Raw genomic sequence first — 227,682 nt, 5'->3', positions numbered from 1 at the left:
CGAGGCGGCGTTGGCGGCGGTGCGCGAGGGCGCACATGAAGAGGTGCTGGAGCCCCTGCTCGAATCGCGGCAGCCGCAGGTCCGAGCCGCAGGCGTGACCGCGCTGCGGCGGACCGGGCGCTTCGCTCAGGCCGAGTCCTTCCTCTCCGACCGCTCCGCCCTCGTACGAGCCTGCGCACGCTGGGTCCTGAGAAAGAGCGGCACCGATCCGCTGCCGCTCTACCGCGCCCTGTGCATGGATCCGGGCGACGAAGGCCCCCCGCCCGGTGCCGCGTTGGGCTTGGCCGAGTGCGGCACCCGCGCGGACGCGGAACTGCTGTGGCCGCTGACCGGCCACCCCGTCGCCGCAGTGCGTTCTTGTGCCGTCGCGGGCCTGCGGGTCCTGGATTCGGCCGAGTCTGCGCGGCTTCGCCCGCTGGTGGACGATCCGGCGCCGGCCGTGGCCCGCGAGGTGGCAGCCGCCCTGATTCCGGACGCCGGCCGGCTGCCTGCGTCATGGTTGGAGACGAGACTGGACCCGGCGCGGCCCGTACACACCCGTACCGCGGCCTTTCGGCTGCTGTGCGCCCAGGGTGGTGTAGTCGAACTACGGACCGCGCTGAGCCTGTTGACCGACCAGCACCCGAAGCTGCGCTTCCGTGCCGAACAATCCGTACGCCGCTGGACGCCGTCGGCGACCACCGCGCTCGGCGACCGGGAACTGGCCGCACTCATCGACCGGCATGCGCCCGCACTCGGCCACCGGACGGTGCTTCTCCTGCGCCGGCAACTGGGTCTCATCAGCTGACGCCAAGGACGACGGTCCCGTACCCGCCCGGGGCCAGTGCCCCGGGGGCGACACCGTCTTATGGCAGGGACTTCTCCACGGCCGCAGTGTAGGCGCGGAAGGCGGCGTTGGGCTTGCCGTTCGTCATCAGAGCGTCGCGTTGCGCCCTGGTGATCTCCAACTGCACGCCCATACCACGGCCGTTCCGGTTGGTGATGTTGGCCGGGTCCACGCCCTCGAGCTTCGGTGGCAACTTGTCCGGGGCGTTGAAGCCGGCGGCGCGCAGCTGGGTGCGGATGCGGTCCCGCAGCTGCTTGTCCTTGCCCCCGACGTATGTGGCCGGGGCGTCCCCGGCCATTCCGTGCCAGGACACGGTGTGGCGGGACGCCTTGACGAGCTGCAGTGCCTTCGGCTCGTCGAAGTGGGTGGCGGTGATGTGCAGAACGGAGTTCCCTGTGGGCTTGATGCCCTGGAAGGAATAGAAGGAGTCGTTCTTGCCGGCGGCGCTCTCACGGGCGAGCTCGGTCGTGCCGGCCTCGATCTTCCCGCCGTGAATGGCGATGTGGGCCACTCCCGTCGTGCCCCGGTGCACGGTGCGCAGGTAGTCGACCCCCTCGGTCTCGTGAGCGGCGAGGTCGGCGTAGTTGCGGTAGGTGTCCGAGGACGCCGCGGTGGCCAGGGGGGCGTCGAGCGCCAGGAGGAGGGCGGCGACGCCCACGGCTCTGCCGATGGTGGTGGCCTTGGCGGGACGGGTTGGGCACGACGTGCGGTGCCGCTGACGCGACATGGTGAGCTCTGCGGTCGGCATGCGGTTCTCCTTCGAGGGCGTTGGAAGGTTCGGGGGAAGAGGGAATCCGGAGAATCCGGAGCGCTACGCCGGGGCGGTGGTGGCGCCGGACGCGATGATCGGGGGCCGGCTGCCGGTGCGCCGGCTGCGGTTGCCGACGAGGGCAACCACACCGGAGTGTCATGGATTGCCCCTTCATGGGGGTGAGTGCCCCAGAAGGCTACTTGACGACTTCTTTGCCTTTGACTCGGGGTGGACCACTCCGAGATCAGTCGAGTGTCCGCCAGGTGGGCATTGTGGCAGATTTGCCGGAAAGTTGGCGCTTGATGTAAACCATATGTGCCCTTTACCTTTGCTTTAAGGTACCTTATGTCTGCTTTGTGTGGCTGGTGGTCGCGATGGCAACGATGGAGAACCGCCGTCGCCGTCGGCTCCCTGGCCATGCTGGTGTCCCGGGCGGGTTCCCGACCCCAAGGGCAGCGGGTGACCGCGCGGGTCGCGCTCGCTGCGGGCCGGCTCCTGATGCTCGCCGCCGCCAGGCAAGCGGCCGATCGCAAGGTCGCGGCTCTGAAGAACGCCGACCTTGTCGTGACCGCGGTGAGCGCAAGGGGGTTGGCGCTGCGCGGCACACCCGGCCGCCCGCCACGCAATTTTGTTCATCCAGAAAAGGGAAATCATGCGACAGGTAAGAAGGATCTCGATCGTCGCCGCCGCGGGCCTGGCGGCGACCTGGCTCACCGGCTGTGCCGGTGACGTCAAGACGGAGTTCGAGAAGCTGGACGCCAAGGAGTTCGAGGTTGTCTACGAGGTGACCGGGAGCGGCGTGCAGACCATCACTTACGAGGACGGCGCCAAGGGGGAGACCTCCTCGAAGGACGTCGAAGCACCTGAACTGCCGTGGAAGAAGGAGGCCACGATGAAGGGCATAGCCGCCGCTCCCAACGTCAGCCTGATGCTGGGTGAGAAGGGAGGCCAGGCGGACTGCGTGATCTATGTCAACGGCAAGGAGGCGAAGCGGGCCACGGCCAAGGGCGAGTTCGGGACGGCCACCTGCGTGGCGGTTTCGCCGGCCGGCAAGGACTCGTAGTCGAGGGGAAGGGGGAGCGGGCGGTCGGTGGGGCGTACCCGGTGGGCGGCGCGCCTGTTTCAGGTGGCGCTGTGCGGGTGCCCTGCCGTTGCCGAGCGGGGTGGCCATGCCTGGGGGGCGAGGATGCCCAGCACGTAGGCGCGGGCGACCAGGGCGCAGCGGGTCGGGGCGTCCAGCAGGTCCCGGAGGCGGCTGAGGTGATAGTCGACGGTCTGCCGCGAGAGGTGCAGCTGGGTGGCGATCTCGGCGTTGCTGCGGCCGGCCGCCAGCAGGGAGAGGATCCGGACCTGACTGGCGGTGAGCGGCGGGTGCGGCTCGTGGGCGAGGGCCTGGTGGGTGACCACGGCCCAGACACCGACGGCGCGGGAGCTGGCGCGGCCCACCGTCGTCAGGTGCAGCCGGGCGCGGCGCTGCCGGCCGCGGCCGTCGAGGAGGACGGCGGAGGTCTGAAGGCGGCGGTGCCGGCGGGTGACCAGGGCGCGCCAGTCCCGTGCCAGCGCCGGTAGTTGGGGGTCGGCGGCGAGCAGGGTGTCGGCCCGGCGGCCGACGAGTTCCGAGAGCCGGGTACCCAGCAGTTCCGCGGCGGCCGCGCTGGCCTGGAGGATCCGTCCGCCGGCGGAGAGCAGGGCGCACGGCAGCCCGCTGTGGTCGCGAAGCGCGCAGAGGCTGTCCTCCGCCTCCCGGCGCTGGTGCAGGGCACGGGTGTAGTCGCTGATGTCGATATAGATTCCGGCCACGCAGGTCTCGGTGCCCTCCCGGACCGGGAAGCGGTGCCCGGCGGCGTGGCCGCTGCTGCCGTCGGCGCGGTGGTAGGTGAGGGTGTGCCGGACCGGTGTGCCGCGGGCGAGCACGTCCTGGTCGAGTGCCAGCACCCGGTCGGCGTCGACCGGGGCGTCGACGTCGCGGACGTACTTGCCGATGACGTGTTCGGGCGTGGTGCCGTAGAGGTGGGCATAGGCGTGGTTGGCCCAGCGGTAGCGGCCGGCGGCGTCCCGGATGAAGGCCGCGGCGGGTGCGAGGTCGGCGAAGGCGTCGTAGCGGCGGGTGGCGGCGTCCGCCGGGCCGACCTCGACGGCCACTCCGCGGGTGCGGTCCGGACGGGGCGCGTCCAGGGGCCAGTTCACGTCGAAGAGCCGGCCGTCGAACCGTGCCCGGCGGTGCCGGCTCCCCGGCGCGGCGGAGGGCGCGGGCGACTCCCGGCGCAGGGTGTCCAGGAAGCGCTGGGCGGTGCCGGTGTCGTCGAAGGCCCCGCCGCCGCTGTCGATCACCCGAAGGTCGCGGTCGGCCTCCCACCAGGACACCGGGAGGTGTGCGAGCAGTGACTTCAGACCGGTCTCGTCCACGACGGCCTCTCTGTGCGGAGGAGTTGGCGGGTGCGCGCCGCGGCCTTCTCCGGCCGCTCGCACGGGCATCCGTATCCCCGGCCCGCACGGCGTATGCCCGGTTCTCGGCCGATCTGACGCGCCTCCTCGCGCGCCGGCACCCCCTACGGCATCACGGAACCTTCACGGTCGCCCTACGAACCCCTCAACTCTGGCATTTGCCTGAGGGGGTGGGGCCCACGGCGGCCCGGCAGCGGTCCTCCGACTGGTTCTCTGGAGTCAGGGCGTCCGGGCATCGGACCGCGGACGCCGATGGCCGTCGGACGGCCCCCAAACCCTCTGCGAAGGAGTCGGATTCCAGTGAGCACGGTGCTGTTCGTGTATGCCAAGGGCGGCCCGCCCTTGGGGTATGCCCTGGCACGGGTCGCCGCACGTGCGGCGGTGCACCTGCTGGCGCTCAGCCCGCTGCCGCCCGCGGTCGCCGCGACCGCCGGGCACCGGTGCGCCTCCGTGACGACCGCCACCGGGCCCGAACGAGGCGACCTGGTGTCCCTGATCGTCGCCCGGGCGCAGGAGGTGACCGCGGACGCGGTCGTCACCTTCTCCGAGTACGCGGTCGTCGCGGTCGCGGAGGCGTGCGCGAAACTGGGCCTGGCCGGCGCCGGCCGGTCCTGTGCGCTCGCCCGCGACAAGCGGCTGATGCGCCGCGTCTGGGCCCAACAGGGCATACCCCAGCCGCGGTTCCGGCCGGTGGCCGACGAGCGGGAGCTGCACGAGGCGGCCGCCGCGCTCCGCACCCCGCTGCTGCTGAAGGCCGCCTGGAGCGCCGGCTCCACCGCGCACCGGATCATCCGCGCCACCGACGAGGCGCCGGCGGCCTGGCGCCGGGCGCACGAGGTGATGGCCGAATCCGCCGGACTGGGCTACGCCGAGCTGCATGTGGCCGGTGCCGACGCCGACTTCCTCGTGGAGGAGATCGTGCCGGGCACCGCCGAGGGGTGGTTCGCACAGCCGGGCTGGGGCGACTACGTCAGCGTCGAGGGCGCCGTCGTCGACGGCGCCTTCCACCCCGTCTGCCTCAGTGGCCGGATGCCGACCGTGGAGCCGTTCACCGAGCGCGCCGGTATCACGCCGGCCGCGCTGCCGGCCGACGTCCAGCAGCGCGTGGTGGCCCTGGCGCGGCAGGCCGTGGACGCGCTCGGCCTGGAGAACTGCGGTATCCACACCGAGATCAAGCTCGGTGCCGGCGGCCGGATGTGGGTGATCGAGACCGCCGCCCGGTTCGGCGGGGCGATGACCGTCCCGCAGATCGAGGAGGTCTTCGGCCTGGACCTCATCGGCATGCTCGTCGACCAGTTGCTGGGACGTCCGGTGGACTGGCCCGCCGAGGCCCGCCAGGCAGGGGAGGCGCAAGGCGCGGCCGGATCCCTCGTCGTACTGGCTGTGGACGGCGACGGTGCCGCCTGGCCGGACCGCCGGCGCTGGGATTTCGCGGCCGGACGGGACGCGGCTCCCCTGAGCCCCGGCAGCACGCTGTCCGTGGTGGCCGAGAACTCCCTGCCGGACGGGACGCCGGTACCGGTCTACGACCCCGCCGCCGGCGCCAACACCATGGCCGCGCTGTGCCTGCTGTCCGCCGCCGACCCCGAGACCGTGCTGCGCGACTTCCGCACCCTGGTCGACGCCCTGCCGCACCTCCTTCCCCCGGCCGGCGACGCGACCGAGCCCATGGAGGCCCGCTCATGAGCCTCCTCGTGACCACCCCCGCCACCCCCGGGGCCCGCCCCGACGGCCCCTCCGGCGCGCCCCGCCCCGCCGCCGACCGCACGGCCGTGGGGGAGCAGCTCTCCCTCCCGCTCTTCCGCACCCTGGCCGGAACCCTCGCCGGACACCCCTACCTCAAGGTCGTGGTGGACCGTGCCGAGAACACCTGGCACCTTCTGGACACCGCGGTCCACCCCTTCCACGTGGACTACCTCGCCACCCGCATCCTCGGTATGCGGCCGGCGGAGCTCGACGCCCGGCTGGACGCGGTCAACGCCTCGGTCTACACGGACCCCGGGCGGCGCTTCCTGCTCGGCGTGCTCTCCCTGCACACCGACCCCGGCACCGACCCCGGCACCGACCCCGGCACCGACCCCGGCACCGACCCCGGCACCGGCGGCCGGGAGCGGCCCTTCCTCGTCCTGGAGACCACCGAGGCCGACACCATGTCCGGCCCGCTGCTGGAGGAGTTCTACACCTCCGTCCGCCACCGCCTGGACGCCCGGCTCCCGCTGCTGCTCAAGCCCGCCAACCACGGGCAGGAACACGAACTCGCCACGATCAGCGACGTCCGGGTGCCGCGCATCCACAGTCATCAGCTGTTCGGCAGCCGCACCCGGACCCCGCTGAACCCCGGTACCGCCGTCGGCCGGCTGCGCTACTTCCGGACCGCCGACGCGTACGCGGCCGCGGCGGGCGACCTCGGCTGGAGCGACATCGTCGCCATGCCCCGGCTGCCCGACGACGTGCCGAGGGTCGCCGGCTTCATCAACACCGCCCCCACCACCCCGCTCTCGCACACCAACGTCCTCGCCTCCGGCTGGGGCATCCCCAACGCCGTCGTCCGCGACCTGGACCACCTCATCGCGACGGACGGACTGGACGGCGCCTGGGTCCGCTACGAGGTGCGCGACGACGACATCACCCTGCTGCGCCTGGCCCAGGCACCGACGCTCAGCACGCCGGAGTGGCACCGGCAGCCGATCCGGGTCCTCCCCCCGCGGCTGGCGGACCTGCCCGCGCTGCCGCTGCACCGGCTGCGCCGCACCGACCAGGACGGCTACGGCACCAAGGCGGCCAACCTCGGGGAACTGCACCACGTCCTCGGCGACCACGACGTCGACCTGACCGCGTTCCACGGCCGTCCGCGGCCGCCGCGGACGGACCTGCACACCCATCTCACGGCGCGCCTGGGCGTCGCGCCCACCACCCGCGGTGCGGAACTGCGGGCCGCCGCCTCCGCGTTCACCCGTGCCACCGTCGCGGCCCCCGACGGCGTCGCCCTCCCGTTCGCCTTCCAACACCGCTTCCTCGCCTCCTGCCCCGCCGTCCGACCGAGCATCGACGAGCTGAGGGCCGCGCTGGAGCGGGACGAGACGGGTGCGATCGACCCGCTCTGCCGCACCCTGCAACACCTGGTCCGGCACACCCCGATCCCCGACGGACTGGCCCGCCGCATCACCGCGGCGCTGCCCGCCGGCCCGGAGGGCGCCGGCCGCCTGGTGGTGCGCTCCTCCTCCAACGCCGAGGACCTGCCCGGCTTCTCCGCCGCCGGCGTCTACGACTCGGTCACCGACGTGCGCGGCACGGACCAACTCCTGGACGCGGTACGGCGGGTGTGGGCGTCCCTGTACTCGCCGCGCAGCGTCCGGCTGCGGCACCAGGCGGGCATCCCGCTCGACGACGCCCGGATGGGGGTGATCATCCAGCGCTATCGCCCGGCGGACCTCGGCGGGGTGCTGGTGACCTGCAACCCGACCCGGCGCGCGGACTTCCGCAACGTCTGCCTCAACTGCTCGCCCGGCTCGCCCGAGTCCGTCGTCGACGGCACCGCGCTGCCGCTGCAGTACCTCTACAACACGGTCGAGGGCGGCGGCCGCACGGTGTCCCTGGGCTCCTGCGCCGACGACCTGCCCGCCGGGACCAGGCAGCGACTGGCCCGCCTGGCGTTGGCCGGCCGGCTCCTCCAGTCGCACTTCAGCGACGACGACGTGGACCGGCCGCTGGACGTCGAATGGCTGATGACGGATCAGGGCGCCTTCCACCTCGTCCAGATCCGCCCGTACGCGAGGTGAACGGCCGCATCGGACGCGGCCGTTCCCGCACCCGCACCCGCGACGGCGCGCCCCTCTCGCCGGGGGCCCGCCGCATCATCCGCCTCAACAACGGCTTCCAGCTGCTGTTCAACCTGCTGTGGTGGATGCCGGTGTTCTACGAGTACCAGCGGCAGGCCGGCCTGACCGACGGCCAGATCTTCGGCATCCAGAGCATCTACTACCTCGCCTTCTGCCTCTTCGAGATCCCCACCGGACTGATCGCCGACCGCATCGGCGCCCGCAACTGCCTGCGCGCCGGCGCGGTCGTGATGACCGCGGCCAACCTCGTCCCGGTGCTCACCCCGAACTACTCCGGATTCCTGGTCCACTTCCTGCTCATCGCCGCCGGACGCTCGCTGACCTCGGGCGCCGCCAGCGCATACCTCTACGACGGACTGCGGGCCGAGGGCGCATCCGCCCACTACCTGAAGGCCGAGGGCCAGGCACGGGCGCTGGGCCTGGCCGCGAAGGTGCTGTGCTGGCCCCTGGTCGGCCCGCTGATGGACCTCGCGCACCCCGCGCCGTACGTCCTGAGCGCGGTGAGCGCGGGCGGCTCGGTCGTCTGCGCCGTACTGCTGCCGCGCCGGAACGCCCCCGACTGCCGGGCGCGGGGCGGTCGTTCCGGCCCCCGCGCCGCCGGCACCGTCCGCCACGAGGCGGCGAACGCGCTGCGGACCGTACGCGCCAGGCCCTGGCTCGCCCTGGTGATGGTGCAGGGCGTCGCGCTCTTCACCCTCGCCCGCATCTGCCAGGTCAACCTCTTCCAGCCGATCCTGTTCGCGCACGCCGTGCCCACCAGCGCGCACGGCGCGGCGCTGGCCGCCATGACCGTCGCCGAAGCGGTGGCCTCGGCCCGGCCGCACTGGCTCACCAACCGGCTGTCCCCGGTGACCTGGGTGTCGCTGCTCAGCCTGGTGATGGCGGCGGCCCTGGCGGGCAGCACGCTCGGCGGCCCCTGGACCGTCGTCGTCCTGCTGTGCCTGTTCGCGGCCGTCACCGGCTTCGGCTATCCGCTACAGCGGAAGCTGGTGAACGACGCCGTCCCCGCAGGTGCGCCCCGCGCCACCCTGCTCTCCCTGGAGAGCATCGTCGACCGGGCGGTCTGCGCTCTGGTGGCCGTCGCCGCGGGCGGCTATCTCTCGGCCGGCCGGCTGGACGACTTCCTCTGGCACAGCGCACTGGCCACCGCCGTCCTGCTGGCCGTACTCCACCTGCTGCTGCGCCGCAATTGCGAAGTCGCCCATGGACATACCCTGAGGGCGAATCCCGCACAAAACGGCGCCACCATCCGTATTGAACAGCGCAATTGACCGGCGCTATCGCCGGACGACGTGAGTGACTTCACATCATGAACCCTTTTGCGAACGGGGTGTGAAGGCCCATCGGAAGCGGCCGGACGAAAGGGACACCGGTCGTTGGAATTCCGTGTGGCGATGAATGAGTACGGCAGGGCTGGGTAGAAGTGGCCGCCCTTGTCGACGGTGGCTTCCCGGTCGACCTCAACGGCGGGGAAGCGCTGGCCGATCTTTCTGTTCCCCTTTGCGCGCAGCTGGATACACTCACCCCCCATGCGAACCGCTACCCCCCACAGCATTCGCCCCGGTAAACAGCGCAATCGTCCCGTATTTGTCGACACCTCAGGTAGGCGCCGACGCTTACTGGGACGCGTGGCGCTGACCCTGGGGTGCATGTGCACCGGATATATCGCCCTTCTCGTCGTCGTGTTCGGCGGCTTTCTGCAATCGGCCGGCAAACCCGTACCGGGCGCGGCCGTCCAACTCCCAGGACGCGCCGGGCAGCAGCAGTCCCACGGCCCCGACGCCCCCCGCCGCGCCGCGCCGTCCCGCACACCCGGACCCGCCGTGCCCGCAGGGCAGCGCGTCACCCCGTCCGCCGTCCCCGCGGACGCCACCATCCCTGCCCCGTAAGGGAGTCGGCACCGGCGAGCCCGCCCCCGGCGGGTGCGACGTCCACCGCCGCACCCGCCGAGGTGGCGTGAAGCCTTCCCCGGCAACGCCGCCGGGCGGCCAGGCACTCCCCGGTACCGCTCCTCGGCGCCGTCGTCCGCGCCCGCCGCCCCGGCGTGCCCGCGCGGGCGTCCGCCCTCCCACCGGGCAGACTCCTCGACAGAAAGGGCCCCTTGTGGCGATGTCAGGGCAGGGGCGGCACGCGCTGCGCCACCCCCCACGCCGGCACTGGTTGTTGCTGCTGCTGATCCTCCCCATCGTCGCGGCCTCGCTGCTCTTCGAAGGCTGGACCACCCACGAGGTCGACGGCGCCCGCACCCGGCGCGCCTGCACCAGCCCCATACCCCGGTCCGCCGACAACGGGGCGCCGGTACTGCGGGTCACCGGCGCCGAAACCGCCCAGACCGCACAGATGCCGTTCCGCACCGCCGCGCTCACCTTCGACGGGGGACCGGACCCGCTATGGACCCCGCGCCTGCTCGACCTGCTGCGCGCGCACCACGCGCACGCCACCTTCTTCCTCTACGGGACCCAGGCGGCGCGCCACCCGGACCTGGTCCGACGGATCCACGAGGCGGGCCACGAGATCGGCTCGTACACCTACACCGGCGGCGACCTGGGCAGTGCCTCGCCGCTCCGCGCCCGGTGGGAACTCTCCCTCACCCGGACCGCGTTGGCCGGCTCCGCCGGCGTCACCACCCGACTGCTGCGGCTGCCGCACACCACCACCGCCGACACGATGTGCGGCGCGGAGTGGACGGCCGCCCGGCGCGCCACCGACCAGGGGTATCTGCTCGTCGCCGCCACGTCGTCCGCCCGCAAACCGCCACTCGGCGTGGTGCGGCAGTACAGCCACACCGCGCTCGGGTACCAGGAGGCGGCACAGCTGCTGGCCGACCCGCAAGTGGGCCGCTTCACCACGATCACCGACGGGCTCGGACGGCCCTCGCTGGTCGCCCCGGCCCCCCTCCTGGAACGCGTCCAGGGCAGAGCGCTGATCCGGATCCAGGCCCTCGGGCACACCTTCGCGAGCGGGATGACCTGGGCGCTGGGCATCGCCGGCGCACTGGGTGTCCTCCGGCTGGTGGTGGTCGCCTTCCTCGCCCGCGTCCATGTGCGGCGCCGCCACCGGCACCGGTCCGGCGCACCGTGGCTGCGCAAGGTGACCGACCCGGTGACGGTGCTGGTCCCGGCCTACAACGAGGAGGCGGGCATCGAGGCCACCGTGCGCTCACTGCTCGCCTCCACCCACCGGGACCTGCAGATCCTCGTCATCGACGACGGCTCGACGGACCGGACCGCGGAGCTCACCCGGGCCATCGGCGACCCGCGGGTGACCGTGGTGCAGCAGTCCAACTCCGGTAAGCCCAGGGCACTCAGCACCGGCTTGCGCTACGCGCGTCACGAGATCATCGTGGTGGTCGACGCCGACACGGTCTTCGAACCGGACGCCCTCCACCAGCTGATCCAGCCACTGGCCGACCCCACGATCGGTGCGGTCAGCGGCAACACCAAGGTCGGCAACCGGGGCGGCCTGCTGGGCAAATGGCAGCACCTGGAGTACGTCCTCGGCTTCAACCTGGACCGGCGGATGTTCGAGGTGCTGGAGTGCATGCCGACGGTCCCCGGCGCCATCGGGGCGTTCCGCCGCGACGCGCTCACCGCGATCGGCGGCGTCAGCGAGGACACCCTGGCCGAGGACACCGACCTCACCATGGCCCTGTGGCGCGCGGGCCGCCGTGTGGTCTACGAGGAGCGGGCCGTCGCCTGGACCGAAGTGCCCAGCGGTTTCCGCCAGTTGTGGAGCCAGCGCTACCGCTGGTGCTACGGCACGCTGCAATCGATGTGGAAGCACCGGCACGCCCTGATCGAGGTCGGGCCGGCCGGCCGCTTCGGCCGCCGCGGACTGACCTATCTGGCCCTGTTCCAGATCCTGCTGCCGCTGTTCGCCCCGGTCGTCGACGTCTTCGCCCTCTACGGGCTGTGCTTCGGCAACACCCCGCAGGCCCTCGGCGTCTGGCTCGGATTCCTCGCCGTCCAGATGGTCACCGCGGCGTACGCGCTGCGCCTGGACCACGAACGGCTCGGCGTGCTGTGGGCGCTGCCGCTCCAGCTGTTCTTCTACCGGCAGCTGCTGTACCTCGTCGTGATCCATTCCGTGGTCACCGCGCTGCTCGGCACCCGCCTCACCTGGCACCGCATGCACCGCTCCGGCACCGCCAACCAGCATCTGCTCGGCGAGCCGGTCCCCCAGCCGGGCCCCCTGTCGACGAAGTGACCCGCCGAAGTGACTGCCGGGACGACCCCGCAGCGACCGCAGAAGTGACCGAGGAGAGTGAGTGGATGAGCCGCACGAGGGGCGACCGGGACGGCGAGCAGCCCACGGCGGACGGACCCGTGCCACGGCGCCGCGCGCACCGCAACCGCCGCCGGCGGCCGGTGCGCCGCCTGATCGTCGGACTGCTGGTCCTCCTCCTCGTCGTGCCCGCCGGCGCCTTCGCCTGGGCGGACGGCAAGCTCCGGAACACCGTCGACCTCGGCACCTCCGGCCAGCACGACCGGGACGACCGGACGGGCAAGGGCACCAACTACCTCCTCGTCGGGTCCGACAGCCGTGAGGGCCTCACCGACCAGGAGAAGCAGCAGCTGCACACGGGCTCGGCCGACGGCCGGCGCACGGACTCGATGATCCTGCTGCACACCGGCGCGGCCGGCACCACGATGGTGAGCCTGCCGCGCGACTCCTGGCTGACCGTCCCGGCCTACACCAGCCCGATGACCGGCAAACGGCATGCCCCGACCCCGCACAAGCTGAACGCCTCCTTCGCGATCGGCGGCCCGAAGATGCTGGTCAACACCATCGAGCACAACACCGGCCTGACGATCGACCATTACGTGGAGGTGGGCTTCGCCGGCTTCGTCAACCTGGTCGACGCCGTCGGCGGCGTCCCGATCTGCCTGGACCGGGACCTCAAGGACGAGAAGTCGGGCGCCGACTTCACCAAGGGCTGCCACACCCTCAACGGCACCGCGGCGCTCGCCTTCGTCCGCCAGCGCCACCAGGAGTCCCAGGGCGATCTGGGCCGCACCCGCAACCAGCAGAAGTTCCTCTCCGCCCTCGCCCACCGGGCGGCGGAGCCGGGCACGGTGCTCAACCCGCTCGCCGTGTACTCCGCCCTCGACGCCGGCCTGGACACCCTGCTCGTCGACCGGAACACCGGACTGCTGGACCTCACCGCGATGTTCCAGGCGGTCCGGGGAGTCACCGGCGGACACGGCACCCAGCTCAACGTCCCGGTGTCCGGCATCGGCGTCCCCACCGTCGAGGGCAGCACCGTACGCTGGGACCAGGCACGGGCCCGGCGACTGTTCGGCGAGCTGCACGACGACCGTCCGGTGGACGTCAAGGGCGGCACGCTCAAGTGAACTCCGGCCGTTGTGCCGCGAGTTGACCACTGCGGCCGCCCATGGCCGGCCCCGCCCGCGTGCCCGGCCCGCCGGAGACGCCGAGACCTTCCCCGGCCCCGTCCCGGCCCGGTTCGCCGCACACCAACACGTTGCCCGGCGACCGAGGACCGTCCAGAAGTCGCACGTTCGTTTGTCCGGCGGGAGGCGACGTGGCGGGTCGGGCCCGGCTCCGCGATCGTATGGGGTATGAGTTCCGAAGAAACCGAGATGCGGGAAGCGGTCCGGGCGTTGGCCGACGCACTGGAGACCATGCTCAACCTGATCAAGGCCGATGCGCTTCCCACCACCCCGGAGGCCCGCGGCCTCATGCGGAAGGCGATGGCCTTCCTGGAGGAGTCCACCGGCCCGATCGTCGGCTGGGAGAGCTCCGGCGAGATCCTCGCCGTCGCCATCAGCCTCAACCACCTGATCAACGAGGCGCGGGAGAAGATCCTGGACGATGCCGTCGCGGCCTCGCCCGTGCCCGACTACCCCAACCTGTGACCGCCGCGCCCCGGCCGTCGGACCGCCCGGCGCGCACGGAGGCCGGCGGGTGTGCCTCCGTGCTCTACCCGGGCGCTCAAGGAGAGGGAAAAGAAGAGGGAAAGGGCCGGGCGACTCACCCGGTGATCGGGGTGCCGGTGACGGTCGGGCGCACCTTGGTGAGCATCAGGTCGAGGAACTGGTCGGGGTGGCGGAACGACGCGAAGTGGCTGGCGTTCCGGATGAGGGCGAAGTCCTTGACCGGGGCGGTCACGTCGTCGAAGAGCCGCCTGGCCGGTTCGGGCGGGGTGAGGACGTCGCCGTCGCCCTGGAAGACGAAGAAGGGGAGTCGGAAGGTGGTGCCTTCGGCCCACTCGTCGATGGAGACGGCTTCGTGCGCGAGCGACTCGGAGAAGTTCATGGCCTTCAGGTAGGCGCGCAGGCCGCGCAGCGTGTGCAGCGGTGAGAACCACAGTGAGCGGATCACCACGGTCTTCATGGTGTCGTAGGACAGCGGGTCGGTGGTGAGGACGAGCTTGTTGTACTGCGACTGCTGCTCGACACTCCATGCCGACTTGTCGGCACCCATGGCGAGGACGGCGGCCAGCTGCTCCTTCTTGTCCGCCTGCCGGAGTCGTGCCACGAGTGCGTGGTAGGCGGAGCGTTCGCGCCCGCCGGCGACGACGTTCTGGTCGGTGCCCACGTAAGCGGAGTACAGCTCGGGGTGGTTGCGGGCCAGGCGCAGGCCGAGGACGGTGCCGAAGGAGTTGGCGACCAGGAGGACCTTCGCCGCACCGAGCCGGTTGCGGACGTGCTCGGTGACCTCCAGGGCGTCGTCGTGGAGCCGGTCGAGACTCATCTCGCCCTGGCCCGCGGGGCCGGTGGCGGCGAAGGTGAAGCCGGCACCGCGCATGTCCCACCGCACGATCGTGAAGTGCCGCTCCCAGGCACGGGTGCGGGGGATGAAGACGAGGTTGGACGCTCCGGGGCCGCCGAGGATCTCCAGGATCACCGGGTTGTCGCGGTCCTCGCCGCGGATGGAGATCCACTGGTCGATGCCGCCGATGCGGACGAACCCGGACTCGTCGATGCCGTTCGGGGTGGTGCTGCGCAGCCGCTCGGCGTTGGTGGTGCGCTTGAGCTGCCGGTAGCCCAGGAGGCCGACGGCGGGAGCGGCGAGGACGGTGGCGGACGCGGTGGCTATGACACCGAGCATGAGCGTTCCCCCTAAACTGTTTATGTCATCAGCAGTTGTGTTTAAGGTATATACAGTTCTGAGGCGGTGTCAACCGGTGCCGCCGACCGCCGTCGAGTCGGAGGGCCGCATGACCAAGGGGAAGGCGCGTGACCTGCGCGCGCGTGTCGCGCTGCTGTGGGGCGAGCAGGATCGGCCGACCCGCGGGCCGAAGCCGAGCCTCACCCCGCATCGCATCGCCGGGGCCGCCGTGGCCCTGGCCGACGCCGAGGGCCTGGACGCCGTGTCCATGAGCAGGGTCGCCGCCGAGTTCGGTGTCTCGGCGATGGCCCTGTACCGCTACGTGCCCGGCAAGGACGAACTGGTCGAGCTGATGGTCGAGTTCGTCCTCGCCCAGGCCCCTGACCTGTCGACGGCGGGAGACGGCTGGCGGCCCCGGATCACGGAGTGGGCCCGTCGGTCCGCGGAGGTGTACCGGAACCACCCCTGGCTGCTGGCGGCCACCGCGATGCGCCGTCAGCTGATGGGCCCGAACCAGCTCGGCTGGCTGGATGCGGCACTCGCGGCCCTGGAGCCGACCGGCCTGTCGGCGTCCGAGCGACATCGGATCTTCGTTCTCGTCGCCGGCCTCGTACGCAACCTCGCCGAGCAGTCGCTCGACTTCGACGAGGAACACAACCAGGAGTGGAACCGCCTCACCGGCGAACTGCTCGACCGGCACGCCGACCGCTTCCCCGCCCTGACCCGCGCCGTCGCCGACGGTGCCTTCGCGCCGGACACCGTCGACCCCCTGGAGTTCGGCCTCGACCGCATCCTCGACGGCGTTCAGACCCTCATCGACGATGCCTGAGAACGCACACGCCCTGAAGCCATGCGCTCGCCGAAGCCGCGGCGGGGCGAGCCGGGCGGTCTCAGCGGCGCAGGGCTTCGAAGGCCAGGCGGGCGCTGGTGGCGATGGTCAGGTCGATGTCCGGGGCGAGGTTGGCACGGCGGTCGGAGCGGGTGAGGGCGGCCATCGCGATACGGTCGCCGGCCTCGGACTGCACCACACCGATCTCGTGCCGCAGATGCAGGAACGTGCCTGTCTTTCCGCTCACCTTGAGGGTGTCCGCCCGCAGTTCGCCCGCCAGGCGATGGGTGAACACCTGTAGTCCCATCAGCCGGCGCAGTTCCGCGCAGGCGTCGGGATGGCCGATGCCGTCCCGCCAGACCCGTTCCAGCAGGTCGACCAGGCCGGTGGCGGTGCCGACGTTGGCGTGGGCCGGATCCAGCGTCTCGATGGCGTGCCGCCCCGCGTGGTCGTCGCGGATGGCCAGCTCCAGAGCGAGCGAGAAGTCGTTGCCGGCGGCGCCGGCGGCACACTCGTACATGCGGTTCAGCCGGTGCCGCAGGCGAAGGTCTCCGCAGCCCCAGGCGCGCAGGCGCGCGTCGACCTCCTCGGCCGGTACGAGGCCGAACAGCGCGTCGGCGGCGGCGTTGTCGCTCACCGAGAGCATCAGCAGGAGCAGGTCGCCGACGGCGACGGTCGCCGGGTGCCGGAACGCCGCCAGTCCGGTGGGGCCCACGCTGCTGGTGGCGGGGTCGACGACCACCGGACGCGCCGCGTCGAGTTCCCCGGTCGCGATCCGGTCCAGTACGACGAGCGCGAGCGGGACCTTGGCGACCGAGGCCAGCGGAACCAACTCCGTGACGTCGAAGCCGAGTTGTTCGCCGGTGTCGAGGTTCCGGGCCAGGAATGCGCCACGGACGCCGACGGCCGCCCACTCCGCGGCCACCACCTCGGCGACGTCGAAGAGGTCCGCGTCATCGGCGACGCAGACCGGGCGGGGTGCCTGCGGTGTCCGGGATGCCTGGGGTGTCTGCCGGGCGCTCATCCGTGCGCCGCCAGTCGGGACGGGGCGTCCCCGTCCGCGCTCAGGGCGGCGGCGGTGGCCGACTCGGTCGTCACCGCACCCACCGCGGCGGCCAACAGCGCCGCCAGCCAGTGCGGCACCTCCGCCAGCCCTCGGCCCCGGTGTGCCGCGCGCAGGTCGTACCCGCGGTGCAGCGTCGCGTCGCCCAGCGGTGCCCAGCGCGCCCCGTGCCGGCGGGCGAACGGCTCGGTGCACAGCAGCGTCACCTGCCCGGCGAGGGTCTCCGCGAGGGCCGTCGCCACGGAACCGGCGGGGCGCACCGCGCCCTCCGGCAGCCCGGCCCGCGCGACGGCGCGCAGCAACCTGCCCTCGGCGTCAGGGAGTTGATCCTCCATCAGGGTCAGGATCGGCACGGCAGCCGGCCGTCCGTGTCGTGCGCCGCTGCCGCGCCGCGGGCGCAGATCCTCCAGGTGGATCGCGCGCCGACGCGTCCGCGACCGATCGGCGGACGGCGTCGGGCGGGCGCCGTCCGGCGCGTCCGACGGGGCGGAGGCCAGGCCGAGCGGAACCCGCAGCGCGGCGTGCTCCGGCGGGACGCGTACCAGCGCATACGCCAGCGAGGCGTCGGCCAGGCCCGCCAGGCGCCCCTCCGGTGGCAGCTCCCGCACACCGCATGTGATGCCGAGCTCGGCGCCGGCGCGGATGACCCGGGCCAGCGCGTCCGGACCGCAGTCGGCCGGCACCCCGACGGCCTGCACCGCCGACCGGCGGGCCGACCGCGCGACGCGGCGCAGCCGCTGGGCCCGGTCCAGCACGTCCCGGGCGTGCGGCAGGAGGAGCACGCCCAGCTCGGTGGTCGCGACCTGGCGCCGGGAGCGGTCGAAGAGCCGGCCGTCGAAGTGTTCCTCCAGCGTCTTGATACGACGGCTCAGGAGCGGTTGGGCGATGCCGAGGCGCTCGGCGGCGCGCGAGAAGCTCGCCTCGTCGACGGCCGCGACGTATGCCTCCAGGTGCGCGAGTAGGTCCACCCAGGAGTCATATCAAGAAGTTATGGATCCTTCAAAGTTCACTCTTGGACATGAGTGCCGCGCGGCTGCTTCGCTGTGCCTCGTCGAAGCCGCGCACGGCCGGGGCTTCGCGGACCGCAACGACGGACGAACCGGGAGACCTTCGCACATGACCAGCGCCACCCCTCTGCCGCGCCGCCGCCTCCTGCGGGCCGGCCTCGCCGCGTCCACCACCGCCCTGCTCGCCTCCGCCGCGTCATCGGCGGCCGCCGACCCGCGACAAGTCCGGGGAGCTGCCGGCGAGTTGGGTGAGCTCCGCGCCCTGGAACTCCGGTACGGGGCGCGCCTGGGCGTGTACGCGCACAACGTACGCACCGGGCGGACCGTCGCCCACCGCGCGCAGGAGCGGTTCGCGATGTGCTCGACGTTCAAGACGGTCGCGGCCGCCGCGGTCCTGCGCGACGAGGCACACTGCGCACCCCTGGACAAGGTGATCCACTATCCGGCCGCGGACCTCGTGCCGTACTCCCCGAAGACCGAGGAGCACGTCGACACCGGCATGAAGGTGGGCGACCTGTGCGCCGCCGCGATCCAGTACAGCGACAACACGGCGGGGAACCTCCTGCTGCGCCAGATCGGCGGCCCCGCCGGCCTCACCCGGTTCTTCCGGTCCATCGGCGACCGGGTCAGCCGGCTCGACCGCTGGGAGACCGAACTGAACACCGCCCTGCCCGGCGACCTGCGCGACACCACCACCCCGGAGGCGATCGGCAGGAGCTACGGGAAGCTGGCGGTGGGCCGGGCCCTGGCCCCCGACGACCGCGAGCAGCTGGTCGGCTGGCTCAGGGGCAACACCACCGGCGCGAAACGGATCCGCGCCGGCCTGCCGCACGGCTGGGTCGTCGGCGACAAGACGGGCACCGGGGACTACGCGTCCGCCAACGACATCGGCGTCGCCTGGACCACCAGGAGGACCCCGATCGTGCTGGCCGTGCTGACCTCGAAGACCACCAAGGACGCACCCGTGGACGACGCCCTGATCGCGGACGCGGCACACATCGTCGCCCGCACCCTGGCCCCCGGCGAGTGACATCCGGACCTGCCCAGGTGCCTGCGGGGCATCGGGAGCCGGCCAACCGTCGCCCGCCGCGCCCGAACGGGCTGTACGGAGCAACAACCGGCATCGCCGGTGTGGCGCGGCGGGGGCGAGGGCGGCGACCGGCTACACACGAATCGGGCCGTCGCGCCGGAATCCGCTCCCGGTCACCGTGCTCCGGAGGAGCCATGTCACACCCAGGCCAGACCGTTCACCGCGAACTGCTCGGCGGGTCCGGTAATCCGCGGGTCCGGGCGGGCCGCCGGATCATGAAATACCTGACGACCACCGATCACAAGGTGATCGGGAACATGTACCTCGCGACGGCTTTCGGATTCTTCCTCTTCGCCGGTCTGCTGGCGATGCTGATGCGCGCGGAACTGGCCCGGCCCGGCCTCCAGTTTTTCAGCCGCGAGCAGTACAACCAGCTGTTCACCATCCACGGCACCGTGATGATGCTGCTCTTCGCGACGCCCACCTTCGCCGGTTTCGCCAACGCCGTCATGCCGCTGCAGATCGGGGCGCCCGACGTCGCCTTTCCCCGGCTCAACGCGCTGACGTACTGGCTCTTCCTCTTCGGCGGCCTGACCGTGGTCTCCGGGCTCTTCGTGCCGGGCGGTGCGGCCTCCTTCGGCTGGTTCGCCTATGCGCCGCTGAACCGCGCCGACCACACTCCGGGCGCGGGCGGAAGCCTGTGGGCGGCCGGACTGGTCGTGGCGGGTCTGAGCACCACGCTGGGCGCGGTGAATTTCGTCGCCACCATCATCACGCTGCGGGCCCCGGGAATGACGATGTTCCGCATGCCGATCTTCACCTGGAACATCCTCTTCACCTCCATCCTGGCCCTGCTGGCCTTTCCGGTTCTGACCGCCGCGCTGCTGGCCCTGCTCGCCGACCGCAAACTGGGCGCCCATGTCTACGACCCCGCTTCCGGCGGCGCGTTGCTGTGGCAGCACCTGTTCTGGTTCTTCGGCCACCCGGAGGTCTATATCGTCGCCCTGCCGTTCTTCGGGGTGGTGAGCGAGGTCATTCCGGTGTTCAGCCGGAAGCCGGTCTTCGGTTACGTGGGGATGGTCGGCGCGACGATCGCCATCACGATGCTGTCGGCGACGGTGTGGGCGCATCACATGTTCGCCACCGGCGGGGTGCTGCTGCCCTTCTTCTCTCTGCTGTCCTTTCTCATCGCCGCGCCGACCGGGGTGAAGTTCTTCAACTGGATCGGCACCATGTGGCGGGGGAGCGTCTCCTTCGAGACGCCGATGATCTGGGCGATCGGCTTCCTGGTGACGTTCCTCCTGGGCGGGCTCAGCGGCGTCCTGATCGCCTCGCCGCCCATGGACTTCCACCTCACCGACAGCTACTTCATCGTCGCCCACCTGCACTATGTGCTGTTCGGCACCATCGTCTTCGCCACGTTCGCCGGCTTCTATTTCTGGTGGCCGAAATGGACCGGAAAAATGCTGGACGAGCGGCTGGGAAAAGTGCACTTCTGGACCCTTTTCATCGGCTTCCAGACCACCTTCCTCGTCCAGCACTGGCTGGGCGAGAGCGGAATGCCGCGCCGCTATGCCGACTACCTCGCCGCCGACGGCTTCACCCTGCTCAACACCGTCTCGTCGACCGGTGCGCTGCTGCTGGGCCTCTCCGTCCTGCCGTTCCTCTACAACGTCTGGAAAACCTCCCGGCACGCGCCCATGGTCGAAGTCGACGACCCCTGGGGTTTCGGGCGTTCGCTGGAATGGGCGACCGGCTGTCCGCCGCCCCGGCACAACTTCGAGGCGCTGCCCCGAGTCCGTTCCGATTCGCCCGCGTTCGACCTGCACCACCCCCAGGTGCGGATGCTGCCGGAAGGCGAGCGCGGCGATGTGGAACCCACCCCCGACACCCTCGGAGAGCAGAGCAGATGAAAGCGGAGTCGCATCTCTTCGCGGGCGTGGCCGTCTTCTTCCTCATCACCGACGCGTTCTACATCTGGCTGGCACGGGAACCGGCCGGCGCCGCCGCGCTAGCCGTCTCCTTCGGCATGGCCTCGGTCATCTCGTTCTTCTGCGCCGTGAACTACCGCCGCAAGGGAGAACGCCCGGAGGACACCGAGGACTCGGCGGTCCACGAGCGCACCGGAGAGGTCGACTTCTTTCCGCCGCGCAGCGGTTACCCGATCGCGGTGGCCTTCGGGGTGACCGTGCTCGCCCTGGGAATCGTGTACGGCGTGTGGGTCTTCCTGATCGGGGCGGGTGTCACCGGCGGGTCGGTGTTCGGCATGGTCTTCGAGTTCGCGCAGCGCGACCACTGAGCCGGGTCGGCCGCTTCCGGCGCACCGGACGTGACGACACAGGCGGGAGTTCGACGCCCGGGCCTATCCGTTGCCCTTCTCGCCGGCACCGAGAGCCGGGCCCGCCACCGGTTCCTCGATCCGGTGCCGCTCCTCAAGGGCCATCGGCATCTCGACCCGGTCGCGGAAGTACCACGCGCTGAGCGCGGCGCGCAGCCGGGCCCGCCGAGGAGCCCGGTCGCCGGGGGCCGGCAGCGGCGCGGGCACGTCCCTGGCCAGCATGCGGTAGCGCCGGTCGGCCGCCACCGGCTCATGGGTCTCGCGCAGCCCGCCGTACACGCTCTGCACCACGTGACCCGTCTCGCGGCCCTCCGTCAGCAGTTGCCGGTCGCGGTCCTGCAGGGCCAGGCAGATCCTCTTGGTGGCCAGGAACGCGACGACCGGCCCGACGACGACAGCCACCCGGAAGATCCAGGTCAGCGCCTCCACCGAGACCCGGAAGAGACTGGCGAACACATCGTTGCCACCGGCCGCCAGCAGCACGGCGTAGCCGACGACGGCGGCCACGCCCAGCGCCGTACGGGTCGGGAAGTCGCGGGGCCGGTCGCACAGATGGTGTTCGGCCGGATCACCGGTGACCCACCGCTCGAAGAACGGATAGCCGTAGAGCACCATGAACAGCACGCCGGGCAGGACGACGGCCGGGATCAGGACGTTCCACATGAAGGTGTGGCCTGCCACGTCGGTCTCCCAGGCGGGCATCAGGCGCAGCGCCCCTTCGAGGAAGCCCACGTACCAGTCGGGCTGGGCGTTCGTGGAGTCCTGGTCGGTGCGGTACGGCCCGAAGTCCCAGACGGGGTTGATCTGGGCCAGCCCGCCGAGCAGGGTCAGCACCGCGGAGACCATCAGGAACAGTCCGGTGGACTTGGCGACGAAGTGCGGGAACATCGGCTGCCCGACGGCGTTGCGGTTGGTGTGCCCGGGCGCCGGCCAGTGGGTGTGCTTGAGGTACACCACCAGCATCAGATGCAGCCCGATCAGCGCGATCAGCAGCCCCGGGACGAACAGCACGTGCACGGTGAAGAGCCGGGGCAGCAGGATGTGCCCCGGATAGGAACCGCCCCAGAGGAAGTAGCTCAGATAGGTGCCGACGATCGGCAGCGACAGCACGATGGTGTTCGCCGTCCGCAGTCCGGTGCCGGACAGCAGGTCGTCGGGGAGGGAGTAGCCGCCGAACCCCTCCAGCAGGGCCAGCATGAACAGCGTCACGCCGATCACCCAGTTGCCCTCGCGAGGTCTGCGGAACGCCCCGGTGAAGAAGACCCGCAGCATGTGCACCCCCAGCGCGCCGACGAAGACCAGCGCCCCCCAGTGGTGGATCTGGCGGATCAGCAGGCCGCCCCGGACGTCGAAGCTGATGCGCAGCGTCGACGCGTAGGCGTCCGACACCAACAGCCCGCGCAGCGGCCGGTACGACCCGCCGTAGACGCTCCGGGACATGCTCGGTTCGAAGAACATCGTCAGGTAGGTGCCGGTCAGCACCAACACCACCAGGCTGTACAGGGCGATCTCGCCCAGGAGGAACGACCAGTGGTCGGGGAACGCCTTCCGCAACAGGGCCCGCAGGGCCTCCGAGACCGGGGCGCGGCCGTCCACTGCGGTGTAGGCGGAAAGGGTGGCCTGGCGGGCCTTCTGCTCCACCCTTTCCGTCGTCCTCCGGAACGGCATGTCCGGCCCTCCTCGGCGATGCGGTCCACGGCACACCGGCGGTGCTCGCTCCACCGCACCCTGCCCGGCCCGCCGCCGGACGCCGTGCATTACGCAGAACGGGGGCAAGGCCCGGCCGGACGGAAGGTGCCCTTGGGATCAGCGGCCGAGGGCCCTGCGCAGTTCGTCCTTGTTCATCGACGAGCGGCCGTCGATGTGGCGTTTCTTGGCCTCCTCGTAGAGCTGGTCTTTGGTCGGCCCCTGGGCGCCGCGGTGCGAGCGTTCGCCGCCGCGCTGCGGAGCCGACTTGGGGTCCTGGGTGGAGACCCGGCTCGCCGTGCGGGACTCGCCGGCGCGGGCCCGTTCCTTGTTCACGGTCCGGGCGGCGATCTCCTTGGCACGCCTGGTGGACGCGCCTCTCTTCTCGGCGCCCTCCTTGATGTGCTCGTACTGACGCTCACGCTTCCTGCTGGAGCCAGCGGGCATGGGGGCCTCCTCGGGCTGACGGGGGTGTGGCTGATGACGCCGGTGTCGGGCTGCTGGGCCGTCGGCCGTCGGCCGTGGGGTTGTGCCGACTGCCTGGGATCGCCCGCCCGTTTCAGTTGAGCTCGGGTGACCGGGTGGCGCTACCCGGAATGGTCCATGGGACTGGCGGACCACGGTCAGGACTTGACCCGACTGCCGTGACTGGTAGGGGCGGGAGCGGCGGGGCCGGCCGGGGCCCTGTTCGGATGCCGGCCGGATGGACCCACGGCCCGGTCCGGATACCCCTGGCGCATGATCCCCTCCCAGGTCGACGACACGCTGCCCGAGCCGGCGCCCTTCGTCCGCGCGGTCCAGGCACGAAGGCCCGACACGGCACCTGGTGCGAGGCGTGGACGGTACGCGACGTCCCGGCCCACCAGACGGGCAACGCGGCGGAACTGGCCCGGGTACTCCGGGCGTTCATGGCCGGAACGCCGGTGGAGACCAGGGGCTTCGAGCGCGAGGAGCCCTATCGGCGGATGTCCGACGGCGAGCTGTGGGCGGCTTTCCTGTCCTGCTGCGAACAGCTCACCGAGAGCGCCGCGGCCGCCGCGGGGGCTCCGCCCGGTGCCGCCCGGCGTGACCGGCGAACTGTATCCGGCCGGGGCCGGTGTGGCCCGCGGGTGCGTCGGCCGGCCGGCGTGGCGGCCCGATGTCACGGGGCGGGGCGCCGTCACCTCCGTACGCGGTACACACGGCGAGCCGAGCCGCTCGGAGCAGCTCGCCCAGATCGGGCCGGTGCCGGCCGACTGGCTGGAGCGGGTACGCCGGTGAGGCCCGCGGCCACCCGAGGCACCGGGCCCGGCCCACCACGGACACCGGGACCCGGCCTCACACCACCGCCGTGACGGCCGGACCGTCCCGCCGCAACTCCCGGTCCAACTCCGAGGCCCGCGCCAGATGGCCGTCCGCCTCGGAGCCCCGCCCCACGGCGCGCAGCGCCTCGCCGAGCGCCCGGTGGCTGCGCGCCAGCACTTGCTGTTCGCAGGACTCCTGGGCCCCGGCCGTAGAGCCGGACCGCCGCGGCGTGCCGCCCGTCGTACAACAGGTTGTCCGCCTCCGTCATCATCACGCTGATCAGCCACTTCACGTCCTGGCCGCGGTTGAGGACGCCGGCCAGCTCCCGGCACTGCGCCCCGATGGCGGCCAGGTCCTGACGGAACCCCAACCGTCCTGAACGCGCCGTCGCGCGGGGGCCGCGAACCGGATTGTTGGCTAGGGTGACAACCGGAGCCGGTTCCGCTGCCGTCGGCCAAGGCGATGGCCGGGTCGGCGGGTTCGGGGGGTGGGTCGGACACGACGGGGGGCTCGCATTGCACCGCAGGTCGACCGGGCACGGTGGGCGGGTGACCGGCCGGCCGGTGCCCACGGTGCTGCCCCCGCCGCTGCGCGGGTGGCTCGGGCTGCTCGCGGCCCTCGCCGGGATGGTGGTCGTCGTGCTCGGGGTCGCGTACGCCGGCCACAGCGAGCCGGGCGCGGTGGACAGCTGGGTCGTCCGGCCGACGGCGGACGGTGTGCGGCCGCCGTGGCGGGGCGTGGCGCTGGCCATGGACTTCCTGGGGGAGCCCGCCGGGTCGACGATGCTGGTCGTCGCCCTCGTGGCGGCCTGCCTGCTGCTGCGCTCTCCTCGCGCAGCGGTGTTCGTCGTTGCCGGGGCCGGCCTGCCGGTGGCGACGACGACAGTGCTCAAGTCCCTGGTGGGACGCACCATCCACGGCCCCGGCAACCTGTCCTATCCGAGCGGGCACACCGCCTTCGCCACCGCCCTCGCACTCGTGCTGGCGCTGCTCGCGACCGGCCGGCTCGGCCTCGGCAGGACGGCCGGCACCTCACTCGTGCTCGCCGCGGCGCTGGTTGCCGGCGCCGCCATGGGAGGGGCGGAGGTCGCCCTGGGCGCGCACTACCCGACCGACGCCCTCGGCGGCTGGTGCACCGCGCTGGCGGTGATTCCGGCCATCGCGTGGCTGGTCGACCGGGCTGCGGACCGGATGGCCGACCGGGCGGCCGACGCCGGCCGCCCGGAGCGCCACTGACGCTGCGTCAGGTCATCTGCGTCCCATCACGCCAGCCGGCGGAACACCGGCTTCACCGGTCGCCCGGCCAGCCAAGGGGTGGGATCACCGGCGTCCAGTGCCTTCCGGTACACCGCGCACGCCTGGGCCACCACATCGACGGTGCGGTCGAGGTCGGCGTCGCCGAGCGCGCTGCTCACCACGAACGACGGGGCCAGCACCCCGCCCGCCAGGAGCCGGCGCAGGAACAGGGTGCGGTACCGCTGCGACGGCTGCCGGTTCTCGTCCAGGGTGGCGAAGACCAGGTTGCTGGCCCGCCCCCGGACGACGAGGTGGTCGCCGACGCCCATGCTCGCCGCGGCGTCGCGGACGCCCGCGGCCAACCGCTCGCCGAGGGCGTGCAGCCGCGCGGTGATCCCTTCCTCGGCGTAGGTGGTCTGCACCGCCATCGCGGCGGCCAGGGAGTGTGTTTCCGCGCCGTGTGTGGTGGACAGCAGGAACACCCGGTCGTGGGAGTGCCGCAGCCCGCCCCGCTCCATCAGGCCGCGGCGCCCGGCCAGCGCGGAGACGGCGAAGCCGTTGCCCAGCGCCTTGCCGAAGGTGGAGAGGTCGGGGACGACGCCGTACAGGCCCTGGGCGCCCGCCTCGGACCAGCGGAAGCCGGTGATCATCTCGTCGAAGACCAGTACGCAGCCGTGCCGGTCGGCCAGCTCGCGCAGGCCGGCGAGGTAGCCGGCCGGGGGTTCGGTGTGCCCGGCGGGTTCGAGGATCAGGCAGGCGACCTCGTCCTGGTACCGGGTGAGCAACTCCTGTGTGGCGGCCAGGTCCCCGTAAGGGAACGTCACGGTGAGGTCGGTGGTCGCCGCCGGAATGCCGGCGTTCATCGGCGTGGTGCCGATGAACCAGTCGTCGACCGAGAAGAACGGATGGTCGGCGCAGACGGCCACCCGCGGGCGCCCGGTGACGGCGCGGGCGAGGCGCACCGCGGCGGTGGTGGCGTCGGAGCCGTTCTTCGTGAACTTCACCATCTCGGCGGTGGGCACGGTGGCCAGGAAGCGTTCCGCGGCCTCGGCCTCCACGATGGACGGCCGGACGAAGTTGCTGCCGCGGTCGAGTTCCCGGCGCACCGCCCCGAGCACGCGGGGGTGGGCGTGGCCGAGGCTGACGGAGCGCAGCCCCGAGCCGTACTCGATGTAGCGGTTGCCGTCGACGTCCCAGACATGGGCGCCGCGGCCGTGGCTGATGACCGGGGCGAGGTTCTCGGGGTACTGGTCGTCGCCCTTGGCGTAGGTGTGCGCGCCGCCCGGGATCAGGGCGTGCAGCCGCTCGTTGGCCGCCTGCGACCGGGGAAGCCGGAAGTCCTCGGTGTCCACGTCCTCCTCAACTCCCTGTCTTCCGAAGGACCTTGGCGAGGCTTGGCGCCTCCCGGTCCCGTTGGGACATCGATGCGGGCGGCAGCGGCCAGGGGATGGCGAGCTCCGGGTCGTCGAAGGCGATGGTCACGTCCTCCGCCGGGTCGTGCGGGCGGTCGATCCGGTACGAGGTGTCGGCGGTCTCGGTCAGCGCCTGGAAGCCGTGCGCGCACCCCGCCGGGATGTACACGGTCGCCTGCGTCTCGCCGGACAGCTCGAAGAAGGCCCGGCCCAGGTACGTCGGCGAGTCGGGCCGCAGGTCCACGACGACGTCGAAGATCCTCCCGTACGAGCAGCGCACCAGCTTCGCCTCGCCGGCGCCGGAGCGCAGGTGCAGGCCGCGCAGCACTCCCCGTACCGAGCGGGACACGCTGTCCTGGACGAAGGCGTCCGGGTCGAGGCCCGCCGAGCGGACCGCGTCGGCGTCGAAGGTGCGGCAGAAGAAGCCGCGTTCGTCGGCGTACGGCGTCGGCTCGAACAGGAACGCTCCGGCGACGGCCGGGACTTCGCTTACCTTCATGAAGCCTTCCTCGGGGCGTGGAACAGGGTTGCGGTCAAGTCCTCGAACTGGTCCCGGAGTTGTCGTGCGGCGACCCGGTTGCGCTCGGCCAGGGTCTTCCTCAGCTCCGCCGAGTGCTTCTCCAGCTCGCGGAACCGGTCGAGGAGACGGTCGGCGTCGACGTCGCGGGCCGGATGGCAGTACGCGCCCAGACCCATCCGGTCCATCAGCGCGTCGCTCTTGGCCGCATAACTGAGGGCGAGCGTCGGGGTGCCGACCTTCAGGGCGCAGACCAGATTGTGGTAGCGCGTCGCCACCACGAGGTCGGCGGCCGCCGTCTCCGTCATCAGGTCGGCCAGGGAGGCCGCCTCGGCGGCGGTGACCAGCGGCGAGCCCACCGCGTCGAGGATCGCGGCGACCACCGGCGCATCGCACGCGTCACCGGTGAGCAGCCGGACCGGCCTGCCGTCCTCGACCAGCCTGCGGACGAACCGAGTTGTGCCGTCGAGATAGCGCCGGTGGATGTCGTCGGCCCGGGCGCGGTCGTCGTCGCTGCCGTGGAAGTCCATGACGCCGACGCAGACCACCCCCGACGGGGCGCCCGCAGGAGGTGTCGGCAGAGCGAACGCGAGGTCCGGGTACACCGCGTCGCGTGCGGTGTCCACGCCCATCTGCCGTAAGGCGTCGCGGGATCGGGTGTCCCGGTACGAGCGGTAGGTGGCGAGCCGCGCCGACCAGCGCACCAGGGCCCGGGTCGACCGGTTCCCGATCGGGGCCGCGCCGACGCCGACCAGGCCGACCCGGGTGCGCAGCAGTCGGCCGGAGGCGCAGAGCAGGAACAGCGCGTACGGGAAGCCCCACGGCCGCAGCGGCAGCGTGGCCTCCAGGACCCCCATGCCCGGCACGATCACCACGTCGTGCCGCCGCACCCAGGCGGCGGTGCGGACGGCGTCGACGAGTTTGCCGAGCCCCTTCCCCGCGATGGCGCCGGCACGCGACGCGGTCCGGTACTCGCCCCGGTACCAGTGCAGCCGCGTCGCGGGAATCCGGTACCGGGCCGTCACCACCTCCGGCCCACCGCACAACGCGTCCACGACCGCCTTCGGATGCTCGGCGCGGAGGTACCCCAGGACGGCCTCCAGTGACCCGTCGTTGCCTAGGTTCCCCGAGCCGAGGAGCCCGAACACCCCTACTCGTAGACGGGTGTTCACGCCCGCCGCCCTTCACGCCCGGCGACGAGGTCGTCGACGGAGACGGTGAGCTCGGCCGGGTCGACCGGGGCGCGGTCCTCGACCCGTTCGCCCGTACCGGGGCGGACTCGGCTGGTCGCCCAGGCGGCCAGGTGCCCGAAGCAGGCGCGCCGGTCGGCCGCGGACAACGGCGCCCGCCGGATCGCCGAGACGAAGCCCGCGACGTACTCGGCGAGCAGCCGGGGCGTCGGGTGCAGCAGGCCCGCCCGGCGCGGGTCGAGGTTGATGCAGCGGGAGCGCTTGGCGGGGTTCGCGCGTTCGGCCCGGGTCGGATGGTCGCGGCGGAAGTACAGCAGCTCGGGCACCTGGTGGAAGGGTCCGTGCAGGACGATCTCCGCGACGAACGTGCGGTCCGCGTGGTGGTAGCTGTCGTGCGGCTTGACCCGGCGCAGCATGTCGGCGCGCATCACCCCGTAGAAGTCGTCGCCACCGGGCTCGAACAGGAAGCTGCGGAACCGCTCGGGCGCGCGCGGCGAGTCGGTGGCGATCCCGTACTCGTACGGGACCTTCACCCGCCCTTCCTCGTCGATGACGGCCTGGCCGGAGTGCGCGAGGACGATGTCGGGGCGCTCGTCCAGCGCCTCGACGCAGCGCCGCAACAGGTCCCTGGCGTAGAGGTCGTCGTGCGAGGCCCACTTGAAGAGTTCGCCCCGGCACTGGGTGAACACGTAGTTGTGGTTCGGCGCGGCGCCGATGTTCCGGGTCAGCCGGACGTAGCGGATGCGGGAGTCCTGCGCGGCGTACTTGCGGCAGATGTCCTGGGTTCCGTCTGTCGACGCGTTGTCGGTGACGACCAGCTCGAAGTCCTCGTAGGTCTGGCCGAGCAGGGCGTCGAACGACTCGGCGAGATACTCCTCGCCGTTGTACACGGGCAGGCCGATGCTCAGCCGGGGGCGGGCGGTCATGGTGTCCTCACTTCGCAGATTCGTTCCGATGGCGCTCGTGCAGGGCGGTCCGCAGTTGCAGCCACCACACGGCCGAGCCGCAGAGCGTCGCGGTGGCGACGCCCCAGGCCGAGCCGATCGTGCCGCCGACGGCCGCGCCGCCCAGACCGCCGATGACGTAGCAGGTGGAGGCGAACAGTTGGCAGCGCAGGCTGCGCCGGGCCGCGGCGAGCGCGCGCAGCCCGGCCGCCGCGCCGGTGCCGAGGCCCGCGCCCGCGACGCCGAGCGTGACCGGCACGATGAGCCGCGAGGCGGCCTGCCAGACGTCGCCGAGCACGAACGCGCCGAGGTGGTCGGGCACCAGGAGCAGGGCCGCACCCCAGAGCAGCGCGGCGACGGCCTGCGCGACGCCCAGCAGGAGGCAGAACGCGCCGAGGCGGTGCGGGGCCCGCCGCAGCACCCGGGCCGCCTCCGCGACGGTGACCAGGGAGAGCCCCATCAGGATCGCGAGGAACGGGCCGAGCAGGAGCTCGGCACCCCTGATCACGCCCACCGCGCTGACCCCGACGATCACGCCGAGCCCGTAGGCCCGCAGCTGGCTGGCACCGCTGACGCCGACGTTCTCGACCAGGTACCGGTAGCCGAGGTCGCGGTGTTGGTGCAGCCACCCGCGCGCTCCGGACGGCCGCGGCCGGATGCCGGACTGGAAGCAGCCGTACACCGCGGCCACCGCCGCCGACCCGCCCCAGGCGAGGATGAATGCGGCCACCCCGCCCGCGTGGGCCGCGAGCACCAGGGCCGGGACCAGCGCGACGCCCCACACCACGTCGTTGGCGAACGCCTTGCGTCCGGTGCCCGCGGCGAAGAACGCGTACCGCCAGGCGTCCTGGAGGAGCAGCCCCGGCAGCATGGCACCGAGGCAGGCGAACGCGATCCCCACCTGACCGCCGAGGGCGAGGCCGACCGCCAGGCACACCGCGCCGATGGCGCCGCCGACGCCGAGCGCGGTGCCCGACGACCGGGCCACCGCCCCGCGCCAGGACTCCTCGGACACCCCGCTGAAGCGCACCACCAGCGGATCGGTGGCCAGACCCCGGGAGACGCTGAGCACCACGCCGTACGTCACCCAGGCCAGGCTGAACACACCGAAGGCGGCGAGTCCCAGCGAGCGCGCCACGTACATGCCGACCACGAAATTGGACGCGCTGGAGGCCGCCTGGTCGGCGAGGCCCCAGGACAGCCGGCCCGCCACGGCCCGCCGGACGGACCGGGCCGGTGGCTCCGTCGTCTGCGGCATCTCCCCCTCGATGGTCATCCGCGTCACGCCTTGATCAGCCCGGCGCCGCGCAGGGCGTCGGCCGCGTCGGCGACGGCGCCGAACGGCAGCACGGCCCGCTCGGCGACGTCGAGGAGACTGTGCTCACCGTCGGAGAGATTGAGCACCCAGAGCATGGCCAGCTGCGCCTGCTTGGTGTCGCTGCGCCCGCCGAGCGCGTCGTACAACCCACGCCGCCCCAACTGCGGTTCACCGTGCGGGCTTTGGTTGAGGTAGTGGCGGTTGCGGTCGAGGATGCCGAACGCCTCGCGGCAGACTGCGAGGGTGTCCGCCATCGCCTCCGGCGAGACGAAGTCCGGGTTGTCCGCCGAGGTGTGGTACTCGGGGTACGCGGCGTATGGGGTCCGGCTGAGCGAGCCCACGCCGAGGTCGAACCCGGGGGAACAGTACTGCCGCTCGTCGTAGCCGTACGGAGTGAACTCGGTTATCTGGTGCGGGCGTTCGGAGGCGGCCAGCACATGCCGCAGCACCCGGTCGATCTCCGCGTCGCCGCGCCTGCTCTGCTTGTACGTCAGCTGGCCCCGGTCGCCGGCGCAGGCCAGCACCAGCCCGTGCTTGACCTGGTCGATCCGCTCCGCGTTGCGGGCCAGCCAGGTGACCGCCCCGATGGTGCCGGGCGCGTAGATGAACCGGTAGGTGTAGTAAGGCGTCCGCTCGGCGAGCGCCCGGGCCAGGAACGTCGCCACCGCGACGCCGGACAGGTTGTCGTTGGCCAGCGACGGGTGGCAGACGTGGCAGGAGACGATCACCTCGTCGGACACCTGACCGGGGACCACGTGCTCGGCGTAGGTGAGGTGGCCGTCCGCGAGGGTGGAGTCGATGCGAACCTCGTACTCGCCGTCCGGCAGCGCGTCCAGGGTCTTCTGGGCCAGGCAGAACCCCCATTCCGGCCGGTAGTAGCTGGTGCGGTAGGGCACCCAGTCCGGGTGCTCCGGCAGGGTGTGCAGGTGCGCGCGCAGCTCGGCCAGCGGCATGGTCGCCGACACCGGCACGCTGTAACCGAGCACATGCAGGCTGGACTCGGCGAAGTCGACGACCCGCTTGCCGGCGGCGTCGGCGATGTACGCGTCCCGGATGTTCCACTCCTGCGGCACCGTCCAGTCGAGCACCTGCGTCCCGGTCGGCACCTCGTGCACCTGTAGCGGGACGTACTCTCCGACGATCTCCAGGGTGGCGCGCACACCGTCGCCGGTGATGCTCCGGCACAGCGGGTACAGCCGCTGCACCAGTGCGTGCATCTCCTCGCCGGGCCCGGTCATCGGCGCCACCGGAGGGTGTCGTCGACGGCCCCGGCGTCGGACGCCGCGCGCAGCACGGCGAGGCGGGTGAAGCGCTGCTCGAAGTCCTCGCGGGTCAGACCGAACTTCCGGTAGGTATCGGCGAGTTCGAGCGCGCCCCGCTTCACCGTCCACGCGCAGTCGAAGCCGGGGACCGCGGCGCGGAAGGCGGAGAAGTCCACCCGGTACGAGCGCGGATCGGCACCGTTCTCCCCGGTGATCCGCACCTTCGCGCCGGACACCGCCTCGGCGACCTGCTCGGCGATCTCGGCTACCGTGACGTTGTTGGTCTCGCTGCCGATGTTGAACGCCCGGTCGTGGACGCCCTTCTGAGGAGCCGTCAGTGCAGCGGAGAAGGCCCGCGCGATGTCGGCGGCGTGCACCAGCGGGCGCCAGGGAGTGCCGTCGGAGAGCACCAGCACCTCGCCGGACAGCAGCGCGTGGCCCACCAGGTTGTTCAGCACGATGTCGGCACGCAGCCGGGGCGAGTGGCCGAAGGCGGTGGCGTTGCGCATGAACACCGGGGTGAAGTCGCCGTCGGCGAGTGCGTGCAGGTCGTCCTCCACCCGCACCTTGGACTCGGCGTACGGGGTGACCGGGCGCAGCGGGGCGTCCTCGGCCACCAGCTCGTCGCCGCCCGCGGCGCCGTAGACCGAGCAGGTCGAGGCGTACAGGAAGCGGCGCACTCCGGCGTCGCGGGCCAGCCGGGCAAGGCGGACGGACGCGTGGTGGTTGATGTCGTAGGTGAGCTCCGGCGCGAGCGATCCCAGCGGGTCGTTGGAGAGCGCGGCCAGGTGGATCACGGCGTCCACCCCGGCCAGGTGTTCGGCCGTGACGTCCCGCAGGTCCACCCGGTGCCCCGGCGGATCCGCGGGCGTCGGGCCGAGGACGCAGTCGGCGAACAGGCCGGCGTCGAGGCCGACGACTTCGTGTCCGGCGGCCGTGAGGACCGGGGCCATCACGGTGCCCAGGTAGCCCTGGTGTCCGGTCAGTAGTACGCGCAAGGTTCATTCTCCCAGGTCGAAAGTGCCCAGAGCGAGCGTGAGTTTGGTGACGGCGAACGCCTCGGCGTAGCGCTCGTGACATTCGATGCCGCGGATCCGGGCCAGGCCGAGGAAGGCTTCCCGGTCGTACCAGGGCCGGTGCCGCTGCGAGGGGTAGTGCTCCTGGAGCAGCCGCACCTTCTGTTCGGCGATCTCCGGCGACAGCGGCTGGTACGCCGACGGACGGCCGAGGTCGCCGTCCCACTTGACGATCTCGTAGCCGAGCACCAGGTGATCGCGGAACGCGGTGGGTATCAGCTGCGCCAGGCCGCGGTGGTCCTGGTGCGCGTCGTCGGTGCGCGGGGCCAGGATCAGGTCCGGCTCGGTCTGCCCGCGCAGTTCCTCGACCGCGGCCTTGGCCTCGTCCCAGTGCACGGGCATCCGGCCGTCCGGCAACTTGAGTACGGTCAGGCGCAGTTCGGCGCCCGGGCAGAAGGCGGCGAGCGCGGCCTGCTCCTCCTGCTCCCGCTCGCTGCCGCCGCCCGAGAGCACCAGCGCGTCGACGCGGATGCCCGGCCGCGCCAGGCACAGCGTCAGCAGGGTGCCGCCGGCGCCGATCGCGATGTCGTCGCAGTGCGCGCCCACCGCGACGATCCGGTCCAGGCGGCGCCCGGCCCCGAGCCGGATCATGCGCTCACCCCGGCGTGGTCCCGCTCCCACACGGCCCAGGGGCGGTCGCCCCGGGCGTAGGCGGCGTCGAGCGCGGCGCGCTCCTTCACGGTGTCGGTCGGCTTCCAGAAGCCGCGGTGCTGGTGCGCCACCAGCCGTCCCCGTTTGGCGAGTTGGGCACATCCGTCGGCGACCAGGTCGCCGTTCTCCGGGATGTGCTCGAAGACCTCCTGGCGGAGCACGAAGTAGCCGCCGTTCTCCCACAGCGGCAGTTCGCTGACCGCCGTGATCCCGCCGACGAGGCCGTCCTCGCCCAACTCCACGCAGTGGAAGGAGGATTGGGGCGGCACGACCATCATCGACGCGCCCGCGTCACGCCGGGCGAACCGGTCGATCATCTCGGGCAGCGGTGCGTCGGTGAGCACGTCGGCGTAGTTGGCGAGGAACATCTCGTCGCCGTCCAGATGGTGGCGCACCCGGCGCAGCCGCTCCCCGATCGGCGACTCCACGCCGGTCTGCACGAACGTGATCGTCCAGTCGGATATATCGGTGGAGAGGAGTTCGGTGCACCCGCCCCGCAGGACGAAGTCGTTGGACGTCGTCTCCTCGTAGTTGAGGAAGAAGTCCTTGATGTGGTGGGCGCCGTACCCCAGGCACAGGATGAACTCGGTGTGCCCGAAGTGCGCGTAGTAGCGCATGACATGCCAGATCAGCGGTCTCGGGCCGACCATCGCCATCGGCTTGGGCACGTCGTCGGCGGCGCCGCTGCGCATCCGCATTCCGTAGCCGCCGCAGAACAGAACGACCTTCATGCTGCAACCTCTTTCATGACGCGACCTCGACAATGCTCAGTTCCGGGATGGGGAAGACCAGCCGGCCGCCCCACTCGTGCACGTAGGACAGCTGCTCGACCAGCTCGGCCCGCAGGTTCCACGGGAGGACGAGGACGTAGTCCGGCTTGTCGGCGGCGATCTGCTCGGGCGGCAGGATCGGAATGCGGGTGCCCGGGGTGAACCTGCCGTGCTTGTAGGGGTTCCGGTCGACCGTGTACGCGAGCAGGTCGGGCCGGATGCCGCAGTGGTTGAGCAGGGTGTTGCCCTTGCCCGGGGCGCCGTAGCCGACGACCGTCTCGCCGCGCTCCGCCGCCTCGACGAGGAACCTCAGGAGGTCCCGGCGCACCTTGGCCACGCGGGCGGCGAACTCCGCGTATCCGGACAGTTCCTGGAGTCCCGCGGCCTTCTCGCGGGCCAGCACATCAGCCACCCGCTGCGAAGGCTCACCCGCCACCACGGTGGGCCGGGCCCACAGCCGGATGGAACCGCCGTGCGTCGGCAGCAACTCGACGTCCACGAGCGCGAGTCCGCCGCTCGCCAGGGCCCGGATCGCGGACGCGACCGTGTAGTACTGGAAGTGCTCGTGGTAGATCGTGTCGTACTGGTTCTGCTCGATCAGGGTCAGCAGGTGCTGCACCTCGATGGAGACCCAGCCGTCGTCGGCGACCAGGGTGCGCAGCCCCTGGGTGAATCCGACGACGTCGGGGATGTGCGCGTACACGTTGTTGGCGACGACCAGGTCCGCCGGGCCGTGCTCGGCGCGGACGGCCGCGCCGACGTCCGGGGACAGGAACTCCGTGAGCGTGGGCACCCCCGCGTCCCGCGCCGCGGCGCCGACGTTCACCGACGGCTCGATGCCCAGGCAGCGGATCCCCCGGTCCACCACGTGCTTCAGCAAGTACCCGTCGTTGCTGGCGACTTCGACCACGAAGGCGTCCGTACGGAGGCCCGCCCGCTCCACCGCGTCGGCGACGAACGTGCGCGCGTGCTCCACCCAGGACGTCGAGAAGGAGGAGAAGTACGCGTACTCGCTGAACGTCTCCTCCGGCGTGATCAGCGGCGGGATCTGCGCCAGCCAGCAGTCGGTGCAGACCCGCAGGTGCAGCGGGAACGCCGGTTCGGGCCGGTCCAGTTGGTCCGCGGCGAGAAAGCTCTCGCACGGCGGCGTCGCCCCGAGATCGACGACGCTCGCCGTCGCTTCCGAGCCGCAGAGTCGGCATCGTGTCATCTGCTTCCCCCCATTGATTCCGTCCGACCCGCGATCGCGGTCCGGTACTCCTCTTCCAGGCGCGCGAGCCCGACGGCCGGGCTGAAACCGCGCTCGTAACGGCGCCGGGCCGCCTGGCCCATCTCCCGGTTGCGGGCCGGCTCGGCCGCGATCCGGCGTATGCAGGACGCGAGCGAGGCGGGCTCGCCCGGCCGGTGCAGCAGCCCGGTCACCCCGTCCTCGACGAGTTCGACGAAGGCGCCGTGACCGGCGGCGACGGTCGGCACCCCGGCCGCCATCGCCTCCACGACCACCAGGCCGAACGCCTCCAGCCACGTCGAGGGGGCCACCACGGCGACCGACCGCGCGATGGCCTGCCGGCACTGGGCCGTGTCGTACAGGCCGACGTACCGCACATCGGTCCGGTCCGCCGCCCAGGCGGTCACCTCCCGCTCCAGAGGCCCCGTGCCGGCGATCACGAGCGGCACGCCCAGACCGCCGCCCGCCGCGATCTCGTCCCACGCGGCCATGAGCAGCCGTACGCCCTTGGCCTCCGCGAGCCGACCGAGATAGAGCACCTGCTCGCCGGCGCCCGACCGGCGGGCGCCCGGCTCCGGCACGAAGTTGTGTTTCACCGCCAGCCGCTCGGCCGGCATGCCGGCCCGCACCAGGACGTCGCGCTGCGCCGCGGAGATGCAGAGGAACCGCGTAACGCCCGACCACCACCGTCGCCGGTTGACCGACAGACTGACCGCGAGCGGCACCGTCGCGAGCCGTGAGTTCCGGTAGCAGCCGTGCCGTACGGCGGGCAGCGGTGCCTTGGTGCCGACGCACTCGGTGCACGGCCGGCCGTCCCGTTGCAGCGTGCCGGGCGGGCAGACCTGGGTGTAGTTGTGCAGCGTGGCGACGGCGGGCACCCCGGCGTCGGCGCAGGCGGCCAGTACCGCGGGGGACAGGAGCGGGAAGACGTTGTGGACGTGCACCACGTCCGGCCGTTCGGCGCGGAGCCGGGCGGCGAGTTCCGTGCGGACCGCCGGGTTCCACGGCACCAGCAGCGGCACCGCGGCCTTGCCCGGCAGGGACCGGGCGGCGATGTCGTCGCTGCATCGCTCGAACAGCTCGACGCGGTGGCCGGCCGCGCGCAGCAGCGCCGCCTCCTGGTCGACGACCTTGTTCTCCCCGCTCGGCTGCGCCGAGGCGTAGCGGTTGTGCACCACCAGGACGTGCATGTTCACGTCACCTCCGATCTCTGGGCCCAGCGCGGGACGCGTCGTCGCGGAACTCCGGGCGCCGGGACGGGCGTGGCCGCGGCGGGTGCCGCCAACAGCGAGGCGGCGACCGCCAGATGCAGCAGATAGGGCGAGGCGTCGCCGAGCCCGGCCTCGGTGTACGACGCGATCGCGCAGTAGCTGATCAGGAAGATCGCGCAGGCCCTCGACAGCGAAGGCGGCCGCAGCAGCGCGACACCGCCCAGCACGATGACGAGCGCCGCCACGAGGGCGACACCGATCAGCCCCTGCTCGTTGTAGACGGCCAGCCAGCTGTCGTCGATCGGCAGCCCGCCGAACGACTTGTCGCCCAGGCCCACGCCGAACAACTGCTCCGTGCCCGTCCGGGGCGCTGCCAGCAGGGCGTCCCAGACCTTGGCCCGGCCGGTGAGGCTGGAGAAGTTCTCCTGGCTCTGTCCGCGCAGGAACCACGCCTGCAGCGCGGAGTCGAGCGCCACCGTGGCCACCGTGGCGCACAGCACCGCCCAGGTGAAGAACCGGCGGGCGGCGGCGCTGGTCAGGAGGAGCGAGCCGATCGCCAACGCCAGCCCGATCACCAGGCCGAGCGTGGCCGTCCGGGTATGGGTCAGCGCGAGCAGGACGAGCGACGGCACGATGACGACCGCCGCACCGGCCCGGTCGGTCCGGCGGCCCAGTACGAGCAGCACGGTGAGCCCGGTGATCACCGCGGCGTACTGACCGATCTGCGGCGGGGTGAGCGGCCACAGCGCGCCGACCAGGCGCCCGCCGTAGAGGTCGGGCATGGCCGCCCCCGGTGAGACGACCAGGCCGGCGGCCACCGACCCGAGCACCGCGAAGTACATCCGGATGTGGTGCCGGACGAACGTCGGGCCGCCGTCCCACCAGCGGCTGAGCAGCCACAGCGTGCTGACGAAGAGCGCCAGCCGGGCGCAGCGGAACAGCGCGCCGAGCCCGGACTCCAGGAACGCACTGGAGATCACGCTCGACACCAGCAGCAGGGTGAGCAGGAGCAGGAAGGCGCTGGGCCGGATGCGCAGCCGGACGTTGAGCAGGAGCGCCAGTACGAACGCGGCGACCAGCGCGCCCATGGTGACCAACTGGATGAGGGAGCGGGGCAGCGGGATGACGGTCTTCGCCCCGGCGGAGCCGAGCGTGTTGAGGACCAGCAACCCCCAGACGATCCCGACGGTCTTCGGCGTGTCCCCGCCCATCTCAACCACCCGCCCGTGCGCGGAAGGTGCTGCCCGTGTCCTGCCGGTACGGCGGGCCCTGCCACTGTCCGAAGCCGAGCACCTGGCTGGGATCGTGGGCGACGAACCTCCATGGTCCGACGTAGGCGTTGTCGTGCCAGCGGTTGTGCTGCTCGCCGGTGATCGCCTCGGCCACCCCTTCGCCCTTGTACGGCGACCAGTCCGGGTAGGTGCCGTAGTTGGCCAGCACCGCCATGCGGTCGCACTTCGCCGTGCACCTGACGACGGACTCGTCCAGCACGAAGCGGTTGTCGTGGATGTCCACCCGCTGGGTCTTCCACCGGCAGTCGGCATAGAGCGGTGCGCGGTCGATCGCCGGCTGCGCGCAGCGGTCGGTGTCCCGTTGCAGCAGGGTGCAGTCACCGGACGAGGTGTTGGCGGGGCTGTTGCAGAACCGGTCGGCGTTTTCCCACAGGGTGATCCCGGACCAGTTGTTCTCCAGTACGTTCCGGTAGATCTCGATCCTGTCGGTGCGGGCTCGGATGCGTGGTTCGCCACCGGACTCGGACAGGTAGACGGTCGCGAACGGGAAGTCGTCGCCGCGCTCGGCCGCCCGGCGGCCCTCGACCCAGTTGTTCCGCCGGATGGTGTTGTTCCGGATGACCGCGTTGTAGCTGGTCTCGTAGATCAGGGCGGCGCCGTCGTTGGCCTCGATCACGTTGTTCTCGATGCGGAAGTCGTTGTTGTTGGTGTCCGCCCACAACCCCGTTCCGCGGTTGTCGTGCACCCAGTTGCCGCGTACGTCGGCGCCGTCGACGGCCCAGAACTTCGCGCCTCCGGTGCAGCCGCAGCCCGGCCGCCGCCGTTCCCAGTCACCGGTGTCGTTGCCCGCGATCTCGTTGCCCTCGACCACCAGGTCGCCGACCCGGCCGCCGGACCGGTACGCGTTCAGGCCGTACTGTCCGTTGCCGCGCAGGCAGTTGGCGCGGACCCGCTGGTGGGCACCGGCCATCAGCCCGGCCCCGGAGTTGTTCCGGATCGTCGTGTGCTCGATCACCCACCCGTCGGCGGAGTCGTGGTTGACCACGCCCTCGTTCTGCGGCGCCACGAAACCCCGCACGGTCAGGTAGCGGATGGCGACGCCGCGGGCGGTGCCGCCGAACGCGTACTGGTTCTTCTCCCGGCCGTCGAGCACCGCGCCCGGCGCACCGAGGTAGCGGTCCCCCTGCTTGGGGACGACCTGGGCGTAGCGATCCGGGTCGAGCAGGTGCTTGCCCGGGCGCAGCCAGAACGTGGTGTTCGGGGGGTTGTCCTTGGTCTTCGCCGCCAGGTCGCCGACCACCGCGGGGTCGACCGCCACCGCGTCCGCCGGCGCCTTCGCCGGCCCGGCCGGGGGCTTGGCGCACACCCGCGCCACGGACGCGGACGGCGCCCCGGACGTGGTCGGCGCGGCCGTCGGCTGCGCCCCGGTGCCCTGGGTGCTCGTACAGCCGGTCACGGCCAGCAGGGCCAGCGCCGCCGGTGCCGCCGCCAACGCCCAGTGCCGCCTCCTGATCCCCACGCGCCCCCCCTAGCCGCGAAACCTGAGCACGGTGGTGAACTCCCCCGACAGTGCGCTGCCGTCGGCGCCGTGCTGTCCGAGGAGGGCGGTGCCGACCAGCGTGGTGGCGGGTTCCTTGCGCCCGAAGCCGGCGGAGTACCAGCCCAGCGGCGGGTCCGTCTCACCGCGATGCGCCCGCCAGCTCAGCTGCCCGGGCAGGTCGAGCACCGCGGAGCGCTCCTCGCCGTCCCGGCTCCAGGTGAGCACCGCCCGGTTCCCCACCACGTCCGCGCTGATCGCCGGGCCGAGGTGGAACGCGAGGCGCACCTCGGCCCGCCGGTCGCCGCGAACCTCGTCGACCACCCGCAACTCCTGCCTCGCAGCCGTCAGTTCCACCCGGCGACGGTGTACGGAACGCTGGTAGCCGTCGTGCTCGGCACACCAGCGGGCCGTCCCCCCTTCGGAGGCGCCGGAGGTGTCCGCGACCAGGACGCGGCTGCGGGCCTGTCGGGTCCACAGGAACGGGCCGCCGGAGACGGACTGGTCACCGCCGTCCAACTGGAGGGTGTTGTGGCCGAGGGTCGACCGGAAGTACTGCCGCCACTCGGGTTGCCCGTGGTAGCAGAACGTCCCCGGGTCGGCGAGCACATCGACCCCGTCGTGCCGGACCTCCACCGACAGCGCGTCCGCGTGGGCATGTGCGGCGATGGACAGGAAGCCGTGCGGACCGCCGTCGCAGCGGCACCAGATCCCCGCCGGACCGCGCAGGATCGTCATGCCCGCGTCGGCGAAGTGGGCCGGCCGGCTCGCCGGGCGGGTCACGGACGGCACAGTGGGCTTGATGAGCGCGGCCAGCAGCGGGGTGCGCACATCGGTTCCGGTCACCGTCGGCCACCAGGCGAGCCGGCCGAACACGGCGTCCCCGGTGGCCAGCAGCGAGGCCCAGCGGTCGGTGCCCGCGCCGTCCACGACCAGACCGTGCCCGTCGTCCGCGTCCCCCTGGCGCGGCGGCCGCAACCGGCCGTCCACGACCGCCGCGAGCGCGTCGGTCATCCGCAGCAGTACCAGCCGGATCGAGGCGGGGACCGGCCTGCCGGCGGCATCCGCCTCGGCCACCGCGGCCAGGCCGAGCTCCAGCACGAGGCCGTGATACTCGGTCGCCAGTTCGCGGTTGAGGCCGGAGTGGAAGGTGTTGCCGCGCAGGTGCCGCTCCAACGACCGCAGCGCGCCCGCCCGCCAACGTGCCGAGGCGGGGAACCAGTCGAACGCGCAGGCCGCGGCCAACTGCCCGGCGGCCTCGGCGATGACGTGGTTGTTCGCCGAGGACCCCCGGCTGGGGAAGGCGGCCAGCCAGCGCTGGTGGTGCCAGATCTGGTTCAGCGCCACCGGATTGCCCTCGAACAGCCCGGCCGCGCCCGGCCAGCCGTCGAGCAGCCGGCGGATCCACACCCAGGACAGCAGCCGGATGCCCAGCTCGATGCCGCTGATCCAGTGCACGCCGCGCAGCGGCGGGTTGGCCGCCCACCACGACCGCAGGTGTTCGCCCACCCGCTCGGCGTACCGCTCGTCGCCGGTGATCGCGTAGGCGGCGGCCAGCACGGTGAGGTACTGGTGCCGGGACGGCTCCCAGATCTGCTTGATGTCCCCGACCGCGTCCTCGTTCCGGTACGGCACGTCGAAGGCGTAGCCCCCGGGAGCCCGGCGTCCGGTCTTCGGGTCGGACCACCAGTCCGGGTCGGCCAGGTCGTCGCGGACCACCCCGAAGTACTCGGCGTGCCCGTCCATCAGCCGGTCGGCCTCGGCGACGAGACGTTTCGCGGCGTCCGGAGGTACCGCGGCGATCGTCCCGGCGGGCAGTACCGCCGTGAACCGGGCGCCGGTCACCCTCGGGCAGTGCGGCCGCGCCGACCGCCACCGCCGCCTGCGCAGCGCGTCGGCCACCCGGCCGCCGACCTCCCGCGGCCCCATCCGGGACAGCCGCCGCAGGTACCAGCCCGCACTTCCCGAGCTCACCGTCATCGCGCCCTCGCCAACGTCACCGGCGCGCCGCCGGCCAGGCCGGCCTGCACGGCGAGGGTGGCCGCCGTGGTGGCGACCAGCGACTCCAGCGGCACCGGCATCGGTCCGCCGGTCCGCACGGCCTTGACGAACGCGGCCAGTTCGGCGGACTGGCCCTTGTCCCGGGCCTTGGGCAGCCGCGAACTGACCCACTTCCTGCGGCCGGCTGTGCCGTCGAAATACACCGAGGCCCGGACGAAGTCGTCGAGCCGCAGCACCTTGCCGTCCGCGACGAGGTCCAGGGTCTCCTTGGGGAACCCGGGCGCACCGGTGGTGACATAGCTGATGGTGGCGGTGGACCCGTCCGGGTAGCGGAGTACGACCTGGAGGTCCTCGTTGCCGGACGAGGCGACCGCGTACACCGAGACGGGGTCGGCGCCGAGCAGCCAGCTCGCGGTGTCGACGAAGTGTCCGCCCTCGCCCTCGAACCGCGAGCCCTCGGTGCCCTGTTGGAGGTACCAGCTGCCGTGCTGCAGCCGGCCCGCGTTGACCAGGTAGCGCAGGTGCGCCGGGCCGGTCCGAGCGCCGAACCGCTTCCTGGCCTCGGTCAGCAGCGGCGCGAACCTGCGGTTGAAGCCCACCTGTAGCCGGTCGTTCCCAGACTCCTCCACCGCCGCGAGCACGCCGGTCAGTTCGTCCTCGGTGAGTGCCAGGGGCTTCTCCACGAACACCGCCTTGCCGGCAAGGAGCGCCTTGCGGGTCAGTTCGGCGTGCGAGCTGTGCCGGGTGACCACGAACACCGCGTCGACGGCCTTGTCGCCGAGCACGGCGTCGAGGTCGGTGGTCGCCTCGGCGAAGCCGAACTTCCGCTGCGCGTTGGCCCCGGACAGCGCCGTCGTGGTGACGACGGTCGACAGCTCGACACCGTCGCGCTGTGCCAGGTGCGGCAGCAGCATCGACGTCGCGTAGTTCCCCGCGCCGACGAACGCGAGGCGCACCGGCGTCCTGGTGGCCCGGGCCGGACGTGGCTGCACGTCGACCGCGGGCACGGCGACCTCCGGGGCCGCGGCCGCAGTCTTCTCGGCCTCCTGTTCGGGGTACCGGAACAGCACGGCCACCGCCTTCAACCCGCCGTCCTTCAGGCGCCGGTAGGTTTCGACGGCGTCATCGAAGTCGGCGATGTGGGAGACCAGGGGCTCCACGTCGACCCTGCCGCGGGCGAGGAGGTCGAGGAAGCACGCCAGGTTGCGGCGCTCGGTCCAGCGCACATAGCCGATCGGGTAGTCCCGCCCCTCCAGCTCGTACTCCGGGTCGTAGCGCCCGGGGCCGTAGCTGCGGGAGAACCGGACGTCGAGTTCCTTCTCGTAGTACGCGTTCCACGGCAGGTCCAAGCGGCACTTGCCGATGTCGACGACCCGGCCGCGGTCCCGGCAGAGCCGGGCGGCCAGCTCGACGGGTTGGTTGCTGCCGCCGCCGGCGGCCAGGTACACCTGGTCCACGCCGTGACCGCCGGTGAGCTCGGCGACGGCGGCCGCCACGGCCGTGGACGCGGGGTCGCCGCAGGCCGCGGCGCCCAGGCGCTCGGCGAGCTCGCAGCGCACCGGATCGGGGTCGGCCCCGACGACCCGGACTCCCGAGGCGGCGAGGAGTTGCACCACCAGCTGCCCGATCAGCCCGAGGCCGATGACCAGCGCCACGTCGCCGAGCTGTGGCTCGCCGCGGCGGACGCCCTGCAACGCGATCGACCCGACGGTGCCGAAGGCCGCGTGCCGCGGCGCGAGGCCGTCCGGCACCCGGGCGCAGAGGTTCTTCGGCACCCAGTTCAGTTCGGCGTGCAGCGCGTGCTCGTTGCCGGCACAGGCCACCAGGTCGCCGACCTTCACCTCGTCGATCCCGGCGCCGACCTGCTCGACCACCCCGCACAACGAGTAGCCCAGCGGCGTGTAGGAGTCCAGCTTGCCCATCACCTTGCGGTAGGTGGCGGGCAGCCCGTTGGTGGCCACGCTCTGCATGACCTTGGCCACTTGGTCCGGCCGGGAGCGGGCCTTGCCCAGCATCGACATGCCGGCCTCGGACACCTTCATGAGCTCGGTGCCGGTGGATATCAGCGAGTAGGCGCTGCGGACCAGCACACCGCCCGGCTTGCAGCCCGGCACCGGCACGTCGAGCACCGCCAGTTCGCCGCTCTTGTAGTTCTGCACAACCTGTTTCACCCGAAGTCCCCTTGTTTCTCCGCGCGCTTCCAGTCCGTCTTCCGACCCGACTTCCAGTCCGTCTTCCAGTCCGTCTCCTATGCCGTGGAGCGAGGGCTCCGGCCGGACCCGGAGGTCGCGCCGCGGTACCAGTACTCCAGCGTCAGCACGTGCCACAGATGCTTGGAGAAGTCCCGCTGCCCGGCGGCGTCCTCGGCGACCATGCGCGCCAGCGCGTCGCGGCGCAGAAGCCCCGACGTGACGAGCACACCGTCGTGCACCACCTCGCGCACCAGCGGCGCCAGATCCCGGCTCATCCAGGCGCGCAGCGGGGCGCTGAACAGGCCCTTGGGCCGGTAGACGATCTCCCGGGGAAGGATCGAGGCGGCCGCCTCCTTGAGGACGGCCTTGCCCTGCCGTCCGACGATCTTGCGATCGCCGGGCACCGCGAACGCCGCCCTGACCACCTCGACATCCACATACGGCACCCGCACCTCGGTCGACGCGGCCATGCTGGAGCGGTCCGTGTACGCGAGGTTCAGGCCCGGCAGGAACATCCGGGCGTCGCCCAGGCACATGCGGTTGACGAAGTCGTCGAGGTCGTTGTCCCGATAGACGTCCGCATGCTCGGCGAGCACGTCCTCGACCGTCCCGGCCAGGTCCGGATCGAGCAGGGCGAGCAGCTCGTCCCGGTCGTACATGGTGTAGCTGCGCCGGAACGCGGTCTCCTCCGGCAGGTCGGCGAAGGAGAGGAACCGCTTCGCGAAGCGCACCGACCGGTACCCCCGGCGGGCCGTGGCGACCGGCAACCGGTCCACGGCCCGGGACAGTCCGCGCCGCAGGGGACGCGGGACGCGCTGGTAGCGCAGTGCGATCACGTTGGCCAGGTGCTTGCGGTATCCGGCGAACAGCTCGTCGGCGCCCATCCCCGAGAGCATCACCTTGACCCCGGCCTCCCGGGCGGCCGAGCAGATCAGGAACGTGTTGATCGCGGCGGGGTCGCCGATCGGCTCGTCCAGGTGGTACGTCATCTGCGGCAGCAGGTCGAGCACGTTCGGTGCGATCTCGATCTCGTGCAGGTCGACGCCGAACCGCTCGGCCACCTGCCGGGCGTAGCGCAGGTCGTCCGGCATCGCCTCGAACTTGGCGTCCTCGGCACGGAACCCGATCGTGTAGGCGGAGATGCCGGGTTGATGGCGGGCCGCAAGCGCCGTCAGATAGCTGGAGTCGAGACCGCCGGAGAGGAACGTCGCCACGGGGACGTCGGAGAGCAGGTGCCGACGGGTCGACTCCTCGACGACGGCGGCGATATCCGGCAGCTCACCGGCCCGGGCCCGCTCCCGGCCCTCGGCGGCGACATCCCGAAGGTGCCAGAACCGGCCGCGCTCCACCCGGCCGTCGGGCCGGCACCTCAGCCAGCTCCCCGGCGGCAGCTTCTCCGCCTCGCGGAACGCGCACCGTGAGTCCGGCACCCAGTAGTACAGCAGCGACGCCACCAGCGCCGCAGGGTCCACCTCCAGCGCCCCGCCGGTCGCCGCGGCGAGCGCCTTGAGCTCGGAGGCGAACGCCAGGCCCGTGCCGCGCCGGAGCAGGAACAGCGGCTTGATGCCCAACTGGTCGCGGGCCAGCACCAGTTCGCCGGACCGCTCGTCGAAGACGCCGAACGCGAACATGCCGCGCAGCCGTGGCAGACAGTCCGTGCCCCAGCGCCGCCATGCCTCCAGCAGCACCTCGGTGTCGGAGGTGCCGCGGAAGCGCACCCCGGCGGCGGCCAGCTCGGCACGCAGCTCGGGCGCGTTGTACAGCTCGCCGTTGTACGTCAGGGCGAGGCCGTCCGAGACCATCGGCTGGGCGCCGGTCCCGGACAGGTCGATGACGGCCAACCGGCGGTGCCCGAGGTGCACTTCGCCGTCACCGGCGGAGTGGCCGTACCGGCCGGCCCCGTCCGGACCGCGGTGGGCGAGGGCGTCGGTGAGCCGGTCGGCCACCACCTTCCCGTCCGGCCATCGGTACGTCCCTGCGATGCCGCACATGTCCTACCTCGCCTCCTGGTCGTTGTCCGGGACCCGTCCCCGAGCTCTCGACTCCTCCCCCACGCTCGGCTTCGCTCGCGCGGGGGGACCCCCATGAGCAGGGGAGGCCCCACTGGCCCACGTCGGCTGCCGGTCCGCCCGCCGCCGGCCCTCCCGCACTGCCTCAACGGCGTGGGAGGTACCCCCATCGGGCTGCGGGGAGGCACGTTCGCCCTGGCCGCGCAGCGCGGTCTGCGGCCCGTCCCACAGCGTGCCGTCGGTCCGGTCCCGCGGATCGGGGTCGATCAGCACCACACCGATCACCGGAACGGACTGGTCCGCGAGCTGCCGTGCCACGGTGTGCAGCCATGCGGCACTGGCGTGCCCGGCACGCACGACGAGCACGGTCCGCGTGCCGAGGTACCTCAGGTCGGTCCACGCGGTGCCGGGCGCCACCGAGCCGACGCCGAGCCGGCGTTCCTCCGGCGGCACGGCCGCGGCACGCTCGCCACCGACCACGGTCGGGTCTCCCGGCTTCGGGCGGCGGCCCGCGAGCTGTGCGCCGGGCAGCCCATCGATGATCACCACTGGCCCGTCCGGTGCCAGGGACCCGGCGAGGTCCAGGGCGAGCACGCTCGTGGTGTGAGCACAGCCCAGTTCCAGCAGCGACACCGGTTCCTTGGAGCCGCGCACGGTGCGGCCCAGGGACACCACGAGCCGTTCGTGGGCCGTCCGGATCCGTCGGCGCCGCCACCGCCCGCCCGACCGGCGGGGCAGCTCCGCGATGACCGAGGCGCCCAGGTTCGCCGCGATGTCCCGGCGCAGCACGGGGCGGTCCGCCGCCACCGCGCCGACCGCGGCCAGCGCGAGCCCCAGTACGAGCCCGAGGGCGAGCCCGATCGCGGCGTCGGTGGCCGCGGTCTTGGGCAGCGAGTGTTGCACCGCGTGCGGCGCGTCCACGATCCGGGTGCCGGCGATGACCCGGGGCGTGCCGGTGCGCGCGTCCTCGGCGCGCTGGTCGAAGTCGGCGATCCGCGAGTTGAGTTCGGCCCGGCGGGCGAAACGTGACTCTATGCTCGCGGACTCCTTCGGATCGCTCTTCGGCGACTGGCCGCCGATCTCCTTGTTGACCTGGTCGAGTTCGGTCTGTAGGCGATCCCGCTGGTCTTCCAGGGCCTTGGCCTCGGCCTTCGCGGCATCCCACATCCGCCGCACATGGTCCGCGACGAAGGCGTCGGCCAGCGCCTTGGCGCGGGCCACCGCCTGGGCATCGTCGGCACCCGTCACATCGATCTGCAACAGGTTGTTGGTCAGGCCGGTGCCCTGGTAGTCCCGCACGAAGTCCTGTGGATTCTCCGGGGACTTGAGGGACTTCAGGGCCTGGCCGGCGATCTGTGTGGTCCCCAGCAGTGCGACGTCGGTGCGGATCAGCGTTCCGGGGTCGTTCGGCTGGTCCTCCTGATGTGCGACCAGCACCTTGGTCATCGCGGCCGCCGACGGTGGCCGCAGCACCGCCACCGCCGCGCCGACCAGCAGCCCCAGCAGCGCCAAGGAGCACCAGAGGCGGCGTCGCCGGCGCACCGCCGCCACCAGCGCCTGAAGGTCCAGCAGCGGAGCGGCGGCCGACGCCGCCGCATGTGTACGCGTCGTCACCCCGAACCTCCCGCGGCGACATCGCCCACCGCGAGCGCCGGCGCGGCGGCGTCCGCGGGCCGGCCGGCGGACCGCGTCGGACGGACCCGGACCGTGCCGGCGAGGACGATGCCGACGACCTTGTGCCCGGCGTCCGCACACGCCTCGGCGATGCCGGTGAGCTCCACCGCGGTCCAGCTGCCCGCGCTGAGCACGACCAGGGCACCGGACTCGGCGTCGCGGTCCGGCACCATCGGCCGGTCCACCGAAACCCCCACCACCCGCAGCCCGGGGTATTCCCGGCTCGAGGCGCCCGGGGAAGGACCGCTCCCGGCCTCGGCGGCGAGCTGCGCGGCGGCCCGGCGGGCGATCTCGTCGCCGTCCGGGACGACGACCAGCAGCCGCCGAGGGAACGGCAGTCGGTCCCGGAGGCGGGCACACACCCGCCGATAGCGGATCTGTCTGCCGGCCTCGTCGCCGGACGTCTGCGGGGTGGGTAGGTCCCACCGGATGTCGACGCCCAGCAGCCGTCGGATCCGGGCCCGCGGGCCACGGCCCTCAGGCCGGTGCGCGGGCCGTTCCTCGGGTACGTCGACGGTACCCAGCAGCACCGAGCCCAGCGCCGCGGCGATCTCCGGTTCGGTGCGCAGCCGGCGACTCATCCGTGCGGAGGCGAGCTGGCCGATGACCGCGAGCAGGAGGAACAGCAGCGCCCCGGCGACGACGAGCTGCAGTCTCGTCGGCGGTGCCTGGTCGGCCGGCCGGGCCGCCGGCCCCATGACCACCATGTTGGCCTTGTTGGCGGTCGGGGTCGCCTGGTTCAGCTTGTTGACGGCCTCCTGCAGCGCGGTGCGCAGCTTCTCCAACTCGGTGCGGGTCTGCACGCTCTCCACCGTCCGCCCCGGATCGGCCGCATCGGCCAGCTCGCTGATCCGGCGACTGGTCTGCACCACCATCTGCCGCAGTGCCTCGGGCTGTGCCGCCGCTTCGGGGTCGGTGTTCTCGCCCACCAGCCGTGCGGCGAAGCCGACGAACTGCTGGACGACCTGGTCGGAGAGCTGCTGTGCGCGCTCCGGGGTGTCGGCCGTGCCCGAGATCGTGATGATGTTCCCGTCGGCGGCCTGGGCGCTCACCCGATCCCGCAGCTCGGTGCCGTCGATCCCGGCCCAGCCGAGCGTGGCGGCCGCGCGGTCGATCACCGTCGAACTGGTCGCGATATCCACCTGGGTCAGCAACTCGCGCTCCTCCCACTGCCCCGGCAGCAGTACCGATGCCGACGCCGTGTAACTCGGCGGAATGAGCAGCGAGGTGGCGTAGCCGACGAGTGCACCCACCACGGCGAGGACGGCGAGCAGCCGTCGGCGCCGACGGATGATCCGCCCGATCGTGACCAGGCGTATCGTGTCATCGCTCAACGGCGGGGCCTCTTCCCTGCTCGGTACGGGGCGCCCGCCGACACCGGGGTGCGGCCACGGCAGGCAGCGGCGTAGGCGGCGAGCAGTGATGCCTGCGAGTTCCGCCAGGAGAGCGGTCCGCCGATCCGCTCCTGGCCGATCTTGCCCATCCGGGCCCGCTTCTCCGGATCGTCCAGCAACAGCGCGATGAGCCCGGCGAATCGGGCCTCGTCGTTGGCGGGCGCGTAGACCGCGGCGTCACCGGCGGAGACGCGCGCCTCCCGGAGGTCGAACGAGACGATGGGCCGGCCCATCGCCATGTACTCCAGGACCTTGTTCATGGTCGACACGTCGTTGAGCGGATTGCGCGGGTCGGGGGAGAGGCACACGTCCGCGGTGGACAGGTGGCGCACCAGGTCGGCGTCCGGGATGCGCCCGGTGAACTCCACCTGCTCGGAGAGCCCGAGCCGCCGGGACAGCGCCACCATCGCGTCGAAGGCGTCGCCGGCGCCGACGAACACCGCGTGCCAGTCGGTCCGCCCGAGCTCGTCGCGCAGCTTCGCCAGAGCCCGCAAGGCGTAGTCGACGCCGTCCTGCGGGCCCATGACGCCCAGGTAGCACAGCAGATGAGGCTTGCCGCGCTTCAACTCCACCGCGGGAGGCACCGGTTGGAACCGGTCGACGGCGGGCGCGCTGCGCACGACGAAGACGTCCGCCGGGCGCTTGCCGCCACGGCGCACCGCGACGTCCCGGTAGCTCTCGTTCGTGGCCAGCACGACGTCCGCGGCCCGGTAGGTCCGACGTTCCAGCGCGCACACGGCGCGGTAGAGCAGGTCTTCGCCGCGGTCGAACCGGGAGAGGTACAGCTCGGGTACCAGGTCGTGCTGGTCGAAGACGAATCGTGCGCCGCGCCGCTTCAGCCACAGTGCCGGCAGGAACAGCAGGTCGGGCGGGTTGCAGGCGTGGACCACGTCGACCGGGCCGACCCTGCGGGCCAGCCGGGCCGTGTGCCACAACGCCGATCCGTACTCCCTCAGGTAGCCGGCCGGCCCTCCGGTGGCCGCGCGCAACGGGTAGCGGTGGATCCGCACCCCGTCGATCTCCGCCTCCGGCTCGGTGTCCCGCTTCTCCCCCCGGGGGCAGATGACGTGCACCTCCCAGCCCGCATCGCGCAGCGTCGTGCACTCCTGCCACACCCGCCGGTCGAACGGCACCGACAGGTTCTCCACCAGGATCAGCGCGCGCCGGGCCGCCCCGTCGCCGCCGGCTATGTCACCGGACGCTATGTCACCGAACGATGTGTCACCAAGCAAGGCCCATGTACCCCGGTTCGGCCCGGCGCGCCTCGGCGTCGGGAAGGCGGATGAGGTCGACTATCACCGGGCCGCCGCCATGGGGCAGCGCAGACAGCACGGCCGGGTCCCGGGTCCCGACCAGGCACACCTCGGCGTGCTCCAGCACCTCGTCGACGGAGTCCGCGAGCAGCTGTGCGAGGTGCGGCAGCCGGGTCTCGATGTATTCGCGGTTCGCGCCGAGCAGCCGGGAGAGGCTCACGTTGGCGTCGTGGATCCGCAGGTCGTACCCCTTGCCGAAGAGCACCTCCGCCAGCTCGACGAGCGGGCTCTCGCGGAGGTCGTCGGTGCCGGGTTTGAACGACAGCCCGAACAGGCCCACCCGGCGCTTGCCGGTGCGCTCGACCAGGCCCACCGCGCGTTGCAGATGGTCGGCGTTGGAGGGCAGCACGTGGGCGAGGATGGGCACCGAGACGTCGGCCCGCCGTGCCGCGTGGACCAGGCTGCGCAGGTCCTTGGGCAGGCAGGAGCCGCCGAAGGCGAAGCCGGGCCGCAGATAGGCGGGGCTGATGTTCAGCTTGCGGTCGGCCAGGAACACGTCCATCACCTGGTGCGAGTCCACCCCGAGCGCCTGGCACACCGCGCCCAGCTCGTTCGCGAAGCCGATCTTGAGGCCGTGGAAGGCGTTGTCCGCGTACTTGATCGCCTCGGCCGTCGGGATCGGCACCCGGAACACCTCGCCGGGCAGGCCGTCGTACAGCGCCGCCACCGCATCGCCGCTGGCCGGGTCGAACTCGCCGATGACGGTCTTGGGCGGGTCGAAGAAGTCCCGCACGCTCGTGCCCTCGCGCAGGAACTCCGGGTTGACCGCGACCCCGATGTCCACCCCGGCCGTGCCGCCGACCTGCTTCTCCAGGATCGGTACCAGCAGGTTCAGGCAGGTACCCGGGAGCATGGTGCTGCGGAACACGACGGTGTGCCGCCCGCCGCGCCCACCGCGGTCCGCCAGCGCGGCGCCGAGCTGCTCGGTGACCCGCTCCAAGTACGTGGTGCACAGGCTGCCGTTGGGCTCCGACGGCGTGCCCACGCAGACCAGCGACACCTCGCTGCCCGTGATCGCCTCGCGGACGTCGCCGGTGGCGCGCAACGCCCCGGTCCGCACGACCTCGGCGACGAGCTCGCCGATCCGCTCCTCGACCACCGGGGCCCTGCCGGCGTTGACCAGGTCGACCTTCACCTGGTTCACGTCCACCCCGATGACCTCGTGACCCATGCTGGCCAGGCAGGCGGCCGACACGCAGCCCACGTAGCCGAGCCCCAAGACGCTTACTCTCATGACTCGTTCCTCCCGCCGGGCAGGCCCCTTCGGCCTGCGGTCCGTGCGCCGTTGGCACGTCGATCCCCGCGCATCAGTAGGCGCCTTGTCCTTGGAGCACCGCACGCAGCGTCTTCCACAAGATCACTGTGTCGAGGGCGAGCGACCAGTCCTCCACGTACCGGAGGTCCAGTCGGACGGCCTCGTCCCACGGCAGGTCGCTGCGTCCGCTGATCTGCCACAGGCCGGTGAGCCCGGGCTTGACCAGCAGCCGCCGCCGGATGTCCGGGCCGTACGCGGCGGACTCCTCCGGCAGCGGCGGCCGCGGACCGACCAGCGACATCGATCCGGTGAGCACGTTGAAGAGCTGCGGCAGCTCGTCGATCGAGTACCGGCGCAGCACCGTTCCCACCCGGGTCACCCGCGGATCCCGGCGGAGCTTGAACAGCAGACCGGCGCCCTCGTTGCGGTCGGCCAGCTCGGCACGTGCCCGGTCCGCCCCGGCGACCATGGTGCGGAACTTGAGAATGGTGAACTCGCGGCCGTCCTTGCCGACCCTGCGCTGGCGGTAGAACGCCCCGCCCCGACTGTCCACCAGCACGAGCAGTCCGACGAGCACCATCAGCGGCGCGAACAGCAACAGCAGGATCGCCGCGCCCAGCCGGTCGACGACCTCTTTGACCACCCGGCGCCCCCCGGTGAAGGTCGGCATGCTGACCCGCAGCAGCGGTATCCCGAGCACCGCGTCGACGTGCAGCCTCGGCCCGGCCACCTCCATCAGCACGGGGGCCACGACCATCTCGGCATCGCTGCCTTCGAGGTTCCAGGCCAGCCGCTGCAGCCGGTCCGGTGACCAGTGCGGGTCCGGTGTGACCGCGACGACACGGTAGCCGTCGCGGCGGACGTGGCCCGCGGCGTCCGCCAGCCGGCCGACGACCGGCACTCCGTCCAGTTGGTCACCGTCGAGCCCGAGACCGTCCGTCGTGCACACCGCATCCACCCGCCAGCCGAGGTGCGGGAACTTGCGGGTCCGGGTGATCAGGTCGCGCACGGTGGCCAGGCTCCCGGCAGCGAGCACCGGCCGCAGGCACCGTCCTTCCTTCCGCTGTTTGTGCAGCCAGAGGCGCAGCAGATACCGCGCGGTCATGGTGACGAGCGCGATCGTGGGGATCGCGACGAAGATCCAGAGCTTGATGTTGTGCGAGGCGAGGGCTATCCCGCCGAGCGCCAGTACGACCGTCGCGGTGAACAGTGAGCGTCCGAGCCGGCGGAACTCCTCGGCGCCCTGGCCGAGCACGGCCGGAGCCCACGACCGGCTCACCGCCAGCGCCCCCAGCACCAGCAGCTCGGTGCAGAAGGCGAGAATCCCCCACTTCTCATGCCAGTTGGCCGCGTCCCGGGCCCCGAAGAACTTGCCGATCGCCGCCACCACGAAGGCGGTGGCCAGGGTGTCGCTGGTGATCACGGTACGGCGGTACCGCTGCTCCCAGTCGATCGCGGACCGGCCGATTGCCCCGTCCACCGGACACCCGCGTGCCGACACAAACGGGTTGACCAATTCCCCCTGTTGCACAGACCCCCCCAGGTCCTCAGTGGGTTCGACGTGTTCGCTCCACACGGTGGCTCCCCCCTCGGGAGGCCCGTGCCCCCCGCGCTGCCCCTCCCCTCGGGGGGCCTCGCCCCCCGCGCCGCGCCGTTCTTCCCCCTGGAGGGCCCCCGCCCTCCCCGCGAATGACATCCGAACCCCGGCTGTTGCAGCGCTACTTGAGCACCCCACCCAGGCGGCAGCGGACGCACCAGTGGTGCGGCTGCCGGCTGCCCGTCGCGCAAGACCTAAAGATCACGATTTGTCGCCTCGTGTCATCCGAAGCAGGCTCAATGTAGAGCATCAGAGTCCGCTCGAAGAGGGGAATGTGTGCAACTCGTGGTCAAACTTTGAAAGTTGATCACTAAAAGGTCACCACCTGCGGTGCGCCGAGGCGGCGGCGCGCCTTGTGACCTGTGATGACGAGAGTTCCCTGGGGTGCCGGCTGGTGTGAAAACCACGGGCGGCAGTGGCGCGAGTGAGCGGCGGAACCACCCGCGCTGGCCGCAGCCCTCCAATTGGTCCGGCCCCGGGCCGCGCTTCAGCGCCCGCCGGCCGTGCCCGACGCACCGACGCATCTCGGCCCACCGTGCTGGGCCGACGCGACACTCCATGTCCTCCGCTTCAGCCGCGAGTTGGCGAAACGCCTGCCGATGCCGGCCGACACGGACGAACGCAGCCTGCGCGAGGCTTTCCATGAAGATCGGGAGATCCGGCGAAGGGGGTACACGCCCGGGCGCGGTGCTGCGGATCGTTCGTGGAATCCCCGGCTCCGTGGGTGGATACTGATCACCATGCGAGTTGACTTCAATCCTGCTGACATGCCCCGCAACGATTTCTACAAGCTGTTGACCGCCACCGTCGTGCCGCGGCCCATCGCCTGGGTGTCCACGATGTCCCAGGAGGGCACCGCCAACCTGGCGCCGCACTCCTTCTTCAGCATCGCCAGCGTGACGCCGCCCGTGGTGCAGTTCAGCTCCGTCGGCCGCAAGGACACCCTGCGGAACATCGAGGCCACCGGTGAATTCGTCGTCAACTTCACGCCCGAGGAACTCTTCGAGCAGATCAACGACACGGCCACCGACTTTCCGCACGGCGTGAGCGAGTTCGAGGCGGCGGCGATCGAATCCGAGCCGAGCCTCCGGGTGAAGCCGCTGCGGGTCGCCGCTTCGCCGGTGGCTCTGGAATGCGAACTCCACAGCACCCTGCGAATCGGTGACGGGACCGTGGTCTTCGGCCGTGTCGTGCATGCCGTGGTCGCCGAGGACGTCATGGTCGACGGCCACCCGGAAATCAGCAAGCTGCGCCCGCTGTCACGGCTGGGGAAGAACGAATGGGGGACGGTCAGCGGCGTGCGTGAACTGGCCCGTATCCGTCACGAGGACTGGCGGGGCCCCGCGGCCGACCGTTAGGTCCGGTCGCCGGTTCCTCTCCGGCAGTTCATTTCCGGGAGTCTTCCGGAACGCCGAGGATCGCGCGAACCTGAACCACGACCCGTACGGGGGCGGATGGCAGCGAGACTTCGGGAGCCGCCGAACGGGGACCGGAAACGGAATCGGGAGTGACATATGGGCAGCTGTGCTTTCCCTGCTGAATCCTCCGACGGTTCTCGGGAGGCGGCGGGCGACACGGCCCTGAGTCGGAGGGCCGTGCTCCGTGGGGTGGCCGCTTCGGCGGCTGCCGGCACTGCCGCGTCAGCGGTCCCGGCGGCGTACGGAGGGGAAACCGCGTACGCCGCCGAAGACGGCGATGGCGGGAAAGCGCTGCGGCTGATGACCTTCAATCTGCGGTACGCATCGGATACCCGCCCGAATTCCTGGGCCGAACGCAGACCGGCGATGCGGAAGCTGCTGCGTCGGGAGGCCCCGCACCTGCTCGGGACGCAGGAGGGGCTGTATGCGCAGTTGCGCGATATCGCAGTGGATCTCGGTTCGCATTACGCCTGGGTGGGTACGGGCCGAGCCGGTGGCAGCCGGGACGAATTCGCCGCGATCTTCTATGACGTGCGGCGTCTCGCGCCCCTGGAGTACGACCACTTCTGGCTCTCCGACACGCCCTATGTGATCGGGTCCAGGACCTGGGGCAACACCGTGATCCGGATGGCCACCTGGGTCCGCTTCCGGGACCTTCGGCGCAGCGTCGACGACCGGGGAGAAAAGCGCGGTCCGGCGGAATTCTACGCACTGAACACTCACCTTGATCATGCCGTGCAGTATTCCCGGGAACGTTCGGCGGCACTGATCAAGGATCGGTTGAGCGCCCTGGATCCGGCTCTGCCGCGCATCGTGACCGGCGACTTCAATGTCGCGGCGCACAAGAATCCCGTGTACGACGCCATGCTCGAAGGCGGCACCCTCGTCGACAGCTGGGATTCGGCCGACGAGCGCAGCCCCCAGTACGGGACCTTCCACGGATATCGCCCGCTGGTACCGGACGGCGATCGGGTCGACTGGATTCTGACGTCACCGGTGGTACGGACGCGGCGCGCGTCGATCAACACCTGTTCCCTCGACGGACAGTTTCCGAGCGATCACCTTCCGGTGCAGGCGCTGGTCAAGTGGTGAGGCACCGGCGGGCGGTGTGACGGTCTGTACCGCCCGTACCGCTTACGGGCGCGGCCCGGCGGGGCCGGGCGCGGAGCCGCGGACCTGGAGGCCGCTGAGGAGGTCCTGGGTGGCCGCCGCGATGCTCGCCACGGCCTGGTCGAAGACCTCGCGATTGTGGGCGGCCGGAGCGCGGAATCCGGAGACCTTGCGGACGTACTGCAAGGCCGCGGCGCGGATGTCCTCGTCGTGGACCTCGGGCGTGACGGGCGGACGGAGCGTCTTGATGCTGCGGCACATGCGTCCAGTCTGCCTCCTCCCGCAAGCCTGCGGGGTTGATCAGCCGAGTCCGTCGAGTCCGGTGACGCGCATGGTGATGTTGAGACGGCCGGCAGAGATGCCGGTGGTCGGGTCGCCGGTGCCCGGACAGACCTTCGGCACACCGTGGTACACGAACCGCGAAGGGCCACCGAAGACGAAGAGATCCCCCGACGCCAGCTCGATGTCCGTGTACGGCTTGGTGCGGGTCTCCGCGTTGCCGAAGCGGAAGACGCAGGTGTCACCGATGCTGAGGGAGACGACCGGGGCACTGGAGTGCTCCTCCTTGTCCTGGTGCATGCCCAGTTTCGCCTCGCCGTCATAGAAATTGATCAGTGCGGTGTCCGGCGTGTAGTCGGCGGCCGCCGCGGTGTCCTGATAGGCGTCCGCCAGCGCCCGACGGCCCAACGCGACCATCCAGTCCGGGAATTCGGCGACCCGCGCACCGTTCACGTCGTCGGCGGTGCGGGTGTACGCGTACGGCTGCCAGTGCCAGCCGATACACACGGTCTGGACGGACATCACGCCACCGCGCGGCAGTTTGGTGTGCCGGATCGGCACCGGGCCGCGCGCCCACCCCCGGCAGGCGGTGACAAGAGCACGCTGCTCGTCCAGGGACAGCCACCCGGGCACGTGGACCGCCCCGGGCGCCGGCTCCCGACGGATCCGGCCGTCGCCGCCGGCAGCTGCCCCGGGCCGGTGAGCCGCTCCCTGGCCTCCACCCCCCTGATCACGACCCCGGAGCCGCCCAACATCCTCGAATCCGGGGAGCGGGGTACTCATAGCCTTCTGACCTGCCTTGATGTGCGGGGAGGTGCCCCTATGGGTTTCGTCAACCCGTGGGGGCTGGTTGGGGTTGGTAGAAGGTGCCGTCGCGGAGCATGGCGAAGAGCACGTCGGCTCGTCGTCTGGCGAGGCAGAGGAGGGCTTGGGTGTGGTGTTTTCCCTGGGCGATCTTCTTGTCGTAGTAGGCCCTGGAGACGGGGTCGGCCAGGGCGGCGAACGCGGAGAGGAAGAAGGCGCGTTTGAGCTGTTTGTTTCCTCTGCGCGATGGCTGTTCGCCGCGGATGGAGGACCCGGAACTGCGGGTTGCCGGGGCGAGGCCGGCGTAGGCGGCGAGGTGGGCGGCGCTGGGGAAGCTGCTGGCGTCGCCGATGTCGATGAGGATGCGTGCTCCGGTCCTGACGCCGATCCCCGGCATGGACGTCAGGACCTTGGAAAGAGGGTGAGCCTCCAGCAGTTCCTCGATCCTTGTGGCGAGGAGTTTGCGCTGGTCAAGTACCGACTGGAGCGAGCTGGCGAGGCTGGGGACGATCAATGCGGCCGCGGCCGTGCCTGGCACGACCACTGTCTGCTCGTCCAGGGCGGTGAAGATGTCATCGACGAGCCGTTCCGCCATCCGTGGTGCCTTTGGGCGGATCAGGTTCACCAGCCGACGCCGTCCGGCCTTGCGGACCTGGGCCGGCGAACCGCACTGGTCGAGCAGCTTGAGCACGGCTGGGTGCTGCATTCGCGGTCCCAGTACCCGTTCCAGCGACGGGTGGATCTGTGTCAGCAGTCCCCGCAGTCTGTTGCTGATGCGGGTGGCTTCGCCGGCCAGGTCGTCGTCGAAACCCACGATCATTTCCAGCTCGGCTACTGCCTCGTCGGCAAGCTCGACGGCCCGCAGAGTGTGCGGCATCGACCGGGCCGCGTCCGCGATGATGAAGGCGTCGCGGGCGTCGGTTTTGGCTTCACCGGGGTAGAGGTCGGCGATCCGCCGCATCGTCAGGCCCGGCAGGTAAGCCACGGGGCAGTCCATGTCGCGGGCCACGGCCAGCGGCAGGGCGCCGATGGAGGCGGGCTGGTCGACGACCACGAGCACGGTGCCGTGCTTGGCTTTCAGCTTGGCGAACACGTCGCGGAGCTTGGGTTCGCTGTTGGGCAGCCGCTTGTCGAAGGCCTTCCTTCCGGCCGGAGTGACGGCGGTGGCGTGGTGTTCGCTCTTGCCGACGTCCAGGCCGAGGAAGGCGCCGATCTCACTGACGTCGATCACGTGCGTCCTCTGGTCGTTCCCGCCCGGCCGTCCCACGGCACCGATCGCCACATCCACATTACGAAGAGCCTCCCGACCTGCGGACAAGCCGGTGGTCATGCCCCTAATCAGCGGTCTGTCGATGCCTCCGGAGCCGGTGACACCACCCCCCAGGCCATACGTTCGACAGGGGGAGAAAGTCATGCCAACTCCGAAGGCCGGGCGCCCCATTGCGGGGCCACCAAGAAGGTAATGGGGGAGATCGACGAGGTGTCCGCGGGTTCTCCCTCTTCGTTGAGGGTGCCACGGAGCGGGGCAGAGCGGGGAGGGCAGGCTGGAGTGGTGCGACCAGGCGACCAGGGGCCGGGCGGCCGGTGGCGGGTGACGCCGGGTGCCGAGCGGCAGGCGATCACGGGCGTGGACCCGTTCTCGACGGTCAGATGAGGGTGGGCTGAAGGGCGCCCTCATGCGTCAGCAGCGCGACTTTGTCTTCCACGCCGGCTGCATAACCCCGTATGGAGCCGTCCGCGCCGATCACCCGATGGCAGGGCCGCACGATCAGCAGCGGATTGGCTCCGATCGCGGATCCCACCGCACGGACCTCGGCACGAGCAACGCCGAGCGCCTCGGCGAGCCGGCCGTACGTAGTCGTGGTGCCGTAAGGGATCTCGTCGAGGGCTCGCCAGACGCGTTCCTGGAACTCCGTGCCGGTGGCGCGGAACTCCAGCGCGAAACGGGTCGGCTCGCCGGCGAAGTACGCCCGCAACTGGCGGACGGCCTCGGCGAACGGAGCGGCATCGCGGCGCCAGTGCGCCCCTACGGCGCCGGCGCCGCGCTGTCCGGGGAGCGAGAGCGAGGTCAGAGCGATGCCACCGGGCGCGGTGGGGGAGGCCACACCGACCAGCAGCAGCTCGCCGAGGGGGCTGTCGTGGGCGGTGTAGAACGTCGGGCCGGGGGAGGCAGCGGGAGAGGCGGCGGTGGTGGCGGGCGTGCTGCGGGTGTTCATGGTGCGTCCTCGGGCGTGTTCTTACCTGGACTTTCTTCGAGTCTGCCGGTTTTGGGACGCAGCTACTGGCGGAAATCCGACGTGGAGGTTCCGGTGGGCCGGGGGCGGAGGGGACGCGTGGCACTGACGAGGCAGATGAGGCGGATGAGAAGGCCCTGGCGGACCGCTGGGTGTGCGGCGGGGTGCCAGGGCCGTCGTGCACGTGCCCTCGTCGGTGGGTGGGTCTCTTCCTAGGCGGCCTCGACGACCTCGGCCACCTCGGCCCGCACTGCCAGCATCCAGACCTCCAGCAGTGCCGCATACTCCGTCATGTCCTGCGCCGTCCAGGCCAGACCGTGCCGGGCGCGCACAAAACGCCGGATCGAATCGTTGGCCTCGGAAGCAGGAACGGGCGCACCCGTATGGGCAGAAGGAGTCGGGGACATGTGAGACATGCTAGGGGCAGCCACTGTCAAAGCACCGCCGCGTTCTTCACCCATAGCGCCCCCGAGTGGACTCCGCCGCCCGTCCTGACTCCGACTCAACTCGCTGACCAGCAAAGACTGTCAGCACCTCGCCCTCCCCTCGCTGCCAGCATGTGTCCATTCCCACACGCTCCGCGTTCGCCACCCTCTACTCCCGTCCTCGAACCGTCAACAGGGCGTCATGCGATCCGGCCTCGACGCACCACGCCGGCGGCCACTGCGCTCTTGAGCCGAGCCGACGGCAGAACAGGCGGTCTACCGTTGTACGTTCCCCGATTCGGGTGGTGTTTTTCGACGTGCTTCGGTGTGGGGCGGGGCGTGTTCGAGAACGCGGGCGTGCTGGTGATCGCTGTGGGCCCTGGCCGGGGCGCCCGTCGACGGGCGGCGCATTGTCGCGTCGAGTGGTCCCGGCTGACCGGTGCGGGAGGCCGCTGTCAGTGGTCGCCCGTACGGTGGTCCCCGTATCTATCCGAGCTGCTGGCGCTACTCGGACCCGCCCCGCTCCCGTGGTATCGCACGGGAGCGGGGCCCTCCTGCATCACACCTCTTGACTCGTCCCCACGCTGCCGCTGTCTTCTCAGCTGCCGCTCGGGGGCGTGAGGCGTTGCGTGGCGCCGCCGAAGGCCAGGTGGGTGCTTCGGGTGGCGAGCAGCCATATGCCGTCGACCTTGCGGAAGGTGTCTTCGTAGTGGCCCACATTGGCGGGGAGTTGGGGCGGAACCAGGCCGTCGACGTAGCCGTCGACGCGGTAGGTGGTGAGGTAGGAGACAGCGGTTGCGGTCGTGGCGGAGGTGACGGAGACCAGGATGTTCGTCATCAGGCGCCGTGAGAGCCGGTCCGCCGGGCGGGAGCCGAAATACTCGCGCAGCGCCTCGCGGCCCACGATGCGGCGGTCGTCATGGGGCCATTGCCAGATGCCGTCCTCCGTGAACAGTTCCGCCACGGAGCCCGGGTCCCCGAGGTCGAGGCGGTGGACGAAGTCGAGGATCAGACGCTCGCAGGCGCGCTCGGCGAGCAGCCGGTCCATGGGGGAGATTGCATCAGTGGGCATCTGCACTCCTGATAGGCAGCCAGTTGTGGGGCTGGATCCGGGAATTGGGCTGGGACGGGGCTGAAGACTGCCCCGAGCTGCTGTCCGTGCCGGCCTTGGTGCCGCATATGGCCTGCGCCAGATGGGCGTCCATGGCCGCGTCGATCGTGTCCGGTATGGGCTGCTTGTGGGCGTCGAGCTTCTCGTAGCGGGTGAGGTTGAAACCGAGCGAGACCTGGCGGCGGCCGTCCGGGCTGGAGAGGGACCAGGTCATGGCGCCGAGGACCAGGCCGTTGTGACCCCAGAACTCGCCACAGGCCGTGGTTGTCTGGAGCAGACCGAGGCCGTAGCGCGCGTGGGTGCCCGGGACCGGCACCGTCGTCTTCATCTGGCGCAGCTGTGCCGGGGCGAGCAACTTGCCGCCGAGCAGGGCGCGGTAGAAGCGGTTGAGGTCGGGCATCGTCGAGACGACGGCGCCGGCCGTGCCGACCCAGGACATGTTGTAGACGCTGAATTCGTGTGGCGGATTGAAGCCTCCGTATGCGGCCTCGTACATCTTGGCGTGCCGTCCGGAGAGATAGGGCGAGTGCGGGAAGTAGGTGTGGCGCAGGCCGGCCTTTTGGATGACGTGTTCGGTGATGTAGGTCTCGGGGGACTGGCCGGTGACCTTCCGGAGCAGCAGACCGGCGAGGATGTAGTTGGTGTTGGAGTAGTGGTGGGCCTCGCCAGGCTTGCTCAGTGGGGGAGCGGCGACACCCAGCCGGGCCAGCTCCTCCGGGGCGAACTCGTGGAAGCGATTGCCCTCGACGCTGTCCGCGGTCGCGAAGATCGCTCCGTTGTAGTCGCCGATGCCGCTGGTGTGGTTGAGCAGCATCCGGACGGTGATGGCCCGGCCGCGCTCGCCCGTTATGAACCCGGGCAGATAGCGGCCGATCGGTGCGTCGAGATCGATATGGCCTTTGCCGACCTCCTGGAGCACGGCGGTGGCCGTGAAGGTTTTGGTGACACTGCCGATGCGGTGTTCCATCTGCGGGGTGGTGGTGCGGCCGGTGCCGGTATCGGCGACCCCGGCTGCGCCTTGCCACTCGTCGGCACCGTCGCGCACGGCGGAGTACGCGCCGTACATCCCGGCCTTGTGGAATGCCTGGAGAGAATTTTCCAGCGCCCGGCGGTCGAGCGCCGGGCGGTGAGTGGGGGGCGTCGAGACCGAGCTGAAGGCAGAGGTAGAGGCAGCGGTCGACGTTGTGGTGGTTGTGCCGGCGGTCGCGGAGGCTGCGGTGGGGATGGTGAGGAGCGATAACGCGGCGGCGGTGGCGACGAGGGTCAGTCTGCGGCGGTGGTGCGACGAGCGGTGGTCAACAGGCATGGCTTCTCCGGAAATTAGCGGTCTGGAAGGACCACAGGTCTCGGCACTGGTCGTTTCTCGGTGTTTCATTGATCCGATTCTCGCCTGGGCCCGGGGGCAAGACATCAACCCACGGGTCTACCTTGATCCGGAATCTCGTCGGCGCGCGGTGGGGATATTCACCGTTCAACGAATGCGTGATGAGGCGGGGTGCCCGGGCGTGGGCGAGGATGGAAGGGCCGGGGTGTTGCGGCGTGCGCAGCGGCGGTGGGGCGGCGCCTTGGGCGGCAGGACGCGCAGAGCAGTAACGGGAGGCCCCGATGGATTACCCGGAACGCTACGAGCTGGTATTTCAGGCCCCCGCCGTGGAGGACGACGTGGTGATCGTGCGGCGTACCGACCAGGCGGGAGCGGGCGGGTATCCGATCTACGAAGACGAGTCGGGGATCGTGCGCGCGGAGATCAGCGATCGGGGCGAGGTCCGCATGGTGGCCAGTGGCGGGCACCAGGCACCCCATACCCCGCTCCTGGCGAGGCGACTGAGCCCGTGAGGCGTTGATCGGCCGCAAGCCCGGCCGTTCCCGGGCAGGGCCTGGGACCGGGCTGGGGTCCGGCCGTTCCGGCGCGCTGCGGCCTGGGCTGGAGACGGAGGGCTGCTCCGCGTCCCGCCGGGGCTGGCCGGGGCTGTCAGAGGGCGCGCAGGTGCGGGCGTCGGCGGCCCGGGGGCTCCTGCGAGGTGGAGCGGTCCTCGTTCTCGGCGGAGGTGGCTTCCGGGCCGGGGACGTCCTCGGCGAGGTCTCCCCGGAGCACGGCCAGCGCGCGCTCGAAAGTCTCTCCGGTGACCTGCATCCGGATTCGGGCCAGGCGTTTCAGCTCATGCAGCTCATGCAAGTCGTATAACTCATGCGACTTGTGTAACTCGTGGTCAGGCACGAGGTCAGCGTACCTGCCGTAACGCGGCCGTAAGGGACGGCAGTTGGCGGCGATACCCAGGACGGTAGGCCCCCGGGGCGACAGGGCGACAGGGCGATGCTCAAGGTGAGCCGACCGCGCGGGTGACTGCGGCCTCGGCGTGCAGTCGGGTCGTCGGGAAGAGGGGGACCGCGCTGTCCTGCGGGCGGACGAGGAGTTCGATCTCGGTGCAGCCGAGCACGATGCCCTCGGCTCCGGCGGCGATCAGTTCGTCGATGACGGCGACATAGGCAGCGCGGGACTCCTCCTTGACGATGCCCAGGCACAGCTCCTCGTAGATCACGCGGTGCACGGTCTCGCGTCCGGCGGCATCCGGAACCAGGACGTCCAGGCCGTGGTGCGCCAGGCGCCCACGGTAGAAGTCCTGCTCCATGGTGAACGCCGTGCCCAGCAAGCCGATGCGGCGAAGTCCACTGCCGCGTACGGCCTCCGCCGTGGTGTCGGCGAGGTGCAGGAGCGGGATGTCGACCGCGGACGACACCTGGTCGGCGACCTTGTGCATGGTGTTGGTGCAGATCAGCAGCAGGTCCGCGCCCGCTGCCTCCAGTGCCTTGGCGGCCTCGGCCAGGACCTCACCGGCCTCGTCCCAGCGCCCCTCGACCTGAAGGCGCTCGATCTCCGCGAAGTCCACGGAGTAGAGCACGCACTTGGCCGAGTGCAGCCCGCCCAGTCGCTCCCGCGTCAGCTCGTTCAACAGGCGGTAGTACTCCGCCGTGGATTCCCAGCTCATGCCGCCGATCAGCCCGATGGTCTTCATCAGGACACTGTGCCACAGGGTGCTTCGACCACTCCGCACGGGCCGGTGGACGGGGACGCCCGCCCGCCTGCCGGGCCGCACGGCCTGATGGCGTCGAGACTGCATGCCCGACAGGCGGTACGGTCCGGCCCCACGGCTGGACGACTGTGGCGGCGAACCAACTTGCTCTGCTCACCGACCGGTTGCCGGTGCCTGCCCGTCCCAGCGGATCGGGAGCCGGTCCATGCCGCGCATGAGGAGGCCGCTGCGCCAGTGCGGGGTGTCGGCTGTGGTGTCCAGGGCGAGGTCCGGGCAGCGGTCCAGAAGGGAGCGGATGGCGATCCGGCCCTCCAGACGGGCCAGCGGCGCGCCGAGGCAGAAGTGGATGCCGTGGCCGAAGGCGACATGGCCGCGCGGGTCGCGGGTGATGTCGAAGTCGTCGGCGGCGGCGAACCGTTCGGTGTCACGGGAGGCCGAGGCCAGGGAGATCAGCACCGGGGCGCCCTCGGGGATCACGGTGCCGCCGAGTTCCACCGGCTCGGCGGCGCAGCGCCAGGTGGCGGTCTCCACCGGGCCTTCGTAGCGGAGCATCTCCTCCACGGCGTTGTCCAGCAGGCCGCCGTCGGCACGCAGGGCGGCCAGTTGGTCGGGGTGTTCCAGCAGGGCCCGGACGCCGTTCGCGATGAGGTTGACCGTGGTCTCGTGACCGGCGATCAGCAACAGGAAGACCGTGCCGATGAGTTCCTCTTGGGAGAGCCGGTCGCCGTCCTCGTCGCTGGTCCGGATCAGGGCGCTGAGCAGTCCGTCGACCGGTTCGCGGCGCTGGGTCCCGATGAGCTCGGTGAGGTAGTCGGCCATCTCCTGGGTGGCCTTGGCGATCGCTTCGGGGCTGGTCGGGGAGACGAATTCGTGGGACCAGGCGCGGAAGGCCTCGCGGTCTATCGAGGGCACGCCGAGGAGATCGCATATGACGGTCATCGGCAGCGGGAACGCCAGTGCCTCGATGAGGTCGGCCCGGCCGCCCGGTGTGGCCAGCATCGCGTCGAGGAGTTGGTCGGTGAGCTGCTGCACGCGCGGGCGCAGCGCCTCGACGCGGCGGCTGGTGAACTCCTTCGCGACCAGCTTCCGCAACCGGGTGTGGTGCGGTGGGTCCACGTCCAGCATGTTGGTGAACAGGGGCGTTTCGCCGGCCAGGCGTTGCAGGTTGGCCTTCGTCCAGTCCTTGCCCAGCCGCGGATCGGCGAGTGCCGCACGGACGGTCTCATGGCCGACGACGAGCCAGGAGTCCTGGCCGTACGGGGTGCGCACCCTGTGAACGGGGCCGCGGGCCCGCAGCTCGGCGTAGTACGGATACGGGTCGGTGACGAAGTCCTCGCCGTAGCCGGGCAGATCGACCACCGGAAGCGCGTCGGAGCCCGGCGTCGGATCGGCGAGCGGGGATTGCCGTGGGGCGGGCAACTCGGAGCCCCGTGCGTCTCGTTGGCCCTGTGGGGCCTCGGAGGTCCGAGGGGGCTGCTCGCTCTGCGGGGCCTGATCGGTCTGCGGATACTCCGGCATCTGCCGTCCCGCCTTTCTCGACTCGCAACACGTGTCGGCGTCGTCACCGCGCTGGTGCAGCTCCGTACCGTGCGGTCCGGCTGCTCTGCTCACGCTACGCAGTTCGGGTGGGCGCATCGTCGTACCAGGGGAGGAGCTGTGGCGGACGAAGTCCTCCGTCCGCAGTGGGGTGGAGTCATCGGGGCGGGGGAAGAAGGATCGTCGGGAGCCAACCCGGAGCCAACCCGGAGCCAACCCGGAGCCAACCCGGAGCCAATCCGGAGCCAATCCGGGAGCCAGCCCGGAGCCCGCCCCTGGCCCCCGTCCCGCCGCTCGCCCTCCGCAGCGCGCGTGGGCCGTGATGTCGGCGCGGAACTCGTCGATCATCGCCGGGGAGACGGTCGGCCGACACGGCGCGATCGCGGCGAGGCAGTCCTCGGTGCCCGCACCGAGCCGGGCCCGGGCCCCCGTCCCGCCGCGACCGCCTCCAGATCCCGCTCGAACGACGCCTGGGCGGCCACCCGGGCGGCGTGCTCGATGTCCGCCGGGGTGAACAGCTCACCGGCCGCGACCAGCGCAGGGATGTCCACATCGGGCCGCCCGTCGGTGTACCGGGCCCAGATCGCCGCCCGGGCGGCCTGGGACGGCGTACCGATCGGTATCAGGAAGTCGAAGCGCCGCGGACGGAGTCGGTGGCGCAGACCAGCAGCCGCTCGTCCCGCTCCCGGAAGCCGGGGATCAGCTTGAGCAGCTCGTTGGCCACCCCGTGCAGGCCGCCGGGCTGGGCGGGCTCGCTGCGGACCGGGGCGATCTCCTCGACCTCGTCGATGACGACCAGCACCTGCTCCAGTTCCGCGATCCTGGCGAACGCACTGCGCAGCGCGGCCACCAGATTGCCCGCGTCCGCCAACCGGGACGGCAGCAGTTCGACGAACGGCCGGCCCAGCCGGGCGGCGATCGCGCGGGCGAAGGTGGTCTTCCCGGTGCCCGGCGGGCCGAACAGGGCGATCCGAGGGGTCCGGATGCGCCACCGGCGGCCGCTGACTGTCGCGGTCGCCGGTCGCGGCCGCCGTGGAATGCGCTGGCCGACCCGGCCCGCCCGGTGCCATGCTGTGCGACGTGAACGGACCCGAGATCACCCTGACCTTCGCCTCTGAGCTGCATCTTTTCATCGGAGCGGAGCGCGCGGCCGACCGTACGCCGCTGGTGACCGACGGTTCCTCGACGCTCGGTCATGTCATCGAGTCGCTGGGCGTCCCGCTCACCGAGGTCGGGCGACTGGTCGTGGACGGGGCGCCGGCAGCCGTCTCGCACATCCCGGTCCGGGGCGAACACATCGAGGTCCGGGCCGTCGAGCGCCCCCAGCGCGTTCCCGGTGCACCGCTGCGGTTCCTGCTCGACGTCCACCTCGGCACCCTGGCCCGCCGGCTGCGGTTGCTCGGCGTCGATGCGGCGTACACCAACGAGGACCCCGGAGACGCCGCCCTGGCCGCGCTCTCCGCGCAGGAGCGGCGGGTGCTGCTCTCCCGCGACCGGGGACTGCTGCAACGCCGGGAGATCTGGGCCGGCGCCTACGTCTACAGCGACCGGCCGGACGACCAACTCCGCGACGTGCTCGGCCGATTCGCCCCCGCCCTCGCCCCCTGGACCCGCTGCACGGCGTGCAACGGCCGACTGGCCGCCGCCGACAAGGACGCCGTCCAGGAACAGCTCCAACACGGTACCCAGCGCACCTACGACGTCTTCGCGCAGTGCACCGCGTGCGGACGGGTCTACTGGCGCGGCGCCCATCACGCCCGCCTGGAGGCGATCGTCGAGGAGGCCCTGCGGGCGGGCACCAGCTGAACCCCGTCCACCGCCCGCCCTCCTCCTCCCTCGAACAGCTCGGTCGCAAAGGTGAGTAGGGGGATACCGGACCGATCCCGAAGTGACGTGTTGTCAGCCAACGGGTAGTCAGGAGCGGGCGGCGCGAGCGCCCGGGCAGCCCCGATGTCAGGCAGCCCTTTTGTCTGGCATCGGAGTGGCGCGGGGGTGTGCCAGGCAGGTCCCCGGCCCGCCGCACCGCCCTGCATGCCGACGGTCGTGACGCCGCCGCAGTTTCCGGCCGCCAGCCCTCGCCGCCCCGCTTCCTTGCCTTCCCCGGCCGTTCGCCGTCCCGCTCGCCGCCGCGGCCCGCCATCGGCTCCGGCCTCCGACCGCGCTCTCCGGGCCCCTTTAGCCCCCCTCTAGCCCACCTTGATGACGACACGCCGGAGACACGCGCCGTCCAACGGGTGAATACATCGTCCTCCACCACCCGAAGAGCCGACGTTGTCGCTCGAATGCGGCGCTCTCCGGTGGTGCCGAGCCCGATTCCGACTGACGGTGATCACGTCGCTACTGCGATCCGATGCGCCGACGAAGTGTCAGCCTTCGCAGTCGCGCCGAAAGGAACATGACTCCATGCGCACTGCCCGCACTCTGTTCGCTTCCGCCGCCATTACGGCGGTGCTCTCCATGACCGCACCAGCCGCGAATGCCATGGGCCTGGTCCAGGACTTCGCGACGGGCAGCGGTACCTCAGTCAGCGGCGACGACCACGGCCGTGGCGACAACGATCACGGTCGTGGCCGGGATCACGGTCGGGACCACGGTGGCTACGGCGACCGCGACAACGGCCGTTACGGCGACCGCGACCGCGACCACGGCGGTTACGGCGGTTACGGCGACCGGGACCACGGCCGGGACCACGGCGGCTGGGGTGGCCACCACCGCCGCCCGAGCGGTGGCGTGCACACCGGTGGTGGCGCGCTGGCCGGTGTCGTGACCGGTGACTGGGACAACGACTACGGCGACAACGACCACGGCCGGGGCCGGGACCGTGACCACGGTCGTGGCCGGGACCGGGACCGGGACCGGGACAACGGCGGCTACGGCGACCGGGACCACGGTGGCTACGGCGACCGGGACCACGGTGGCTACGGCGACCGCGACCGCGACCACGGCGGCTGGGGCCACGACCACTGGGGCCGTCGTCCGCACGGTGGCGTCCACACCGGTGGCGGCGGGATGGCGATGTCCGGCAGCGGTCTGGCCGCCGGTTCCGTCCTGATGCTCGGTGGTCTGGGCGCTGGCGCCTACATGCTCCGTCGCCGCAACGCGTCGGGCACTGCGGCCTGATAAGGCTGCCCCCTCCGGAGGTCGATGTGCAGTCGCGGCCACCGTCCTCGCGGACGGTGGCCGCGGCGATTTCCATGTCCGCCGCCATGGTGCCGCGCAGCCTCTGACGGCCCGCGTGCCGTCCGACGCCGCCGCGCCGCCCGCCGCGACTCGCCCCACCCGCTCACGAAAGGCCCCTCATGACCGCCCAGCAGTCGCCCCAGCCGAATCCGAGTCCCGATCCGCCCAAGGAAGCCGCCGTGCCACGCCCCGGGGGACGCGGCCTGATCTGGGCCGTGAGCGCGTTCCTGCTGGGTGCCATCCTCGTGTACAACTCCGTGGACACCTCGGCGGACGCCAAACCGCAGTCCCCGTACGCGGCCACCCCGACCCCGACCCCGGCCCCGACCCCGGAGCGTCCGGCTTCGTCCGCCCCCGATCTGGCCCTGTCCCGCTCCGTACCGAAGCGGCTGTCGATCCCGGAGATCGCCGTGGACGCGCCCTTCACCCCGCTGACCCTCGGTCCCAACGGGCAGCTCAACCCGCCTCCGGCCGGTGACAAGAACCTCGTCGGCTGGTACCAGGACGGTGCCACACCGGGCGAGCGCGGCGCCGCCATCGTCGCCGGACATGTGGACACCAAGACCGGCCCCGCGGTGTTCCTCCAACTGGAGACCCTCAGGCCCGGGGCCACGGTCGAGATCACCCGCGAGGACGGCATCGTCGCCACATTCAAGGTCGACTCCGTGGAGACGTTCAGCAAGGCCAATTTCCCCAACGACCGGGTATACGCCGACACCCCGGACCCCCAGCTCCGCCTGATCACCTGCGGGGGCTCGTACGACCACAAGGTCAAGGACTACATGTCCAACGTGGTGGTCTTCGCCCACCTCGTCTCGTCGACGCGGGCCTAGGACCGCACGGCCGCCACAGGCGTCACCGGCCGCACGGGCCGCGTGGCGCGGATCCGCGGGGGACGGAGCCCGGGCGGCCCGACGCCGGTCCGGGCTCCGGCCGTTCCGACACGCGGTTCCGGCGGGTCTGCTCTCGCCGTGGAACGCACGGAGAAATAATGACGAATATGAGGCACCGAATTCCGCGCCCTGACGGGATGAAATGAGCGCCGCCCGCCGCAATCCACCGAACCGCCGTACGGCCCGGAAAGCATCCGGTGGTGGAAGCGCCGCCACCGACCGCCTTCTGCGCATTGCGCTGCGCCGTCGAAAGCAGCCGCTGAGCCATGCGGACGTGACAGTCACCGACCGGCCGGCGGTGCGCCGGGCGGTGTCGGCGGCCGCGCTCGGCAACACCATGGAGTGGTTCGACTTCGGCGTCTACGCCTATCTGGCGGGCACCCTGGGAAAGGTCTTCTTTCCCGCCAGTTCGCCCGGTGCACAGGTGGTCTCGTCGTTCGCCACCTTCGCCGCGGCCTTCGTCGTACGGCCCCTCGGCGGCATGGTGTTCGGTCCGCTGGGGGACCGCATCGGACGCCAGCGGGTACTGGCCGCCACCATGATCATGATGGCGGTCAGCACCTTCGCCGTCGGATTCCTGCCCGGATATCACGCCGTCGGATTCGCCGCGCCGATTCTGCTGCTGATCTGCCGGCTGGTCCAGGGATTCTCGACGGGCGGTGAATATGCCGGAGCCACCACTTATATCGCCGAATACGCCCCCGACAAACGCCGCGGATTCCTCGGCAGCTGGCTCGACTTCGGCACCTTCGTCGGATATTCGCTGGGGTCGGGACTGGTCACCGTGCTCACCGCGGTGCTCGGCGAGGACGGGCTGGTCTCCTGGGGCTGGCGGCTGCCGTTCCTGGTCGCCGGCCCGCTCGGGCTGATCGGCCTCTACATGCGGATGCGGCTGGAGGAGACCCCGGCCTTCCAACGCGAGGCCGAACAGGCCCACAAGGAGGCGGAGGAGGCACGCGCCGCGGGCGGCCAGGACCCGGTCGAGGAAGCCCGCCAGTCCGGCCACGGCAGGCTCAGGGAGATCTTCACCCGGCACTGGGAGGCGGTGCTGATCTGCATGGGCCTGGTGCTGCTCTACAACGTCACCAACTACATGGTGACCTCCTACCTGCCGACCTTCATGACCGAGACGCTCGGCCAGGACCCGCTCACCGCCCAGCTGCTGGTCCTCGGCACCATGATCGTCGTGGTGCTGACCATCACCACCGTCGGCCGCAGCTCGGACCGCTGGGGCCGCCGCCCCCTCTTCATGGCCGGCAGCCTGGCCCTGATCGCGCTCGCCGCCCCCGCGGTGCTCCTCATCCGGGCCGGCGGCATCCTGCTGCCCGCCCTCGGCTGCCTGATCCTGGGCCTGCTGCTGGTGTGCTTCGCCGGTACCTCCGCCGCCACCCTGCCGGCGCTGTTCCCGACCCGGATGCGGTACGGCGCGCTCTCCATCGCCTTCAACATCTCGGTGTCGCTGTTCGGCGGCACCACGCCGCTGTTCGCCTCCGGCCTGGTGCAGCTGACCGGGAGCCACATGGTCCCCGCGTACTACCTGATGGCCGCCGGTGTGGTCGGGTTCGTCTCGACGCTGTTCCTGCACGAGACCGCGGGCAAGCCGCTGCGCGGCTCCGGGCCGATGGTGGAGACCAAGGAGCAGGCCCACAAGCTGGTCGCACACAGCCGCACCGAGGCCGGGCGCCGGGCCCGGGACATCTGGATCAGGCTGCGGCACCCCTGGGCCCGGCACTGATCCCACGGTCCCGGGCGGCCCGCCGTTCCGGTCCCCTACGGCCGCACGGTGCCGTCCCAGCGCCAGTCCGTGCGGCGCGGGCGCCCGGGCAGCGCGATGCGGCCGGTCGCCCAGAGCAGCGTCGGCCAGGGGGCCGGCCCGGCCGGGACGTCCGGGAACAGCCGGGCCAGCACCCGCGCGCACACCTCCGCCGGCGGCTCCCAGTCCAGCCCCAGCCCGGCGGCCAGATCGTGGGTGTGCACCAGGGTCTCGACGATCCCCATCGCCGCGAAGCCCGCCGGGTCGGACGCCCCGAAGACATGGTGGGCGCGTACCTCGGGCGGGGTGGTGCGCACCATGGCCACCAGCAGCGCACCGCACGCCTCCAGTGTCTGGAGCAGTCCGGCGGGCCCGGCGGCCCGGTCGGCGTGCACCGCGTTGGCCGGGCCGCCGGGGCGGCGGGCGTGCCAGACGAACGGCACCTCGCGGTCCAACGGCGGTGTTCCGGGCCCGAGTTGGGCGGCGTAGGCGAAGAGGTCGTCACCGAGGTGCTCGACCGTCTCCCAGCAGTCCCACTCCAGCGAACCGGCCCGTCCGCCGTCCTCCCACGCCGCGGCCGGCGCGGTACGCAGCAGTTCCACCGCGAGTCGTACGGAACGGGCGAGGTCGTCGGCGGTGACGGGACCGGGGTCGGCGGGCAGTGAGGGGTGATCCGGCCCGGCCGGGCTGTTGCTTGATCGGGACATGTCGGAACGCTACCGCGCCGGCCGGCGCGCGGGGAGGGCCGGCCGGCCGGCGCCGGCCCGTCGTCCGCATACCGGAGCGGGGGTGACGGGGCGCACGCGAACTCCGACGTGCTGTCGGTAACTGTCCGTATTTGACGGTCTATCATCGGCGCCATGTCCGCCCCAGAACTGATCCGCATCGTCTCCCGCGACTCGCCGATGGCCCTGGCCCAGGTGGAGCGCGTCCGCGCCGAGTTGGCCGCACTGCACCCCGGCATCGCCACGGAGGTCGTCCCCGTCAAGACGACCGGGGACCGGTGGATGGGGGCGCTCTCCCAGGTGGAGGGCAAGGGGGCGTTCACCAAGGAGGTCGACGCCGCCCTGCTGGCCGGTCACGCGGACCTCGCGGTGCACTGCGTGAAGGACATCCCCGGCGACCGTCCGCTGCCCGCCGGCACCACGTTCGCCGCCTTCCTCAAGCGCGACGACGTCCGTGACGCGCTGATCCACCCGGGCGGCCTGACCCTCGACGAGCTGCCCGCCGGCACCCGGATCGGCACCTCCTCGGTGCGGCGGATCGCCCAGCTCGCCGCGTCGCACCCGCACCTGGAGTTCGTGCCGATGCGCGGCAACGCCAACCGCCGCATGGAGAAACTGGCCGCCGGCGAGGCCGACGCCCTGCTGCTGGCGGTCTCCGGACTGGAGCGGATCGGCCGCACCGACGCGATCACCGAGATCCTGCCGGTGGACGTGATGTGCCCGCCCATCGGCGCGGGTGTCCTGGCGCTCCAGTGCCGCGAGGACGACAGCGCCACCATCGACGCGGTCAGTGGCCTCGGCGACCCTGCGACGTACCGGGAGACCATGGCCGAGCGGATGCTGCTGCACGTCCTCCAGGGCCACTGCAACAGTCCGATCGCCGGTTTCGCCAGCACCGACCGGCGTGGCGAACTCTCCCTGCGGGCCAGCGTTTTCACGCCCGACGGCAAGACCGTCCTCAACGCACACGAGTGGGCGGGCCCGCTGACCCCCGAGACGCTGGGCACGTCCGTCGCCGTGGCTCTGCTGCGCCAGGGTGCCCGCGAGCTCATCGACTCCATCGCACACTGACCCCGGCGACCGTCCGCACGCGACCTGGGGCCCGGATCATGCCTGCCCGGATGCGGGCCGGCCGTGCGGTCCTGAAGGCGACCACCGATGCGCGCGGCCGGGCGCCGGAGATCGTCGAACTGCCGCAGACCGCATACGGCACGGTCGACGGCGAGCCCGTCGAGGTCGGGTGCCTCGACTTCTCTCTCGCCAACGGCGGGGCGGTGGTCCCGGTCGGCGCCGACGGCCGGGACGAGGAGGCGCGCGCGGTGCTCGCCGCCGCGCTGCCCGGCCGCCGGGTGGTCGGGGAGCACCGCATCACCCCGCAGCTGCCGCGGGCACCCCGCACTCGTTAGGGCCCGTTCAGCACTGCGGGCGCTTGCCGTGGTTGGCCGCGTGCTTGCGGCGTGACTTCTTCTTGCGGCGACGCTTCGACGACATGGATTTCTCCCTTCCGGTCGATCGGGCGAGGGGCATTTCGGCATACCTACCACCTCGTCGTGATTTTGCACCGCGGTGGTAAAGCGGGCGGGAGTGGATGCCGGCGGTCCGGTGCTCTGCCGCCCCGTAACGAATCGACCCACGGTCCGCGGCATCGGCGCGCAGCCGCTATGCTTGCTGGATACAAGCAATGTGTCCAGTGGATCGACTGGAGCACGGCACTCTCGCATGCACGCATCCAGTGCGAAGGATCACGACGATGAGCAACGGTGCGGTCCATGCCTGCGACGGGGCGGGGATCACGGAGATCACCCCCACGTCGAGCCTGGCCGAGGCGGCCGCGGGCCTGGGGACGGAGATGGTCCGTTTCACCCGGCTGATCGCGGCCTGGAAGCAGCGGGTCAAGCATGACGCCGGCGCCGCCGACCGGGTGCTGCTGGCCAGACTGGTGTGCGGAGGGGACCAACGGGCGACCGACCTGGCCGCCGACGCCTTCCTGGACCTGTCGACCGTAAGCCGGCAGGTCCGCTCGCTGGTCGAACGCGGCCTGGTCGCCCGGCGCCCGGACCCCGAGGACCGGCGCGGCTCGCTGCTGGCCGCCACCGAGGCGGGGCGGGCCCGCTTCGAGGACTACCGGCGTCAGCGCGACGCCGAGCTGGCCGGGATCCTCGAGTCCTGGTCGCCACAGGACCGGGCCGATCTGATCCGGCTGATGGGCCGGCTCAACGCGGACCTGGCAGAACGTCAACACGCACGGCCGGGCCCCGGGGGAGACCAGGGCACCACCGTGGAGCAGGGAGAGATACGCAGATGAGCACAGCCACCTCTCCGCCGGGGGCGCAAGCCAAGGCGGCACCAGGGCCGGGGGCGCTCACCCACCGCCAGATACTCACCATCCTCAGCGGTCTGATGCTGGGGATGTTTCTCGCCGCGCTCGACCAGACGATCGTCAGCACCTCCATCCGCACCATCGCGGACGATCTGCACGGGCTCAGCCAGCAGGCGTGGGCGACCACGGCCTACCTGATCACCTCCACGATCGCCACCCCGCTGTACGGCAAGCTGTCCGACCTCCACGGCCGCAAGCCCTACTACCTCGCCGCGATCAGCATCTTCGTGATGGGCTCGGTGCTCTGCACCTTCTCCACCTCGATGACCGAACTCGCCGCGTTCCGCGCCGTCCAGGGCCTGGGTGCCGGCGGTCTGATGTCGCTGGCACTGGCGATCATCGGTGACATCGTCCCGCCCCGTGAACGCGCCCGGTACCAGGGCTACATGCTCGGTACGTTCGCCACCTCCAGCGTCGCCGGCCCGCTCATCGGCGGCGCGCTGGCCGGCCAGGCCACCCTGCTCGGCATCACCGGCTGGCGCTGGGTCTTCCTGGTCAACGTGCCGATCGGCGTCATCGCGCTGTTCGTCGTCGCCAAGGTCCTCAACATCCCGCACACCCGCCGGAACCGGCGCATCGACTGGTGGGGTGCGCTCACCATCAGCATCGGCGTCGTCCCGCTGCTGCTCGTCGCCGAGCAGGGCCGGGAGTGGGGCTGGACCTCGTCCCGCTCGATCACCTGCTACGTCGTCGGCGTCGTGGGGATCATCGCCTGGGTCCTGGTCGAGCGGTGGATGGGGGACGACGCGCTGATCCCGATGCGGCTGTTCCGCAACGGCACCTTCAGCAAGACCAGTCTGCTGTCCGTGCTGATCGGTATGGGCATGTTCGGCGGGATGCTGATGATCCCGCAGTACCTCCAGATCGTGAAGGGCGCCAGTCCCACCAAGTCGGGCCTGGAGATGCTGCCGTTGATGGCGGGCATGATGATCGCCTCGATCGTGTCCGGCCAGATCACCGCCAAGACCGGCCGCTACAAGGTCTTCCCGATCATCGGCACCGCCCTGATGATCGCCGCCATGCTGCTCTTCCACTACCGCGTCCAGTGGGACACCGCGCTGTGGGAAACCATGGTCTACATGCTGGTCTTCGGCCTCGGTCTGGGCGGCTGCATGCAGACCCTGGTGCTGGCCGTGCAGAACGCGGTCCCGCCGCAGGACATGGGTGTGGCCACCGCCTCGTCCACGTTCTTCCGGCAGATGGGTGCCACCGCCGGTACCGCGATCTTCCTCTCGGTGCTGTTCAGCACGGTCGGCGAGAAGATCGGCGACGCGTTCAAGGCCGCCGTGTCCACCACGCGCTTCCAGGGGGCGCTCAAGGACCCCGCGGTGCTGCACGACCCGGCCAACAAGCCGGTGCTCGACATGCTCAAGCACCCCGGCAACGGCGGCTCCTCGGGCGTACTGAGCGACTCCTCGTTCATCCAGCACCTGGACCCGCGGCTGGCCGAGCCGTTCAAGCGCGGCTTCGCCGACTCCATGCACACCGTCTTCCTGATGGGCGCCGTCGTCGTCGCGCTGGCCTTCGTGCTGATGTGGTTCATCAAGGAGGTGCCGCTGCGGCAGATCTCCGGCCTCCAGGCACGGGCCCAGGCGGAGGCCGAGGCCAACGGCGAGGTGCCGCCCGCGGCGGAGGCCGCACCGGCCCCGGAGGCGCTCGCCCCCGCCACCGCGGCCGCCGAGCACGCCCCGGCCTCCGGCCCCGACGCCTCCGGTCCGCCGATCCGCGGCACCGTACGCGACAGCGGCGGCCACCCGGTGCCGCAGGCCGCGGTCACCCTGATCAGCGTCGGCGGCCGGCAGCTCGGTCGCACCACCACGGACGCCGACGGCGGCTATGCGCTGCCCACCACCGGCCCCGGCACCTACGTCCTGATCGGCTCGGCCGGCGCCCGCAAGCCGCAGGCGCTGACCGTCGTGGTCGGCGGCGAGCCGGTCGCCTTCGATCTGACCCTCAGCGGTGCGGCCGGGCTGTCCGGCGAGGTCCGCGAGGAGAAGAACGACGACCCGGTGCCCGGCGCGCTGGTCGTCGCCACCGACGTCCGCGGCGAGGTCGTGGCCTCCGGCGTCGTCGGCCAGGACGGCGGCTTCGCGTTCGACGAACTGACCCCGGGCAGCTACACCCTGGCGGTCAGCGCGGAACGCCACCGTCCCTCGGCCCTCCAGGTGGAGGTGACCGCCGGCACCCGCAACTGGTACGAGATCCGGCTGACGCCGGGCGCCCAGGTGCGCGGCACCGTCCGCACGGTGCAGGGCGGTGCGGTCAACGACGCCCGGGTCACCCTGCTCGACCCCGCGGGCAACGTCGTGGGCACCGCCACCAGCGGCCAGGACGGCGAGTACGTCTTCACCGACCTGGACAGCGGTGAGTACACGCTGATCGCCAGCGGCTATCCGCCGGCCGCCGCCCCGCTGCGGCTGACCGCCTCCGGACAGGCCGAGTGCGACATCGAGCTCAGTCACGACACGGTGCACTGACGCGCAGCGGCACCGGCCAGGGCCCGGCGACTTCGGTCGCCGGGCCCTCGCCGTACCGGCTCCCGTCCTCTTCCCGGCCGCGGCCCGCGTTCCGTCGCCCCCCCGCCTGGACCGCGACGCGCTGCGGCCCCGCCCGCCCCCGCCTAGGCTGCCGAGCATGAGCGAGCCGAACACGGGCCGGTGCAGGCCCGGCGCCGCAGCCGACCGACGCGGCGGGGGCGCGGCATGAGCACGGACTTCGACGTGGTCGTGCTGGGCGCCGGGCCCGGCGGGTACGTCGCCGCCATCCGCGCCGCCCAGCTCGGTCTGCGCACGGCGATCGTCGAGGCCAAGTACTGGGGCGGTGTCTGCCTGAACATCGGGTGCGTGCCGTCGAAGGCGCTGCTCCGCAACGCCGAGATCGCCCACCTGGTGAACCGTGAGGCGAAGACCTTCGGCATGCACGTCGACGGGCAGGTCACCTTCGACTACCGCGAGGCGTTCCTGCGCAGCCGCAAGGTGGCCGACGGCCGCGCCAAGGGCGTGCACTACCTGATGAAGAAGAACAAGATCGAGCAGTTCGAGGGCGTCGGTGCCTTCGTCGATCCGCACACCCTCCATGTCACCCTGGGCGACGGCCGGACCGAGATGCTCTCCTTCGCCCACGCCGTCATCGCCACCGGCTCGGTCACCCGGCTACTGCCCGGCACCTCCCTCAGCCGTCGCGTGGTGACGTACGAGGAGCAGATCCTCTCCGACGAACTGCCGCGCAGCATCGTCATCGCGGGGGCCGGCGCCATCGGCGTCGAGTTCGCCTACGTCCTCCACAACTACGGCGTGGAGGTCACCCTCGTGGAGTTCCTCGACCGCGTCGTACCGCTGGAGGACGAGGAGGTGTCCGCCGAACTCGCCCGCCGCTACCGGAAGTTGGGGATCAATGTCCTGCCCTCCACCCGCGTCGAGGGGATCGACGACTCCGGGGAGCGGGTGCAGGTGACCGTCACCACCGGCGGCCAGCGCCAGACATTGGTGACCGACCAGGTCCTCCAGGCCGTCGGCTTCCAGCCGCGGATCACCGGCTTCGGACTGGAGAACACCGGTATCCGGCTGACCGAACGCGGCGCCATCGACATCGACGGCCGGTGCCGGACCAGCGTCCCGCACCTCTTCGCCATCGGCGATGTCACCGCCAAGCTGATGCTGGCGCACGCCGCCGAGGCGATGGGCGTCGTGGCGGCGGAGAGCATCGCCGGCGCGGAGACCATGGAGCTGGACTATGTGATGATCCCGCGGGTGACGTTCTGTCAGCCGCAGATCGCCAGCTTCGGCTGGACCGAGGCGCAGGCCCGCGACCGGGGCTTCGACGTGCGGGTGGCCAAGTTCCCGTCCACCGCCAACGCCAAGGCTCACGGCATCGGGGACACCGCGGGCTTCGCCAAGATCATCAGCGATGCCAGGCACGGGGAGATCCTCGGCGTCCACCTCATCGGCCCAGAAGTCACCGAACTCCTACCGGAGTTGACGCTGGCTCAGAAATGGGATCTGACCGTCCACGAGGTGGCCCGCAACGTCCACGGCCACCCCACCCTCGGCGAGTCGATCCAGGAAGCGGTGCACGGCCTCGCGGGCCACATGATCAATCTGTGAGGCGACACACCTTCGGCGGGCGGTCTTGCGGGAACATGCCCGCTGATCGCTAATTTGGGATGCTCCACGCTTCCAACCCAAGGGGAATCCGGTGGCAGATCTCGCCGACGCGATCGAGTCGATGGAACAACTTACCGTTGTCTGGCGTGACATGGTGCTCGACCGGGACCCGGGCGCGGACGTGCGGGAACTGCCCGGCATCGCCGTGCGCTGGGCGGACAGCCGCTTCGCCTTCTGGAACTGCGTCACCCTGACCGAGGTCGGCGCGGAGGCCGGGCTCGTCGCACAACGCCTGGGCAGCGCGGCGGACATCATGCGGTCCAAGCGGCGGCCGGGCTTCCTGTGGCTCTTCGAGGATCTCCTGGCGGAGGAGGCTCGCACGAGGTTGGCGGAGGCGGCCGAACAGGCAGGTCTGGAGCACGCTTTCCCGGGCACCGGAATGGCCGGCAACCTCCTTCCCCTTGCCGAGCCCCACCACCCCGACCTGACGTTCGTCCGGGTGACCACCGACGCACAACTCCAGGACTATGCGGACCTCAACTCGCGTGCGTACGGTTTTCCACCGGCGGACGGCCGCGACGGGCTCGGCGCTTCCGACCTCTGGAAGAGCCGGGCATGCGCTTGGCTGGCCCTGCGGGACGGCGTTCCGGTGGCGTGCGCGGCGACGGTGGCGGCGGACGGCCGTCTCTTCGTCGCGCTCGTCGCCACCGCCCCCGAGTGGCAGCATCGCGGCTACGGCGAGGCGGTGACGCGGAAGGCCCTGTACGAGGGCGCCCGGGCCACCGGCCTGACCCGCGCCACCCTGCACGCGACATCCGCCGGGGCGCCGGTCTACCGCCGTATCGGCTTCCAGCCGAACTCGACCATCCACTTCTACCGGCTCAGGAGCTGAACACGGTGCGAACGCCGCGGGGTCGGGGGCGGCCGAAGCCGGGCCCGGACTGGTGCCGGGGCCCGGCGTTCAGGGGGTCAGGCCGTGGTGCCCGGGCCGCCGTCGGCCGTGGCCCTGCGCCGGCGGACACTGATGATCGCGCCCGCGCCCACGGCCATCGCCACGCCGCCCACCAGGGCGATCGTCGGCAGTGCGGAGGACGAACCGGTCTCGGCCAGGTGGCCCTTGGCCGAGGTCTCCTGGACGCCGCCCTGCGGTGTGACGCCGTGTTGCGCGGGGCCGCCGGTCGTGCCGCCGCCGACGGGTTCGGCGCTCCGACCGGGCTTGCTCGGTTTGCCGGGCTGGTGGGGCCTGCCGCCCGCCGGGAGGATCTTGAAGTGGTACTCCTCGTGGTTGGAGTCACCGCAGGAGCCGTCCTTGTTGTGGAAGGACCCCTCGATGATGGCGTAGCCCTTTCCGGGCTTGGCCCCGGAGGTCGCGCGGACCCGCAACGGCAGCGTGACGGTGCTGTGCGCGGCGACCGGGAAGCCGGTGAACACGCTGTCGACCGTGGCGTCTTCAAAGCTCAGCCACTTGCCCGTCACGGGGTTGCGGAACTCCCCCTCCAGCTCGTAGTACGGGGTGTCGACGATCTCGGCGGAGGAGATGTACGGCGCCGGCCGGACTCTCTCCATGGCCTTGTCGGAGGTGTTGGTGACGGTGATGGACGACAGACTCCAGTCGGCACCGGCGACGAACTCGGACGGCAGCCCCTTGATCGCCATGTTCAGGTGCTTGGGCGCCAGGGCGCACTGCTCGCCCGGGGGCATGTCGCCGTCGGAGGAGCCCCCGCCGGACGTGGTGGCCGGGGTGCCGCCGGTCTCCTTGCCGGACTTGGTTTCGGGCCCGGGTTTGGCACCGTCCTCCGCGCCGGGCATGGCGGCACCCGCGCCGCCGGTGTGTGCCGGCGGGTTCGGCACGTCCGCGGCGAACGCTGCCGCGGGCGCGGCCAGTACGGCCGCGGGCGCGATCACCGTCGCCGCCGCGGCGGCGGTCAGAGCTTGGCGCAACTTCATCGAAAAGACCTTCCTGAGGTGTCACCCGGTCTGCCCGGTGCTTGCCCGTACATGACCGCCCGGGAGGCAAAAGGTTGCGCCACAAGGGGAGTTGTGGGATCTGGATCACAGCGTCGCCGACCGGTGGAGCGGCGACGAAGCGTAGGGTTCCGGGACATCGGCCGCAGATGACGTCGTTCCCGGCCGGTCGGTGGTCGAACGCGAAGGAGGACAGCGCATGGTGACGGTTGCGGGAAACGGGGCCGCCGAGCCCGGCAGACGGGACGGGTGGACGGATTTACCCCAACGGGCCGCGGAACTGGTGGAGTTGCTGCGGTCCAACGCAGCCCGTACCGAGCAGGAGCGTCGGGTCGTCGAGGAGAACCTCGTGGCACTCGACGAGGCCGGACTCTTCGGTGTCACGGTTCCCGAGCGGTTCGGCGGCCGCCAGGCATCCGTCCGTACCCTGGTCGAGGTGGGTTCGGAACTCGGCCGAGGCTGTGGCTCCACCGCCTGGGCCACCAGCCTGATCAACGTCTCCGGCTGGCTCGTCGGCCTCTACCCGGAACGCGCACAACGCGAGGTCTACGGGCAGAATCCGCGCGCCCGTGCCTGTTCCGTACTCCCTCCGCACGGGACGAGCCGGGTAGCCGACGGGGGCCGGGTGGTCAACGGGCGGTGGGGCTTCGCGTCGGGCTGTCTGCACGCCCAGTGGGCGCTGCTCGGCGTCTCGGACACCGACGAGAGCGGCACCCGTACGGACCAGGGACTGGCCCTGGTCCCGATGGACGAGTTGCGCGTCGAGGACACCTGGCACGTCGCCGGGATGCGCGGCACCGGAAGCAACACCCTCGTCGCCGAGGACGTCTTCGTCCCCGGGCACCGCCTGCTGTCGGTGCCGGGAGCGATGCGGGGCGAGTACCCGACCGAGTTCGCGGACGAGGTCCTCTACCGCGCGGCGTTCGTCCCGGCGCTCGCCCTGTCGCTGGCGGGCCCGCTGCTGGGGCTGGCCCGTGGCGGGCTGGAGCTGGTGCTGGCCTCGCTCGGGGAAGGGCGCGGCATCTCGCACACGTTCTACGAGCAGGCGCGGGAGGCCCCGGCGACCCAACTGCAACTCGCCGAGGCCGCCCGGCTGATCGACACCGCCGCGTTGCACCTGCGGCGCGCCGCGGACGACGTCGACGACTGGGCGGCCAGGGGCCGCCACATGCCCACGTTCGACCGGATCCGGGTGCGGATGGACATCGGCACGATCGCCCGCTGTTCACGGGAGGCGCTGGACATCCTGCTGAGCGTTCACGGGGCCCGGAGCTTCGCCGACGCCAGTCCGCTGCAGCGCATCTGGCGGGACCTGGAGACCGGCTCGCGCCATGCCATGGTCAATCCCGCCATCGCCACCGAGATGTACGGCCGGGCTCTGCTGGGCATCGAGGACCAGATCACGCCGCTGATCTGAGGGCGGGTGCGGCGCCGGTCGCCGCGGCGGACAGCTCCCGGAGCCGCGCGGCCGCGCCGAGCTCTTCGAGCCCCACGGGCCGAGCAGCGGCGGGAGTCGGGCGCGGACTGCTGACGGTCCCTCACACAGCGCAATCGTGTCGCCCGGGAGCGCGGTGTCGGGGGGCCGTCGGGTTTCGCCGGCCCGGCACAGGCAATGCCTTGGAGGCCGCGGACCGGTCCGCAGCGACCGCTGGTTGTGAACTGCTTCTGGAGCGCCATGAGCACGGTTGTTGCCCGCAGCATGTCTGTGTCCGTCCCCTCAGCCCTTGTCGGCCCCCTCCTGGTCTTCGTCCTGCTCGACGGGTTCATCCAGGGCAGCGTGGTGTCCCTGCTGCCCGTCATCCGTGACACGTTGCACACCGGCACCGGCCCGGCCATGTGGATCACCGCGGCACAGTTCCTGTCCGCCGCGGTGTGTGTCCCGGTCTTCGGGCGCCTGGGCGATCTGCACGGCCACCGCCGGATACTGCGGGTGTCGCTCGGGACGGTCACCGTCGGATCCCTGCTGTGTGCCCTGGCGCCGACGCTCGGGGTCTTCCTTGCCGGACGGGTCCTGCTCGGTCCGCTCAGCGCGACGCTTCCGCTCTCCGTCGGACTGGTGCGGGACCGACTGGACAACGCGGCCAGCCGACGGGGCGTCAGTCTCCTGGTCGCGGCGCTCATCCTCGGGGCGACGGCGGGTACGGCCACGGCCGGGCCGGTGGCGTCCGTCGCCGGTGGCGGACGCACGGTGCTGTGGTGTCTGGTGGGGCTGGCCGCGGTGGGCCTGGTGCTCGCCCTCACCCCGCGCATCTCGGAGACCGGACGACTGGCGAGCGGACGGATGGACTGGACGGGCGCCGTACTGCTCGGCCTCGGGCTGACGTTGCTGCTCGGGTCCGCGGCCCAGGGCGCGGCGCACGGCTGGCACTCGCCGCCGGTCCTCGTCGGCCTGCTGCTCGCGCCGGTGGCCCTGGGCCTGTGGGTGCGTTCGTCGCTGCGCAGCAGTGAACCCCTGGTCGATGTGCGGGCGATGGCGGGCCGCGCCATCGCACCGGCCTTCGCCTGCGGTTTCGCCGCGGGCGTCGTGGTCCTGGGCGGGCAGGGGGTCACCGTCGCGTTCCTCGACGCGGTCCCGGCGAAGGCCGGGTACGGCTTCGGGCTGCCGCAGTGGCAGATCGGTCTGTGGATCGCCGTACCGGCCCTGATCAGCTTCCTGACCGCCGGTGCTTCGGCCGCCGTCGGCCGGCGCCTTGGCTACCGCGCCATGCTCACCATCGGTTTCCTGCTGATGGCCGCCGGATTCGGGGTGGAGATCGTGGGGCACGCCGTCATGGCGACGTGGTACGCAGGTCACCTGCTGGCGGGCGTGGGCATCGGCCTGGCGGTCAGCGGGCTGCCCACCGTCATCACGGAGGGCAGCCCGCGCGATCGGGCGGCGTCCGCGACGGCCGTCTACTACAACCTCAAGACGGCCGGCGGCAGCATCGCCGGAGCCGCGGCGGCCGCGCTCTTCAGCGGTCTGCTGACGCGCTCCACGCACCAGCCGTCGCTGGCCGCCTATCTGTTGCTGTGGGGTGTCTGCGGGGTCCTGGCCCTGCTGTCCGCGGTCCTGATCCGGCTCACCCCGCGGATGTGAGGCGGCGCCGCCGGCCGGGAGGTCGGCGGCCCGCCGTCCATCAGCAGAGCCGGCGCACCAGGGCGGCCAGGGCCCCACGTTCGGCGTCGGGGCCCGCCCGGCCGGCACGCCGGGCCCGTCTTGTACCGTCCCGGCATGGCCGCAGATCGACCCCGTACGACCGTCAGTGCCTGGAAACCCCCGGTGCCAGGCATCACCGAGGTCTTCCACGCGCACTTCACCGAGCACGCGTACCCGGCCCACACCCACGACACCTGGGACCTGATGATCCTCGACGACGGCTCGGTCGACTTCGCACTCGACCGCCGCCGCCACGGGGCGAGCAGCGCCGCCAGTGTCCTGCTGCTGCCGCCAGGGGTTCCCCACGACGGTCGGACCGTCACCGCGGCGGGCTTCCGCAAGCGCGTCCTCTACCTCGACGACTCCGTGCTCCCGCAGCGCCTGTCCGGCCGTGCGGTGGACACCCCGGTCTTCAGGGACGAGCTGTTGCGGCGCCGGATCGGGCAGTTGCACACCGCCCTCGGTCAGGCCGGCGACGGGTTCGAAGCCGAGTCCCGGCTGTCGTTCGTCCGCGAACGGCTCCACCTCCACCTCGCGGCGACGCGGCCGCGCCGACCAGGACGCGAGGCGAACCGGCTCGCCGCCGAGCTGCGGGACCTCCTCGACGCACGGATCCACCTCGGCGTGACCCTGCACGAGGCCGCCGCCCTGCTGCACGCCCACCCCACCCACCTGATCCGCTGCTTCAAGCAGACCTACGGCCTGCCGCCGCACGCCTACCTCACCGGCAAACGCATCGACCGGGCACGCCGACTCCTCCTGGCCGGGCACCGCCCCGCCGAGGTCGCCACCACGGTCGGATTCCACGACCAGGCCCATCTGAACCGGCACTTCACCCGCCATGTGGGCACCACGCCCGGCCGCTACGGGCGCCCGCGCGCCTCTTCCGCATGCGCCTCCACGATCTCCTAGTTCTCGTCAGGCAATGCGCCGCGCGCAGGCGCGCGGGATACTGGTCGGACGAGGGAACCGGCCTGCGCGCCACGGTTCCAGGCACCCCGTGCCCTCGGGCCAGGCATCGTCAGGTGGCCGTCCGCGCTCCGCACGCCGGCCCGTCACTCGACGTCACCCCACGTGAAGGAGCCCTTGCCATGGGACACGGCGGAAACGTCATCAACGAGCTGACGGCGGACCACCGCGAGACGGACGAGCTGTTCGAAGCGCTCGCGTCGCAGCCCACCGGCACCCGGCGGCGCCGGGAGCTGGCGGACCAACTCACGGTGGAACTCGTTCGACACTCCGTTGCCGAGGAGCAGTACCTCTATCCTACGGTGCGCGAGCACGTCGAGGGCGGACGTACCCTTGCCGACCGGGAGCTCGGCGACCACATCGAGGTCGAGAAACTGCTCAAGGAACTCGAATCGCTCGAACCCACCGACTCCCGCTTCGACCAGCAGATCGCCAAGCTGCAGACCACTGTCCAGGCACACGTGCACGACGAGGAGAACCGGCTCTTCCCGCTGCTGGCCGACGCCTGCTCCGCGCAGATGCTCGACGAGCTGGGCGAAAAGATCCGGAGAGCCAAGAAGACGGCGCCGACCCGGCCCCACCCGTCAGCTCCGCACACCCCGCCGGCGAACAAGATCCTCGCTCCGGGCACTGGACTGGTCGACCGGGTACGGGACATGCTCACCGGCCGCAGACACCACATCGCCTGAGCGGTACCCCCCTGCGACGGTCCCCACGGCGGGGAAGCGCGGGTCCGGTGGGGCGTCGGCTCAGCCCGCGTAGGTGAGTTGTACGAGGGTGATCTCGGTGTCGCCGATGAGGATGACCGCGGCGACGTGGCTGCGGGCGATGGTCCGCATGACGCCGTCGTCGGTCCCGTACGGCTCGGAGTGCGCCGGAGGATCGATCAACGCGTCCAGCAGCAGCACCGACAAGTCCTGACGCGCCTGGTCGGGGAGGGACTTGTAGGTGGCGTGGAGGGCCGGGTCGAGATGGAGCCGGTAGGTCACGCGGCGCCTCGCCCGCGGGGGCCGTCGTCACCGGCGGCGGAGCGCAACTCGTCGGCGCTCAGGTCGATCAGTCCGGCACGGTAGGTGGACGGGAGATGTCCGGACCCGTGGAAGGCGGTGCGCAGGTGCTCGACCCGTTCGCGGTCGGCTTCGAAGGACTCGATGAACTTTACCCAACGCTCAAGGACGGCCGGCACTTCACGGACATCGCTGAAGGTGAACTCCCGCATGAACGTCGCCCGCAGTTCGGAGTGCGGCAGGGCGTGGGCGATGCTGTCGACGGTCCATGACCGACCGGAGCTGCTCATCGGGTCCTCCACACGACCTGCCGGAACTGCTGGCGCGGATGCGTGCCACCACCGTAACAATTCGCCCCGGGACGGACGGCAAGGGACCCGGACCCGCGCTCTCGCGCGAGAACGCCGGGTGAAGGCCGGGAGAAAACCGGACGGGACGCTGCCCCGGAGCGACCGCCCCCGCTGCCGCCAACTTGGCGCATAAGCCTCGCCCTTCCACCCCCGTGCGCAACCGCCCTCCGGGGTCAGGAGTCCTAACGGACATGAAGCGACGTATACCCTTCCGACTCCGCAGACCCGCGTCGGGCGCCCTGGGCCGGCGTGCGGGCGCGGCGCTCGCCCTCACGTCCCTCGCCCTGCCGCTGACGGTCGCCCTCGGTTCCCCCGCCCAGGCCGCCTCGTCGAGCTGCTACGGGCTCCGCGGCCCCTACCAGCGGCAGGCCGAGCGATTCCTCGGCCTCAGGGTCGACGGCCGCCAGTCGCCCTCCGACTGCCGGGCCATCCGTGCCTTCCAGGCGGGCCACGGCATCACGCCCACCTACGGCTACGCCGGCCCGGTCACCTGGAGTGTGATGCAACAGGTGGCCAGGCAGCGCACCGCCGGGCACAACCCCGACAGCGCCCACAAGTGCCCCACGAACAAAGGGCGGATCGCCTGTGTCGACCTGACCCGCCAGCTCAGCTGGATCCAGGACGGCGGGCGGCTGGTGTACGGGCCGGTCCCGGTCCGCACCGGCCGCAAGGGCGGCGAGACCCGCACCGGCCTCAAGCGGATCTACTGGCGGCACCTGCACCACGTGTCGACCATCTACCACACGCCCATGCCCTACAGCCAGTTCTTCGACGGCGGCGAGGCGTTCCACGCCATCAGCGGCAGCGTCTGGTCCGCCCCCGGCTCGCACGGCTGCGTCAACATGCGCCCCGACGACGCGAAGACGTACTGGTCGCTGCTGCACTACGGCGACGACGTGTACGTCTACGGCCGCAAGCCCGGGACCTGAGCACCTCGCGGGCGTGCCGCACACCACCGGCACGCCCGCGCCTCTCGGTTCGTCCGGCGCCGCCTCAGCGGGCCAGCAGGGTGTAGAGCGCCATCGGCGTCACATAGCCGGGCCAGCGGCCGTCCGCGAAGAGATGGACGCCCCCGTCCTGGTAGCACTGGTCGACGAGCTGGGAGCAGATCATGTGCCGGCTGCTGGCCACATAGCGGCGCAGCCCCGGAACGGGCAGATGGAAGCGGTGGGTGGCGATCGCCAGGTAGTCGAGGAAGCTGTACGGCACGCCCACATAGCGGTCGGCGGCCCCACATATCCGTTCGCGCTGCTGCTCGGTGAGCCCCTCCGGGCAGACGTAGAGCGCGTCGGAACCGTCGTACTCGCCGAGCGGCCGGATGCGGGCGCCGCCGGGCTCGGCCTCCAGCAGCCGTTCGCCGGGCAGGACCAGGAAGGCGTGTTCGTAGTCGGCGAAGCCGTCTCCGTTGATCCACTCGCCGAAGCGGATCAACCGGCCGGTGACACCGGAGATCTGGGTGAGCCCGATGTCGCCGGGCAGGGGATGCGTGTGCTTCATGAGCGGCTCCTGGGAGCGTGAGAAGCGGATTCCCCTCGGTGATACCCGCTGTTCGTGCGCCCGCACCGCGCCACCGCGAGCCCCTTGCCCCGCCCGCCGCGCGGCCCCCTGCCGACGAGTGACACCGGTGTCTGGTGGTGCATCAGTTGACGAAAGGGGTAGCCCTCCCGGGACGGCCCCGAAGGGGACCACCGACCACGAGGAGCACCACGCCACCATGGCCACGGGCAGCAACCCCATCCCCGCGACCGCCGACCGCACCCCGCACACGGAGCCCGCCGCGACCGACGGCCGCCCGCTGGCCGGCAGCGTCGCGCTGGTGACCGGCGCCTCCAGCGGCATCGGCGCCGCCACCGCACTGGCCCTGGCCGGGGAGGGCTGCTCCCTCGCCCTGGTCGCCCGGCGCGCCGACCGCCTGGACGAACTGGCGCGCACCATCGGCGAACAGCGCGGCACCCCGGCCGTCGCCCTGCCCGCCGACCTCGGCGACGGGGCACAGGCGCGGCGGGCCGTCCAGCGGGCCGTCGCGCACTTCGGCCGCCTGGACGTGCTGGTCAACAACGCCGGGTACGGTGCCCGCGGCGCGGTCGAGGACAGCGACCCAGAGGACTGGGACCGGATGGTCGACCTCAACCTCAAGGGCGTCCTGCACCTCTCGCACGCCGCGCTCCCGCACCTGCTGCGCGCCGCGGACTCCGGCCCGCGCGGCGTCGCCGACCTGGTGACCGTCAGCTCGGTCGCCGGCCGGGTGCCGCGCAGGGACAACAGCGTCTACTCCGCCACCAAGCACGCGGTGTGCTCCTTCAGCGAGGCGCTGCGCCAGGAGGTGACCGGCCGCGGGGTCCGCGTCGGCCTGGTCGAACCGGGCATGACCACCACGGAGATGACCCTCGGCAGCCAGGCCGCATCGGCCCACGGACTGCCCCGGGACTCCTGGCTGCACGCCGAGGACGTCGCCCGCGCCATCACGTTCATGGTCACCCAGCCCGCCCGGGTGGCCGTCAACGAGATCATGGTCCGCCCCACCGCCCAGGAGCACTGACCCGTGCCGCTGCGCCTCCTGCTCATCTCCGACACCCACGTCCCGCAGCGCGCCAGGGCCCTGCCGCCGCAACTCCTCGACGCCGTACCGCACGCCGACGTCGTCGTGCACGCCGGCGACTGGACCGACACCGCCACCCTCGACCTGCTGCAGGCCCGCGCCCGCCGGCTGATCGCGGTGTACGGCAACAACGACGGCCCGGAACTCCGCGCCCGGTTGCCGGAGGTGGCCCGAGCGGAGCTGGACGGGCTACGGCTCGGTGTGGTCCACGAGACCGGCCCGGCACAGGGCCGGGAACGCCGCTGCGCCGATCGCTTCCCCGACCTCGACGTGCTGGTCTTCGGCCACAGTCACATCCCCTGGGACAGCACGACCGGGACCGGCCTGCGCCTGCTCAACCCGGGCTCCCCGACCGACCGCCGACGGCAGCCCACCTGCACCTACCTGACCGCGGAGATCACCGGCGGCCGGCTCGCCGACGTCGTGCTGCACCCTCTGCCCCGTCGACGCTGAACCGCCCCGGTGCTCACCTGCCCAACAGCCCCCGTACGTAAGCCGCCTGGCCCGCGTGCTGGAGATCGTCCGAGATCACGCTGACCAGGCGGACGCCCAGGGTGACCGGCGGCGACCAGTTCCGGTCGACGACCCGGTCGAGGTCCTTCACGGCCAGCGCGGAGACATACCGCACCGTGCTCTCGTGCACCGCCGCGTGATAGCCCGTCAGCAGCTCGGCGCGCACGCCCCGCACCCGCGCCACGTCCTTGCGGGAGTGCCCGTAGCCGGTGTCCTCCTCGGCGAACGGCAGCCCGAACGCCTCGTACCACTCGCCCGCGCGCCAGACCTGCTCGGTTCCGGCCGCCCCGGCCACATGGTCGTCCTGGACCCGGGTGAGGTGCCAGACGAGCCAGGCGACGGAGTTGGCGCGCCCGTCGGGGCGGGTGGCCAATTCCTTCGGGTCGAGGCCGTCCACCACCTCTTCGACGACCTCGCGGATCCGGCCGAAGGCATCGACGAGCAGAGCGGTGCTGGCGGACATGGCGACTCCGTAACGGTGGACGGCCGGTGACTGCGCTCGGCCCATCGTCCCAAGCCGGCCCGCGGCCCGCCGTCCGGCGCACCGCGGCGGGACGTCAGGATCGCGCGGACCATGCGGCGAGGGTGTCGAGCAGGGCCTGCACCGGCCGCAGCGCACGGTCGCCGGCGCCGACCACGGCGAGGACGCGGGGGAGCGGCTCCACCACGCGGACCAGCCGGCCGGCCCGGAGGTAGGGGTTGGGGTCGCGCAGCGCGGCCTCCAGGGCGTTCCGGGTCCAGTACGTCCGGGCCAGTCCCAGCGCCCAGCGGTGCTCGTCCTCGTAGGGCAGCCATCGGCCGGCGGTGTAGGCGTCCGCGAGGTCATGGGCCTGACGGGACATCGCCTGCCAGCTGAAGTCCTCCTCGATCAGCTCGCGGCGCCGGCGGCCGGGACGGTCCTCCCGGCAGGGCCGGCACAGCCGCACCTGCCGCTGCGGGCCGATCGGTGGCCGCACGGTCAGGGCCGGCGCATCCGCGGCGGGACGTCGGTAATGGCACAGGTCGCAGTTGGTCGCGCCGTCGGTCGCAGGGTCCGGATATGAGCTCACGAAGGACTCAACGACGCAATCGTGAGCGGGTGGCGTGGCTGGTGCAAGGCACACTGCGGCAACGGTGCTCGATCGTGTTGCGGCATTTCAACCACCATACTCGGGCCAGGAGTTGGCCGACCGCTCCCCACGCGGTGGTCGTCTTTGGGCATGGACGCGGCGTGTCACCGGCCCCAGGCGCCCCACCGCCCACCAGGCACCCACGGCCCGCCGTCGCCCGACCGGCCTACGCGCCCACCCGCGTCGCCACCACCAGCCGGACCCCAGGGCTGCCGTCCGCCCGCCGCCCCAACTCGGGCAGCGCCCGCAGCTCCACCGCGAACCCGGCCCGCTCCAGCTCCGCCGACACCTCCGACAACCGGAAGCCCCGGTAATACATCACGAACGACGGCCACCACAGCGCATTGCGGACCCGCATCGCCGCATCGAACCCCAGCAGCGCCCAGTACAGGGGCGACCCCGGCCGGGCGGGCGCCACCACCGGGAACACGAACCGTCCACCGGGCCGCAGCACGGACCGCACCTGCCCGAACAGCCCCGGCCGCTCCCGCGGCAGGAAATGCCCGAACGCCCCGAAGCTCACCACCACATCGAAGTCCGGCCCGAACGGCAGCGCCCGCGCATCCGCCCGCACCCACTCCGGCCGCGGCCCGGCCCCGTCCTGCCCCGCCCCCTGCGCGCGGTCCCGCGCCACCGCGAGCATCCCGGCACTGATGTCGACCCCCGTCACCCGCTCCCGGCACACCTGCCGCAGCACATCCGTCCCGGCGCCCGTACCGCAGCACAGATCCAGGCCGCTGCCGAACGGGCCGAGCCCCCGCAACTGCCGGGCCACCGGCTCCAGCACCACCGCCGGTGTCCGGAACGGCGTGCGGTCGAACTTCGGGGCGAGCAGGTCGTAGCCCCGCTCGACGGACGACAACGCCTGGACGGCGAGCTCACGAAACGTGGGACCCTCGGGCGCGAACATCGCGCCAGCATAGGAGCCCGGCCCGCCCTACGGCCGTGCGATGTACGCGTGGATCGCCGGATCGCTGACCTTGGTGTAGACCCCCGGATGTCCCGGCGAGGCGCACCCCGTCCCCCACGAGGCGATGCCCGCCAGATACCCGTCCACGACCAGCGGCCCGCCGCTGTCTCCCTGGCAGGCGTCCTTGCGGCCCTGCTCGTAGCCGTAGCACGTCATCCGGGGGGTGATCGAGGAGGGACCGTACGCGCCCTTGCAGTAGGCGTCGCTGAGCTTGGGCACATCGACCCGCCGCAGCCGCTCCGGCAGCCCACCGCCGTCCCGCGTCGCCCCCCAGCCGGTGACCGTCGCCGGCGTGCCCGCCGCCGGCTCCCGCCCCGCCGCCACCAACGGGACCGCCCGCACCCCGTCCTTGAAGGCCAACGGGGACGCCAGCACCAGCACCGCCACGTCGTAGTCGATGGTGGCCGGGTCGAACCTCGGGTGACGGAGCACCCGCGCCACCCGGACGACCTGCCCGCCCGACCCGCGGGCACTGCTGCCCGCCCGGACGCTCAGCGAGCCCGGCGGCATCCCCGCGGTGCAGTGCGCCGCGGTCACCACCGCACCGGCGCGGACGATCGCACCCCCGCAGACGTGCTCGCCGTCGGTGCGCAACGACACCTGCCACGGCACCTCCCGCACGTCCGCGTTCCGGCCGCCGACGATCCGGGTCTCCGGGGCCGCCCGACCCGTCACCGCCGTCGCCGGCGGGACCGCGGCCAGCACCGCACCGCACACCGCGGCCGTCGCCGCCCCTCGCCGCAGCCATGACCGTGCCATTCCGCCTCCCGCATCCGCATGGGTCAGGACCCCGCCTTGTCAAGCGATCCTCAAGGACGGCGCGGCGCGCCGGAGCGAAGAGCCGGCTCATTCCATCGAATTGGTGGTATTCGGCCCGGTGGCGTTTGAGCACGCGCCCTGACCGTGCCGGAACCGTCGCTCGGCGCGCGGGGGCCGCCGCCTCCGCCGTCGGACCCGAGACACGCTTCCGCCGAGCCCTCGAACACCGCGGCGGGGCCCCGCAAGTGCGTACGCTGAACCCGCCGCCGCACGATGGCTGGATCCTTTCGGTGTACGACAGGAGCACACGATGGCCGCCTCCGTCCCTGCCGGTGCCGCTTCCCGGGTCACGGCGCGGCACCGCCTGCGCGCCTGGATGCTGCAAGGACTGGCCGACATGGCCAAGCACCCGCGCCCCGCTACGCCTTCCGCCCACCACGGCCAGCGCTGGTGGCGGGTGATGTGCCTGACCGGCGTCGACTACTTCTCCACCCTCGGCTACCAGCCCGGCATCGCCGCGCTGGCCGCCGGCCTGCTCTCACCCGTCGCCACCCTCGTCCTCGTGGCCGTCACCCTCGCCGGCGCGCTCCCCGTGTACCGCCGCGTCGCCACCGAGAGCCCGCACGGCCAGGGTTCCATCGCCATGCTGGAACGGCTGCTGTCCTTCTGGAAGGGCAAGCTGTTCGTCCTCACCCTGCTCGGCTTCGCGGCCACCGACTTCCTCATCACCATCACCCTGTCGGCCGCCGACGCCGCCACCCACCTCGTCGAGAACCCGCACGTCCACAGCGTGCTCCAAGGCCGCCAGGTGGTCGTCACGCTGATCCTGGTAGCGCTGCTCGGCGCGGTCTTCCTCAAGGGGTTCCTGGAAGCCGTCGGCGTGGCGGTGGTGCTCGTGGGCATCTACCTCGTGCTCAACGCCGTCGTCGCGGTCGCCGGTGTCTGGCACGTGGTCACCGCCGAACACGTCGTCACCGACTGGACCCGGGCACTGACCGTCCAGCACGGCAGTATCCCGGCCATGATCGCGGTGGCGCTCGTGGTCTTCCCCAAACTCGCCCTCGGCCTGTCCGGATTCGAAACCGGTGTCGCGGTGATGCCGCACATCGAGGGCGATCCCGACGACACCGAAGAACGCCCCACCGGCCGGATCCGCGGTGCCAAGAAGCTGCTCACCACCGCCGCCGTCATCATGAGCGTCTTCCTCATCATCACCAGCTTCGTCACCACCCTCCTCATCCCCGCCGCCGCCTTCAAACCCGGCGGCGCCGCCAACGGCCGCGCCCTGGCCTACCTCGCCCACATCTACCTCGGCTCCGCCTTCGGCACCGTCTACGACGTCTCCACCATCGCCATCCTCTGGTTCGCCGGTGCCTCCGCCATGGCCGGGCTGCTCAACCTGATGCCGCAGTACCTCCCGCGCTACGGCATGGCGCCGACCTGGGCCCGCGCGGTCCGCCCGATGGTCCTGGTCTTCACCGGCATCGCCTTCCTGGTCACCTGGCTCTTCGACGCCGATGTCGACGCCCAGGGCGGCGCCTACGCCACCGGCGTCCTCGTCCTGATCAGCTCCGCCGCCATCGCCGTGACCATCGCCGCCCGCCGCGCCGGGCAACGCGGCTGGACCATCGGATTCGCGGTGATCTCCGTGGTGTTCCTCTACACCACCATCACCAACATCATCGAGCGGCCCGACGGCGTGAAGATCGGTGCCTGCTTCATCGCCGGCATCATCCTGCTCTCCTTCACCTCACGACTCGCCCGCGCCTTCGAACTCCGCGTCACCGACGTCGTCCTCGACGACACCGCCGCCCGCTTCGTCCGCGACGTCGCGCAACGCCGCATCCGCTTCATCGCCAACGAGCCCGACCAGCGCGACCTCGCCGAATACCGCGACAAGGCCCAGCAGATCCGCGCCGACAACGACATCCCGCCGGAGGACGACCTCGTGTTCGTCGAGGTCACCATCGGCGACCCCTCCGAATTCGAAGGCGCCCTGCACGTCCACGGTTATGTCATGCACGACCGCTATCGCGTGCTCTGCCTGGAGAGTTCCACCGTCTCCAACGCCCTGGCCGCGCTGCTCCTGCACGTCCGCGACACCACCGGGCAGCGTCCGCACATCTATTTCGAATGGACCGAGGGAAATCCCTTCGCGCACTTCCTCCGCTTCTTCCTCTTCGGCCAGGGCGAGGTCGCCCCCGTCACCCGGGAGGTCCTGCGCGAGGCGGAGCCGGACCGCAGCCGACGCCCCCGGGTCCACGTCGGCTGAACCCCCTCTCCCGCCACGCTCACCCCAGCCCGGGAATCCCCGAGATCACCAGATCGATCAGCTTGATGCCGACGAACGGCGCCACCAGACCGCCCAGCCCGAAGAACGCCAGGTTGCGGCGCAACAGGTCGTGCGCGGAGGCCGGCCGATAGCGAACCCCGCGCAGCGCCAACGGAATCAGCGCCACGATCACCAGCGCATTGAAGATGATGGCCGAGGTGATCGCCGACGTCGGACTGTGCAGCCCCATCACGTTCAGGCTCGCCAACCCCGGATACACCCCCGCGAACATCGCCGGAATGATCGCGAAGTACTTCGCCACGTCATTGGTGATCGAGAAGGTGGTCAACGCGCCCCGGGTGATGAGCAGTTGTTTGCCGACCTCCACGATCTCGATCAACTTGGTCGGGTTGGAGTCCAGGTCGACCATGTTCCCGGCCTCCTTGGCGGCTGAGGTGCCGGTGTTCATCGCCACCCCGACGTCCGCCTGCGCCAGCGCCGGCGCGTCGTTCGTCCCGTCACCGGTCATCGCCACCAGCCGGCCGCCCGACTGCTCCCGGGAGATCAACGCCAGCTTCTCCTCCGGAGTGGCCTCCGCAAGATAGTCGTCCACCCCCGCCTCCCGCGCGATCGCCGCCGCCGTCAGTGGATTGTCGCCGGTGACCATCACCGTCCGGATGCCCATCCGGCGCAGCTCGGTGAACCGCTCCCGGATGCCCTCCTTCACCACGTCCTTCAGATGCACCACCCCCAACACCCGAGGGCCGTACCGGTCGTTCACCGCCACCAGCAGGGGCGTCCCCCCGGACGCGCTGATCGCATCGCTGAACTGCCGTGCCTCCTGCGGCACTTCACCGCCGCACTGCGCCACCCACTCGATGACCTGCGCGGCCGCCCCCTTCCGGAGCACCACCTCCCCCTGATACCCCGACGGCCGGACCGATCCGCCCGCACCGCCCCCGGGCGCGTCCGCCGGCCCGCCGCCGGCCCACCGCAGATCCACCCCGCTCATCCGGGTCCGCGCACTGAACGCCACATACCGGATGAACGCCAGCTCGCCCTCGGCCGGCGGCCGCAGCCCGTACTTCGCCCGGGCCAGCGCCACCACCGAACGCCCCTCCGGCGTCTCGTCCGCCAACGACGACAGCGCGGCCGCGTCCGCCAGCTCCAGCTCGTCCCGCCCCGGCAGCGGAACGAACGCCACCGCCTCCCGGTGACCGAGCGTAATGGTCCCGGTCTTGTCCAGCAGCAGCGTGTTGATGTCCCCGGCGGCCTCCACCGCGCGACCCGACATCGCCACCACGTTGCGCTGCACCAGGCGGTCCATCCCGGCGATGCCGATCGCCGACAGCAGCGCCCCGATCGTCGTCGGGATCAGGGTCACCAGCAGCGCCACCAGCACCGCCGTCTCCTGGGCCGCCCCCGCATACGTCGCCATCGGCTGCAGCGTGACCACCACCAGGATGAAGACGATGGTCAACGCGGCCAGCAGGATGTGCAGCGCGATCTCGTTCGGGGTCCGCTGCCGGGCCGCCCCCTCGACCAGCGCGATCATCCGGTCCAGGAACGAATGCCCGGCTCGCGACGTCACCCGCACCACGATCCGGTCCGACAGCACCGTCGTCCCTCCCGTCACACCGGAATGATCACCGCCGGCCGCCCGGAGCACCGGCGCCGACTCCCCGGTGACCGCCGACTCGTCGACGCTGGCCACCCCCTCGACCACCTCGCCGTCCGCCGGGACGGCCTCACCGGCCACCACGACCACGAAGTCGAACGGCCGGAGATCGGACGCCGGAACGATCTCCGTCACGGCGGTGTCGAGATGGACGCCGACCCGCCAGTTGTCCCGCAGCCGCCGGGCCGTGAGGTCCGTCCGGGCCCGGCGCAGCGACGCCGCCTGCGCCCTGCCACGGCCCTCCGCGACGGCCTCCGCGAGCTGCGCGAACAGCACCGTCAGCCACAGCCAGCCACTGATCACCCAGCTGAACACCGACGGATGCAGCACCGCGGACAGCGTGGTCAGCAGCGACCCGCAGGCCACGACGAACAGCACCGGATTGGTGGCCAGCACCCGCGGATGCAGCTTGCGCAACGCCTCCGGCAGGGCCGTCAGCAGCACCCGCGGATCGAACAGTCCGGCCGGCGCCCGCCGGCGCCGTCCCCGGTGGCCACCGGCCCCCGACCCGCCCCGGGCGGGAACGCCGCCCGCGCCGTGCGCCGGGGGATCCGGCGCGAGAGTGGGAACACGGGACGGAGCAGGAGGCATGCGCATGCTTTCTGGGTGGAAGGGCACGAGGCGGAAACCGGGGAGACGCCTGCCCCGAGGACCCCGGTCACGGGCCTGAGGCAGGGGGCACCAGACGGCCTCCGACCTGCGCGTCTGCCGTCCATGGCCGTCTCCCGACCGGGACTGAATCTAGAGCCTCGCCGCACCGCCGCAGCCCCGCTCCGCACGGAATTTGGCGAGCCTCTTACGGCTCGGGCCACGGCTTTCCGCCGGCGGCGCACCGGCCGGTCCCCGCAGCCGGGCGGACGGGCGGCGGAGGGCCGCGCGGAGTTAGCCTGAATCCACTGCTCCTGCTCGTCCCCCCAGTGCAGGGGAGGTCCGATGACGACGCCCACGGGGCTCCTGGCGACACCCAACCCGAGCCTCCGCCCCAGCCGAGCCGACGCACCCCGCTACGTCCCCATCGCCGAACACGGCCTGATCGGCGATATGCGCACCGCAGCCCTCGTCGGCACCAACGGCACCATCGACTGGTACTGCTGCGGCCGCTTCGACGCACCCAGCGTCTTCGCCGCCATCCTGGACGCCGACCGCGGCGGCGCCTTCGAACTCGCCCCGGACGTGCCGGCCCGCACCAAGCAGTTCTACTTCCCCGACACCAACATCCTGATCACCCGCTTCTTCGCGGACAACGGCGTCGGCGAGGTCCAGGACTTCATGCCGATCGTCGACGACTCCCGCGAGGCGGACCGGCACCGGCTGATCCGGCGCGTGCTCTGCGTCCGCGGCTCCCTCCCCTTCTCCGTCCGGGTGGCACCCCGCTTCGACTACGGCCGGCAGGCGCACACCGTCGGCGCCCACCAGCGCGGTCTGACCGTCTTCGACTCCCCGGACCTCACCCTCGCCCTGACCTCCAGCGTGCCCGTCGAGATCGTCGGCCCGGACGCCCGCGCCTCCTTCACCCTCGCCGAGGGCGACGCCGCCGTCTTCGCCCTCGACCGGATCGGTGGGGGCGTGGCACCGCGGTTCTGCGCCGTCAACGAGGCCGAGCAGCTCTTCGGCGCCACCGTCCGCTACTGGCGCGGCTGGCTCTCCCACTCCCGCTACCGGGGCCGCTGGCGGGAAATGGTGCACCGCTCGGCCCTCACCCTCAAACTCCTCACCTACGCGCCCACCGGTGCCATCGTCGCCGCCCCCACCACGAGCCTTCCCGAGCAGATCGGCGGCGAGCGCAACTGGGACTACCGCTACGCCTGGGTGCGGGACGCCGCCTTCTGCATCTACGCCCTGCTCCGCCTCGGTTTCACCGACGAAGCGGAGTCCTTCGTGCACTTCCTCTCCTCGAAGATCTGCCTCAAGGACTGCGCCCACGGCCCGCTCCAGATCATGTACGGCATCGACGGCCGCAGTGAACTTCCGGAGGTGGAACTCACCCACCTCGAAGGGCACTTGGGCTCCGCGCCGGTCCGCATCGGCAACAACGCCGTCAACCAGCTCCAGCTCGACATCTACGGTGCGCTCATCGACTCCCTCTACCTCTACGACAAATGGGGACAGCCGCTCTCCAGCGACCACTGGGACACCGTCTGCAACGTGGTGAACTGGGTGTGCGCCAACTGGGACCAGCCGGACGAGGGCATCTGGGAGACCCGCGGCAAGATCCAGAACTTCCTCTACTCGCAGCTGATGTGCTGGGTCGCCATCGAACGCGCCATGCGGATCGCCCGGCACCGCGGCCTGCCCGCGGACATGATCGGTTGGGGGCGGACACGCGACGCGATCTACCGGCGGATCATGCAGCGCGGCTGGTCCACCGAGCGCCGGGCGTTCGTCCAGCACGAGGGCGCCGACGTCCTGGACGCCGCGGTGCTGATGATGCCGCTGGCCAAGTTCATCTCACCGACCGACCCCAAGTGGCTCTCCACCCTGGACGTTCTCGGCGGCGAACTGGTCTCTGACTCCCTCGTCTACCGCTACGACCCCCAGCACAGCCCCGACGGCCTCCGCGGCGTGGAGGGCACCTTCTCCATCTGCTCCTTCTGGTACGTGGAGGCACTCTCCCGCGCCGGCCGGCTGGACGAGGCCCGGCTCGCCTTCGAGAAGATGCTCACCTACGCCAACCACCTCGGCCTCTACGCCGAGGAAATCGGCCGCACCGGCGAGCAGATCGGCAACTTCCCCCAGGCATTCACCCACCTCGGTCTCATCAGCGCCGCCTTCAACCTGGATCGAGCCTTGGGCTGACGGATCGGCCCGGCAACGTCGGCGGCCCGGGCACGAAATGCTGTCGACATGGTGGGTTCCTCTCTTCGTTTCGACCGGGTGTCGTTCCGAAGAAAGTTCACCACCCGGCGGAGTCGTCGCACATCGGAGCGTGGGTGGAACGGCCTTCTCCACCGGTGGGTTGAGCCGCCGGTGATGTCGGTCCCTGGTATGCGGCCTCCGCTCACGCGTCGCCGGGCAGCAGGTGCTGGTTGACCTGCCGGAAGGCCCAGGTGCCATGGGCATGGGTGAAAACCCACACCAGGTCGAAGCGGTCGGGCCACTCCTCGGGGGCACCGGAGCCGGAGGCGCCGAGTGCGGAGACGATGTCGGGGATGCGGCTGTGCTCCCAGCAGATCAGCACCGGCCCCGCGGCGGCCACAGCGGCCTTCGCGAGGTCCTTCTCCTGGGACTCGGCATACTGGAGATCGACCTTCAGGCCCATGTGCTGGGCGAGCGGGGTGACGGTCTGTCGCATCCGGTGCGCGCCGGCCTTCGGCCCCTGGTCGGTGGCGGCGTAGATCGTCCGCGGGCGCTCGACGCCGGCCGGCAGGGGCCGGCCCGCGGGCGGGTCGAAGAGCTTGGGCAGGGCATGGGCCCGGTCCCAGCCGCGCTGGGTGAGCGACTTGTGGTCTTCGTGGCCGTGCTCGTCGATGCCGGGGTGGTGCTTGTCCGGCTTTTCACCGTGCCGGATGATCATGATGACGGTGGAGTCCCGGGGCGTCGGCTTCGCGGCGCCGTGCGGGCTGACGGCCGCGGCGGCCCGTTTGCCGTCGCTGCAGGACGCGAGTACCGCCGGCGCCGCCAGGGCCAGCCCCGCCAACACCCATCGGCGCCCTACCAGGGAGCGGTCGGCGGCGTGCGGCGGTACGGCGGACGAGGGGGCGGGGGACACGTCCTCGGGCTTCGTGGAACGCGGCATGTGCGCAGTCTCCTTCGCGCGGAGGCAAGGGCGGGCGGGGTGCTGCGGCAGTAGAGCACGTATCCCTGAGAATGCCCGCGGGGTGGTGGCATCAAGGTGCAGACGCGTGGGCGCGGTCGGGAAAAGGATGCGTACGGAGGGGGAGAGGGCGGCCAGGACGGGCCGGGCGGCCGGGGCCGCGGTGCCCCTAGGGCGTCGCCCCGCCGACCGGGGCGGACCGGTCGGCGGTGGCGAGTCAGGGCCTGCGGCGACGGCTCAGGGGGTGCTGGTGAGGGTGGGCCAGAGGGTGGTGGCGGTGAGGGGCCGGGCCAGGCGGCGCGCCCAGTGGGTTTCGTCGCCGTCTTCGTCGCGCCAGGACCACAGGCGGGTGGTGGCGAGATAGAGCGGGTTGAGCCGGGTGATCCCGATGGCGCCGTGCAGCTGGTGGGCGATACGGGCGATCTCGGCGGCCGAGGCGGATGCCTGGGTCTTGGCGGCGGCGACGGTGAAGTGTGCGGCCGGGCCGCCGGTGTCCAGTGGTGTGGCGGCGCTCTGGACGGCGGCGCGGACCAGGGCGGCTTCCTCGATCAGCCGGGCCTCTTCCTGCTTGACGGCCTGGAAGCGGCTGAGCGGGCGGCCGAACTGGGTACGGGCGGTGGTGTGGGCGACCGTCAGCTCGACGCAGCGTTCGGCGGCTCCGGCAATCAGGGCGGCGCGGGCCAGGGCCGCGCGGAGCTCGGCCTCCGCCAGCAGTTCCCGGGGGACCCGGCGGACCCGCGAGGCGGGAATCTCAAGGCTGGCGAGGTGCAGGTCGTCGCGGGGTTCCTCGGCGAGGTTGCCGCCGGGCGTGAGGACGGCCTGGTCCGGGGCCAGGGTGAACAGGACGGGGCCGAAGGGGGCGGTGGCCAGCACGACCACGGCACCGGCGGCGCGGCCCCAAGGGACGCGCCGTAGGGTGCCGGTGACCAGCAGGGTGTCATCCTCGCCCGAGCAGCCGGCCGAGCCGACGGCCGAGGTGGCCGGGTGGGCGTATCGGATCGTCAGGTCGGGTGCGATGGCGTAGCTGAGCGGGCCGTCCGGAACGGTGAGGCCGGCGCGGCGCAACAGTGGGCGGGCGACCAGGGCGGTTTCGGCCAGGGGAGCGGGAACGGCGCGGCGTCCTGCCTCGTGGGCGGCGGCGAGGAGTTCGGCGGTGGCGGCGTCCGGGGACGGGAGGGCCACGGCGTTTGCGGCGGTGGTGTTGGTGACGGTGGCGATGGCGTCCGCATCGGCGTAGAAGGCGCCGGTGTCGTAGGCGTCGGCGGAGATGACCGGGGCGCTGGTGTCGATCGTGTGGGTGTTCATCAGTGCTGCTCCAGACCGCGAGTGATGATGCCGCGAAGGATTTCGTTGGTGCCGCCGCGCAGGGTGTAGCCCGGGCTGTGCAGCAGGGCGAAGGCGAGCAGTTCGGGGTGACTGCCGGGGGTGGCGTGCGGGTCGGCTGCCATCGGCAGGACGCTGCGGACGGTGTCGATCAACGTGCCCTCCAGACGGGTGCCGAGGTCCTTGACCAGAGCGGCCTGGGTGTCGGCCGGGGCTCCGGCGTCCAGCGCGGCGGCCACACCGAGGGAGAGCCGGCGGATGCTGTGCAGACGGGCCGTCAAAATACCGATGTGGACGCGCTGTTCGGTCGTCGCGACGCGCTGTTCGAGCTCGTGGAGCAGGGAGACCAGCAGGGGAAAGGTGGACAGGTAACGTTCCGGTCCACTGCGCTCGAAGGCGAGTTCACCGGTGACCTGCTTCCAGCCGTCGCCCCGCTGCCCGAGCAGCATGTCGGCCGGGACCTCGACACCCTCCAGGTGGCAGGCGTTGAAGCGGTGTTCACCGCTCATCAGCCGGATCGGCTCGATCCGTACGCCCGGGGCGCGCAGGTCGACGATGAACTGGCTGAGGCCGGCATGCCTGTCCTCGGCCTCGTCGGTGCGGGCCAGCACGATGGCGTGGTCGTTGACGTGGGCGCCGCCGGTCCACATCTTGGTGCCGGTCAACCGCCAGCCGTCGGAGGTGCGTTCGGCGCGGGTGCGCACCGAGGCGAGGTCGGAGCCGCTGCTCTTCTCGCTCATGCCGATGGAGAAGAAACACTGCCCGGCGGCGATCCGGGGCAGGAAGAAACGGCGCTGTTCCTCGGTGCCGTGCTGGAGGACGGACGGGCCGGCCTGCCGGTCGGAGACCCAGTGGGCGCTGACCGGGGCGCCCGCCGCGAGCAGTTCCTCGATCACCACATAGCGCTCCAGAAAGCCGCGGCCCGCGCCGCCGTATTCGGCGGGCAGGGCCATGCCGACCCAACCGCGCTCGGCGAGCCGGCGGCTGAACGCGGGATCCCAGCCGGCCAGCCAGGAGTCGGGACGGTCGAGCACGGTCCCGCGGGCGCGCTCCTCATCGAGAAAGGCGCGGACTTCGGCGCGCAGGAGACCGGCCGATTCGGGCAGGACGACATCGGGGAAGGCGATCGGTGAAAGCGTCGAATGAGACATGGCTGATGCACTCCAGGGTCGCTGAATCAATGGATGCGTTTCTTCGAGTCAATTCGCATCCATTCGCAATAACTCGAGTTTGTTCGCGTTTCTTTTCGTCTCTTCCTGTTGCGGAAACCGGTCAGCCCGTGGGGTGCAGCAGGGAAGGGTCGAAGCCGGCTTCACGGAGGACTTCTTCGGTGTGCTGGCCGATGCCCGGGCAGGGCCGTAGTTCCGGCTCGGGGTCGGCCGAGTAGCGGACCGGCCGGCCGATCACCCGGTAGGGGCCCTCGGTAGGGTGTTCGGCAACGCGCAGCAGGCCGCCCTCCTGGGCGTAGGCGGTGGTGGCGGCGGACTCCAGATCGAGCACCGGGGCGGCGGCGATGCCCACCCGGTCGCAGAACTCCTGCCACTCGGCACTGGTATGACGCAACGTCAGTTCTGTGAGCAGGGGATAGAACTGGTCGGCGTTGCGGGCCCGTTCGGGCCCGGTGGCGAAGCGCGGGTCGTCGGCCAGTTCCGGGCGGCCGACGAAGGCGGTGAAGTCCCGCCAGTTGCGGTCGCTGTGCGGCAGGATGCACATCCAGCCGTCGGCGGTGCGCTGGGCGCGGCGCTCCGGGCTGAGCGAGCGGGCCGAGCCGAACTCGCCGTCGGTCTCCAGGGTGGCCGCGCCCAGGTGCTCGACGAGGTTGAAGGCGAGCATGGTGTCCGCCATGGGGACCTCGATGTGCTGGCCGGTGCCGCCGTGCTCCCGGTAGTGCAGTGCGGCCAGTACCGACTGGGCGATCTGCATGCCGCAGATCTTGTCGGCCAGGACGGTGGGCACGTAGTGCGGCCGGCCGGAGACCTTGTGGTTGAGCCAGACCAGGCCGCTGGCCGCCTGGATGATGTCGTCGTAGGCGGCGTGCGTGCCGTAACGGCTGTCGCTGCGGAAGCCCTGGGCATTGGCGTAGATCAGCCGGGGGTTGACGGCCGCTACGTCGTCGTAGCCGAGGCGGAGCTTCTCCAGGGCCTGCGGGCGCAGGTTGGTGATGAAGACGTCGGCGGTGCGCAGCAGGGCGAGCAGGGCGTCGCGGCCGTGCGGGGCCTTGAGGTCGATGACGGCGCTGCGCTTGTTGCGGTTCAGGTTGAGTGCCGCGCCGCCCATGCCGGGGTGGCGCCGCGGCGGGTAGTGGCGCGTCATGTCACCGGTGGGTGGCTCGACCTTGATCACGTCGGCGCCCAGGTCGCCGAGTTGCTGGGCGGCGTACGGAGCCATGATCACGCTGGCCAGTTCGATCACGCGGACTCCGGAGAGGAGTCCCCGGCCGGACGGGCCGCTCGGCTGCTCGGACATCTTCTGGTGCCTCCTGGGGATTCGGGTGGTACGGGCGAAGGGGGTTGCGGGCGAAGGCTGGTGCGGGCGAAGGGTTGTTGCCTAGCGCCACTGGAGTGCGGCAGACCCGAGCGGGGTACGCCGGCCGGGCTCGGGGACCGTGCGCCCGCTGTATGCGAACGGTGTCGCCGGCTCGGTGAGCGGGCCGAAGTCGGTCCCGACGGTCGACAGCGCGGCGAACGGCGTACTCCCTGGCCGGGGCAGGTCGATGACGTCCTCCCGCGCCAGCAGCCCGAGTTCCTGCACCCAGTGACACACCCCGGCCAAGGTCACCCGGATCCGCCATGAGCCGCCCTCCGTCGCACGTCGGCGCAGGGCCGTTGCGACGGCGGCGGCCCCGAGGTAGGCGGCGAGATAGTCGTTGAGCAGATACGTCGGCGGCAGCGACGGCCGGTCCGTCCACTCTTCGATGGCGAATCCGGTTGCCGAGCAGGCGAGTTGGTCGAATCCGCCGCGTTCGCCCCAGGGGCCGTCGGCGCCCCAGGCGTGGTATTCGAGGGTGATGAGTCCGGGGCGGCGCCGGACGAGTTCCTCGGTCGACGCCCCGTGCCGGGCGAGTCCCCGGTAGGCGTGCACGAAGACGTCCGCATCCTGGAGCGCGTCGTGGAAGGCCGCGCGGTCGTGGGCGTCGCGCAGGTCGCAGTAGGCGTTGCGCTTGCCGCCGCCGGTCATCGCGATCATCGGGATCGGGTCGGGGCGGTCGGGACGCGTCAGATGCAGCACGTCGGCGCCGAACTGGGCGAGGAGCCGCGTCGATACCGGGCCTGCGATGACATGCGTGAGATCGAGCACCCGAACGCCCGCAAGTGCCTCGTCGGCCTCGCAGATCGGTTCCAGCGGGCGGGCCGGTCCGTCACCGACGCGCTCGATCTCGACGACCGGCCGCTGCGCCACGTACCGCCCTGCGGGGTGCGCGAGCCACTCGTCGCGGCTGCGCACCACGCAGGCGACGCCGCCCCGCGCGCAGATGGCCTCCTCCAGCGTGAAGGCGTTCCAGTCGGCCGCGGCCCGGGCGATCCCCACCTTGTCGAGCTCGCACCTCAGCACGGAGCAGACCGCGTCCCGCAGATGCGGATAGGTGGTGATGATGAAGATCCAACGGCCGTCGCGCGCCCGGTAGAAGTCGTTGTTGCCGAGCAGCGTCGGATCGTCGAGCAGCACACCGAGCGGGCGCCCCGAGAGCGTCGTGTGATACGTCGCCATGAGCTGGTCGATCGCGGCTCCGGCCGGTACCTCCACCTTCTGGTGCCGGTGACCGCGCTGTTCGCCGAGCGCCGCCGTCTGCCGTCCGAAGACACCGATCGCGGCGGACATGGCATCGGCGAGGCGGTGCACCGAGGGCACCAGGGGGTCGGCCCCGACGACGGTGATGTCCTCGGCTCCCCGGGCCGGATCGGGGTCGCCGAGGGTGTGCAGCAGTCGGGAGACGATCTCGCCGGTGGGCGCCGGCGCCGGCGTCGACTTGGTCGTGGTCAGAGGGTTCAAAGTCATGCCGGGATGCTCGTTCCGAGCACTGCACGAGCGCCCGGATTCACGGATATCCGTGAATCGATGCGGATCTCACATCCGGCTCTCCTGGATGTGCGCGAGCAGCCGGGCCGCCGCCCGGTCCAGGCGCAGCCGCTCCGAGCGGCCGCGACGCCGGTGTATCAGAGCGAGGGCTCCGGTGACGACGGGGCCCTCGGTGACGGGGATCGCGAGCGCGCTGACCTCGGGGTCGGCCAGACCCTCGCTGCGGCTGATCCGTGACGCGCGGATCGCCGGAAGAACGGAACGGAACTCGGCGACTCCCTCGGGGTCATGGCGGCCGAGCTCGTCGAGCAGCCCACGGCGCTCCGCCTCGTCGGTGAAGGCCAGCAGCAGACGGCCGGCGGCGGTGCGCAGCAGCGGTCGGGCGACGTGCCGGTCGGCGAGCGGGACGAGGCGGGGAATGTGGTCCTCGCCGCCGCGGGCGAGGTACACGGCGTCGAGCCCGACCCGCACCGTGAGGAGCACCGGGGTGCCTGCGACGCGGCTCAGTTCGGCGAGCTCGGCCCGACTGATCCGTGGGACGACCCGGCCGGCGATGAGGTTGAGGACGTGCGGGGCGGGGCCGAGCCGGAAGCGCCGGTGCTGTTCCAGCAGAAAGCCGGTCGCGACAAGGCCGTTGACCAGATCCTGCACCGAACTCGCCGGCGCCTCGACCGTCCGCGCCAGCTCGGCCACGGTCACCCCGCCCGGCGCCCGCGCGGCGGCCTCCAGGATCCACACGACCCGGTCCACCGTACGGTGACGCCGTCGTCGGCCGTGCTCGCTCATCCCGCCCCCACGTGGTGTCTCTGTGTCTCTTGTGCGTCGTGTTCCTCGGTCCCCCCCCGCAGACGTCACGAGTCCGGCAGCAGAAGGCGGTTCACGCGAAGAACGTACCGGCCCCCGCTCGTCGGCTGCCCGCTCGACCCGGGCCGCGGGCCGGTCACCCGCGGGCGAGGGCGGTCGGCGGCCCGTGGTCAGTGGCCGGCGGTCGGAGTTCGGCGAGGCGGCGCACGTGGTCCGCGACCTCCTGCCAGACCGGTTCCGGCAGGTCGTGGCCGACCCCGGGCAGGGGCACGAAGCGTGCGCCCGGTATGCGGGCGGCGACCGCGCGGCCGCCCGACGGCTTGACGAGGGGATCGTCCAGGCCGTGCAGGACCAGGGTCGGTGCCGTGATGCGGTCGATGCCGGGGCCGTGCCACTGGGCGCCGATCTGGCGGCTCTGGCCACGGGTGTCCAGGATGCCGGTGTCGGGTGTCGCGGTCAGCATGGAGCGGACGGCCCGCTCGTCGAAGGGGTGCGCGGGGGAGTGGAGGAGACGGGCCAGCGCCACGCCGGCCTCGATGTTCCCCTCGGGGGTGCGGGGGTGCCGCATACGGGCGAGCCGGACGAGGGTGCGCAGCCGGATGTGGCGCAACGTGGCCAGGCCGGCGGTGTCGCCGGGGACGGCCGACACGGAGGTGAGGGTGCGGACGCGCCGGGGGTGGCGCAAGGCGATGCGCTGGGCGATCGCGCCGCCGAGCGACACACCGAAGAGGTGCGCGGACTCCCAACCCAGTGCGTCCAGCACGGCCATGGCGTCGTCGGCCATGTCCTCGGCGGTGTAGGCGTCGCCCCGTTTGCGGACGAGCGCGGCGACGGGGCCGGTACCGGAGGTGGGCGGCAGGTGGGTCGACTCGCCGGCGTCGCGCTGGTCGTAACGGGCGACCGCGAAGCCGGCGGCGGCCAGCGTCGCGGCCAGGCCGGTGGGCCACCACTGCCGGGAGACGCCCAGACCGGTCACCAGGAGCAGCGGCTCGGCGTCGGCTTGTCGGCTCGCCAACTCGTCGTAAGCGAGGTGGACTTCACCGTTGGATGCCCAGCAAGTGGGGCTCCACGCGGGCGGCGGGGTTTCGTTCTTCGTCACCGGGTCACCAGGTTCCTTTCCCGTGGCAGCGGCAGTAGCAATGGCAGCGGCCATGGCCGTAGTGGCGCTCCGTCGTTCATCGACGGCGCAGCAGCGGACCGGACCGGGCCGAACCGAATCGAGAGCCGGAACGAGCCGGACCGTCAAAATACTGCGAACGGCGTTCGCAGTTATGGAGTTATAGTTATCAGCAAGGAGTCGGGTTGCGGAAGGGGCGGGTGAGGTTCGTTGGTCGGCAAGGCGGCGCGGGAGGACGCGGCGGAGGCCGTGCTGGTGTGGGAGCGGCCCGAACGGGGAGCACGAGGGCCCGCGCCGGAGCGGAGCCGGGAGCAGCTCACCGCGGCCGCGATCGGGCTGGCCGACGCGGGCGGGCTGGCCGCGCTGTCCGTCCGGCAGGTGGCGCGCGAGCTGGCCACGGGCCCCGCGTCGCTCTACCGCTATGTGTCAGGCCGGGACGATCTGGTGGATCTGATGGTGGACGCGGCGACCGGGGAGATCGACCTCGATGTGGAGCTGACGGGGGACCCGGTGGCCGATCTCGTCGCGCTGGCCGCCCGGACGCACGAGGTCCAGCTGCGGCACCCATGGTTGCTGGAGGTCCCGCCGGAGGCCCTACGGGTGGGGCCGCGGGGGCTGGACTACCTGGAGTTCGCCCTGCGGGCACTGGAGCCGGTGACGGGGCTGACCGGGCCGGCCAAACTGGAGGCGGTGGCCGTACTGAACGCCCTGGTCACGATGTTGTCCGGGGTCGAACTGCGGGCCCGCCGGGCACCGACGGGCCGTCACGCGGCGCAGACCGCATACCTGGGCGCGGTGGCCCGGCGGGGCGGACATCCGCTGCTGGCACGGGCGTTGGCCGATGGCCGTCCGCGCGACGCCGTCGGCGGCGCGGGCTCCGACGGCCGCTTCGAGCGGGTGGTCCGTCGGGTACTGGCCGGCCTCCTGGCGCCCTACTGACCCCCGAGCCGCGGGCCCGCCCCCGTGACGCAGTACGGAAGGCCGCGCACGGGCTGGTCGCGCAGGAACCGCGTGACCAGGTCCGCGTACTCGGCCTCGCGCTCCAGATGAGCCATGTGGTCGGCGTCCCGGAGGAGGAGGAAGGTGCAGTCGGCGATGGTGGTGGCGACGGCCCGGTTCTCCTCCGGTGAACTGGCGCAGTCGTGTTCGCCGGTGAAGACGAGGGCGGGCACCCCCTCGATGCCGCCCGACGGATAGAGGTCGGTGTCCAGGAGCCGCTCGTGACAGGCCGCGTAGCGCAGCGCGGCGCTCTGCGAGGTGCGCATCAGCTGGCGTTCCAGGAGCCGGGCGACCGCTGACCCCTGGACGACCCGGTGCCGGGTGGCGCGGTTGACCAGCATGTCGACGACGTTGCGGGCGTAGTCGCGGCGGGCCGCTTCGTCGGCCGGGCTGGATTCGGCGCTGCCCACCAGGGCCAGGCCCTGGCGGACCACCGCGGTCAGCCGGGGGCCGACCCGGGGCGTGGCGCCGGCGAGCAGCAGCCGGGAGACCCGGTCCGGGTGCGACTGTGCCAGGCGGTAGGCGATGGGGGCGCCGTAGGAGGCACCGAGGACGTTGACGCGGTCCAGGGCGAGCCGGTCGAGGGCGTGCAGTACCGCCTCGGCCAGGACCTCGAATCCTGCGCTGGCGGCCAGGTCGCCGGCGCTCCCGGTGCCGGGCAGGTCCAGCAGCACCAGGGGGGTGTGCGCGGTGAGCCGGCGCTCCAGCCGTGGCCAGGAGCGCATGTCCTGGAGGGCGCCGCCGATCAGGATGAGCGGCTCGGTGCCGTACCGGTGCGGGGGCGTGAGGACCCGGCATGCGTAGGTCATGTCCCTTAAGGACAGCGGGACCAGGCGCTCGTCGAATTCCATGGTTTCCACGGCGGGCTCCTCCTCGGCTACGGGGTGGAGGGGAGGGAGGCGGCGGCGCGTGCGGCGATGAGGTCGGCGAGTGCGGCGACGGACGACGCCGCGGACAGCTCGTCCTCGTCGATCACCACGTTCAGCTCGTCTTCGAGGGCCATGGACAGCACGGTGATGGCCATGGAGTCGATGCCGGCCCGGGCCAAGGACGCCTCCGGGACGATCGGTTCGCCGGGAAGTCCGGCGCGGACGATGAGGATTTCCTTCAACTGCGCGTACATGTGACGTCCTTAGGGAGGCGGGTCCTGGCGGTGACGCGGCCGCGGAGGGGTCTCGTCGGGGTCAGATCTCGACGCGGAGGCCGGCGGGCCACACCAGCGTGGTGGCGGCCCAGGCGAGTCCGCTGCCGAAGGCGACCAGCAGGACGCGGTGCCCGTCGTGGAGGGCGCCTTGTGCGGTGGCGTCCGCGAGGAGCAGCGGGATGGACGCGGCGGCGGTGTTCCCCACCGTCGCGATGTTCGACGGCACCCGCTCCGGCGGGATGCCCAGTGCTGCGGAGACGCCGGCGCTGATCCGGGCGTTGGCCTGATGGACGATCAGCCGGTCGACGTCCTCCAGGGCCCAGCCCGCGGCCTCGGCGGCCTGTGTGGCGGCGGCCGTCATCCTGCGCACGGCGTGCCGGAGCACTTCGTTGCCGCGCATTCTGACGTGCCGTTCGCTCGGCGGTGCGGCGTCCCGGCCGTCGCGGTTCCGTGAGCCGCCGACCGGGATCACGATGGCTTCGGAGCGGGCGCCGTCGCTGCCCCACACCACCTTGCCGATCGCGCCTGCCTGGCCGGGGCGCCCGGCCTCCAGGACGGCGGCGCCGGCGCCGTCCCCGAAGATCGGCGCCGTGGAACGGTCCTCGGGGTCGATGACGGCGGACATCGTCTCGGCGCCGATCACCAGCACCCGCCCGGCCGTACCGGAGCGGATCAGTCCGGCCGCGACCGTCGTGGCGTAGAGGAATCCCGAGCAGCCCGCGGCGACGTCGAACGCCGCGACGTCGCCCAGTCCGAGCCGGGCCGCGACAGCCGGGGCGGTGGCCGGGCACGGGTGGTCGGGTGTGGTGGTGGCCAGGATGACCGCGTCCGCCCGGGTCACCCCGGCGGACCGCAGGGCGCGGGCGCCGGCCTCGGCGGCCAGGTCCCCGGTGGCGGTCTTGGGGTCCGCGCGACGCCGTACGGAGATGCCGATCCGCTCGCGGATCCAGGTGTCCGAGGTGTCCAGGTGGGCGCAGAGCTCGTCGTTGGTGATCTCGTGGGGCGGCAACCAGGATCCGAGCCCGGTCAGCACCGCGGTCGGGGCGGCTGGGGCCTGTGCGCTGTCCTCCGGCTGATACATGGAATAAATGTAATCAATCGGACGTGCCGGAGGGGCGGTGGAGGCACCGGCGCGTGGCGTGGGACGGCGCCCGGTACGACGGTGGTGTTGCTCCGTACCGGGCGATGCCGTGCTGCCGGGCCGGCTGTCCGACGGTGGCCCTGGCGTGGTGTTCGGCGATCCCGTCGCTGGTCGCCGGCCACACTCCCGGGTGCTGGGCGATGTACTCCAGTGCCTCGTCCAGGTACTTGTCGACCGCCTCGGCCAGATGGGCGCGCTCCTCGTCGGGGGCATGTCGGCCTGGAAGCGGGAGTTGTCCTTCCCGCGGACGATCCAGGCCCGGTCGCGGGCCCGGCCGGCCTCGATGATCTGCGGACAGCGTTCTCCGACATCGGAGTTGAGCATCACGCTGGCGCGGATCCGGTGCCGGTCCAGGCTCTCGATCAGCCGCCAGATGCCCACCCGCGGGCCGTAGTCGCGCCAGCCGTGGTGGAGCGGGTCCGGGGTGAGTCCGGCGGTGCCGGGGAAGACGCTCGTCCAGTACAGGGGCCGCCCCCCCCGGCACGCCGAGAGCACGCACCGGACACCGCCCGGCCCGCCCTCCGGGCGAACGGCGGGAGTTCGACGACGGGGCCTAGGGGCGATAGATGCAGGCGGCGAGTGCTGCGTGCCGCTGCCAGCCGAGCGACTCGTAGAGCGCGCGGCCCTCGTCGGTGGCGCCCAGGATGCCGAGGGTCGCGCCCTCGGCTACCGCGTGGTCGGCCAGCGTGCGCATCACGAAGCCGCCGAGGCCGCGCCGCTGGTGCGCCTTCTCCGTCTGCACCTGGTCGACGACGGTCGCCGGGCCGATGACGGCCATCTGGCCCTGCGCGGCGAGCCCGCCGTGCGCGTCCCGGACCTCGACGTGGGTGACGCCGTCGGTGGTCTCCACGGTGGCGCGGTAGTCCTCGGGCGGTACCGGGTGGGTCGCCCGCAGATCGGCGGCCATCAGATGGCCTGCCGCTCCCCTGTCCGCCACCCAGCCCGCCGGGAGCCACCGCTCGACGGTCTCCGTCTCCACGGGCGCCTTGAGCCAGGTGTACGGGACGGTCACCGACGCGGCGGCCGCGCGCACGGCGGACTCGTCGGGGTCGGGCAGCACATGGCGGCCCACCTGCTCCGGGCGGCCCACGTCGACATAGAGCCCCCAAGGGTGCTGCACCGCGCGGGGACGCCCGCGCGAGACCACCCAGCCTGCCACCCACATCCTGACGAGATCAGGAACCATCGAACCCTCCCCGAGTAAGTGCCACTCAACGGCAGTGCACATTACTTCCCCGGGGTGGCGCGGGCACCCCCATTTACCGCGACGGGCAGCCCCTCCTGTCGCTCGCCGCGACGACCCGGCGAAGAATCGGCCGGGTACGGGCGAACGACGACGACGGCGGGCGGCCCGGGGACACGGTCCTCGCCGACGTCGAGGACGGCCGGCTGAAACTGACGATCGCCGAGCGGCCGGCCGGGGGCGAAGCCACCGCGGAAGCCCCCGACGAAGCCGCCGACACCGCTCCGTGACCCGATATACCTGATCTATCGGGCTGCTCGTCAACTCAGGCTTTTTCCCTCGCCGATCACCCTCCTCCCTTGTCGATCGACAGGTGTCGCGGCCCGCGCAGGATCGGACTGTGCCGGTACGGCGGGGCCTGGGGGCGCCGAAGCGGTTGCGGACGCCGTTGCCGAAGGCGGTCAGGCCGTCGGGCGCACCACGGCCAGCCGGCGGTCCGGCAGATGACCGGTGAGCGCGACCGTCGGCCCGTGCGAGAGGACCTTGGGGTCCGGGACGTCGGAGGGCACGACCTTCGGTGCCGTGGGCCGGTCGGCGGCGCCCGGCCCGGGCGGGAACGGGGCGGCGGTCTCGATCAGATGCCGGTAGTGGTCCAGCCACTTGGCGCGGTCGACGCTGACCGCGGCGGTGATCCGGCCGCGGTAGCCGTAGGCGACGACCAGCCGGCCCTCCTCGACCGAGCCCTGGGCGATGGTCACCTGGTCCGAGAAGGTCGGGACGCCGACGGACTTGATGTTCAGCCCGAACTGGCTGGACCAGAAGGACGGTACGGCCAGGTGCGGGCGCCGCAGCGGACCGGGGTTGACCATGTTGTGCGCCGCCACCTCCGCCTGCTCCACGGCGTTCCCCCAGTGCTCCAGTGCCAACATCTGGTATCCGAAGAGCGGGTGCGGAAAACGGGCCACGTCCCCGGCCACGAACACCTCGCCGGTGACGATCCCGTACATGGTGAACGCCTGGCACCCGGCGTCGCAGGCCACACCCCGCGGACCCGCGGCGAGCCCCGAGCCCGCCAGCCACTCGGTGTTGCGGACCGCGCCCAGGGCGACCACCGCGACGTCGGCCTCGATCCGGCTGCCGTCGGAGAGTTCGGCGCCGGTCAGCCGCCCGTTGGCGCCGGTGAGCGCGGTGACCGTCACCCCGCAGCGCAGATCCACGCCGTGCGCGCGCTGCAGCCGCGCCGCGAACGATCCCAGCGTCCCGCCGAGCGCCCCGACCAGCGGCGCCGGGCCGCGCTCGGCGACCGTCACGGCCAGGCCGCGCTCCCGGCAGGCGGAGGCGATCTCCGACCCGCTGAAGCCCGCCCCGATGACCAGTACCCGGTTCGGCCCGGCGTCCAGGCGCTCGGCGAGCCGGCCGGCGTCCTCGATCGTGCGCACCGTCAAGACCCCGTCCAGACGGGCCTCTTCGGGGTGCGGCCAGGGCCGGGCGCGGGTTCCCGTCGTGATCAGCAGCCGGTCGAACGGCAGCCGTTCGCCGTTCGCCAGCAGCACCTCCTTCGTGGCCGGGTCGAGGCCGCTGGCGCGCACCCCCAGCTTCCAGTGCGCGTCCACCGGGCGGCGGCCCGGCAGCCCGACGTCCGCCGCGGGTACCCGGCCCAGCAGTACCTGCTTCGACAGCGGCGGGCGGTCGTACGGCGGATGCGGCTCGTCGCCGACGAGGGTGAGGTCCCCGCTGAAGCCCTCGTCCCGCAGGGTCTCGGCCGCGCGCAGCCCGGCCAGCGACGCACCGACGATGACGATCCGCCCCTGCTTCAGCTCAGCGGACATCGGCGCCCGCTCCCGCCCCGGCCTGCTCGCCGACGAGGATCGCCTGGACCGGGCAGGCCGCAGCCGCCCGCCGCACCCGCTCCGCCTGCTCCTCCGGGGGCGCCGGTGCGTACCGCAGCGCCTCTTCACCGTGCAGCTCGAAGACCCGGGGCGCGAGGAAGACGCACTGCGCATAGCCCTGGCACCGGTTGAGGTCGACCACGATCTGCATTCCGCACCCTTCCTCCGCGCGAGCCGTCGACTCCGTCCTACTCGTCCTCGGTTGGCGGCGCGGGCGGTGGTGGGCCGGAGGGGTGTGCACAGGGAGTGAGGGTGGGGGACGGTGACGATCGGCACGAGGTGAGCGTCACAGCGGTGACGTGGAACGGGCCGTCAACTTCTCGCATCACCCCCGGTGGCCCGGTCGGAAATCGGGGACGGGGCACCGCGGAGAATTTTCGCCCGGTACCGGGAAATACGCTGCGAACCCTTATGGCGCAGCATAGAAATAACGGACATCGGGAAGGTTGTGGACGATCGAAGTATCCGGGGAACCGCCGTGCCGGACTGGGGCGTCGGCTCCGGAAGAGCATGTTCCGGTTGTGTTCTCGGGGAGTTCCGACCGGTCGGGGAGTGTGCCCCACCGTGTGGCCGATATCCGTATTGACCCGGATTGAGGTGGGGCACCCAGCATCGACGGAAACGTGTTTTACGCAACGCCCCACCTGGTGCTGCGAAAATTTTTTGCGATCATTTCAACCGAACTTGCCTTCCCTGTCCCGAGTATGAGATGGGATAGGGGGATCGTTGCCCTACCGACTGTGAGGAACCGCGGGATGCCCTTCGCTGTGCCTGGAACTCTGGCCGCACCAGGGAAGGGGCAAGGGCATTCCAGACTCTATGTCCTCGACGGCCTACGCCTCGTGGCGGCGCTCATGGTGCTGGCCTATCACTACATCACGCTCCGTGATGGTTGGGGCAAGGAACCGCACGCGATCTCGACCACCCTCTACCACGTCTCCCAATTCGGCTGGCTGGGCGTCGAGGTCTTCTTCCTCATCAGCGGATTCGTCATCTGCATGAGTGCCTGGGGTCGCTCGCTCGGTGACTTCGTGAAATCCCGGGTCTCCCGCCTCTATCCGGCGTACTGGGTCGGGGTTCTGTTGACCACCGCGGTCCTCACGCTCTGGCCGCATGTCCGCAGCGCGGACAATCTGGAAACGGTGCTGACAAACCTCACCATGCTCCAGCAGGGCGTGGGGGTTTCCGACCTGGACGACGTCTACTGGTCGCTCTTCGTCGAGCTGAAGTTCTATCTGCTCTTCGCCCTCGTCGTGTACCGCGGCGTCACCTATCGCCGGTGTGTGCTCTTCTGCGCCCTGTGGACGGTGGCCGGAGTCGTCGCGCTCAAGGCCGACAGCGACTTCCTGTCGGTGTGGGCCATCGCGCCCTACTCGCCCTACTTCATCGCCGGCATCGCGTTCTACCTGATGCACCGCTTCAAGCCGACCCTGCTGCTCTGGGCCATTGTCGCGGTCGAATTCCTGCTGGCCCAGCACTACGTCCACTACCGCCTGCTGATGAACGTCGGCGCCAAGGCCAGCCTGGTGCACGGCTGGCCGGCCCGCGTCGGCGTCCTGCTGGCCTTCGGCATCATGGCGGCGATCGCCCTCGGGGCATTCGACAAGGTGCGGTGGCGCTGGCTGGTGACCGCGGGCTCGTTGACGTACCCGCTGTACCTGCTGCACATGTACATCGGATTCACCCTCATCGACCTGCTGCGCAACAAGCTTCCGGCTCCCGTCCTGTTGTCCGCCATCGTCGCCTTTATACTGGTCCTTTCCTATGGGGTGCACCGGTTGGTGGAGCGGCCCCTGGGTAAATGGCTGCGGGACGGAATCCAAAAGGGCCTCCAGGAAATGCGCCGTAATTCCAAGAGTCAGGCGGCTTCGGAATCCGATACCGCTGCCAAAGGCGCTGCCCCGGCTCCGGCCTCGGCCCCGGTCGCGCCACCGGCCGTCACCGAGCAATACCGCGTGGGCGGCCAGCGACCGTCCCAATGAGGATTTGACGAGGTCCTGCCGCACCTCCTGATTGCCAGGCCGGTGCGGCACCAGGCACCCTTGCGTCATGTCTTACGTACGACTCGAAGCCTGGATCGGCGGGGAATGGCTCGAGGTGGGCGCCGTGAGCGTCACCGTGGAGGATTCCGCCCTGACCCTGTCCTTCGAGCAGCAGCGGACCGAGGCCGGATACCGGAGCATGATCTGGGAGCCGCTGGAGCACTTCCTGCGGGAGTACCGCGAGGAGCCGATCGTGGTCGTCCCACGGGGGCGCACCCTGCCGGTGATGTACGCGCCCGGAGCGGCCGGCCCCTTCCGGCTGGCAGAAGTGACGGACTGACCGGAAGACGGCGGAACGGGCCCCGGCGTGCGATGCCGCGGCCCGTTCCGCCGTCTCACCGCACCGACTCGGCCGGCGGCCGCTCGCGCACCGCGCCGTACGCCAGGAAGTACGCCGGGACCCGGTTCAGCCACCGCGAGGTGGTGAACCGTTCGGCCACCCACTGGGCCCTCCTCGGATTGTCGAACGGTGGCCGGCCGGCCAGCACCGGCTCGATCACCCGGGAGTGGGCGAACCGCTGCAACGCCTGCGTCAACGCCGCCGTCGGCCACCGCCGGCGCTGTACCGCCCGGACGTCCCGCAGGCCCACCCGGCCCGCCCGCAGCGGCCGGACCAGATGCCGGGCGGCCGCCACCGCGTCCTCCACCGCGAGATTGATGCCGATCCCGAAGACCGGCGACATCGCGTGCGCCGCGTCGCCGATGCACAGCAGCCCGGGCCGGTGCCAGCGCCGCAACCGGTCGAGCCGCACGTCCAGCAGCTTCACCTCGTCCCAGGAGCGCAGCGACCGCACCCGGTCGCCGATCCAGGGCGCGGCCGAGGCGTAGTTCACCATGAACGCCTCCAGGCCGGCGGCGCGCCGCGCGGCGTCCGACCCCTTGGGGATCAGCGCCGCGCACTGCCAGTAGTCCCCGCGGTCGATCATGGCGCTGAGCAGCCGGTCGCCGGCCCCGCCCACCAGCCCGTGCGGATCGCCGTCCCGCCGCGGGAGCCGGAACCACCAGGCGTCCATGGGGCAGTCGAACGTCCGCAGTCCGAGCTCCGGCAGGGCCCGGGCCAGCGAACCCCGGCCGTCGCAGGCCACCGTCAGCGTCGCCCGCAGCACCCCCGTCCCGCCGTCGGCCGTGCGGTACCGGACCCCCGTCACCCGGCCGCGCTCCTTCAGGAACGACGTCACCTCGGTACTCATCCGCACCGAGAACGACGGTTCCCGCCGGGCCTCGTCCGCCAGTAGATCGAGCAGGTCCCACTGCGGCACCATCGCGACGTAGTTGAACGGGCCGCCCAGCGCGGCGATGTTCCCCACCGTCATCAGGGAGCCCTCCGGCCCCAGCGGCAGCTGAACGGTCGTCACCCGGCGCTGTGGCAACCGGGCGAACCGCTCGCCGAGCCCCAACTCGTCCAGCAGCGCCAGCGTGGAGGGATGCACGGTGTCCCCCCGGAAGTCCCGCAGGAAGTCCCCGTGCTTCTCCAGGACCGTCACGGCCACCCCGGCCCGCGCCAGCAGCAGCGCCAGCACCATCCCGGCCGGCCCACCGCCCACCACACAGCATGTCGTCCGCTCCACCACAACCGCTCCCTTCCGCCACGGTCCGGACCGGTCCCGGCGCGGCCACCGGCACAGATACCCGGTATCGCGGTGGACATCAGCCCCACGTCCCTCCGTTCGCCACACCCGTGACACCGCGCCCGGCCTCCGCAGGCGCCCCGCCGTACGACAGCGGGCGCACTTGACTGGAACGCATCACGCGTAATCCCCCTCTTATGGTGCGAGGCCCGATCGGGCCGATAAAAGGGGAGGGAAAGAAAGATGACCGACGAAGCGAAGAAAGCAGGCAACGGGCGCGCCGCGCGGGGGATCCTGGGGCGTCGGGGCGGCCGCCTCGTCACCGTCACCGCCGTGGGCGCGGCCGCGGCCGTACTGGCCGTCACCCCGGCGTTCGCCAAGGGCAGCGCCGACCTGAGTGCGTCGCCCGGCACCGTCAAGGTCGGCCAGACCGTGCACGTCAAGGGCCAGGGGGGCAGCGACGCCCTCCGGTACGGCGTGTTCTGTGCCCAGCAGCGCGTCGGCACGAAGGGCGCCTGGCACACCGTCAAGTGCGGCCACATCGCGGACATCGACGTGGTCGATGCCAAGGTCGACACGAAGGTCAAGGCCACCCACCGCGGAGTCCTTCAGTTCCGCGGAGTGCTCTACGGCGTCGACGGCCCGAAGGGCGGCCACCCGTCCGTGGACCGCACCACCGACATCAGGACCGTCCACGTGGAGTGACCCCGGCCACGGCCGGCCGCACTCGGCCGGCCCCGGCAATGGTTCAGGCAATGAGTCGACGGCGCCTCCTGGTCCGCAGTCTGCCAGGGGGCGCCACCGGCACCGCACCTTCCTCAACTCGCCCCGCCATGACAGTGTTTGACGTCATGGACGACTGTCGCCTCCGCATCACCACGCGGGGTCGCGACAGACGGAACACGGGGGAAGGTGACGGGGGATGGCCGGTGCGGGCATCAGGGCGCTCGGGGGTGACGACCCGCGGCGGCTCGGCGCCTACGAACTGCTGGCGCGGCTCGCCTCGGGCGGTATGGGGCGCGTCTATGTGGCGCGGTCCACGAAGGACGGGGCGCTGGTCGCGGTCAAGACACTGCTCGCCGAGGGCGCCCTCGGCGACACCGACCGGCGCCGGTTCGCCCGTGAGGTGAAGCTCGCCCGGCGGATCGACAGCGCCCACACGGCTCGTGTCCTCGATGCCGACGCGGATGCCGAACGCCCCTGGATGGCCATCGAGTACATACCGGCGCCCTCGCTGGCCGAACTCGTCCGCGACGCCGGGAAGTTGCCGACGCAGGCGGTGCACTGGGTCGCGGCGGGCGTCGCACAGGCCCTCGTGGTGCTGCACCAGGCGCAGATCGTCCACCGGGACATCAAGCCCCAGAACGTCCTGCTGCCCCGGTCCGGGCCCCGACTGATCGACTTCGGCATCTCGCACGCCAACGACATGACCCGGACCCAACTGACGCTCGGCACCATCGCGTTCACCTCGCCGGAACAGGCCCGCGCCGAGCCCTCCACCCGGGCGTCCGACGTGTACTCGCTGGGCGCCACGCTCTTCCACACCGCCGTCGGCCGTCCGCCCTACCCCGAGACGTCCGACACCATCCGGCTGCTCACCCTCGTCCAGCGCGGCGAACTCGACCTCACGGGCCTCCCGAACGGGCTCGCCGGTCTGGTCCGGCCGTGTCTGGCCGCCGATCCGCGCGACCGGCCCGAACCCGCAGAGGTGCTGCGGCGCGCGCTGGCCGAACTCGACCGGGCCCCCGCACCGAAGTCCGGCGCCGGCCGGCTGCCAGCGCGGTGGACGGCCCTGATCGGGGAGTACGAGGCCCAGGGGCGGGCGCTCGGGACGGGCGGGGGAGGCGCGGAGGCGCCCACGGCGGACATGCGGACGCGGCGGGTGCCGCCGCCGAAGCCCACGCGGGTCTACACCGAGAAGCGTGGCGGGACGGCCCGTCCGCCGCGCCCCAAGTCGCCGGCGCCGCCGGTCCGGAAGCCCGCTCCTGCCCCCGCGCCCGCCGCGAAGTCGCGGTCCGCCTCCGGTTCCGCGTCTTCGGGCGCCTCCTCGTCGTCGGGGTCCTCGGCGAGCGCGTTCTGGGCCGTGCTGGGGGTCATCGCGCTCGTGGTGCTGTTCTGGAAGCCCTGGGAGCACATCGGCTCTGCGGGCTCGGCGAACGGTCTGCCGAGCAGTAGCAGTATCAGCGGCAGCAGCAGTGGCGTGGGTGGCAGCGGCGGCAGTACGTACCGGGGCGGGGGAGTCGGGGGGCTTTCCGGCGGGATCGGTGGGAGCAGCTACAGCTTCAGTCCCTCGCCGAGTGCGAGCCCGACGCCGTACTCGCCCTCCCCGTCGCCCACGCCGGTCACGTCCCGTACGCCGAGCGCGGAGGACCTGGCCTTCTCGTCCGTGCGGGCCGGGGACTGCCTGGACGGCTATGCGAACGGGTACGGCGGCTGGAGCCCGACGGCCCCGGACCGGGTGGACTGCCAGGCGGCCAACGCCTATCTGCGGGTCGGATCCGTGCTCGGGTCCGGAAGCTGTCCGTCCGGGCCGGGGCTGGGCGGCTGGTGGCACGCGGCCGCGGACCACTCGTCCGTCAACCTGTGTGTGGAGCGGCAGTTCCGGGTCGGCCAGTGCTTCCTCGCCCGGTCCAACGGAGGCCGGCCGGGCGGTGGCAACCTGCTCACCCTGTGGAACTGCGGGGCCGGTCGAGTGCCGCGGGAGTTCGCATTCATCATGCAGGTCACGGCGGTGCTGCCGGCCTCGGCGGGGACGCGCGCCTGCCCGCCCGACCCCGGCCACTACACGTATTCGTGGCAGGTGTACGAGGGTCGGAGCATTCTCTGTACGAAGGTTGCCTGAGAGTGGGCAGGGGTGCGCCCGGTCGCCGCCCCGCCTGGAACCGGGCGGCGACCGGGCGCGTCGTCAGGCGCGGCCGCCCGGCGGCCGGGGGAGTGCGGCCCCGCCGGACGTCAGGACCCGGTCCGGACGGATCGGCAGGTGGCGGTGGCGGACGCCGGTCGCGTGCCAGACCGCGTTGGCGACCGCCGCGGCGGCGCCCACGATGCCGACCTCGCCGATGCCCTTGATGCCGACCGGGTCGTCCTCGTCCGGGTCGTCCACCCAGTCCGCCTCGACGAGCGGTACGTCGGCGTTGGCGGCGACGTGGTAGCCGGCGAGGTCGGCGCCGACATGGGTGCCGGTGCCGTGGTCCCGGACCGCTTCCTCGTGCAGGGCCATGGAGAGCCCCCAGATCATGCCGCCGACGAACTGGCTGCGTGCGGTGAGCGGGTTGACGATCCGGCCGGCGGCGAAGACGCCCAGCATCCGCCGGACCCGCACCTCGCCGGTGGCGACGTCCACCGCGACCTCGGCGAACTGCGCGCCGAAGGCGTGCCGTTCACGGGGCGGCAGCGCGCCGATGGCGTCCGCGGTGTTCGAACGTGCGGTGATCCCCTCCGGCGGGATGTCGCCGCCCAGGGCCAGCTGTTCGCGCAGTTCGCGGGCGGCGAGGGTGATCGCCCAGGACCAGGAGCGGGTGCCCGCCGAACCGCCGGCGATCATGGCCGGCCCGAAGTCGCTGTCACCGATCCGGATCGCCACCCGGTCCGGCGTCACCGCCAGCGCGTCCGCGGCGACCAGGGACAGCGCGGTCCGTGCCCCGGTCCCGATGTCCGCCGCGGTGATCCGCACGGTGAAGGTGCCGTCCGCCTCCGCCGTCACCGCCGCCGTGCTCGGGCCGGCCAGTGTGGGGAACGAGGCGGCCGCGGTGCCCGTCCCCAACAGCCAGCGGCCGTCCCGCCGGACCCCGGGGCGCGGGTCCCGTTCGTTCCAACCGAAGCGGCGGGCGCCCTCCTCGAAGCAGGCGAGAAGCCGGCGGCTGCTGTAGGGCAGGCCGGAGACGGGGCCGACGGTCGGCTCGTTGCGGGCGCGCAGGGCGATCGGGTCGATGCCGCACTTCTCGGCGAGTTCGTCCATCGCGCACTCCAGCGCGAACGAGCCCGGGGCCTCGCCCGGGGCCCGCATCCACGTCGGCGTCGGCACGTCGAGGCGGACCACCCGGCTGACGGTGTGGTGCGCGTCCGCGTCGTACATCGCCCGCGCCGCATCGGCGCTGCGCTCGACGAACTCGTGCACCTTCGAGGTCTGGTTGAGCCCCTGGTGGTCCAGGGCCCGCAGCCGTCCGTCGGGGTCGGCGCCGAGCCGGACCCGTTGTGCGGTGGGGCTGCGGTAGCCGATCAGCGAGAACATCTGACGTCGCGTCAGCACGACGCGTACGGGGCGGTGCAGGACCGTCGCCGCCATCGCCGCCGCCACCTGGTGCGGACGGGTGCCCTTGGAGCCGAAGCCGCCGCCGACGTGCTCGGAGCGCACCCGGACCGCGGACGGTTCGAGCGAGAACAGCAGGGCGAGTTCCTGGGCGACGAAGATGCTGCCCTGGTTGGAGTCGACGACCTCCAGCCGGCCGCTGTCCCAGTAGGCGGTCGCGGCGTGCGGCTCCATCGGGTGGTGGTGCTCTTCCGGCGTGGTGTACTCCGCGTCCACCACCACTGCGGACGCGGCGAGTTCGGCCGCCAGGTCCCCCTTCCCCTGCTCCGCCTCGGCCCGACCGCCCACCGGGACGTACGCCTCCTGGTGCCCGGCGGCGAACGCGACGTCGGGTACCTCCTCGTCGTAGTCGACCACCAGCGATTCGGCGGCCTCCCTGGCCTCTTCGGAGGTCTCGGCGACGACCAGGGCCACCGGCCAGCCGGCGTGCGGCACCCGGTCGTGCTGGAAGAGCTGGAGCGTCGGATCGGCCGGCCCCATCGGGCCGGTGTAACCCGAGGCCAGCGACTGGGCGTTCCCGTGGTGGAGGACGGCGAGCACCCCCGGCATCGCCAGGACCGGTGCGGTGTCGATGGGGCGGATCCGGCCGCGGGCGACGGTGGACACCACCAGCCAGCCGTGGGCGAGGCCGGCGAAGGGTATCTCGGCGGCGTAGCGGGCCGCGCCGGTGACCTTGTCCCGGCCCTCCCGACGCGTGTGCGCGGTGCCGACGGCTCCGGTCACCGGGGCGAGCCCGGTCGTGGTGGTGGTCATCGGGCGGCCTCCTCGGTCTGCCGGCTCTCCTCGGCCAGCTCGGTGAGCACGGCGACGACGAGATTCCGGATCAGCGTCACCTTGTATCCGTTGCCGGGCAGCGGCTCGGCGGCGGCCAGCTCGGCGTCCGCGGCGGCGGCGAACGCCTCGGCGGTGGCCGGACCGCCGCGCAGCGCCCGCTCGGCCGCCCCTGCGCGCCACGGCCGGGACGCGACCGCGCCGAGGGCCAGCCGGACGTCGTGGACCGTGCCGTCCCGGACGTCGAGGGCGGCGGCGACCGACCCGATGGCGAAGGCGTACGAGGCCCGCTCGCGCACCTTGCGGTAGCGGGACACGGCGGCGACCGGCGCGGGCGGCAGGGTGAGGCCGGTGATCAGTGCGCCGGGCGGCAGCGCGGTCTCCCGGTGGGGCGTGTCGCCCACCGGGAGGTGGAACTCCGCGAGCGGCACCTCGCCCGGCCCGTCGGCCGTGGCGTACTCCACCACGGCGTCGAAGGCGGCCAGGGCCACGCCCATGTCCGAGGGGTGGACGGCCACGCAGTGCGTGGAGGCGCCCAGGATCGCGTGATTGCGGTGCTCGCCGGCGACGGCCGCGCAACCGCTTCCCGGGACGCGCTTGTTGCACGGCCTGGCGAGGTCGGTGAAGTAGGCGCAGCGCGTGCGCTGGAGCAGATTGCCGCCCACCGTGGCCATGTTGCGCAGCTGCCCGGAGGCGCCGGCCAGCACCGCCTGCGTCAACGCCGGGTAGCGGCGCCGCACTTCGGGGTGGGCGGCCAGGTCGCTGTTGGTGACCGTGGCACCGATCCGCAGCCCGCCCTCGGGGGTGGCCTCGATGCGGTCGAGCGGCAGCTCCCGTACGTCGACGAGGAGCGCGGGCCGCTCCACGCCGCTCTTCATCAGGTCGACGAGGTTGGTGCCGCCGCCGAGGTAACGGGCCTCGGGCTCGGCGCCCAGCAGTGCAAGGGCGTCCGGAACGTCGGACGCCCGCCGGTAGTCGAACTCCCTCATGCCGCGCCCTCCACGTCCGTCATGTCCGCCACATCCGCCCGGCCCGTCGCGCGCGCCGTCTCCTCCGCCGCCCGCGCGACCGCCTGGACGATCGACACATAGGCGCCGCAGCGGCAGAGGTTGCCGCTCATCCGCTCCCGGATCTCGTCGGCGGTCAGCCGCGGCACGCCCGCCTCCGGCCGGACGTCGGTGGTGGCCGCGCTGGGCCAGCCCGCGGCGTGCTCCTCGATGACCGCGAGGGCCGAACATATCTGTCCGGGCGTGCAGTAGCCGCACTGGAAGCCGTCGAGGTCGAGGAACGCCTGCTGCACCGGGTGCAGCCGCTCGCCGTCGGCCACGCCCTCGATGGTGGTGACCTCCCGCCCCTCGGCGGCCACCGCGAGCTGGAGGCAGGAGACCACCCGCCGCCCGTCGAGCAGCACCGTGCAGGCGCCGCACTGCCCCTGGTCGCAGCCCTTCTTGGTGCCGGTCAGGCCGAGCCGCTCACGCAGCGCGTCGAGCAGGGTGGTGCGGTTGTCGACGGGCAGCGTGTGCTTCTCGCCGTTGATGGTCAAGGTGATGGCACCGGCCGTCGATGGGGCCATGTTCTGCCTTCTTTCACGTCTCACACGTCGAAGGGGCGGCAGGCCCGTCGGGGGCCGCCGGTCCGCCGCGGTCGGGCGGCGGAATCGGATCGTTCCCGGTGGCTGGGAACGACCGGAAGGAACCGGAATGTCCGGGCGGGAGCGAGGTGGTGCGGTGCGTTGCGGCGTCGGAGGTGGCGGTACGGTCGATGCGGACGGTTCGGGGGCGCGGCGGGATCGTGGTCGCGGTGGCCGCCGGGCTCCTCACCGGCCGGATTCGCCGCTCGTCCGCCGCCGGAGCCTTGCCCGGCCCTGCCCCAACGGACAGAAGCGCCCTAGGGTGATGCACAAGCGGACAGCTGTCCGCTACGGTTGAAAACCTAATGGACGGGTGTCCGGTTAGCAAGGCCGATTGCGGGCCGGACTTGGTGAATCCACCAAGGCCAACTCATCGGCGTATTCCGGGAGGAGGGCATGTGCACCGTCCCAAGGACGCGCCGCTGCGCTCCGACGCCCAGCGGAACCGCGACCGCATCCTGGAGGTGGCCCTCGCCGAGCTGACCCGCTCCGCCGACGCCCCGCTGAGCGCGATCGCCAGGAAGGCCGGCGTCGGACAGGGCACCTTCTACCGCAACTTCCCCAACCGCGAGGCCCTCGTCCTGGAGGTCTACCGCCACGAGGTCCAACAGGTCTGCGACACCGCGACGGACCTCCTGGCCACCCGCCCGCCCGACGACGCCCTGCGCGCCTGGATGGACCGCCTCGCGCGCTACGCCATGACCAAGGCCGGCCTGGCCGCCGCACTGCGCAAGGCCACCACGACGCACGGCACCCTCGCCGCCGTCGGCCGCGGCCCGCTCACCGCCGCCGTCACCCTCCTCCTGACCGCCAACGAGGAGGCCGGCACCATCCGCCCCGGCGTCACACCCGAGGACTTCCTCCTCGCCATCGCCGGCCTCTGGCAGCTCGATCCGCAGGCCGACGGGCACTCCCGCGCCGGCCGCCTCCTCGACCTGGTGATGGACGGGCTCCGCGCGGGGGCGCCCGTCAGCGGGACAGCCGCACCCCCGTGACGAGGTCCGGGCGGATCCGCAGCGCATGGGTCATCCGGTGGTCGGTCCACGGGTGCAGCAGCGCCTGATAGTGCGCCAGGTCGTCGGGATCGGTCACCAGGCGGCAGTAGCCGGTGACCACCACGCTCCAACCGCAGTGCGTGGCGGGATCGATGGTGTCGGCCTCATAGGCCACGACCACCCCGGTGTCGTCCGCGTGCTCGGTGAGGGTGGCCAGCGCCGCGCCCTCGTGGGTGCGGATGATCACCTCGCCGTGGTGCAGGAGGTGGTTCACCGGGCGGATCGCCGGCAGCGCGTCCTGGGTGAAGACGATCCGGCCCAGCGACACGCTGCCCAGCAGCCGCAGGGCCTCGGTACGGTCCAGCTCGGTGCTGCGACGGGACGCCTCGCGGTCGGCCCAGTCCACCAGCGCGGTGTCGGTGGCGGTGCCGGCGGTGTGCCGGGCCGGGATGTCGTTCACGGCGTGCTCCCTTTCCTGTTGACGCTGTCGCGCTGTCGGCGCACTGCTCTGCCGCCCAGTAGACGGCCCCCGGCGGGCACCCGCCAGGGGCCGTTCGGCCCGGCCCGCGGAAGACTCGGCACCCGTCATGGCCGGAACTCCCTCACGGGCGGGCACCCGTCACCACGCCGCCCCGGTCACGGCCCCGTCCGCCGGGTACGCCGCGGGGCAGCCGCCCGATGCGGGCATGAGGTCCGGCACCGGGTCGTGGCGGATGCGGTCGGCCGGCATCCCGGCCGCGGTCAGCCGCGCGACGGTGGCCCCGACCATGGCCGCCGGACCGCTGACGAAGGCCAGCTGGCCGGACCAGGCGCCGCCCCGCGCCACCGCCTCGGCCAACGCACCGTACTCGCCCGGCGAGCCGTCGGTGGCCGCGGCGGCCTCGTCGTCCAGGACGCGCACCACCCGCAGCCGGCCCTGCCGCGTCGCGAACTGGGACAGCGCCTCCGCGTCGTACAGCTCGGCCCGGCTGCGGGCGCCGACGAAGAGCCGGACCCGGCCGGCCGGGCGCAGCGAGCGGCCACCGGTCCCACGGCGCCGGGCCACCCACTCCTCCAGCAGCGCCTTGACCGGTGCCCAGCCGGTGCCGCCCGCCACCAACAGCAGATCGCGCGGGTGGTCCGCCTCCTGGAGCGTCATCGTGCCGTGCGCGGGTCCCAGGCGCAGGGTGTCGCCCACGTCCGTGCCGTCGACCAGCGCCTCGCTCACCCCGCCGGGACCGGTCCGCCGGACGTGGAACTCCACCTCGCCGTCCGGCCGCGGCGCGGACGCCAGGGAGTAGTGCCGCCACGCCTGCGGCATCAGCGGGGACTCGACCGCCGCGTACTGGCCCGCCCGGTACGGGTACGGCTCGTGCACCCGGAGCCGCAGCACGGCCAGGTCCGGACGCCGCCGCTCATGGGACGTCACCGTGCCCTGCCAGCACGGTGGTTCGGCGAGCGCGGCGTCGGCGCCCTCGACCATCGAGGCGACCGCGAAGCGCAGCATCCGCACCCACGCCTCCTCCACCGCCTCGGCCCAGCGCGGCCCGGCGGTGCGGCGCAGCGCCGCACACAGCGAGATCTCGAACGCCTCGAAGTGCACCGGCCGCACCCCCAGCTTGCGGTGGTCGTGGCCGAGCTGCCGGAAGTAGGCGGCCACCTCGCCCGGGCGGTGCAGATTCTCGATCAGATACCAGAACGCGCGGGCCAGATGGGCGCGTTGGAACTCCATCGAGGCCGGGAAGAGCGACCGCAGATACGGCCAGCGGGCGAACATCTCGTCGTAGAGGTGGGCGATCAGGTCGCCGAACGGCGTGACCAGGTCCAGGTACTGGGTGATCAACCGCTGGTCCGCGGCGCCGTCGTAGGCGGCGGCCGGTAAATCGGGTGCGGGCGCCGTTCGTTGCCCCAGGATCTGCCGGCGCAGTCGCATGGCGTCGTGCCGGGCGAGCAGGGCGTGGTACTCGCCGCCGACGGTGCCCGGGGCGGAGCGTGCGGACGGTACGGACGGGGCGGGGCGCGCGGCCCGGCGGGACTGCTGCATGGGACGACCTCCTGACGGGGGGCGTCAGTATCGCAACGCCGTACCCTGCCCGAAGGGCCCCGATTCCCCAGGGCCGTTCGGCCCTTGCGCCGGCCGCCGGGGCGGACGAGCCTCGTGGTCGGGCCCGTTGCGCCCGGCCGAACCGCGAAGAACCACAGAGCGAGAACGCATGAACCAGCACCCCGTCCCGTCCGCCCCCGCCCCGTCCGCAGCCGGACCGGACGCGCCGCTGCGGGTCTTCATCCTCGACGACCACGAGGTGGTGCGCCGTGGCGTCCGGGACCTCCTGGAGGCGGAGGACGACATCGAGGTGGTGGGGGAGGCGGGGGACGCCCGCCAGGCCCTCGCCCGGGTGCCGGTGGTCCGGCCCCAGGTGGCCGTCCTCGACGTGCGGCTGGGCGGTACGGACGGGCCCGACGGCGACCACGAGGGGATCGGGGTCTGCCGGGAGCTGCGGGCCCGGGTGCCGGAGCTGGCCTGTCTGATGCTGACGTCCTTCGACGACGACGAGGCGCTCTTCGACGCCATCATGGCCGGGGCGGCCGGCTATGTGCTCAAGCAGATCGACGGCCCGGCACTGGTGCATGCGGTCCGCACGGTCGCCGCGGGGGAGTCGATGCTGGACCCGCGCACCGCGTCGCGGGTCATGGAGCGGCTGCGCGGCCCGGGCCGCGACCAGGAGCCGGCGGCGCCGTCCGTGCTCGACAAGCTCTCCCCGCGCGAGCAGGAGGTACTGGAGCTGATCGGCGAGGGGTTGACGAACCGTCAGATAGCCGACCGGCTGTACCTCGCCGAGAAGACGATCAAGAACCGGGTCTCCGCGATCCTGTCCAAGCTGGGCGTCGGCCGCCGGGTCCAGGCCGCGATGGTCGCCGAACGGCTGAAGGAGCCGCGGGTGTGAGCACGGCCTGGCAGGCGTGGGGCGCGACGGCCGGCTGACGGGCCGTCATCGCGCCCTCCGCCGCGAGGTCAGCCGGGCAGCGGCACGCACCACACGATGCGGGTGCCGCCGCCCTCCGGCGCCTCGACGGCCAGCCGGCCGCCGTGCATCGCGGCGCGGGCCCGCATGTTGGCCAGGCCCCCGGTGTGCGCGGCCGCTCCGACCCCCACCCCGTCGTCCGTCACCGTCAGCGCCAGCTCGTCCGCGGTCACCGCCACGGCCACGTCCAGGCTGCGGGCGCCGGCGTGCCGGGCGGCGTTGCTGAGGGCCTCGGCGGCCACCGCCAGCAGATGCCCGGCCAGTTCGTCGGGGACCGCGGCGTCCACCGGGCCCTCGATCCGCAACGCCGGGGTGAAGCCGAGCGGTCCGGCCGCCCGCTGCACGGTCTCGGTGAGGTCCCGGCGCAGCCCCCGGCCGCCCCTGTCGTCTCCGGTCGACCGCAGCCCGAAGATCGTGGACCGGATGATCTTTATGGTGGTGTCCAGGTCGTTCACCGCGCGCCCGACCCGATCGGCCGCCTCCGGCCGCTCGATCAGCCGGGTCGCGCTCTGTAGCGTGATACCGGTGGCGAACAGCCGCTGGATGGCGAGGTCGTGCAGATCGCGGGCGATCCGGTCGCGGTCGTGGAGGACCGTCAGCTCCTCCGACTCGGCCCGTCGGCGGGCGAGTTCCAGGGCGATCACGGCCTGGTCGGCGAAGCCCGATATCAGGGTGACCTCGGCGTCGTCGAACGCCGGCCGGCCGGTCAGGCGGCTCAGCCGCAGGGCGCCACGGCCGGTGTCCACCTGGAGCGGGACGGCGACGGCCGGCCCGTATGCCGTGCCGTGGCCCGCGGCCTCCCCGTCCAGCGCGTCCCCGCTCCCGCCGCCGGCGTCCGAACCGAGCAGATACGCCCGCGGGTCGGCCCGCAGATCCGCGGTGACCACCGGCCGGCCGCTGCGCACCGCCATACCGGGCAGCGAGCCGTCGGCCGGCACCCGCAGCCCGACGATCCGGCTCGCGCCCGTCCCGCACGCCACCGACACCGTCAACTGTTCCGCGGACGCGGCAGACGGCAGCAGGATCGCCGCGCAGTCCGCACCGGCGACCTCCCGCGCCCGCTCGGCGATCAGCCGCAGCACGTCGTCGGCGTCCGTACCGGACAGCAGACTGCGGGTGATCTCGCCCAGCGCCTCCAACCACCGCTCCCGGCGCCGACTCTCGTGGTACATACGGGCGTTGTCGATCGCCACCCCCGCGGCGATGGACAGGGTGGTCACCACCGCCTCGTCGTCCTCGTCGAACGAGCCGCCGCCCCGCTTCTCGGTGAGGTAGAGATTGCCGAACACCTCGTCGCGTACCCGGACCGGCACCCCGAGGAAGGTCCGCATCGGCGGGTGGTTGGCCGGAAAGCCGTAGCTGTGCGGATGCCTGGACAGGTCGGTGAGCCGCAGCGGCGCGGGATTGCGGATCAGCTCCCCGAGGGTGCCGTGGCCGCACGGCGTCCGGCCGATCAGCCCGATCAGCTCGTCCGACATGCCCACGGGCAGGAACTGCGCCAACTGTCCGTCGCCGACCACCCCCAGTGCCCCGTATTCCGCGTCGGTGAGGGTGACCGCCGCCTCCACGATGCCCCGCAGCACCTGCGGGAGTTCCAGCCCCCGGCCCAGGCCCATCACCGCGTCGAGCAGGCTGCGCACCCGGTCCGGCTCACGGAGCTGCGGCCCCTGCGGGCCGCCCGCGGCCGGTACGTACTGCTGCGATTCGGACATGACCGTGCTGCTCCCAAAGATCCCGTACGTCTGTCCGGCAGCGTACGTGATCATCAGGGCCGGGCCGGCGGGCACGGATGCCGATCGGCCACCGGGGAGACCGGTCCCGCAGGGCCCGGTGGTCCCCGCGACGAGGGTCGATCGCCGGCCGGGAGAGGGCTGTTCGGCCCTGCGGGCCGCGCCTGCCACCGGCCGACGATGGTCGGGCCGGGAAGGGCCGGGTCTCCCCGTGCCGATGGCCCTTCCCGGCCCTGGCCGTTCCTACGCCCCTGTCACCGGCTGCCGGACGGCGTGCGGTCGCCCGTCCACTCCGGGTACACCGTCGCCTGCGGATGCTCGTGCACCCACTCCCGGATCCCGGGGCCGATCTCGCCGTGGAGTTCGGCGAAGGCCAGCTCCGCACACGCCCCGACCCGGGCCAGGAGTTGCGCCGCGCGCTTCTGGTGCGCCATGGCCGCGGCCGTGTCGGCGTACTCCTCCAGGACCAGATACCTGCCGGCGCCGGCCGAGAACCACCGGTAGACGAGCGTGCCCGGTTCCGCCTCCGCCAGCTCGCGCAGGGCGCACGCCAACTTCTCGAATTCCTCCCGCTGTTCGTCCCGGACGTCGAACCGCGCACGTACGAAGAAGCTCATGCGGGCATTCAAGCAGCGACGTACGCGGCGACGCGTCGCCCGATCGGGTCAGCTCAGCCGCAGGTCGATCCAGGGGACGGTCTCGCCCGGCAGCACATAGCGTTCCAGTTCGACGAAGCCGTGCTGTTGCGCGAACCGCAGGCCGTCCTCGTTCGACGACAGGACGACGGTCTCGACGACCTGCGCTCCCGATTCCCGGGCCCGGTCCAGTCCGCGGGCGTAGAGCTCCGCCCCGAAGCCGCGCCCGCGGTGGGCGGCGAGCACACGGGCGATGACCGTCGCCGTACGGGTGTCGTCCTCCGGTGGGCGCACCGTGCTGCAGCCCACCAGCTCGTCGCCGAGGTAGGCGACCTCCAGACGGTGCCGCCGGGACCGTTCCCGTACGTCGTCCAGGGACAGCAGATGGGTGGGGATGATCGTGTTGTGGACGTGCTGCCAGTCGGTGAGTTCGTCGTCGGTGACCGGCTGGAGGAATCGAAGATCGGACATCGGAGAAGGAAATCCCGAGTACTCCGGATCGTCAACGGCTTTGCCGGTGCCCGGCCGCTGCCTCAGACCGCCGTCCCCAGGACCGTGATTCCGAGTGCGAGCAGCGCGACGACCTTGACGAGTTCGCAGGCGATGTAGACGAGGCGGGCCCGGGACCGGGGGAGCGTCTCGCCGGTGAGCACCCGGTCCGATCGGCGGTCGAGCACCGGCCGGACGGCGGCGAGTCGGACGGCCGGCAGCACCGCGGCGACGGCGGTCGGGGCGATGACGGGAAGACGAGACGGCCGATGCCCAGGCCGAGGGGGACGGTGACCCCGGGGGCGCGGACTACTGCTGCGCCAGCCAGAGGTCGGGGCCGAACACCTCGTAGTGGACTGCCCGCGGTGCGACCCCGCGGCGGAGCAGGTCGCCCCGCAGGCTGCGCATGAAGGGCAGGGGGCCGCACAGATAGGCGGTGACGCCGTCGGGCAGCGGCAGTTCGCCGAGGTCGGCGCGGCCGGCGGACACGACCGCCGGAGCCGGACCGGCGCCGTCCGCGGCCGCCCGGTGGTCCGCTTCCTCGTACCACAGGTGCAACGAGCCATGGCGCAGCGTGCCGACCAGCCGGCGCAGTTCGTCGCGGTGCGCGTGGTCGGCCGGGGAGCGGTCGGCGTGCACGACGACGACCCGCCGGGACGAGTCGGTGGCGGCCAGGTGGTGCAGCATGGCGAGCATGGGGGTGCCGCCGATGCCGGCGGAGGCCAGCAGCAGCGGGCCGTCGCCGTCCGGCAGCGTCAGATCGCCGAACGGCGCGGAGACGGCGAGCACCTCGCCGACGCGGGCCTCCTCGTGCAGCCAGGAGGACACCTCGCCGGCCGGCCCGGCCGCCGCGCGGACGCGCTTCACGGTGATCCGCCACTCCGGGGCCCCCGGCGCGGACGACAGGCTGTACTGGCGGATCTGCCGCGCGCCGTCGGGGAGTTCGGCCTGCACGCTGACGTACTGGCCGGGCCGGAAGGCGCGGGCCGGGGTGCCGTCGGCCGGGCGCAGGGTGAGCGCGAGGGTGTCCGGGGTCTCCTGGTGCCGGGCGACGACCCTCATGGCCTGCCAGGTCCCGCCCTCGGGGGTGCCGTGCTGTTCGTAGAGCCGGGCCTCGACGGCTATCAGCGCGTTGGCCATCAGCCAGTAGACCTCGTCCCAGGCGGCCGCGACCTCCGGCGTGACGGCCTCTCCGAGGACGTCGGCGACCGCGGCGAGCAGATGCTCGTTGACGATCTTGTACTGGTCCGAGGTGACGCCGAGCGAGGCGTGTTTGTGTGCGATCCGGGCGAGCATCGCGTCGGGGCGGGCGTCGGGGTGGTCCAGCAGCATGCCGGCGAAGGCGGCGATGGAGCCCGCCAGGGCCTGCCGCTGCTCGCCGTTGGCCTGGTTGCCGCGGTTGAAGAGGTCGCGCAACAGTTCCGGACGGGCCTCGAACAGCTTTTGGTAGAAGAGCGCGGTGATCTCCTCGATGGCCGCGCCGACGACCGGCAGGGTTTCCTTGACGACGGGTGCGGACTGCTCGCTGAGCACGAGCCACCTCCGATAACTCGTAGATGATCTACCAATTTATGCCCCGGGGTGGGCCGCCCTGGGGCAGGGGCGGACCTGGGGTACGCCCCGGAGCGGGGCGCGGTGGTGCAGTGGTGCGGCGGCCGGTCAGTCGGGGCGGCGGCCGGTGAGGCTGACCAGCACCGGGCCGGTGGGCGACGCCACGACCTCGGACACCGTCAGCGGGTCGAGCGTGGCGTAAAACGCCTCCTGCGCCTCGGCCAGCGCCCGGCGGAGCCGGCAGGCCGCGCGCAGCGGGCACGGCGGGTCGCCCTCGCAGGCGACGACCTCGTCCTCGCCCTCCAGTTCGCGCACCAGCCAGCCCACCGACGCCCGGTGCCCCAGACCGGTGAGCTCCAGCCCGCCGCCGCGGCCCCGGCGGGCCTCGACCACGCCGAGGTGCTGGAGTCGACTGATCGCCTTCGCCATGTGGGTGTACGGCACGTCCATCGCCTCGGCCACCTCGCGGGTGGTCAGCGGGGTGCCCGGCTCCGCGACGGCCAGGCGCATCACGGCGCGGAGTGCCAGATCAGTGAACTTTGTCAGCCGCACGCCACGACGGTAGCAAATACGTATGTAAGGTTCGCATTCGGGAGGGTGGGTTCCGGCGGAGCGACGCGGCGCCGTTGGTGCCGCGGGGCGCCCGGGAGTAGGAAGGGACGCGTACGGACCGCATGGACCATGCGCACCACAGGACACGCGACGGATGGTGACCATCGATGGCTGACGCCCCGCACACCGGCGGCGCCGACACCCCCGACAACTCCGGTACTCCCGGCGGCGCCGCGCCCGCAGGTGCCCCGGCACCGCTGCTGCTCTGCGACGCCCGGCAGGTCGCCGCCGAGCCACCGGTACCGTCCGGTGTGCTGTGGCGCCTGGCCGAGTCCGGCCGCCAGCTCGACGCCAATGTCGTCCGGATCCCGCCCCGGGGCCGTATCGACACCCACGTCGAGCCGGACCTCGATGTGCTCCTCTACGTCGTGTCCGGCGACGGCACCGTGGAGGCGGAAGACGGCCGGCAGCCGCTCGCCGAGGGCGGCCTGCTGTGGCTGCCCCGCGGGTCCCGCCGCAGCGTGACCGCGGGCCGGGACGGCCTGGCCTACCTCACGGTCCACCGCCGCCGCCCCGGCCTGCAGATCAAGAGCCGCCCGGGCTGCTGACCCACCGGCGGCTGCGCCGACCCCCAGGCCCTGTCGTCAATCGGACGCGTTCGGCAGGGTGACCGTGAAGCGCGCGCCGCCACCGTCGGCTTCGCCGACCTCGATGCGGCCGCCGTGCCGGTGGACGACGTCCCGGACGATCCCCAGGCCCAGGCCGGCCCCGCCCTCGTCCCGGGAGCGGGCGTCGTCGAGACGGATGAAACGGGTGAAGACCCGCTCCCGGTCGGCCGGTGGGACCCCGGGGCCGTCGTCGGTGACGTCCAGGGCGACCGTGCCGGCGGCCTCTTGGCGTACGGCGACGCGGACGGCCGACCCGGCGTGGCGCTGGGCGTTGTCGACGAGGTTGCCCAGGACGCGGGCGAGTTGGGTGCGGCTGGCGCTGACCGGGCAGGGGCCGTCGGGGGGGGCGGCGGTGATCGGGAGGCGGTCGCCGGACCGGTGGGCGAGTTCGTCCCGGACGAGGCCTGAAGCCCACTTCAGGAACGGTCTGGCCCCGCGTTCCCTCCGCCGTGATGGTGGCCGGTGGCGGGCGCGCCGCCCATCATGCGCAGCATGTCCCGGCCACCGGTGCGGAAGAACCGCACCAGCAGTGCCGCGGCCGCCACGAGGAAGGCGACATTGAGCCACGTGGTGTGGTTCCAGCTGGTGCCCTCCTGCGGGAGCCGTGCCCGGGCCTGGTCGGGGACGGGGCCGAGCCCGCCGAAGGCGAACTCCACGACGTACCCGGCGACCACGATCGCGACATAGAAGGTGCCGAGCAGGAACAGTGCGGTCCGAGTGCCGTAGCACTTCCGGTAGATGGCGAGAATCGGCAGTATCAGCAGATCGGCGAAGACGAACGCCACCACCCCGCCGAAGCTGATCCCGCCCTTCCACAGCACCACCGCGAGCGGCACGTTGCCGATGGAGCAGACGAACGAGGCCATCGCGACCAGCGGACCGACGATCGGCCCCCACAGTTTCGCCGCGAGCGGATGGCCGTCGAAGAAGAACGACCGTCAGAAGCCGTCGGGCACCCAGGCGGCGATGGCCCCGGCGACGAGCAGGCCGATCACCAGGTCCCGCAGGATCGCCGCCCACTCCATCACGAAGACGTGCGCGGTGGCGGTGAGGCCCTCGGGGGACAGCAGGCGGCGGAGGAACGATCCGGGGCGCCGCACGGACATGTCCATCGCGGCAGGCCCCTCCATCGAGCCGGCCAGCCCGCGCTCGGCCTGGGCCCGTGCCTCCCGCAGCAGCGCCTCGCGCAGCAACAGCCGCAGCAGCACCGCCAGTACCACGATCATGATCGGGCCGCCCACGAACTCGGCGACCGTGAACTGCCATCCCATCAACAGCGCCAGAATGACGCCCAGTTCGACGACGAGATTGGTGGAGGCGATCTCGAACGCCATCGCGGCGGTGAAGTCCGCCCCCTTGACGAACAGTGAACGGGCCAGCGCCACCGCGGCGTACGAGCAGGACGACGAGGCCGCGCCCAGCCCGGCGGCGCGCACCAGGGTGCGCGGGCGGGCGTCACCGAGGAGCGCGACGACGGTGAATCTGCGCACCACCGCCTGTACGACGGCGGACAGTCCGAAGCCCAGGATCAGTGCCCAGGTGATCTCCCAGGTCATCGAGCCGGTGATGGACAGCGCGTGCAGGACGGCATGCATGCCCGCATCCTTCCCCGGCCGGTTCGCGCGGCGGACTTCGGACACGTGGCCCACGACGGACACCTGCTCCACGACGAGGCACGGCAGGGCCGGAGCAGGCGGGCACCGGAAACCCCGTTGCGCCGCCGGCCCACCGGCGGGACAGAATCGGCGGGTGCAGATCCTCGCCTTTCCCGAAGCCGTGACCCCCGCCGAACTCCGTACCCAGGTGCGTGAGCTCCAGGAAGCGGCCTGGCCGTCGGAGGACGCCGTACAACCCCCCGACGACGCACCCGTCCACGATCCCGCGCTGCGGCCGCTGTCGCTGCTGCTGGTGGACGGTGGGACGGTGCTCGCCGCGCTGGACCTGCTCGCCAAGGAGATCGACCACGCCGGGGAGCGCTACGCCGTCGGCGGCCTGAGCACGGTGGTGACCCGCCGGGCGGCCCGCGGCCGCGGGCACGGTCGGCGCCTGGTGGCCAGGGCCCGCGAGACCCTCGCCGCCCAGGGCCACGACCTGGGGCTGTTCACCTGCGACCGCCCGCTGCGGACGTTCTACGAGAGCGCGGGCTGGCACCACCTGCCCGGCACCGTCCTCGTCGGGGGCACGCCCCGGGCCCCCTTCCCCAGCGACTCTCCCGGATTCGACAAGGTCACCATGGCCGCCTTCTTCTCCGACCGTGCCCGCCGGGCCCGTACGGCGTTCCACGACAGCCGCATCGCCCTCCACCCCGGAGACATCGACCGACTGTGGTGATCTCCGGCACGTGAGCGAGCAGAACGGAACCTCTACTTCCAGTTCTTCCTCTTCCCTGCTCGGACGGACAGCCGCGGCGCGCGGCGGGGAGGGAGCGGACATGGGTCGCCGTACGGGAAACGGCACACGGGCACTGCTGACGCTGGCGCTGGCGGCCGCGGTCACCGGCTGCACGGCCGGCGAGGACACGGCCGATGCCAGGGACACCGCGGCCCGCCGGACGCACGGCAAGGACAGCGCGGGCGGCTTCGCCGTCCAGTACCGCACCGGCGACAGGGCGGCGCGGGCCACCGACTATCTGCGCTCGCGACGCATCCTGGAAAAGGCCGCCGACCGGCTCAACGACACCGTGAAGGTCCCGCACCGCATCCCCTTCGTCGTCCGCTCGTGCGGCGCGCCCGAACCGGCCTACGACCCGGACACCGGTGCCGTCGACTTCTGCGTCGAGCACGTCGACGAGATCCGCGACCGGGTCGCACACGCCGGCCGGGCCGCCGTCCCACGGGGCGGCGCCGACGCCCATGTGGCCGCCGTGCTGGAGGAGACCGCCTACCACGAGGGCGCGCACGCCCTGATCGACCGCCTCAAGCTGCACTTCACCGGCCGGGAGGAGGACGTCGCCGACCAGTTCGCCGCGGTGATGCTGATCGACCAGGGCGGCGCCGGCGACGCCAAGGCCCTTGCCGCCGCCGCGGATTACGCCCTCTCCGCCGAGGAGAGCCCGATCGACGAGACGGATCTGCTCGACGAGCACAGCCTGGACGGCCAGCGCGCGGCGAACTACGCCTGCTACGTCTACGGCGCGCACCCGGCCCGGCACGAGGGGCTGGTCGGCGACGGCGGACAGGTCACCGAGGACCGCGCCGAAAGCTGCCCCGAGGAGTGGACGCAGGCCCGGAACGGCTGGCAGCAGCTCCTCGTCGGACGCCTCAAACACCATGTGTGACGCTCACGGCCACATCGGTGACACCGCGTCCCAGCGGCTCGACTCGTTGCGCTTCTCGTAGTGCGGAGCCGGCCGACGTTCAGCCGGCGCCGCGCGCCTCCGGCAGCACTCCGGCGAGGACCGTCGTCACGACCCTGCGGACCGCTGCCGCGTCCGGCGGGGTGCCCTCCCGGTCGGCGAACAACAGGTGCCCGGCCCCGATCAGCGTGGGGGCCAGGGTGGCGACGTCGGCGTCCGCCGCGACGCGGCCCAGCTCGCGCTCGGCGGTCAGATAGCCGGCGATCATCGCGGTGGCCTCGGCGAGCAGTGGTACGCCGACGGAACCGGCCTGCCGCAGCCGGGCGCGCAGACCGTCCCGGGAGATGACGAGGCCGACGATCGCCACGGCCACCGACCCGAACACCTCGGTCAGCGCGCCGGTGAGGTGTTCGGCCACCGTGCCGGTCCCGGCGGACGCGCGCAGGGCGCCGGCCTGGGTCTCGATCCGGCCGATGCGGTCCTGCACCAGCTCGGCGAGGAAGGCGTCGAAGTCGGCGAAGTGCCGGTGCAGGACCCCCTTGGCGCAGCCCGCCTCCGTGGTGACCGCCCGGCTGGTCAGTGCGTTCGGCCCGTCCCGCAGCAGGATGCGCTCGGCGGCCTCGAACAACTGCTGTCGGACATCACGGATGGCCACCCCTGTCGGCACGGTGCACCCCTCGTCTGCGCGTCGGAATCGGTTCCCCGCCCGCCACCGCTTGACGAGTGGGCATGTGCCCACCATAGTGGGCGCATGCCCACTATATCTTCCGCCGGTGGTGCCGACCCTGGTCAACACCGCCGGGTGGCAGAGTCGTTCGGCACCGACGCCGCCCGCTACGACCGCGCCCGGCCCCGCTACCCCGAAGCCCTGGTACGCCGCATCGTCGCCGACCGGCCCGGCCTCGACGTCCTCGACGTCGGCTGCGGGACGGGCATCGCCGCCCGTCAGTTCCAGACGGCCGGCTGCCGGGTGCACGGAGTCGAGCCGGACGCGCGGATGGCCGAGGTCGCGCGGCGGTACGGCACCGAGGTCGACATCGCGACCTTCGAGGACTGGGACCCGGCCGGCCGCACCTTCGACGCGGTCGTGGCCGCCACCGCCTGGCACTGGATCGACACCGCCGCGGGCACCGCCAAGGCCGCCCGGGCGCTGCGGCCGGGCGGCCTGCTCGCGATGTTCTGGAACGTCTTCCAGCTCCCGTCCGACGTGGCGGAGGCCGTCACCGACGTCTGCCGCCGGGCGCTGCCCGACGCGCCCTTCGACTTCTCGGCGATGACGAAGGGAACCCCGGACGCCTACCGGCCGGTCCTCGCCAGGGCCGCCGACGGAATCCGCGAACGGGACGACTTCACCGAACCCGAAGAGTGGCGGTTCGAGTGGGAGTGGACCTACACCCGGGACGCCTGGCTGGACCAGATGCCCACCTTCGGCGCCTTCACCCGGGTCCCACCGGACCAGCTGACGGAGGTGCTGACCGGAGTCGGATCCGCCCTCGACGCCCTGGGCGGGAGCTTCACCATGCACTACACGACGGCCGTGGTCGCCGCGCGTTGGAACGGCACCCCCTGAACGACGGTCCGCCCCGGCCACTGCGCGTGGCCGGGGCGGACGTGCCGAGGCGGATGGGGCTCGACGTGGTCAGAGTCGGCGGTGTCCGTCACCGCACCAGCGCGGCGTCTCCCGGAGCGTCCTGATGTAGCGCGCCGACGCCCAGGCCCGGCCGGACCGGCCCTCGCGGATCCGGTACCAGCGCGGATTGCCGTGGACGCGCTGGCCGTTGACCTTGCAGCGGACACTGACGACCTCGCCGTGCGGCAGCGAACCCACCGCACGGTAGGAGGTCCCGGGGCCGGCCCGCAGCGTGAGACGGGGCTCGGCGGTCACTTGGCCTCTGTGGAAGCCGTGTGCGACGCCCGGAGCGGACGGCGAGGGGGCCGCGGCGGCGGCCACGCCGCCACCGAGGACACCACAGAGCAGTCCGGCGCTCGCCAGCACGGCGGCACCTCGGCGGAACGAGGAAAGATGTGTCATGGCCAACCTCCCGGTTGCGATCCATCCGGCTGTCCGGATGTTTCGGTGCGGACCGAGGCTTCCCCGGCTGACGGCCGGGACCCGTGACCGCCGCCGAATTCACCGTCAAGGGAGACTGTCGAATATCTGCACGAGAACTCGGCGGGCGTCGGCCGGACGCGTCGGGGACGGGCCGTCAAGGCAGGTCAGGACGGCACTCTCGGGGCCACCAACGAGGCGAAGTTGGCCGCGGCGGTGCACAGGTTCGGCTGTGTTCCGCTGCTGGGCCTGGCATGCACGAACGCCTTTCCGAACGAGGTGGACCACAGGACCACGCACCCCAGGTCGTTCCCGGCGACCGATGCGGAGGGCACCCCGGCGATGCTGGTGGGCGTGGGCGCCGGCGACATCGGAAGGTCCTTGGAGTAGATGAGCGTGTACGTGATGTACGCGCCGGTGGTGGGCGCCGTTCCGCTCCAACTGCACGCCCTGAGCCCGCTCTGCGAACTGCCGGGATTCGAGGCGCTTCCCGAGGACAGGCCCCAGGACGACGCGGTGCTCGCGTCGACCGCCGCGCACGGATCGGCGGTCGTGGTGAGGCCGCCGCCCGGTTCCGAGGAGAGGCCGGGAGTGGGCGTGTTCGTCCAGCCGCCGCTGGGCATCGCGGACGGAACGGTCCACTCCGGCGGGCCCGGTTCGTCCTCGCCCGCCAGTTGCCACAGGCCGACGACGGCGGCCGCGACCAGTACGAGCACCGCGAACGTCACGATCAGCATGCGCCGGGTCCGGCCGTCCGCCGACGGACGGGCCGGTCGGGAGGGCGCCACCCAGTCCTGTGCGTCCTCGTCCCATTGGGCCATGGCGATCCCCTCCTAGCCCTGGCCGCCGAGGAGTTGGGTGATCTGCTGGACGACGGCCGTCGCCGAGGCGAGCCCCGCCACGGCCGTCGCACCGAGTTCCAGACGCTCGCGCAGCCATTGCAGCCGATCCCGCCGTACCTGCCCGGTGGCCTCGATCTCCTCCTCGGCATCGGTCAGCCGGCCGTCGATCTCCGAGGTCTCGTCGCTGGCGTTGAGCAGCGGCAGCTGCCGACGCAGCGTGCCCAGCGCCACGCGGAGTTCGGGCGGCGCGTCGACCGTCGTCCGCGTCGAGGCGTCCAGCGCGCGGGCGTCCGAGCCGGCCGCCGCGGCGCCACCGGCCATCACACCGACGCTGATCCCGCCGGGCGCGCTCCGCGGTACGGCGATCCCGCCCGCGCCGGGCGGGTCCGGTAGCGGCGGTGCCGCCCGGCCGTCCCGGTGCGAACGGTCCTCGGCACTCGCCCGCTTCCCGGCCGCGACCGCGCCGCCGGTCAGCACGCCGATGCTGATCCCGCCGCCGCCCGTGCCGCCGTCCTGTTCCCCGCCGCGCGGCGGGGCGGAACCGTCCGCCTCGGCCGCCTCGTCGGCGGCGGCCCGCGCGCCGTCCTCCGGTCCCTGTTCCCCGGTCGTCATGTCCGACCGCCCCCCGTCTCCGTCGATGTGTCCAGGTGTTTCGCCGAGGCCCGCTCGCCGGAGGCGACCGCGCCGCCACTCATCCCGCCGATGAACACCCCGCCCTCGCCCACGTTGATGATGTACTGGTCGAACACGTTGGTCTCGTAGTCCTTGCTCCGCAGGGCCTCCTGCACGCCGTTGGCGATCCGGTCCTGGAGCGTCTTCACATAGCGGCTGATGTCCATCTCCTGGAACAGCGAGACCTCCTTCACGCTCCCCAACTCCCGTACGGAAGCGGCCGGCGCGTCCGGCAGGGCGTGCTGAGGCATCGCCAGCCAGGTGCGGAACAGCGACAGTGCCGTGTGGCCCAACGAGATCCCGGCGTTGAAGCCCGCCGAGGGGCTGGTCAGCACACCGCGCACGGCATCGCGCAGCGGCCCGTCCCCGTCGTGCGCCGCGAGCACGTCGACCGACTTGAACTCCGGGCGCACCGGCGTCAGGACATGGGGCGCGACCTCCAGCACCAGCATCCCGCCCTGTGTATGGATGCGGACCAGCAGGCAGATCGCGACCTGCTCGTCCCAGGCACCGACCCGCACCCGCAGGAAGTGCCGACGGGCCTCCGCGCCCTCGCCGACCGCCCGGTCCAGGTGCTCCTGGACGGCCTCGGGGTCGTAGTCCACCTGGTCCCGCGGCAGCCCGACCGGCAGATACACCAGCTCCTCGACTTCGAGGAAGCGCAGGCGGTCCCGGCTGGTGGCCGCCGCCGAGGTGCGCAGCGCCGCCAGGCGGGGCTTGATCAGATCGACGACCTCACGGCCGGTGAGCGAGGCGCCGCCGCTCGCCGGCTCCGACTTGACGAACGAGACGGGGGCGGGCCGCGGCGGCGCGTCCGTCTCCGGTGCTCCCGGCGGCGCCGACCACGACTGGTGTTTGAGCTCCATGGCGACCGACCACGGTTTGTACGGTTCGCCGGCGCCGACGAAGGGCCGGAACGGGTCGTAGATGGCCAGTCGGGCGTGCTGTTCGCGGGCGATGGCCGTGCCGATGCGCCGGAACTGGTCGGTGTCGGGCAGCTGCGCACGGCCCTTCGTGGCGAAGGCGGCGCGGCTCAGCTGATGGCGCATGACGGAGGCCACGTGGTTGCGGTACGCCCAGACCGGCGGCACCAGCAGGATCGGGAACACCACGGCGAGCCAGGCATCCGCGCCGCGGAACAGCGACAGCAGCACGGCCGCCCAGTACACCACCGCGACCAGGAACGGCAGGACCGGCAGCACCGCCTTGAGCCGGCCGCGGGTCGCCTCCTTGAGCACCGAACGCCCGAGGGTGAAGAGGGAACTCCGGGTTCCGCGCGCGAACCAGGACAGGAAGCAGACCGCTCCGTACGCCAGGCACCAGGGGACGGGCAGCAGGGTCTGCGAGCCGACCCCGGACAGGTCGAGCACGATGAACACCACCCAGACGGCCAGCAGCACCAGTCCGGTCACCGCCTCCCCGCGGCGGGCGCGCAGGGCGTGGGCGAGGACGGGCAGCGCGTCATAGCCGAGCGAGGGGGCGATCGGCCGCTCCTCGTGCTCGACCAGCTCCTGGATGACCCGGCGGCGGAACTGGCCGTCGAAGTAGACCCCGGCACACAGCAGCCGGGTGGCCTCGCTCAGGCCGTGCTCCGCAGGCGGGGCGTCGGAAGGTGAGGCGGTGTGTGAAGGCGGTGAAGTGGATGTCGGGGACGAGGCGGGTTGTTCGGGCACAGACACGTGCGTGCACCCCCGTGATCGAACTCGGCCTCTGTTGCGAGGAGTTGAGGGAGTTGCTATGGAGGCAGTATGACCCTCCGTTGCGGGCCCCGGAAGGGATTCCGGAAGAGATTCCAGAGGATTGGTAGGGGACTGGTAACTCCTGTGTGATCGCGCGGAGTTGATGCCGTGATCGCAGGAGGCGGCGGCCGCCTGGTGGGCGGACCGCGGCCGGGACGCCCGGGCGCCGGACCACGGCCGGCTACCCGCGCGTGCCGGGCCGAAAGCTCACGGCACCAGGACGACCACGGACAGTCCGCGCGACCGGGAGGCCACGGTGAGCGCCGCGGCGGGATCGTCCAGTCCGACGACGGTGACGTCCAGCACCGACAGGTCGAGGACGCCGCTGCGGATCATCGACCACAGGCCGAGCACGGTGGCGTCGCGGTACGCCCACGAACCGCGCAGGGTCAGTCGCCGGTGCATGAAGTCGCCGTACGGAATGGGGAGTTCCTGCCGCACGCCGCCGACCAGGACCCAGGAGCCGTCCGGACGCAGCGCGTCGTAGCCGGCCATCGTCGGGTGCGGGCTCGGCACCGCACCCAGCGTGTCGACGACCGCGTCGACCGGGCCGGCGGCCGCCCCGATCGCCGGTCCGTCGGTTCCGCGGTCGCCGGTGAGCGGTACCGGTACCACGCGCGGGTCGAGGCCCGCGAGCGCGTCGAGCGCCTCGCGGTTCCGGCCGGCGGCGACGACTGCGGCGGCGCCGCGGGCCAGCGCGATGAGCACCGCCGCCGCGCCCAGTTGCCCGGTCGCCCCGACCACGGCGACGACCTGGCCCGCGCGCACGTCCGCACGGTCGATCGCCTCTCCCGCGATGCCCAGCCACGGCAGGAACGCCAGCCGCTCGGGCGCCGGGTAGGCGTCCGCACCGGGCAGCGCGACCAGGGTGCGCTCCGGCTGCACCGCCCGCTCGGCGTACAGGCCGTCCCGCCAGATCTCGCGCATGCGGTCGGTGGTCGCCGTGGCACGACCGTCGCCGCCGATCCCGGTCCATGCCAGGATCGCCTCCTCGGGACAGGCGGCGCGCCCGGACCGGAACAGCCCGTTGGCCACGACGACGTCGCCCGGCCGCACCCCGAACACCTCGTCGGCCACCGCCGTGACCCGGGCGATGCCACAGGCACCGAGCACGATCGGGGTCGGAAACCCACCGCGTCCGCCGGCCACCAGTGAATCGGTGTACGCGGGGATCTGCGCGGCGAGGACGTCGAGCGTCGCGCCGCCGCCGCGCAGCAGGGGTTCGGGCAACTCCGCCGGACGCAGGCCGCCTTGGGGTGTGGTCATCTGCCATGCCTTCATGGCCAGGCAGTCCACACCCCGTGGGCGGCGGTATCCAGACGCGCCTGATGCCGGGACCGAAACCACCAGCCTGAGCGCCGACCGGGGGAGGGCAGGTGAGACCGGACAGGTGTCCGTCAGGGGCGGCCCAGGAGTTGGGTGCCGGCCACGGTGTCGGCGCGGGCGGTGAAGTAGTCGGTGAAGGCCCGCAGGAACTCCTCCTCGGTGATCTGCCCGTCGCCGTCGGCGTCGAGTTGGCGGAAGCCGTGGTTGAGCTCGGCCGGGTGGACCCGGGAGCCGCCGAAGACGACGCGGTACTCGTCGGGCCCCAGGAGACCGCTGCCGTCGGTGTCCACGGCGCGGAAGAGGGCGCGCAGCGCGGTGTGCAGGCCCTGGTGGAGGTAGTCGGGGTCGCGGTCGATGCCGGCGAGCATCGCGGTGGTGAACTCGCCCAGGGAGACCCGGTCGTCGCCGTCGGTGTCCATGGTGGAGCGGATGTGCTGCCACCAGGTGTCGAACCCGGCGTACACCTCGGCCTCCCGGCTCTCGTCCAGCTCCAGTTGCCAGCACACGTTGTGTGCCATGGCCTGGAGGTCGGCGGCGGTGAGGTGGCCGTCGCCGGTCTGGTCCAGCACCTGCCGGAAGAACGCCTCCACGCGGGCCCGGCGCGCGGTGTCGCGCCCGGCCCGGCGCGGCTTCGGTAGACGCCCGGCCCGTGCGGCCGCGCCGTCTCCGTCGCCGTGGGGTGCGGCCCGGGCCGGCTCGGCAGCCGGCTGGGCGGCCTGCTGTGCGGTTGTCCGGTTGTGGTAGCGCAGCCGGTCGGGCAGGCGGGTCACGAGGTGGCGCGAGCCGTGGTGCAGCAGCCAGGACAGGGCCGCGGCGCTGCGGCTTCGGCGCAGGCCGAACCGCTCGCGGAACGCCGGCGGCAGATCCGCGAGGGTCAGGGCCGTCAGCATGCGGGCGATCACCGGGCGCAGCAGCGGCCAGGCAGGGCGCAGGCGCCCCAGCCGGCGCGGTGGCGGTGCCTGGTGCAACATCTGGAACAGCAGGTCGTGGGCGGCCTCGGTGTACTCCAGGCGGTCGCGGATGGTGCGTTCGACGTACGCGGGCACCTGCGCGGCGGTGCGCGGGAAGAGCTCGGCCGGCAGGCCGAACTCCTTGCAGACCAGGCGGAACTCCGCGTACAGCTGGTCGCGTTCGGCCGCGCCGAGCGGTGCGCCGGACAGCTCGCACATCGCGGTCATCGATTCGTACAGCGTCATCAGCACCCACACCCGCACCGTCGGGTCCAGCGCGGAGAACTCCCGACCCTGCCCGTCCGTTCCCCGGATGCGGCGGTGCGTCCGTTCCAGGCGGGCGATCTCCCGGCGCAGCTCCTCGCGGTCGCCGAAGAACAGCCGCCGGCCGCTGTCCATGGTGTGCTGCATCCGCCGCCAGGGATGCGCGCGGTAGGTCGAGAACTCCGCCATGCCGGCGCCGACGGCCGGATCGGCGCTCTGGAGCACCAGCAGTCGCCAGGCGACCAGGGCGATGCGCTGTTCTCCGAGAGTGCGGCGCAGCAGGGAGTCGGGGCCGGACAGGGCAGTGGACACGGGCGTCTCCCAACAGGTGGTGGTGCGAAGCCGAGCGGTTGTGCGCGTGCGGTACAAGTAGTGCCTGGGCAAGGCGAGTTGGAAGATGTTGGTATGCAAATCCACACGTCCGAGCGATCTGACGGTTCGACAAGTTTGCCTGGGCGTCCGGCGTGTACGCCGTAACCGGGTAAGTGAGTGGCCGTTAACCCGTCCATGAGCGCAATGAACGACCGTCTTCTCAGCCTCGTCGACGGTGTGGTGGACGCGGACGAGGAACGGCTGCCGCTGCTGACCCTGCGGGAGGCGCGGGCCGCGATCGAGTTGTTGCGGCTGCTGGCGGCCGGCAGTGGTGAAGGGGCGCACGCCGCACGGCATTTGGCCCGCAATCTGATGCGGCGGCTGCCCTCCGGCTAGCGAGGTGGGCGGGTCGGGGGCGAAAATCCGGGATCGCTAGGATTTTCGATATGGCGAAACACTTGTTATTCGTGACCCTTGGCGGTCACGGGCACGTCAATCCCACTCTGCCGTTGGTCGAGGAGCTGGTGCGGCGCGGCCATCGCGTGGACTACGCCACCGGTGCGGAACACGGCGAGATGGTCACCAAGGCCGGCGCACGCTGGGTGGAGCTGCCGGCGCTCCCCCGCATGGACCCGCCCACCGAGTTCGGGCCGGAAGCCTTCGGTCTCTTGATGGGCCGCCTCTTCGATGCGATGCGCGCGTCCTATCCGGTGCTGCGGGACCACTGCGCCAACGAGCCGGTGGACGCGGTCTGCTACGACGCGATGACCTGGTCGGGCCGGGTCGTCGCCGAGCACCTGGGCCTGCCGGCCGTCCGCCTGGTACCCCACCTCGCGTCCAATGAGCACTACTCGCTGTTCAACGGCTTCATGGACGCGACGGGCCCGGAGAGCCCGGTGGCCGGGGTGATAGCCGCCGGCTGTCAGGAATTCACCGCGGAACACGGCGTCGAGCTGGACCCGGCGAATCTGCTGGATGTGACGGAGAAGCTCAACCTCGTCTTCATACCCAGGGAGTTCCAGCCGGCCGGCGACACGTTCGACGAGCGGTTCCACTTCATCGGGCCCTCCGTGGGCAGCCGGGAGAACGAGCCCTGGTCGCCGCCGGACCCCGAGACCCCGGTGGTGTTCATCGCGCTGGGCACGGTCTTCAACAACCGGCCCGAGTTCTACCGCACCTGCATCGAGGCGTTCGCCGACGAGCCGTACCACGTGGCGATGTCCGTGGGCGGTGTCGACCCCGCGGGCCTGGGGCCGCTGCCGCCGTCGTTCGACGTCCGCCCGCGGTTCCCGCAGCCGGCCGTGCTCCAGCGGGCGACCGCCTTCGTCTCGCACACCGGCATGAACTCCACGATGGAGGCCCTGTACTACGGCGTCGGCCTGATCGCCGTCCCGCAGATGCCCGAACAGGCCGCCAACGCCGGACGGATGCAGGAACTCGGCCTCGGCGAACAGCTCGACACGAAGGCGGTGACCGCGGAGTCGCTGCGCGCCGCCGTCGCCCGGGTCGCCGGTGACCCGCAGATCCGCACCAACCTCGACCGGATGCGCAAGGTCGTCCGGGGGAGCGGCGGCGCCGCCCGCGGTGTCGACGTGATCGAGGAGTACCTGGCCTGAGCAGGGGACCGGCCCGTCCGGTGGTGGTGCGGGCGGGCCGGTCTCCGGTGTCACGGGCCGGGAGAGGGCGGGGCCTTCGGCGGCGGGTCGGTGAGCATGCCGCTGCGGAGCCTCGTCAGCGTGTGGTTGAGCAGACGGGAGACATGCATCTGCGACACGCCGATCTCGGCACCGATCTGAGACTGGGTCATCTCCTGGCCGAAGCGCAGTTCGATGATGCGGCGTTCGCGGGGCGCGAGCTGCCGCAGCAGCGGTGCGAGGGCGTGCAGGTCCTCCACCGCCGTCAGGGCGCGGTCCTCCTCGCCGAGGACATCGGCGAGCGCACGCCGCCGGCCCAGCGGATCGGGATCGAGCGGGGTGTCCAGGGAGTCCGCGGCATAGCCGTTGGCCGCGACGAGACCCTCGATCACCTCGTCCTCCGGCAGCCGCAGATGCGCCGCGAGTTCGGGCACGGTGGGATCGCGGTCCAGCCCGGCGTGCAACTCCTCCTTCGCCCTGGCGAGTTCGGTGCGCAGCTCCTGAAGCCGACGGGGGACGTGCACCGCCCAGCCGGTGTCCCGGAAGAAGCGCCTGATCTCGCCGAGGATGTACGGCACGGCGAAGGTGGAGAACTCCACCGCGCGCGCGACGTCGAACCGGTCGATCGCCTTGATCAGCCCGATCGTGCCGACCTGGACGATGTCGTCCATGTCGTCGCCGCGGTGGCGGTACCGGCGGGCGACGTAGCGCACCATCGACATGTTCATCTCGATGAGGGTGTTCCGTGCGTACTGGTGGGCGCGGGTGCCCTCTTCGAGGTGGCGCAGCCGGTCGAAGAACAGCTTGGAGAGCTGGCGCGCGTCCTGCGGCGCCATCGCCCTGGGGTGCCTGACCTCCGGGAGACCGTCGTCACGTTCCGTGGTGAGCGCGGCTGTCGTGGTGCCGTTCACGACGGTGGTCATCACGTCTCCCTCCGTGCCCGGCCCCCGCGGGCACCTGTGCGGCCGCTTACCCAGGACACGCCGAGGACATGCCCGAAGGATCACGATTCGGGGTGTGGTGCCCGCCTGGCGGGGCCGTTCACATGAGCCGCAGCGCGACCTGGATGCCCTTGCCGGCCGCGGAGGGGACGACCGTGACAGAGGTGGCGAGGCGGTGGACGAGTGACCATCCGTAGCCACCGATCCGGCCGTCCCGGATGTCGGCGGGGACGACCGGCGGGACGGGGCTGGCGTCCTCCACGGTCAGTTCGAGCAGGTCCCCGGTGACCCGGGCCACGAATCCGGTGACCCCGCCCGCGTGCCGCAGGGCGTTGGTGACCAGCTCCGAGGTGATCAGCAACGCGTCGGCCACCGCCATCTCGTCGAGCTGCCGTTGACAGCCACGCAGCAGGGCGAGCACGCGGTCGCGCGCCTCGGCCGAGGTAGCGGGGAGTTCCGCTGTGCGAGCCACCGTTCACCTCCCAGGCGGTGCGGGATCCGGCCTCGGGAGTGCGTCTACCCGCCGACCTGCGCCTTGTGCATCCAGGATCACTCTGCCACACCCGGTCGAACGCCCGGACGGGTGTCCGCGGGTGCCGGCGACGGCGTGCGGCAGGGCATTCCCCCTCGTCATCCCCTGTCCGCGACTCCGGAACGATCACGGCACCGGCGAAACCGCCGCCGTGGATTCCGCTGGCCCGGATCGCCGCATCCGGGATAGAACGGCCGGAGCAGGCGAGCGGATGCCCGATTCACGAAAGGAAGCACGATGACGCAGGACAGCGACCAGGTCGTGGCCACACACCGGGGCCTGGTCCGGGGCCGGGCCGACGGAGCGGCGGCGGCCTACCGGGGGATTCCGTATGCCGCCCCGCCCGTGGGCGCGTTGCGGTTCGCCCCGCCGCAGCCCCACCCGCAGTGGGAGGGAACACGGGACGCGGTGCACGCCGGACCCTCGGCGCCCCAGAACCCGTCCCGCCTGGAAGCGGTCATGGGTCGCCGCACCCCGGACTGGAACGAGGACGGCTGCCTCACCCTCAACGTCTGGACCCCGCTGCACGCCCGCGAGGACGGGGCGGCCCGCCCGGTCCTGCTCTGGTTCCACGGTGGCGGCTTCAGCAGCGGCTCGGCCGGCTGGGACTGGTACGACGGCGCCCGGCTCGCCGCCCGCGGCGACCTGATCGTCGTCACCGCCAACTATCGCCTGGGGCCGTTCGGATACCTCCACCTCCCGGAGATCGGCGCGGACAACCTCGGCCTCCAGGACCAGGCCGCCGCACTGCACTGGGTGCGGGACAACATCGCCGCGTTCGGCGGCGACCCGGACGCGGTGACCGTCGGCGGCCAGTCCGCCGGCGCCTATGCGGCCCTGGCGCTCGCCACCGACCCCCGGACCGCCGGACTCGTCCACCGCGTTCTGCTGCAGAGCGGACCGTGGGGCCTGGCGCCGCAGGACCCGGCCCTCGCCGCCGAGCACGCCCAGGCATATCTCCGCCTGCTGGACGTGGCCGGCCGGGCGGACCCCGGCCAGGCCCTCCGCGCCCTTCCCGCCTCCCAACTCAACGCCGCCTACGGGACGTTGGCGGTGCAGCTCGCCCAGGCAGGCAGCGTCGCCCCGGCGATGTACCCGGTACTCGGCGGCACCGGCCTTCCGCTCGCCCGGCGCGATGCGCTCACCGCCGGCGCCCTGGACGGCAAGGGCCTGCTGATCGGCACGACCCGCGACGAGATGACCGCGTTCATGGGACTCGACCCCCGCATCCGGTCCCTCGACCGCGCCGGCGCCCTGGCCCTGCTCGCCGGACAGACCCCCGGCGAAGGCGAGGCGGAGCGGCGCTACGACCACTACGCCGGGCAGCTCCCGCACGCCACTCCGGGCCGGATCGCCATCGCCGCCACGACCGACGCCGAGTTCCGCGCCGGCGCACTGGAGATCGCCGACCACCACGCCGCCGCCGGCCACCCCACCCACGTCTACCAGTTCGACTACTCCGCACCCGGCGACGACAACCCGCTCGGTGCCTGCCACTGCAGCGAACTGCCCTTCCTCTTCGGCACGTTCGACAGCTTCGCCGGCAGTCCCATGCTGGGCCGCCCGGACGCCGCCGCCCGCGCGCTCGGCGACGCCTTCGCCGGAGCCGTCGCCGCCTTCGTCACCACCGGCTCCGCGCACGGCATCCCCGCCTACGTCCCCGGCACACCCGCCCGCATCCGCCACTTCGCACCCGAAGCGGCCGGGAACGACAGCGCCCGGAACTGACCACGGCGGACGGCCGCCGTCGGCGCGCGTCCCGGTCGCCCCCGTCGGCGCGCGCTGCCGTCGGCGGCCGCAGCGTCAGCGACCGGAGAGGCCCGCCACGGCGGCCCGCCGCACCAGCACCAGCTGCTGCGCCAGCAACACCACCCCGAAGTAGAACAGCACGGTGACCGCGCCCAGTTCGGCCGTGACCGCGGTGTCGATCAGGAAGTGCTGCCCCAGACCGACGACCCACAGCGCCGCCGTGAGCACCGTGCCCTGCCGCACCACCCGCCCGCCGCGCACGGACAACCGCACGGTGAACGCACGCAGCGCCGCCAGCAGCACCCCGACCGCCAGGCTCGCCACGACCAGCGCGCCGTCCCGCCAGGACAGCGGATGGGCGGTGACATACCAGCCGGTCTCGACCGCGCCGATGACGATCAGCACCAGCCCGACCGGGGACTTCTCCCGCAGCGGCCGCTCCACGAGCTGCCTGGACAGCAGCCACAGCAGCACAACGGCGGTGATGGTGAGATTGGTGGTGGTGGGATTGTCCATGACCCCCAGGACCTTCTGTGCGAGAACGAGCGCGGGCGGCGGTCCGCCGCCACTCCTCACCCTGCGGCCCGACAGCCGCCCACGGATCGGCCACCGGGGTGGAGAAAAGGGTGGAGATCGCGTCGGCCCGGACCGGAGCACCGGTCGCGGACCGCCACAATGGGTCGGTGCCGAACGACCACGACATACCCGGGCGGCCGGCCCGCCGCTTCCGGGACGGCCTCGACGCGCCCCGCGTGCGCCGGCTCGCCCTGCACGGCCTGGCCATCGCCATCGCGGTGACCTTCTACGCCTTCGACGCCCACCCGGCGTGGCACAGCGCGGTGTTCTGCGCGCTGCTCGCCCTGTGGGCGGTGACCGCGACCCTCCGGCACACCCTCGCGCCCCGCTGGCCGCGGGTGGCCTGGAGCGTGCTGCTCGTCGGCGGCGCGGTCTGCGCCGGCCTCAGTCCCACGAACCCGGACGCCTCGGGGTTCGTCGGCGCGACCGGTCTGTTCCTGCTGATCTCGGCCGCCGAAACCCCCGCACTGTGGATCAGCGGCGTCCTCGCGGCCGGCATCGCCGCCTTCACCCTTGCCCACGAGGCGGTCGGCGGCGACGCCGCGGTGGCCGTCTCGGTGCTGATCTCCTCCACGACCGGCGGCGGGTTCGGCTTCCTCGCCCGCCTCAACGCCCTCGACCGCCGCACCGAACGGGGCAGGGCCGAACGCCGGGCCGCGCACGCGGTCCAGGAGGAACGCGCCCGGATCGCCCGGGACATCCACGACGTCCTCGCCCACTCGCTCGGCGGCCTGGTGATCCAGCTCGACGCGCTGGAGGCGGTCTCGGTGAGCCGCGGAGCCGACGACGACGTGGTGGCCCGGGTCCGCGGCGCACGCGCCGTGGCGGCGGACGGTCTGGTGGCCGCCAAGCGCGCCGTGGACGCCCTGCGCCGGCTCCCCGCCGGCATCGACGCGGCCCTCGGCGAGATCGCCACCGGCGTCCGCGCCCTCGGCATGACCGTCGACGTCGACGTACGGGGCGAGTCGGCGCGGGCGCCCGACCCGGTCGCGGAGGTCATCGCCTCCGTCACGGTCGAGGCCCTCACCAACGCCCGCAAGCACGCACCCGGCGCCCCCGTCCACGTCGTCGTGGAGGCGGGCCGGGACGCCGCCCTGCTGCGCGTCACCAACCGGCTCGTCCCGTCCGCGGATCGTCCGGCATCGCACCCCTCGGGCGGCCACGGCGTGCCAGGCATGCGGGAGCGTGCGGAGATCGTCGGTGGCAGACTGACCGCCGGCCCAGTGGAGGGGGAGTGGATCGTGGAATGCCGGGTGCCCTATGAGTGACCGACCGATCCGGGTGATCGTCGCCGACGACCAGGCCGCGGTCCGCGACGGCCTGGTGACCATCCTCGACCACGAACCCGACATCGACGTCGTCGGCTCCGCGGCCGACGGCGCCACCGCCGTCGATCTGGCCCGGCGCCTGAACCCGGCCGTGGTGCTGATGGACCTGCGGATGCCCGGGGTCGACGGCATCGCCGCCACCCGCACCCTGAACGCCCTCGACCCGGCGCCCGCGGTACTGGTCCTGACCACCTACGCCGACGACGCCTCCGTCGTCGGCGCCCTCCAGGCAGGCGCCGCCGGGTACCTCACCAAGAGCGCCGGTCGCGCCCAGATCGTCTCCGCGATCACCGCGACCGCCGACGGGCACCGCACCTTCGCACCGGAGATCGCCTCGGCCATGGTGCGCGGACTCACCCGACGCACCGCCCTCGAACACCTCGCCGCCGCCCACGCGCTGACGGTGCAGGAGACCCGGGTCCTCCAACTCCTCAGCGAGCGCCGCACCAACCGCGCCATCGCCGAGGCCCTCTACGTCTCCGTCGCCACCGTCAAGACCCACGTCAACAACCTCTTCGGCAAGCTCCAGGTCGGCAGCCGGGCCGAGGCGGCGGCCCTGGTCGAACGGGTACGCGACCACGGCCTCTGACCCCGGACACCCCGACGGGGGTCCGACGCCTCACCCCACCGACACCGGCAACCGCCGCAACGCATGCGACCGGAACGAAGCCCGCCACTCCAACTGCTCGGCAGGCACGGCAAGTTGCAGATCGGGAAACCGGTCGAGCAGTGTACCCAACGCGATCCCGATCTCCATCCGGGCCAGCGCCGCCCCCAGGCAGTAGTGCATCCCATGGCCGAGGGCCAGATGAGTTTTGTCCGCCCGATGGACGTCGAAGCGGTCCGGCTCCGGAAAGCGCGCCGTATCGCGGTGCGCCGAGGCGAGCCCCAGCAGCACGGTGTCCCCGGCCGGAATCCGCGTACCGGCGATCTCGACGGCTTCGACGGGAAACCTGCGGATCGCCCACTGGTTGGGATGGGCGCAGCGCAGCAGCTCCTCGACGGCCTCCGGTATGAGCTCCGGCCGACGACGCAGGTCGGCAAGCTGCTCGGGGTGGTTCCACAGGGTGAGCACCCCACCGGCGATGAGGTGCTGAACGTTCTCCGTCCCCGCCATCAGCAACAGAAAGGCCAACGAGACCAGTTCGTCCTCGCTCAGCCGGTCCCCCTCGTCCCGCGCGGCGATCAGCGAGGACAGCAGATCGTCCCCGGGCCGCGCGCGCCGCGCCCCGATCAGCCCCGGCAGATAGCGGTGGATGCGATCGATGGCCTCCGCGGTGTGCCCGGCGTGCTCCGGAGCGAACATCGCGGCGATCCACCGGGAGAACTCCCGCCCGTCCGCCTCGGGGACGCCCAGCAGATGACCGATGACGACCAACGGCAGCGGGTTGGCGAACTCCGCGAGGAGATCGGCCTCCCCGCACTCGGTGAGCCGTGCGGCCAGCCGGTCGGCGTAGTGCTCGGCCGCCGTGACGACGCGCCCGCGGAGCTGCTCGATATGCCGTGGCGTGAACCCCTTGGAGACCAGCCGGCGCAGCCGCACGTGGTCGTCCGGGTCGACGTTGAGCAGGTTGGCGTCCAGGGCGGGCGGCAGCGAAAAGCCCTGATAGCCGTTGCGGGAACGTGCCTTGTTCACCGACAGCCGCTGATCGGTGAGCGCCGCCCGCACATCTTCCTCACGGGTGATGAGCCAGGCCCGCGCCCCGTCGGGCAGTTCGACGTGCAGGACGGGGCCCAACCTCCGGAGCCGGGCGTAGACGGGATAGGGGTCCCGGAAGAACTCCGCGTCGAAGGGGCGGAGGGGGGCCGGGGGTTGGCCGGGGCCGGGGGCCGTGGCGTGGGGGCGGTCGTCGTCGTGACTGTCCTGGGACGGCTGGGCTGGGGGTGGCGTCATCGGGTGATGATCGCAGACGCTGCCAGGCAGGCCGTTGCCGCCGTCCGACGAGCTTTGACACCGCATCGTGCCCCCTGCTATCCATGGACCGTCGAAACGGAATCGGATTCCGGTTCCATAACTTGGCGACGAAGGCTCGACTCGGCACGGTTCCAGAAGGGAACGCCGCATGCCCAAGGACCGCTTCTTCCTGCTCGACGCGGGCGCCTCGCGCCCCAACTCCGACTCCCCGCCGCCCGGGACGACCGTCAAGGCCGGCCCTCGCGACACCGAAGGCCGCTTCGTTCTCGTGGAAACGCGCGGCGAGGGCGACATCCCTGCCCAAGTCACGGGCACCACCGGTGTGTTCGGCGAATGCGACACCTCGTCGGACGCCTTCGACGCTTTCGTCTACGTGGTCGACGGTGACCTCGGCATCGACGTCGCCGGTCGGGCTCATCGCCTCACCGGCGGCATGTGCGCCCTGATACCTCGCGGCGTCACCCGCACCGTGCACAACCTCGGAGGCGTCGGCTCGGCCGTGCACGTGCTCAGGTTGTCGGCGGTGGGGGAGTTGCCGGCAGCGGAGGAGGGGGCCCCGGTCGGGGAGGGGGCGAGCCACCCCGAAGCCGGCGAGGCCGAAGGCCGGGGGCGGTTCTTCGTCCTTCCCCGCGGCGGGGCGCGACCGGGCCGGATCGCGGTCCCGCCCGCCTTCAGCGTCAAGGCCCGCACCGCCGACACCGCCGGCCTCTTCTCGTTCCTGGAAGTCACGGTCGCCCAGCCGATCCCACGACACACCCACCACGTGGCCGACGAGTGCATCTACGTGCTCGACGGCGAGCTGCACATCGACTTCGACGGCCGCCTGCACACCGCACGCCAGGGCCAGTTCGCCCTGCTTCCGCACGGTGTCCCGCACGCGATCCGCCCCGGCTCCAATCCTCCGCCCCGCGTGCTCCAGATCTCCTCGCCCGGTGGCTGGGAGTGCGTGGTGGAGACCCTGATCGAACACCGTACCGAGGTGAGCAGAGCGGGACGTTTCGATCCGGCCGCGCTCAACCGCCATGCGCGCAGGTACGGCGTCACGTACGAGGAGGATCCGGCGAGCGGCTAGGGCGCCGGCTATCGGCTGGAGAGGGACGCCGGCGGAGTCGGCTCGGGCAGGTTCCGGAACAGCAGCCAGCTCAGCGCGGGCATCAGGATCAGCGGAGCCAGTGCCGTCCGGAGGGAGGCCGCATCCGCCAGGCCGCCCAGCAGCGGACTGGCGAGACCGCCGACGCTGACGGCCAGGCCGAGGGTGATCCCGCTGGCCGTGCCGACCCGTGCGGGGAGATAGTCCTGGCCGAGCGTGACTTGGAGCGAGAACGGGACGTACAGACCGGCGGAGGCCAGCGCCACGAACCCGTAGATCGCCGGGCCGGGCGCGAAGACGACACCGGCGACGGCGACGACGGAGAGCAGGTAGGACCGGCGGACGGCGGTGACCCGGTCCCAGCGGTTGGCCAGTCGGCCGCCCAGCACCGTGCCGATCGCCCCACCGAGGTAGAGCACGGCCAGGGCTGCCATGCCCGCTGCCGGTCCGCCTCCGGTGCGCTGCCGGACGTAGAGCGCGAGGAAGGTGCTCAGGCCGATGAAGGCGACGGACCGGCAGGCCACGGCCAGGGACAGTCTGACGAAGGAGGGTTTGTCGTCGGCGCCTTCGGAAGTGCCCGTGTTGGAGGACGAGTTGGGGTTGCCGGCGAGGCCGGTTCCGGTGGCGGTGCGGAGAATCGGCAGACACAGCACGCTGCCGGCCAGGGCCGGTATCACCAGCAGCGGTGTGTGGTGCAGGCCACCGGTCGAGACGACGGTGGCGACCAGGATCGGTGCCGCGGCGAAGCCGAGGTTGCCGCCAAGCGAGAACCAGCTCATCGCGGTGTGACTGCCCCGGCCGGCGATCCGGGCGACGCGGGCGGACTCGGGGTGGTACGCGGCCACCCCGATCCCGGAAAGCGCGACAAAAACCAACGTCAGCAGGTAGGAACCGGCGAGACCGCTGAACGCGATACCCAGCCCGCCCAGCACCGTGCTGACGGGCAGCAGCCACGGCAGCGCCCGGCGGTCGGTGAGGGCCCCGAACAGTGGTTGTGCCACTGACGACAAGAGCGATGCGGCGAGGACGATGCCGGAGGCGGCGGCGTAGGTGTAGGCCCGCTCGGCCACGAAGAAGGGGACGAGCGATGCGACCGCGCCCTGATAGACGTCCACACAGGCATGCCCGACCGACAACAGGAGGATCGACGTGCTCCCGGACGGCGCGCCCCGCGGCGAGACGCGCCGCGGCGACTTGCCTCGTGGTGATGTGTGTGGCGGTGACTGGGTCATCGGCGGTCGGCTGCCCGGCGATTGAGTTCCTGGTGATTGGATTCCCGGCGATTGGATCCCTGGTGATTGGTTTCCTGTCACGACGTCATGCTCACTGCCGCCCGCGGCGTCGTGCTTCCGACAAACCGCCATTGAGTGACGGAGATCCGCCAAGGCCCGGTGGCGGCATCGCACCCGCTCAAGCTGTGCTCCGGCTCACTTCGAGATTCTTCGAAATGTCGGTTGCTGCCTGTACGCTGGGTCCATGACGGACACCGCTGCGGTAGACGCGACCTCACCGGATCCCGACCTGGTCGACGCATTGCGAGCGCTGTCGAATCCCATGCGGTTGCAGATGCTGCTGTGGTTGCGCGACCCCACACACCACTTCGCGGGGATGCAGCCGATCGCCGACCCGATGGAGGTGGGTGTCTGCGTGAGTCACATCCAGGCCAAGGCGGGACTCGCCCAGTCAACGGTGTCCGCGTACATGTCCGAACTCCAGCGAGCCGGCCTGGTGCGGGCGACGCGGGTGGGCAAGTGGACCCACTACAAGCGCGACGAGCAGCGCATCACAGAGCTCGTCGCAACCCTCGGCCGGACGCTGTAGGTCGCACGATGCCGGTGACCAAAGTGCTGGTGACCACGCCGCGAGGGGTCGTGGGGCGCCATGTGGCCGAGGCGTTGCGCGACCGCAGCGAGGTGCGGTTCCTGGTCCGCTCGGCGGCGAGTGCCGCGGCGTTGGAGGGAGCCGTCCGCGGAGAGGTCCTGCGGGGCGACGCGACCAACGCCGAGGACGTGCGGCGTGCGGTCGAAGGCGTGGACCGGCTCTTCCTCGCGCACCCTTTCGCGGCGGACCAGATCGACGCCGAGACGACCCTCGGCGTGGCCGCCGTCGAAGCGGGCGTGCGGCGGATCGTCAAGCTCGGCGCCCGGCGCTTCGACGGCGGCCTTGTCCCCGACGCGGTCACCGGCAACCACGACCTCGTCACCGACCGCCTGCGCGACGCCGGAGTCGAGGAGCTGACGGTCCTCCAACCCGACCGCTTCCTGCAGAACTTCCTCCCCGCGGCACCCGCCATCGCCCAGGGCACGCTGGCCGACCCGGCCGGTCCCGGTGCCCGGGGCTATGTGGACGTACGGGACATCGCCGAGGTCGCGGTCGCCGAACTCCTCGCGGACCGGCCGATGGGCGGCGAGATCGAGATCAGCGGGCCCGCCGCGCTGACCCTGACCGAACTCGCCGCGTCCTTCGGCGCCGTACTGGACACGCCGGTGCGCTACGTGGACGTGCCGCTGGACGGTGCCTGGCGGACAGGCATGGCGGAGCGCGGGGTCTCCCCGCAGATCATCGACGGGTTGCACGACCTGTACGCGAACTACCGCCGCGAGGGTGTTGCGGGCCTGGGCGACGGCGTCCGGCGCGTCCTCGGCCGGCCCCCGCGCTCCGTCGACGACTTCGCCGGGGAGGTACTCCGGCCGACCGTGTCGGCGGCTGACTGACCGACCTGGTCGTGGGCATCTCCGGGGGAGGCCGGGCTGCGGGGCGGGCTGCGGAGTCTGGCCCGCAGCAGCTGCGGGCCGCGTCCGGCCCGGGCCAGGCGCGGGAACAGACTACCCTGCCAACCCAGGTGCGCTCAGAGGAGTTCGAGCAATGTCTCCGTGAACTGTTCGGTGGTGGCCGTGCCGCCCAGGTCGGGCGTGCGGACGTCCGTCGTGGCCAGGACGGAGGCGATGGCGCCGGTGATGTCCTCGGACGCCGCCCGATGGCCCAGGTGGTCGAGCATGAGGCCCGCCGACCAGATCGCGCCCAGCGGGTTGGCGATGCCCCGGCCCGCGATGTCCGGCGCGGAGCCGTGCACCGGCTCGAACATCGATGGGAACTCGCGCTCCGGATTGAGGTTGGCGGCCGGGGCGATGCCGATCGAGCCGGCCACGGCGGCGGCCAGGTCGCTGAGGATGTCACCGAACAGGTTGGAGGCGACGATCACGTCGTAGCGTGCCGGATCGAGGACCAGCTTGGCCGCCAACGCGTCGATGTGCTCCTGCTCCCAGGCAACCCGGGGGTGGCCGGCGCTGCGTTCCGCGACCAGCTCGTCCCAGAACGGCAGGGTGTGCACGATGCCGTTGGACTTGGTTGCCGAGGTCAGTCGGCCACCACGACCGGCCGCCAGACCGAAGGCGTAATCCACCACGCGGGTCACTCCGGTTCGCGTGAACACGGCTTCCTGGAAAGCCAGTTCGTCCGGCAGTCCGCGATGCAGGCGCCCACCGATCTCGCTGTACTCGCCCTCGGTGTTCTCACGGACGACCACGAGGTCCACGGCCCCGGGGGCCGCGCTTCGCACCGGGCTGTCGACACCGTCGAAGACCCGGATCGGCCGAAGGTTGACGTACTGCCGAAAGGCGCGCCGGATCGGGATCAGCAACCCCCACAACGAGATGTGATCCGGTACGCCCGGGTGCCCGACCGCGCCGAGCAGGATCGCGTCGTGGCCGCGCAGTCGGTCGAGGCCGTCCTCGGGCATCATCGCGCCCTCGCACAGATACCGCTCGCAGGACCAGTCGTCGTACGAGGTGTAGGTGAGGCGGAAGCCATGGCGGCGGCTGACGGCATCGAGCACGCGCCGCGCCGGGGGCAGCACCTCGGTGCCGATGCCGTCGCCGGGGATCAAGGCAATGCGGTGGGTCGTCACAGGTCCGATTGCACCAAGTGGCGCTCGGGCCCGTCCAAGACACTTTCCCGATCCGCCTCATCGACGACGCCTATCGGTCGTGCCTGCCGACTGCGCCCCTCGGCCCCGCTCGTCGGTCGCGAGCAGTCAGCAGCGATGCCGAGTGCGGTCGTCACGAACGCCCGCGCTGCCGGGGACAGCCCCGTGCGACGGCTGACCAGGCCGATGCGCAACGTGGTGCGTGGCTCGATGTCCAGTACCCGGGCGCCGGCCCGCTCGGCCAGGCCACGCCAGGACTCCGCCAGCACTGCCACCCCCACCCCGGCAAGCACCAGCGGGAGTACGGCCACCCGGTGCTCGGTTTCAGCGGCGACGGTGAAGGCGATCCCGCGCTCCCGCAGTCCGTCGACATACGCCCGCATCCCGGTTCCGTGCTGCCCGACGATCAGTCGCTGACCTGCCAACTCCGCACAGTCGACGTACCGTCTACCGGCGAAGGGGCCGTCACGGTCGGCGCCACGGCGACCGGTGTGGGAAGCGGTCCCTGCCCTGCCGTCGCCGGTACCGCCAGGCACCACCAGGACGAAGCGTTGCTCGCCGACGGGATGCACGACCAGGCCCCGGTCGCTCCCGTCGTCCCAGGCACCCTCCCGCGCGTCCTCGTCGGACAGCGGCCCGGGGACGGCCAACAGTCCCAGCTCGGCCGCGCCGGTACGCACCATCTCCACCACGTCCCGCGAGGTGAAAGCCGCCTTGAGCGCCACGGACACCCCGGGGTAGTGGGCCGCGAACTCACGCATCATCGTCGTCATCGGCTCCACCGCCTGTGACGGCATCGAGGCCACTTCCAACCGTCCCTCGCGCAGCTCCCGTACGGCCGCGACGCTCGCCCGGGCCGTCTCCAGACTGCGAACCGCCGCTCGGGCCGGCTCGATCAACGCCCGTCCCGCGTCGGTGAGCAGCGCCCGCCGGCCGATCCGGTGGAACAGCTCGCTGCCCAGGTCGCGCTCCAGCCCCCGGATCGCCTGTGACAGCGACGGCTGGGACACATACAGCGCGGCCGCGGCCCGGGTGAAGCCGCCGCGGTCCACGATGGCGAGGAAGTACTCCAGCTGTCGGATGTCCATATGCCGCATTCTGGCGGGTGGCGGGTGGCGGGTGGCGGGTGGCACGAAGCCTCGCGTCTGGCATCCGGCGCCTGGCGTCCGCAGGCAAATGACGCGACCTCCCGGCTGCCTGTCACCTACGGTGGAGCGATGCCCACGGATCCCGCGATCACGACGTTTCCCGACGGCTGGGACAGTGCGGCGCGCCTGGTCGGCGGCCGTTGGGTGGAGCGGCGTCCGCGTCGTCCGGAGGTGGCCGATCGACTCCGTACGGAGACGCGTCTGATGCCGTGGCTCGCCCCGCAGCTGCCGCTGCCCGTCCCGGTGCCTGCCGTCGCGGCCGACGATCCGCTGATGGTCCGGCACGCCGTGGTGCCCGGCGAACCGCTCAGCGCGCCGGTCGCCGCGCACGGACGCCAACTGGGCGCTTTCCTGCGCGCCCTGCACGCCGCCGATACGACGGAGGCGGTCCGGCGCGGGGTCCCGTCGGCGGAGCGGGCACGACACGAACGCGCGGAAGTGGTACGGGAGTTCACGGCGCGGGTCCTTCCCCTCCTCCCGGCCCACCGGCGTCGCCCGGCCTTCGCCCTGCTGGCGCAGGTGGCCGTACTGCCGGCCCGCACCCTCGTCCACGGCGATCTCGGCCCCGAACACGTCCTGGCCCGTGAGGGGCGTCTCACCGGCGTCATCGACTTCGGCGACGTCCATATCGGCGACCCCGCCATCGACCTGGCCTGGGCCCTGCACAACACCCCGCCCGCATTCGCCGACGCCCTCGCCGCCACCTACCCCGTCACGCCGCAGCTTCGTGAACATGCCCTGCTGTGGCACCAGTTGGGTCCTTGGTACGAGGTCACGCACGGGTTGGATCTCGACGAGCCGGACACGGTCCGCAGTGGACTGGACGGTGTACTCGCCCGTCTGCCGGCCTCGCCCTGAGGGCCCCGGAGGGCCCTATCGCGCCCCTGACGGGGCCTCGGTCGACGGGGCTTCACTGGGCAGGGACAGTCCACCGAGGTGTGTGATCAGCGCGTCGACGCAGGTGTGCGGGGCGAGAAGCTCGGGATGCAGGACGGCGCTGAGGCCCAGTCCGTCCAGCAGGGCTGTCAGTCGCTCGGTTTCGACTGCCAGGTCGAGACCGGGGCGCAGGGTGCCTGTGGCGTCGAGGCGTGTGAGCACGCGGCGCACCAGTCGTCTGCTGCCCTCGGCTGCCCGGTGGGACAGCTCGTGGAAGGCCGGGTTGGTGCGGGTGGCCGTGTTGAAGTCCAGGAAGACGGTGACCTCGGCACGGCGACTGTCGTCGAGGGGCAGTAGTTCCGCCAAGAGGTCTGCGGTGAGCCGGAGTTGTTCCGTGCGGGGATAGCGGCTCAGGTCCCCGATTCGCTCGATGCGGTCGAGCAGCCGGCCGCCTACCCGGTCCAGCATCGACTGCATCGCGAAGTGCATCAGATCGTGCTGACTGGCGAAGTAGTGCCGCAGCGAGCCGATGTTGAGCTCCGCCTCGGCGGCGACGGCGCGCAGTGAGGTGCGTTGCAGGCCGTCGCGGACGACGACGCGGAACAGTGCGTCGACGACGAGGCGACGGCGGGCCTCCGGATCCACGTGCTTGGGCATGCGGTCTTTCTATCACGACTGTGATACAACGGAGGGGTAGGGATGTATCACGGGTGTGACATAAAAACGGGTGGAGGCTTCCTCGTGGAGACGTACCTCAATCTGATGCTCGTCAGGTTCGGCGTGATCGTGGGCGGTCTGGTGGTGCTGGCGCTGCTGATCTTCGCCGTCGCCCTGACCCTCAAGCGCCGGGGGAGGCTCGATGACGTACGGCGGTACGCGGACCCGGCGGTGCGGGCCGGATTGCGCGCCGCTGCCCGTCGGTTCGACGAGCGCGGGCGACGCGGGGCGTCCGGGGCGCGGCGGCGGGACGACTGGCGGTGATCGGCCTCGCGGCGGACTCGTCCGAGCTCATCGAGCACCTGCTGCTCGACCGTGTCATCAAGATCGTCATTGTGGTCGCGGCCCTGGGTTTCCTGGCGCTGGGCATGCTGCTCGTCTGGCGGAGGGCAGGGCGACGTTCCAGGAATGGCCGCGAGTGAGGGAGGGGAAGAGGGGGAGGCCGGGGGAGCGGGGCGGGCTCCAGCTCGTCGCCGCCACCCCGCCCCCTCGCCCCTGCTCCGTGACGCGACCTGCCGTTACCCGCGTTCCGGCGCGCGCGGTGCGTCGGTCGCGTCCGTCGCGTCCGGTGTGGCGAGTGCTGCCGCGGTGGCTCGGGCGAAGGCGTCCGGATTGTCGAGCATGATGTTGTGGCCGCAGTCGGGGATGGCGACCACGGTCACTCCTGCGTCGGTGAGGGCGGCGGTACCGGCGAGCGGGGCGTCGGCCTCCGGCCGGAGGTAGGTGCGCGGAATCCTCAGGTCCAGCAGGATTTCCCGCATGGTGGGCACCGTGCCGCGGGCGAGATGGACCGCGCTGCGGTGCAGGGCCTCGCGGCCGGCCAGGCGCATCGTGGACCACCAGTGCGCGTCGACCCGGTCGCGGACCTCCTGCCATCCGCCGGCGAGGAACTCCGGCTCGGAGTAGCCGGCGATGCCGCTGCTGCCGCCCGCATCGGGGCGAGGCTGGAGCGGGTCGAGGTTGGCGTCGACCAGGACCAGGCCGGAGACCAGGTGTGGGTGCCGGGCGGCCAGGACGATGGCCACCGCGCCGCCCATGCTGTGGGCGATCAGCTGGGCGCCGGCGATCCCCGCGGTGGTCAGGGCGTTGGCGAGGGCGTCGGCGTGGGACTCCAACGTGTAGTCGAAGTCCGTCGGGCGGTCGCTGATGCCGTGGCCGAGCATGTCGATCAGGATCGAGCGGTGACCGGCGAGCAGCGGGTGGACGGCGATCTCCGCGAAGTAGGCGGGGGAAGTGGCGCCCAGGCCGTGCACGTAGACACGTGCAGGCTCACGTCCCGGAAACTCGACCCAGCGGATTCGGTCGCCTGCAGTTGTCACGACGGCGTTGCGCATAGCGTGGCCCCCCGGAATCGCGATGGACGGAGGAAGAGCGTAACTGCCTGTCCGTGCGGCGGCTCCGGCAACCCCAACAGGTTGCCGACTCCACCGGGTTGTCGGCTCCGCCGAGTCCGTGGAACGGTCCGGCCGCCTACTTCGGGGCTCCTCCCTCGTGCGGGCTGGGCTCAGGGCCTCGGGGCCGCAGGATTCCGGCGGTGGCGGCGGCCGCGACGCAGCATGCCGCGGGCAGGAACAGCGTGAAGTTGAGCGGTACGACGTGGGTCAGCGGGCCGATGACGGCGGGACCGGCGAGCATGCCGAGGTAGCCGAGCCCGGCGACCCGGGAGACGTTGGCGCCGGCGTTGTCGGGGTCGAGATGGCCAGCGGCGCTGAAGAGTTGGGGCACGCAGCCGGACAGTCCGGCGCCCAACACCGCCCAACCGGCCAGGGCCAGGGGGATCCATGGGGAGAGTGCCGCCACGGCGAGGCCGACGGCGGCCGCGGCGGCACCGTAGCGGAGGATGGCCACCGGTCCGAGGCGGGCGGCCGCCCGGTCGGCCAGGAAGCGGCCGAGGGTCATGGCGGTGGCGAAGGCGCCGTAGGCAAGGGCGGCGGTGGCGGCGGGTGCGTCGAGGACGGTGCGCAGATGCAGGGCGCTCCAGTCGTTGGCCACGCCCTCGCAGAGCATGATCATCAGGGCGAGGGTCGCCAGGAACCAGATGTGGCGGGGAGTGCTGCGCCGGGACCGAACGGGGGCGGCGCCGGGGTTCGGGGCGGGGGCGTGCGCCCCGGACGACGGCAGCAGTGCCGGGGCGGCCAGCGCGGCGACGGCCAGTCCCAGAAGAGCCGCCGCGCCGAGGGTCGCCGCCGGACTCCAGTCCGAGGCGAGCGTGCGTGCACCGGCGAGGGAGGCCAGTACGCCGCCGATGGAGAAGGTCGCGTGGAAGGCGGACATGACCGGTCGCCGATAGCCGCGTTCGACCTGGACGGCATGGGCGTTCATGCTGACGTCCAGGCAGCCGTTGCCGAGCCCGAGCAACAGCAGTGCCGCCCCCAACATCCAGGCATGTGTGGCCAGTCCGGGCAGAACGAGGGTGAGGCTGCACACCGCCGCGCTGAGCGGGACGACGGTACGCGCACCGAAACGGTCGGTGAGCGGCCCGACGATCTGCATGCCGACGAAGGCCCCCGCGCCGAGCAGCAGGAGAAGCCAGCCGAGCACGGCGTGGCTGATCCCCACCCGGTGCTCGATGCTCGGAATGTGGACGATCCACATTCCCATCAGGAAGCCGTTGAGGGCGAAGTAGGCGAAGGTGGCCAGCCGCCCGGCCCGCAACCGTCCGGCCCCCGGCTGCCTCCCCGTCGGAACCCCCGGCGGCCCCACTGGCCGTCTCGGCAGCCGCTTCCCCCGCGGCGCCCCAGGCCGCGGAGCCGGTCGTGCCTGTGCCTGAACCTGGGCCTGAATCTGGGCCTGCGACTGCGACTGCGTCGATGTCTGTGTCGGTAGCTGTGTCTGAGTTCGTCTCTGCCTCTGCGGCCGTATCTCCATGGAGCGAACATAGCGAACAAAGAATCTGTTCGGAAGATTGCCTATCGAACGTGATTCATGTTCAATGTGGTTATGGCTGGTGCAGAACGACTCAGACAGATCACCGAGGCCGTACGCGAGGCCGGGCGCCTCGGCGTCGCCGAACTCGCCGAGCTGACCGGTGCCTCGGAGATGACCATCCGCCGCGACCTGGAGGCGCTGGCCTCCCAAGGGGTCATCGAGCGCTACCGCGGGGGCGCCCGGAGCCTGTTGCTGCGCGGCGCGGAGCCCCCGTTCGCGGTGCGGGCCCAAGAGGGGATGGAGGCCAAGCGACGGATCGCCGCCGAGGTCGCCGGGCTGATCGCCGACGGCGAATCGGTCGTCATCGACAGCGGGACCACGTGTCTGGAGGTGGCCCGTGCGTTGGTCGAGCGCCGGCTGACGGTGATGCCGTTGTCCCTGCACGCCGTCAACGCCCTGGCGGACGGCCCGCACCTCACGCTGCTGGTGCCTGGCGGCCGGCCCCGGCCGGGCGAACTCGCGTTGACCGGTCCCCTGACCGAGGCGTCACTGACCGCGCTGCGCTTCGACACCGCCGTCATCGGCTGTTGCGGACTCAGCGCGGAGCACGGCCTGACCGCCTTCGACCTGGACGACGCCGCGGTCAAACGCACCGCGATCGCCTGTGCCAGACGCGTCATCGCCGTCGCCGAGGCGGGCAAGCTCTCCCGTACCGCGCTCGCCCATGTCGCGCCGGCCGCAGCCCTGCACGCCGTCGTCACCGACGCCGCTCCGGACGAGAGTACGGAGCAGTTGGCCGCAGCGGGCGTCACCGTACGGACGGTGTGAGCGATGATGCCTGGGACCGTGCTGTTCGACCTCTTCGGGGTCCTCGCCCGCCAGCAGTCCGCCGAGGGCCGGCAGTGCCTGGTTCGGACCGCAGGCGTGCCTGCGCCGGACTTCTGGGACGCGTATTGGGCATTGCGCCCGCCCTACGACCGCGGCGAGACCGACGGACCGGGTTACTGGCAACAGGTGGCCGCCCGCCTGGCCGTCCCCTTCGACGCTCGACAGACCGCCGCACTGATCGCCGCCGACGTCGCGAGTTGGAGCGCCGTCGACCCCGAAATGATCGCTCTGGTCGAAGAGTTGGCGGACCGGGGCCGGCCGATCGGACTGCTCTCCAACATCCCCGAGGAACTGGCCCACCACTACGAAACCCAGCATGCCTGGCTCGATCGTTTCGCCGTGCGTGCCTTCTCCTGCCGCATCGGCCGCGCCAAACCCGAACCGGCCGCCTACCACTGGTGCCGGCGGGCACTGTCCGATCCGCCGCACCGCATCCTCTTCGTCGACGACCGTCCGGAGAACGTCCGGGCCGCCGAGGAGGTCGGCATGCACGGCCACCTCTTCACCACCCGGGCCAGACTGCGGGCCCGCCTCGACCGATGGGACGCCGGGGCCGGGTGAGCCGAGCGGGGGAGCGGGGTGCGGAAGCTGCGTGCTCCCCTAACGACCGGCAGGCGGGGCCTCGCCCGCACAGCCCTGTGCCTCGCCGTTCCCGCATGCCTCGGCGCCCGTCCCGGATGCCTGGCCCTCGTCGCCGGACGGGTCGAAGGCATCCGGTCGTCCCGTCGACCGTTGCGTCAGCAGATCGATGATCAGGGCGAGCGGCGGCCAGTCCAGGCGGCCGTGGCGGGCGACGGCGTGGGCGCGCAGCAGCACGTCGGGGGCGGTCAGCGGGACGAGTCGCACGTCGGGGAAGGTGGGCATACCGGCCGGCAGCAGTCCCACGCCGAGGCCCGCGGCGATCATGCCCTGCACGAGATCGAGACTGTCGGCGCGGTGGGTGATGCGCGGGGTGAAGCCCGCCATGGAGGCGAGTGTGCGAATGACGGTCTCGTCCGCCGTGTTGCGGGAGTTGGTGATCCAGTCATGGGTGCCGAAGCGGGCGAAGACCTCGACCGCCGTCCCGGCGTCGGCGTCCGCTCGCGCCGGGACGCCCAGCCCCCAAGGGGCGGTCCACAGCGCGGTGGCCCGCACGGCGGGGTCGAAGGTGGCCGGCGCCAGGTTGTAGTCGTAGGTGAGCGCCAGATCCGTCTCGTCCGAAGCCAGCAGTGCCAGGGCCTCGGCGGGCTCGTGCTCGCGGACGAGGAGGTGCAACCGCGGGTGGCTGGCGGCCAGCTCGGTGACCAGGGGAAGCAGGTGGGCGCGGATGGCGGTGGCGAAGCCGGCGGTGCGCAGGGTGCCGTTGGGCTCCGCGCCGGCGGCGAGGTCGAGGTGGGCGGCCTCGACCGTTCCCAGGATGGTCACGGCGTGCTCGGCCAGGCGGCGGCCGGCGGGGGTGAGGCGGACCCGGCGGCCGTGCGGTTCGATCAGAGCCGTGCCCATCTCGCGGGCGAGCACGGCGATCTGCTGGGAGACCGTGGAGGTTGTGGTGCCGGTGGCCTCGGCGACCGCACGCATCGACCCCAACCGGGACAGCTCCACCAGCAGGTGCAGGCGGCGGGTTTCCATGGCTCCATTGTTCGGGATTCCCAAACGGAATGTCCATGATCATCACGTGGACACGAACGATGCCCGCGGCATCTACTGACCCCCATGAGTGCGTTCGAGCCCAGGCAACCCCAGGGCCGCCCCCTGCCCCACCCCGGCACCGCCGACAGTGGCCGACTGCGCCTCGGCGGCGCCGGGACCGGCTTCCTGATGGCAGTGGCCTCGATGACCTCCGTCCAGTTGGGACTGGCCCTGGCCGTGCCGTTGTTCGGACAGCTCGGGGCGCTGGGCACGGCGGGGTTGCGCCTGGGTTGGGGTGGGCTGCTGGCGCTGGTCCTCATACGGCCCCGCCTGCGCGACTTCACCCGGCGCGACCTGCTTGCCTGCACCGTGCTGGGGGCGGCGACCGCAGGCATGATGCTGTTCTTCATGCTCGCCGTCGCGCACCTGCCGCTGGGCACCGCGAGCGCACTGGAGTTCCTCGGCCCGCTGGCGGTTTCCCTCTACGGCCCGGGTGGCGGACGCAAGCTCTGGACGTCGCTGGCCGCACTCGGCGTGCTGTTGCTGACCGAGCCCTGGCACGGCGGGCTGGACGCGGTCGGCCTGGCCTGCGCGCTGGCCGCCGCGGGCTGCTGGGCCGTCTACATCCTGCTGACCCAACGCGTCGGCGACCGCGTCACCGGCCTCGGCGGCCTCGCCGTCTCGATGCCCGTCGCCGGCCTGCTCGGCACATTCATCGCCGCGCCGACCCTCTGGGAGCACGTGACCTGGCAGGCACTCGGGATCATGCTGGTCCTGTCCGCGGTGAGCCCGGTTCTGCCCTTCGCCCTGGAATTCCTCGCCCTGCGCCGCCTCACCACGGCCGCCTTCGGCACCCTGATGAGCCTGGAACCCGCGATCGCGCTGCTGATCGGCCTGCTGGTGCTCGGCCAGACACCCGGCCTGGCATCCGCGGCCGGTGTCGTCCTCGTCGTCATCGCCGGAGCCGGCGCCACCCGGGCCGGCGCCCGCCCACCGGCCGCCGACCAGGCAGACCGGGCGACCGAACCCGCAGTGAGCCGGCACCAGCGATGCACCGACGCCGGGGACCGACACGCCGTGACGCCGTGACGTGACGAAGCCGCGGAAGCCGGGGGAGGGCCGGCCGGCGAACCACCAGAGGGCAGGGCGGGTAGGGACGGGCAGCGAAAGCCGTACGGCGGCACCGGCCTGTCGAGGCCCGCCCCCGCCTGCCCCACCCCCACACCGCCAGGAGTCCGCTCCGCCGCCGGCCCCGGCCCGCCGTCACCGTTGCGACTTGTACCCCATGACAGTCATCATCCCCGACTCCGAGTGGTAGATGTTGTGGCAGTGCAGCATCCACAACCCGGGGTTGTCGGCGTCGAAGTCGACGGAGACCTCCTTGTCCGGCAGGACGATGGTGGTGTCCTTGCGGGGGCCGCCGTTGGCCAGCGCGAAGGTGTGGCCGTGCAGGTGCATCGGGTGCCACATCGTGGTCGTGTTGTGGAAGGTGAGCCGCACCCGCTCCCCTTGCTCCACGGGATACCGCGCGGACGCCGAGTACGGCTTTCCGTTGATCGCCCAGTCCCAGTCGTCCATGTTGCCGGTGAGGTCCAGCTTGATGGTGCGGTCGGGCTTGCGGTCCGACAGCCGTACCGAGGACGCGGCCTTGAACTTGTCCGCGCTCAGCCCCCCGCTCCTCAGCTCCGTCGGGCGGATCTTGTCGTCGGGTGCGTCGCCGTCGCCGGTGCGCAGGAGTGCCTGTGCGGTCTGGTTGTTGCTGCCCGCGGAGAGCGCGGTGAGCGGGAAGACGCCGTCCTTGGCGGTGACCAGCACGTCGAAGCGCTCGCCCATGGCGATCAGCAGGCTGTCGGTGTCCTTGTGCTGCACCGGGTAGCCGTCGATGTGCGTCACGGTCAGGTTGTGACCGCCCAGCGCGACCCGATAGGCCGTGGCCGCGGCCGCGTTGATCAGGCGGATCCGGATGCGGTCGCCGGGCTTGGCACGGAAGGTCTCCCGGTCCCTGGCCACCCGGCCGTTCATCACGTGGAAGGGGTACTCGATGTTGTCCGACGGATCGTCCGACATGCGGTGCCTGGCACTTCTGCGCATCCGGGCCACGGCGGCGGCCGCCGCCCGGTTGCCGCCCCGCCGCATCTCGCTGTGGCCACTCATCCCGCCGTCGGACTTGCCCTTGGTCAGCTCGTCCAGCATCGCGTCCGGAGTCATCCCGTCGACGCCGTCCAGCCAGTCGTCGATCATGACGACCCACTCGTGGTCGTAGAAGAGGGGCTCGCGGGGATCCTCGACGATGAACGGTGCGTACAGGCCGCGGTCCAGCTGCACGCCGACGTGCGGATGGAACCAGTAGGTACCGGGGATGTCGACCGCGAAGTTGTAGTCGTAGGAGGCGCCGGCCTTCACCGAGCGCTGGGTGACGTCGGGCGAGCCGTCCATGTCGTTGCGGATCTGCACCCCGTGCCAGTGGATGGTGGTGGAGTGCGGCAGGCGGTTGTGGAGGGTCATGGCGACCCGCTCGCCCGCCTTGACCCGGACCTCGTTGCCAGGCAGCAGGTCTCCGTACGACCAGGTGTCGACGACCTGCCCACCCATGTCGAACTGGGCCTCGGAAGCGGTCACCGAGAAGCGGCGGACGGGCCCCGTCCCACGGGCGCGCTCCGCCTTGATGACCTCCGGACCGTCGGGGGAGACGTAACCGGCCGGGGCGGAGCCGTTCGCGCCGTGACCGTCGTGCGGGTCGGGCGGGGGAGGTGTGTGGTGGGAGTGGTGCCGGCCGTTCCTCGTGTCCAGGGCGTAGGCCCCGGTGGAGGTCAGCAGTCCGCTGCCGGCGGCAGCCATACCCGCGCCGAGCAGGGAACGTCTGGAGTGCGTACGCATGGGGATACACCTCGTGGCGATCGTGTCGGGGGTGGTGTGTGGACGGCGAGAGGGCGCTTCGCTGCCGCGGACTCCTGAGGCGTCGGCGGCGGGGCGCACCCCTACAGGCGCAGTACCGACAGTCGGACGAGGAGTCTGTGGCGCGGCGGCGGACGTATCGACCATCGCAGGCGCGGCCGCCGGGCGGGGCACGCCGTCGCCGGGCCGTACTCCCAACGGCCGGATCGCAGGCCACTGCCGAGGCGGTGCCGAGCCGGATTCCACAGGGAGACCGCGGCCTGGTACACCGAGGCGGGGCCCACGGCGCCGCCGTCGGCGTCCGGAGCCGACCGATCGGCTTCCTGGCGCAGCGTCATGTCGTCATGATCGTGGACACCCTGGCGCACCGTCATGCCGTGCTGCGCCATCCGGGCCGCGGCCTGAGCAGATCCCGCGCTCGGCAAACGGCGCCGACTTTCCCCACCACGGCGCGATGAACCGGCACTACCTGTACCACCCGCACCGCCGGCACACGTTCCACAACGCGGCCACGGCTTTCCGAACGCACAACGCACAACGTATGACGCGTAACGCATAGCGCAGGAGACAGGACACAGCTCACTTGCCCACCAGGGCCGTATGGACGCGGCCTCGGTGGGCAAGCAAGTCAGCGGCGGGCGACGGATGCCGCGCGGCCCGCTGCCGCGCCGACCGCCGAACGGTTGCGGTCCACGGCCGCGGGCCACGAGCCCGGACGATCAGGACCGCTTCGCCGGAGTGCGGACCGCACCCTCTCCACCGGCGAGCCGCCACTCACGGTTGAGCGGACCCAGCGGAATGCTCCGCTCGAAGACCGGCGTGCCGAAGATGTCCAGATGCGCCCGGAGCGCCCCGGACAGGTCCACGCCGCCGTACGCCGCCCATTTGCCGACGAGCGAACCGGTACCGTTCGAGTCGCCGCTGGCCGTGCCTGCGACCTCGGCGCGCAGGTACGGGGCCAGGGTCCCGGTGACGCCGACGGTGCCGTAGAGCCCGACGCTGGCCTCCGCGCCCAGGGCGGCCTTCACACGTCCGGCGGCCGTCGCGGTCGCCGTCACCGGGGTGCCGGTGAGGTCGGCGCGGGCGATGGGCGTCCAGCCCTTGGCCCGGTTGTACGAGCCGCCGACCCGGAAGTTGCCCTTGACGTCCTGCTTGACGTCGACGCTCACCTTTCCGTCCGCATCGACCTGGAGGTAGCAGGTGAGGTCGAGGTTGACCACGACAGGCACCACACCGACCTGGATGACGGGGTCGGCGTGCAGTTTGGCGAACGGCACCCGTAGCGGCGCGCCTTCCTGAGTGGACGCGGCCGCCTGGCCCTTGAGCTCCCACTGCGAGGTCCAGTCACCCGCCAGGCTCACCGACGCGGTCCCCGGCGCACCGGTGGACTTGCCCGCGCCGTCGTAGGAGAAGTCGACCTCGGGCGCGAGCTGCACGAAGCCGGTAGCAGAGGCGTCGACGGAACCCGCTCGTGCCTTGATCGTGGGCAGCACGGCGCTGACATCGACCCGCAGACTGCCCAGCGGCAACCGCCCTCCCTGGGGCCCGACATGCACACCGCCGGTCTTCGCCCAGGAGACCGCCACCTTGGGAGCGAGCGGCTCGACCTGCACCGCCGAGGGGTCGACAGGGACCCGCCCCTTCGCCGTGGAGCCACCCAGCAGCGCGCCCAACGTGGCCGGCGCGGTCTTGACCTCGGTGCCCTGCGCGGTCGTCCCCACCACTTCGGTCACCTTGGCCAGGGCACCGCGCGGTGCACCCGGAGCGGGCGCACTGGCGATGACGTCTCCGACGGCGACCGGTGCCTGGCGTTTGGGCCGGGCCCGCTCGCCCGTGTCCTTCGGCGGGGTGCCGGCGGTCGGCCCGGTCAGGACGGCCCGGCCGCTGTGCCTGTCGAACTTGACGATCCGCAGCGATGACTTGGCCGCGGGGCGGTGGCTCGGCCCCGGCGTCGCGACGGCGCTGGGCGTGCCGGACCCGTTCGGCGCCGCGGCCACGGCGAGCGGCGACTGCGCGTCCCCGCCCGCGTCCTCCACCGCGGTTATGGGCCCGTCGGCGCCGCTCTTCCCGGCCGTGGTGTGGTCGGACGAGGACCCTGCCGCACATCCGGTGACGACAAGCAGGGAGGCGGCGGTCAGTGCCGGTAAAGCGGCATATCTCAAGGGACGGCGCACAGTTGATTCCTCAAGAGAGTGATGTGGGGGTGGCCGAAGCGCTGAAACACGTCTCCGGCCGAACAATTACCCGCGGGTAATGATTGGCATGATCGTGCCATGCGCTAAAGCCGCCCAGCGCCGAACAGCCGGCCAGATGGTGATGATCTGGGTCACATCGAGGAGGAATGCGGGGCGCCTTGGCCTTGCAGCGCGCGACGGCACCCCACCTGAATCGATCGGGGCGCCGTCCACTCGGCAAGCCGTTCCGTAAGTCCACCGTCCGGAGTCCGGTGTTCGTCGGGGAGTCGCCCCGACGTGCGCACGACGGTCCGACAAGGATGGCAGCTCCGGCGGCGCGCTCCCTCCGCCGAGCCGCCACACTCCCTGCTGCTGATGCCGTTTGGCTCGCTGCCGGGTGCAGGACGAGCCACTCGGCCCGGTTCTCCTGAGTCGGGCAGCGCCACGTCTGTCGCATGGGACACCGCCCGTGCACACGAGCAAGGCAGGGGCGCGTGCCGCTGACGGGCAGTGATGCGCGCGAACCCCTGTACACCCACGCGACGTTGCGCAATTCTTGTCCGACGCGCTCAGTGGCTGGAACCTACAGCTGATTCACGCAGGCAAGTTCGCCGGATGCTCTACCAGGTCCCTGAGGAGCATGGACGTGCCACAAACTGCACCTTTTCCGCACATGCTTGACATGCCGACTCGTGGTCAGCCCCCTCGGCCCTCGTCCGTAGGAAACTCGTCGCGTTTCACACAAGGCGCTGTGAACGCACTCCCTGCACGCCTCGCCCTGGGCGTTTCGCTTGGCGGGTGAAGCCGCCTCGGCAAATGGATGCTGTGGGGACTTCCTCCGTATCGGACCGAGTCTCTTCGGAGGGCGCAGGATCCACGTGACCGAGCTCATCGATCTCCTGCACCGAGCACTCGTTGAGCTGGAGGTGATCTCCCACACCGGCGCCGGTGAGCACTTTGGAGGCCAAGCGGACCAACGGGGCAGCGCGAGTGTCTCCCGCTCAGCCGCAACGGGACGGACGATGGCCCGCCCAAGTCTGCGCGGTGCGTGTTGGGTAGGAAGAGGACCGATCAACGGAGTGCTTGGGGAAGGACTGGCCGTGATGCGTAGTGAGGTATGTCTTCCGTCGGCTGCGGACACCAGCGGTGAAACCGTCCCGGTACCGATCTCCAACGACTACTTGCGGCAACTGTCCCTGCGGGTCCACTCGGCAGAAACGCCCGGCGTATACGGGGAGGAGGGGAACTCACCGGCCTTCGAAGTGCTGTGGTTGCCGAAGCACGCGATGGGAACCTCGCTCGATGCACACGTCGAAGAGGTACGAGACTCCTGTCGACGTAGGGGGCACGGAGCCGCTGGTACTTCTGCATGGAGGTACGCCCCTGAAGAGGCTCTTGCGGCCACGCTCAAAGACCCCGGCAGTTTGGGAGAGGACTTTGCGCCATGGTCGCGCGCGTGCGCGGAGATGACCTTTCGTGGCCGTGAGTTGCTGGAGGAGGTCCACCGCGCGCGTTCCGGTGGAGTAGAGGCGAAGCGGGTACGGAGGACTCCGGTGAAGATCGGGCAGGACCGGATCGGCGAGATTTGTGCCAGGGCTCGTGCCGGAGCCAACGCCGGCCGCACCACGAAATCAAGACTGCCTTCCTGTGCCGCGCCGTCCTGGGCCAAGGTGATGGACGAGTTCGGGCTGCGAGGCGTCGCAGGCTTTCCGAACTTCGCCATGGGGTCATGGTGGATGGGCCTTCTTTCCGACGACTACCCCGACTGGCGCCAGGGCTACATCCCCCTGCTGGATTACGGGTTCTACCTCGAATACAACGTTGACACGGTCCGTCCCGGTCCTCATGCGGCCGGAGATCTGATGCAGGAAATCCTTGCTTTATGGGACGTGCCTAGCCTGCCCGTCGAGCTCCAGGCCCGCAGGCTGCACGTGGCCTGTGACATGGCGTTCTTCGATCTCAAGCGTCGCCACGAGGCTAGCCTCAAGTCGCACCCGACGAACGGTTTGACCACATGGGTTCACGCCGACCGGGACGGCTGGCGTGACTTCAAGGCGGTCGACAGTGGCATCTTCGCTCACTATCTGTCCTTCGTTGAGGGCCCGGCGGGACGCGACGACATGATGCTCACCGGGCTCGTCAACGACTGGGTGGACCTGGGCCCCGACCTGCGGTACGAAGAGTGCAGCCAAGGAGTCCTGGCACTTACCCAAGGTTCCCTGGTCCTGAGCGACTTGCTGGACTGCTACGAGCGAACCGTGTGGATGATCAATGCTCAACTGACCTCGGATGGCTCGGTCAGACATGAACGGTACGCGGGGTGCATGGAGACGATTGGCACCTGTATGTGGCAGATGTGCAACCACCGCCAGGACCTGTGGCGCTACTACGCACTCGCCCACGATCTGTGCAGCGAGGCTGGCGCACGGGACCTGTCCGCAGCTTGCCAGCTCGCCGACTGCTACACCCCTGCCCTGGAGCCACGGCAACCCTCTTCGCCGGAGCGGGTGTGTGTTCCCCGCTGTGACATCGACTATGCCGTCCACGTCGACGGGGAACGCCACTGCGGCACACTGCACGTCCACCGCGCTGTGCGTGAGGCGGTGGAGAACGGCCTGCTGCCCATGGGTATCGTGGAACACGCGCTGGTCGTTCCCTTGTTGTTGCGCGATCGGCGAATCACGGAGGACGCCTTCCTCAGGTACATGGACGGTGGCTACTGCGACCACTTTGCCTCCGTCATGTACACGGGCCATGCCAGTGGATTCTCCCGCGCATACGGCACCGCTGTGGCCGCACTGGTGATGGAGCAGTGGTGGCACGGAATCTGGTTCGCGATCGGGGCGGGAAGCCTGATCGAAGCCCAACCTGACCGAATTGCCGCAGACCGCCACCATTGAAGGCCTCCGAACGGAATCCGTCAGCGAAGGACCACTTCCCGCCTCCACGTTGCATGGACCGTGGCATATGACCCGCGGGGTGCAACTGCTGGTTCAGGGGTGTACACCATGCGCCCCTGAACCAGCAGCTACTTCCCTGGCAGCCACTTCGTCAACAAGCGCCACAAGAATGAACGGGTCCTGGGCGTGCCCGCAGAGGGAGCTGACGTGCGGTTCCGGTCTGCGGTCCGTGAGCCATCGGCTGCGGCACCTTGGCGGGCGCTTTCGCTACGCACATCGCCTCCTGGCTGAGGGCCTGCCACGGGGGAAGTCCCTTGCGGAGCTGCGGTGAACTTCACGGGTAGCGCGGTCAGATGGCGGGCAATCCAATGGGACATCCACTTCAGATTGCTCTCGGGAACGGCCAGCTCGATATCAGGCAACCGCATCAGCAGTGCGTCGATTCCGGTATCGACGATGGCCCGACCGATGTCCTGACCGGGACACTCGTGTGGACCGCCGCTGAAGGACAGGTGGGAGCGGTTGCCGTGCATGGGTACGGAGAGTTCGGGGCGGATGACGGGATCGCTGTTACCGGCGGCCAGACCGAGAAGGAGCATGTCCCCGGCCTTGATGGACTGACCGGCTAGCTCCGTGTCACCGGTGGCCCACCGGGCAGGCAGAACTGCGGTCGGCGGCTCGTCCCACAGCATTTGTTCCAGGGCGTCGGGCAGGGTCATGCTGCCTCCTGCGAGTGACGCCCGGAAGCGGGGATCGGTGAGCACCATACGCAAGGTGTTCGCAGTCAAATTGGTCGTGTTCTCGTTCGCAGCGAGAACGACAACCCGCAGATGCTGTGCGACTTCCTCTTCCGTGAGCTTGGCGGGGTGTGCCAGCAGCCACGACGTGAAATCGGGACCAGGTGCTGCATGCTTCAGGGCAACGAGCTGTTTCAGCGCCGTCATGAGGTACTCGTTGCTCTGGAACGCCGTCTCCGAGCCCATGAGTAGGTCTCGGGTGGCGTTGATCAACCGCGGAGCGTCTTCTTCGGGCATTCCAAGGAGCTGTGCGACGACGCGCAGGGGAAGCTGCTCCGCGAACTGGCTGACGAGGTCGGCATGCCCGTCAGCGGCGAATTCGTCGATCAGTTGGTTGGCGGATCGGGTGACGCAGCGACGGATCCCACGGCGGTCGAGTCGCGCCATGGTCTCGGTGATCGCGACACGAAGCCTCTCATGCTCCTCGCCGTCCATGAAGAGGCAGACGGGCTGCCAGGCCAGAGCGGGCATGAGCGGCGAGTCCGCGGCGACCCTGTTCTCCTTGAAGCAGTGCCAGATGCGCGAGTCGTGGGAGAAGCGCGAGGGCGTGCGCAGTACTTCGAGGTTCTCCCGGTAACCGAGGACCAGCCAGGCCGGCAGATCGCCGTCCACCAGCACGGGCGCCACGGGGCCGTGCTCGGCGCGCAGGCGCTCGAAGAAACCGGGCGCGTCCTCGACCACCTCGGGGCCGAAAAGCCTCGCCAGTCCGGCGTTGTCTCCGGTGCGGGCATGGGCGGGGCACTGCGGGGGCGGTGCGGATGCGGAGGTCGCGCCGGGCTGGTCTGTGTGAAAGGAAGTCAACGGGGCTCCGAGGCTGAGGTCGTGAGGGTGTACAGATAGCGCATCAGGGTCATCAGGGCGTCCCGGCTGGAGACACGGTCGCGGGCGTCGCAGTCGATCATGGGTACGTCGTCGGGGAGATCCATGGCCGCGCGGAGTTCCGACATGGGATAGGAAGGGGCGTCCGGAAAGGCGTTGATGGCGACGACGAAGGGCAGGCCGCGTTCTTCGAGCCGGCCGATCACGTCGAAACTGTCGTCCAGGCGCCGGGTGTCGATCAGGACCACCGCCCCCAGTGCGCCTTCGAAGAGGCCGTTCCACAGAAACCAGAATCGTTGCTGGCCCGGGGTGCCGAAGAGATACAGCACCAGTTCGTTGCTGAGGCTGATCCGGCCGAAGTCCATCGCCACGGTCGTCTGCGTCTTGCGCTCGACTCCGGCGAGGTCGTCCACTCCGACGCCGGCCTGCGTCATGGTCTCCTCGGTGGTCAGTGGACGAATTTCACTGACCGATCCGACCAGGGTGGTCTTCCCCACCCCGAAGCCACCGACGATCACCACCTTGACCGCGGTGGAGACCGAGTCCGGCAGGATGTCCTCGCTCCGGGGACCAACGATGGGCTCAGAGATTTTGCAGTCCATTCATCACCGCCTCCAACAGTTCGACATCGGGCAACGACGCGGCCGGGATCGGTGCCCGCGCCTCGACATGGCCGCTCCCCAGCAGATCCACGAGCAGCACCGTGACCACGCTGACCGGTAAATGGACGTAGGCGGAGATCTCGGCGACGGACAGCGGGTAGTCGCATATCCGGAGAATGGCCGCCTGTTCCGGCTGCATGCTCGAACCCGGCCGGTTCCGGGTCACGATCAACGTGACCATGTCCAGCGGTGCTTCGGACGGTACGCTTCGGCCGGACGTCAGGATGTAGAGGCGCTCGGGGCCGCCTTCCTCCCAGTTCCGGCGCTTTTCCGGTTTCGCGTCGCTCATGGGGCCTGCCGGTCGGCCCGCGGTGGGCTGGTGAGGTGCTGACCGATCCGGGCGACCAGGTCCCGCATTCCCTGTCCCATGAGGCCGGCGTCCACGTCGTCGTCGGCCAGCACGGCCAGATACGCCCCGGCGCCGGCTGCCATCAGGTAGAAGAAGCCGCCGTTCACCTCGATGACGACCAGCTTCATCCGTCCGTCCCCGTGCGGGAATTCGGTGGCGATGGCCGCCGACAGGCTCTGCAGACCGGCACAGGCCGCGGCGAGGCGATCCGCGGTCTCCTCGTCCGTACCGTACTGCGCCATACACAAACCGTCCGAGGACAGCACCACGACATCACGGGTGTGCGGAACACTGGACGCCAGGCCCTCGAGCATCCAGTTCATATTGAGTCGCTGCTGTGTCACCACTTACTTACTCATCCTTACCTAATGACTCAGTTACGCTCGGACTCTTTGTCGCTCGGTCCGTGGGGGCGGTCCGCCGGGGACTCGGCCCGGGGCTCGCCCGAGATGCCCTCCTGGAAGGCGGCCAGCCACATCCCGGCCTGGGGGGCCGGCGCAGCGGACACCGAGGCGTCGGATCCAGTGGTGGTGGAGGCGGTGGCTGCGGGCTTGTGCCGCAGGGGCGGAATCACGGCGCGGGTACGGCGCCTGCGCTGCGGGAGCCCGTTGGCGGCGCGCGGTGCGGTGCTGGGCAGGGGCTCCTCAACAGCCTCTTCCGTCCGGCGCATCGGACCGCCCCGGCGACGGGGCGGCGGCAGGACAGCGGCCTTGGCCAGGGCGCCACCCGGCACCGGAGTCGCGGTGATCATGTCCGGCGGGACGATCAGGACCACTCGGACCCCGCCGTAGGCGGAGCTGCGGAAGGAGACCTTGAAGTCGTAGGCGCGGGCCAGTCGGCCGACCACGGCCAGGCCGAGCCGTGGCGACTCGCCCAGGTCGTCGAGGTCCAGCTCGGTGGGGGAGTCCTGTGCCAGGGCCCGCTCGGCACGCACACGGGCTTCGTCGGTCAGGCCGATCCCGGCGTCCTCCATCTCGATGGCCACACCGGTCTGGATCTCGGTCGCGGTCAGGTGGACGCGTGTCTGGGGCGGTGAGTAGCGGGTGGCGTTGTCCAGCAGTTCGGACAGGGCGTGGATCAGCGGCTCGACGCCGCGTCCGAGGATGCCGACCTCGGCCACGGAGTGCAGATCGACGCGTTGGTAGTCGATGATCCGGGACATCGCACCGCGGAGCACGTTGAACAGCGGGATGGTCTGCTGCCACTGACGGCCGGGCCGGGCACCACCGAGTACGGCGATGCTGTCCGCGAGCCGGCCGACCAGCGCGGTGCGGTGGTCGAGTTGGAGCAAGTCACCGAAGACTTCCGGGTCGTTGCCGTGCTTGTCCTCCATCTCCCGCAGTTCCTGCGCCTGTTGGTGGGTGATGGCCTGGACGCGTCGGGCGATGTTGACGAACGCGCGCTGGGCCGAGTCGCGCAGGTCCTCCTCGGCCTCGACGGCCTCCAGGACGTAGCGCAGCACTCCCCGGTACGCGGCTTCGAACTCCGGGCTGACACGGGAGACATGGACGACGTTGCGGAGTACCTCCTCCGCCCGGGCGCCCTGCTGGAGCTGGGCCATCGCCTTGGGCAGGGTCTCCTTGGCCATCCGCACGGTCTCGGCCTCCTGCTCGGCCAGGTGACCGCGCAGAACGGCCTCCTGCTCGGCGGACCGCCTGCGCAGTTGGTCGAGCACGCGTCCGCGACGTGCCGTCTCACCGCCGGCGACGGCTACCGCCACCGTCGCGATCACGCCGATCGAAACGACCTGGGCACGCGCCATTGACGGCGTCAACAACACGGCCACGGCCGTGCAGACGGCCAGCAGTACGGACGGCAGCAGCCATATGGGGGCGGGGGTGGGCCCCGATCCTCCAGGGGGCGAACCAGCACGAACCATCGGCATCCTCAGAGCTCTAATGAGATGGACAGGGCGACATACATGGCATATATGGGCGCCATGGGAAGGCCGTCTGAAAAAGATCGACAACCGCGGGACCACGCCCACCAATTGCTTGATCGCAGCGCATTCCACGGCGGCGTTCCGCACGCATGAGGCCGGATCCCAGGGCGTCCGAGCCTTTGTGCGATTGACGACACCACGACAGCCAGCGGCGACGTGTGGTAATCGCCACAACTCGCTGTGCGTCAGCGAGCATAGCGGGGTCGGGATGTTTCTGTGGCGTGAGTGCGTATAACACATAACTGCACTCGTGTGCGAAATTCGGAAGAATCGTTTGGCCGGGTGGGGCGAGTGCGGTGGAGGGGGCGGTGCCGGTTGGTGGCCGGCTGGTGGGTGAGTGGTGATCGCGTGAGGGGTGGGGCTGTTGGGGCTGCGGTCGGGATCGGCCGCGGAGCGAGGGCGGGCGCGCGGGCCGCCTGGTGCCGGGGGATGTGCTGGGCGAGGAGCCGGGTGAGGCGGCGGCTGAAGTGATGGTCGCCGCGGCGACTTTGATTGAGCCTGAGCGTTCAGAGCCCCGGGAGATGATTTCCTCGGGCAGTATTCCCTGTGATTGGGATGAGGTTCGGGCCGGTCACTGTTTCTCTCGACGCCGGGGGAATGAGAATTTGACGAAAGCGGCGGAGAGGGGCGGCAGTTACGGCTGCCGTAGTTGCCTACCCGCGGCCGGCGCAGGCGCTGCGTTCAATTCGCGGATGACCGGGTCGGGCCAGGCCGGGCCGGCTTGCCGAGGGGATGGCGGAATGCGTGGCCATCCCCTCGGTGCACGTTCGGCGGGTCAGGGGAAGCGGAGGACGGGCTTGATGACCTCGCCGGCGGATGCTGCCCGGGCGGCGTCCTCGATCTCGTGGAACGGGAACTCGGTGATGATCTCGTCGAAGGGCAGGACGCCCTGGCGGTAGCGGGCGATGAGTCGGGGGATGAAGTCGGCGGGTGCCGCGTCGCCCTCGATGACACCGCGGATCCGGATGCCCTTGGTCAGCACGGTCATGATGTCGAATTCGGCGCGGCCGCCGACGCCGACCAGGGCCAGGGTGCCGCGCTGCGCCAGCGTGGCGATCGCCTGGGAGATCACGGTGGGTTGACCGGTGGTGTCCACGGCGAAGGCGGGTCCTCCGTCGGCGTGGTCGCGGACCGCGCCCGCGACGTCCTCGACGGCCTGGGGATCGACGGCCGCCACGGCGCCGAACTTGAGGGCCTTGGCGCGCCGGGCCGCGACCGGATCGACGGCGATGACACGGCAGCCCTCGGCGACCGCGGTCATGACGGAGACGAGCCCCACACCGCCCGCTCCGAAGACAGCCACCGACGAACCGCGCGGCGGGCGCAGCACGTTGAGGATCGTGCCGGCCCCGGTCTGCACTCCGCAACCGAGCGGCGCGGCGATCGTCGGCGGCAGGTCGGCGGGCACCTTGACGACGTTGCTGGTGTGCGCGAGGGCGTGACTGGCGAAGGACGACTGGCCGAAGAAGCTGCCGTAGACCGGACGTCCGTCGCCGGCCCGGGACAGCGGGGTGGTGCCGTCCGGCCGGGTGCCACTGGCGTTGAGGGCGAAGATGCCTGTGTCGCAGTAGGCGGGGTGGCCCGTGGTGCACTGGCCGCAGTCGGTACAGCTGCGGTAGGTCAGGCACACACTGTCACCCGGCCGTACGGAGGTGACCTCGTCGCCCACTGCCTCCACGACGCCCGCGCCCTCGTGGCCGAAGACCATCGGGCTGAGTTGCTGCGGCCACCTCAGCCGGGTGCTGAGGTCGGTGTGGCAGATACCGGCTGCCGCGATCCTGACCAGGATCTCGTCGGACCGGGGCGCCTCGATGACGAGGTCGTCGCGGAGGGTGAAGGGGCCACCTGGGCCTTCCACGACGGCTGCCTGGATGCGCATCAGTTGCATCGCCTTCTGTGGGGTCGGGGACGGGCTGCCTGGGGCTGGCGGGGAGCTGTCTGGATTGGCCGGTTACTCGCGTTCGAGGAAGAAGTAGAAGTGCCGGCCGTCGTCGAGCACGTCCTTGCCGTTCATGACACCCAGGAGGGTGGTGTCGTCGATCCGCTTGAAGTGGTCGATGACGGGCTGTCCGTCGTAGACCATCGAGGCGGTGGACTCGCCGCGGAACTCGACCATCCACAGGCCGGCTTCACCCTTGCCGGCCTCGATGTCGGAGAACAGCGTGCCGTCGGCGTCGCGGCAGATCAGCGGCTGCACGTCGGTGGGAGAGTGGAAGCGTTTTCCGTGCCAGTTCGCCGCGGCCAGCAGGCTTTCGACGCGGTGGCCGGTGACGAACGCGCCACCGCGCCAGGCACCGAGGATCTCCTCGGTGCGGACCGGCGGCAACGCGCCCCACAGCGCGTCCAGTTCGTCGATGGACACCTTGCCACCGGCCGCGCGGATCTCGGCGATGCGTTCCCGGGCCTGCTCGACGTCCATGCGGATCCCTTCCTGTCCCTGCCTGCGCGGGTGTGCGGTGTGCGACGTGCGACGCGCCTTGACAGTACTCAACTCGTGGGCGTGACGCGTCGGAAGGAAGGGGGCGGGGGCGATGTTGCGCCGAGTTGGGTGCGGCTTGATCCGTCGTCCGGGCCCGGGGCTCGCGTCGGTTGTCGCGGGCGGTGAGGAGCATTGTCGGCAGGCGGTCGGGGGCGGTGATGATGTCGGATTTCCGCCAGACGGCCGTCCGCGGCCGCTGGTTGGATGGCCGCATGACCACGACACAGGCGGAGCGGGTCCGACTCTTCCGCTCCCTCCACAACCCTGCCCGGCCGCTGGCGCTCGCCAATGCCTGGGATGTCGCCAGCGCCCGCGTCATCGAGGCCGCGGGCGCGCCCGCGATCGCCACCACCAGCGCCGGCGTCGCCTGGGCGCTCGGTTCCCCGGACGGTGACGCGCTCGCTCGCGAAGAGGCGCTGGACCTGATCGCCCGGATCGCCGAGGCCGTCGCCGTGCCGGTCACCGCAGACATCGAGGGCGGTTACGGGCAGGACGCGACCGAGGTCGCCGCGACCGTCGTCGGGGTGCTGGAGGCCGGCGCGGTCGGTGTCAACATCGAGGACGGCACCCGGCCCCCGGCCGAGCTGCGGGACCGGCTGTCGGCAGCACGCGCCGCGCTGGCGAAGGCGGGCGGGGAACTCTTCCTCAACGCCCGTATCGATACCTACCTGTTCGGCCTGGGCGATCCCGCCAACCGGCTGAAGGACACCCTGGAGCGGGCGCGCACCTACGTGGAGGCGGGCGCCGACGGCATCTTCGTCCCGGGCGTCGCCGACGCGGCCACCATCGAGGCCCTCGTGGCGGACATCCCCGTACCGCTGAACCTCATGGCCGGTCCCGGGGCGCCGGACGTCGCCGCGCTGGGCGGCCTCGGCGCGGCACGCGTCAGCCTCGGATCGGGCGTGGCCCAGGCCGCGTACGCCGCCGCCCGCCGCGCCGCACAGGAGCTGTACGGCACCGGCGGCTATGAGTCCCTCGCCGAGGGCATCGCCTTCCCGGAACTCAACGCGTTGTTCGCACCGCGCTGACCGGTCTGCCCGCGGGCAGGGCATTCGTCGGGGCCGTCGGCGTCGATCCTCCGGGGGGTCGGCGCCGACGGTTGCTGTCTGCCGGTCGGGAGCGGCCCTCGCCGGCTCAGCTCTGCCTGGCGAGGACGGCGCGGAGGACCTGGGCAAGGGCCGTGGTCTCGTCCGTCTCGTCCGTCGGTGCGGAGGGGCTGCGCCAGGCGACGAAGCCGTCCGGGCGGACGAGAACCGCGCCGTCCGGACCGATGCCGTGCGCGTTCTCGCCGTCCTCGACGTCGAGGTCCGTGCCGAGGACGTAGGACTGGAGCTCGATGTCCATGGTGGTGCCCAGGTCCTGTGCGGCCTTGACCCATGCCTGGCCCGCTCGGCCGGTCAGCAGGACGAAGGTCTCGCCGTACAGGTCGAGGGTGGAACCGCCGTCCGCCGTCGGGCGGTGCGGCGCCCGGGTGCCTGGTTGCGCCTGCAGTTCGACGGCGGGGATCGGGTCGGTGTCGTCGTTGCCCGGCACCGCCGCCGAGGCGTACCGGAAGCCCGTGGTCACCGCCGAGTACTCGATCAGCTCGACCTGTGCGCCGCCGGCCATGCGGTCGCCGAAGCGGGCGAACGCCTGCTCCATGGCGAGCCGGCCGTAGGGGCGCCGCTCGGCTTCGTAGGAGTCGAGCAGGCCCGGGCCGGCCTGCCCTGCGAGGACGGCGGCGAGTTTCCAGGCGAGGTTGTGGACGTCCTGGATGCCGGTGCTGCCGCCGAATCCGCCGGTGGGCGGCTGGATGCGCGCCGCGTCCCCGGCGAGGAAGACCCGGCCGGAGCGGTACGACCGGGCGACCTGGGCGCCGATGGGAAAGCCGAGCACGGTGACGTCGGTGCCGGGGATCTGCGGCCTCAGCGACACCTCGACCTCGTCCAGTCCGGATGCCTCCCGCACCATCTCCGTCACCCGCTCGGTGGTGAAGTCCGCCACCGACTCGTGTCGTGGGTCGTATCCGGTGCCGAACAGCCAGCGTGTGCCCGAGCGGTCGTGCGGCATCATCGAGCTGAACGGACGCGGCTTCTGAAGGTAGGCGATGCCGATCTGACGGCCGCGTACGGCGGGCGAGAGGTCGGCCTGGACGAGTGCGCTGATCGTGTTGAAGAGCACGCCCGGCCCGTCGGTCCCGATACCCAGCCAGTTGCGGATCGGGCTCTTCGACCCGTCGGCGGCGATGAGGTAGTCCGCGTGGAGCGCCTCCTCGTCGCCGCTCGCGCGGTCCCGGACGGTCACCGTGACGCCGTCCGCATCCTGTTCCATGGCGGTCGCCTCGGTGAAGTGGCGTATTTCCGCGCCGAGTTGACGGGCGTGGTCGCGCAGGATGCGTTCGAGGCGATCCTGGTCGATGCCGGCGTAGGTCGACGAGCTGTAGGTGCGCGGGGCGACCAGCTCCGCCTGGCCGGCCTCTTGCACCGTTTCGTAGGTATCGGCGAGCGTGTTGGCCCGTAGCGGCACGAAGACCTCGTCCTCGCCGCTGAAGCTCTCCCGTCGGATCGACGGACCGAGCCCGACCTGACGGAGGACCTCGACGGTGCGCGGGGTGATGCCGCGCAGTCTGGGGTGCGAGAGCAGGTCGGGGTGGCGCTCCACCACGGTGACCCGGACGCCTTTGTGGGCGAGGAAGACGGCGGCGCTCAGCCCGGTGAGGGCGCCCCCGACGACGACTACCTGAGTCTTCTGGCGATTCATGGCGACAGAGTCAACTGGATGGATGAACTTGTCAAACGGATAGTTGATTAAGTTAGTCGGCCGGATGGCAGAATCCTGGCCATGACCAGCAAGAAGAGCGACACCAACGCCCGGCGGGCGACCCGTCGGGCGCCGGCCGCGCACGAGCGGCAGCGGGACCCCGAGCGCACCAAGGCGCTGATCCTCGATGCCGCGACCGAGGTGTTCTCCGCCAAGGGCTTCGCCGGCGCCCGGGTGTCCGAGATCGCCGCGCGCGCCGGTGTGAACCAGCAGCTGATCTCGTACTACTTCGACGGCAAGGAAGGGCTGTACCGGGAGATCGGCCGCCGGTGGCGGGCCTACGAGGGCGAGGCGATGCCCTTCGACATGGACCTCGGCGAGATGGTCAAGCGCTATGTGCGGGCCAGTGTCGATCCCCGGTTCGGTGGGCGCTTGCTCGCCTGGGAGGGGCTGGCCGACACCGGCGAGGACGACGAGGGTGCGGCCGAACGCGACGCCCGGCTGCGACAGGAGGTGGCGGGGATCCGTGAGCGTCAGCGGGCGGGCGAGCTCGACGGCCGGTTCGACCCGGCCGCGCTGCTGCTCATCCAGATGAGCGCGGCCAACGCGCTGGCGGTCTACCCGCAGCTGGCCCGCGGCCTGTTCGGCGCCGACGGAAGCTCACCCGAAGTGGTCGAGCACTATGCCGGGCAGCTCGCCAAACTCGTCGACTGCCTGGCGGGCGACAACTCCGGCAAGTCCGACTGACTTCGGGAAATTCGCCGGGAGTTGGCGGTCCGGACGCCGTTTCGGGCCCGTCTCCTACTCCGCTCCCGCGTCCTGGTCGGCGTCCTTCCCGGCCGTTCGTCGACGGTCGGCGACCGCCGTGGTGAACGTCGACCAGTCGGTGCCGGCGAGCGGGGTGAGGACGGCGCGCCAGCCGTCGGCGGCGGCCGGGCCGGCCTGTTGCAGGGCGGCGTGGAAGAGGTTGCGCTGCCGGGCGTGCAGGGTGTGTTCGAGGTCGGCGCCGCGCTCGGTGAGGTGGAGTTCTTTCCGGCGGCGGTCCTTGGTGCCCGGGGCGACCCGGATCAGGTCGTCGTCGATCAGCCGGCGCAGCGGGGCGTTGATCGCCTGCTTGGTGAGGTCGAGGGTGTCGCAGAGCTCGCCGACGCTCATGCCGGGGGAGTAGGCGAGGAACGTGAGGATGCGGTGGTGGGCGCGGCCCATGCCGTGTTCGGCGAGGGCTTCGTCGGCGGCGCCGGTGAAGGCGCTGTACGCGAAGTAGAAGAGTGTGAAGTCGCGGTCTCGACGCCGGCTACGCGGCCGACGGCTACGGCCGGCTCCGCGGCGCCGCCGCCGTGGTCACCACCTTCGGCGTCGGCGAGCTCTCCGCCGTCAACGCGATAGCGGGCTGGCGGACGCGTTCCGCCTGGCGGCAACCACCCCCGACCGGCTTGTGCTGATCGAGGCCGTGCTGCCGCGCGACGACGCCCCCGAACTGCTCACCGCCCTGGCCGGCCGCTTCGCCGAGCAGCACGACTACGGCGATTGAGCGTTTACCGCGACTGATCGACTACGGCGTCTGAGCGATCGTCGCCACGCGGCTTCGCGGCGCGTCAGCGGGCATCAGTGGTGAACCTGATGTTGGTGGGGGCCTCCTGGTGGTGGGCAAGGGCTCAGGTGCCCGGGCGGAAGGCGAGCGTTGTGGAGTGGCCGCCGAAGCCCAGGGAGTTGCTCAGGGCGAGGTGGATGGCTTGCGGGCGGGGGTGGGCGGTGACGAGGTCGAGGGCGGGGGAGTCGGGGTCGGGGTGGTGGAAGTTGGCGGTGGGCGGGACGAGTTGGTGTTTGACGGTCAGTGCGGTCAGCGCGGCCTCGATGGCGCCGGCGGCGCCCATGGTGTGGCCCAGTACGCCCTTGGTGGAGGTGACCGAGGGAGAGGCGGCGTCGAAGAGGCGGGCCAGAATGGCCGCCTCCGCACGGTCGTTGAGGGGGGTGCTGGTGCCGTGGGCGTTGATGTGGTCGATCTCGCGGGCGGTGGCGCCGGCCGAGCGCAGGGCCTCCTGGACGGCCAGGCGCAGGCCGCGGCCTTCCGGGTCCGGGGCCACCGGGTGGTGGGCGTCGGCGGCGATGCCGTAGCCGACCAGCCGCGCCTGGACCGGGGCGTTGCGGGCCTCGGCGTCCGCGGTGCGCTCCAGGACGAGGACGCCGGCGCCCTCGGCGAGGACGAAGCCGTCCCGTTCGGCGTCGAAGGGACGGGAGGCGCGGGCGGGGGCGTCGTGGCGGCGGGAGAGGGCGCCCATCCGCGCGAAGGCGGTGGCGCAGAGCGGGGTGACCATGGCGTCGGCGCCGCCGGCCACGGCGATGTCGCAGGCGCCGGCGGACAGCAGCAGCGCCGCCAGGGCCACCGCCGAGGCGCCCGAGGCACAGGCCGTCGCGGTGTGCAGGACCGGGCCCCGGGCGCCGAGGGCGATGGCGAGCCGGCCGGCGGCCATGTTGGGGAGGAAGGCGGGCAGGGTGAGGGGGGAGACGGCCCGGGGACCGGTGTCGGTGAGTTTGCGGTGCTGGTCCTCGTAGGTGCCCACGCCGCCGGCCGCGGAACCCAGGACCACCGCGACGCGCGGCGCGTTCCAGGCGGCCGGGTCCAGTCCGGCGTCGGTGACCGCCTCGTGGGCGGCGGCCAGCGCGAACTGGGTGCAGCGGTCGTGCTGCCAGGGCCGGGTGCCCGGGACCTGGGTGCGCGGATCGAAACCGGGGACACGGCAGGAGAACGAGACCGGCAGGCCCGCCAGTTCCGGGTCGGGCGCCGCGGTGCCCCGCCCGGCGCAGACCCCCTCCCAGGTGGCCGCGGTACCGGAACCGGCCGGGGTGACCAGGCCGATTCCGGTGACCGCGAGACCCGCGTCGGTGCCTGGCGCGCTCACCGCGGGGCTCCTCCCCGGTCGGCGCCGGACAGCTGCGTCGCCACCGCCTGTGCCACCTGTTCCAGGGTCAGTTCGGCCGCGGAATCGTCCTCCTCCAGCGGCACGCCCCAGTGCTCCTGGAGGGTGACGTAGAGCTCGACGACGGCGAGGGAGTCCAGTTCCAGGGCGGTGAGGGTGATGTCGGGACGGATCTCCTTGGCGTCGACCTCGAACTTGTCGGTGAGAACGGTCACGAGGTGGTCGTAGACAGCGTCCATGAGGGGGTCCTCCGGTGGGTGTGGCGGGGTTTGGTCGAGTTGGTCGAGCGGGGCTCCGGCGGATGGGCGCGGGGGCCGGCCGCGGGCCAGGTGAGGGCGACGGAGGCCCAGGTGAGCCCGCCGCCGAAGGCGGTCAGGAGGGTGCGGGTGCCGGGGCGGACCCGGCGGTGCGCGGCGGTGTCGGCGAGCGCCAGCGGGATGGACGCGGCCGCGGTGTTGCCGACGTCGCGGAGGTTGCCGAAGCGGTACCGCGGCGCGATGCCGATCCGGTCGGCGACCGAGTCGAGGATCCGCTGGTTGGCCTGGTGGCCGATGAACGCCCCCACCGCGGCGGGCGGCCAGCCGGTCTTGTCCAGGACGGCGAGCGAGGACGCGGTCATCCGGCGCACCGCCTGCCCGTACACCTCCCGGCCGCGCATCCGGAAGTAGTGGTCCTCGCGGCACAACCGCCGCGCCGGATCGGGCAGTCGGGCGCCGCCGGCGGCGATCGAGATGAGGTCGCTGCCGGTGCCGTCCGAGCCCCAGTCGGTGCCGGTGATCGCTCCGGGCTCGGCGCGGTCGCCGGCGCGCAACAGCGCCGCTCCGGCACCGTCACCGAAGATCACCGCGGTGTCCCGGTCCAGCGGGTCGATGATCCGCGAGTAGGTCTCGGCGCCGATCACCAGGGGCCGGGTGCAGACCCCGGTGCGGATCAGCGCCGTGGCGACGGTGAGGCCGTAGAGGAAACCGGAGCACACCGCCGCCAGGTCGAAGGCGGCCACGGTGCCCAGGCCCAGCCGCTGGGCGACCTCCGGCGCGGTCGCCGGGCAGCGCCGGTCGGGGGTGGTGGTGGCGACCAGCACCAGGTCCGCCCGGGCCTCCGCGGACTCCTGGGCGGCCCGGGCCGCGGCCACCGCCAGGTCGCCGGTGCTGATGTCGTCCTCGGCCGCCCGGCGGCGGGCGATGCCGGTGCGGGTGCGGATCCACTCGTCGGTGGTGTCCAGCACGCCGCGGCGCCGGACGTCCTCGTTGGTCAGCACCCGTGGGGGCAGGCAGCTGCCGATACCGTCGATCACGGCGGTGGGGCTCACCCTTGTCATGGCGTATCCCTCGTCTCGCGGGCGGTCAGGCGGTGAACGGCGACGGCGGTTTGGAGATGCCCGCCAGTCCGCCGTCGGGTACGGAGGCCCCGCCGTCGAGGACCAGTGCCTGGCCGGTCAGGTAGGACGCGGCGGGCGAGGCCAGGAACAGCGCGGCGCGGGCGACCTCCTCCGGCTCCGCCCAGCGGCCCAGCGGTACGTGCGCCATCAGCCAGTCCGACAGCGGCTCCAGGGAGTAGGCGAAGGACGTCATGTCGGTACGGGTCCAGCCCGGGCACAGCGCGTTGACCCGGATGCCCTCGCGGGCCCAGCCCACCGCCAGGCTCCGGGCCAGCGCGATCTGCGCCGCCTTGGACGCGCCGTACGCCTCCATCCGCGGGGTGCCGACGACCCCGGCCAGCGAGGACATCAGCACCACGCTGGCCCGGGGCGATTCGGTCAGATGGCGGTGGGCCCGTCGGCACAGTGCCGCGGTGGCGTTGAGGTTGACCGACAGGACGTGGTCCCAGTCGGCCTGTGCGGAGTCCTGGAGGGGCACCAGGGTGGGCGTGCCGTCGTCCTGGGCGGGCAGTACGCCCGCGTTGTGGACGATGATGTCGAGCCCGCCCAGTGCGGCCGCCGCTTCGTCCACCACCGCCTCCGCGGCGCCGGGTTCGGCCAGGTCGCCGGGGACCGGTACCGCGGTGCGGCCCTCGGCCTCCGCCAGCGCGGCGGTCTCCTTGAGCGCGTCCAGACTCCGCGCGGACAGCGCCAGATCGGCGCCGGCGAGGGCGAGCGCCACGGCGGTGGCCTTGCCGATGCCGCGGGAGGCGCCGGTGACCAGCGCGCGGGTGCCGTCCAGGCGGAACGGGTCGTGGATCGTCGTCGTCATGAGGAACTCCTCTGCAAGGTCGCAACGGAAGCGGGTGCGGAAGCCGCGGCGCGCGGCGCGCGGGTGGGGGCGATGCGGATGGTGGGGGCGCCGGTCCAGGTCAGCAGGGCGCTGCCCCAGGTCACGCCGGCACCGAAGACGGCCAGCATGATCCGGCCGCCGCGCGGCAGCAGCCCGCGGGCGGCGGCGCCGGCCAGGGCGTACGGGGCGCTGGCGGCACCGATGTTGCCGACCTCGTCGCCGACGATGACCAGGCGCTCGCGCGGGATGCCGATCTGCTCGCCGAGGCTGCGCAGCAGGACCGGGTTGGGCTGGTGGGTGATGAACGCGTCGACGTCCTCGATGCGCAGGCCGTTGCCGGCCAGGCACTCGCGGACGAGCCGGGGAAAGATCTCGACGATGAAGTCCCGTACCGCCCGGCCGTCCATGTGGATGTGGTGCCGGTGTTCGCCGAGCGTGGCGGGACTGGCCGGCAGCCGGCTGCCGCCGCCCGGGATCAGCACGTGGTGCGCACCGGTGCCGTCGGAGCCGAGGCGGAAGTCGGCGAAGCCGGCGCCGTCCGGTACGGGGCCCAGCACCGCGGCGGCCGCCCCGTCGGCGAAGAGCACCGCGGTGCCCCGGTCGGTGGGGTCCAGGAACTTGGAGTACGCCTCGACGCCGACCACCGCCGCGTAGCGCGCGCCGCCGTTGCCGCGCAGCCAGTCGTGCGCCACCCGGGTGGCGAACAGCCAGCCGGCGCAGGCCGCGCTGACGTCCAGGGCGACCGCGTGCCTGGCACCGGTCAGTGCCTGGATGCGGCAGGCGGTGGAGGGGCCCAGTTCGTCGGGGGTGGAGGTGGCGGCGATCAGCACGTCGAGCTGGTCGATGTCGATGCCCGCGGCGGCCACCGCGGCCCGGACCGCGGCCGCCGCCAGATCGGAGGCGGCCTCGTCGGCGGCGGCCACATGCCTGGTGTGCACGCCGGTGCGCTGGGCGATCCACTCCGGCGTGACGCCGGCCGCGGCCGCGATGTCGTCGTTGCTGCGGGTGCCGCGCGGGAGGTAGGTGCCCATGCCCAGGATGCCGATGGGCGGCGCGGGGGAGGAGTGCGGACTCATGACGGCCTTTCCGGTCACCGGTCGAGGAAGTCGTACAGAGCGGCGGCGTAGTCGTCGGCGCCCAAAGGGGCCGGTGCCGCGCCGGGCGGTGCGCCCAGTGCCTCCCACAGCAGCGGGAGGTGGGGGAGCAGCCGGTCGCACAGGCCGTCGATCACGGCGGGGAGGCCGCGGACGGTGGCGGGGGCGAGGGTGCCCGCGGCCAGCAGCCCGCCGGCCAGGCGGCGCGCCTCCACGGCGCCGTGGAGGGCGGCCAACGGCCTTAGTGCGCCCCGGAGTTCGGGATCGTGGACGGCGTCGACGGCGGCGGTCACGGCGTCCGCGACCAGGCGGGCGCCGTATGCCTCCCCGAGGCTGTGTGCGGCGTCCAGCAGGGGGTTCCACAGTTCCAGTCCGGTCCGTCCGACGCCGGTGCGGCGCTGGAGGGTGCGGTGGAGTTCGTCGCGCAGCCAGTCCTCGTGGGCCCGGGCGACCGCCGGCCACCACCCGGGCTGGTCCGCGGGTACGTCGGCGGGCGGCATCGCGCCGAGCCGTCCGGTGCCGTTCTCCCGGGCGAGGGCGCGGCCGGCGTCCAACAGGATCAACTGGCTGTCGCCGCCCGCGGTGTCGAAGGCGTGCGCGAAGCCGTGGTAGCCGTCGAGCAGATTGGGGTGCAGGAATCCGGCGAGCCCGCAGCGGTGCTGGCATTCGGCGGCCACCCGCGCGGCGCCGCGCACCGTGACGGCCTTGAGCACGGCCAGCGGCCGGTCCACCGCGGTCCACGGCGCGAAGGTCATCCCGTCGACGAGCTGGGCCGGTGTGCGGCGGGCGGCGCGCGACCGGGCCCAGATGTCCCGTGCGGTCCGTCCGGCGCAGGTCAGGGCGAATGCCTGGGCCAGTGCCCCGAGCAGTGCGTGCTGCTGGTTGCGCAGGTCCAGCACGCTCGCGCCGGGGGCCAGTCGGCCGTGCGCCCGGCGGTGCGCGGCGAAGCGGAGCGCCGAGACGGAGCACTGCCGGGCCATGGTCGCCACCGCCGAGGGCAGCGTGGCCCACAGGATCTGGCCCGCGGACAGGGTCCGTTGCAGCCGGGCGTCCGGGCCGCCGAGCGGATCGTGGAAGGCCCCGTCGGCGTCGATGCGCGCCCCGTCGCGCAGCCACTGGGCGTACGGCACCCGGGCGCCGTCGAACCGCACCAGCGCGTAGTCCAGCGGCAGGGACGGCGCGTCCAGGCCGGGGGAGACCGCCACGCCCGGCTGCGGACCGTGGGCGGTGGTGAGCTCCACCACGAACGAGAACACCCCGCGATCGATCCCGTCGACGACGGTGCGGGCGCACACAACGGCCGTGTTCGGGACTCCGGAGCCCCCGACGCCGGAGAACTTGGCGGCCCCCGTAACCGGCGTGACGAGTACGAACTCCCTTGTGTCGGAGTCGAATCGGGCGACGGTGCGGGTCGCGAGGTGGCTGCCGGCGTCCCCGATCTCGGTGACCAGGAAGGCGCCCTTGCTGCGGCCGGTGGCCAGGTCCTGCCAGGGCCGGCCGACGCTCGCCGGGTCGTCGGTGAGGGTCACGATCGAACCCAGGCAGAGTACGTAGTGGTTGATGACGGTCATGTACAGCGGCGGGTCGACCAGCGCCACGCACTCGCCCAGCGCGGCGAGTTGCTCGGGATCGCGGAACAGCCGGTGCACCGGCGGCAGGTTGTCCGCGAGCAGCCGCAGCCGCCGGTGGGTTCGGTGGGCGCGGTCCTCGCCGGCGTCGGCCGGCTGCTCGCGGTCGGCGGCCAGGGCGGTCAGCAGGCGGCTGCGCAGGGTGCTGGTGCGGGATCCGTTGACGATCTCGGCCAGTTCACCGAGCGGCTGCGTGCGGGTGGTCATGGTGGTGGCTCCAGAGGGCGGCGAGGTCGGTGTGCGGCCGGTGTGCGGCCGGGGGGCCGGGCCGCGGCCAGGGGAACGCGGGGTCGGCGAGCGGCGCGTGGGCGCCGGCCGCTTCGGGCGGCAGGGTCTGCCGGATGCTGTGGGTCAGTGCCTGGCCGGTGCCCGCTTCCAGGAGCAGCGCGCGGCCGCCGGCGGTGATCCGATGGAGCACCGGGGGCAGACGGAAGGGGTGGATCAGGCAGTTGGCCAGTCCGCGGTGGACGTCGTCCCGGGGGCCGTAGGGGCCGCCGTGGACGGCGGAGTGGACGGGTACCCGGGCCGGGCGCGGGGCGAGATGGCCGATCCCGGAGGCGAAGGCGTCCGCGGGCCCGGTGAGCGCCGGATGGTGGGAGGAGAACGGCAACCGCAGGCGGGCGGCCGCAAGGCCCCGGCGGGCGGCCAGTTCCTCCAGGGTCCGCAGCTCCGTCAGCGGGCCGCTGACCAGGCACTCGTCGGGGGCGTTGACGCTGGCCAGGGCGAGCGCGGGGGATCCGGTGCGGCGCAGCAGGACCTCGGTGTCCGCCTCCCCGGCGCCGACCAGTGTCATTCCCCCCTCGCACAGGGCGAGTTGACGGGCCAACAGGCAGGCGATCCGGGCGCCCTCGGCGACCTCGAACACACCGGATGCGGTGAGGGCGGCGATCTCCCCGAAGCTCACCCCGAGCACCGCGTCGGGTGCCAGTCCGACCGAGCACAGCGCGCGGTGCACGGCAATCGAGGAGCAGAACAAGGCGAGTTGGGGTGTCCCCACACTGCCGGCGGCGAGTTCGCGACCGCTCGGCGGCGTATCGCTCAGCAATGCCTTGGTCAAAGGTGCGATGCCGAATTCATCGCCCACTTCCTCGGCCTCTTCGAATACTTCACGCACGGCCTTTCGCACTGTTGCATGGGTGCGCAGTGCCCGGACCAGCGGGCTCACCGCGAAGTCGCCCTGTCCGGGAAAGACATGAAGGATCCGGGGCGGTGTCGAGGCGTTTTTTCCGTGCGGGTTCGCGGGGGCGTCACGCATTTCCACATCCAATTTCCGGTGGTTTCCGGTCGGTGTGGTGTCATTCAACATCCGTCGCCGGGCCGATGGCCCGGGTTTGCCCCCCGAGACTGTTGAAAGAGGTGAACGCGCAGGCTGTGCGGTGTCTCAGGAGTGTGGGGACGGAGACGCCACGGCGAACGTCCGGTGCAACACCGCGGTCGCCACCGGGAGGTTCCGGAACGGCGTCAGCAGTTGCCGCAGCCGGCCCGCGGCGAGATCCGCCGCCCCGGACCGCAGATGGACATAGTGATCCAGGAAGGAATTCCAGGAGGCACAGGCTTCTTCCACATGGCCGAGGCCCATGAGGATTTCCGCGTGCTGCGCGTAACTCAGCGCCATGCCCCGGTGGTCCCGATCCGACCGGTGCGCAAGGGAGTTGGCCAGCGCGACACGTGCCGCCGGGAGGTCGCCGGTGTATCTGAGGACCTCGGCACTCTGGAATTCCAGAGAACCCAGTGAATACGCGGTGAACGGCTCCGCCCCACCGCCCCGCCCGCCCTTCGCCAACGCGCGCTCGGCCCGCCCCAGGGACTCCCGAGCCGCACGGTTCCGCCCGCACGCCGCCTGGGCCACGGCGAGTTGGGACAGCAGGAACGCCCGGGCCGGCGCGTCCGGCGCACGGGTGGCGGCGGCGGCCTCGGCGGCGTCCAGGGCGATCCGCCGATGGCCCAGGCCGAGCCCCTGGGCGCTCAGCCCGCGCAGGACGACGGCCCGCGCCGTGGCGTCCCCGGACTCGTCGGCGAGCCGCAGGGCGGTGGAGAAGTGGCGTTGGGCGAGGCCGTGTACGGAGGCGTCCTGGTACATCCGGGCCAGCAGGAACGACAGCCGCGACGCCTCCACCAGCAGCGCGCGGCGCGGCTCCTGGCCCTCCTGCTCGCGCAGCAGCGGAGCGATGTCGTCCGCGAGGTACGCGGCCAGCGCCGAGCGCGCCCGGCGCCCGCCGTGCGTGTCGAAGGACGCCGAATAGAACTGCACCGCGAGCCGGACGACACCGAGGTCGCCCCCGTCATCGGGCTCCCTGCGCGGCACCCGGGGCACCGGTACCCGCTCGGTGGTGCCGGCCGCCACCTTCGCCAACTCCGCCTCCCGGTACGGCATCATCCGGGCGGAGGCCCGGCGCGCCGGGTCGTTCTCCATGCTGCACAGCTCGGTGAGCGCGGTGCCGACCGGCGTGTCGGAGGCCGGGAGCCGCCCGCCCGTCGAGACGGACGGCTCGCCGGCCAGGCCCGCGGCGGCGGGCGAGACCGCGCGGCCCAGGCGGCGGGTCAGGGCCTCCGCGATCAACTCCGGCACCGGCGGCGCGGGACGCGTCCCGCTGAGCCAGTGCGCCACGGCCGTGCGGTCGTAATTCAGATCGAGGTCTATTTCCGCGGCGAGGGCGTTGACCATGCGCGCCAGCGCCGCCTGCGTCCAGCGGGCCTCCGCCAGGAGGGCCCGAAGATTCTCGTTACGGCGACGTGACGGCGGCACCTAAGGCTCCCGGAACGGGAGTTCGGTATCCGCGCGAGACACCGAGGCCGTATCATTCCGCGTCAAATCCGCGGTCCCACCGTGGACGAACGGACGGGGGGAGCCGGAGAAACGGAAGGGACGAAAGGAGTTCATGAGAAGTAATGTCCGTACCTGGTCCTGCTCTTGCACCTGATCGAATTCATACCCAGCCACGGCCGGGCTCTCGCGGGTGTCCGCGGAATTCTACCGGGGCAGCCTTACGGTGGCCGGATTCGCGCCCTGCGGACCCCTGGGCCGTAGCCAACAGCCGTCCATCAACGGAACCATGGATCGAGCCGGGGCGGAACGCCCGGTCGTGGCGGGAAGCGTGAACGTGTTGAAAGTCCTGCTTGCGATAGGGGCAGCGCCGAGCCGGAAAGCCTGACGAGTGAGCGAGGCAGCCACACCATGACGCCCCCGCGCCGCCCCAACCGAATGCTCGCGGCACTGTTGGCCGAGGCCGACTGGACCGCCACCGATCTCTCCCGCGCTGTCAACGCACTCGGTGCCGCCCGGGGCCTCCGCCTGCGCTACGACCGCACCTCGGTCGCCCGCTGGCTCAACGGTGCCCGCCCCCGCCCTCCGGTGGGACACCTGATCGGACAGGCACTGAGCCACCGCCTCGGCCGCCGGCTCACCCCCCAGGACACCGGGCTCCCCGACCCCGACCCCACCGGCGGCGCGCTGACTTCCGCCCTGCGCCGCGGCGATCCCGTCCACCGGCTGACCGCCCTGTGCCGGGCGGAGACCGACCCCGCCCGCCGGGCCGACCTCGCCCGCACCGTGCTCTCCACCCCGCCACCGGTCTTCACCGACTGGGGGAGCCGCCTGTCCACCCTGCCCCCGGCCGACCCGCGCGCCCCCCAGGCATCGGCCGACGCGCCCGCCCGACTGGAGGCGATGGCGGCCCGCAGCTCCCTGCTGGGGGAGCGGTACGGCGGCGCCCACGGCCGGTCGGCGCTGGCCGGATACCTCGCCACGGAGGTGGCGCCGCTGCTCACCGCCCCGGCCGGCCCGGGCCTGCGGCGGGCCCTCCTCACCGGCGCCGCCCATCTGACCCTGCTGCTGGCCGGGCGCACCTGCGAGACCGGCCATCCCGCCCTCGCCCAGCACTACTACGACATCGCGCTGGAACTCGCCCACGCGGCCGGCGACCGCGCTTCGTACGCGATCGTGCTGCGCTGTCTGAGCATGCAGGCCCACCAGCTCGGCGACCACCACCAGGCCCTCGCCTTCGCCGAGGCCGCCATCGACACCGCGGGCTCGGCGGTGCCCGAGGCCGTCCGCGCGTATCTCCACGCCGGGCGCGCCGTCGTCCGGGCCGGCGCCGGCCGGAGCCGCGCCGCGAGCGCGGACCTGCTGCTCGCGGAGCAGCACCTGGCCCATGCCACCGGCCCCGAAGGACCCTTCACCAGCTACCCGGAGACCGCCCTGCGCTACCAGCGCGCCGAGGTGCTCTCAAGCCTCGGCGACCACAAGGCGGCCCTGTCCGAACTGGAGCACTCCCTCGCCTGCCGGCCGGCCGACCACCACAAGGCCCGCACCCTGCTGCACGTCCAGTTCGCGCACACCCTGCTCGCCCTGGACGAGGTCGACGCGGCCGTGGAGCACTCCTTCCACGCCCTGCGCCACCACGGGCAGCTCGCCGCCGGTTCCGTGCACGGCACGCTGCCCCGCCTGGCCCACCGACTCGCGCCCCATCAGCGCGACCCCCACGTCAAAGCCTTCCGGGAACGTCTGCGCGCGACGGCCCGGTGAGGCCCGCCCGGGCCCCCTCCTCACTGCCAGGCACCCGTCGCCGCACGTCCACCGATCGGCGCTCCTCCGCCTCGCCCTTCACAGGCACCGCGGATAATCCGCACAGCAACGCCATCGCCATGTCCACAGGATCAGTCACACAGCTATAAGGGGGAGGGGCGGCGCCGTTTCGACTCCCGGCACGCCCACCCGCCCGGACTCTTTCACCCGGAAGCACGCACTCCGCCCGCCCCACAGGTCCACGCCGGGCACACTCTCCCGACCGCCTGGAACTCGGCCCCGGCGGAGGGAAATTGTTCCCTCCGCCGGAACCGTCGCGCGCGGGGCGGCGGCGCGGGGCCGTCGAGAGCGTCAGCGCTCCGCGGCGTGCAGCGTCGCCAACAGACCGCGGTGCGCCATGCCGTCGGCCGACTGCCAGGCGCCGGTCAGGGTCCCCAGACACTCCGGGCCGGCACCGCCCGTGGAGCCGACGCCGCCCTCCCGCGGCAGCGCCGCCAGAACGCGCTCGATACGCAGGCCGAGCGTGGCCCGCGCGCCGGCCGAACGCGCGCCGGCCGCCTCCGCCTCCCCGCCCGCTCCCGTGCTGGTGTGCAGCACGAGCTCGGTGCCGTGCGCTGCATCGACCACGGTCGCCGCAGCCGCCACTGCCGACGAACCCACGGCGGCGGCCGCGGCGGTCTCGGCGAGGCGGCCGTGGACGGAGTCGTCACGGGCATCGGTGACGTCCTGTGCCTGCGGTACGGCACGGCCCTGGAAGACGGCGAACAACTGGCCCACGAGAACGGGGTCATGGGCCCCGTCGTAGATCCAGCGACGACCCAGCAGGCCGTGCTCCAGAGTGCCGACCAGGCCCCGTTCGGCGCCGTCGAGCGGCGCCCCGCGGTAGGTGAGCGGGACGAAGTAGGTGACCGGACGGTCGCCGGACCGGTCGGTGACCACCAGGCACTCGATCCCCACCTCGCCCTGCGGATCGTCGAGCCGGAAGCCGCCGACCCTGGCCAACTGCGGTGCCTGGGCGGCGCCCCGGTACCAGGGCCGGCTCGGGAGCCAGGCAGTGAGAAGCTCCAGTTTGGTGGGCTTCAGGGTGGTGTGGTGAATGACGGCCATGCCCCTTCATATCACCCCTGACCACGGCATTCGCTGCCCACGTCGGCCGCCCCCGGCAGCCCTCCCGGGCAGCACCGCACGAAGTCCTGTACGACCGGGTTGGCGTCGTCGGCCGGGGCCCAGGCGACGGCCACCTGACTGGGGCTGACGCCGCTGACCGGGCGATAGGTGACGCCGGGACGGGCGTAGAAGCGGGACGCGGATTCGGGGGCCAGGGCGACGCCGTAGCCGTTGGCGATCGCACTGAGCCAGTCGTCCGGCTGGTCGGTGACGGCACCGATGCGGACCGGGTGCCCCTCGCGCTCGTCGACGGCCAGCCAGTAGTCCCGCCACCGGCCCGTCTCCGGCGGAGCGGCCACGAACGGCTCGTCCCACAGCTCCCGGAACGGGATCACTTCGTGTGCGGCCAGGGGATGCCCGTCGGCGAGCGCCACCCAGCGCGGTTCGGTGAACAGCGGCTCGACGCGCACCGCGTCCTGGCCGGGGAACGGCAGCCGCACCAGAGCGACGTCCACCGCCGCGCCGGCCAGTCCGGCGGACGGGTCGGACCACGCTGCCTGTCGCATCTCGGCCCGCCAGCCCGGTCGGCGCCGGGCGAACTCCGCGACGATGCCCGGGGTCGCCTCGTTGGCGCCACTGGCCACGAAGCCGACCCGCAGCACCCGCTCCGCCCGGCTCGCCGCCGCCTTCGTCTCCCGCAGCATCCGGTCCCAGTCGGCCAGCAGCCCAGGCACCCGCTCGGCCAGCGCGCGCCCCGCCTCCGTCAGCGCCATCCCGGTTCGGGAACGAACGAACAACACCACCCCGAGCTGCGCCTCCAGCTGCTTGATCTGCTTGGTCAGCGCCGGCTGGGAGACGAACAGGCGTTGCGCGGCGCGGGTCAGGCGCCCCTCCTCCGCCACGGCGGCGAAGTAGCGCAGCAGCCGGGTGTCGACATCCATGCCGCCAGGTTATAGCCGCAGGTATTGGACGCCGGGCGTCGGCACGACGAGCCTGGTCACAGACAGGGAACCGGATCGCAGGCAGACCGAACGGATGGAAGGGGAGGCGACGGCACATGGACACCGCCCACATCTCCTACGTGCTCATCACCGTCATCACGATCGTGGCGAACGGCGGGATCGCGGTCGCGGACCTGGCGAGGGCCGAGTTCGTCCTCGCCAACTCCGCGGCGGTGGGCGTGCCGCGGTCCTGGCTGCCATGGCTCGGCGGACTCAAGGGCGCCGGGGCACTGGGGCTCTTGGCCGGGCTCATGGGGGCTCAGGCCCTCGGCGTCGCCGCCGCCGTGGGCCTGGTGCTGTTCTTCGTCGGGGCCGTCGCCGCCCATGTCCGGGCCCGCGCCTACGCGACGATGGCCGGGCCCGCCGGATACCTGGGACTGGCCGCCGCCTCACTCGTCCTGGCCGTTCTGCACTAGGAGTTGCCGTCACAGGCCGGCGGCCAGGCCGTTGCCCCCTCCGCTCAGGCACGTACGGCGACGTCCCGCTCGCCGTGCCCGTCCCGTGCGCCGGCCGCGCCCGCGGTCAGTCGCCACAGGCCCGCCACCCGGTAGTAGACGCCGTTGACCAGCTGCAACAGCACCATCGTCACCGGCCAGAGCAGACCGGCCAGGCCGGGGACGGCGTCGACCGGCAGGGTGTACGCCATCACGACCCGTGCCACGGCGTCGACGAGCAGGGCGATGCCCCATATCGCCGAGGAGACGCGCCAGATGAGGCGGAAGCGCGGTTCGCGCTCCCACAGGATCTCCCAGGGCGTCCCGTCGGAGCGGAACCGCCCCTCCAACAGCGGTCGCGCTCCCAGATACGCCAGGGGGCGCCGGGCCCGGACCGATCCCAGGAAACACAGCCCGGCCACGGCCGTCACCCAGCCGTCCCTGGCCAGCAGGAACCGGGTGTCCCCGCTGATCAGCGACGCCACCGCCCCCAGCAGCAGCACCCCGGCCATGAACGCCGCCATCCCCTCCAGCCGGCGGTCCCGCAGCCAGTACGCCCCCGTGGCCACCAGCGGCAGCAGGGCGCCGGCCAACATCGCGGCGAACACGCTCGCGCCCAGTGCGCGCAACCCGTAGAAGAGACCGACGGGCGCGGCCACGTCCCAGACCAGTTGCCGCAGCAGCCGCCCGTTGCCGCTTCGCCCGGCGTCGGTGGGCACGCCTTCCGGGGCGCTCACGACTCCCGCCTGGTGGCGAGTTCGGCCAGGGTGGTGAGTTCGCCGACGCACTGCGTCAGGGTCAGGCACGGTGGATGCGTCATGCGGACGAGCGCCGCGTCGATCGCGGACTTCAGTGTGAGCGCCATCAACCCCGTGTCGAACTGCCGGAATTCCCCGCTCTCCTGACCGGCCCGCAGGATCGGCTCCAGCGCCTCGACGTTCGCCCGGGCGGAGGGCGCCATGCCGTAGCGCAATGTGCCGTCCGGCGCCCGCTCGTTCAGGCAGATCTCGTACATCGCCCGCACCGCGGAGCGGTTGCCGGCCACCCACTCCACCTGCGCCTGGATCCGGGCCCGCAGCGCCCCGGCCGCCGTGGTCTCGCCCGCGACGCGCTGCGAGATCGCATGGTGGGCGCGTAACCCGACCTCTTCCAGGACGGCGCTCATCAACTCCCCTTTGGTGCCGAAGTGATAGGAGATCAAACGGGTGCTGGAGATGTCCGCACGCTCCCTGATCCGGGCGAACGTCGTCTGTCCATGGCCGAGCTCGGCCAGGGTCTCGATGGCCGCGTCCACGATCTGCGCCCGTCGCGCGCTCGCGGCCGGCGACCGACCGGGCCCACCGGCGGACGCGACGCCCCCCTTGCCCTTGTCTTCCGTTACTCGCATGAGTAATTCGTTCCTCGGCGGAGTAACTCCCAAACCGGTGCACGGCAATTGGGGCGATTGCGCGGCGCGAACCGCAGGTGGCGACGGGCGCCCCGGGCTATTTGTCCAGCAGCGACAGCAGCAGGGTGACCACGGCGACGCCGATGCCGATGGCCGCGCCGAGCACCGGGTCGGAGTAGGCGAGAAAGACGGCGAGGCCGCCGAGTACGAGCACGAGGGCGGTGCGAGTGTCCATGCCCTCAGGTCCCGCCGGGGCCGCCGGATTTTTCACCCGGGGCCGTGAAAGGAATCCGGGTGCGGACACGTCCTCCTAGCGAGCCCGGGGCCGCGGTCGCGGTACCCGGTCAGTGGAGAGGACGACACATGAGGCAGCTCTCAGGGGGCGGCGACGACTCCGGGGAGGCACACCGCCGGCTGTCGCAGGAGCGCGAGGCCGCGCTGATGGAGGAGGCGCTGCGGACCGTCGTACCGCGGCTGATCTCCTCCGTCACCCGGGTCGCGCGCGACTACCACCTGGCCCAGGACATCACCCAGGAGACCTGCATCGCGATCCTGCAGGAGTTCCGTCGCGGCACCAAGTTCGAAAAGCCCGTCATCGTCTTCGCCACCGTGGTGGCCCGGAACAAGCTCCGGGACCACTGGCGCAAGGCGTCCTCGGGAGAGCGGCTCTACGACGAACCGCCCGAACACGCCCGGCAGTTCGGTCCCGAATCCACCGTCGCGCTCGAATACCTGGAGCTCCTGGAGTCGGTGAAGACCGCCATCGCCGACGAGCGACAGGCCGCGGTATGGGAACTCACCCATGTCTGGGGACTGAAGGGCGTCGAGATCGCCGAGTTGTTGGAGATCTCGTCGGCGACCGTCAGCCGTGAACTCGCCGCGGCCGAGGCGAAGGCCAGGGCCGGGCTCCGTCTGGACGACGATGAACCGGCACCCGCGTAGGACATGCCCAGGGCGCGCGGCGGTCGCGTGCGGCGGCCGCCGTGCCCGACGTCCGCAGTGCCGGACCGGGCTGCGCCCCGGAGCCACGGAGAGGCTGCCGGCCGGACCCGTGGCCCCGGGGTGGGACCGATCCCACGCCAGGAGTTCTTGACGGAAGGGTAACCATGACGAACAGCAATTCCTCTCCGCACGAGAGGATGCTGGCCTACCTCCGGGAGGGGGACCAGCTCCTGCCCTCGGTCACGCGGAGCGCATGTGACTGGGAGGCCCTGCACGACACGGTGGCGGCGGCCGCGAGGCTGCCTGCCGCTGCCCCGGAACCCCTTGAAGCCCCCGACCTGTCACCGGAAGCCTGGTACCGGGACGGACTCGACGGGGCGCTGGGGCCGTCGGTGGTGAGGTGGTGAGCGACGCACCGCACCGGTCGGATACGGCGACACACTCCACATGACGCGGCGGGCGCCCGGGTGAACCGACGAGGCGACGGATGGCGCGGCCCCTACGAGGGAAGGGCCGCGCCACCCGCGCCCGCCACGGCACCGCCCAACTCGCCGCGGGGGAGCGGCTCCCATCCCGAGGGCCCGAGGGCGTCCGCCCACTCCGCCCACTCCCTTCACTCCGCTCACGCGAACGGCGTGCCGAATGCCTCACAGGTCGGCCGGGCGGGTGACGCCCTTGCCGCCTGCGGATGCGATCACCGGGGGGCCTGCCTAGCGTCGGGGTGGCCGCGCGTCGTACGTGCCGGGAGACGGCCCGGGTGTACGGGCGCCGAGGTGCGCCGACGCGCACGCGCGGGGACGGACACCACAGTGTGAGGAGACGCGTCATGCCCGCTCGTACGCTCAAGGACAAGGTCGTCGTGGTCGGCGGGGCCTCCAGGAATCTCGGCGGACTGGTCAGCAGGCAGCTCGGCGGGCACGGCGCGAAGGTCGTGGTGCACTACAACAGCGACTCCTCCCGGGCCGACGCGGAGGACACCGCCGCGGCGGTCAAGCAGGCGGGCGGCGACGCGGTGACGCACCAGGCGGACCTGACGCGGGTGGCCGGCGTCGAGGGGCTCTTCGACGCCGCGGTCGATGCGTTCGGGCGGGTTGACGCCTGTGTGAACACCGCGGGCATGGTGGTCAAGAAGCCGATGACCGAGACCTCGGAGGCCGAGTACGACCGGATGTTCGCGGTGAACTCCAAGGCCGCCTACTTCATGATGCGGGAGGCCGCCAAGCGCATCGACCGCGACGGCTCGATCATCACCATCGTCACCTCGCTGCTCGCCGCCTACACCGGTCTGTACTCGGTCTACGCCGGCAGCAAGGCACCGGTCGAGCACTTCACCCGCGCCCTGTCGAAGGAGCTGTTCGGCCGCAACATCAGCGTCAACAACATCGCCCCGGGCCCGATGGACACCTCGTTCTTCTACCCGGCCGAGACCGACGACTCCGTCGCGTTCCACAAGTCCTCCTCCATGAACGGCGAACTGACCAAGATCGAGGAGATCGCGCCCTATGTGATCTTCCTGCTCACCGAGGGCTGGTGGCTCAACGGGCAGACCCTCTTCGTCAACGGCGGGTACACCACGCGCTGAGGCGACCGCGGGGCGACCGTCGCGGACGAGGTGCCGCGGCGCTTCGGGGTACCGGTGGGAACGGAACCGACCGTGTGGTGGTGTTCCCCGAACTCCACGAAAAAGTAGGGGAGTTGGAGGTAGAGTTCCGGGGCGGGTCGCCGGCTTCTCGCCGATCCCCGCCATGTCGATGGCCTCACACGCCGTCGGCGCCCGGTTCATGTCGCTGATCGGCGCGCCGATGGTCTCCTTCTATGACTGGTACGCCGACCTGCCCATCGCCTCCCCGCAGGTCTTCGGCGACCAGACGGACGTACCGGAGTCCGGTGACTGGTGGGACAGGGAATTGGTGCCAGGGAAGTTCCTCACCGCCGCGGACCTGGAGCTCGACACCGACGACGAGGCGGCGGCCGCCTGGAAGCCGGTGCTGCTCGACGCGGCCTCCGGGCGGCCCGTCGTCCCCAACGGCACCCTCGGCGACCGCTGGTCCAAGGGCGGCACCGGCCGCTGGAACCTCGACTGGGCGGCATCGAGCCGGCGCTCTCCTTCCACCGCGACGGCGGTGACTGCGTCCGGGTGCTGATGCCGCGCTCAAGGCGCACTACCGCGCCCACGGCTGGGAGCCCGCCGCCGGTGAACTGCCCGACTTCCTCCCCGCCATGCTCGAACTCGCCGCCCGCTGCCCCCAGGCGGGCACCCCCCTGCTCCACGACTACCGCGGAGCACGGGGCGTCAGCCTGGCTGTGCCGCCGCCGAGCCTGGGGCGGCGTCCGCCCTACGCCGGCGGATTCTCGACGAGCCCGCCGGTCCGCCGGACCTCGTCGAAGGCGCCCGCGGCGAGCGTCCCACCGGCCTGCGTCAGCGCCCGCAACGCCGTCACCAGGCCGACCCGTTCCGCGGTCGGCAGCCGGGCGACCAGCTTGCGCACCTCCGCCCGGCGGTGCGCCAGGACCCGATCCACCACGGCCAGGCCCTCCGGCGTGAGCCGCAGGGCCACCTCGCGGCGGTTGTGCGGGTTGGGACGGCGGTCGACCAGCCCGGCGGCCTCCAGCTTGTCGACCATCCGCATCGCCGTGGAGGGGTTGACCCCGAGCATCTCCGCCAGTGCCGCGAGCTTGAGCGGCTGGCAGCCCTCCAGTACCACCAGCGCCCGCAACTGATGGAGCGTCAGTGAGCTGTCGATGGCGGCCAGGGCCCGCGTCGACAGGGCCATCAGCAGGCGCGAGGCGGTCACGACGGCGACCGTCACCTCCTCCGCCTCGGCGTCGAGGCGGGCCCGGTCAGCGGGCGCGGCAGGCACATCGGAAGGTTTCGGCACAGCGGCTTCGTGAGGGGGCGTGAGGTTGCTCATACCTTGCGGACACCGGCAGTTACCCTCCTCGGAACGAGACGTCGTCGCGGGGTGGATCTCGTCCCCGGACCTCACCGGTGGCCGCCGTCACACCGGCCGCCGGAAGGGCGGCAGCCTAGCCTTTGGCCTGAGGTCTGTACAGAAGGCCGGTGCGGATCGACTCGGCAGGGACGCGGCGGAGTACGGCGGAAGCCGCCGCCCCGGACACGAGGCGACGGCTCGGCGCGCACCGCGCGTCGCCGACCGGCGGCCCGGATCCCCGGCCACCCGGCGCCGGCGGGTCCACCGGTCGGTCAGCCGATCACCCGGCCGGTCCGTCGACGGAGTCCATGAAGCCCAGCATCCGGCGGTTGACCGCCTCCGGATGGTCGATCTGCGGCCCGTGGCCGGTCTCGGAGACGATCTCGGCACGCGCTCCCGGTACCAGGCGCGGCACGCGCTCCAACTGCCGCTTCGGGTGCACCAGGAGGCTGCGCTTGCCGAGCACCAGATAGAGCGGGGTGCGGATGGTGGCCAGTTCGTCGTCGGAGAGGGGAAGCGGCGACGGGCGACGGACGCGGAAGGCCCGGACGCCCTTCCGGATCATCGTGCGCAGCTCCGTCACGATGATCACCGGTTGCTCCAACCACGCCGCCAGGCGCGGACGCAGCGCCTTCGGGGCGGAGGTCGCGAAGAGGCTGATGAAGATCCAGACGAAGAAGCGCAGTCCCACCTTCTCCAGTCCGCCGGGGTCGAGCAGCGTGACCGAGGCGAGCCGACCGGGCCTGCGGTGCGCCTGGTTCAGGGTGAGCCAGCCGCCGTAGGAGGAGCCGACCATGTGCACGTGGTCGAGCCCGAGCGCGGCCAGCGTCTCGTCCAACCACCGCGCGGCGCGCTCGGGTTGGTGGATGGGGACGCGCTGCACGCTGCGTCCGGGGTCCCCCGGGGTGTCCACCGCGTACACCGGGCGCTCGGCGCTCAGGGCCGGGGTGTTCGGGTACCACATGGCCGAGCAGGAGCCCGAGCCGTGGACGAGGACGACGGGGGTGCGCTTCCGGGCGGCGGGGTCGGCAGGTTCGTAGCGGTAGACGTGGGTGGTGCCGAAGGACGTCTCGACGTCCTGTTCCGCGGCGGCGGGCGCGCCCAGGGCGTAGAGCGCGTCACATGCGGCGAAGTACTCGTCGCGCCGGGCCTCGCTCACATAGCGGCCGACGTCGGCGGGGGGACGGGCAGTGGTCACGGACACGGCCACCTCCGGGGAATCCGTTGTTCGCGGTCTTCGTGATACAACCGTACCACGATCTTGGTACGGTTGTACCAACAAAATTGCCTGGCACGATACGGACGACGGACCCGTACCGAGACGACTGACGAGGGAAGACGCGGCCGATGCCCAAGCGCGTGGACCACACGGAACGACGTACCGAGATCGCCGAGGCGCTCCTCCGCGTCGCGGGACGCCGCGGCCTGCACTCCGTGGGGATGCGGGACGTGGCGGCGGAGGCCGGTGTGTCGGTGCGGCTGGTGCAGTACTACTTCGAGACCAAGGAGGGGCTGCTGCTGCACGGACTGCGGCACCTGGCCGAGCGGTTCGGAGAACGGGTCGCCGCCCGCGTCGGCGCCGCCGGGGAGAGCCCCGGGCCGCGGGCGGTGATCGAGGCCCTCCTGCTGGAATCGCTGCCGACCGACGAGGAGAGCCGCACCTTCCACCTGGTCTACACCTCGTACGCGGTGCTCTCCGTGACCGACGAGGCGCTCGCCGCACAGCCCTTCATCAAGAACCCCGAGGCCGCCGAGGACCGGCTGACCGCGCTCCTGGAGCAGGCACGGGAAGCCGGCCTCACCCGACCCGGGGTGGACGCGCGCGCCGAGGCCGTCACCCTGCTCGCCCTGTCCGCGGGGCTCGGCACCAGCGTCCTGGTGGGCCGGAGCGGGGCGCGGGCCGCGGCGGACGTCCTGGACCGCCACCTGGACCGCATCTTCCGTGAGGCCGGCGGCGGTTCACTGGCCCGCCGGCTCCCGGAGTGAGGCTCAACCCTCCTGTGCCGGCCCGGTCGTTGGGGCTGCTCCGCGTCCGCCGTAGACGCACAGCCCGTAGATGGCCAGCACGTCCAGCGCGATGATCATCACCGACCACACCGGGTAGGAGGGGACGAAGAACATCTGGGCGAAGGCGTTCAGCCCCAGCACCGCGACGCCGAACCAGCGGGCGGCCTCGGAGCCCCGCGAGAGCACGCCGACGGCGGCCGCCGCCTGCAGGATCGCCAGGGCCACCATCAGCCAGCCGAACGCCTGCAGGTCTCCCAGTACCAGCGAGACATTGCCCACGAAGATATGGGAGTTGACGATCGCCGCGATGCCGTCGAGGCCGTTGAAGAGGGCCAGCAACGCCAACATGACGCCGGCGAACATCACCAGGCCGTGGCCCCTCCGGTCCGCCGTCTGTGGTGCGGTCCTTCCCCCGCCGAAACCGGGATGCGGCGCCCCGGTCGGATGACCTGCCGCTGATGCCATGGGAACCTCCGTGATCGAGGGGCGGCGCGCTGCGGCGCGGTGATCGCGGGACCGGCCGAACGGCGCGCGGCGCCGGCGACCCCCGGCGGATCCGGCACGGCGGCCGGACGATCGCCGGTCGGGCAGCCGTCCATTTCAGCGTGGCAGGGACGGTCCGGACCCGCCACGCGAGCCCGCCTCACTGCTGCGGGTGCCGCCAGCGGGTGTCCAGGTCCGCCCACTCCTTCTCCCACTGGGCGTAGCGCCGGCGGTTCAGCAGCCGGACACCGGCCTTCTCCGCGCCGTAGAGCAGCAGACCGGTGCCGGAGGCGACCACGGTGCCCGCCACCACGCTCTCGGCCAGCGAGTCCGTCGGCGTGCTCGGGTCGCGCACCAGCTTCCCGTCCTGGTCCAGCCAGACGGTCGTGTGGTCCCCGACGTGGACACCGGGCGGCACGGTCGTCTCGCCCGTCTGCGCGCTGTGGTCCGCGGCCGTCCAGCGCACGATCGTATGCACCCGGCTGCCCGTGCCGTTACCGCTGTCGACCGTGACCCGGGCGGCAGGATCCTTCACCACCACGGCGGAGACGGGGCGCCACTCGGCGCTCTGCCGGTGGGCCGCGGCGTCCACCGCGTTGCCGGCCAGCACCCCTGCGGTCGGGGCGGCCACGGCGATCAGCACACCCGCGGCCAGCGCGATCCAGGACTGCGCCACATCCGTGCCCCGCCGGAGCGGGCCGTGCCGCCACGGCGGCCGGAGCTTCCCAAGAGGCATCACACACCCCCTTTGCCTGCCCTTCGAGCGTGCCACAACTGACCGCGAGACCCCACATCGCGACGGCCACCCACCCTGCGGAACCGGCCGGAACAGCCGATCATGGAAGGGGAGCGGGACGCGCCTCGAGGAGCGGGGCGCGGACGCGTCCCAGGAGTGCGGAGCCGTAGGAGCCGTCGTGATCACCGCAGTGCGCCTGCCGGGGCGCCACGCCACGCGCTCGGCGAAGCCGGGCCCGCCGCGGGAGCCGCCCAAGCCACCGGCCGGGCCGCGGCCGCCGGCCTGGCGGCCGTGGCTGCTGCCCATCATCCTCCTGGCGGTCTTCGTCATCCTGCTCAGCCGGGCCCACAACCCCTCCGGCACCTCCCTGACCTACAGCACGTTCCTCGGCAAGGTGGACGCCGGGCAGGTCAGGACCCTCGACATCGACGACAAGGGCGGCGTCAACGGCAAGCTCAAGGACGGCCGGCAGTTCACCACCCAAATCCCCACCGCCCTGGGCACCACTGGACTCGCCCAGCAACTGCGCGCCAAGGACGTCGACATCACCGCCTCCGGCAGCAGCGGCGGCAACTGGATCGGAGCGCTGGCGGCCGTGCTGCTGCCGCTGGTCCTGCTCGGCGCGCTGTTCCTGTGGACCGGGCGCCAGGCCGCGCGCAGCCTCACCGGAGGACTCAGCGGCATCGGCCGCTCCCGGGCCAGGATCATCGAGGCCGAGCGGCCCACCACCCGCTTCGACGACATCGCCGGATACGAGGGCGTCAAACAGGAGATCAGCGAGGTCGTGGACTTCCTGCGGCACCCCGAGCGGTACGCCGTGGTCGGCGCCACCGGGCCGCGCGGGGTGCTGATGGTCGGGCCGCCCGGTACCGGCAAGACGCTGATCGCCCGGGCCGTCGCCGGCGAGGCCGCGGTGCCGTTCCTGTCGGTGACCGGGTCGGCGTTCGTCGAGATGTTCGTGGGCGTCGGGGCCTCCCGCGTCCGCGACCTGTTCGACGAGGCCCGCAAACGCGCACCGTCGATCATCTTCATCGACGAGATCGACGCCGTCGGCAGCCGCCGCGGCGGCATCCGGCTCGGCGGCAACGACGAACGCGAGCAGACCCTCAACCAGCTCCTGGCCGAGATGGACGGCTTCGACCAGAGCAGCGGCATCGTGGTCCTCGCCGCCACCAACCGCCCCGAGGCCCTCGACCCGGCCCTGCTCCGGCCCGGCCGCTTCGACCGGCACGTCACCGTCCCGCTGCCCAACCAGGCCGAACGCGCCGCCATCCTCGCCGTCCACGCCCGCGGCAAGCGGCTGGCACCCGACGTCGACTGGAACGTGGCCGCCCGGGCCACCCCCGGCTTCTCCGGCGCCGACCTCGCCAACCTCGTCAACGAGGCCGCGATCCACGCCGTCCGCGCGGGCAACACCGTCATCTCCGGCGAGGACCTCGACAACGCCCGGGACCGGGTGCTGCTGGGACGCCGGGAATCCTCCAACGCCCTGCTCCCGGAGGAGCGCCACGCCGTCGCCGTCCACGAGTCGGGCCACGCCCTGGTGGCCGCACTGTGCGAACACGCCGACCCGGTCGCCAAGGTGACCATCCTGCCGTCCGGCCCCGCACTGGGGGCCACCGAGCAACTCCCGGAAGCCGAGCGGCATCTCTACACCGAGGGCTATCTCACCGACCTGCTGGCCGTCCGGCTCGGCGGCCGGGCCGCCGAACTCGTGATCTTCGGCGAGGGCTCGACCGGCGCCGCCGACGACCTGGCCGGCGCCACCCAGATCGCCGGCCGCATGGTCCGCGACTTCGGCCTCTCGCCCGCCCTCGGCCCGGTCGGCTACGCCGCCACCGGCGCCCTGCGCAGGCCCGGCGAGGACACCTCCGGCGAGACCTTCCACCGCCCCTACTCGGAGCAGACCCAGCGCCTCATCGACGAGGAGATCGCCCGCCTGGTCCGGGAGGCCGAACAGCGCGCCACCACCCTGCTCCGCGACCACCGGGCTGCCCTGGAACGCCTCGCCGACCTGCTCACCACCCGCGAGACGATCGACGGCTCGGTCGTCCTCGACGTCCTCCGCAACCGGCCGGGACCGCCCCCGGGCCACCCCCGCGGTCCCGAGCCCGGGCCTCTCCCGCCCTGACCCGGCGATCACCGTCGCCCTCCGCCGGCGCCAGGTGCGCCGGCAGCGGCCGCGCGAGCGAGAATCGAGCTGAGGGCACCCGTGCGCGTGCGGCCCTCGCCAGGGGCCGCGGCCGCCCTCCCAGCTGGGAAGGAGAGGTCCGATGTTGTTCTGGTACAGCCACCACCACGGCGGTCCGGGCTGGGGTTGGCTCGGGGCCACGGTCGGCATGGTCCTGTTCTGGGCACTGGTGATCGTGATCGGCGTCCTGATCTTCCGCGCGCTGTCCCGTCTCGGCGCGTTCGGCGCGGCCGGGCCGGGCCGCCGCGTGCCCGGTTGGCGCCAGGATGCCGCGCCGCCCGGCGGGCCGCCCACGGCGGAACAGATCCTCGCCGAGCGGTACGCCCGCGGCGAGATCGAGGACGACGAATACCAGCGGCGGCTGGCCGTGCTGCGCTCCGGAAAGGGCGGACCGCCGAGACCCCCGGACGCGCCGGCGCCGTGAACCGCGGCAGGTCACTAGTGCAGCTCCGCCTTGAGCACCACGATGACCAGGCCGAGCACCAGGTTCACCAGGGCCGAGAACACCACCAGCCGGGTCGAGGCCCCGGCGCGGATCGCGGCCGCGCTGGCCCAGCCGATCTGCTCCGCCACGGCGACGGCGAGCGCGAACCACGCGGTGCCCGGCAGGCTCAGCCCCAGCAGCGGACTGATCGCCACCGCGATCGCCGGCGCCACCGCCGCCTGTGCGATCGGCCACTCGTGCCCGGCCACCTGACGCACCCGGTTCCACGTCAGATGCCGGTACGACGCCAGCGTGCCCACGAGGCGGGAGTAGACGTGCGCGACCCAGAAGACCAGGCCCGTGACCAGCAGCAGAAGCACCAGCCCGGCCCGCGGGAACGGCCCGAAGGCGGCGGCGCCGGCCACGACCGACGCGGCCTGGAGCGAGCCGTAGACCGCGCCTCCGTAGTCGGTGGGCGCCCCACGCGGCTCCTCCGGCTGCCCGGGGACCCGCCCGCCCTGACCGTCCGCACGGTCGTCGGCGCCCGTACCATCCGCCATGCCCCACAGGATCCCCGCGGACCCCGCGGGCCCGCGCGATGGGCGGACCATGGGGGTGAACGGGGTGAACGGCCGGGTCGGCCCCGGGCCGTCTCAGTGAGGGGCGTGTGCCGCACCGCGCGGAACGGCGAAGGCGGTGAGCACCGCGCCGCCAGCGTCCAGCCGCCCCCACCCGCCGGGCACCGTCAGCACCGCCACCGCCGACGTGGCGAACTTCCCGCGGACGCCGGCGAGCGCCTCCGCGTCGCCCTTCCCGGCCAGTGTCACCACCAGGTCCTGCACCGCCGGCTGGTGGCCGATCACCAGCGCGGTCCGGCAACGGTCCGGGAGCGCCCGCACCACCTGGAGCAGGGTGTCCGCGCTCGCCGCGTAGACCCGTGGCTCGAAGACCACTTCCGGTCCCGCCGGCCGCGCCGGTGTGGTGGGGAGTTCCGCGGCGACCCGCTCCCAGGTCTCGCGGGTCCGCCGGGACGTCGAGCACACCACCAGGTCGGGTGTGCAGTGCTGCTGCCGCAGCCACCGGCCGACCGCCGGCGCGTCACGACGCCCCCGGCCCGCGAGCGGACGCTCATGATCCGGCACGCCCTCCGGCCAGGCGGACTTCGCGTGCCGCAGCACGATCAGACGGGCGCCCCCGCCCCGGGAAGCACTCACGGCATTCATGGCGGCCTCCGCGCTCGGCTATTTCTGGGCGTGCGACCCCAGGTAGCACAACAGGGCCAGGAACCCGAGGAGGAGATGGCTGCCGGCGATGTAGAGGAACACCCGCCAGGACGCCCCGCGTTCCTTGCGGGACTCCGACATCCGACCACCGAAGCCGGAAGCAGGCACGGACGGTGCCGCGTCGGTGGGCTGTCCGGTGCTGTGGCCGTCGCTCATGGTGTGCTGTCCGTCCTCCTGAGTATCGCCGCGTCCCCGGGTGCGGCCGCGGGCTCCACGGACCCGGCAGCCGCCCACGGGGTTGCGAAACCCTGTAAGTCTAGGCGACGCCCCCTCGCCCCGACCCCCTCGCCCACGGCCTCCACCAGCACGCCCACGCACCCGCGCACGGCACCGCGAAAATCGCTGTCGCCATCGCCCTGAGCCGGGCGAAGGTGTGGCGAAGGTGCGAGGTGACCAGTGCTCCGTGGCGGAGCACTGGCAGGACGGGAGCAGGGGGCCTGTGATGACTGGGGCGGCGCTGACGGTGGGGCGCGAGGTGCACATCACGCTGACGAAGGCGGGGCGGACCAAGGTGCGGTACCCCGCCACCGTGGTGAGCGACGACGGCGTACGCGCAGTGGTGCGGGCACGCTGGGCCCGGCCCACCGCCCGGGACTTCGGATTCGTACGCTTCGAGCCGGGCGATGTCCTCACCGAGCACTACTGGCGCGACCGCTGGTACGCGGTCAAGGAGGTCCGGGCCGCCGACGGCGCGCTCAAGGGCTGGTACTGCGATGTGACGCGCCCGGCGGAGACCGGTCCCGACGACATCGCGGTCGAGGACCTGGACCTGGACCTGTGGCAGTCGGCGGACGGTGCGACCGTGCTCCGCCTGGACGAGGACGAGTTCGTGGAGAGCGGCATCGAGCATCGCGATCCGGCCGCGGCAGCCCAGGCACGACAGGCCCTGGACGGGCTCGAAGCGCTCGCTCGCGCCGGACGGTTGGGCACCCTCTGAGCGGGCCCGGCCGCCGACTTGCGGATCCGTCGGAGCCGTGCCCGGCCCATTGTGGCGATGCCTGGCATCGCCACCGACGACCGGGCGAAGGCGCCCTCGACTCCACTCCGTTGCCACCGTCGCCACAACGCCGGCCCCGCCCCCGAGCGACACGCATCCGCACAGGTCACGGCCGGTGGCACGGCGCCGAGCCAGGCATGGACGCGGCCGGCAGCGGGCCGCCGTCGCCGTCGTTGCGATTGCCCGGTCGGCGGGGCGGGACCACAGTGGGAGGGAGAGCGGAAGTCTGTGGGGGCGGTCTCACGGAGGCGTACCGCGATGAATGAGGCACTCTCCCGCCGGGAGCTTTTCCTCCTGGCACAGATCGAACAGGACTTGCGTACGGAAGACGCGGAACTCGACCGTCGTCTGACGACCATGCGGTGGGAGCTTCCACCGCCACAGTCACCACCGTCGGCCGGGCACGGTGTCGGTCCCGCCGTCCGGGCACTGGGCGCCCTGCTCCGGGGCGTGCTGGCGTCGGCGGCGTCGACCGCCACGGCGGCGGTGGTCTCGACATGCGCATCGGTCTGGGGACTGGCACTGACCTGCCTGGCCCGCCTGGTCGCCCGCTGGGCGCGGCTCGGGCGTCCCCAGTAGAGCCGAAGTCGCCGCGGCTCTGGAGGAGTTGGGCGAGGCGGCGGTGCGGACGGCGCATCGCGCCACCATCGCCGCCCCGGGGCCCGTAAGGCCCGCACCGCCCACACCGTCCGCGTTCAGCGATGAGGCGTGGGCAGGATCGCGAAGCCGCTGAGCCGCTCCGGCTCCTCGTCCCGCACCTCGACCGTCGTCACGTCCGCGGCCGGCGGCCCCTGGTGTGCCCAGTCGACCATCCGCCGGACGTTGTCCTCGGTCCCTTCGAAGACCGCCTCGACCTCTCCGTCGGGCAGGTTGCGCACCCACCCCGAGACGCCGTACCCGAGCGCGTTGTGCCGGCAGGTGTCCCTGAAGAAGACGCCCTGCACCCGTCCCGTCACGATGACGTGCTTCCGCACCATGGTCAGGACTCTAGGTCAAGCGGTCGGACCGGTGCGCGACCGCCGCCTCCGGCGTGCCCCGGCGGATTTCACTGCTGGCCCCCGGCCGCCGTCACGTGCTTGGTGTAGGCCGCGTCGAGGTCGCGGACCTCGACGGAGGCGTGCACGGTCAGGTGCGTGGCCGCCGCGGTGTGGGCGCGTACCAGGTCCAGGACCGCCTGGCTCAGGGTGGTCTTGGTCTCCGTTGAGCGGCCCGGCAGGATGGCGAAGTCCACGTGGATCAGGGCCTGTTGGGGTGCGTCATGGGCGATGACGACGTCCTCGACGCAGCGGAAGCGGGTCTTGCAGCTCTCGACGGTGATGCCGTCGACGGTCTTCGCGGCGAGCGTGTGCAGTTCGTGCGCGAAGCGCCGGGAGTCCAGGAACTCCCGCAGTGTGGCGTCGTGGTCGACGAGGATGTGCGGCACGGGGGCTCCTCTGGAAGGGATGTGCGGGGGGAGTGCGGTGGTTGTGGATTGGGGGAGCGGGGCGGTCGTGGAGCGGACATTACCGGACTTGGGTGGCGGAGCGGGGTGGTGCGGGGGCCCTAGGTCCTGTCCTCAAACTCCCGTTGTCCGCCAAACTCCCGTTGTCCGCCCGGAGGGCGGGCCGGGCGGTGTCCGGTGCGGGCCGGCCGGTCAGGCGTCGCAGCAGCGCCGGGTTGGCGACCATCACGAGGTTGCCGAGCAGGATCAGTACGACACCCGCCACGTCCCTGGCCGTCCAGGTGAGGTGCTCGAACACCGTGGACAGCAGCAGCGACACGATCGGGAAGAGCGCCATCGCGTACGCGGCCCGTTCGCCGCCGATCCTGCCGAGCAGGGTGAGGTGCGGTGGTCGGATGCTGTTCGGCGGAGTAGAAGCAGGCGAAGTTGGTGGAGAACATCAGCGCGCCCATCAGGACGGACTGGCCGTGCACCCACGCCGGACAGCGCAGCGGAAGCCCCCGGCAGCCGGGCCCAGGCCAGCAGGATCACGGCGGCCGGCGCGAAACGGTACGCGAGCGACGCCGTGGGGTGAACGTCCCCCAACTGCCCCTTGATGGCCGGCCAGGTGGGGCCCCACCGTACGCCGTCACCGCCGGGTGATTCCGGCCGCCTCGCGCCGCTCGCGGGGCAGCAAGCGGTCGAGGCCGTCGGCAGGATGCGCAGGTTGGACTGGTAGAGGTCGGCGGCCGGCTTGTTGGCCGCCCGTAGCCGGAAGTCGTGGCTGGCCAGCATGCCGCCGATGACCGCCTGGCAGCCCTCGCCTGAACTGCGACGTGCTCCTCGTCCCCGAGGACGACCAGGAGGTCGTCCTGATCACGGCCGACCCCGGATCCCCCTCGGCTCGGACTCTGCGCAGGCTGGCCGCGACCGCCTGGCGCATGCCGTGTGCGATCAGCTCCGCGACGCATGACCGATCGCGCGGAGGATCTCGGGCAGCCGGACACACGGCGAATGTGATCCAGAACACCGTTGAGGTTGACCTTGGGGCAGGGCGGAAGCTCATCGCGGCGGCACGCAGCCGCCCCGGCGTAACGGATTCCAAGGAGCAATCACCATGTCCAACACCCTTTCTGACCAGGGGCCGGACCGCCCGGCGCTGCAGAAGGCCATCGAGGAGATCGTCGAGTCCGGTTTCCTCGGGGTGCAGCTGCGGGTGAACGACGAGGAAGGCGAGTGGGTCGGCAGCGCCGGGGCGCGCGAGCTGGGCCGCAGCGCCAGGCCACTGGTCGACGGGCACTTCCGGATCGGCAGCACCACCAAGAACTTCGTCGCGACCTCGGTCCTCATGCTGGTGGCCGAGGGCAGGATCGGTCTGGACGCGCCGGCCGACGACCACCTGCCCGAGTTCGGACTGGATCGGCGGATCACGCTGCGGATGCTGTTGCAGCACACCAGCGGGATCTTCAACCACACCGGAGAGCTCTACGAGGACGGGACGATCGTGCCGGGGGTCCCCTGGCGGGGCAAGGAGTGGGTGGACAACCGGTTCAGGACCTATCCGCCCGAAGAGCTGGTACGGCTGTCGCTGTCCAAGCCGGCGCGGTTCGCGCCGGGGGCCGGCTGGAGCTACGCCAACACCAACTACGTGCTGGCCCGGCTGGTGATCGAGAAGGTCACCGGCCGCTCGTTCGCCGAGGAGTTGCAGCGGCGGGTACTCGGCCCGCTGGGGATGACCGGCACCGTGGTGCCGGGCACCGCCTCCGGGATCCCCGAGCCGCACAACCGCAGCTACTACCGCTACGAGGACGCCGGCCAGGAGAAGACGGTCGACATAACCCGTCAGAACCCCTCCTGGGTCGGTGCCGGTGGCGACATGATCTCGACCACCCGGGATCTGCACACGTACTTCTCCGCCCTGATGGGCGGCAGGCTGCTACCGGCCGGGCTGCTCGCCGAGATGCGCACGCCCGAGGCGCAGGCCGGCTACGGCCTGGGCGTGTTCGCGCAGGACACGGGGCCGGTCGGCGGCACCGTCTTCCACCACAACGGTGCCACCATGGGCTCGGCGGCGCTGATGTACGGCACGCCCGACGGCACCAGGACCCTGACCGCCGGGCTCACCTGGGTGGACGACGCCGACCTGTCCATCGCGGCAGCGTTCGGGAGCGCCCAACAGAGGCTCGTCGGCGAGGTGTTCGGCGCCGGGCAGAGTGATTCCGATCCTGTTCGGCCGGAGGACTGAAGCCGGCCGGCGGACCGAACCCCCGCCACCCGTACGCTTTTGAGGGGCGTCCCACCGGTCGTGCCTCGGCAGAACACCAACCGGTGCCACGCCGAGCCGGGCGAACTCGGCGTGGCCCGCCCACCCACCTGCTCGGCCGTGGTGTACGCAGCGGCCGAGCCCGACCCGAGTACAAGGCAGGCCGAGCAGATGGTGAACGGAGTCACGATCGGACAGGCGGCGGCATTCGTCGGCGTCACGGTGAAGACGGTGCGGCACTACCACCGGCACGGGCTGGTCGACGAGCCACGACGCGACAGCTCCGGCTACCGACGGTACGGATCGGCCGAGTTGCTGCGCCTGGTCCAGGTCCGGACACTGGCCACCGCCGGCGTACCGCTGGCCGAGATCGGGCCCCTGCTCGACGCCGACGCCGAGCAGTTCACCGCCACCCTCGCCGACGTCGAGCGGCAGCTCACCGAACGGATCGCGGACCTGATCGCGCGCCGCGACATTCTGCACCGGCTCGCCGACGGCGACCGTGCCCTGCTGCCCGACCGCGCCTGCGCGATCCTGGACCGGATGCCCGGCCTCGGCTTCAGCTCCGACTATGTGGCCGCACAACGCGAGGCGTTGGTGCTGACCCGGGCACTGGTGCCGGAGGGATTCGACGGCTTCGTGGCCCAGCTTGAAAACTGGCTCGACGACGCCGAGTACGTCGACCTGATCAAACGTGGTGGGGAGGCCGAGACCTGGCAACCGGACGACCCGAGGATCGAGGAACTCGCGACCGCCATGGCCGACCGCTACCTCGCCAACCCCGCACTCCTGGGGACCTCCACCAGCCTGCGGGCATGGACCAACGCCTCCGCCCAGTACCGGCTGATCAACAATCACCGCAAGGACCAGGCGCCGATCGCAGCCCGCCTGACCGCGCTCACCGAAGCCAAACTCCGCGCCGCAGGTGTATCCCTCCCACACCGGTGACCGGAGGCTGGCGAAGCATCGGCCCCTCTCGCGGTTGTTCTTTGGGGCGCAAGGGGGCGCAACTGGGGCGCGATAGGGGCGCAGTGAGGCGTATATCAGGCGTATAGCGGGAGACGCGGCGACGCCAGACCGGAGGTGACCGCGAGTAACTCGGCGCGTGTGCCGGGTGGGAGGTCTGGGATTCGGCCAATTCGCCGACCGGTCAAAGCGAGCCATTCCGCGACGGGGGCGTTGGCCGGTCGGGTACGGGGAACGCGGAGGCGGGTGGGCGTGAGCCGGTCGGTTGACCGTCTGGCCTGCCGCTCCGCGTACCCGGTGCGATGGTCAACGCCCTTTGCGGCGGGGAACGATGACGCCGGCTCGGGCAACGGCCGCTGGTGCGGGGGCGCTTGCTTTGCAGGTGGAATGCTGCCTGCGTCGACTTGACGTGGTGCGGGGGTGACCTTCATCGTCTTCGTCCGGCGGGGGAGGGAGAGCGTTCCTGGAGCGCTCGGCCGCCCTCCGGGAAACGTTTGTGCGATTCTCTTCGTCGCGCTCGAACGGAAAGTCGAATATCGCGTGCCACTCGGGTAACAGGAGCCCCAGGGGCCCTACCGGCCGGTCAAGGCAAATGAACCGGAAAATCGCACATCATCAGAACATGGGGGGTTGATATTGCGCGGAGGCGAGTGAAGACTGTCGGTCATGTTCGACTGGCGAGAATGTGCCAGGGGCACAGTTCGCCGACAACTCAAAGTACGCCTGCTGGTAATGGTGTTGGTCTCTCGTTGCCTCTTGTAGGCGCCCGGTGGCTCGGTGGGGTCCGCTCACGTTTGCTGGTGCGGATACGCCTCATGAGTGCCTGGGGTGAGAGGTTTCCTGTGGGGGATGTGTGGTGACGAGTTGGTCGACGGTGGTGTCACCGTCGTGGGTCCTTGCGAAGGGGACCGGTCGCGGCCGGAGTTCGTCGGTTTGCCCCCCGCTGCGCCGGGGGGATCCGGCGTCAAGCGCTCGGCGTCCCGTCGCGCGGGGAGCGAAGGGTTGTCGCACAGGGAATTCCGCGCCCTCTTCCGCTCCCGGTCAGTGCCGGCCGGTGGCCGGTGCGGACCGGCGTGCCGCCCGGCCGACGCGACGGCTTTTCGGCTGCTGTCGCCGGTGACCTTTCTCTGCCGAGGAGGGCAGGTGCCGTCCCGGTGCGGATGGTGTGGCGGGCGCGGACCACGACTTCCGCCGCGCGCACCCGCGTTCGGGCCGGTGAAAAGGGTGCCCGAGCGCCGGGACAAGCTGCACTGTCGCCTTCCGTCGAGCACCTGTGAATGATTTCGCCATTGGTCCCGTTGCCCTTGCTGGGCGTGCTCGCGCGCATGTCGATAACCGGTCGTGTGCGCCGAGGAGTTCGGAGGACCGGGAAGTACCGGGGCCGTCGGAAGCGGTGCGGGGATGCCGTCGGGTGCTCTGGTCGGCCTTATGTCGGCGATGTCCTGACGCCTTCCCGCGCGCCATTATCCCAGTGGCCGCGCTATTCGCTCAGCGGAAGCACAGAATTAATCGAAAAGCAGTCAAGGCCACGAAACGGCTGTGATAGTAAACCTCTTGCGTCACTTGGCATCACCTGGCGAGCCGCCCATTCCGGGCGTCGGACCGCGCCGAACAGTCGTGTGCACAACTGCCGTTGAGGAAAACCCCGTCCAGAACCCGTACTTCAGGGAGAGCCGGTGACCAGCAAGGAACTGAGTGCGTCGCCCACGGTCTTCGACGAGCTGATCGGTCGGTGGCTGACCCTGCGGGCGGCCGGCCCGGTGCGCCACGACGAACGGCAGGGCGTCTGGCAGGTTCTCGACCACCGGAGCGTGGCGGCGGTACTGGCCGACCCGGCCACCTACTCCTCCGACCTGTCCGGACTGACGCCCACCCAGCCGGACTTCGAGACCTTCCGCGAGGGCAACTTCGTCGGCATGGACCCGCCGCGCCACCGCACCCTGCGCACCCTGGTCAGCCAGGCGTTCACCCCTCGTGTGGTGGCCGGACTGGAGCCCCGGATCCACACCCTGACCACCGAACTGCTGGACGCCGTGGCGGACCGCGACCGGTTCGACGTGGTGGACGCGCTGGCCTACCCCCTGCCCGTCATCGTGATCGCCGAGTTGCTGGGCGTACCGGCCGGGGACCGCGGACTGTTCCAGGAGTGGGCGGCGGCTCTCTTCGGCGGGGACGACCTCGGCGACGCCCCGGACATGGCCGACCTCGAACGCGCCCTGAACGCCCTCGCGCCCACGGTGCGGGAGATGAACGGCTACCTTCTCGACCACATCCGCCGCCACCGCAGGGACCCGGGCGACGACCTGACCGGCAGGCTGCTGGCGGCCGAGGCGGACGGCGTCCGCCTGACCGACCAGGAGATCGTCGGCTTCGTCGCGCTGCTGCTCGTCGCCGGGCACATCACCACCACCGCCCTGTTGGGCAGTGCGGTGCTCTGCCTGGACGCCCACCCTGATGCCGCCGCTCTGCTGCGGGCCGAGCCGGGGCGGCTGCCGACGGCCCTGGAGGAGGTGCTCAGATGGCTGCCGCCCTTCCCCGAACTGGGCCGGCGCACCACACGGGAGGTGGAGATCGGTGGCCACACCCTGCCCACCGACACGCTGGTCATGGCCCACCTCGCCACCGCCAACCGGGACCCGGCCCGGTTCACCGAGCCCGACCGCTTCGATGTGACGCGTCGTCCCAACCCCCATCTGACCTTCGGTCACGGCATCCACTTCTGCTTCGGGGCGCCGCTGGCCCGGCTGGAGGCGCGGATCGCCCTGCGCCAGCTGCTGGATCGGTTCTCCGACCTCGCGGTCCCGGACCACCGTGACGTGGTGCTCCAGAACCCGGCCGTGATCGTCAGCCCGCGCCATCTGCCGTTGGAGGTCCGGAGGCCATAGCGCCGTTCGCCGCGCGGCCCCGGCCGCACCGGCCGCCGCCGCGCGGGCCGGCCGGCCGGCCCGCCCCCACCGGGAGCGGCCGGTCCCACGGCAGGCAGTCCCGTCGTTCCCCGTGAGTTCCGAGTCCCGGGAGTTCCTTCCTCATGCCGCATGCTTCGAGCGCGCCGGTCGCGAACCGGCAGCCGACCCGGATACGACGCCTCTTACAAGAGCGTCTGGACACCCTCGCCCGCGCCCACCAGGTGCCGGGCGCCCAACTCGCCGTACGTCTCGATGCGGTGACCTACGCGCTGCACACCGGCGTGGCGGACGCGGGGACGGGCCGACCGCTCACCGCGGACACGGCGGTGCCGCTGGGCTCGCTGACCAAGCCCTACACGGCCGCCGCCGTGCTGCTGCTGGCCGACGACGGTGACCTCGACCTCGACGACCTCGCCGGGGCGCACATACCGGAGCTGCGCCGTGCCCCGCACCTCACCGTGCGGCACCTGCTCAGCCACACCGGGGGACTGCCCACCGGGCCCGACTCGGACGAAGCGGCGGGGCTGACGGCCGCGCGCTACCTCGCCGTGTACTGCGCCGGCCGGGACACGGTGTGCGCGCCCGGCACCGGCTTCTCGTACTCCAACGCCGGATACGTCGCCGCCGGGCGGCTGATCGAAGAGGTCACCGGCATGGCCTGGCGGGACGCCGTGCGGACGCTGCTCCTCGAACCGCTGGGCACCGTGCCCGCCTTCCTGGGGGAGCCGGAGCCCGGGCGGCCGCTCGCCGGCGGCCACTCCGTCCACCCGGACTCCGGCCGGGTACGGCCGGTTCGCCAGACCCTCGCGCCGGTCGAGGCCCCGGCCGGCGGACTGGCGGCGAGCGCCCTCGACCTGGTCGCTCTCGGGCGGGCGCTGACCGGTGCGGGGCCCCGCGCAGTGCTGACCCCCGACGCCGCCGAGGAGATGCGCAGCCCGGTGCCCGGCGCCGCCCCGGGCGCGCTCGCCGACGCCTGGGGCCCGGGCCTCGCGCTCTTCCAGCAGGACGCCCGGCTGTGGTGCGGCCACGACGGCAACGCCCAGGGCACCTCCTGCCATCTGCGGGCCGAACCGGAAACCGGAACCGTGGTCGCCTTCACCGCCAACGCCAACAACGGCACCGCCCTGTGGCACGAACTCGCCGGGGAACTCGGCGAGATCACCGGGGAGCCGGTCCCGTCGGCCGCCCGGCCGCCCGTGCGGGGCCCGGCCGGCTCGCTGCCCCAGGGCGCCGGGAGCTACCGCAACGGCACCGTCGAATACCTGGTCACCGCGGACGCCGCGGGCACCCTGTCGCTCACCGTGAACGGCGACACCCCGGCCCCGCTGGTCTGCTACCCGGACCTCTCCTGCGACCTGGTGGACCCCACCACCGGTCGTACGGTGCCGGGCGGGCGCTTCCTGCGCGACCCCGACAGCGGGGCCATCGACCGCCTGCAGATCTCCGGCCGCACGGCCCGCCGCACCGCCACCGCCTGAACCGGGCCCGGCGGACGCCCGGGTGCGCCTCCCCACCCGCTCGCGCGTCCGGCTCCGCTCCGCCCGGCCCCGCTTCTCCGGGCGGCCCGCCGCACCGCCGCACGTCCCGCAGGCCGCTCCGTCCCCGCCCAGAAGGACTGACCAACATGACGGACCAGCACCAGAGTTCAGCCGGCGCCGAGCCCACCGCACCGCGGGTCCGGACCCTCGATTCGACGCCGGGTCCGGCCGGTCCGGCCCCCGTCCCGGTGCTCGCGGACCTGTTCGCACGGTGGGTGGGCCGCAGGCCGGACGCGACCGCGCTGACGGACGGCCGGCGGACCTGGTCGTACCGGGAGGCCGACGCCTGGGCCAACCGCCTCGCGCACGTCCTGATCGGCCGCGGGGTGGGGCCGGAGCGGACGGTGGCGCTGGTCCTGCCCCGTTCCGTCGAACTGGTCGTCGCGGAACTGGCCGTGGCCAAGGCGGGTGGTGCCTTCCTGCCGGTGGACCCGGCGTACCCGGCCGAGCGCCGCGCCCTGATGCTCGCCGACGCCCGTCCGGCCGTGGTCCTCGACGACCCGGCCGCGATCCGGACCGCCGCCGGCCCCGACCGCGCCCCGGACGACGCGGACCGGCTCCGCCCACTGCACTCAGGGCACCCCGCCTACGTCATCTACACCTCGGGCTCCACCGGCACCCCCAAGGGCGTGGTCGTGCCGCACACCGGGTTGGGCGCCTTCGCCGCGGCGGCCGCCGACCGGTACGCGGTCGGGCCGGGGGACCGGGTCCTGCAGTTCTCCTCGCCGAGCTTCGACGCCGCCGTACTGGAGCTCTGCGTCTCCCTGTTGGCCGGCGCCACCCTCGTCGTCCCGCCGGACGGGCCGTGGCTGGGGGACGAACTCGTCGCGGTGCTGGCCGAGCACCGGATCAGCCACGCGCTCATCCCGCCGGCCGCGCTCGCCACCGTCCCCGCGGACGGCGCCCGCCTGCCCGGCCTGCGCACCCTGATCGTGGGGGCCGAAGCCTGCCCCGCGGAACTGGCCGACCGCTGGGCGCCGGGACGCCGGCTGATCAACTCCTACGGTCCCACCGAGGCCACCATCGTCGCCTCCTGGACCGGTCCGCTGTCCGCCGGCGGCGGTACCCCCTCGATCGGCCGGCCGCTGCCGCACACCCCGGCCCGGATCCTGGACGCGGCCATGCGGCCGGTCCCGGACGGCACCGCGGGCGAGTTGTACGTGGGCGGCCCGGGGGTCGCCCGCGGCTACCTCGGGCGCCCGGGCCTGACCGCGGCCCGCTTCGTCGCCGACCCGTTCGGGCCGCCCGGGGCCCGGCTCTACCGCACCGGCGACCTGGTGCGCCGCGACCCCGCCGGTGAACTGGAATTCCTCGGCCGGGCCGACCGGCAGGTCAAGATCCGCGGCTTCCGCGTCGAACCCGGCGAGATCGAGGCGGCGTTGGTCCGGCTGCCCGGGGTGACCGACGCGGTGGTCCTCGTGCGCGAGGACGAGCCCGGCCACCGACGGCTCGTCGGCTATGTGACACCGGGCGACCCGGCCCGGCCCCCGCGGCCCGCGCCGCTGCGGGCGGCCCTCGCCCGCAGCCTGCCCGCCCACATGGTGCCGTCGGCCGTCGTCGTCCTCGACACGTTCCCGCTCACCGCCCACCACAAGATCGACCGGCGCGCGCTGCCCGCACCCGATGCGGCCGGTGCCGCGGAGCCGGGCCGTCGCGCCCCGCGGACCGCGGCCGAACGGACCCTCGCGGCCATCTGGTCGGAGGTCCTGGCGGTGCCCGAGCCCGGCACCACCGACGACTTCTTCGACCTCGGCGGCGACTCCGTCCTCGCCGTACGGGTGCTCTCCCGGATCCGGGCGGCGCTCGGCGTCCGGCTCACCGTCCGCGATGTGTTCGGCTCCCGGACCGTCGCCGGCCTGGCGTCCCTCCTCGACGAGCCGGCCGTCGCGGCCGCTCCCGCGCCGATCGCGCCCGCCCGCCGGGACCGGCCGCTGCCGCTCTCCGCCGGGCAGCAACGGCTGTGGTTCCTCGACGACCTGACCGCGGGCGGCACCGAGTACAACACCGGGGTGGGGGTGCGGCTGTGCGGCCCGCTGGACACCGGCGCGCTGCGCCGTGCCCTGGACCGGCTCACCGCCCGTCACGACTCCCTGCGCACCACCTTCGCCACCTTGGACGGCCGGGGGGTGCAACGCGTCGCGGACACCGCCGTCCTGCCACTGGCCACCGCCGACCTCCGCGACCGGCCGGCCGGGCACCGCGCCCGGGAGGCGGACCGGCTGCTCGCCGAGGAACTGCGGCGCCCCTTCGACCTGCGCGAGGGACCGCTCACCCGGGCCCTGCTGATCGGGCTCGCCGAGGACGAGCATCTGCTGCTGCTGGCGCAGCACCACATCGTCACCGACGGCTGGTCGGTCGGGGTGCTGGTACGGGAACTGGCCGCGCTGTACGGCGCGGAGGCGGGCGGCGGCCCCGACGACCTCGAAGAATCGATTCTTCAATACCCCGACTTCGCCGTGTGGGAGCGCGCCCACCACACCCCCGGCCGGTACGCCGACGACCTCGCGTACTGGAAACGGCACCTCGGCGGGATGCCCCAGCTCGACCTGCCGGTGGACCGGCCCCGGCCGCCGGTGCGCACCACCTCCGGCGCGGCCCACCGCCACCGGTTGCCGGCCGACCTCGCCGAGCGCCTACGTGCCCTCGCCCGGGCCAGGGGCACCACCCTGTTCACCCTGTACGCCGGGGCCGCCGCGGTGCTGTTCTCCCGCTACACCGGCCAGCGCGACATCGTCTTCGGCACCGTCACCAACGGCCGGGACCGGCGCGAACTGGAGGGCGTGACCGGCTTCTTCGTCAACACCCTCGTGCTGCGCACCGACGTCGACGGCACCGCCACCGTCGACGACTTCCTGGACACCCTGGGCGGCACGCTGCTGGACGCCTTCAGCCATGCCGGCGTCCCCTTCGACCGCCTGGTCGAGGAACTGGCCCCGCCCCGCGACCCCGGCCGCACCCCGCTGGTCCAGGTCCTCGTCGTCCAGCAGACCCCGATGGTGCACCCGCGGGAGGCCGGCGGTGTGCGGATCGAGGAGCATCCGCTGCCGCGGCCGGCCGCCCGCTTCGATCTCGTACTGGAATTCCTGCCGCACCCCGACGGATCCCTCGGGCTGACCGTCGAATACAACACCGACCTCTTCGACGCCCACACCGTGGCCCGTATGAGCCGCCAACTGCACCTCCTGCTGGAGGGCATGGCGGACGGCACACACCGGACCGTGGCCGACCTGCCGCTGCTCACCGACGACGAGCGGCGCACCATGCTCGAAGCCTGGAACACGCCCCGGCAGGACGGCCCGGACACCGCCCTGCCCGCTCTCCTGGAGGCGCAGGCCACCCGCACCCCCGACCGGACCGCCGTGGTCTGCGGCGACACCCGGCTCACCTACGCCGAGGTGAACCGGCGTGCCAACCGCCTGGCCCGGTTGCTGGTCGGCCAGGGCGCCGGCCCGGAGACCCTGGTGGCGCTGGCCCTGCCGCGCTCCGCCGACCTCGTGCCGGTGCTCTGGGCGGTGCTCAAGGCGGGCGCCGGGTACCTGCCGGTGGACCCCGGCTATCCGGCCGAACGCATCCGGTTCATGCTCGCCGACGCCGCCCCCGCCCTCGTCCTGACCACCCGCGACACCGCCCACCGCCTGCCCCGGGACACCGCGCGGCTGGTCCTCGACGCCCCGGAGACCGCGGCCCGGTTGGCCGGCCACGCGGCGGACGACCTCACCGACGCCGACCGGGTCCGCCCCTTGGAGACGGCCCACCCCGCCTACGTCATCTACACCTCCGGTTCGACCGGCCGCCCCAAGGGGGTGGTGGTCACCCACCGCAGCGTCGCCGACCTCGCGGCCTGGGCGGCCGCCCGGTTCGGCCCCCGGCTGAGCCATGTGGTCGCCTCCACCTCGCTCAACTTCGACGTCTCCGTCTTCGAACTGCTCTGCCCGCTGCTGTCCGGCGGCAGCGTCGAGGTGGTGGCGGACCTGCCGGCCCTCGCCGACCGGCCCGGCGCCGCGCCGCGCCGGGCCGGCCTGCTCAGCGGCGTGCCCTCGGTGATCTCCCGGATGCTCACCCGGGGCGCCGGCGGCGTCACGGCCGACACGGTGGTGCTGGCCGGCGAGGCGCTGCCCGCCCGGACCGTGCAGGAGATCCGGGAGACCATGCCGTCCTCCGAGGTCGCCAACGTCTACGGGCCGACCGAGGCCACCGTCTACGCCACCGCCTGGTTCGCCGGCGACGCCCCGCCCGAACAGGCCCCGCCCATCGGCCGTCCGGTCGCCCGCACCCGCTGCTACGTCCTGGACGGCAGGCTGCGCCCCCAACCGCCGGGGGTTTCCGGCGAGTTGTACCTCGGCGGCGGGGGCCTGGCGCGCGGCTACCTCCGGCGCCCCGGCCTGACCGCCACCCGCTTCCTCGCCGACCCGTTCGCCGGCCCCGGCAGCCGGATGTACCGCACCGGCGACCTGGTGCGGTGGACCGGCGACGGCGAGCTGGAGTATCTGGGCCGGGTGGACCAGCAGGTCAAGGTGCGGGGCTTCCGCATCGAGCTGGGCGAGGTCGAGGAGGCGCTGCTGCGCTGCCCGGGGGTCGCGCAGGCGGCCGCCGCCACCCGGGAGACCGACGGCCACCCGCGGCTGATCGGCTATGTCGTCCCCGAGCACGGGGCGGACCCGGCTCCCGGCGCGCTGCGCCGCCGGCTCGGGCGCACGCTGCCCGACTACATGGTGCCCGCCACCGTCCTCGTCCTGGACGAGCTGCCGCTCAACCCCAACGGCAAACTGGACCGCGCCCAACTGCCCGCCCCGGACTGGACGACGGAGGCGACCGCGGAGTTCGTCGCCCCGCGCACCGCCACCGAACGCGCCCTCGCCGCCGTCTGGGCCGAGGTGCTGCGAGTGGCGCGGATCGGGGTCGAGGACAACTTCTTCTCGCTCGGCGGCGACTCCATCCTCAGCATCCAGGTGGTCGCCCAGGCCCGTCAGGCGGGCCTGACGATCACCTCGCGCGACGTCTACCGGCACCAGACCGTCGCCGCCCTCGCGCGCTGCGCGGACGCCGCCGAGCGGCCCGCCGACCCGGCCCCGGCGGCCGAGCCCACCGGGACGTCGCCGCTGACCCCCATCCAGCACTGGCTGTTCGAGGCCGACCCGGCACGGGCCGCCCACTTCGGACAGACCCTCTCCGTCGAGCTGACCGAGGACCTGGACGCCGCCGCGCTGGAAGCCGCGCTGCGGGACCTGACCGCCCACCACGCCGCGCTGCGCTCCCGCTTCCCGGCGGACGGCGACGGCCGGCGCCGCCAGCACATCGACCGCACCGCGCCCCCGATCGTCCTGCACCGCCACACCGGCCCCGACGACGACGCCCCGCACCTCGGCCCGTTCGACCTGGACCGCGGGCCGCTGCTGCGCGCGGTGCTCCACGACCGGGGCGCCGACCGGCCCCGCGTCCTGCACCTGGCCGTCCACCACCTGGTGGTGGACGGCGTCTCCTGGCGCATCCTGCTGGAGGACCTCGACCGGTCCTACCGCGCCCGGCGGGACGGCGGCGACGCCGCGCCGCTCCCCGCCTCCTCCCCGCTGCGCCACTGGGCCCGCCGGCTGACCGCCCACGCCGAAGCCGGCGGCTTCCGCGACGAGGCCGCGTACTGGGCCGCGTCGGCCCGCGCCGGCGACCCGGCACTGCCCGTCGACCGCACCGGCGCCAACACCTACGCGTCGGCCCGCTCGGTGACCGTCCGCCTGACCCCGCAGCAGACCGCCGCCCTGCTGCACACCCTGCCCGGCGCCTACCGCACCGAGGTCAACGACGTGCTGTTGAGCGCGCTGGGCCGGGTGCTGGGCACCTGGACCGGGCGCGACACCGTACCCGTGGACGTGGAGGGCCACGGCCGTGAGGAACTCTTCGCCGACGTCGACCTCTCCCGCACCGTCGGATGGTTCACCACCCGCTACCCGGTCGCCCTCACCGTGCCGCCGGACGCCGGCTGGGACACCGTGCTGAAGTCCGTCAAGGAGCAGCTGCGCGCGGTGCCCGGCCGCGGCCTCGGCCACGGTGTCCAGCGCTACCTGACCCGGCCGGACGGCCGGCCCGCCGGCCCGTCCGCCGGCATCAGCTTCAACTACCTCGGCCGGTTCGGCCTGCCCGGCACCGGCGGCGGCCTCTACCGCGGCCCGCACCGCCCGCTCGCCCTCGACGCCGACCCGGCCGCCGAGCGGCCGCACGCCCTGGAGGTGGTCGGCCGACTCGACGGCGACGCACTGGAGTTCACCTGGTTCTACTCGGCCGACCTGCACCACGAGGCGACCGTGACCCGGCTGGCCGGGGAGTTCGCCGCGGCCCTGGGCGAGATCGCCCGGCACGGTGCCCGCCCCGGGGCCGGGGGCCGCACCCCGTCCGACTTCCCGTTGGCCGCCCTCGACCAGCCGACCCTCGACCGGCTGGTGGGCGACGACGCCCGGGCAGTCGAGGACATCCACCCGCTCAC

At 72.0% G+C, this 227,682-nt stretch carries 209 protein-coding genes and 6 pseudogenes (2 of these 215 running past the window's edge); 84 read left to right on the top strand and 131 right to left on the bottom strand.

The features are described from left to right. Positions 1-787: the 3' portion of a hypothetical protein gene (locus K2224_RS20280; protein WP_221907921.1), read on the top strand. 623 nt of this gene lie to the left of the window's left edge; 787 of the gene's 1,410 nt are visible here — the last part of the coding sequence; its start codon lies off the left edge, out of view; its stop codon occupies positions 785-787. Between the two features lie 58 nt (positions 788-845). Here the strand turns inward: K2224_RS20280 and K2224_RS20275 are convergent, their stop codons facing one another. Continuing rightward, on the bottom strand, positions 846-1,574 hold the full coding sequence (locus tag K2224_RS20275) for a poly-gamma-glutamate hydrolase family protein (protein ID WP_221907920.1): 729 nt from the start codon (positions 1,572-1,574) through the stop codon (positions 846-848). A 655-nt stretch (positions 1,575-2,229) separates the two neighbouring features. Here K2224_RS20275 and K2224_RS20270 point away from each other — a divergent pair. Then, entirely contained in the window at positions 2,230-2,640 is a 411-nt protein-coding gene (locus K2224_RS20270; RefSeq protein ID WP_221907919.1) for a hypothetical protein, read from the top strand. 59 nt (positions 2,641-2,699) lie between these two features. Here the strand turns inward: K2224_RS20270 and K2224_RS20265 are convergent, their stop codons facing one another. Beyond that, a complete protein-coding gene (locus tag K2224_RS20265; protein WP_221907918.1) occupies positions 2,700-3,983 on the bottom strand; it encodes a PAS domain S-box protein in 1,284 nt (427 codons plus the stop codon). 339 nt (positions 3,984-4,322) lie between these two features. Between K2224_RS20265 and K2224_RS20260 the strand changes: the two genes are divergently transcribed. The 7 genes from K2224_RS20260 to K2224_RS20230 all read left to right on the top strand — a co-directional run bounded on the left by K2224_RS20260 (position 4,323) and on the right by K2224_RS20230 (position 13,740). After that, positions 4,323-5,708, top strand: a complete 1,386-nt coding sequence (locus K2224_RS20260; RefSeq protein WP_221907917.1) for an acetyl-CoA carboxylase biotin carboxylase subunit family protein — start codon at positions 4,323-4,325, stop codon at positions 5,706-5,708. Continuing rightward, entirely contained in the window at positions 5,705-7,801 is a 2,097-nt protein-coding gene (locus tag K2224_RS20255) for a PEP/pyruvate-binding domain-containing protein (RefSeq protein WP_221907916.1), read from the top strand. Before K2224_RS20260 ends, K2224_RS20255 begins: the two co-directional genes overlap by 4 nt. Further along, entirely contained in the window at positions 7,798-9,132 is a 1,335-nt protein-coding gene (locus tag K2224_RS20250; RefSeq protein WP_260692833.1) for an MFS transporter, read from the top strand. The genes K2224_RS20255 and K2224_RS20250 overlap by 4 nt, the downstream gene beginning before the upstream one ends. 378 nt (positions 9,133-9,510) lie before the next feature. Continuing rightward, on the top strand, positions 9,511-9,750 hold the full coding sequence (locus tag K2224_RS20245) for a hypothetical protein (protein ID WP_221907914.1): 240 nt from the start codon (positions 9,511-9,513) through the stop codon (positions 9,748-9,750). 220 nt (positions 9,751-9,970) lie between these two features. Further along, positions 9,971-12,067 (top strand): bifunctional polysaccharide deacetylase/glycosyltransferase family 2 protein, encoded by a 2,097-nt coding sequence (locus K2224_RS20240; protein ID WP_221907913.1) that lies wholly within the window; start codon positions 9,971-9,973, stop codon positions 12,065-12,067. A gap of 65 nt (positions 12,068-12,132) precedes the next feature. Next, the gene (locus K2224_RS20235) at positions 12,133-13,215 is read left to right on the top strand and encodes an LCP family protein (protein WP_221907912.1); all 1,083 of its coding nucleotides are present in this window, start codon (positions 12,133-12,135) and stop codon (positions 13,213-13,215) included. Between the two features lie 228 nt (positions 13,216-13,443). Beyond that, positions 13,444-13,740, top strand: a complete 297-nt coding sequence (locus tag K2224_RS20230; RefSeq protein WP_260692832.1) for a hypothetical protein — start codon at positions 13,444-13,446, stop codon at positions 13,738-13,740. 115 nt (positions 13,741-13,855) lie between these two features. Here K2224_RS20230 and K2224_RS20225 read toward each other — a convergent pair whose 3' ends face one another. Then, positions 13,856-14,935, bottom strand: coding sequence for an alpha/beta fold hydrolase (locus K2224_RS20225; RefSeq protein ID WP_221907911.1), 1,080 nt, complete (start codon positions 14,933-14,935; stop codon positions 13,856-13,858). 109 nt (positions 14,936-15,044) lie between these two features. On the opposite strand from K2224_RS20225, the gene K2224_RS20220 reads away from it, so the two are divergent. Then, positions 15,045-15,764, top strand: a complete 720-nt coding sequence (locus tag K2224_RS20220) for a TetR/AcrR family transcriptional regulator (protein ID WP_221907910.1) — start codon at positions 15,045-15,047, stop codon at positions 15,762-15,764. Positions 15,765-15,825: 61 nt separating this feature from the next. Here K2224_RS20220 and K2224_RS20215 read toward each other — a convergent pair whose 3' ends face one another. Both K2224_RS20215 and K2224_RS20210 read right to left on the bottom strand, forming a co-directional pair. After that, positions 15,826-16,788, bottom strand: a complete 963-nt coding sequence (locus tag K2224_RS20215) for a serine hydrolase (protein WP_221907909.1) — start codon at positions 16,786-16,788, stop codon at positions 15,826-15,828. Further along, a complete protein-coding gene (locus K2224_RS20210; protein WP_221907908.1) occupies positions 16,785-17,795 on the bottom strand; it encodes a LysR family transcriptional regulator in 1,011 nt (336 codons plus the stop codon). Before K2224_RS20210 ends, K2224_RS20215 begins: the two co-directional genes overlap by 4 nt. A 148-nt stretch (positions 17,796-17,943) precedes the next feature. Here K2224_RS20210 and bla point away from each other — a divergent pair, with 148 nt between their 5' ends. The 3 genes from bla (at position 17,944) to K2224_RS20195 (ending at position 21,163) form a co-directional block, all read left to right on the top strand. Next, positions 17,944-18,864 (top strand): class A beta-lactamase, encoded by a 921-nt coding sequence (bla, locus tag K2224_RS20205; protein WP_221907907.1) that lies wholly within the window; start codon positions 17,944-17,946, stop codon positions 18,862-18,864. Positions 18,865-19,058: 194 nt separating this feature from the next. Continuing rightward, complete coding sequence (ctaD, locus tag K2224_RS20200; protein ID WP_221907906.1) at positions 19,059-20,777, top strand: cytochrome c oxidase subunit I; 1,719 nt, start codon at positions 19,059-19,061, stop codon at positions 20,775-20,777. Then, on the top strand, positions 20,774-21,163 hold the full coding sequence (locus K2224_RS20195) for a cytochrome c oxidase subunit 4 (RefSeq protein WP_221907905.1): 390 nt from the start codon (positions 20,774-20,776) through the stop codon (positions 21,161-21,163). Before ctaD ends, K2224_RS20195 begins: the two co-directional genes overlap by 4 nt. Positions 21,164-21,226: 63 nt before the next feature. Here the strand turns inward: K2224_RS20195 and K2224_RS20190 are convergent, their stop codons facing one another. Both K2224_RS20190 and K2224_RS20185 read right to left on the bottom strand, forming a co-directional pair. Next, positions 21,227-22,870, bottom strand: coding sequence for a ubiquinol-cytochrome c reductase cytochrome b subunit (locus tag K2224_RS20190; RefSeq protein ID WP_221907904.1), 1,644 nt, complete (start codon positions 22,868-22,870; stop codon positions 21,227-21,229). 138 nt (positions 22,871-23,008) lie between these two features. Continuing rightward, positions 23,009-23,335 carry a plasmid stabilization protein gene (locus K2224_RS20185; protein WP_221907903.1) on the bottom strand — a complete coding sequence of 109 codons (327 nt, stop codon included), beginning with the start codon at positions 23,333-23,335 and terminating at the stop codon, positions 23,009-23,011. A 618-nt stretch (positions 23,336-23,953) separates the two neighbouring features. Between K2224_RS20185 and K2224_RS20180 the strand changes: the two genes are divergently transcribed. Next, entirely contained in the window at positions 23,954-24,148 is a 195-nt protein-coding gene (locus K2224_RS20180) for a hypothetical protein (protein ID WP_221909979.1), read from the top strand. Between the two features lie 57 nt (positions 24,149-24,205). Here K2224_RS20180 and K2224_RS40720 read toward each other — a convergent pair whose 3' ends face one another. Then, positions 24,206-24,349: a hypothetical protein gene (locus K2224_RS40720; RefSeq protein WP_260692831.1), complete on the bottom strand. Its 144-nt coding sequence runs from the start codon at positions 24,347-24,349 to the stop codon at positions 24,206-24,208. Positions 24,350-24,720: 371 nt separating this feature from the next. Between K2224_RS40720 and K2224_RS20170 the strand changes: the two genes are divergently transcribed. Next, positions 24,721-25,407 (top strand): phosphatase PAP2 family protein, encoded by a 687-nt coding sequence (locus K2224_RS20170; protein WP_221907902.1) that lies wholly within the window; start codon positions 24,721-24,723, stop codon positions 25,405-25,407. 26 nt (positions 25,408-25,433) lie between these two features. On the opposite strand, the gene K2224_RS20165 is transcribed toward K2224_RS20170, so the two are convergent. The 21 genes and pseudogenes from K2224_RS20165 to K2224_RS20065 all read right to left on the bottom strand — a co-directional run bounded on the left by K2224_RS20165 (position 25,434) and on the right by K2224_RS20065 (position 53,124). After that, positions 25,434-26,759: a glutamate-1-semialdehyde 2,1-aminomutase gene (locus tag K2224_RS20165; protein ID WP_221907901.1), complete on the bottom strand. Its 1,326-nt coding sequence runs from the start codon at positions 26,757-26,759 to the stop codon at positions 25,434-25,436. Between the two features lie 7 nt (positions 26,760-26,766). Beyond that, positions 26,767-27,318 (bottom strand): dTDP-4-dehydrorhamnose 3,5-epimerase family protein, encoded by a 552-nt coding sequence (locus tag K2224_RS20160; protein WP_221907900.1) that lies wholly within the window; start codon positions 27,316-27,318, stop codon positions 26,767-26,769. Then, positions 27,315-28,508, bottom strand: a complete 1,194-nt coding sequence (locus K2224_RS20155; RefSeq protein ID WP_221907899.1) for a polysaccharide pyruvyl transferase family protein — start codon at positions 28,506-28,508, stop codon at positions 27,315-27,317. Before K2224_RS20155 ends, K2224_RS20160 begins: the two co-directional genes overlap by 4 nt. After that, positions 28,505-29,452 carry a glycosyltransferase family 2 protein gene (locus K2224_RS20150; protein ID WP_221907898.1) on the bottom strand — a complete coding sequence of 316 codons (948 nt, stop codon included), beginning with the start codon at positions 29,450-29,452 and terminating at the stop codon, positions 28,505-28,507. Before K2224_RS20150 ends, K2224_RS20155 begins: the two co-directional genes overlap by 4 nt. Next, a pseudogene (locus tag K2224_RS20145) lies at positions 29,449-30,746 on the bottom strand (hypothetical protein). The gene K2224_RS20150 and the pseudogene K2224_RS20145 overlap by 4 nt, the downstream one beginning before the upstream one ends. A 5-nt stretch (positions 30,747-30,751) precedes the next feature. Next, a complete protein-coding gene (locus K2224_RS20140; protein ID WP_221907896.1) occupies positions 30,752-32,026 on the bottom strand; it encodes a DUF4910 domain-containing protein in 1,275 nt (424 codons plus the stop codon). Then, positions 32,023-33,048 (bottom strand): NAD(P)-dependent oxidoreductase, encoded by a 1,026-nt coding sequence (locus tag K2224_RS20135; RefSeq protein ID WP_221907895.1) that lies wholly within the window; start codon positions 33,046-33,048, stop codon positions 32,023-32,025. Before K2224_RS20135 ends, K2224_RS20140 begins: the two co-directional genes overlap by 4 nt. A gap of 3 nt (positions 33,049-33,051) precedes the next feature. After that, the gene (locus tag K2224_RS20130) at positions 33,052-33,717 is read right to left on the bottom strand and encodes a PIG-L deacetylase family protein (protein ID WP_221907894.1); all 666 of its coding nucleotides are present in this window, start codon (positions 33,715-33,717) and stop codon (positions 33,052-33,054) included. Then, positions 33,714-34,508 carry a glucose-1-phosphate cytidylyltransferase gene (locus tag K2224_RS20125; RefSeq protein WP_221907893.1) on the bottom strand — a complete coding sequence of 265 codons (795 nt, stop codon included), beginning with the start codon at positions 34,506-34,508 and terminating at the stop codon, positions 33,714-33,716. The genes K2224_RS20130 and K2224_RS20125 overlap by 4 nt, the downstream gene beginning before the upstream one ends. A gap of 13 nt (positions 34,509-34,521) precedes the next feature. Further along, a complete protein-coding gene (locus K2224_RS20120) occupies positions 34,522-35,757 on the bottom strand; it encodes a class I SAM-dependent methyltransferase (RefSeq protein WP_221907892.1) in 1,236 nt (411 codons plus the stop codon). After that, positions 35,754-36,965, bottom strand: coding sequence for a glycosyltransferase (locus K2224_RS20115; protein WP_221909832.1), 1,212 nt, complete (start codon positions 36,963-36,965; stop codon positions 35,754-35,756). The genes K2224_RS20120 and K2224_RS20115 overlap by 4 nt, the downstream gene beginning before the upstream one ends. Before the next feature lie 2 nt (positions 36,966-36,967). Beyond that, on the bottom strand, positions 36,968-38,197 hold the full coding sequence (locus K2224_RS20110; RefSeq protein WP_221907891.1) for an O-antigen ligase domain-containing protein: 1,230 nt from the start codon (positions 38,195-38,197) through the stop codon (positions 36,968-36,970). A gap of 1 nt (position 38,198) precedes the next feature. Then, positions 38,199-39,737: a right-handed parallel beta-helix repeat-containing protein gene (locus tag K2224_RS20105; protein ID WP_221907890.1), complete on the bottom strand. Its 1,539-nt coding sequence runs from the start codon at positions 39,735-39,737 to the stop codon at positions 38,199-38,201. Positions 39,738-39,746: 9 nt separating this feature from the next. Continuing rightward, the gene (locus tag K2224_RS20100; protein ID WP_221907889.1) at positions 39,747-41,735 is read right to left on the bottom strand and encodes an alginate lyase family protein; all 1,989 of its coding nucleotides are present in this window, start codon (positions 41,733-41,735) and stop codon (positions 39,747-39,749) included. Further along, positions 41,732-43,927: a bi-domain-containing oxidoreductase gene (locus tag K2224_RS20095; RefSeq protein ID WP_221907888.1), complete on the bottom strand. Its 2,196-nt coding sequence runs from the start codon at positions 43,925-43,927 to the stop codon at positions 41,732-41,734. The genes K2224_RS20100 and K2224_RS20095 overlap by 4 nt, the downstream gene beginning before the upstream one ends. 77 nt (positions 43,928-44,004) lie before the next feature. Beyond that, complete coding sequence (gene asnB / locus K2224_RS20090) at positions 44,005-45,939, bottom strand: asparagine synthase (glutamine-hydrolyzing) (RefSeq protein ID WP_221907887.1); 1,935 nt, start codon at positions 45,937-45,939, stop codon at positions 44,005-44,007. A gap of 3 nt (positions 45,940-45,942) precedes the next feature. Further along, entirely contained in the window at positions 45,943-47,571 is a 1,629-nt protein-coding gene (locus tag K2224_RS20085) for a Wzz/FepE/Etk N-terminal domain-containing protein (protein ID WP_221907886.1), read from the bottom strand. After that, positions 47,568-48,965, bottom strand: a complete 1,398-nt coding sequence (locus tag K2224_RS20080) for a Wzz/FepE/Etk N-terminal domain-containing protein (RefSeq protein ID WP_221907885.1) — start codon at positions 48,963-48,965, stop codon at positions 47,568-47,570. Before K2224_RS20080 ends, K2224_RS20085 begins: the two co-directional genes overlap by 4 nt. Next, on the bottom strand, positions 48,962-50,257 hold the full coding sequence (locus K2224_RS20075; RefSeq protein ID WP_221907884.1) for a glycosyltransferase family 4 protein: 1,296 nt from the start codon (positions 50,255-50,257) through the stop codon (positions 48,962-48,964). The genes K2224_RS20080 and K2224_RS20075 overlap by 4 nt, the downstream gene beginning before the upstream one ends. Next, complete coding sequence (locus tag K2224_RS20070) at positions 50,247-51,572, bottom strand: nucleotide sugar dehydrogenase (protein ID WP_221907883.1); 1,326 nt, start codon at positions 51,570-51,572, stop codon at positions 50,247-50,249. Before K2224_RS20070 ends, K2224_RS20075 begins: the two co-directional genes overlap by 11 nt. Before the next feature lie 73 nt (positions 51,573-51,645). Then, positions 51,646-53,124: a sugar transferase gene (locus K2224_RS20065; protein ID WP_221907882.1), complete on the bottom strand. Its 1,479-nt coding sequence runs from the start codon at positions 53,122-53,124 to the stop codon at positions 51,646-51,648. 806 nt (positions 53,125-53,930) lie between these two features. Here K2224_RS20065 and K2224_RS20060 point away from each other — a divergent pair. Together K2224_RS20060 and K2224_RS20055 are read left to right on the top strand one after the other, a co-directional pair. Then, on the top strand, positions 53,931-54,548 hold the full coding sequence (locus K2224_RS20060) for a flavin reductase family protein (RefSeq protein WP_221909831.1): 618 nt from the start codon (positions 53,931-53,933) through the stop codon (positions 54,546-54,548). 249 nt (positions 54,549-54,797) lie between these two features. Continuing rightward, on the top strand, positions 54,798-55,700 hold the full coding sequence (locus K2224_RS20055; RefSeq protein ID WP_260692829.1) for an endonuclease/exonuclease/phosphatase family protein: 903 nt from the start codon (positions 54,798-54,800) through the stop codon (positions 55,698-55,700). Between the two features lie 42 nt (positions 55,701-55,742). On the opposite strand, the gene K2224_RS20050 is transcribed toward K2224_RS20055, so the two are convergent. From K2224_RS20050 to K2224_RS20020, 7 genes are all read right to left on the bottom strand, one after another. Further along, positions 55,743-55,979, bottom strand: coding sequence for a DUF2277 domain-containing protein (locus K2224_RS20050; protein ID WP_221907880.1), 237 nt, complete (start codon positions 55,977-55,979; stop codon positions 55,743-55,745). A gap of 39 nt (positions 55,980-56,018) precedes the next feature. Next, the gene (locus tag K2224_RS20045) at positions 56,019-56,780 is read right to left on the bottom strand and encodes an alpha-ketoglutarate-dependent dioxygenase AlkB (RefSeq protein ID WP_221907879.1); all 762 of its coding nucleotides are present in this window, start codon (positions 56,778-56,780) and stop codon (positions 56,019-56,021) included. 49 nt (positions 56,781-56,829) lie between these two features. After that, positions 56,830-58,032, bottom strand: coding sequence for an IS110 family transposase (locus K2224_RS20040; RefSeq protein WP_221909414.1), 1,203 nt, complete (start codon positions 58,030-58,032; stop codon positions 56,830-56,832). A gap of 415 nt (positions 58,033-58,447) precedes the next feature. Then, positions 58,448-59,017 (bottom strand): methylated-DNA--[protein]-cysteine S-methyltransferase, encoded by a 570-nt coding sequence (locus tag K2224_RS20035; protein ID WP_221907878.1) that lies wholly within the window; start codon positions 59,015-59,017, stop codon positions 58,448-58,450. Positions 59,018-59,247: 230 nt separating this feature from the next. Next, positions 59,248-59,442, bottom strand: coding sequence for a hypothetical protein (locus K2224_RS20030; protein ID WP_221907877.1), 195 nt, complete (start codon positions 59,440-59,442; stop codon positions 59,248-59,250). Between the two features lie 616 nt (positions 59,443-60,058). Continuing rightward, a complete protein-coding gene (locus tag K2224_RS20025) occupies positions 60,059-60,532 on the bottom strand; it encodes a nuclear transport factor 2 family protein (protein WP_221907876.1) in 474 nt (157 codons plus the stop codon). Further along, positions 60,522-61,877: a serine hydrolase gene (locus K2224_RS20020; RefSeq protein ID WP_260692828.1), complete on the bottom strand. Its 1,356-nt coding sequence runs from the start codon at positions 61,875-61,877 to the stop codon at positions 60,522-60,524. The genes K2224_RS20025 and K2224_RS20020 overlap by 11 nt, the downstream gene beginning before the upstream one ends. A gap of 299 nt (positions 61,878-62,176) precedes the next feature. On the opposite strand from K2224_RS20020, the gene K2224_RS20015 reads away from it, so the two are divergent. Further along, the gene (locus K2224_RS20015) at positions 62,177-62,407 is read left to right on the top strand and encodes a DUF6296 family protein (protein WP_221907875.1); all 231 of its coding nucleotides are present in this window, start codon (positions 62,177-62,179) and stop codon (positions 62,405-62,407) included. Between the two features lie 136 nt (positions 62,408-62,543). Here K2224_RS20015 and K2224_RS20010 read toward each other — a convergent pair whose 3' ends face one another. From K2224_RS20010 to K2224_RS41425, 4 genes are all read right to left on the bottom strand, one after another. Next, on the bottom strand, positions 62,544-62,747 hold the full coding sequence (locus K2224_RS20010; RefSeq protein WP_221907874.1) for a hypothetical protein: 204 nt from the start codon (positions 62,745-62,747) through the stop codon (positions 62,544-62,546). 142 nt (positions 62,748-62,889) lie between these two features. Continuing rightward, entirely contained in the window at positions 62,890-63,585 is a 696-nt protein-coding gene (locus tag K2224_RS20005) for an aspartate/glutamate racemase family protein (RefSeq protein ID WP_221907873.1), read from the bottom strand. 171 nt (positions 63,586-63,756) lie between these two features. After that, complete coding sequence (locus K2224_RS20000; RefSeq protein ID WP_260693486.1) at positions 63,757-65,121, bottom strand: cytochrome P450; 1,365 nt, start codon at positions 65,119-65,121, stop codon at positions 63,757-63,759. Between the two features lie 640 nt (positions 65,122-65,761). After that, positions 65,762-66,046 carry an AAA family ATPase gene (locus tag K2224_RS41425; protein ID WP_313904803.1) on the bottom strand — a complete coding sequence of 95 codons (285 nt, stop codon included), beginning with the start codon at positions 66,044-66,046 and terminating at the stop codon, positions 65,762-65,764. Between the two features lie 173 nt (positions 66,047-66,219). On the opposite strand from K2224_RS41425, the gene K2224_RS19990 reads away from it, so the two are divergent. The 4 genes from K2224_RS19990 (at position 66,220) to proP (ending at position 70,947) form a co-directional block, all read left to right on the top strand. Beyond that, on the top strand, positions 66,220-66,945 hold the full coding sequence (locus tag K2224_RS19990; protein WP_221907872.1) for a Mut7-C ubiquitin/RNAse domain-containing protein: 726 nt from the start codon (positions 66,220-66,222) through the stop codon (positions 66,943-66,945). A 597-nt stretch (positions 66,946-67,542) separates the two neighbouring features. After that, complete coding sequence (locus K2224_RS19985; protein ID WP_221907871.1) at positions 67,543-68,259, top strand: hypothetical protein; 717 nt, start codon at positions 67,543-67,545, stop codon at positions 68,257-68,259. Positions 68,260-68,438: 179 nt separating this feature from the next. Then, the gene (locus K2224_RS19980; protein ID WP_221907870.1) at positions 68,439-69,152 is read left to right on the top strand and encodes a class F sortase; all 714 of its coding nucleotides are present in this window, start codon (positions 68,439-68,441) and stop codon (positions 69,150-69,152) included. A 202-nt stretch (positions 69,153-69,354) separates the two neighbouring features. Further along, complete coding sequence (gene proP, locus K2224_RS19975; protein ID WP_221907869.1) at positions 69,355-70,947, top strand: glycine betaine/L-proline transporter ProP; 1,593 nt, start codon at positions 69,355-69,357, stop codon at positions 70,945-70,947. Between the two features lie 35 nt (positions 70,948-70,982). Here the strand turns inward: proP and K2224_RS19970 are convergent, their stop codons facing one another. Beyond that, positions 70,983-71,672: a hypothetical protein gene (locus K2224_RS19970; RefSeq protein WP_221907868.1), complete on the bottom strand. Its 690-nt coding sequence runs from the start codon at positions 71,670-71,672 to the stop codon at positions 70,983-70,985. A gap of 153 nt (positions 71,673-71,825) precedes the next feature. Here K2224_RS19970 and hemC point away from each other — a divergent pair, with 153 nt between their 5' ends. Together hemC and K2224_RS19960 are read left to right on the top strand one after the other, a co-directional pair. Beyond that, positions 71,826-72,761, top strand: a complete 936-nt coding sequence (hemC, locus tag K2224_RS19965; protein ID WP_221907867.1) for a hydroxymethylbilane synthase — start codon at positions 71,826-71,828, stop codon at positions 72,759-72,761. 38 nt (positions 72,762-72,799) lie between these two features. Next, entirely contained in the window at positions 72,800-73,096 is a 297-nt protein-coding gene (locus K2224_RS19960) for an agmatine deiminase family protein (protein ID WP_260692827.1), read from the top strand. 7 nt (positions 73,097-73,103) lie between these two features. Here the strand turns inward: K2224_RS19960 and K2224_RS41720 are convergent, their stop codons facing one another. Further along, positions 73,104-73,181 (bottom strand): 50S ribosomal protein bL37, encoded by a 78-nt coding sequence (locus tag K2224_RS41720; protein WP_382788762.1) that lies wholly within the window; start codon positions 73,179-73,181, stop codon positions 73,104-73,106. Between the two features lie 259 nt (positions 73,182-73,440). Between K2224_RS41720 and K2224_RS19955 the strand changes: the two genes are divergently transcribed. The 4 genes from K2224_RS19955 (at position 73,441) to K2224_RS19940 (ending at position 79,065) form a co-directional block, all read left to right on the top strand. Beyond that, a complete protein-coding gene (locus K2224_RS19955) occupies positions 73,441-73,995 on the top strand; it encodes a MarR family winged helix-turn-helix transcriptional regulator (protein WP_221907866.1) in 555 nt (184 codons plus the stop codon). Further along, positions 73,992-76,547 (top strand): MFS transporter, encoded by a 2,556-nt coding sequence (locus K2224_RS19950; protein ID WP_221907865.1) that lies wholly within the window; start codon positions 73,992-73,994, stop codon positions 76,545-76,547. The genes K2224_RS19955 and K2224_RS19950 overlap by 4 nt, the downstream gene beginning before the upstream one ends. Before the next feature lie 225 nt (positions 76,548-76,772). Further along, a complete protein-coding gene (lpdA, locus tag K2224_RS19945; RefSeq protein WP_221907864.1) occupies positions 76,773-78,173 on the top strand; it encodes a dihydrolipoyl dehydrogenase in 1,401 nt (466 codons plus the stop codon). A 91-nt stretch (positions 78,174-78,264) separates the two neighbouring features. Continuing rightward, a complete protein-coding gene (locus K2224_RS19940) occupies positions 78,265-79,065 on the top strand; it encodes a GNAT family N-acetyltransferase (protein ID WP_221907863.1) in 801 nt (266 codons plus the stop codon). Between the two features lie 77 nt (positions 79,066-79,142). On the opposite strand, the gene K2224_RS19935 is transcribed toward K2224_RS19940, so the two are convergent. Then, the gene (locus K2224_RS19935; RefSeq protein ID WP_221907862.1) at positions 79,143-80,120 is read right to left on the bottom strand and encodes an LAETG motif-containing sortase-dependent surface protein; all 978 of its coding nucleotides are present in this window, start codon (positions 80,118-80,120) and stop codon (positions 79,143-79,145) included. A 217-nt stretch (positions 80,121-80,337) separates the two neighbouring features. Between K2224_RS19935 and K2224_RS19930 the strand changes: the two genes are divergently transcribed. From K2224_RS19930 to K2224_RS19915, 4 genes are all read left to right on the top strand, one after another. Further along, the gene (locus tag K2224_RS19930; protein WP_221907861.1) at positions 80,338-81,555 is read left to right on the top strand and encodes an acyl-CoA dehydrogenase family protein; all 1,218 of its coding nucleotides are present in this window, start codon (positions 80,338-80,340) and stop codon (positions 81,553-81,555) included. A 258-nt stretch (positions 81,556-81,813) separates the two neighbouring features. Further along, a complete protein-coding gene (locus tag K2224_RS19925; RefSeq protein ID WP_260692822.1) occupies positions 81,814-83,214 on the top strand; it encodes an MFS transporter in 1,401 nt (466 codons plus the stop codon). Between the two features lie 135 nt (positions 83,215-83,349). Beyond that, positions 83,350-84,186: an AraC family transcriptional regulator gene (locus K2224_RS19920; RefSeq protein ID WP_221907860.1), complete on the top strand. Its 837-nt coding sequence runs from the start codon at positions 83,350-83,352 to the stop codon at positions 84,184-84,186. A 179-nt stretch (positions 84,187-84,365) separates the two neighbouring features. Further along, positions 84,366-84,932, top strand: coding sequence for a hemerythrin domain-containing protein (locus K2224_RS19915; RefSeq protein WP_221907859.1), 567 nt, complete (start codon positions 84,366-84,368; stop codon positions 84,930-84,932). Between the two features lie 60 nt (positions 84,933-84,992). Here the strand turns inward: K2224_RS19915 and K2224_RS19910 are convergent, their stop codons facing one another. Continuing rightward, the gene (locus K2224_RS19910) at positions 84,993-85,232 is read right to left on the bottom strand and encodes a hypothetical protein (RefSeq protein WP_221907858.1); all 240 of its coding nucleotides are present in this window, start codon (positions 85,230-85,232) and stop codon (positions 84,993-84,995) included. Continuing rightward, entirely contained in the window at positions 85,229-85,540 is a 312-nt protein-coding gene (locus K2224_RS19905) for a hypothetical protein (RefSeq protein ID WP_221907857.1), read from the bottom strand. The genes K2224_RS19910 and K2224_RS19905 overlap by 4 nt, the downstream gene beginning before the upstream one ends. A gap of 251 nt (positions 85,541-85,791) precedes the next feature. Between K2224_RS19905 and K2224_RS19900 the strand changes: the two genes are divergently transcribed. Next, positions 85,792-86,529 carry a L,D-transpeptidase family protein gene (locus K2224_RS19900; RefSeq protein WP_260692820.1) on the top strand — a complete coding sequence of 246 codons (738 nt, stop codon included), beginning with the start codon at positions 85,792-85,794 and terminating at the stop codon, positions 86,527-86,529. A 64-nt stretch (positions 86,530-86,593) separates the two neighbouring features. Here K2224_RS19900 and K2224_RS19895 read toward each other — a convergent pair whose 3' ends face one another. After that, entirely contained in the window at positions 86,594-87,097 is a 504-nt protein-coding gene (locus K2224_RS19895) for a hypothetical protein (RefSeq protein WP_221907856.1), read from the bottom strand. Positions 87,098-87,314: 217 nt separating this feature from the next. Here K2224_RS19895 and K2224_RS19890 point away from each other — a divergent pair, with 217 nt between their 5' ends. Together K2224_RS19890 and K2224_RS19885 are read left to right on the top strand one after the other, a co-directional pair. Further along, positions 87,315-88,139, top strand: a complete 825-nt coding sequence (locus tag K2224_RS19890; protein WP_221907855.1) for an SDR family oxidoreductase — start codon at positions 87,315-87,317, stop codon at positions 88,137-88,139. 9 nt (positions 88,140-88,148) lie between these two features. Continuing rightward, entirely contained in the window at positions 88,149-88,652 is a 504-nt protein-coding gene (locus K2224_RS19885) for a metallophosphoesterase family protein (protein WP_221909825.1), read from the top strand. Positions 88,653-88,665: 13 nt separating this feature from the next. Here the strand turns inward: K2224_RS19885 and K2224_RS19880 are convergent, their stop codons facing one another. The 4 genes from K2224_RS19880 to K2224_RS19865 form a co-directional block, all read right to left on the bottom strand. Next, positions 88,666-89,175, bottom strand: coding sequence for a mycothiol transferase (locus K2224_RS19880; RefSeq protein ID WP_221907854.1), 510 nt, complete (start codon positions 89,173-89,175; stop codon positions 88,666-88,668). A 94-nt stretch (positions 89,176-89,269) separates the two neighbouring features. Further along, positions 89,270-89,761, bottom strand: coding sequence for a hypothetical protein (locus K2224_RS19875; protein WP_260692819.1), 492 nt, complete (start codon positions 89,759-89,761; stop codon positions 89,270-89,272). 226 nt (positions 89,762-89,987) lie between these two features. After that, a complete protein-coding gene (locus tag K2224_RS19870) occupies positions 89,988-90,731 on the bottom strand; it encodes a class I SAM-dependent methyltransferase (protein ID WP_221907853.1) in 744 nt (247 codons plus the stop codon). A 27-nt stretch (positions 90,732-90,758) separates the two neighbouring features. Continuing rightward, positions 90,759-91,550 carry a serine protease gene (locus K2224_RS19865; protein WP_221907852.1) on the bottom strand — a complete coding sequence of 264 codons (792 nt, stop codon included), beginning with the start codon at positions 91,548-91,550 and terminating at the stop codon, positions 90,759-90,761. 310 nt (positions 91,551-91,860) lie between these two features. Between K2224_RS19865 and K2224_RS19860 the strand changes: the two genes are divergently transcribed. Continuing rightward, entirely contained in the window at positions 91,861-93,822 is a 1,962-nt protein-coding gene (locus K2224_RS19860) for an amino acid transporter (RefSeq protein WP_221907851.1), read from the top strand. A 19-nt stretch (positions 93,823-93,841) separates the two neighbouring features. Here K2224_RS19860 and kdpB read toward each other — a convergent pair whose 3' ends face one another. Next, entirely contained in the window at positions 93,842-96,097 is a 2,256-nt protein-coding gene (gene kdpB / locus K2224_RS19855; protein WP_399019079.1) for a potassium-transporting ATPase subunit KdpB, read from the bottom strand. Positions 96,098-96,433: 336 nt separating this feature from the next. Between kdpB and K2224_RS19850 the strand changes: the two genes are divergently transcribed. Further along, positions 96,434-98,296, top strand: a complete 1,863-nt coding sequence (locus K2224_RS19850) for a glycoside hydrolase family 15 protein (RefSeq protein WP_221907849.1) — start codon at positions 96,434-96,436, stop codon at positions 98,294-98,296. 202 nt (positions 98,297-98,498) lie between these two features. On the opposite strand, the gene K2224_RS19845 is transcribed toward K2224_RS19850, so the two are convergent. The 7 genes from K2224_RS19845 to K2224_RS19815 all read right to left on the bottom strand — a co-directional run bounded on the left by K2224_RS19845 (position 98,499) and on the right by K2224_RS19815 (position 106,497). Continuing rightward, entirely contained in the window at positions 98,499-99,236 is a 738-nt protein-coding gene (locus K2224_RS19845; RefSeq protein WP_221907848.1) for a hypothetical protein, read from the bottom strand. 255 nt (positions 99,237-99,491) lie between these two features. Then, on the bottom strand, positions 99,492-100,559 hold the full coding sequence (locus K2224_RS19840; RefSeq protein ID WP_221907847.1) for an acyl-CoA dehydrogenase family protein: 1,068 nt from the start codon (positions 100,557-100,559) through the stop codon (positions 99,492-99,494). Continuing rightward, positions 100,559-101,728: an acyl-CoA dehydrogenase family protein gene (locus tag K2224_RS19835; protein ID WP_221907846.1), complete on the bottom strand. Its 1,170-nt coding sequence runs from the start codon at positions 101,726-101,728 to the stop codon at positions 100,559-100,561. The genes K2224_RS19840 and K2224_RS19835 overlap by 1 nt, the downstream gene beginning before the upstream one ends. 121 nt (positions 101,729-101,849) lie before the next feature. Next, positions 101,850-103,043, bottom strand: coding sequence for a CaiB/BaiF CoA-transferase family protein (locus tag K2224_RS19830; RefSeq protein ID WP_221907845.1), 1,194 nt, complete (start codon positions 103,041-103,043; stop codon positions 101,850-101,852). A gap of 81 nt (positions 103,044-103,124) precedes the next feature. Then, complete coding sequence (locus K2224_RS19825; protein WP_221907844.1) at positions 103,125-104,573, bottom strand: CoA transferase; 1,449 nt, start codon at positions 104,571-104,573, stop codon at positions 103,125-103,127. A 69-nt stretch (positions 104,574-104,642) separates the two neighbouring features. Beyond that, complete coding sequence (locus K2224_RS19820; RefSeq protein WP_221907843.1) at positions 104,643-105,380, bottom strand: helix-turn-helix domain-containing protein; 738 nt, start codon at positions 105,378-105,380, stop codon at positions 104,643-104,645. Positions 105,381-105,534: 154 nt separating this feature from the next. Then, positions 105,535-106,497, bottom strand: a complete 963-nt coding sequence (locus K2224_RS19815; RefSeq protein WP_221907842.1) for an alpha/beta fold hydrolase — start codon at positions 106,495-106,497, stop codon at positions 105,535-105,537. A gap of 228 nt (positions 106,498-106,725) precedes the next feature. On the opposite strand from K2224_RS19815, the gene K2224_RS19810 reads away from it, so the two are divergent. Beyond that, positions 106,726-107,454, top strand: a complete 729-nt coding sequence (locus K2224_RS19810; protein ID WP_260692817.1) for a TetR/AcrR family transcriptional regulator — start codon at positions 106,726-106,728, stop codon at positions 107,452-107,454. Here K2224_RS19810 and K2224_RS19805 read toward each other — a convergent pair. From K2224_RS19805 to K2224_RS19795, 3 genes are all read right to left on the bottom strand, one after another. Continuing rightward, positions 107,448-108,365 carry an alpha/beta fold hydrolase gene (locus K2224_RS19805; RefSeq protein ID WP_260693485.1) on the bottom strand — a complete coding sequence of 306 codons (918 nt, stop codon included), beginning with the start codon at positions 108,363-108,365 and terminating at the stop codon, positions 107,448-107,450. The two genes, K2224_RS19810 and K2224_RS19805, sit on opposite strands and share 7 nt — an antisense overlap. A 26-nt stretch (positions 108,366-108,391) precedes the next feature. Next, positions 108,392-108,637, bottom strand: a complete 246-nt coding sequence (locus K2224_RS19800) for an acyl carrier protein (protein ID WP_221907840.1) — start codon at positions 108,635-108,637, stop codon at positions 108,392-108,394. A 61-nt stretch (positions 108,638-108,698) separates the two neighbouring features. Then, the gene (locus tag K2224_RS19795) at positions 108,699-109,739 is read right to left on the bottom strand and encodes a beta-ketoacyl-ACP synthase III (protein ID WP_221907839.1); all 1,041 of its coding nucleotides are present in this window, start codon (positions 109,737-109,739) and stop codon (positions 108,699-108,701) included. Positions 109,740-109,929: 190 nt separating this feature from the next. On the opposite strand from K2224_RS19795, the gene K2224_RS19790 reads away from it, so the two are divergent. Then, positions 109,930-110,193: a hypothetical protein gene (locus K2224_RS19790; protein ID WP_221907838.1), complete on the top strand. Its 264-nt coding sequence runs from the start codon at positions 109,930-109,932 to the stop codon at positions 110,191-110,193. Positions 110,194-110,352: 159 nt separating this feature from the next. Here K2224_RS19790 and K2224_RS19785 read toward each other — a convergent pair whose 3' ends face one another. The 3 genes from K2224_RS19785 to K2224_RS19775 all read right to left on the bottom strand — a co-directional run bounded on the left by K2224_RS19785 (position 110,353) and on the right by K2224_RS19775 (position 113,022). Continuing rightward, entirely contained in the window at positions 110,353-110,985 is a 633-nt protein-coding gene (locus K2224_RS19785; protein WP_221907837.1) for a GNAT family N-acetyltransferase, read from the bottom strand. A 458-nt stretch (positions 110,986-111,443) separates the two neighbouring features. Next, entirely contained in the window at positions 111,444-112,811 is a 1,368-nt protein-coding gene (locus tag K2224_RS19780) for an NAD(P)/FAD-dependent oxidoreductase (RefSeq protein WP_221907836.1), read from the bottom strand. Continuing rightward, complete coding sequence (locus tag K2224_RS19775) at positions 112,801-113,022, bottom strand: ferredoxin (RefSeq protein ID WP_221907835.1); 222 nt, start codon at positions 113,020-113,022, stop codon at positions 112,801-112,803. Before K2224_RS19775 ends, K2224_RS19780 begins: the two co-directional genes overlap by 11 nt. A 604-nt stretch (positions 113,023-113,626) precedes the next feature. On the opposite strand from K2224_RS19775, the gene K2224_RS19770 reads away from it, so the two are divergent. Then, complete coding sequence (locus K2224_RS19770) at positions 113,627-114,853, top strand: acyltransferase (RefSeq protein ID WP_260692815.1); 1,227 nt, start codon at positions 113,627-113,629, stop codon at positions 114,851-114,853. A 67-nt stretch (positions 114,854-114,920) separates the two neighbouring features. Beyond that, positions 114,921-115,193 (top strand): hypothetical protein, encoded by a 273-nt coding sequence (locus K2224_RS19765; protein WP_221907834.1) that lies wholly within the window; start codon positions 114,921-114,923, stop codon positions 115,191-115,193. Positions 115,194-115,248: 55 nt separating this feature from the next. On the opposite strand, the gene K2224_RS19760 is transcribed toward K2224_RS19765, so the two are convergent. Continuing rightward, the gene (locus tag K2224_RS19760) at positions 115,249-116,481 is read right to left on the bottom strand and encodes an FAD-dependent oxidoreductase (protein ID WP_221907833.1); all 1,233 of its coding nucleotides are present in this window, start codon (positions 116,479-116,481) and stop codon (positions 115,249-115,251) included. 243 nt (positions 116,482-116,724) lie between these two features. Here K2224_RS19760 and K2224_RS19755 point away from each other — a divergent pair, with 243 nt between their 5' ends. Together K2224_RS19755 and K2224_RS40715 are read left to right on the top strand one after the other, a co-directional pair. Further along, complete coding sequence (locus tag K2224_RS19755; protein ID WP_221907832.1) at positions 116,725-117,186, top strand: hypothetical protein; 462 nt, start codon at positions 116,725-116,727, stop codon at positions 117,184-117,186. Positions 117,187-117,403: 217 nt separating this feature from the next. Beyond that, positions 117,404-119,323: a serine/threonine-protein kinase gene (locus K2224_RS40715; protein WP_260692813.1), complete on the top strand. Its 1,920-nt coding sequence runs from the start codon at positions 117,404-117,406 to the stop codon at positions 119,321-119,323. 63 nt (positions 119,324-119,386) lie between these two features. Here K2224_RS40715 and K2224_RS19745 read toward each other — a convergent pair whose 3' ends face one another. Genes K2224_RS19745 through K2224_RS19735 form a run of 3 tightly spaced genes read right to left on the bottom strand, consistent with a single transcriptional unit; the run spans position 119,387 to position 123,134 of the window. Then, complete coding sequence (locus tag K2224_RS19745) at positions 119,387-121,543, bottom strand: xanthine dehydrogenase family protein molybdopterin-binding subunit (protein WP_221907831.1); 2,157 nt, start codon at positions 121,541-121,543, stop codon at positions 119,387-119,389. Next, positions 121,540-122,550, bottom strand: a complete 1,011-nt coding sequence (locus K2224_RS19740) for a xanthine dehydrogenase family protein subunit M (RefSeq protein WP_221907830.1) — start codon at positions 122,548-122,550, stop codon at positions 121,540-121,542. Before K2224_RS19740 ends, K2224_RS19745 begins: the two co-directional genes overlap by 4 nt. Continuing rightward, complete coding sequence (locus K2224_RS19735) at positions 122,547-123,134, bottom strand: (2Fe-2S)-binding protein (RefSeq protein WP_221907829.1); 588 nt, start codon at positions 123,132-123,134, stop codon at positions 122,547-122,549. Before K2224_RS19735 ends, K2224_RS19740 begins: the two co-directional genes overlap by 4 nt. A 455-nt stretch (positions 123,135-123,589) precedes the next feature. Here K2224_RS19735 and K2224_RS19730 point away from each other — a divergent pair, with 455 nt between their 5' ends. Beyond that, the gene (locus K2224_RS19730) at positions 123,590-124,186 is read left to right on the top strand and encodes a TetR/AcrR family transcriptional regulator (RefSeq protein WP_221907828.1); all 597 of its coding nucleotides are present in this window, start codon (positions 123,590-123,592) and stop codon (positions 124,184-124,186) included. Here the strand turns inward: K2224_RS19730 and K2224_RS19725 are convergent. Beyond that, positions 124,161-124,646, bottom strand: coding sequence for a pyridoxamine 5'-phosphate oxidase family protein (locus K2224_RS19725; RefSeq protein WP_399019066.1), 486 nt, complete (start codon positions 124,644-124,646; stop codon positions 124,161-124,163). The two genes, K2224_RS19730 and K2224_RS19725, sit on opposite strands and share 26 nt — an antisense overlap. A gap of 159 nt (positions 124,647-124,805) precedes the next feature. Continuing rightward, positions 124,806-126,209: a globin domain-containing protein gene (locus K2224_RS19720; RefSeq protein ID WP_221907827.1), complete on the bottom strand. Its 1,404-nt coding sequence runs from the start codon at positions 126,207-126,209 to the stop codon at positions 124,806-124,808. Between the two features lie 169 nt (positions 126,210-126,378). On the opposite strand from K2224_RS19720, the gene K2224_RS19715 reads away from it, so the two are divergent. Further along, on the top strand, positions 126,379-127,110 hold the full coding sequence (locus K2224_RS19715; protein WP_221907826.1) for a response regulator transcription factor: 732 nt from the start codon (positions 126,379-126,381) through the stop codon (positions 127,108-127,110). Positions 127,111-127,178: 68 nt separating this feature from the next. Here the strand turns inward: K2224_RS19715 and K2224_RS19710 are convergent, their stop codons facing one another. From K2224_RS19710 to K2224_RS19685, 6 genes and pseudogenes are all read right to left on the bottom strand, one after another. Then, positions 127,179-128,828, bottom strand: coding sequence for a GAF domain-containing protein (locus tag K2224_RS19710; RefSeq protein ID WP_221909820.1), 1,650 nt, complete (start codon positions 128,826-128,828; stop codon positions 127,179-127,181). Between the two features lie 344 nt (positions 128,829-129,172). After that, a complete protein-coding gene (locus tag K2224_RS19705; protein ID WP_221907825.1) occupies positions 129,173-129,535 on the bottom strand; it encodes a putative quinol monooxygenase in 363 nt (120 codons plus the stop codon). A gap of 48 nt (positions 129,536-129,583) precedes the next feature. Continuing rightward, positions 129,584-130,024, bottom strand: a complete 441-nt coding sequence (locus tag K2224_RS19700) for a GNAT family N-acetyltransferase (RefSeq protein WP_221907824.1) — start codon at positions 130,022-130,024, stop codon at positions 129,584-129,586. 62 nt (positions 130,025-130,086) lie between these two features. Next, positions 130,087-130,349, bottom strand: a pseudogene (locus K2224_RS19695) (hypothetical protein); the annotation flags it as partial. 2 nt (positions 130,350-130,351) lie between these two features. After that, positions 130,352-131,575, bottom strand: coding sequence for a globin domain-containing protein (locus K2224_RS19690; protein WP_221907823.1), 1,224 nt, complete (start codon positions 131,573-131,575; stop codon positions 130,352-130,354). Positions 131,576-131,701: 126 nt separating this feature from the next. Next, complete coding sequence (locus tag K2224_RS19685; RefSeq protein ID WP_221907822.1) at positions 131,702-132,145, bottom strand: Rrf2 family transcriptional regulator; 444 nt, start codon at positions 132,143-132,145, stop codon at positions 131,702-131,704. 167 nt (positions 132,146-132,312) lie between these two features. On the opposite strand from K2224_RS19685, the gene K2224_RS19680 reads away from it, so the two are divergent. Then, a complete protein-coding gene (locus K2224_RS19680; protein ID WP_221907821.1) occupies positions 132,313-132,753 on the top strand; it encodes a hypothetical protein in 441 nt (146 codons plus the stop codon). Between the two features lie 36 nt (positions 132,754-132,789). Here the strand turns inward: K2224_RS19680 and K2224_RS19675 are convergent, their stop codons facing one another. Further along, complete coding sequence (locus K2224_RS19675; RefSeq protein WP_313904802.1) at positions 132,790-133,104, bottom strand: ATP-binding protein; 315 nt, start codon at positions 133,102-133,104, stop codon at positions 132,790-132,792. 125 nt (positions 133,105-133,229) lie between these two features. Continuing rightward, positions 133,230-134,408, bottom strand: a pseudogene (locus K2224_RS19670) (permease). A 154-nt stretch (positions 134,409-134,562) separates the two neighbouring features. On the opposite strand from K2224_RS19670, the gene K2224_RS19665 reads away from it, so the two are divergent. Both K2224_RS19665 and K2224_RS19660 read left to right on the top strand, forming a co-directional pair. Further along, the gene (locus tag K2224_RS19665; RefSeq protein ID WP_221907820.1) at positions 134,563-135,144 is read left to right on the top strand and encodes a GNAT family N-acetyltransferase; all 582 of its coding nucleotides are present in this window, start codon (positions 134,563-134,565) and stop codon (positions 135,142-135,144) included. 100 nt (positions 135,145-135,244) lie between these two features. Next, a complete protein-coding gene (locus tag K2224_RS19660; protein ID WP_221907819.1) occupies positions 135,245-136,090 on the top strand; it encodes a DUF4344 domain-containing metallopeptidase in 846 nt (281 codons plus the stop codon). A gap of 79 nt (positions 136,091-136,169) precedes the next feature. Here K2224_RS19660 and K2224_RS19655 read toward each other — a convergent pair whose 3' ends face one another. Beyond that, positions 136,170-136,775: a TetR/AcrR family transcriptional regulator gene (locus K2224_RS19655; RefSeq protein WP_221907818.1), complete on the bottom strand. Its 606-nt coding sequence runs from the start codon at positions 136,773-136,775 to the stop codon at positions 136,170-136,172. A gap of 84 nt (positions 136,776-136,859) precedes the next feature. Here K2224_RS19655 and K2224_RS19650 point away from each other — a divergent pair, with 84 nt between their 5' ends. Further along, on the top strand, positions 136,860-137,678 hold the full coding sequence (locus K2224_RS19650; RefSeq protein ID WP_221907817.1) for a bifunctional 2-polyprenyl-6-hydroxyphenol methylase/3-demethylubiquinol 3-O-methyltransferase UbiG: 819 nt from the start codon (positions 136,860-136,862) through the stop codon (positions 137,676-137,678). A gap of 69 nt (positions 137,679-137,747) precedes the next feature. On the opposite strand, the gene K2224_RS19645 is transcribed toward K2224_RS19650, so the two are convergent. The 6 genes from K2224_RS19645 to K2224_RS19620 form a co-directional block, all read right to left on the bottom strand. Continuing rightward, positions 137,748-138,140: an SH3 domain-containing protein gene (locus K2224_RS19645; RefSeq protein WP_221907816.1), complete on the bottom strand. Its 393-nt coding sequence runs from the start codon at positions 138,138-138,140 to the stop codon at positions 137,748-137,750. Positions 138,141-138,325: 185 nt separating this feature from the next. Then, positions 138,326-138,979: a DUF3558 family protein gene (locus tag K2224_RS19640; protein WP_221907815.1), complete on the bottom strand. Its 654-nt coding sequence runs from the start codon at positions 138,977-138,979 to the stop codon at positions 138,326-138,328. A gap of 12 nt (positions 138,980-138,991) precedes the next feature. Further along, positions 138,992-139,612, bottom strand: coding sequence for a hypothetical protein (locus K2224_RS19635; RefSeq protein WP_221907814.1), 621 nt, complete (start codon positions 139,610-139,612; stop codon positions 138,992-138,994). Next, on the bottom strand, positions 139,609-141,351 hold the full coding sequence (locus K2224_RS19630) for a hypothetical protein (protein ID WP_221907813.1): 1,743 nt from the start codon (positions 141,349-141,351) through the stop codon (positions 139,609-139,611). Before K2224_RS19630 ends, K2224_RS19635 begins: the two co-directional genes overlap by 4 nt. 267 nt (positions 141,352-141,618) lie before the next feature. Further along, positions 141,619-142,677 (bottom strand): zinc-binding dehydrogenase, encoded by a 1,059-nt coding sequence (locus K2224_RS19625; RefSeq protein WP_260692809.1) that lies wholly within the window; start codon positions 142,675-142,677, stop codon positions 141,619-141,621. A gap of 131 nt (positions 142,678-142,808) precedes the next feature. Then, complete coding sequence (locus K2224_RS19620) at positions 142,809-144,263, bottom strand: oxygenase MpaB family protein (protein ID WP_221907811.1); 1,455 nt, start codon at positions 144,261-144,263, stop codon at positions 142,809-142,811. A 204-nt stretch (positions 144,264-144,467) separates the two neighbouring features. On the opposite strand from K2224_RS19620, the gene K2224_RS19615 reads away from it, so the two are divergent. Further along, positions 144,468-144,659, top strand: a complete 192-nt coding sequence (locus K2224_RS19615; RefSeq protein ID WP_221907810.1) for a hypothetical protein — start codon at positions 144,468-144,470, stop codon at positions 144,657-144,659. A gap of 50 nt (positions 144,660-144,709) precedes the next feature. Then, positions 144,710-145,879, top strand: coding sequence for a macrolide family glycosyltransferase (locus K2224_RS19610; RefSeq protein WP_221907809.1), 1,170 nt, complete (start codon positions 144,710-144,712; stop codon positions 145,877-145,879). Positions 145,880-145,929: 50 nt separating this feature from the next. Here K2224_RS19610 and K2224_RS19605 read toward each other — a convergent pair whose 3' ends face one another. Both K2224_RS19605 and K2224_RS19600 read right to left on the bottom strand, forming a co-directional pair. After that, the gene (locus tag K2224_RS19605; protein WP_221907808.1) at positions 145,930-146,820 is read right to left on the bottom strand and encodes a SigB/SigF/SigG family RNA polymerase sigma factor; all 891 of its coding nucleotides are present in this window, start codon (positions 146,818-146,820) and stop codon (positions 145,930-145,932) included. 118 nt (positions 146,821-146,938) lie between these two features. Continuing rightward, positions 146,939-147,310: an ATP-binding protein gene (locus K2224_RS19600; RefSeq protein WP_221907807.1), complete on the bottom strand. Its 372-nt coding sequence runs from the start codon at positions 147,308-147,310 to the stop codon at positions 146,939-146,941. A 297-nt stretch (positions 147,311-147,607) separates the two neighbouring features. On the opposite strand from K2224_RS19600, the gene K2224_RS19595 reads away from it, so the two are divergent. Next, the gene (locus K2224_RS19595; RefSeq protein ID WP_221907806.1) at positions 147,608-149,098 is read left to right on the top strand and encodes a carboxylesterase/lipase family protein; all 1,491 of its coding nucleotides are present in this window, start codon (positions 147,608-147,610) and stop codon (positions 149,096-149,098) included. A 75-nt stretch (positions 149,099-149,173) separates the two neighbouring features. Here K2224_RS19595 and K2224_RS19590 read toward each other — a convergent pair whose 3' ends face one another. Further along, on the bottom strand, positions 149,174-149,635 hold the full coding sequence (locus K2224_RS19590; protein WP_221907805.1) for a hypothetical protein: 462 nt from the start codon (positions 149,633-149,635) through the stop codon (positions 149,174-149,176). Positions 149,636-149,802: 167 nt separating this feature from the next. On the opposite strand from K2224_RS19590, the gene K2224_RS19585 reads away from it, so the two are divergent. Further along, positions 149,803-150,963 carry a sensor histidine kinase gene (locus K2224_RS19585; protein ID WP_221907804.1) on the top strand — a complete coding sequence of 387 codons (1,161 nt, stop codon included), beginning with the start codon at positions 149,803-149,805 and terminating at the stop codon, positions 150,961-150,963. Further along, positions 150,956-151,612, top strand: a complete 657-nt coding sequence (locus tag K2224_RS19580) for a response regulator transcription factor (protein ID WP_221907803.1) — start codon at positions 150,956-150,958, stop codon at positions 151,610-151,612. The genes K2224_RS19585 and K2224_RS19580 overlap by 8 nt, the downstream gene beginning before the upstream one ends. A 30-nt stretch (positions 151,613-151,642) precedes the next feature. On the opposite strand, the gene K2224_RS19575 is transcribed toward K2224_RS19580, so the two are convergent. After that, positions 151,643-152,917 (bottom strand): cytochrome P450, encoded by a 1,275-nt coding sequence (locus tag K2224_RS19575; RefSeq protein WP_221907802.1) that lies wholly within the window; start codon positions 152,915-152,917, stop codon positions 151,643-151,645. 169 nt (positions 152,918-153,086) lie between these two features. On the opposite strand from K2224_RS19575, the gene K2224_RS19570 reads away from it, so the two are divergent. After that, the gene (locus K2224_RS19570) at positions 153,087-154,010 is read left to right on the top strand and encodes a cupin domain-containing protein (protein WP_221907801.1); all 924 of its coding nucleotides are present in this window, start codon (positions 153,087-153,089) and stop codon (positions 154,008-154,010) included. Positions 154,011-154,018: 8 nt separating this feature from the next. Here the strand turns inward: K2224_RS19570 and K2224_RS19565 are convergent, their stop codons facing one another. Next, positions 154,019-155,143 carry an MFS transporter gene (locus K2224_RS19565; protein WP_399019046.1) on the bottom strand — a complete coding sequence of 375 codons (1,125 nt, stop codon included), beginning with the start codon at positions 155,141-155,143 and terminating at the stop codon, positions 154,019-154,021. Between the two features lie 361 nt (positions 155,144-155,504). On the opposite strand from K2224_RS19565, the gene K2224_RS19560 reads away from it, so the two are divergent. Then, positions 155,505-155,849 (top strand): helix-turn-helix transcriptional regulator, encoded by a 345-nt coding sequence (locus K2224_RS19560; protein WP_221907799.1) that lies wholly within the window; start codon positions 155,505-155,507, stop codon positions 155,847-155,849. An 8-nt stretch (positions 155,850-155,857) separates the two neighbouring features. Continuing rightward, complete coding sequence (locus K2224_RS19555; protein ID WP_221907798.1) at positions 155,858-156,742, top strand: NmrA family NAD(P)-binding protein; 885 nt, start codon at positions 155,858-155,860, stop codon at positions 156,740-156,742. A gap of 134 nt (positions 156,743-156,876) precedes the next feature. Here K2224_RS19555 and K2224_RS19550 read toward each other — a convergent pair whose 3' ends face one another. Both K2224_RS19550 and K2224_RS19545 read right to left on the bottom strand, forming a co-directional pair. Further along, entirely contained in the window at positions 156,877-157,935 is a 1,059-nt protein-coding gene (locus K2224_RS19550) for a tartrate dehydrogenase (RefSeq protein WP_221907797.1), read from the bottom strand. Continuing rightward, positions 157,932-159,041 carry a LysR family transcriptional regulator gene (locus K2224_RS19545; RefSeq protein ID WP_221907796.1) on the bottom strand — a complete coding sequence of 370 codons (1,110 nt, stop codon included), beginning with the start codon at positions 159,039-159,041 and terminating at the stop codon, positions 157,932-157,934. The genes K2224_RS19550 and K2224_RS19545 overlap by 4 nt, the downstream gene beginning before the upstream one ends. A 129-nt stretch (positions 159,042-159,170) precedes the next feature. Here K2224_RS19545 and K2224_RS19540 point away from each other — a divergent pair, with 129 nt between their 5' ends. Beyond that, positions 159,171-159,959, top strand: coding sequence for a phosphotransferase (locus K2224_RS19540; RefSeq protein WP_221907795.1), 789 nt, complete (start codon positions 159,171-159,173; stop codon positions 159,957-159,959). Positions 159,960-159,974: 15 nt separating this feature from the next. Here K2224_RS19540 and K2224_RS19535 read toward each other — a convergent pair whose 3' ends face one another. Continuing rightward, entirely contained in the window at positions 159,975-160,634 is a 660-nt protein-coding gene (locus K2224_RS19535) for a TetR/AcrR family transcriptional regulator (RefSeq protein ID WP_221907794.1), read from the bottom strand. Positions 160,635-160,718: 84 nt separating this feature from the next. Between K2224_RS19535 and K2224_RS19530 the strand changes: the two genes are divergently transcribed. Both K2224_RS19530 and K2224_RS19525 read left to right on the top strand, forming a co-directional pair. Further along, complete coding sequence (locus K2224_RS19530; protein WP_221907793.1) at positions 160,719-160,958, top strand: hypothetical protein; 240 nt, start codon at positions 160,719-160,721, stop codon at positions 160,956-160,958. Beyond that, a complete protein-coding gene (locus K2224_RS19525; protein WP_221907792.1) occupies positions 160,955-161,116 on the top strand; it encodes a hypothetical protein in 162 nt (53 codons plus the stop codon). Before K2224_RS19530 ends, K2224_RS19525 begins: the two co-directional genes overlap by 4 nt. 96 nt (positions 161,117-161,212) lie before the next feature. On the opposite strand, the gene K2224_RS19520 is transcribed toward K2224_RS19525, so the two are convergent. Further along, positions 161,213-162,028 carry an alpha/beta fold hydrolase gene (locus K2224_RS19520; protein WP_221907791.1) on the bottom strand — a complete coding sequence of 272 codons (816 nt, stop codon included), beginning with the start codon at positions 162,026-162,028 and terminating at the stop codon, positions 161,213-161,215. Positions 162,029-162,164: 136 nt separating this feature from the next. After that, on the bottom strand, positions 162,165-163,349 hold the full coding sequence (locus tag K2224_RS19515; RefSeq protein WP_221907790.1) for an MFS transporter: 1,185 nt from the start codon (positions 163,347-163,349) through the stop codon (positions 162,165-162,167). A 285-nt stretch (positions 163,350-163,634) separates the two neighbouring features. Between K2224_RS19515 and K2224_RS19510 the strand changes: the two genes are divergently transcribed. Continuing rightward, complete coding sequence (locus tag K2224_RS19510) at positions 163,635-164,390, top strand: DeoR/GlpR family DNA-binding transcription regulator (RefSeq protein ID WP_221907789.1); 756 nt, start codon at positions 163,635-163,637, stop codon at positions 164,388-164,390. Positions 164,391-164,393: 3 nt separating this feature from the next. Then, positions 164,394-165,011: an HAD family hydrolase gene (locus K2224_RS19505; RefSeq protein WP_260692807.1), complete on the top strand. Its 618-nt coding sequence runs from the start codon at positions 164,394-164,396 to the stop codon at positions 165,009-165,011. A 39-nt stretch (positions 165,012-165,050) separates the two neighbouring features. On the opposite strand, the gene K2224_RS19500 is transcribed toward K2224_RS19505, so the two are convergent. Then, positions 165,051-166,058 carry a LysR family transcriptional regulator gene (locus tag K2224_RS19500; RefSeq protein WP_221907788.1) on the bottom strand — a complete coding sequence of 336 codons (1,008 nt, stop codon included), beginning with the start codon at positions 166,056-166,058 and terminating at the stop codon, positions 165,051-165,053. Positions 166,059-166,142: 84 nt separating this feature from the next. Here K2224_RS19500 and K2224_RS19495 point away from each other — a divergent pair, with 84 nt between their 5' ends. Next, positions 166,143-167,147 carry a DMT family transporter gene (locus K2224_RS19495; RefSeq protein ID WP_260692806.1) on the top strand — a complete coding sequence of 335 codons (1,005 nt, stop codon included), beginning with the start codon at positions 166,143-166,145 and terminating at the stop codon, positions 167,145-167,147. 174 nt (positions 167,148-167,321) lie between these two features. Here K2224_RS19495 and K2224_RS19490 read toward each other — a convergent pair whose 3' ends face one another. The 3 genes from K2224_RS19490 to K2224_RS19480 all read right to left on the bottom strand — a co-directional run bounded on the left by K2224_RS19490 (position 167,322) and on the right by K2224_RS19480 (position 171,127). Further along, on the bottom strand, positions 167,322-168,935 hold the full coding sequence (locus K2224_RS19490) for a multicopper oxidase family protein (RefSeq protein ID WP_221907787.1): 1,614 nt from the start codon (positions 168,933-168,935) through the stop codon (positions 167,322-167,324). A 101-nt stretch (positions 168,936-169,036) separates the two neighbouring features. Then, positions 169,037-169,327, bottom strand: a complete 291-nt coding sequence (locus tag K2224_RS19485) for a hypothetical protein (protein WP_221907786.1) — start codon at positions 169,325-169,327, stop codon at positions 169,037-169,039. A 345-nt stretch (positions 169,328-169,672) separates the two neighbouring features. Next, positions 169,673-171,127, bottom strand: a complete 1,455-nt coding sequence (locus K2224_RS19480; RefSeq protein WP_221907785.1) for a hypothetical protein — start codon at positions 171,125-171,127, stop codon at positions 169,673-169,675. Between the two features lie 1,553 nt (positions 171,128-172,680). On the opposite strand from K2224_RS19480, the gene K2224_RS19475 reads away from it, so the two are divergent. Then, a complete protein-coding gene (locus K2224_RS19475) occupies positions 172,681-174,027 on the top strand; it encodes a hypothetical protein (RefSeq protein WP_260692805.1) in 1,347 nt (448 codons plus the stop codon). A 128-nt stretch (positions 174,028-174,155) separates the two neighbouring features. On the opposite strand, the gene K2224_RS19470 is transcribed toward K2224_RS19475, so the two are convergent. The 7 genes from K2224_RS19470 to K2224_RS19440 form a co-directional block, all read right to left on the bottom strand. Then, a complete protein-coding gene (locus K2224_RS19470) occupies positions 174,156-175,625 on the bottom strand; it encodes a cytochrome P450 (protein WP_399019036.1) in 1,470 nt (489 codons plus the stop codon). Beyond that, positions 175,622-176,245, bottom strand: a complete 624-nt coding sequence (locus tag K2224_RS19465; RefSeq protein ID WP_221907784.1) for an ATP/GTP-binding protein — start codon at positions 176,243-176,245, stop codon at positions 175,622-175,624. Before K2224_RS19465 ends, K2224_RS19470 begins: the two co-directional genes overlap by 4 nt. Beyond that, positions 176,226-176,594, bottom strand: a complete 369-nt coding sequence (locus K2224_RS19460; protein WP_221907783.1) for a DUF742 domain-containing protein — start codon at positions 176,592-176,594, stop codon at positions 176,226-176,228. Before K2224_RS19460 ends, K2224_RS19465 begins: the two co-directional genes overlap by 20 nt. Then, the gene (locus K2224_RS19455; RefSeq protein ID WP_221907782.1) at positions 176,591-176,977 is read right to left on the bottom strand and encodes a roadblock/LC7 domain-containing protein; all 387 of its coding nucleotides are present in this window, start codon (positions 176,975-176,977) and stop codon (positions 176,591-176,593) included. Before K2224_RS19455 ends, K2224_RS19460 begins: the two co-directional genes overlap by 4 nt. A gap of 50 nt (positions 176,978-177,027) precedes the next feature. Continuing rightward, entirely contained in the window at positions 177,028-178,533 is a 1,506-nt protein-coding gene (locus K2224_RS19450; protein WP_399020087.1) for a sensor histidine kinase, read from the bottom strand. An 838-nt stretch (positions 178,534-179,371) separates the two neighbouring features. Continuing rightward, a complete protein-coding gene (locus K2224_RS19445) occupies positions 179,372-180,475 on the bottom strand; it encodes an NAD(P)-dependent alcohol dehydrogenase (protein ID WP_221907781.1) in 1,104 nt (367 codons plus the stop codon). A gap of 72 nt (positions 180,476-180,547) precedes the next feature. After that, on the bottom strand, positions 180,548-181,015 hold the full coding sequence (locus tag K2224_RS19440) for a DUF4334 domain-containing protein (protein ID WP_221907780.1): 468 nt from the start codon (positions 181,013-181,015) through the stop codon (positions 180,548-180,550). Between the two features lie 272 nt (positions 181,016-181,287). Between K2224_RS19440 and K2224_RS19435 the strand changes: the two genes are divergently transcribed. Next, the gene (locus K2224_RS19435) at positions 181,288-182,103 is read left to right on the top strand and encodes an isocitrate lyase/phosphoenolpyruvate mutase family protein (RefSeq protein ID WP_221907779.1); all 816 of its coding nucleotides are present in this window, start codon (positions 181,288-181,290) and stop codon (positions 182,101-182,103) included. Positions 182,104-182,209: 106 nt separating this feature from the next. Here the strand turns inward: K2224_RS19435 and K2224_RS19430 are convergent, their stop codons facing one another. Beyond that, positions 182,210-183,814 (bottom strand): FAD-dependent monooxygenase, encoded by a 1,605-nt coding sequence (locus tag K2224_RS19430; RefSeq protein ID WP_221907778.1) that lies wholly within the window; start codon positions 183,812-183,814, stop codon positions 182,210-182,212. A gap of 81 nt (positions 183,815-183,895) precedes the next feature. Between K2224_RS19430 and K2224_RS19425 the strand changes: the two genes are divergently transcribed. Then, positions 183,896-184,561: a TetR/AcrR family transcriptional regulator gene (locus K2224_RS19425; RefSeq protein WP_221907777.1), complete on the top strand. Its 666-nt coding sequence runs from the start codon at positions 183,896-183,898 to the stop codon at positions 184,559-184,561. 54 nt (positions 184,562-184,615) lie between these two features. Here K2224_RS19425 and K2224_RS19420 read toward each other — a convergent pair whose 3' ends face one another. Next, a complete protein-coding gene (locus K2224_RS19420; protein ID WP_221907776.1) occupies positions 184,616-185,020 on the bottom strand; it encodes a MarR family transcriptional regulator in 405 nt (134 codons plus the stop codon). A gap of 77 nt (positions 185,021-185,097) precedes the next feature. Here K2224_RS19420 and K2224_RS41715 point away from each other — a divergent pair. Beyond that, positions 185,098-185,205, top strand: a pseudogene (locus K2224_RS41715) (hypothetical protein); the annotation flags it as partial. A gap of 264 nt (positions 185,206-185,469) precedes the next feature. Here the strand turns inward: K2224_RS41715 and K2224_RS19415 are convergent. The 8 genes from K2224_RS19415 to K2224_RS19380 all read right to left on the bottom strand — a co-directional run bounded on the left by K2224_RS19415 (position 185,470) and on the right by K2224_RS19380 (position 194,410). Then, positions 185,470-186,714: a beta-ketoacyl synthase gene (locus K2224_RS19415; protein ID WP_221907775.1), complete on the bottom strand. Its 1,245-nt coding sequence runs from the start codon at positions 186,712-186,714 to the stop codon at positions 185,470-185,472. Further along, positions 186,711-186,971 (bottom strand): acyl carrier protein, encoded by a 261-nt coding sequence (locus tag K2224_RS19410; RefSeq protein ID WP_221907774.1) that lies wholly within the window; start codon positions 186,969-186,971, stop codon positions 186,711-186,713. Before K2224_RS19410 ends, K2224_RS19415 begins: the two co-directional genes overlap by 4 nt. Continuing rightward, entirely contained in the window at positions 186,944-188,050 is a 1,107-nt protein-coding gene (locus tag K2224_RS19405; protein ID WP_221907773.1) for a beta-ketoacyl-ACP synthase III, read from the bottom strand. Before K2224_RS19405 ends, K2224_RS19410 begins: the two co-directional genes overlap by 28 nt. A 25-nt stretch (positions 188,051-188,075) precedes the next feature. After that, a complete protein-coding gene (locus tag K2224_RS19400) occupies positions 188,076-188,921 on the bottom strand; it encodes an SDR family NAD(P)-dependent oxidoreductase (RefSeq protein ID WP_221907772.1) in 846 nt (281 codons plus the stop codon). Continuing rightward, entirely contained in the window at positions 188,918-190,018 is a 1,101-nt protein-coding gene (locus K2224_RS19395) for a 3-oxoacyl-ACP synthase III family protein (protein ID WP_221907771.1), read from the bottom strand. Before K2224_RS19395 ends, K2224_RS19400 begins: the two co-directional genes overlap by 4 nt. Positions 190,019-190,032: 14 nt before the next feature. Then, complete coding sequence (locus K2224_RS19390) at positions 190,033-191,871, bottom strand: acyl-CoA dehydrogenase (protein WP_221907770.1); 1,839 nt, start codon at positions 191,869-191,871, stop codon at positions 190,033-190,035. After that, the gene (locus K2224_RS19385; protein ID WP_260692802.1) at positions 191,843-192,778 is read right to left on the bottom strand and encodes an acyltransferase domain-containing protein; all 936 of its coding nucleotides are present in this window, start codon (positions 192,776-192,778) and stop codon (positions 191,843-191,845) included. The genes K2224_RS19390 and K2224_RS19385 overlap by 29 nt, the downstream gene beginning before the upstream one ends. A gap of 267 nt (positions 192,779-193,045) precedes the next feature. Further along, a complete protein-coding gene (locus K2224_RS19380) occupies positions 193,046-194,410 on the bottom strand; it encodes a hypothetical protein (RefSeq protein WP_221907769.1) in 1,365 nt (454 codons plus the stop codon). A 429-nt stretch (positions 194,411-194,839) separates the two neighbouring features. On the opposite strand from K2224_RS19380, the gene K2224_RS19375 reads away from it, so the two are divergent. Beyond that, on the top strand, positions 194,840-196,189 hold the full coding sequence (locus tag K2224_RS19375; protein WP_221907768.1) for a hypothetical protein: 1,350 nt from the start codon (positions 194,840-194,842) through the stop codon (positions 196,187-196,189). Between the two features lie 351 nt (positions 196,190-196,540). Here K2224_RS19375 and K2224_RS19370 read toward each other — a convergent pair whose 3' ends face one another. Both K2224_RS19370 and K2224_RS19365 read right to left on the bottom strand, forming a co-directional pair. Beyond that, positions 196,541-197,296, bottom strand: coding sequence for a maltokinase N-terminal cap-like domain-containing protein (locus tag K2224_RS19370; protein WP_221907767.1), 756 nt, complete (start codon positions 197,294-197,296; stop codon positions 196,541-196,543). Positions 197,297-197,307: 11 nt separating this feature from the next. After that, positions 197,308-198,237 carry a LysR family transcriptional regulator gene (locus K2224_RS19365; protein WP_221907766.1) on the bottom strand — a complete coding sequence of 310 codons (930 nt, stop codon included), beginning with the start codon at positions 198,235-198,237 and terminating at the stop codon, positions 197,308-197,310. Positions 198,238-198,353: 116 nt separating this feature from the next. Between K2224_RS19365 and K2224_RS19360 the strand changes: the two genes are divergently transcribed. Next, positions 198,354-198,713 (top strand): DoxX family protein, encoded by a 360-nt coding sequence (locus K2224_RS19360; RefSeq protein ID WP_221907765.1) that lies wholly within the window; start codon positions 198,354-198,356, stop codon positions 198,711-198,713. A gap of 44 nt (positions 198,714-198,757) precedes the next feature. Here the strand turns inward: K2224_RS19360 and K2224_RS19355 are convergent, their stop codons facing one another. The 3 genes from K2224_RS19355 to K2224_RS19345 all read right to left on the bottom strand — a co-directional run bounded on the left by K2224_RS19355 (position 198,758) and on the right by K2224_RS19345 (position 200,353). After that, a complete protein-coding gene (locus K2224_RS19355) occupies positions 198,758-199,468 on the bottom strand; it encodes a VC0807 family protein (protein ID WP_221907764.1) in 711 nt (236 codons plus the stop codon). Next, positions 199,465-200,118, bottom strand: a complete 654-nt coding sequence (locus tag K2224_RS19350) for a TetR/AcrR family transcriptional regulator (protein WP_221907763.1) — start codon at positions 200,116-200,118, stop codon at positions 199,465-199,467. The genes K2224_RS19355 and K2224_RS19350 overlap by 4 nt, the downstream gene beginning before the upstream one ends. Positions 200,119-200,215: 97 nt before the next feature. Next, a complete protein-coding gene (locus K2224_RS19345; RefSeq protein ID WP_221907762.1) occupies positions 200,216-200,353 on the bottom strand; it encodes a hypothetical protein in 138 nt (45 codons plus the stop codon). Between the two features lie 128 nt (positions 200,354-200,481). On the opposite strand from K2224_RS19345, the gene K2224_RS19340 reads away from it, so the two are divergent. From K2224_RS19340 to K2224_RS19325, 4 genes and pseudogenes are all read left to right on the top strand, one after another. Continuing rightward, a complete protein-coding gene (locus K2224_RS19340) occupies positions 200,482-201,060 on the top strand; it encodes an RNA polymerase sigma factor (protein WP_221907761.1) in 579 nt (192 codons plus the stop codon). A gap of 164 nt (positions 201,061-201,224) precedes the next feature. Beyond that, the gene (locus K2224_RS19335) at positions 201,225-201,467 is read left to right on the top strand and encodes a hypothetical protein (protein WP_221907760.1); all 243 of its coding nucleotides are present in this window, start codon (positions 201,225-201,227) and stop codon (positions 201,465-201,467) included. Between the two features lie 419 nt (positions 201,468-201,886). Then, positions 201,887-202,642: an SDR family oxidoreductase gene (locus K2224_RS19330; protein WP_221907759.1), complete on the top strand. Its 756-nt coding sequence runs from the start codon at positions 201,887-201,889 to the stop codon at positions 202,640-202,642. A 127-nt stretch (positions 202,643-202,769) separates the two neighbouring features. Beyond that, positions 202,770-203,212, top strand: a pseudogene (locus tag K2224_RS19325) (hypothetical protein); the annotation flags it as partial. Between the two features lie 184 nt (positions 203,213-203,396). Here K2224_RS19325 and K2224_RS19320 read toward each other — a convergent pair. Both K2224_RS19320 and K2224_RS19315 read right to left on the bottom strand, forming a co-directional pair. After that, positions 203,397-203,921: a MarR family winged helix-turn-helix transcriptional regulator gene (locus K2224_RS19320; protein ID WP_260692801.1), complete on the bottom strand. Its 525-nt coding sequence runs from the start codon at positions 203,919-203,921 to the stop codon at positions 203,397-203,399. Positions 203,922-204,273: 352 nt separating this feature from the next. Continuing rightward, entirely contained in the window at positions 204,274-205,197 is a 924-nt protein-coding gene (locus K2224_RS19315) for an alpha/beta fold hydrolase (protein WP_260692800.1), read from the bottom strand. A 143-nt stretch (positions 205,198-205,340) separates the two neighbouring features. Between K2224_RS19315 and K2224_RS19310 the strand changes: the two genes are divergently transcribed. Next, positions 205,341-205,979 (top strand): TetR/AcrR family transcriptional regulator, encoded by a 639-nt coding sequence (locus tag K2224_RS19310; protein ID WP_221907756.1) that lies wholly within the window; start codon positions 205,341-205,343, stop codon positions 205,977-205,979. A gap of 3 nt (positions 205,980-205,982) precedes the next feature. On the opposite strand, the gene K2224_RS19305 is transcribed toward K2224_RS19310, so the two are convergent. Together K2224_RS19305 and K2224_RS19300 are read right to left on the bottom strand one after the other, a co-directional pair. Then, positions 205,983-206,465, bottom strand: a complete 483-nt coding sequence (locus tag K2224_RS19305) for a hypothetical protein (protein ID WP_221907755.1) — start codon at positions 206,463-206,465, stop codon at positions 205,983-205,985. A 178-nt stretch (positions 206,466-206,643) separates the two neighbouring features. Continuing rightward, positions 206,644-207,219 carry a hypothetical protein gene (locus K2224_RS19300; protein WP_260692799.1) on the bottom strand — a complete coding sequence of 192 codons (576 nt, stop codon included), beginning with the start codon at positions 207,217-207,219 and terminating at the stop codon, positions 206,644-206,646. Positions 207,220-207,397: 178 nt separating this feature from the next. Between K2224_RS19300 and ftsH the strand changes: the two genes are divergently transcribed. Next, the gene (ftsH, locus tag K2224_RS19295; protein ID WP_221907754.1) at positions 207,398-209,350 is read left to right on the top strand and encodes an ATP-dependent zinc metalloprotease FtsH; all 1,953 of its coding nucleotides are present in this window, start codon (positions 207,398-207,400) and stop codon (positions 209,348-209,350) included. A 142-nt stretch (positions 209,351-209,492) separates the two neighbouring features. Beyond that, positions 209,493-209,834 carry an SHOCT domain-containing protein gene (locus tag K2224_RS19290; protein ID WP_221907753.1) on the top strand — a complete coding sequence of 114 codons (342 nt, stop codon included), beginning with the start codon at positions 209,493-209,495 and terminating at the stop codon, positions 209,832-209,834. A 14-nt stretch (positions 209,835-209,848) separates the two neighbouring features. Here the strand turns inward: K2224_RS19290 and K2224_RS19285 are convergent, their stop codons facing one another. From K2224_RS19285 to K2224_RS40705, 3 genes are all read right to left on the bottom strand, one after another. Further along, positions 209,849-210,394 (bottom strand): hypothetical protein, encoded by a 546-nt coding sequence (locus tag K2224_RS19285; RefSeq protein WP_260692797.1) that lies wholly within the window; start codon positions 210,392-210,394, stop codon positions 209,849-209,851. 93 nt (positions 210,395-210,487) lie between these two features. Continuing rightward, complete coding sequence (locus K2224_RS19280; protein WP_260692796.1) at positions 210,488-211,048, bottom strand: histidine phosphatase family protein; 561 nt, start codon at positions 211,046-211,048, stop codon at positions 210,488-210,490. Positions 211,049-211,075: 27 nt separating this feature from the next. Next, positions 211,076-211,273: a DUF6126 family protein gene (locus tag K2224_RS40705; RefSeq protein ID WP_260692795.1), complete on the bottom strand. Its 198-nt coding sequence runs from the start codon at positions 211,271-211,273 to the stop codon at positions 211,076-211,078. A gap of 286 nt (positions 211,274-211,559) precedes the next feature. On the opposite strand from K2224_RS40705, the gene K2224_RS19270 reads away from it, so the two are divergent. Next, the gene (locus tag K2224_RS19270; protein ID WP_221907750.1) at positions 211,560-212,054 is read left to right on the top strand and encodes a DUF402 domain-containing protein; all 495 of its coding nucleotides are present in this window, start codon (positions 211,560-211,562) and stop codon (positions 212,052-212,054) included. A gap of 318 nt (positions 212,055-212,372) precedes the next feature. Beyond that, positions 212,373-212,693: a DUF3040 domain-containing protein gene (locus tag K2224_RS19265; RefSeq protein ID WP_221907749.1), complete on the top strand. Its 321-nt coding sequence runs from the start codon at positions 212,373-212,375 to the stop codon at positions 212,691-212,693. A 116-nt stretch (positions 212,694-212,809) separates the two neighbouring features. On the opposite strand, the gene K2224_RS19260 is transcribed toward K2224_RS19265, so the two are convergent. The 3 genes from K2224_RS19260 to K2224_RS19250 form a co-directional block, all read right to left on the bottom strand. After that, the gene (locus K2224_RS19260) at positions 212,810-213,091 is read right to left on the bottom strand and encodes an acylphosphatase (protein ID WP_221907748.1); all 282 of its coding nucleotides are present in this window, start codon (positions 213,089-213,091) and stop codon (positions 212,810-212,812) included. A 68-nt stretch (positions 213,092-213,159) separates the two neighbouring features. Continuing rightward, complete coding sequence (locus K2224_RS19255) at positions 213,160-213,537, bottom strand: 5-carboxymethyl-2-hydroxymuconate Delta-isomerase (protein ID WP_221907747.1); 378 nt, start codon at positions 213,535-213,537, stop codon at positions 213,160-213,162. A gap of 79 nt (positions 213,538-213,616) precedes the next feature. After that, a complete protein-coding gene (locus tag K2224_RS19250; protein WP_221907746.1) occupies positions 213,617-213,892 on the bottom strand; it encodes a hypothetical protein in 276 nt (91 codons plus the stop codon). Positions 213,893-214,346: 454 nt separating this feature from the next. Between K2224_RS19250 and K2224_RS40700 the strand changes: the two are divergent. The 6 genes and pseudogenes from K2224_RS40700 to K2224_RS19225 form a co-directional block, all read left to right on the top strand. Further along, positions 214,347-214,469: pseudogene (locus K2224_RS40700) on the top strand (transcriptional regulator); the annotation flags it as partial. A 182-nt stretch (positions 214,470-214,651) separates the two neighbouring features. Beyond that, positions 214,652-215,779 (top strand): serine hydrolase, encoded by a 1,128-nt coding sequence (locus tag K2224_RS19245; RefSeq protein WP_221907745.1) that lies wholly within the window; start codon positions 214,652-214,654, stop codon positions 215,777-215,779. Between the two features lie 60 nt (positions 215,780-215,839). Further along, entirely contained in the window at positions 215,840-216,745 is a 906-nt protein-coding gene (locus tag K2224_RS19240) for a MerR family transcriptional regulator (RefSeq protein WP_260692794.1), read from the top strand. A gap of 1,694 nt (positions 216,746-218,439) precedes the next feature. Then, on the top strand, positions 218,440-219,648 hold the full coding sequence (locus tag K2224_RS19235) for a cytochrome P450 (protein ID WP_221907744.1): 1,209 nt from the start codon (positions 218,440-218,442) through the stop codon (positions 219,646-219,648). Between the two features lie 143 nt (positions 219,649-219,791). Continuing rightward, a complete protein-coding gene (locus tag K2224_RS19230; protein ID WP_221907743.1) occupies positions 219,792-221,147 on the top strand; it encodes a serine hydrolase in 1,356 nt (451 codons plus the stop codon). Between the two features lie 146 nt (positions 221,148-221,293). Next, positions 221,294-227,682, top strand: partial view of a non-ribosomal peptide synthetase gene (locus tag K2224_RS19225; RefSeq protein WP_221907742.1) — the beginning only. It continues 12,232 nt past the right edge of the window; 6,389 of the gene's 18,621 nt are visible here — the first part of the coding sequence; it begins with the start codon at positions 221,294-221,296; the stop codon falls past the right edge of the window.

This window comes from Streptomyces sp. BHT-5-2, assembly GCF_019774615.1.
Classification (GTDB): Bacteria; Actinomycetota; Actinomycetes; order Streptomycetales; family Streptomycetaceae; genus Streptomyces.
This window is presented reverse-complemented; position numbering and strand designations above follow the sequence as displayed.

Coding starts and splice junctions, on each gene's coding strand:
- K2224_RS20275 (WP_221907920.1), bottom strand. CDS start 1,574: ATGCCGACCGCAGAGCTCACCATGTCGCGTCAGCGGCACCGCACGTCG.
- K2224_RS20270 (WP_221907919.1), top strand. CDS start 2,230: ATGCGACAGGTAAGAAGGATCTCGATCGTCGCCGCCGCGGGCCTGGCG.
- K2224_RS20255 (WP_221907916.1), top strand. CDS start 5,705: ATGAGCCTCCTCGTGACCACCCCCGCCACCCCCGGGGCCCGCCCCGAC.
- K2224_RS20245 (WP_221907914.1), top strand. CDS start 9,511: ATGTGCACCGGATATATCGCCCTTCTCGTCGTCGTGTTCGGCGGCTTT.
- K2224_RS20240 (WP_221907913.1), top strand. CDS start 9,971: ATGTCAGGGCAGGGGCGGCACGCGCTGCGCCACCCCCCACGCCGGCAC.
- K2224_RS20235 (WP_221907912.1), top strand. CDS start 12,133: ATGAGCCGCACGAGGGGCGACCGGGACGGCGAGCAGCCCACGGCGGAC.
- K2224_RS20230 (WP_260692832.1), top strand. CDS start 13,444: ATGAGTTCCGAAGAAACCGAGATGCGGGAAGCGGTCCGGGCGTTGGCC.
- K2224_RS20225 (WP_221907911.1), bottom strand. CDS start 14,935: ATGCTCGGTGTCATAGCCACCGCGTCCGCCACCGTCCTCGCCGCTCCC.
- K2224_RS20220 (WP_221907910.1), top strand. CDS start 15,045: ATGACCAAGGGGAAGGCGCGTGACCTGCGCGCGCGTGTCGCGCTGCTG.
- K2224_RS20215 (WP_221907909.1), bottom strand. CDS start 16,788: ATGAGCGCCCGGCAGACACCCCAGGCATCCCGGACACCGCAGGCACCC.
- bla (WP_221907907.1), top strand. CDS start 17,944: ATGACCAGCGCCACCCCTCTGCCGCGCCGCCGCCTCCTGCGGGCCGGC.
- ctaD (WP_221907906.1), top strand. CDS start 19,059: ATGTCACACCCAGGCCAGACCGTTCACCGCGAACTGCTCGGCGGGTCC.
- K2224_RS20195 (WP_221907905.1), top strand. CDS start 20,774: ATGAAAGCGGAGTCGCATCTCTTCGCGGGCGTGGCCGTCTTCTTCCTC.
- K2224_RS20190 (WP_221907904.1), bottom strand. CDS start 22,870: ATGCCGTTCCGGAGGACGACGGAAAGGGTGGAGCAGAAGGCCCGCCAG.
- K2224_RS20185 (WP_221907903.1), bottom strand. CDS start 23,335: ATGCCCGCTGGCTCCAGCAGGAAGCGTGAGCGTCAGTACGAGCACATC.
- K2224_RS20160 (WP_221907900.1), bottom strand. CDS start 27,318: ATGAAGGTAAGCGAAGTCCCGGCCGTCGCCGGAGCGTTCCTGTTCGAG.
- K2224_RS20150 (WP_221907898.1), bottom strand. CDS start 29,452: ATGACCGCCCGCCCCCGGCTGAGCATCGGCCTGCCCGTGTACAACGGC.
- K2224_RS20140 (WP_221907896.1), bottom strand. CDS start 32,026: ATGACCGGGCCCGGCGAGGAGATGCACGCACTGGTGCAGCGGCTGTAC.
- K2224_RS20130 (WP_221907894.1), bottom strand. CDS start 33,717: ATGATCCGGCTCGGGGCCGGGCGCCGCCTGGACCGGATCGTCGCGGTG.
- K2224_RS20125 (WP_221907893.1), bottom strand. CDS start 34,508: ATGAAGGTCGTTCTGTTCTGCGGCGGCTACGGAATGCGGATGCGCAGC.
- K2224_RS20120 (WP_221907892.1), bottom strand. CDS start 35,757: ATGACACGATGCCGACTCTGCGGCTCGGAAGCGACGGCGAGCGTCGTC.
- K2224_RS20115 (WP_221909832.1), bottom strand. CDS start 36,965: ATGCACGTCCTGGTGGTGCACAACCGCTACGCCTCGGCGCAGCCGAGC.
- K2224_RS20110 (WP_221907891.1), bottom strand. CDS start 38,197: ATGGGCGGGGACACGCCGAAGACCGTCGGGATCGTCTGGGGGTTGCTG.
- K2224_RS20100 (WP_221907889.1), bottom strand. CDS start 41,735: ATGACGGTGAGCTCGGGAAGTGCGGGCTGGTACCTGCGGCGGCTGTCC.
- asnB (WP_221907887.1), bottom strand. CDS start 45,939: ATGTGCGGCATCGCAGGGACGTACCGATGGCCGGACGGGAAGGTGGTG.
- K2224_RS20070 (WP_221907883.1), bottom strand. CDS start 51,572: ATGAGAGTAAGCGTCTTGGGGCTCGGCTACGTGGGCTGCGTGTCGGCC.
- K2224_RS20060 (WP_221909831.1), top strand. CDS start 53,931: ATGCGAGTTGACTTCAATCCTGCTGACATGCCCCGCAACGATTTCTAC.
- K2224_RS20050 (WP_221907880.1), bottom strand. CDS start 55,979: ATGTGCCGCAGCATCAAGACGCTCCGTCCGCCCGTCACGCCCGAGGTC.
- K2224_RS20045 (WP_221907879.1), bottom strand. CDS start 56,780: ATGAGTACCCCGCTCCCCGGATTCGAGGATGTTGGGCGGCTCCGGGGT.
- K2224_RS20035 (WP_221907878.1), bottom strand. CDS start 59,017: ATGAACACCCGCAGCACGCCCGCCACCACCGCCGCCTCTCCCGCTGCC.
- K2224_RS20030 (WP_221907877.1), bottom strand. CDS start 59,442: ATGTCCCCGACTCCTTCTGCCCATACGGGTGCGCCCGTTCCTGCTTCC.
- K2224_RS20025 (WP_221907876.1), bottom strand. CDS start 60,532: ATGCCCACTGATGCAATCTCCCCCATGGACCGGCTGCTCGCCGAGCGC.
- K2224_RS20020 (WP_260692828.1), bottom strand. CDS start 61,877: ATGCCTGTTGACCACCGCTCGTCGCACCACCGCCGCAGACTGACCCTC.
- K2224_RS20015 (WP_221907875.1), top strand. CDS start 62,177: ATGGATTACCCGGAACGCTACGAGCTGGTATTTCAGGCCCCCGCCGTG.
- K2224_RS20005 (WP_221907873.1), bottom strand. CDS start 63,585: ATGAAGACCATCGGGCTGATCGGCGGCATGAGCTGGGAATCCACGGCG.
- K2224_RS20000 (WP_260693486.1), bottom strand. CDS start 65,121: ATGCCGGAGTATCCGCAGACCGATCAGGCCCCGCAGAGCGAGCAGCCC.
- K2224_RS19985 (WP_221907871.1), top strand. CDS start 67,543: ATGCGCACTGCCCGCACTCTGTTCGCTTCCGCCGCCATTACGGCGGTG.
- K2224_RS19980 (WP_221907870.1), top strand. CDS start 68,439: ATGACCGCCCAGCAGTCGCCCCAGCCGAATCCGAGTCCCGATCCGCCC.
- proP (WP_221907869.1), top strand. CDS start 69,355: ATGAGCGCCGCCCGCCGCAATCCACCGAACCGCCGTACGGCCCGGAAA.
- K2224_RS19970 (WP_221907868.1), bottom strand. CDS start 71,672: ATGTCCCGATCAAGCAACAGCCCGGCCGGGCCGGATCACCCCTCACTG.
- hemC (WP_221907867.1), top strand. CDS start 71,826: ATGTCCGCCCCAGAACTGATCCGCATCGTCTCCCGCGACTCGCCGATG.
- K2224_RS19960 (WP_260692827.1), top strand. CDS start 72,800: ATGCCTGCCCGGATGCGGGCCGGCCGTGCGGTCCTGAAGGCGACCACC.
- K2224_RS41720 (WP_382788762.1), bottom strand. CDS start 73,181: ATGTCGTCGAAGCGTCGCCGCAAGAAGAAGTCACGCCGCAAGCACGCG.
- K2224_RS19955 (WP_221907866.1), top strand. CDS start 73,441: ATGAGCAACGGTGCGGTCCATGCCTGCGACGGGGCGGGGATCACGGAG.
- K2224_RS19950 (WP_221907865.1), top strand. CDS start 73,992: ATGAGCACAGCCACCTCTCCGCCGGGGGCGCAAGCCAAGGCGGCACCA.
- lpdA (WP_221907864.1), top strand. CDS start 76,773: ATGAGCACGGACTTCGACGTGGTCGTGCTGGGCGCCGGGCCCGGCGGG.
- K2224_RS19935 (WP_221907862.1), bottom strand. CDS start 80,120: ATGAAGTTGCGCCAAGCTCTGACCGCCGCCGCGGCGGCGACGGTGATC.
- K2224_RS19930 (WP_221907861.1), top strand. CDS start 80,338: ATGGTGACGGTTGCGGGAAACGGGGCCGCCGAGCCCGGCAGACGGGAC.
- K2224_RS19925 (WP_260692822.1), top strand. CDS start 81,814: ATGAGCACGGTTGTTGCCCGCAGCATGTCTGTGTCCGTCCCCTCAGCC.
- K2224_RS19920 (WP_221907860.1), top strand. CDS start 83,350: ATGGCCGCAGATCGACCCCGTACGACCGTCAGTGCCTGGAAACCCCCG.
- K2224_RS19915 (WP_221907859.1), top strand. CDS start 84,366: ATGGGACACGGCGGAAACGTCATCAACGAGCTGACGGCGGACCACCGC.
- K2224_RS19905 (WP_221907857.1), bottom strand. CDS start 85,540: ATGAGCAGCTCCGGTCGGTCATGGACCGTCGACAGCATCGCCCACGCC.
- K2224_RS19900 (WP_260692820.1), top strand. CDS start 85,792: ATGAAGCGACGTATACCCTTCCGACTCCGCAGACCCGCGTCGGGCGCC.
- K2224_RS19895 (WP_221907856.1), bottom strand. CDS start 87,097: ATGAAGCACACGCATCCCCTGCCCGGCGACATCGGGCTCACCCAGATC.
- K2224_RS19890 (WP_221907855.1), top strand. CDS start 87,315: ATGGCCACGGGCAGCAACCCCATCCCCGCGACCGCCGACCGCACCCCG.
- K2224_RS19880 (WP_221907854.1), bottom strand. CDS start 89,175: ATGTCCGCCAGCACCGCTCTGCTCGTCGATGCCTTCGGCCGGATCCGC.
- K2224_RS19870 (WP_221907853.1), bottom strand. CDS start 90,731: ATGTTCGCGCCCGAGGGTCCCACGTTTCGTGAGCTCGCCGTCCAGGCG.
- K2224_RS19865 (WP_221907852.1), bottom strand. CDS start 91,550: ATGGCACGGTCATGGCTGCGGCGAGGGGCGGCGACGGCCGCGGTGTGC.
- K2224_RS19860 (WP_221907851.1), top strand. CDS start 91,861: ATGGCCGCCTCCGTCCCTGCCGGTGCCGCTTCCCGGGTCACGGCGCGG.
- kdpB (WP_399019079.1), bottom strand. CDS start 96,097: ATGCGCATGCCTCCTGCTCCGTCCCGTGTTCCCACTCTCGCGCCGGAT.
- K2224_RS19850 (WP_221907849.1), top strand. CDS start 96,434: ATGACGACGCCCACGGGGCTCCTGGCGACACCCAACCCGAGCCTCCGC.
- K2224_RS19845 (WP_221907848.1), bottom strand. CDS start 99,236: ATGCCGCGTTCCACGAAGCCCGAGGACGTGTCCCCCGCCCCCTCGTCC.
- K2224_RS19840 (WP_221907847.1), bottom strand. CDS start 100,559: ATGAACACCCACACGATCGACACCAGCGCCCCGGTCATCTCCGCCGAC.
- K2224_RS19835 (WP_221907846.1), bottom strand. CDS start 101,728: ATGTCTCATTCGACGCTTTCACCGATCGCCTTCCCCGATGTCGTCCTG.
- K2224_RS19830 (WP_221907845.1), bottom strand. CDS start 103,043: ATGTCCGAGCAGCCGAGCGGCCCGTCCGGCCGGGGACTCCTCTCCGGA.
- K2224_RS19825 (WP_221907844.1), bottom strand. CDS start 104,573: ATGACTTTGAACCCTCTGACCACGACCAAGTCGACGCCGGCGCCGGCG.
- K2224_RS19820 (WP_221907843.1), bottom strand. CDS start 105,380: ATGAGCGAGCACGGCCGACGACGGCGTCACCGTACGGTGGACCGGGTC.
- K2224_RS19805 (WP_260693485.1), bottom strand. CDS start 108,365: ATGGAATTCGACGAGCGCCTGGTCCCGCTGTCCTTAAGGGACATGACC.
- K2224_RS19800 (WP_221907840.1), bottom strand. CDS start 108,637: ATGTACGCGCAGTTGAAGGAAATCCTCATCGTCCGCGCCGGACTTCCC.
- K2224_RS19795 (WP_221907839.1), bottom strand. CDS start 109,739: ATGTATCAGCCGGAGGACAGCGCACAGGCCCCAGCCGCCCCGACCGCG.
- K2224_RS19785 (WP_221907837.1), bottom strand. CDS start 110,985: ATGGTTCCTGATCTCGTCAGGATGTGGGTGGCAGGCTGGGTGGTCTCG.
- K2224_RS19780 (WP_221907836.1), bottom strand. CDS start 112,811: ATGTCCGCTGAGCTGAAGCAGGGGCGGATCGTCATCGTCGGTGCGTCG.
- K2224_RS19775 (WP_221907835.1), bottom strand. CDS start 113,022: ATGCAGATCGTGGTCGACCTCAACCGGTGCCAGGGCTATGCGCAGTGC.
- K2224_RS19770 (WP_260692815.1), top strand. CDS start 113,627: ATGCCCTTCGCTGTGCCTGGAACTCTGGCCGCACCAGGGAAGGGGCAA.
- K2224_RS19765 (WP_221907834.1), top strand. CDS start 114,921: ATGTCTTACGTACGACTCGAAGCCTGGATCGGCGGGGAATGGCTCGAG.
- K2224_RS19755 (WP_221907832.1), top strand. CDS start 116,725: ATGACCGACGAAGCGAAGAAAGCAGGCAACGGGCGCGCCGCGCGGGGG.
- K2224_RS40715 (WP_260692813.1), top strand. CDS start 117,404: ATGGCCGGTGCGGGCATCAGGGCGCTCGGGGGTGACGACCCGCGGCGG.
- K2224_RS19745 (WP_221907831.1), bottom strand. CDS start 121,543: ATGACCACCACCACGACCGGGCTCGCCCCGGTGACCGGAGCCGTCGGC.
- K2224_RS19740 (WP_221907830.1), bottom strand. CDS start 122,550: ATGAGGGAGTTCGACTACCGGCGGGCGTCCGACGTTCCGGACGCCCTT.
- K2224_RS19735 (WP_221907829.1), bottom strand. CDS start 123,134: ATGGCCCCATCGACGGCCGGTGCCATCACCTTGACCATCAACGGCGAG.
- K2224_RS19720 (WP_221907827.1), bottom strand. CDS start 126,209: ATGCAGCAGTCCCGCCGGGCCGCGCGCCCCGCCCCGTCCGTACCGTCC.
- K2224_RS19715 (WP_221907826.1), top strand. CDS start 126,379: ATGAACCAGCACCCCGTCCCGTCCGCCCCCGCCCCGTCCGCAGCCGGA.
- K2224_RS19705 (WP_221907825.1), bottom strand. CDS start 129,535: ATGAGCTTCTTCGTACGTGCGCGGTTCGACGTCCGGGACGAACAGCGG.
- K2224_RS19700 (WP_221907824.1), bottom strand. CDS start 130,024: ATGTCCGATCTTCGATTCCTCCAGCCGGTCACCGACGACGAACTCACC.
- K2224_RS19680 (WP_221907821.1), top strand. CDS start 132,313: ATGGCTGACGCCCCGCACACCGGCGGCGCCGACACCCCCGACAACTCC.
- K2224_RS19660 (WP_221907819.1), top strand. CDS start 135,245: ATGGGTCGCCGTACGGGAAACGGCACACGGGCACTGCTGACGCTGGCG.
- K2224_RS19650 (WP_221907817.1), top strand. CDS start 136,860: ATGCCCACTATATCTTCCGCCGGTGGTGCCGACCCTGGTCAACACCGC.
- K2224_RS19645 (WP_221907816.1), bottom strand. CDS start 138,140: ATGACACATCTTTCCTCGTTCCGCCGAGGTGCCGCCGTGCTGGCGAGC.
- K2224_RS19640 (WP_221907815.1), bottom strand. CDS start 138,979: ATGGCCCAATGGGACGAGGACGCACAGGACTGGGTGGCGCCCTCCCGA.
- K2224_RS19635 (WP_221907814.1), bottom strand. CDS start 139,612: ATGACGACCGGGGAACAGGGACCGGAGGACGGCGCGCGGGCCGCCGCC.
- K2224_RS19625 (WP_260692809.1), bottom strand. CDS start 142,677: ATGACCACACCCCAAGGCGGCCTGCGTCCGGCGGAGTTGCCCGAACCC.
- K2224_RS19615 (WP_221907810.1), top strand. CDS start 144,468: ATGAACGACCGTCTTCTCAGCCTCGTCGACGGTGTGGTGGACGCGGAC.
- K2224_RS19610 (WP_221907809.1), top strand. CDS start 144,710: ATGGCGAAACACTTGTTATTCGTGACCCTTGGCGGTCACGGGCACGTC.
- K2224_RS19605 (WP_221907808.1), bottom strand. CDS start 146,820: ATGACCACCGTCGTGAACGGCACCACGACAGCCGCGCTCACCACGGAA.
- K2224_RS19595 (WP_221907806.1), top strand. CDS start 147,608: ATGACGCAGGACAGCGACCAGGTCGTGGCCACACACCGGGGCCTGGTC.
- K2224_RS19590 (WP_221907805.1), bottom strand. CDS start 149,635: ATGGACAATCCCACCACCACCAATCTCACCATCACCGCCGTTGTGCTG.
- K2224_RS19580 (WP_221907803.1), top strand. CDS start 150,956: ATGAGTGACCGACCGATCCGGGTGATCGTCGCCGACGACCAGGCCGCG.
- K2224_RS19575 (WP_221907802.1), bottom strand. CDS start 152,917: ATGACGCCACCCCCAGCCCAGCCGTCCCAGGACAGTCACGACGACGAC.
- K2224_RS19570 (WP_221907801.1), top strand. CDS start 153,087: ATGCCCAAGGACCGCTTCTTCCTGCTCGACGCGGGCGCCTCGCGCCCC.
- K2224_RS19560 (WP_221907799.1), top strand. CDS start 155,505: ATGACGGACACCGCTGCGGTAGACGCGACCTCACCGGATCCCGACCTG.
- K2224_RS19555 (WP_221907798.1), top strand. CDS start 155,858: ATGCCGGTGACCAAAGTGCTGGTGACCACGCCGCGAGGGGTCGTGGGG.
- K2224_RS19545 (WP_221907796.1), bottom strand. CDS start 159,041: ATGGACATCCGACAGCTGGAGTACTTCCTCGCCATCGTGGACCGCGGC.
- K2224_RS19540 (WP_221907795.1), top strand. CDS start 159,171: ATGCCCACGGATCCCGCGATCACGACGTTTCCCGACGGCTGGGACAGT.
- K2224_RS19535 (WP_221907794.1), bottom strand. CDS start 160,634: ATGCCCAAGCACGTGGATCCGGAGGCCCGCCGTCGCCTCGTCGTCGAC.
- K2224_RS19520 (WP_221907791.1), bottom strand. CDS start 162,028: ATGCGCAACGCCGTCGTGACAACTGCAGGCGACCGAATCCGCTGGGTC.
- K2224_RS19510 (WP_221907789.1), top strand. CDS start 163,635: ATGGCTGGTGCAGAACGACTCAGACAGATCACCGAGGCCGTACGCGAG.
- K2224_RS19505 (WP_260692807.1), top strand. CDS start 164,394: ATGATGCCTGGGACCGTGCTGTTCGACCTCTTCGGGGTCCTCGCCCGC.
- K2224_RS19500 (WP_221907788.1), bottom strand. CDS start 166,058: ATGGAAACCCGCCGCCTGCACCTGCTGGTGGAGCTGTCCCGGTTGGGG.
- K2224_RS19495 (WP_260692806.1), top strand. CDS start 166,143: ATGAGTGCGTTCGAGCCCAGGCAACCCCAGGGCCGCCCCCTGCCCCAC.
- K2224_RS19490 (WP_221907787.1), bottom strand. CDS start 168,935: ATGCGTACGCACTCCAGACGTTCCCTGCTCGGCGCGGGTATGGCTGCC.
- K2224_RS19485 (WP_221907786.1), bottom strand. CDS start 169,327: ATGACGGTGCGCCAGGGTGTCCACGATCATGACGACATGACGCTGCGC.
- K2224_RS19465 (WP_221907784.1), bottom strand. CDS start 176,245: ATGGACTGCAAAATCTCTGAGCCCATCGTTGGTCCCCGGAGCGAGGAC.
- K2224_RS19460 (WP_221907783.1), bottom strand. CDS start 176,594: ATGAGCGACGCGAAACCGGAAAAGCGCCGGAACTGGGAGGAAGGCGGC.
- K2224_RS19455 (WP_221907782.1), bottom strand. CDS start 176,977: ATGAACTGGATGCTCGAGGGCCTGGCGTCCAGTGTTCCGCACACCCGT.
- K2224_RS19450 (WP_399020087.1), bottom strand. CDS start 178,533: ATGGTTCGTGCTGGTTCGCCCCCTGGAGGATCGGGGCCCACCCCCGCC.
- K2224_RS19445 (WP_221907781.1), bottom strand. CDS start 180,475: ATGCGCATCCAGGCAGCCGTCGTGGAAGGCCCAGGTGGCCCCTTCACC.
- K2224_RS19440 (WP_221907780.1), bottom strand. CDS start 181,015: ATGGACGTCGAGCAGGCCCGGGAACGCATCGCCGAGATCCGCGCGGCC.
- K2224_RS19435 (WP_221907779.1), top strand. CDS start 181,288: ATGACCACGACACAGGCGGAGCGGGTCCGACTCTTCCGCTCCCTCCAC.
- K2224_RS19430 (WP_221907778.1), bottom strand. CDS start 183,814: ATGAATCGCCAGAAGACTCAGGTAGTCGTCGTCGGGGGCGCCCTCACC.
- K2224_RS19425 (WP_221907777.1), top strand. CDS start 183,896: ATGACCAGCAAGAAGAGCGACACCAACGCCCGGCGGGCGACCCGTCGG.
- K2224_RS19420 (WP_221907776.1), bottom strand. CDS start 185,020: ATGGGCCGCGCCCACCACCGCATCCTCACGTTCCTCGCCTACTCCCCC.
- K2224_RS19410 (WP_221907774.1), bottom strand. CDS start 186,971: ATGGACGCTGTCTACGACCACCTCGTGACCGTTCTCACCGACAAGTTC.
- K2224_RS19405 (WP_221907773.1), bottom strand. CDS start 188,050: ATGACAAGGGTGAGCCCCACCGCCGTGATCGACGGTATCGGCAGCTGC.
- K2224_RS19400 (WP_221907772.1), bottom strand. CDS start 188,921: ATGACGACGACGATCCACGACCCGTTCCGCCTGGACGGCACCCGCGCG.
- K2224_RS19395 (WP_221907771.1), bottom strand. CDS start 190,018: ATGAGTCCGCACTCCTCCCCCGCGCCGCCCATCGGCATCCTGGGCATG.
- K2224_RS19390 (WP_221907770.1), bottom strand. CDS start 191,871: ATGACCACCCGCACGCAGCCGCTCGGTGAACTGGCCGAGATCGTCAAC.
- K2224_RS19375 (WP_221907768.1), top strand. CDS start 194,840: ATGACGCCCCCGCGCCGCCCCAACCGAATGCTCGCGGCACTGTTGGCC.
- K2224_RS19370 (WP_221907767.1), bottom strand. CDS start 197,296: ATGGCCGTCATTCACCACACCACCCTGAAGCCCACCAAACTGGAGCTT.
- K2224_RS19365 (WP_221907766.1), bottom strand. CDS start 198,237: ATGGATGTCGACACCCGGCTGCTGCGCTACTTCGCCGCCGTGGCGGAG.
- K2224_RS19360 (WP_221907765.1), top strand. CDS start 198,354: ATGGACACCGCCCACATCTCCTACGTGCTCATCACCGTCATCACGATC.
- K2224_RS19350 (WP_221907763.1), bottom strand. CDS start 200,118: ATGCGAGTAACGGAAGACAAGGGCAAGGGGGGCGTCGCGTCCGCCGGT.
- K2224_RS19345 (WP_221907762.1), bottom strand. CDS start 200,353: ATGGACACTCGCACCGCCCTCGTGCTCGTACTCGGCGGCCTCGCCGTC.
- K2224_RS19340 (WP_221907761.1), top strand. CDS start 200,482: ATGAGGCAGCTCTCAGGGGGCGGCGACGACTCCGGGGAGGCACACCGC.
- K2224_RS19335 (WP_221907760.1), top strand. CDS start 201,225: ATGACGAACAGCAATTCCTCTCCGCACGAGAGGATGCTGGCCTACCTC.
- K2224_RS19330 (WP_221907759.1), top strand. CDS start 201,887: ATGCCCGCTCGTACGCTCAAGGACAAGGTCGTCGTGGTCGGCGGGGCC.
- K2224_RS19310 (WP_221907756.1), top strand. CDS start 205,341: ATGCCCAAGCGCGTGGACCACACGGAACGACGTACCGAGATCGCCGAG.
- K2224_RS19305 (WP_221907755.1), bottom strand. CDS start 206,465: ATGGCATCAGCGGCAGGTCATCCGACCGGGGCGCCGCATCCCGGTTTC.
- K2224_RS19300 (WP_260692799.1), bottom strand. CDS start 207,219: ATGCCTCTTGGGAAGCTCCGGCCGCCGTGGCGGCACGGCCCGCTCCGG.
- K2224_RS19290 (WP_221907753.1), top strand. CDS start 209,493: ATGTTGTTCTGGTACAGCCACCACCACGGCGGTCCGGGCTGGGGTTGG.
- K2224_RS19285 (WP_260692797.1), bottom strand. CDS start 210,394: ATGGCGGATGGTACGGGCGCCGACGACCGTGCGGACGGTCAGGGCGGG.
- K2224_RS40705 (WP_260692795.1), bottom strand. CDS start 211,273: ATGAGCGACGGCCACAGCACCGGACAGCCCACCGACGCGGCACCGTCC.
- K2224_RS19270 (WP_221907750.1), top strand. CDS start 211,560: ATGACTGGGGCGGCGCTGACGGTGGGGCGCGAGGTGCACATCACGCTG.
- K2224_RS19265 (WP_221907749.1), top strand. CDS start 212,373: ATGAATGAGGCACTCTCCCGCCGGGAGCTTTTCCTCCTGGCACAGATC.
- K2224_RS19260 (WP_221907748.1), bottom strand. CDS start 213,091: ATGGTGCGGAAGCACGTCATCGTGACGGGACGGGTGCAGGGCGTCTTC.
- K2224_RS19250 (WP_221907746.1), bottom strand. CDS start 213,892: ATGGCGCTCTTCCCGATCGTGTCGCTGCTGCTGTCCACGGTGTTCGAG.
- K2224_RS19245 (WP_221907745.1), top strand. CDS start 214,652: ATGTCCAACACCCTTTCTGACCAGGGGCCGGACCGCCCGGCGCTGCAG.
- K2224_RS19230 (WP_221907743.1), top strand. CDS start 219,792: ATGCCGCATGCTTCGAGCGCGCCGGTCGCGAACCGGCAGCCGACCCGG.